General features: G+C 60.6%; 194 protein-coding genes, 3 tRNA genes, 3 rRNA genes and 3 pseudogenes (2 of these 203 cut by a window edge). 106 read left to right on the top strand and 97 right to left on the bottom strand.

Annotated features, from left to right (window positions below; all coding sequences use genetic code 11):
- From ACLH0H_RS22945 to ACLH0H_RS22920, 6 genes are all read left to right on the top strand, one after another.
- A protein-coding gene (locus tag ACLH0H_RS22945) for an amino acid adenylation domain-containing protein (protein ID WP_411379755.1) crosses the window boundary here: on the top strand, positions 1–872 show its 3' portion. 6,295 nt of this gene lie to the left of the window's left edge; the window shows 872 of its 7,167 coding nt (coding positions 6,296–7,167); the start codon falls outside the window, past its left edge; it ends in the stop codon at positions 870–872.
- Positions 873–892: 20 nt separating this feature from the next.
- Positions 893–2,068, top strand: coding sequence for an FAD-dependent monooxygenase (locus ACLH0H_RS22940; protein ID WP_053129138.1), 1,176 nt, complete (start codon positions 893–895; stop codon positions 2,066–2,068).
- Between the two features lie 39 nt (positions 2,069–2,107).
- The gene (locus tag ACLH0H_RS22935; RefSeq protein WP_411379754.1) at positions 2,108–2,989 is read left to right on the top strand and encodes an SDR family NAD(P)-dependent oxidoreductase; all 882 of its coding nucleotides are present in this window, start codon (positions 2,108–2,110) and stop codon (positions 2,987–2,989) included.
- Positions 2,986–4,689, top strand: a complete 1,704-nt coding sequence (locus ACLH0H_RS22930; RefSeq protein ID WP_411379753.1) for an aldehyde dehydrogenase family protein — start codon at positions 2,986–2,988, stop codon at positions 4,687–4,689. Before ACLH0H_RS22935 ends, ACLH0H_RS22930 begins: the two co-directional genes overlap by 4 nt.
- Positions 4,686–5,435 carry a 4'-phosphopantetheinyl transferase family protein gene (locus tag ACLH0H_RS22925; RefSeq protein ID WP_411379752.1) on the top strand — a complete coding sequence of 250 codons (750 nt, stop codon included), beginning with the start codon at positions 4,686–4,688 and terminating at the stop codon, positions 5,433–5,435. Before ACLH0H_RS22930 ends, ACLH0H_RS22925 begins: the two co-directional genes overlap by 4 nt.
- 158 nt (positions 5,436–5,593) lie before the next feature.
- Entirely contained in the window at positions 5,594–6,802 is a 1,209-nt protein-coding gene (locus ACLH0H_RS22920) for an MFS transporter (RefSeq protein WP_411379751.1), read from the top strand.
- 151 nt (positions 6,803–6,953) lie between these two features.
- On the opposite strand, the gene ACLH0H_RS22915 is transcribed toward ACLH0H_RS22920, so the two are convergent.
- The 10 genes from ACLH0H_RS22915 to ACLH0H_RS22870 form a co-directional block, all read right to left on the bottom strand.
- Positions 6,954–7,556, bottom strand: coding sequence for a TetR/AcrR family transcriptional regulator (locus ACLH0H_RS22915; RefSeq protein ID WP_411379750.1), 603 nt, complete (start codon positions 7,554–7,556; stop codon positions 6,954–6,956).
- A 147-nt stretch (positions 7,557–7,703) separates the two neighbouring features.
- The gene (locus ACLH0H_RS22910; RefSeq protein ID WP_411379749.1) at positions 7,704–8,714 is read right to left on the bottom strand and encodes an alpha/beta fold hydrolase; all 1,011 of its coding nucleotides are present in this window, start codon (positions 8,712–8,714) and stop codon (positions 7,704–7,706) included.
- Between the two features lie 102 nt (positions 8,715–8,816).
- Positions 8,817–11,168: a membrane-bound PQQ-dependent dehydrogenase, glucose/quinate/shikimate family gene (locus ACLH0H_RS22905; protein ID WP_411379748.1), complete on the bottom strand. Its 2,352-nt coding sequence runs from the start codon at positions 11,166–11,168 to the stop codon at positions 8,817–8,819.
- Positions 11,169–11,339: 171 nt separating this feature from the next.
- Entirely contained in the window at positions 11,340–12,542 is a 1,203-nt protein-coding gene (locus tag ACLH0H_RS22900) for an MFS transporter (protein WP_411379747.1), read from the bottom strand.
- 702 nt (positions 12,543–13,244) lie between these two features.
- Positions 13,245–13,376: a hypothetical protein gene (locus ACLH0H_RS22895; RefSeq protein WP_411379746.1), complete on the bottom strand. Its 132-nt coding sequence runs from the start codon at positions 13,374–13,376 to the stop codon at positions 13,245–13,247.
- A gap of 223 nt (positions 13,377–13,599) precedes the next feature.
- Positions 13,600–13,675, bottom strand: a tRNA-Gly gene (locus ACLH0H_RS22890).
- 63 nt (positions 13,676–13,738) lie between these two features.
- The gene (gene pgsA, locus ACLH0H_RS22885; protein WP_034119069.1) at positions 13,739–14,299 is read right to left on the bottom strand and encodes a CDP-diacylglycerol--glycerol-3-phosphate 3-phosphatidyltransferase; all 561 of its coding nucleotides are present in this window, start codon (positions 14,297–14,299) and stop codon (positions 13,739–13,741) included.
- A gap of 32 nt (positions 14,300–14,331) precedes the next feature.
- Positions 14,332–16,155 carry an excinuclease ABC subunit UvrC gene (gene uvrC / locus ACLH0H_RS22880; protein ID WP_411379745.1) on the bottom strand — a complete coding sequence of 608 codons (1,824 nt, stop codon included), beginning with the start codon at positions 16,153–16,155 and terminating at the stop codon, positions 14,332–14,334.
- A 1-nt stretch (position 16,156) separates the two neighbouring features.
- Positions 16,157–16,798 carry a UvrY/SirA/GacA family response regulator transcription factor gene (gene uvrY, locus ACLH0H_RS22875; protein WP_032886613.1) on the bottom strand — a complete coding sequence of 214 codons (642 nt, stop codon included), beginning with the start codon at positions 16,796–16,798 and terminating at the stop codon, positions 16,157–16,159.
- Positions 16,799–16,949: 151 nt separating this feature from the next.
- Complete coding sequence (locus tag ACLH0H_RS22870; RefSeq protein WP_411379744.1) at positions 16,950–17,315, bottom strand: helix-turn-helix domain-containing protein; 366 nt, start codon at positions 17,313–17,315, stop codon at positions 16,950–16,952.
- Between the two features lie 83 nt (positions 17,316–17,398).
- Here ACLH0H_RS22870 and ACLH0H_RS22865 point away from each other — a divergent pair, with 83 nt between their 5' ends.
- Entirely contained in the window at positions 17,399–17,638 is a 240-nt protein-coding gene (locus ACLH0H_RS22865) for a DNA-binding protein (RefSeq protein WP_411379743.1), read from the top strand.
- 34 nt (positions 17,639–17,672) lie between these two features.
- Here the strand turns inward: ACLH0H_RS22865 and ACLH0H_RS22860 are convergent, their stop codons facing one another.
- Together ACLH0H_RS22860 and ACLH0H_RS22855 are read right to left on the bottom strand one after the other, a co-directional pair.
- Positions 17,673–18,104: a GNAT family N-acetyltransferase gene (locus tag ACLH0H_RS22860; RefSeq protein ID WP_411379742.1), complete on the bottom strand. Its 432-nt coding sequence runs from the start codon at positions 18,102–18,104 to the stop codon at positions 17,673–17,675.
- The gene (locus tag ACLH0H_RS22855) at positions 18,105–18,854 is read right to left on the bottom strand and encodes a carbon-nitrogen hydrolase family protein (RefSeq protein WP_411379741.1); all 750 of its coding nucleotides are present in this window, start codon (positions 18,852–18,854) and stop codon (positions 18,105–18,107) included.
- A gap of 604 nt (positions 18,855–19,458) precedes the next feature.
- Between ACLH0H_RS22855 and ACLH0H_RS22850 the strand changes: the two genes are divergently transcribed.
- Both ACLH0H_RS22850 and dkgB read left to right on the top strand, forming a co-directional pair.
- A complete protein-coding gene (locus ACLH0H_RS22850; RefSeq protein ID WP_411379740.1) occupies positions 19,459–20,541 on the top strand; it encodes a 3-deoxy-7-phosphoheptulonate synthase in 1,083 nt (360 codons plus the stop codon).
- 249 nt (positions 20,542–20,790) lie between these two features.
- Positions 20,791–21,609, top strand: a complete 819-nt coding sequence (gene dkgB, locus ACLH0H_RS22845) for a 2,5-didehydrogluconate reductase DkgB (protein WP_411379739.1) — start codon at positions 20,791–20,793, stop codon at positions 21,607–21,609.
- Here the strand turns inward: dkgB and ACLH0H_RS22840 are convergent.
- The 6 genes from ACLH0H_RS22840 to ACLH0H_RS22815 all read right to left on the bottom strand — a co-directional run bounded on the left by ACLH0H_RS22840 (position 21,606) and on the right by ACLH0H_RS22815 (position 30,931).
- Positions 21,606–22,034, bottom strand: a complete 429-nt coding sequence (locus ACLH0H_RS22840; RefSeq protein ID WP_411379738.1) for a chemotaxis protein CheY — start codon at positions 22,032–22,034, stop codon at positions 21,606–21,608. The two genes, dkgB and ACLH0H_RS22840, sit on opposite strands and share 4 nt — an antisense overlap.
- A 134-nt stretch (positions 22,035–22,168) precedes the next feature.
- On the bottom strand, positions 22,169–25,783 hold the full coding sequence (locus ACLH0H_RS22835; RefSeq protein ID WP_411379737.1) for a transporter substrate-binding domain-containing protein: 3,615 nt from the start codon (positions 25,781–25,783) through the stop codon (positions 22,169–22,171).
- A gap of 1 nt (position 25,784) precedes the next feature.
- Positions 25,785–26,411: a response regulator gene (locus ACLH0H_RS22830; protein ID WP_411379736.1), complete on the bottom strand. Its 627-nt coding sequence runs from the start codon at positions 26,409–26,411 to the stop codon at positions 25,785–25,787.
- Positions 26,412–26,728: 317 nt separating this feature from the next.
- Positions 26,729–29,434, bottom strand: coding sequence for a magnesium-translocating P-type ATPase (mgtA, locus tag ACLH0H_RS22825; protein WP_411379735.1), 2,706 nt, complete (start codon positions 29,432–29,434; stop codon positions 26,729–26,731).
- A 540-nt stretch (positions 29,435–29,974) separates the two neighbouring features.
- A complete protein-coding gene (locus ACLH0H_RS22820; protein ID WP_411379734.1) occupies positions 29,975–30,574 on the bottom strand; it encodes a GNAT family N-acetyltransferase in 600 nt (199 codons plus the stop codon).
- A gap of 12 nt (positions 30,575–30,586) precedes the next feature.
- On the bottom strand, positions 30,587–30,931 hold the full coding sequence (locus ACLH0H_RS22815) for an FKBP-type peptidyl-prolyl cis-trans isomerase (protein ID WP_411379733.1): 345 nt from the start codon (positions 30,929–30,931) through the stop codon (positions 30,587–30,589).
- A 606-nt stretch (positions 30,932–31,537) separates the two neighbouring features.
- Here ACLH0H_RS22815 and ACLH0H_RS22810 point away from each other — a divergent pair.
- From ACLH0H_RS22810 to ACLH0H_RS22785, 6 genes are all read left to right on the top strand, one after another.
- A complete protein-coding gene (locus tag ACLH0H_RS22810) occupies positions 31,538–31,639 on the top strand; it encodes a DUF6124 family protein (protein WP_411379732.1) in 102 nt (33 codons plus the stop codon).
- Positions 31,640–31,828: 189 nt separating this feature from the next.
- A complete protein-coding gene (locus ACLH0H_RS22805; RefSeq protein WP_411379731.1) occupies positions 31,829–33,778 on the top strand; it encodes a flavin monoamine oxidase family protein in 1,950 nt (649 codons plus the stop codon).
- A gap of 112 nt (positions 33,779–33,890) precedes the next feature.
- Positions 33,891–34,778 carry a nitrilase family protein gene (locus tag ACLH0H_RS22800; protein WP_411379730.1) on the top strand — a complete coding sequence of 296 codons (888 nt, stop codon included), beginning with the start codon at positions 33,891–33,893 and terminating at the stop codon, positions 34,776–34,778.
- A 14-nt stretch (positions 34,779–34,792) separates the two neighbouring features.
- Positions 34,793–35,965: a hypothetical protein gene (locus ACLH0H_RS22795; protein ID WP_411379729.1), complete on the top strand. Its 1,173-nt coding sequence runs from the start codon at positions 34,793–34,795 to the stop codon at positions 35,963–35,965.
- Between the two features lie 196 nt (positions 35,966–36,161).
- The gene (locus ACLH0H_RS22790) at positions 36,162–37,658 is read left to right on the top strand and encodes a PAS domain S-box protein (protein ID WP_411379728.1); all 1,497 of its coding nucleotides are present in this window, start codon (positions 36,162–36,164) and stop codon (positions 37,656–37,658) included.
- Between the two features lie 103 nt (positions 37,659–37,761).
- On the top strand, positions 37,762–38,034 hold the full coding sequence (locus ACLH0H_RS22785) for a DUF1652 domain-containing protein (RefSeq protein ID WP_169374368.1): 273 nt from the start codon (positions 37,762–37,764) through the stop codon (positions 38,032–38,034).
- Here ACLH0H_RS22785 and ACLH0H_RS22780 read toward each other — a convergent pair.
- Together ACLH0H_RS22780 and ACLH0H_RS22775 are read right to left on the bottom strand one after the other, a co-directional pair.
- Positions 37,997–39,190: an MFS transporter gene (locus ACLH0H_RS22780; protein ID WP_411379727.1), complete on the bottom strand. Its 1,194-nt coding sequence runs from the start codon at positions 39,188–39,190 to the stop codon at positions 37,997–37,999. The genes ACLH0H_RS22785 and ACLH0H_RS22780 overlap by 38 nt on opposite strands.
- Positions 39,191–39,266: 76 nt before the next feature.
- Positions 39,267–39,575: an RcnB family protein gene (locus ACLH0H_RS22775; RefSeq protein ID WP_411379726.1), complete on the bottom strand. Its 309-nt coding sequence runs from the start codon at positions 39,573–39,575 to the stop codon at positions 39,267–39,269.
- Between the two features lie 132 nt (positions 39,576–39,707).
- Between ACLH0H_RS22775 and ACLH0H_RS22770 the strand changes: the two genes are divergently transcribed.
- The 4 genes from ACLH0H_RS22770 to ACLH0H_RS22755 all read left to right on the top strand — a co-directional run bounded on the left by ACLH0H_RS22770 (position 39,708) and on the right by ACLH0H_RS22755 (position 47,164).
- Positions 39,708–44,030 carry a dermonecrotic toxin domain-containing protein gene (locus tag ACLH0H_RS22770; protein WP_411379725.1) on the top strand — a complete coding sequence of 1,441 codons (4,323 nt, stop codon included), beginning with the start codon at positions 39,708–39,710 and terminating at the stop codon, positions 44,028–44,030.
- Positions 44,031–44,129: 99 nt separating this feature from the next.
- Positions 44,130–44,687 (top strand): helix-turn-helix domain-containing protein, encoded by a 558-nt coding sequence (locus ACLH0H_RS22765; protein ID WP_411382450.1) that lies wholly within the window; start codon positions 44,130–44,132, stop codon positions 44,685–44,687.
- An 11-nt stretch (positions 44,688–44,698) separates the two neighbouring features.
- The gene (locus ACLH0H_RS22760) at positions 44,699–46,045 is read left to right on the top strand and encodes a glutamine synthetase family protein (protein ID WP_411379724.1); all 1,347 of its coding nucleotides are present in this window, start codon (positions 44,699–44,701) and stop codon (positions 46,043–46,045) included.
- A gap of 21 nt (positions 46,046–46,066) precedes the next feature.
- Positions 46,067–47,164 (top strand): DNA alkylation repair protein, encoded by a 1,098-nt coding sequence (locus tag ACLH0H_RS22755; RefSeq protein ID WP_411379723.1) that lies wholly within the window; start codon positions 46,067–46,069, stop codon positions 47,162–47,164.
- A 713-nt stretch (positions 47,165–47,877) separates the two neighbouring features.
- Here the strand turns inward: ACLH0H_RS22755 and ACLH0H_RS22750 are convergent.
- A complete protein-coding gene (locus ACLH0H_RS22750) occupies positions 47,878–48,771 on the bottom strand; it encodes a LysR family transcriptional regulator (protein WP_076955125.1) in 894 nt (297 codons plus the stop codon).
- A 131-nt stretch (positions 48,772–48,902) separates the two neighbouring features.
- Between ACLH0H_RS22750 and ACLH0H_RS22745 the strand changes: the two genes are divergently transcribed.
- The 6 genes from ACLH0H_RS22745 (at position 48,903) to ACLH0H_RS22720 (ending at position 56,794) form a co-directional block, all read left to right on the top strand.
- On the top strand, positions 48,903–50,549 hold the full coding sequence (locus ACLH0H_RS22745) for a GMC family oxidoreductase (protein ID WP_411379722.1): 1,647 nt from the start codon (positions 48,903–48,905) through the stop codon (positions 50,547–50,549).
- A 65-nt stretch (positions 50,550–50,614) separates the two neighbouring features.
- Positions 50,615–52,240, top strand: coding sequence for an MFS transporter (locus tag ACLH0H_RS22740; RefSeq protein ID WP_411379721.1), 1,626 nt, complete (start codon positions 50,615–50,617; stop codon positions 52,238–52,240).
- Between the two features lie 244 nt (positions 52,241–52,484).
- On the top strand, positions 52,485–54,434 hold the full coding sequence (locus tag ACLH0H_RS22735) for a DNA topoisomerase III (protein ID WP_411379720.1): 1,950 nt from the start codon (positions 52,485–52,487) through the stop codon (positions 54,432–54,434).
- Positions 54,435–54,565: 131 nt separating this feature from the next.
- A complete protein-coding gene (locus ACLH0H_RS22730; RefSeq protein ID WP_411379719.1) occupies positions 54,566–55,006 on the top strand; it encodes a CBS domain-containing protein in 441 nt (146 codons plus the stop codon).
- Between the two features lie 8 nt (positions 55,007–55,014).
- Complete coding sequence (locus ACLH0H_RS22725) at positions 55,015–55,860, top strand: NAD-dependent protein deacetylase (protein ID WP_411379718.1); 846 nt, start codon at positions 55,015–55,017, stop codon at positions 55,858–55,860.
- Positions 55,861–56,464: 604 nt separating this feature from the next.
- On the top strand, positions 56,465–56,794 hold the full coding sequence (locus ACLH0H_RS22720) for a hypothetical protein (protein WP_076955119.1): 330 nt from the start codon (positions 56,465–56,467) through the stop codon (positions 56,792–56,794).
- 121 nt (positions 56,795–56,915) lie between these two features.
- On the opposite strand, the gene ACLH0H_RS22715 is transcribed toward ACLH0H_RS22720, so the two are convergent.
- Positions 56,916–57,818, bottom strand: a complete 903-nt coding sequence (locus ACLH0H_RS22715) for a LysR family transcriptional regulator (RefSeq protein WP_411379717.1) — start codon at positions 57,816–57,818, stop codon at positions 56,916–56,918.
- A 132-nt stretch (positions 57,819–57,950) separates the two neighbouring features.
- Here ACLH0H_RS22715 and ACLH0H_RS22710 point away from each other — a divergent pair, with 132 nt between their 5' ends.
- The 4 genes from ACLH0H_RS22710 (at position 57,951) to ACLH0H_RS22695 (ending at position 61,933) form a co-directional block, all read left to right on the top strand.
- The gene (locus tag ACLH0H_RS22710) at positions 57,951–58,649 is read left to right on the top strand and encodes a CoA transferase subunit A (protein ID WP_411379716.1); all 699 of its coding nucleotides are present in this window, start codon (positions 57,951–57,953) and stop codon (positions 58,647–58,649) included.
- A gap of 30 nt (positions 58,650–58,679) precedes the next feature.
- Positions 58,680–59,339, top strand: coding sequence for a CoA transferase subunit B (locus tag ACLH0H_RS22705; protein ID WP_411379715.1), 660 nt, complete (start codon positions 58,680–58,682; stop codon positions 59,337–59,339).
- 11 nt (positions 59,340–59,350) lie between these two features.
- The gene (locus ACLH0H_RS22700; protein ID WP_411379714.1) at positions 59,351–60,532 is read left to right on the top strand and encodes an acetyl-CoA C-acetyltransferase; all 1,182 of its coding nucleotides are present in this window, start codon (positions 59,351–59,353) and stop codon (positions 60,530–60,532) included.
- Between the two features lie 606 nt (positions 60,533–61,138).
- On the top strand, positions 61,139–61,933 hold the full coding sequence (locus tag ACLH0H_RS22695; RefSeq protein WP_411379713.1) for a DUF4349 domain-containing protein: 795 nt from the start codon (positions 61,139–61,141) through the stop codon (positions 61,931–61,933).
- Here ACLH0H_RS22695 and ACLH0H_RS22690 read toward each other — a convergent pair whose 3' ends face one another.
- The 4 genes from ACLH0H_RS22690 to ACLH0H_RS22675 form a co-directional block, all read right to left on the bottom strand.
- Positions 61,934–63,019, bottom strand: a complete 1,086-nt coding sequence (locus tag ACLH0H_RS22690) for a DUF1615 domain-containing protein (protein WP_411379712.1) — start codon at positions 63,017–63,019, stop codon at positions 61,934–61,936.
- A 368-nt stretch (positions 63,020–63,387) separates the two neighbouring features.
- The gene (gene hemB, locus ACLH0H_RS22685; protein WP_411379711.1) at positions 63,388–64,362 is read right to left on the bottom strand and encodes a porphobilinogen synthase; all 975 of its coding nucleotides are present in this window, start codon (positions 64,360–64,362) and stop codon (positions 63,388–63,390) included.
- Between the two features lie 115 nt (positions 64,363–64,477).
- Positions 64,478–65,320 (bottom strand): PhzF family phenazine biosynthesis protein, encoded by an 843-nt coding sequence (locus ACLH0H_RS22680; RefSeq protein ID WP_411379710.1) that lies wholly within the window; start codon positions 65,318–65,320, stop codon positions 64,478–64,480.
- Positions 65,321–65,323: 3 nt separating this feature from the next.
- A complete protein-coding gene (locus ACLH0H_RS22675) occupies positions 65,324–66,022 on the bottom strand; it encodes a glutathione S-transferase N-terminal domain-containing protein (protein WP_411379709.1) in 699 nt (232 codons plus the stop codon).
- 249 nt (positions 66,023–66,271) lie between these two features.
- Between ACLH0H_RS22675 and ACLH0H_RS22670 the strand changes: the two genes are divergently transcribed.
- Both ACLH0H_RS22670 and ACLH0H_RS22665 read left to right on the top strand, forming a co-directional pair.
- The gene (locus ACLH0H_RS22670; protein ID WP_411379708.1) at positions 66,272–66,973 is read left to right on the top strand and encodes a histidine phosphatase family protein; all 702 of its coding nucleotides are present in this window, start codon (positions 66,272–66,274) and stop codon (positions 66,971–66,973) included.
- Between the two features lie 44 nt (positions 66,974–67,017).
- Positions 67,018–68,073: a permease gene (locus tag ACLH0H_RS22665; RefSeq protein WP_411379707.1), complete on the top strand. Its 1,056-nt coding sequence runs from the start codon at positions 67,018–67,020 to the stop codon at positions 68,071–68,073.
- Positions 68,074–68,756: 683 nt separating this feature from the next.
- On the opposite strand, the gene mnmH is transcribed toward ACLH0H_RS22665, so the two are convergent.
- The 4 genes from mnmH to ACLH0H_RS22645 all read right to left on the bottom strand — a co-directional run bounded on the left by mnmH (position 68,757) and on the right by ACLH0H_RS22645 (position 72,007).
- Complete coding sequence (gene mnmH, locus ACLH0H_RS22660) at positions 68,757–69,851, bottom strand: tRNA 2-selenouridine(34) synthase MnmH (RefSeq protein WP_411379706.1); 1,095 nt, start codon at positions 69,849–69,851, stop codon at positions 68,757–68,759.
- A complete protein-coding gene (selD, locus tag ACLH0H_RS22655; protein WP_411379705.1) occupies positions 69,851–70,885 on the bottom strand; it encodes a selenide, water dikinase SelD in 1,035 nt (344 codons plus the stop codon). The genes mnmH and selD overlap by 1 nt, the downstream gene beginning before the upstream one ends.
- A 93-nt stretch (positions 70,886–70,978) precedes the next feature.
- Positions 70,979–71,728 (bottom strand): TerC family protein, encoded by a 750-nt coding sequence (locus tag ACLH0H_RS22650; protein ID WP_064055477.1) that lies wholly within the window; start codon positions 71,726–71,728, stop codon positions 70,979–70,981.
- Between the two features lie 27 nt (positions 71,729–71,755).
- Complete coding sequence (locus ACLH0H_RS22645) at positions 71,756–72,007, bottom strand: hypothetical protein (RefSeq protein WP_411379704.1); 252 nt, start codon at positions 72,005–72,007, stop codon at positions 71,756–71,758.
- Positions 72,008–72,142: 135 nt separating this feature from the next.
- Here ACLH0H_RS22645 and nhaR point away from each other — a divergent pair, with 135 nt between their 5' ends.
- The 4 genes from nhaR (at position 72,143) to ACLH0H_RS22625 (ending at position 78,330) form a co-directional block, all read left to right on the top strand.
- The gene (nhaR, locus tag ACLH0H_RS22640; RefSeq protein WP_411379703.1) at positions 72,143–73,045 is read left to right on the top strand and encodes a transcriptional activator NhaR; all 903 of its coding nucleotides are present in this window, start codon (positions 72,143–72,145) and stop codon (positions 73,043–73,045) included.
- Positions 73,046–73,202: 157 nt separating this feature from the next.
- Entirely contained in the window at positions 73,203–74,423 is a 1,221-nt protein-coding gene (gene sstT, locus ACLH0H_RS22635; protein WP_411379702.1) for a serine/threonine transporter SstT, read from the top strand.
- Between the two features lie 197 nt (positions 74,424–74,620).
- On the top strand, positions 74,621–76,354 hold the full coding sequence (locus ACLH0H_RS22630) for a DEAD/DEAH box helicase (RefSeq protein WP_411379701.1): 1,734 nt from the start codon (positions 74,621–74,623) through the stop codon (positions 76,352–76,354).
- Entirely contained in the window at positions 76,351–78,330 is a 1,980-nt protein-coding gene (locus ACLH0H_RS22625) for a 3'-5' exonuclease (RefSeq protein WP_411379700.1), read from the top strand. The genes ACLH0H_RS22630 and ACLH0H_RS22625 overlap by 4 nt, the downstream gene beginning before the upstream one ends.
- Positions 78,331–78,426: 96 nt before the next feature.
- Here ACLH0H_RS22625 and ACLH0H_RS22620 read toward each other — a convergent pair whose 3' ends face one another.
- Positions 78,427–78,936, bottom strand: a complete 510-nt coding sequence (locus ACLH0H_RS22620) for a DUF1993 family protein (RefSeq protein WP_076955152.1) — start codon at positions 78,934–78,936, stop codon at positions 78,427–78,429.
- A gap of 116 nt (positions 78,937–79,052) precedes the next feature.
- Here ACLH0H_RS22620 and ACLH0H_RS22615 point away from each other — a divergent pair, with 116 nt between their 5' ends.
- Complete coding sequence (locus ACLH0H_RS22615) at positions 79,053–79,700, top strand: YceH family protein (RefSeq protein ID WP_186690146.1); 648 nt, start codon at positions 79,053–79,055, stop codon at positions 79,698–79,700.
- A gap of 232 nt (positions 79,701–79,932) precedes the next feature.
- Here the strand turns inward: ACLH0H_RS22615 and ACLH0H_RS22610 are convergent, their stop codons facing one another.
- Entirely contained in the window at positions 79,933–80,739 is an 807-nt protein-coding gene (locus ACLH0H_RS22610; RefSeq protein WP_411379699.1) for a sulfite exporter TauE/SafE family protein, read from the bottom strand.
- Positions 80,740–81,984 (bottom strand): FAD-dependent oxidoreductase, encoded by a 1,245-nt coding sequence (locus tag ACLH0H_RS22605; protein ID WP_411379698.1) that lies wholly within the window; start codon positions 81,982–81,984, stop codon positions 80,740–80,742.
- A 168-nt stretch (positions 81,985–82,152) separates the two neighbouring features.
- On the opposite strand from ACLH0H_RS22605, the gene ACLH0H_RS22600 reads away from it, so the two are divergent.
- A complete protein-coding gene (locus ACLH0H_RS22600) occupies positions 82,153–83,016 on the top strand; it encodes an MBL fold metallo-hydrolase (protein ID WP_411379697.1) in 864 nt (287 codons plus the stop codon).
- A gap of 341 nt (positions 83,017–83,357) precedes the next feature.
- Here ACLH0H_RS22600 and bkdR read toward each other — a convergent pair whose 3' ends face one another.
- The gene (bkdR, locus tag ACLH0H_RS22595; protein WP_076955126.1) at positions 83,358–83,846 is read right to left on the bottom strand and encodes a Bkd operon transcriptional regulator BkdR; all 489 of its coding nucleotides are present in this window, start codon (positions 83,844–83,846) and stop codon (positions 83,358–83,360) included.
- A 195-nt stretch (positions 83,847–84,041) separates the two neighbouring features.
- On the opposite strand from bkdR, the gene ACLH0H_RS22590 reads away from it, so the two are divergent.
- From ACLH0H_RS22590 to ACLH0H_RS22570, 5 genes are all read left to right on the top strand, one after another.
- Positions 84,042–85,277, top strand: a complete 1,236-nt coding sequence (locus ACLH0H_RS22590; protein ID WP_411379696.1) for a 3-methyl-2-oxobutanoate dehydrogenase (2-methylpropanoyl-transferring) subunit alpha — start codon at positions 84,042–84,044, stop codon at positions 85,275–85,277.
- Position 85,278: 1 nt separating this feature from the next.
- Positions 85,279–86,337 (top strand): alpha-ketoacid dehydrogenase subunit beta, encoded by a 1,059-nt coding sequence (locus ACLH0H_RS22585; RefSeq protein ID WP_016978112.1) that lies wholly within the window; start codon positions 85,279–85,281, stop codon positions 86,335–86,337.
- On the top strand, positions 86,338–87,591 hold the full coding sequence (locus ACLH0H_RS22580) for a dihydrolipoamide acetyltransferase family protein (RefSeq protein ID WP_411379695.1): 1,254 nt from the start codon (positions 86,338–86,340) through the stop codon (positions 87,589–87,591).
- 4 nt (positions 87,592–87,595) lie between these two features.
- Entirely contained in the window at positions 87,596–88,975 is a 1,380-nt protein-coding gene (gene lpdA, locus ACLH0H_RS22575) for a dihydrolipoyl dehydrogenase (RefSeq protein WP_411379694.1), read from the top strand.
- A gap of 189 nt (positions 88,976–89,164) precedes the next feature.
- Complete coding sequence (locus ACLH0H_RS22570) at positions 89,165–90,184, top strand: branched-chain amino acid aminotransferase (protein ID WP_186690133.1); 1,020 nt, start codon at positions 89,165–89,167, stop codon at positions 90,182–90,184.
- A 190-nt stretch (positions 90,185–90,374) separates the two neighbouring features.
- Here ACLH0H_RS22570 and ACLH0H_RS22565 read toward each other — a convergent pair whose 3' ends face one another.
- From ACLH0H_RS22565 to ACLH0H_RS22555, 3 genes are all read right to left on the bottom strand, one after another.
- Complete coding sequence (locus ACLH0H_RS22565; RefSeq protein WP_411379693.1) at positions 90,375–91,268, bottom strand: GNAT family acetyltransferase; 894 nt, start codon at positions 91,266–91,268, stop codon at positions 90,375–90,377.
- A 72-nt stretch (positions 91,269–91,340) separates the two neighbouring features.
- Positions 91,341–92,624 (bottom strand): Zn-dependent hydrolase, encoded by a 1,284-nt coding sequence (locus ACLH0H_RS22560; RefSeq protein ID WP_411379692.1) that lies wholly within the window; start codon positions 92,622–92,624, stop codon positions 91,341–91,343.
- Positions 92,625–92,799: 175 nt separating this feature from the next.
- Positions 92,800–94,287 (bottom strand): NCS1 family nucleobase:cation symporter-1, encoded by a 1,488-nt coding sequence (locus tag ACLH0H_RS22555; RefSeq protein WP_411379691.1) that lies wholly within the window; start codon positions 94,285–94,287, stop codon positions 92,800–92,802.
- A gap of 589 nt (positions 94,288–94,876) precedes the next feature.
- Between ACLH0H_RS22555 and hydA the strand changes: the two genes are divergently transcribed.
- From hydA to preA, 3 genes are all read left to right on the top strand, one after another.
- A complete protein-coding gene (hydA, locus tag ACLH0H_RS22550; RefSeq protein WP_411379690.1) occupies positions 94,877–96,316 on the top strand; it encodes a dihydropyrimidinase in 1,440 nt (479 codons plus the stop codon).
- A gap of 152 nt (positions 96,317–96,468) precedes the next feature.
- Positions 96,469–97,836, top strand: a complete 1,368-nt coding sequence (locus ACLH0H_RS22545) for an NAD(P)-dependent oxidoreductase (RefSeq protein WP_411379689.1) — start codon at positions 96,469–96,471, stop codon at positions 97,834–97,836.
- Positions 97,836–99,110, top strand: a complete 1,275-nt coding sequence (gene preA / locus ACLH0H_RS22540) for an NAD-dependent dihydropyrimidine dehydrogenase subunit PreA (RefSeq protein ID WP_411379688.1) — start codon at positions 97,836–97,838, stop codon at positions 99,108–99,110. Before ACLH0H_RS22545 ends, preA begins: the two co-directional genes overlap by 1 nt.
- Before the next feature lie 968 nt (positions 99,111–100,078).
- On the opposite strand, the gene ACLH0H_RS22535 is transcribed toward preA, so the two are convergent.
- Positions 100,079–100,699: a TetR/AcrR family transcriptional regulator gene (locus ACLH0H_RS22535; RefSeq protein ID WP_411379687.1), complete on the bottom strand. Its 621-nt coding sequence runs from the start codon at positions 100,697–100,699 to the stop codon at positions 100,079–100,081.
- 116 nt (positions 100,700–100,815) lie between these two features.
- On the opposite strand from ACLH0H_RS22535, the gene copC reads away from it, so the two are divergent.
- The 9 genes from copC (at position 100,816) to ACLH0H_RS22490 (ending at position 109,476) form a co-directional block, all read left to right on the top strand.
- On the top strand, positions 100,816–101,181 hold the full coding sequence (copC, locus tag ACLH0H_RS22530; RefSeq protein WP_411379686.1) for a copper homeostasis periplasmic binding protein CopC: 366 nt from the start codon (positions 100,816–100,818) through the stop codon (positions 101,179–101,181).
- A 3-nt stretch (positions 101,182–101,184) separates the two neighbouring features.
- Entirely contained in the window at positions 101,185–102,042 is an 858-nt protein-coding gene (gene copD, locus ACLH0H_RS22525; protein ID WP_411379685.1) for a copper homeostasis membrane protein CopD, read from the top strand.
- A 266-nt stretch (positions 102,043–102,308) separates the two neighbouring features.
- Entirely contained in the window at positions 102,309–103,571 is a 1,263-nt protein-coding gene (locus ACLH0H_RS22520; protein ID WP_411379684.1) for an OprD family porin, read from the top strand.
- 249 nt (positions 103,572–103,820) lie between these two features.
- Positions 103,821–104,639, top strand: coding sequence for an NAD-dependent epimerase/dehydratase family protein (locus ACLH0H_RS22515; RefSeq protein ID WP_411379683.1), 819 nt, complete (start codon positions 103,821–103,823; stop codon positions 104,637–104,639).
- Between the two features lie 29 nt (positions 104,640–104,668).
- Positions 104,669–105,544: an SMP-30/gluconolactonase/LRE family protein gene (locus tag ACLH0H_RS22510; RefSeq protein WP_411379682.1), complete on the top strand. Its 876-nt coding sequence runs from the start codon at positions 104,669–104,671 to the stop codon at positions 105,542–105,544.
- 51 nt (positions 105,545–105,595) lie between these two features.
- Positions 105,596–106,558 carry a TRAP transporter substrate-binding protein gene (locus ACLH0H_RS22505; RefSeq protein WP_411379681.1) on the top strand — a complete coding sequence of 321 codons (963 nt, stop codon included), beginning with the start codon at positions 105,596–105,598 and terminating at the stop codon, positions 106,556–106,558.
- 64 nt (positions 106,559–106,622) lie between these two features.
- Positions 106,623–107,150, top strand: a complete 528-nt coding sequence (locus tag ACLH0H_RS22500; protein ID WP_411379680.1) for a TRAP transporter small permease — start codon at positions 106,623–106,625, stop codon at positions 107,148–107,150.
- Position 107,151: 1 nt separating this feature from the next.
- Entirely contained in the window at positions 107,152–108,432 is a 1,281-nt protein-coding gene (locus tag ACLH0H_RS22495) for a TRAP transporter large permease (RefSeq protein ID WP_411379679.1), read from the top strand.
- Between the two features lie 174 nt (positions 108,433–108,606).
- Entirely contained in the window at positions 108,607–109,476 is an 870-nt protein-coding gene (locus ACLH0H_RS22490) for an aldose 1-epimerase (protein ID WP_411379678.1), read from the top strand.
- A gap of 111 nt (positions 109,477–109,587) precedes the next feature.
- On the opposite strand, the gene ACLH0H_RS22485 is transcribed toward ACLH0H_RS22490, so the two are convergent.
- The 10 genes from ACLH0H_RS22485 to pedF all read right to left on the bottom strand — a co-directional run bounded on the left by ACLH0H_RS22485 (position 109,588) and on the right by pedF (position 121,264).
- Complete coding sequence (locus ACLH0H_RS22485) at positions 109,588–110,733, bottom strand: HlyD family secretion protein (RefSeq protein WP_411379677.1); 1,146 nt, start codon at positions 110,731–110,733, stop codon at positions 109,588–109,590.
- Entirely contained in the window at positions 110,730–112,373 is a 1,644-nt protein-coding gene (locus tag ACLH0H_RS22480; RefSeq protein WP_411379676.1) for an MFS transporter, read from the bottom strand. The genes ACLH0H_RS22485 and ACLH0H_RS22480 overlap by 4 nt, the downstream gene beginning before the upstream one ends.
- A gap of 428 nt (positions 112,374–112,801) precedes the next feature.
- Positions 112,802–114,280: a DASS family sodium-coupled anion symporter gene (locus tag ACLH0H_RS22475; RefSeq protein ID WP_411379675.1), complete on the bottom strand. Its 1,479-nt coding sequence runs from the start codon at positions 114,278–114,280 to the stop codon at positions 112,802–112,804.
- 343 nt (positions 114,281–114,623) lie between these two features.
- Positions 114,624–115,994 (bottom strand): hybrid sensor histidine kinase/response regulator, encoded by a 1,371-nt coding sequence (locus ACLH0H_RS22470; RefSeq protein WP_411379674.1) that lies wholly within the window; start codon positions 115,992–115,994, stop codon positions 114,624–114,626.
- Complete coding sequence (gene ercA, locus ACLH0H_RS22465) at positions 115,978–117,141, bottom strand: alcohol dehydrogenase-like regulatory protein ErcA (RefSeq protein ID WP_411379673.1); 1,164 nt, start codon at positions 117,139–117,141, stop codon at positions 115,978–115,980. Before ercA ends, ACLH0H_RS22470 begins: the two co-directional genes overlap by 17 nt.
- 103 nt (positions 117,142–117,244) lie before the next feature.
- Positions 117,245–117,316, bottom strand: a complete 72-nt coding sequence (gene pqqA / locus ACLH0H_RS22460; RefSeq protein WP_074750225.1) for a pyrroloquinoline quinone precursor peptide PqqA — start codon at positions 117,314–117,316, stop codon at positions 117,245–117,247.
- Positions 117,317–117,585: 269 nt separating this feature from the next.
- Positions 117,586–119,106 carry an aldehyde dehydrogenase family protein gene (locus ACLH0H_RS22455; protein WP_411379672.1) on the bottom strand — a complete coding sequence of 507 codons (1,521 nt, stop codon included), beginning with the start codon at positions 119,104–119,106 and terminating at the stop codon, positions 117,586–117,588.
- Positions 119,107–119,120: 14 nt separating this feature from the next.
- Complete coding sequence (locus ACLH0H_RS22450; protein WP_411379671.1) at positions 119,121–120,059, bottom strand: quinoprotein relay system zinc metallohydrolase 1; 939 nt, start codon at positions 120,057–120,059, stop codon at positions 119,121–119,123.
- Positions 120,056–120,799: a quinoprotein dehydrogenase-associated SoxYZ-like carrier gene (locus tag ACLH0H_RS22445; protein WP_411379670.1), complete on the bottom strand. Its 744-nt coding sequence runs from the start codon at positions 120,797–120,799 to the stop codon at positions 120,056–120,058. The genes ACLH0H_RS22450 and ACLH0H_RS22445 overlap by 4 nt, the downstream gene beginning before the upstream one ends.
- A 3-nt stretch (positions 120,800–120,802) precedes the next feature.
- Positions 120,803–121,264, bottom strand: a complete 462-nt coding sequence (pedF, locus tag ACLH0H_RS22440; RefSeq protein ID WP_186694700.1) for a cytochrome c-550 PedF — start codon at positions 121,262–121,264, stop codon at positions 120,803–120,805.
- Positions 121,265–121,517: 253 nt separating this feature from the next.
- Between pedF and exaA the strand changes: the two genes are divergently transcribed.
- Complete coding sequence (gene exaA, locus ACLH0H_RS22435; protein ID WP_411379669.1) at positions 121,518–123,413, top strand: quinoprotein ethanol dehydrogenase; 1,896 nt, start codon at positions 121,518–121,520, stop codon at positions 123,411–123,413.
- Positions 123,414–123,470: 57 nt separating this feature from the next.
- Entirely contained in the window at positions 123,471–124,118 is a 648-nt protein-coding gene (locus tag ACLH0H_RS22430; RefSeq protein ID WP_411379668.1) for a pentapeptide repeat-containing protein, read from the top strand.
- Between the two features lie 920 nt (positions 124,119–125,038).
- Here the strand turns inward: ACLH0H_RS22430 and ACLH0H_RS22425 are convergent.
- The gene (locus ACLH0H_RS22425; protein ID WP_411379667.1) at positions 125,039–125,665 is read right to left on the bottom strand and encodes a response regulator; all 627 of its coding nucleotides are present in this window, start codon (positions 125,663–125,665) and stop codon (positions 125,039–125,041) included.
- A gap of 154 nt (positions 125,666–125,819) precedes the next feature.
- On the opposite strand from ACLH0H_RS22425, the gene ACLH0H_RS22420 reads away from it, so the two are divergent.
- Both ACLH0H_RS22420 and ACLH0H_RS22415 read left to right on the top strand, forming a co-directional pair.
- On the top strand, positions 125,820–126,359 hold the full coding sequence (locus tag ACLH0H_RS22420; RefSeq protein WP_411379666.1) for a PQQ-dependent catabolism-associated CXXCW motif protein: 540 nt from the start codon (positions 125,820–125,822) through the stop codon (positions 126,357–126,359).
- 28 nt (positions 126,360–126,387) lie between these two features.
- Positions 126,388–127,053 carry a response regulator transcription factor gene (locus ACLH0H_RS22415; RefSeq protein WP_076954675.1) on the top strand — a complete coding sequence of 222 codons (666 nt, stop codon included), beginning with the start codon at positions 126,388–126,390 and terminating at the stop codon, positions 127,051–127,053.
- Between the two features lie 157 nt (positions 127,054–127,210).
- On the opposite strand, the gene ACLH0H_RS22410 is transcribed toward ACLH0H_RS22415, so the two are convergent.
- The 3 genes from ACLH0H_RS22410 to ACLH0H_RS22400 all read right to left on the bottom strand — a co-directional run bounded on the left by ACLH0H_RS22410 (position 127,211) and on the right by ACLH0H_RS22400 (position 131,362).
- Positions 127,211–129,166, bottom strand: a complete 1,956-nt coding sequence (locus ACLH0H_RS22410) for a NahK/ErcS family hybrid sensor histidine kinase/response regulator (protein WP_411379665.1) — start codon at positions 129,164–129,166, stop codon at positions 127,211–127,213.
- Positions 129,108–130,253 carry a nitric oxide-sensing protein NosP gene (gene nosP / locus ACLH0H_RS22405; protein WP_411379664.1) on the bottom strand — a complete coding sequence of 382 codons (1,146 nt, stop codon included), beginning with the start codon at positions 130,251–130,253 and terminating at the stop codon, positions 129,108–129,110. Before nosP ends, ACLH0H_RS22410 begins: the two co-directional genes overlap by 59 nt.
- A gap of 290 nt (positions 130,254–130,543) precedes the next feature.
- On the bottom strand, positions 130,544–131,362 hold the full coding sequence (locus ACLH0H_RS22400; RefSeq protein ID WP_411379663.1) for a shikimate 5-dehydrogenase: 819 nt from the start codon (positions 131,360–131,362) through the stop codon (positions 130,544–130,546).
- A gap of 157 nt (positions 131,363–131,519) precedes the next feature.
- Here ACLH0H_RS22400 and ACLH0H_RS22395 point away from each other — a divergent pair, with 157 nt between their 5' ends.
- The 3 genes from ACLH0H_RS22395 to ACLH0H_RS22385 all read left to right on the top strand — a co-directional run bounded on the left by ACLH0H_RS22395 (position 131,520) and on the right by ACLH0H_RS22385 (position 132,587).
- Complete coding sequence (locus tag ACLH0H_RS22395) at positions 131,520–131,894, top strand: hypothetical protein (RefSeq protein WP_411379662.1); 375 nt, start codon at positions 131,520–131,522, stop codon at positions 131,892–131,894.
- A 224-nt stretch (positions 131,895–132,118) separates the two neighbouring features.
- Complete coding sequence (locus tag ACLH0H_RS22390; protein WP_010211349.1) at positions 132,119–132,313, top strand: hypothetical protein; 195 nt, start codon at positions 132,119–132,121, stop codon at positions 132,311–132,313.
- 91 nt (positions 132,314–132,404) lie between these two features.
- The gene (locus ACLH0H_RS22385) at positions 132,405–132,587 is read left to right on the top strand and encodes a hypothetical protein (RefSeq protein ID WP_307401736.1); all 183 of its coding nucleotides are present in this window, start codon (positions 132,405–132,407) and stop codon (positions 132,585–132,587) included.
- 3 nt (positions 132,588–132,590) lie between these two features.
- On the opposite strand, the gene ACLH0H_RS22380 is transcribed toward ACLH0H_RS22385, so the two are convergent.
- Positions 132,591–133,658, bottom strand: a complete 1,068-nt coding sequence (locus tag ACLH0H_RS22380; protein WP_411379661.1) for an AI-2E family transporter — start codon at positions 133,656–133,658, stop codon at positions 132,591–132,593.
- 160 nt (positions 133,659–133,818) lie between these two features.
- Here ACLH0H_RS22380 and yegQ point away from each other — a divergent pair, with 160 nt between their 5' ends.
- Positions 133,819–135,141 (top strand): tRNA 5-hydroxyuridine modification protein YegQ, encoded by a 1,323-nt coding sequence (gene yegQ / locus ACLH0H_RS22375; RefSeq protein ID WP_411379660.1) that lies wholly within the window; start codon positions 133,819–133,821, stop codon positions 135,139–135,141.
- 200 nt (positions 135,142–135,341) lie between these two features.
- On the opposite strand, the gene ACLH0H_RS22370 is transcribed toward yegQ, so the two are convergent.
- The 4 genes and pseudogenes from ACLH0H_RS22370 to ACLH0H_RS22355 all read right to left on the bottom strand — a co-directional run bounded on the left by ACLH0H_RS22370 (position 135,342) and on the right by ACLH0H_RS22355 (position 139,410).
- Positions 135,342–136,097, bottom strand: a complete 756-nt coding sequence (locus tag ACLH0H_RS22370; protein ID WP_411382449.1) for a methyl-accepting chemotaxis protein — start codon at positions 136,095–136,097, stop codon at positions 135,342–135,344.
- A gap of 102 nt (positions 136,098–136,199) precedes the next feature.
- A pseudogene (locus ACLH0H_RS22365) lies at positions 136,200–137,021 on the bottom strand (cache domain-containing protein); the annotation flags it as partial.
- 92 nt (positions 137,022–137,113) lie between these two features.
- Entirely contained in the window at positions 137,114–137,935 is an 822-nt protein-coding gene (locus tag ACLH0H_RS22360; protein WP_411379659.1) for an N-acetylmuramoyl-L-alanine amidase, read from the bottom strand.
- Between the two features lie 155 nt (positions 137,936–138,090).
- Positions 138,091–139,410, bottom strand: coding sequence for a Na+/H+ antiporter family protein (locus ACLH0H_RS22355; protein ID WP_411382448.1), 1,320 nt, complete (start codon positions 139,408–139,410; stop codon positions 138,091–138,093).
- A gap of 238 nt (positions 139,411–139,648) precedes the next feature.
- Between ACLH0H_RS22355 and ACLH0H_RS22350 the strand changes: the two are divergent.
- A pseudogene (locus ACLH0H_RS22350) lies at positions 139,649–140,938 on the top strand (HAMP domain-containing protein); the annotation flags it as partial.
- A 102-nt stretch (positions 140,939–141,040) separates the two neighbouring features.
- Entirely contained in the window at positions 141,041–141,796 is a 756-nt protein-coding gene (locus ACLH0H_RS22345; RefSeq protein WP_394329503.1) for a methyl-accepting chemotaxis protein, read from the top strand.
- A 331-nt stretch (positions 141,797–142,127) separates the two neighbouring features.
- On the opposite strand, the gene ACLH0H_RS22340 is transcribed toward ACLH0H_RS22345, so the two are convergent.
- The 4 genes from ACLH0H_RS22340 to ACLH0H_RS22325 are packed head-to-tail and all read right to left on the bottom strand — an operon-like array spanning position 142,128 to position 144,719.
- The gene (locus ACLH0H_RS22340; RefSeq protein ID WP_411379658.1) at positions 142,128–143,441 is read right to left on the bottom strand and encodes a sensor histidine kinase; all 1,314 of its coding nucleotides are present in this window, start codon (positions 143,439–143,441) and stop codon (positions 142,128–142,130) included.
- A complete protein-coding gene (locus ACLH0H_RS22335) occupies positions 143,438–144,106 on the bottom strand; it encodes a response regulator transcription factor (RefSeq protein WP_076954688.1) in 669 nt (222 codons plus the stop codon). Before ACLH0H_RS22335 ends, ACLH0H_RS22340 begins: the two co-directional genes overlap by 4 nt.
- On the bottom strand, positions 144,106–144,417 hold the full coding sequence (locus ACLH0H_RS22330; RefSeq protein ID WP_169374587.1) for a PepSY domain-containing protein: 312 nt from the start codon (positions 144,415–144,417) through the stop codon (positions 144,106–144,108). Before ACLH0H_RS22330 ends, ACLH0H_RS22335 begins: the two co-directional genes overlap by 1 nt.
- Entirely contained in the window at positions 144,417–144,719 is a 303-nt protein-coding gene (locus ACLH0H_RS22325; RefSeq protein WP_411382447.1) for a PepSY domain-containing protein, read from the bottom strand. The genes ACLH0H_RS22330 and ACLH0H_RS22325 overlap by 1 nt, the downstream gene beginning before the upstream one ends.
- Before the next feature lie 158 nt (positions 144,720–144,877).
- Here ACLH0H_RS22325 and ACLH0H_RS22320 point away from each other — a divergent pair, with 158 nt between their 5' ends.
- The 5 genes from ACLH0H_RS22320 to codA all read left to right on the top strand — a co-directional run bounded on the left by ACLH0H_RS22320 (position 144,878) and on the right by codA (position 150,372).
- On the top strand, positions 144,878–145,957 hold the full coding sequence (locus ACLH0H_RS22320) for a patatin-like phospholipase family protein (RefSeq protein WP_411379657.1): 1,080 nt from the start codon (positions 144,878–144,880) through the stop codon (positions 145,955–145,957).
- A 76-nt stretch (positions 145,958–146,033) separates the two neighbouring features.
- A complete protein-coding gene (gene queD / locus ACLH0H_RS22315) occupies positions 146,034–146,390 on the top strand; it encodes a 6-carboxytetrahydropterin synthase QueD (RefSeq protein WP_083735343.1) in 357 nt (118 codons plus the stop codon).
- Positions 146,391–146,638: 248 nt separating this feature from the next.
- Entirely contained in the window at positions 146,639–147,907 is a 1,269-nt protein-coding gene (gene codB, locus ACLH0H_RS22310; protein WP_411379656.1) for a cytosine permease, read from the top strand.
- Positions 147,904–149,109 (top strand): PucR family transcriptional regulator, encoded by a 1,206-nt coding sequence (locus tag ACLH0H_RS22305; protein WP_411379655.1) that lies wholly within the window; start codon positions 147,904–147,906, stop codon positions 149,107–149,109. Before codB ends, ACLH0H_RS22305 begins: the two co-directional genes overlap by 4 nt.
- 27 nt (positions 149,110–149,136) lie before the next feature.
- On the top strand, positions 149,137–150,372 hold the full coding sequence (gene codA / locus ACLH0H_RS22300; protein WP_411379654.1) for a cytosine deaminase: 1,236 nt from the start codon (positions 149,137–149,139) through the stop codon (positions 150,370–150,372).
- 8 nt (positions 150,373–150,380) lie between these two features.
- On the opposite strand, the gene ACLH0H_RS22295 is transcribed toward codA, so the two are convergent.
- From ACLH0H_RS22295 to ACLH0H_RS22275, 5 genes are all read right to left on the bottom strand, one after another.
- Positions 150,381–152,531, bottom strand: a complete 2,151-nt coding sequence (locus ACLH0H_RS22295) for a lipase family protein (RefSeq protein ID WP_411379653.1) — start codon at positions 152,529–152,531, stop codon at positions 150,381–150,383.
- A gap of 14 nt (positions 152,532–152,545) precedes the next feature.
- Positions 152,546–153,310, bottom strand: a complete 765-nt coding sequence (locus tag ACLH0H_RS22290) for a hypothetical protein (RefSeq protein WP_411379652.1) — start codon at positions 153,308–153,310, stop codon at positions 152,546–152,548.
- A complete protein-coding gene (locus ACLH0H_RS22285; RefSeq protein ID WP_411379651.1) occupies positions 153,303–154,139 on the bottom strand; it encodes a DUF4123 domain-containing protein in 837 nt (278 codons plus the stop codon). Before ACLH0H_RS22285 ends, ACLH0H_RS22290 begins: the two co-directional genes overlap by 8 nt.
- The gene (locus tag ACLH0H_RS22280) at positions 154,139–156,157 is read right to left on the bottom strand and encodes a type VI secretion system tip protein VgrG (RefSeq protein WP_411379650.1); all 2,019 of its coding nucleotides are present in this window, start codon (positions 156,155–156,157) and stop codon (positions 154,139–154,141) included. Before ACLH0H_RS22280 ends, ACLH0H_RS22285 begins: the two co-directional genes overlap by 1 nt.
- Before the next feature lie 307 nt (positions 156,158–156,464).
- Entirely contained in the window at positions 156,465–157,451 is a 987-nt protein-coding gene (locus ACLH0H_RS22275; protein WP_411379649.1) for a diaminopimelate epimerase, read from the bottom strand.
- A gap of 350 nt (positions 157,452–157,801) precedes the next feature.
- Here ACLH0H_RS22275 and ACLH0H_RS22270 point away from each other — a divergent pair, with 350 nt between their 5' ends.
- A complete protein-coding gene (locus tag ACLH0H_RS22270) occupies positions 157,802–158,953 on the top strand; it encodes an MFS transporter (protein WP_411379648.1) in 1,152 nt (383 codons plus the stop codon).
- Between the two features lie 2 nt (positions 158,954–158,955).
- Here ACLH0H_RS22270 and ACLH0H_RS22265 read toward each other — a convergent pair whose 3' ends face one another.
- From ACLH0H_RS22265 to ACLH0H_RS22215, 11 genes are all read right to left on the bottom strand, one after another.
- On the bottom strand, positions 158,956–159,618 hold the full coding sequence (locus ACLH0H_RS22265) for a type III secretion effector protein (protein ID WP_411379647.1): 663 nt from the start codon (positions 159,616–159,618) through the stop codon (positions 158,956–158,958).
- 891 nt (positions 159,619–160,509) lie between these two features.
- A complete protein-coding gene (locus ACLH0H_RS22260; RefSeq protein ID WP_411379646.1) occupies positions 160,510–161,541 on the bottom strand; it encodes a type III secretion effector protein in 1,032 nt (343 codons plus the stop codon).
- 184 nt (positions 161,542–161,725) lie between these two features.
- Positions 161,726–162,370, bottom strand: coding sequence for a CGNR zinc finger domain-containing protein (locus ACLH0H_RS22255; protein ID WP_411379645.1), 645 nt, complete (start codon positions 162,368–162,370; stop codon positions 161,726–161,728).
- A 108-nt stretch (positions 162,371–162,478) separates the two neighbouring features.
- Positions 162,479–163,093 (bottom strand): adenylyl-sulfate kinase, encoded by a 615-nt coding sequence (gene cysC, locus ACLH0H_RS22250; protein WP_411379644.1) that lies wholly within the window; start codon positions 163,091–163,093, stop codon positions 162,479–162,481.
- Positions 163,090–164,319, bottom strand: coding sequence for an MFS transporter (locus ACLH0H_RS22245; protein WP_411379643.1), 1,230 nt, complete (start codon positions 164,317–164,319; stop codon positions 163,090–163,092). Before ACLH0H_RS22245 ends, cysC begins: the two co-directional genes overlap by 4 nt.
- Positions 164,320–164,322: 3 nt before the next feature.
- Complete coding sequence (locus ACLH0H_RS22240; protein WP_411379642.1) at positions 164,323–165,099, bottom strand: class I SAM-dependent methyltransferase; 777 nt, start codon at positions 165,097–165,099, stop codon at positions 164,323–164,325.
- Positions 165,100–165,106: 7 nt separating this feature from the next.
- Positions 165,107–166,243, bottom strand: coding sequence for a hypothetical protein (locus tag ACLH0H_RS22235; RefSeq protein ID WP_411379641.1), 1,137 nt, complete (start codon positions 166,241–166,243; stop codon positions 165,107–165,109).
- The gene (locus ACLH0H_RS22230) at positions 166,240–166,965 is read right to left on the bottom strand and encodes an SDR family NAD(P)-dependent oxidoreductase (protein WP_411379640.1); all 726 of its coding nucleotides are present in this window, start codon (positions 166,963–166,965) and stop codon (positions 166,240–166,242) included. Before ACLH0H_RS22230 ends, ACLH0H_RS22235 begins: the two co-directional genes overlap by 4 nt.
- Before the next feature lie 10 nt (positions 166,966–166,975).
- Positions 166,976–167,704, bottom strand: a complete 729-nt coding sequence (locus ACLH0H_RS22225) for a sulfotransferase family protein (protein ID WP_411379639.1) — start codon at positions 167,702–167,704, stop codon at positions 166,976–166,978.
- Positions 167,701–168,924, bottom strand: a complete 1,224-nt coding sequence (locus ACLH0H_RS22220) for a transaldolase family protein (protein ID WP_411379638.1) — start codon at positions 168,922–168,924, stop codon at positions 167,701–167,703. The genes ACLH0H_RS22225 and ACLH0H_RS22220 overlap by 4 nt, the downstream gene beginning before the upstream one ends.
- 17 nt (positions 168,925–168,941) lie before the next feature.
- A complete protein-coding gene (locus tag ACLH0H_RS22215) occupies positions 168,942–169,649 on the bottom strand; it encodes an HAD family hydrolase (RefSeq protein WP_411379637.1) in 708 nt (235 codons plus the stop codon).
- Positions 169,650–169,902: 253 nt separating this feature from the next.
- Between ACLH0H_RS22215 and ACLH0H_RS22210 the strand changes: the two genes are divergently transcribed.
- The 3 genes from ACLH0H_RS22210 to ACLH0H_RS22200 all read left to right on the top strand — a co-directional run bounded on the left by ACLH0H_RS22210 (position 169,903) and on the right by ACLH0H_RS22200 (position 173,593).
- Positions 169,903–170,703, top strand: a complete 801-nt coding sequence (locus tag ACLH0H_RS22210; protein WP_411379636.1) for a glucose 1-dehydrogenase — start codon at positions 169,903–169,905, stop codon at positions 170,701–170,703.
- Positions 170,696–172,519: a glycoside hydrolase family 15 protein gene (locus tag ACLH0H_RS22205; protein WP_411379635.1), complete on the top strand. Its 1,824-nt coding sequence runs from the start codon at positions 170,696–170,698 to the stop codon at positions 172,517–172,519. Before ACLH0H_RS22210 ends, ACLH0H_RS22205 begins: the two co-directional genes overlap by 8 nt.
- A gap of 168 nt (positions 172,520–172,687) precedes the next feature.
- Positions 172,688–173,593: an alpha/beta fold hydrolase gene (locus tag ACLH0H_RS22200; protein WP_411379634.1), complete on the top strand. Its 906-nt coding sequence runs from the start codon at positions 172,688–172,690 to the stop codon at positions 173,591–173,593.
- Here the strand turns inward: ACLH0H_RS22200 and ACLH0H_RS22195 are convergent.
- From ACLH0H_RS22195 to ACLH0H_RS22185, 3 genes and pseudogenes are all read right to left on the bottom strand, one after another.
- Positions 173,590–173,799 (bottom strand): sensor histidine kinase, encoded by a 210-nt coding sequence (locus ACLH0H_RS22195; RefSeq protein ID WP_411382446.1) that lies wholly within the window; start codon positions 173,797–173,799, stop codon positions 173,590–173,592. The two genes, ACLH0H_RS22200 and ACLH0H_RS22195, sit on opposite strands and share 4 nt — an antisense overlap.
- Positions 173,800–173,906: 107 nt before the next feature.
- A pseudogene (locus ACLH0H_RS22190) lies at positions 173,907–175,211 on the bottom strand (GAF domain-containing protein); the annotation flags it as partial.
- Positions 175,212–175,320: 109 nt separating this feature from the next.
- Positions 175,321–176,289 (bottom strand): GlxA family transcriptional regulator, encoded by a 969-nt coding sequence (locus tag ACLH0H_RS22185; protein ID WP_411379633.1) that lies wholly within the window; start codon positions 176,287–176,289, stop codon positions 175,321–175,323.
- Between the two features lie 90 nt (positions 176,290–176,379).
- Here ACLH0H_RS22185 and inhA point away from each other — a divergent pair, with 90 nt between their 5' ends.
- The 13 genes from inhA to ACLH0H_RS22120 all read left to right on the top strand — a co-directional run bounded on the left by inhA (position 176,380) and on the right by ACLH0H_RS22120 (position 193,312).
- Positions 176,380–177,060 (top strand): isonitrile hydratase, encoded by a 681-nt coding sequence (inhA, locus tag ACLH0H_RS22180; protein WP_411379632.1) that lies wholly within the window; start codon positions 176,380–176,382, stop codon positions 177,058–177,060.
- A gap of 894 nt (positions 177,061–177,954) precedes the next feature.
- The gene (locus ACLH0H_RS22175) at positions 177,955–179,394 is read left to right on the top strand and encodes an undecaprenyl-phosphate glucose phosphotransferase (protein WP_411379631.1); all 1,440 of its coding nucleotides are present in this window, start codon (positions 177,955–177,957) and stop codon (positions 179,392–179,394) included.
- Positions 179,394–180,854 (top strand): mannose-1-phosphate guanylyltransferase/mannose-6-phosphate isomerase, encoded by a 1,461-nt coding sequence (locus tag ACLH0H_RS22170; protein ID WP_411379630.1) that lies wholly within the window; start codon positions 179,394–179,396, stop codon positions 180,852–180,854. The genes ACLH0H_RS22175 and ACLH0H_RS22170 overlap by 1 nt, the downstream gene beginning before the upstream one ends.
- 1 nt (position 180,855) lies before the next feature.
- On the top strand, positions 180,856–181,767 hold the full coding sequence (locus ACLH0H_RS22165; RefSeq protein ID WP_411379629.1) for a glycosyltransferase family 2 protein: 912 nt from the start codon (positions 180,856–180,858) through the stop codon (positions 181,765–181,767).
- Positions 181,768–181,796: 29 nt separating this feature from the next.
- On the top strand, positions 181,797–182,573 hold the full coding sequence (locus tag ACLH0H_RS22160; protein ID WP_076954720.1) for a polysaccharide biosynthesis/export family protein: 777 nt from the start codon (positions 181,797–181,799) through the stop codon (positions 182,571–182,573).
- 14 nt (positions 182,574–182,587) lie between these two features.
- Entirely contained in the window at positions 182,588–184,579 is a 1,992-nt protein-coding gene (locus ACLH0H_RS22155; protein WP_411379628.1) for a GumC family protein, read from the top strand.
- A complete protein-coding gene (locus ACLH0H_RS22150) occupies positions 184,579–185,769 on the top strand; it encodes a glycosyltransferase (RefSeq protein WP_411379627.1) in 1,191 nt (396 codons plus the stop codon). The genes ACLH0H_RS22155 and ACLH0H_RS22150 overlap by 1 nt, the downstream gene beginning before the upstream one ends.
- Entirely contained in the window at positions 185,759–187,087 is a 1,329-nt protein-coding gene (locus ACLH0H_RS22145) for a GH39 family glycosyl hydrolase (RefSeq protein ID WP_411379626.1), read from the top strand. Before ACLH0H_RS22150 ends, ACLH0H_RS22145 begins: the two co-directional genes overlap by 11 nt.
- An 8-nt stretch (positions 187,088–187,095) precedes the next feature.
- Complete coding sequence (locus ACLH0H_RS22140) at positions 187,096–188,313, top strand: glycosyltransferase family 4 protein (RefSeq protein WP_411379625.1); 1,218 nt, start codon at positions 187,096–187,098, stop codon at positions 188,311–188,313.
- Positions 188,304–189,407 (top strand): glycosyltransferase family 4 protein, encoded by a 1,104-nt coding sequence (locus ACLH0H_RS22135; protein ID WP_411379624.1) that lies wholly within the window; start codon positions 188,304–188,306, stop codon positions 189,405–189,407. Before ACLH0H_RS22140 ends, ACLH0H_RS22135 begins: the two co-directional genes overlap by 10 nt.
- A complete protein-coding gene (locus ACLH0H_RS22130; RefSeq protein ID WP_411379623.1) occupies positions 189,404–190,831 on the top strand; it encodes an O-antigen ligase family protein in 1,428 nt (475 codons plus the stop codon). Before ACLH0H_RS22135 ends, ACLH0H_RS22130 begins: the two co-directional genes overlap by 4 nt.
- A complete protein-coding gene (locus tag ACLH0H_RS22125; RefSeq protein WP_411379622.1) occupies positions 190,831–192,240 on the top strand; it encodes a lipid II flippase MurJ in 1,410 nt (469 codons plus the stop codon). The genes ACLH0H_RS22130 and ACLH0H_RS22125 overlap by 1 nt, the downstream gene beginning before the upstream one ends.
- Positions 192,241–192,283: 43 nt before the next feature.
- The gene (locus ACLH0H_RS22120; protein WP_411379621.1) at positions 192,284–193,312 is read left to right on the top strand and encodes an acyltransferase family protein; all 1,029 of its coding nucleotides are present in this window, start codon (positions 192,284–192,286) and stop codon (positions 193,310–193,312) included.
- A 138-nt stretch (positions 193,313–193,450) separates the two neighbouring features.
- On the opposite strand, the gene ACLH0H_RS22115 is transcribed toward ACLH0H_RS22120, so the two are convergent.
- The 10 genes from ACLH0H_RS22115 to ACLH0H_RS22070 form a co-directional block, all read right to left on the bottom strand.
- Positions 193,451–194,029 (bottom strand): DUF4174 domain-containing protein, encoded by a 579-nt coding sequence (locus tag ACLH0H_RS22115; protein ID WP_411379620.1) that lies wholly within the window; start codon positions 194,027–194,029, stop codon positions 193,451–193,453.
- A gap of 162 nt (positions 194,030–194,191) precedes the next feature.
- On the bottom strand, positions 194,192–194,824 hold the full coding sequence (locus ACLH0H_RS22110) for a glutathione S-transferase N-terminal domain-containing protein (RefSeq protein ID WP_411379619.1): 633 nt from the start codon (positions 194,822–194,824) through the stop codon (positions 194,192–194,194).
- 24 nt (positions 194,825–194,848) lie between these two features.
- Complete coding sequence (locus ACLH0H_RS22105) at positions 194,849–197,206, bottom strand: DNA polymerase II (protein ID WP_411379618.1); 2,358 nt, start codon at positions 197,204–197,206, stop codon at positions 194,849–194,851.
- Between the two features lie 98 nt (positions 197,207–197,304).
- On the bottom strand, positions 197,305–197,781 hold the full coding sequence (locus ACLH0H_RS22100; RefSeq protein ID WP_411379617.1) for an SRPBCC family protein: 477 nt from the start codon (positions 197,779–197,781) through the stop codon (positions 197,305–197,307).
- Positions 197,782–198,008: 227 nt separating this feature from the next.
- Positions 198,009–199,901 (bottom strand): penicillin-binding protein 2, encoded by a 1,893-nt coding sequence (gene mrdA, locus ACLH0H_RS22095; protein ID WP_411379616.1) that lies wholly within the window; start codon positions 199,899–199,901, stop codon positions 198,009–198,011.
- Between the two features lie 282 nt (positions 199,902–200,183).
- Positions 200,184–200,299: ribosomal RNA gene (gene rrf / locus ACLH0H_RS22090) — 5S ribosomal RNA — on the bottom strand.
- 157 nt (positions 200,300–200,456) lie between these two features.
- Positions 200,457–203,348: ribosomal RNA gene (locus ACLH0H_RS22085) — 23S ribosomal RNA — on the bottom strand.
- Positions 203,349–203,596: 248 nt separating this feature from the next.
- Positions 203,597–203,672 (bottom strand) — tRNA-Ala (locus ACLH0H_RS22080).
- A gap of 30 nt (positions 203,673–203,702) precedes the next feature.
- A tRNA-Ile gene (locus ACLH0H_RS22075) sits at positions 203,703–203,779 on the bottom strand.
- 83 nt (positions 203,780–203,862) lie between these two features.
- Positions 203,863–205,399, bottom strand: a 16S ribosomal RNA gene (locus ACLH0H_RS22070).
- The 16S, 23S and 5S rRNA genes sit together here with 2 tRNA genes alongside, the layout of an rRNA operon.
- 697 nt (positions 205,400–206,096) lie before the next feature.
- On the opposite strand from ACLH0H_RS22070, the gene rhtA reads away from it, so the two are divergent.
- The gene (rhtA, locus tag ACLH0H_RS22065) at positions 206,097–206,984 is read left to right on the top strand and encodes a threonine/homoserine exporter RhtA (protein ID WP_411379615.1); all 888 of its coding nucleotides are present in this window, start codon (positions 206,097–206,099) and stop codon (positions 206,982–206,984) included.
- 163 nt (positions 206,985–207,147) lie between these two features.
- Entirely contained in the window at positions 207,148–207,429 is a 282-nt protein-coding gene (locus ACLH0H_RS22060) for a hypothetical protein (RefSeq protein WP_411379614.1), read from the top strand.
- Positions 207,430–207,491: 62 nt separating this feature from the next.
- On the opposite strand, the gene ACLH0H_RS22055 is transcribed toward ACLH0H_RS22060, so the two are convergent.
- From ACLH0H_RS22055 to ACLH0H_RS22045, 3 genes are all read right to left on the bottom strand, one after another.
- On the bottom strand, positions 207,492–209,300 hold the full coding sequence (locus ACLH0H_RS22055) for an aminopeptidase P family protein (RefSeq protein ID WP_411379613.1): 1,809 nt from the start codon (positions 209,298–209,300) through the stop codon (positions 207,492–207,494).
- Positions 209,301–209,349: 49 nt separating this feature from the next.
- Positions 209,350–210,510, bottom strand: coding sequence for a cysteine desulfurase family protein (locus tag ACLH0H_RS22050; RefSeq protein ID WP_411379612.1), 1,161 nt, complete (start codon positions 210,508–210,510; stop codon positions 209,350–209,352).
- Between the two features lie 232 nt (positions 210,511–210,742).
- Positions 210,743–211,012, bottom strand: coding sequence for a hypothetical protein (locus ACLH0H_RS22045; protein WP_411379611.1), 270 nt, complete (start codon positions 211,010–211,012; stop codon positions 210,743–210,745).
- Between the two features lie 273 nt (positions 211,013–211,285).
- Between ACLH0H_RS22045 and ACLH0H_RS22040 the strand changes: the two genes are divergently transcribed.
- Positions 211,286–212,389 carry a sigma-54 interaction domain-containing protein gene (locus ACLH0H_RS22040; protein WP_186694462.1) on the top strand — a complete coding sequence of 368 codons (1,104 nt, stop codon included), beginning with the start codon at positions 211,286–211,288 and terminating at the stop codon, positions 212,387–212,389.
- On the opposite strand, the gene ACLH0H_RS22035 is transcribed toward ACLH0H_RS22040, so the two are convergent.
- Positions 212,378–212,743, bottom strand: a complete 366-nt coding sequence (locus ACLH0H_RS22035; protein WP_411379610.1) for an antibiotic biosynthesis monooxygenase — start codon at positions 212,741–212,743, stop codon at positions 212,378–212,380. The genes ACLH0H_RS22040 and ACLH0H_RS22035 overlap by 12 nt on opposite strands.
- A 101-nt stretch (positions 212,744–212,844) precedes the next feature.
- Between ACLH0H_RS22035 and soxR the strand changes: the two genes are divergently transcribed.
- From soxR to ACLH0H_RS22015, 4 genes are all read left to right on the top strand, one after another.
- The gene (soxR, locus tag ACLH0H_RS22030) at positions 212,845–213,294 is read left to right on the top strand and encodes a redox-sensitive transcriptional activator SoxR (RefSeq protein WP_411379609.1); all 450 of its coding nucleotides are present in this window, start codon (positions 212,845–212,847) and stop codon (positions 213,292–213,294) included.
- 127 nt (positions 213,295–213,421) lie between these two features.
- Positions 213,422–214,297: an alpha/beta fold hydrolase gene (locus tag ACLH0H_RS22025; protein ID WP_411379608.1), complete on the top strand. Its 876-nt coding sequence runs from the start codon at positions 213,422–213,424 to the stop codon at positions 214,295–214,297.
- 109 nt (positions 214,298–214,406) lie between these two features.
- Entirely contained in the window at positions 214,407–215,711 is a 1,305-nt protein-coding gene (locus ACLH0H_RS22020; protein WP_411379607.1) for a dicarboxylate/amino acid:cation symporter, read from the top strand.
- 78 nt (positions 215,712–215,789) lie between these two features.
- Positions 215,790–216,704 (top strand): LysR substrate-binding domain-containing protein, encoded by a 915-nt coding sequence (locus tag ACLH0H_RS22015; RefSeq protein ID WP_411379606.1) that lies wholly within the window; start codon positions 215,790–215,792, stop codon positions 216,702–216,704.
- A gap of 149 nt (positions 216,705–216,853) precedes the next feature.
- Here ACLH0H_RS22015 and leuD read toward each other — a convergent pair whose 3' ends face one another.
- Together leuD and leuC are read right to left on the bottom strand one after the other, a co-directional pair.
- Complete coding sequence (leuD, locus tag ACLH0H_RS22010; protein ID WP_411379605.1) at positions 216,854–217,468, bottom strand: 3-isopropylmalate dehydratase small subunit; 615 nt, start codon at positions 217,466–217,468, stop codon at positions 216,854–216,856.
- Complete coding sequence (leuC, locus tag ACLH0H_RS22005) at positions 217,465–218,883, bottom strand: 3-isopropylmalate dehydratase large subunit (RefSeq protein ID WP_411379604.1); 1,419 nt, start codon at positions 218,881–218,883, stop codon at positions 217,465–217,467. The genes leuD and leuC overlap by 4 nt, the downstream gene beginning before the upstream one ends.
- Before the next feature lie 289 nt (positions 218,884–219,172).
- On the opposite strand from leuC, the gene ACLH0H_RS22000 reads away from it, so the two are divergent.
- Genes ACLH0H_RS22000 through ACLH0H_RS21965 form a run of 8 tightly spaced genes read left to right on the top strand, consistent with a single transcriptional unit; the run spans position 219,173 to position 225,323 of the window.
- Positions 219,173–220,375, top strand: coding sequence for a PepSY-associated TM helix domain-containing protein (locus tag ACLH0H_RS22000; protein ID WP_411379603.1), 1,203 nt, complete (start codon positions 219,173–219,175; stop codon positions 220,373–220,375).
- On the top strand, positions 220,372–220,908 hold the full coding sequence (locus tag ACLH0H_RS21995; RefSeq protein ID WP_411379602.1) for a thiamine pyrophosphate-binding protein: 537 nt from the start codon (positions 220,372–220,374) through the stop codon (positions 220,906–220,908). Before ACLH0H_RS22000 ends, ACLH0H_RS21995 begins: the two co-directional genes overlap by 4 nt.
- On the top strand, positions 220,905–221,234 hold the full coding sequence (locus tag ACLH0H_RS21990; protein WP_411379601.1) for a hypothetical protein: 330 nt from the start codon (positions 220,905–220,907) through the stop codon (positions 221,232–221,234). Before ACLH0H_RS21995 ends, ACLH0H_RS21990 begins: the two co-directional genes overlap by 4 nt.
- Complete coding sequence (locus ACLH0H_RS21985) at positions 221,231–221,791, top strand: DUF6162 family protein (protein ID WP_411379600.1); 561 nt, start codon at positions 221,231–221,233, stop codon at positions 221,789–221,791. Before ACLH0H_RS21990 ends, ACLH0H_RS21985 begins: the two co-directional genes overlap by 4 nt.
- A 19-nt stretch (positions 221,792–221,810) precedes the next feature.
- A complete protein-coding gene (locus ACLH0H_RS21980) occupies positions 221,811–222,731 on the top strand; it encodes a metal ABC transporter substrate-binding protein (RefSeq protein WP_411379599.1) in 921 nt (306 codons plus the stop codon).
- Positions 222,728–223,474, top strand: coding sequence for a metal ABC transporter ATP-binding protein (locus ACLH0H_RS21975; RefSeq protein WP_411379598.1), 747 nt, complete (start codon positions 222,728–222,730; stop codon positions 223,472–223,474). Before ACLH0H_RS21980 ends, ACLH0H_RS21975 begins: the two co-directional genes overlap by 4 nt.
- Positions 223,471–224,370: a metal ABC transporter permease gene (locus ACLH0H_RS21970; protein ID WP_049709157.1), complete on the top strand. Its 900-nt coding sequence runs from the start codon at positions 223,471–223,473 to the stop codon at positions 224,368–224,370. Before ACLH0H_RS21975 ends, ACLH0H_RS21970 begins: the two co-directional genes overlap by 4 nt.
- A complete protein-coding gene (locus ACLH0H_RS21965; RefSeq protein ID WP_411382445.1) occupies positions 224,370–225,323 on the top strand; it encodes a metal ABC transporter solute-binding protein, Zn/Mn family in 954 nt (317 codons plus the stop codon). The genes ACLH0H_RS21970 and ACLH0H_RS21965 overlap by 1 nt, the downstream gene beginning before the upstream one ends.
- Before the next feature lie 135 nt (positions 225,324–225,458).
- Here ACLH0H_RS21965 and ACLH0H_RS21960 read toward each other — a convergent pair whose 3' ends face one another.
- Positions 225,459–226,172: a UTRA domain-containing protein gene (locus ACLH0H_RS21960; protein WP_411379597.1), complete on the bottom strand. Its 714-nt coding sequence runs from the start codon at positions 226,170–226,172 to the stop codon at positions 225,459–225,461.
- A gap of 347 nt (positions 226,173–226,519) precedes the next feature.
- Here ACLH0H_RS21960 and ACLH0H_RS21955 point away from each other — a divergent pair, with 347 nt between their 5' ends.
- The 5 genes from ACLH0H_RS21955 to ACLH0H_RS21935 all read left to right on the top strand — a co-directional run.
- Positions 226,520–227,596, top strand: coding sequence for an ABC transporter substrate-binding protein (locus ACLH0H_RS21955; protein WP_411379596.1), 1,077 nt, complete (start codon positions 226,520–226,522; stop codon positions 227,594–227,596).
- 179 nt (positions 227,597–227,775) lie between these two features.
- Positions 227,776–228,582: an alkaline phosphatase family protein gene (locus tag ACLH0H_RS21950; RefSeq protein WP_411379595.1), complete on the top strand. Its 807-nt coding sequence runs from the start codon at positions 227,776–227,778 to the stop codon at positions 228,580–228,582.
- Positions 228,579–229,415: an ABC transporter permease gene (locus tag ACLH0H_RS21945; protein ID WP_076954758.1), complete on the top strand. Its 837-nt coding sequence runs from the start codon at positions 228,579–228,581 to the stop codon at positions 229,413–229,415. Before ACLH0H_RS21950 ends, ACLH0H_RS21945 begins: the two co-directional genes overlap by 4 nt.
- The gene (locus ACLH0H_RS21940) at positions 229,402–230,202 is read left to right on the top strand and encodes an ABC transporter permease (RefSeq protein WP_076954759.1); all 801 of its coding nucleotides are present in this window, start codon (positions 229,402–229,404) and stop codon (positions 230,200–230,202) included. Before ACLH0H_RS21945 ends, ACLH0H_RS21940 begins: the two co-directional genes overlap by 14 nt.
- Positions 230,199–230,686, top strand: the 5' end (the start) of a protein-coding gene (locus ACLH0H_RS21935) for an ABC transporter ATP-binding protein (RefSeq protein ID WP_411379594.1). Its footprint extends 502 nt past the window's final position; only the first 488 of its 990 coding nucleotides appear in the window; the start codon lies at positions 230,199–230,201; its stop codon lies beyond the right edge, outside the window. Before ACLH0H_RS21940 ends, ACLH0H_RS21935 begins: the two co-directional genes overlap by 4 nt.

The following is a 230,686-nucleotide window of genomic DNA, read 5'->3' as shown; positions in this document are numbered from 1 at the left end:
AAAAAGGCGGTGGCGCATTCACGTTCGACCCACTGGTGCCGCTACGCGAAAACGGACAGCGCACACCGTTGTTTCTTGTCCACCCCATGGGCGGCAATATTCTCTCGTACCTGCGCATGCTTCCGCATTTACCCGCCGAACAACCACTCTATGCACTGCAGGCCTCGGGGGTCGATGCAGGCTCTGAGCCCATCCCGTCTGTCGAGGCACAAGCAAGTTTGTACATTGAAGCAATGCGTCGAATCCAGCCCGAAGGTCCGTACGTCATCGGTGGCTGGTCCTACGGTGGGTTCATTGCATTTGAGATAGCCCAGCAGTTGATACGGGCAGGCGAGCGCGTTGCAAATGTACTGATTCTGGACACCATGGCACTTAGCTCACAGGCCCAAGGCAAAGCCAGTGATGACGCATTGCTGAGTTGGTTTTTTTGGGAACTGCTCTGGACGTCGAGAGGCTCCGAGCTCCCCGTCCAAATTGTGCCTGATCATATCGCCACGCTTCAGGAGCGCTTCGACTTCATCACCGATCACGCAATCTCCATTGGGGCGATTCCGGCCGGTAGTACCAAGGCCGTCATGCAGCGGCTGTTCGAGGTGTATCGCACTAACTGGGAAGCGGCGACGCAATACAACTACGAGGCGAAGTGCGCGGAACTGGATATCACCCTGATCCGGGCAATTGAACCGCTCCCCCCCATTCTTCGGGATATGCACGACACCATCCGCAGTGAATACAACGATCCACTCAATGGCTGGGCGGCCAAAACCTCGGGGATGATCAAGCTGATTGAGGTTGACGGTGACCATTTGACCATCATGGAAGAACCTTTTGTCGGTGCGCTCGTCACGGCAATTCTTAAAGAAATCAAATAACTATGGATCAGGGTCAAAACATGAAAACCAAACCTGTTGCGCTCATTATCGGAACCGGAATCGGCGGCTTATCGTGTGCAGCCGCCTTGAAAAAAGTTGGCTGGTCAGTGCGTCTTTTCGAGAAGGCTGACAGCATGAGAGCCACCGGTTCAGGTCTCTCGGTGATGTCGAACGCCAGCGCGGCAATGAAAAAGTTGCTCGATATAGATCTTGGGCTGGAGCACTACGGAGCCGAAATTCGCAACTTCGAGATCCGTCATAAATCCGGATTTCTCCTCAAACGTCTTCCGTTCCAGGAAATTGCCGAGGAACAAGGTTCTCCCAGCGTCTGCATTTCCAGACAGCAACTGCAAACCGCCTTGCTGGACAACCTGGGGGAGGTAGACATCAGCCACGCAAAGCGATTTGCAAGCTACGACGAAACGGATGACGCTGTACACGTGACCTTCGAAGATGGGACCAAGGCCTCAGGCGACATCCTGGTCGGCGCTGATGGCTACTATTCCGCGGTGCGCGATGCGATGGGGATACCCAGCCAGGTACAAGAGGCTGGATACATCTGCTGGCTCGCACTGGTCAAATATGATCATCCGCAAATAACCCCTGGCTATGTCGTGCATTACTGGGGCAAGGGCAAGCGGATTGGCATCATTGATATCGGAGGTGGATGGGTCTACTGGTGGGGAACAGCCAATATGTCGAACCAGGAGGCTGTTGGCTGGTCCGGCACAAGCGCAGACGTTGCCAAGGTCTATGAGGGATGGCCAGCCATCGTCTCCGACATTATTCACGCTACACCCAACGAAGCCATCATCACGGTCGATGCAAAAGACAGGTCCTTTCCAGCGACGTGGTCCAAGGGGCGCGCAACGTTACTCGGGGATGCAGCTCATCCAATGCTAACAAGCCTGGGCCAGGGCGCAGGCTTGTCCATAGAGGACTCAGCCGTGCTTGGGCATGTCCTGTCGACGTCGACAGACCATCAAGCGGCGTTGCGACGATATGAGTCGATCCGCCAACCCCGGGCTAAAGCCATCGTCGACGCATCAAGGGCGCTGAGCGATGTCGAGCAATACGACCAATTCCTTCCTCGATTGAAACGCGACGTTGGCATGCTGCTCGCTCCGGCAAAAACCATGCGGGAACGACTGCAGGCGTCGATGCTTTTCGACGATTTTGCAGTACACGCCCAATAAGTCACCCAACGAAAATTTTCAGCCAGATAAGGGATTGTCATGTCTAAGAAAAGCGTACTTGTTACCGGTGCTTCTTCGGGTCTGGGCCATGCGGCAGCCTTGATGCTCGCTCGCAACGGCTTTCATGTTTTCGCTGCCGCAAGGGAGATTCGCGGCGTGTTTAATGGGCAAGCCAATGTGGAAGAAATCAGACTCGATATCACCGAAGAGGCGTCAGTCGCGCAGGCATTGGAAAAAATTGCGGCAAAGAACACTGCCTACCCTCTGTGGGGCCTGATCAACAACGCCGGCATTTGCGTGCCCAGCCCACTCGAGATGCTTAGCCCGCAAGAGCTGCGCCGACAACTTGACACGAACGTCATAGGTCAACTGCAGGTCACTCAGGCCATGCTGCCTCTGCTACGTGAAAACTGCGGGCGCATTATCAACATCACGTCCGGCCTGGGAAGCATTGCGGTTCCTTACCTGGGTGCGTACTCCATCGCTCAGTTTGCAAAAATGGCATTCACTGATGCACTCCGTAGAGAACTGGCCAACTCTGGCATCACGGTCAGCGTGGTACAGCCGGGCGCGATCTACACGCCTATCTGGGATAAATTCCTCGCAACAGGCCAGGAAATCATGAATCAGGTCAGCGGCGAGGCGAGGCAAATATACGCTCGCTCATTCACCGAGTTTCTCAAACAGAGCGAAGCGCTGGCCCGCGCTGCCACCACCAGCGAAGCCGACTTCGCTGAAGTCATCCTTGACGTGCTGACGACTGCGCAGCCTCTGGCTCAATACAGCGTGGGCAATGATGCACAAAGTTTTGTGGACATGGCAAAGTCAGCCACAACCGCAGAACTCGATGCGATGTTTGCGGCCCAGATGCCTACCGGGACGGACTTTGGATCAGCTCAAAAGATCGGCCAGGCATCATGAACGTACGCAGATTGAAGATGTGGCGTGATCAGCATCGGTCAATGATGAATAGTGCGATTGTCGCGGTGAAATCCAGGCAGCCTTATAGCCCGTTCTCCGATGAGTTGACGCACTACGAGCATGCTCAAATCGAACAGGGCGAGATCAGGTTCAAGCGCCTGCTCGACTCCAAGTTTCAGATCGACCGTGGCAGCTCAGCGGACCTGGAGGAGAAGAGAGTCGGTAAGGAGACGTCGCCTTATGGGTTTCCATTAGGCATTTCATACCGTGCCGAACACTTCGATAGCCTGGTTAAAAAGGCCAATCGTTCGATGAGCAAATGGGAGCACCTGAGTGTTGAGCTTCGTAGTGCATTGCTGTGCGAAGCAATCACGAGAATTCATGCAGACACGTTCCTGTTCTCTCAGGTGGGTATGCATACCAGTGGCCATGGTTTCTTCATGGGCTTTCATGCGAACGCTATTCACGCCCAGGCACGAGCGCTTGAATCCGTTGCCCGTATTTGCCAAATAACGGCAGAACTGACCCAACAGGTTGACTCCGAACTCACCGTAGGTGACGCCCAACCACAGCGTATTTTGCGCAACTTCCAGCCAAAGCCTGCGGGCCTTTCTCTCGTGTATTCGGGTCGGGTCGCCCCCACCTGGGGAGCATACCCTTGCGTTTTCGCCTCATTGGCTGCGGGTTGCCCTGTCATTGTCATCCCTCACTCCGAAGCTATCCTGCCGCTGGCATTGACCGTAAAAGCGATTAAATCAGTGTGCGCCGAAGCGGGTGTTTCAGCAGACATCATCAACCTGTTTTGCTCTGATAACGACGCTGACTACAGGAAGGCCGCGCAGCACCGTGCGGTGAAGCTGATTGATTACATGGGCAAATCCGAATTTGGCAAATGGCTGCGTCAGCATGCGTGGCACGCCCGCGTCATGACCCAGCAAAGCGCCCAAACCTCCGTGTTTGTGCACTCTACGGACAACTACGACGGCATGATCGAGAATCTGGCATTCGGTCTGTGCTCTTACTCAGCGCAGTTGTGCACGTCGCCGCAGAACATCTACGTGCTCAAGGACGGCATTCAGTTACCTGACAAAATCATCACGGTTGACGTATTCCAGCGCGACCTGGTGGCTCGGATCGATCAATTGCTGCAACGATTTCAGCCACCACGTGATCTACTCGGAGTCATCATCGGCAAACAAACCGTCGCCAATATTCGACAATGCGAAGGTGCCAGATTTGCCAAGGTGTTGCGCCATTGCGAGCTGCTGCAGGATCCTGAGTTTGCTGATGCCCAGGTACTGACGCCCTCTGTGATTGCGGTACAACCGGGTTTTTCAAGCAGTCTCGACTACTACGCCAGCGAAGTCGCAGGCCCGGTCTCCTTTGTTATCGTCAAAGATGACCTCAAGACCATTGCCCGCGAACTCAGCTACGTCGGCCAAGAGTTTGGTGTGCTGGGACTGGGGCTCTACGCCATCGATGCAAATGTTGAAAAGGCAATGAAGTGTGTTTCGGCGGACATTGGCGCCCTGCTGTCCGTAAATTTCTGCGGTAACTATTTCATCAGTCAGTGTTCGGTGTTTACCGATATCCACGGCGGCGCGGTTAACTCCTCCTCAGATGTCACTTATGGCGCTCCAGGATTCTACCATGCTCGTCTGCGCATGACCGAAGACAGAAAAATGGTTGGCACGCCATGAGTTCAGCGCTTCGCGTATGGCCGTTCAACTACCCGGCACTACCTCGCTTGGCGTTGTTTTCAATCAACGTCAAGGACGTCGTCGAGCGCGATATGCCGCAAGCACAGGAATGGCTGGCGTGCGCCATGACATCCAGGCGCAAGGAGTTCGCAGCCGGCCGAATCTGTTCGGCTGCGGCGCTTCAGGCGCTGGGTGGCGATAGCGTGTGGCTTCCTATTGCCAAGCCCTATCGCTATCCGAAATTCCCAAAGGACTTCAAGGGTTCGATCACCCACACTTACGAGCGAGCACTGGCATGTGTGGGCGATGCGGAGCGTTATCTCGCCATTGGCCTGGACGCTGAACCGATGGTGGCACACGCAGAACTTGAGCAAATGGCCAATCACGTCCTATCTCCAAACGAGCTGAACCAGTTCAAAAAAATGGAGAGAGAACAGGCGCTGACCTTCTTCTATTTATGTTTTTCAGCCAAGGAAGCCTTGTTCAAAACGCTGTTTCCTCTGTGCCATACCGACATGGAATTTACAGAATCCGAACTCGCTTCCTGGAATGACGAGGGGATCTTTACGTTGCGTCTCGTCACTGACCGGGTGGGCGACCGGTTCGAGAAAGGCACCCTGTTCTGTGGCCTGTGGTCCGTGCACGTCGGCACCCTGCTCACGCTGCTCGCCCTCCCCCGAAAACAGGCGTTGCCCACATTGGATTCGCACCTCTATGTGCCTGATTTCAGCTATGGGCGTCCTTGAGCAGAGGTTGGAGGGACCGTGGAGTTTGTGCGCCAGCCCAATCCACCATTTACATTCATTACGTATGATTATACGATTTTAATAATACGGAATGAATGTTAACTGCTGATTCAATGACTTCCAGACACGCTTCATTCACTCGATAAGGAGTATCGAACATGGCTAACCCGTACCGAATACTGTTTCAAGCCCCGGGCACCCGAGCATTCTCCCTGGCAGGCCTGCTCGCCCGTTTACCGCTCCCCATGACAGGTATCGGCATTATCACGATGCTTTCGCAGTTGCGTGGCAGCTATGCACTGGCAGGCGCGGTTTCTGCCACCTTTGTCCTAACCTATGCACTGATGTCACCACAGGTTTCACGAATGGTGGATCGTTATGGTCAACGCCGGGTACTGCCACTGTCTGCTGGCCTCAGTGTGGTGGGCCTGCTTCTACTGCTGGCTTGCACCTACTGGCACAAGCCTGACTGGACGTTATTCCTGGCGGCAGTGTTAGCGGGCTTCATGCCGAGCATGTCGGCCATGGTTCGCGCCCGATGGACGGCGATATACCGAGGCAAGCCCCACCTGCAAACAGCCTACTCCCTCGAAACCGTACTGGACGAAGTGACGTTTATCGCAGGGCCGCCGATTTCCGTGGGCTTGAGCGTGGCCGTTTTTCCCCAGGCCGGACCGCTGGCGGCCGTTGTGATGCTGGCGATTGGTACGCTTGCTTTAGTGGCCCAGGTATCCACCGAACCGCCAGTGGAGTCCGCCGAAGAAAAGGGAACGAGAACGGCCTCCATCTTTCGCCTGGCGGACGTGCGACTATTAACATTGCTGATGGTCGCAATGGGCGTCATCGTTGGAACGGTCGATATCGTAAGTGTCGCATTCGCTGAACAGATGGGGAGTCCGGCAGCCGCGAGTATCGTGCTGTCCTGTTATGCCATCGGCTCCTGCGCCGCTGGCCTGTTGTTCGGTGCGCTGAAACTGAAAACACCGCTCCACACACTCTTGCTGCTGGGTGGCCTGGCTACTGCAGCGACCACACTGCCCTTGTTGATGGCGGGCAATATTGCCGGCCTGTCCGCAGCGGTACTGGTGGCTGGACTATTCTTCGCGCCTACAATGATCGTAGCGATGTCCTTGGTTGAGCGAATCGTACCGGAACGACAATTGACTGAAGGTATGACCTGGTTGCTGGCGGGTTTGAATGTCGGGGTGGCAATGGGTGCCGCGGCATCGGGCCAGTTAGTGGACATGGAAGGGGCTCGATTTGGATTCAACGTTGCCCTGGCGGCCGGAGCGGCGGTAATGCTGATGGCTGTCTGGGGATACCGACGGATGCGAGAACACTCGCTTACACAAGCGTATTCCGTGTGAGTCTCGACGCTAAAGCACTTCGCTTGGAATGACCGGCAGAAAAAAGCCACTCAATAGAGTGGCTTTCGTTTCTTAATCCTAACGCGATGTGCACTTGAATCCGCTAAACAAATGATGATGCGCGTGCCCCTGCTTCTGGCAACGAACTCATCTACTGGGGGTCGGCCTTTGGTTTAACCAGAATGCCCCTCAACAGCAACTCAAGCGCGACCACACTCTGCGCAAGTCGCTTATCGCCCTCTTCCGAATCTGCAATCCAGAACGCGGCTTCGGCAAGGCTGCCGTAGATCAGCAACGCCAGCGCCTGAGGGTTGACATCCACCACGATACCTTGGTGGATCAAGACCTGAATCATCCGCTGCATCGACTCTACACAATGACGCTGTGCATCGGGTGAGGTGCCGCCCAGTACTGCCCTGGCATCGCGCAACACAATCCGCTGGATTTGTGGTTCCAGGGCCATTTCCAGATAGGCACGGCAGCGCTGGCGAAAACCGTCCCAGGCATCTGCTGCAGTGTCGGTGATGGCTTGCAGACGCTCATCCATTTCAGCGTCGAGTTGCTCGACGACTGCTGACAGCAAGCCTTTCTTGTCACCAAAGTGATGGTAGAGCGCGCCACGGGTCAGGCTCGCCTGAGCCGTCAGCTCATCCATTGAGGTGTCCGCATAGCCTCGCTCACTGAACACCTCTCGCGCTTTGGCTATTAACAGGGCACGGGTTTCTTCCATATCGGCGCGGGTGCGGCGAACCATCGGTTATCTCCTCACTGAAGGCGGCATGACCTGTGATGTCCATGAAGTCATGAATAGGCGCAGCTATACATGCGGTCTGTATCTATTGTCACTTTCGCGTACTTCGATAACAAGCACGCCGTGCCCCGTGAAACAGCGCCATATGCGCTAGCGAGCGAGAAGTCCAATCATCGCCTGTTCAATCACCCGGGTATCCGCATCATTCAGGCCTTCGCCAGCGACGTGCCCCCAGACGGATTCCAATATGCGCAGTTCGGCCTTGGGTATCCGACTGACCTCGTATTCGGCATCTCGGACAGGGAAGTACAGATCGCTCGATGCAGGCATCATCAGCGTATCGGCGGTGATCGAAGCCAATGCCTTACTGACATCGCCCTGGTAACGGGCATTTGCACTGATGTCTGCATGCTGTCCGCTCCAGAGTTGCGCAATAATGTCGTTGGCATCTCGCTTGAGGAACCACCCTTCCCAGAAATCAATCAGGAAGTCTTCAATGGATGCGTAGCCCAGTGCGGTCTCATCCAATCGGTCGCGAAAGAACGCCTGAGACAGCCCCAGGGCAGCATAGACACGCGCGGCAACACGTAAGCCGCGTTGCGGTGGCAGCGTGTAAAACCCCTCCCGGAAGTCGGCATCCAGCTCGATCGCAGCGCGCACGCTATCAAAAAACACATACAAATGACGTGACGTGCGTGCTGCGCTCTGAAAAGTAAACAGCCGCTCAACCATATCCGGGAAAGCACAGGCCCACTCAAAGGCCTGAGTTCCGCCCAGAGACCAACCTGTGGCCATCCGAATTTTCTGGATACCGAACAATTCGGTAACCAAGCGATGTTGCTGAACAACATTGTCGTGGATCGTAACGTGTGGAAAGCGATTACCGTTCTGCGGCGGCGCCGTGTTGCTGGGCGAGCTGGACAAGCCATTGCCGAAAGCGTTTGGCACGATAATGAAGTACTTTTCAGAGTCAAGCGCGCGACCTGGCCCGATCAACCAGGCGGCATCTTCATGGGTCGCTGCGAAGGACGTCGGATAGACAATAACATTGTTCTTTGCGTCATTAAGGCGGCCATAGGTCTTGTATGCCAATCGGGCCTCGCGGAGACGACGACCCGATTGCAACTGAATGTCCCCGAGCTCAAAAACCTCATACGTCATAATGCGTGCTTCCCTTCATCTCTTTCTCTTTTCCACATGCAGATGTGGTCCGCTGCGCAGCGATGTGTAAGTTGCATACGCAGCCCCGCTTCGGCACAACGATCAAGGGAGGCGGTAGGCGATCACATAGTCTCCGCGTTCTTGCTCTGGGCCTTGCGAACCGCCCGCAGTGACAACAACGTATTGCCTTCCCGTTCTGCCACCCTGGTAAGTCATGGGAGTCGCCTGACTGCCGACGGGCAGTCGACTTTTCCAGAGTTCCTTCCCGGTCCCGCTATCCATGGCCCTGAGGTAGTGATCCATCGAACCGGAGAAAAAAACCACTCCACCACGGGTAATAAGAGGTCCGCCCATGCTGGGCATTCCAAGAGGCAAACGTAATCCGGTAATCGCGCCCAACAAAGGCGTGTCTTCGGTACTGCCCATGGGGACTTGCCATGCGATCTCTCCGGACCGAAGCACAATTGCTGTCAATGTGCCGTAAGGCGGCGCAGTGCAAGGCACTCCGAGTGGCGAGGTGAACATGCCGTGAATGACGCCATAGGGTGCCCCACGCTGTTGGGCGTAATTACCCGCAGCGCCAGTAGGATTGTAACCAGCGGCCAGGGCATCCTCATGCTTGATAAATTGGGCCCAATGAGCAATGCGGATATCATTGACAACCAGCAGGCCTGAACTTACATCAACCGCCCCGCCCCCCCAATTTATGCCTCCGTAATAACCGGGATACATGATTGTTTTTTGTGTGCTTATCGGCGTGAAATCGCCTTTCCAATGCATACGCTTAAACTGAATGCGGCAATACAGCTGATCAAGCGCGGTGATCCCCCACATGCTTTTTTCTGTGAGCGGAGCGTAGTCAAGTGACGCTCGTGAATAAGGCTGGACAGCGGATGGATGTTGGCCGACAGGCGCCCCCTCCACAGTGACCGCACGTGATTCAACGGGGAGAACAGGACGACCATTACGGCGATCCAAAACAAAAATTTGCCCCATTTTTGTCAAAACGATCACGACAGGAGTGCTTTCACCATTCCTCATTACAAGGTCATGAACAATGGGCTGCGCGGCAACATCATAATCATGGAGATCATGATTGACCGTCCTGAAGTGCCAACGATCAATCCCGGTTCTCACATCAATGGCGACGACTGAAGCATTGTACGTTTCAGATGACGGTAAACGATCAGCGCCCCAGAAATCTGGAGTCTGATTACCCGTCGGTACGTAGATCAATCCCAGCTCAGAATCATAGGAGGCGGTGCCCCAGAAATTGGGGGTCTCATCCGCGTAAGTTTCCCCCTCCGGGAGCGGATGCCCCCTCTTTGGAGCAGCCGGGTCCCATGCCCAGACAAGCCGTCCTGACTTAATATCCCAACCACGTACAACACCCGATGGCTCGCCACCACTGGCCCAATCCTGCATACGCGCGCCGGTGACAATGACGTCACCCGCAACAAGGGGCGCTGACGTAGGGAAATAGGAGTCTTTAGCCCTTTCGCTCAATCCCTTCAGCAAATCCACGTAACCGTGCTCACCAAATCCAGGACACGCCCCACCTGATCGGGCATCAAGCGTGAACAACCTTGCATCGAGGGTGGTCAGTACAATACGCGTTTTACACAAGGCGTCCGCGCTGCCATCCACATTGACCGTGACGCTGACGTCAGGCGCCGAATGGGACGCAAGGCCACGGCAACGCTGCCATTCTTTTGAAACTACTTGTGGATCGAATCGCCACCTCTCAACCCCGGTTTCAGCGTCGACCGCCATAACTTTGCTGTAGGGCGTACAGACATAGAGCATGTCGCCTATCTTTATCGGGGTGCCCTGAAAGGCAGCTTCTGCTGTGGGTACATCACCGGTTTTAAACTCCCAGGCGACCTGTAAATCCGTTACGTTCGAACGCTCTATCTCGGCAAGTTCTGAATATCGAGTGCCCCGTGCACTAAGCCCATATTGAGGCCAATCCTGATTGACTGCGTGTTCTAGAGGAGGGTTGGCGCTGGATGCTCCCTCAGCCGTCAGCACGCCTTTTGAAACAACTGATGCATGCGGATAGAAACCAGCCCCGATGCCGACAAACGCGATGCCGAACAACACAATCGACGCTGGCGTTCGCATCTTGCGTCCACCTTGCACGCCGTCATGAGTTCTAAGCTGCGCGTAAAACAACGTAACAACACAAGCCACGCCTAAAAATAAGGACACCCGCGGCACAAACTGCCAGTAGTCCAGGCCCACCTCCAGCAGCGCCCAAGTCACACTGAAAATCAACAGGACGATTGCCGTGCTGAAAGTGTGAGCGTGCTGTTTGATAAGCGAATAGGAAACGTAGCCAAGAAGACAGCCTGCCGCTGCGTAGAACCAACTCCCGCCAAGCACTATCAACCACAGTCCGCCCAAGAACAAAAACCCGGCGCCAAGCGCGAATAAGCCTGCCACGGTGTGCATTGCAATCCGTATCACCCGCATACCGCCCTTCTCCTGCCAGCGATCCCTATGGTTACTGATCAAGTTTTTTTGACCACTTACCGTCGTGCACATTTCCCCCCATCACAGTCGTGCGTGAAACGAGGGGGGGATAGGTTTCCAATCGACAACCGAAACCCTTTCGGGCCCAGCCTATGGGCAAATTGCCTGAGCTTTTTTGCCACTTGAACGGATCGCGAACGTCAGCAGCAGTGCCACTGTGGCCAGACCTGCGGCCAACCAGAGATTGGTGGCCAGACCGAACCTGTCTACCGCCTGCCCACCCGACCACGACCCCAGAAAAATACCGATATTGAATACACCTACATAAAGCGCAGTAGCGATTTCCACTGCATGCGGCGCCGCTTTCATCATCCAGGTCATCAGGCCCACCGACACGCCACCGTAGGCCAGCCCCCAAGCCAGCAACACTAAGCCGCCCCCCACATGGGAGTCACCGATCGTCAGGAACAGCACTGGCGCCAACAACAATCCCAGCGAGATAAAGACCAGGGTCAGGGCCGTGCGACGCGCAGCGATAATACCCGCCAGGAAGTTGCCAATGATGCCCGCAACACCATAGGCGAACAGCAACGCGCCGATCCATTGGGCATCGAATCCGGAGACCGATAACAACAACGGACGGACAAATGTGAATGCCATGAAGTGCCCGGCCACCAACAAGATGGTCAATGCCAGACCGGCTTGCAACTTGCGGTTGGCAAACTGTTCAGCGAACTGGCGCAAGGTGACTGAGTGGTGAACAGGCAAAGCGGGAATGGCGAAGAGGTGAATCAACAGCACCCCGGCACTGAAGATAGCCATACAGCCGAAAGCCCAACGCCAACCGGCAAAATCACCGATCAACGCGCCTAACGGCACACCCAGTACGGATGCCGCAGCGACCCCGCCAAAGATAATGGAGGTGGCCAGACCCACTGCGTGTGCCGGGACCAGCCGAGCGGCCAAGCCCCCCGCGACAGCCCAAATACCTCCCATGCAGAAGCCGACAAGCGCACGTGCAATCAGCATCCACACCATATCTGGGGCCAGGGCCGATGCAATATTGGCGATTACCAACAGGCCGAGCAAGCCGCACAAAATCCAGCGCCGGTCCAGATTGCCTGCTGCGATCACCACCAGCGGTGCAAACAAAGCTGCCAGCAAAGCGGGCAACGAGATCATTAAACCAGCACTTCCAGTGGACGTTTCAAGCGAGCCAGCAATGGTTGTCAGCAAACCGACCGGAAGCATTTCTGTCGTCACAACCGAAAATGTAGCAAGGCCCATGGCGGCCACTGCCAGCCATGGATACCGCGGGGACGTTGCGGGCGAAGCGACTGAAGGTGAACTCATGATGACTAAATCCCTTTAGATGAAATTCAGGCCTCGCCCAAGACGCGAGGCATTTGCCACCCTGGATACAGGGCTCTGCAAAGTCCTTTGATTGCGCCGCTAATCGCGGGAAGCTAGTGGGTTAACCGTTCCCTGATAGGAAACGGATCGCAGCCTCGACGAACCCAAGAAAACATACATGCTGTATGAATGTTTAAATCAAACCTATCATACGCAATGAATGTAAACAACCGCAGGTAACGATTCAGACGCTCTGGCTCTGAACCACGGCAACCTCGAAGTGCAGCCAACATTGTTGGCTGCTCGCCCTTACTAAATTTGATAAGAGACCAGCGCCCCTGTTCGCTGGCGAGCCTGCTTAAGACTCACTTCGGGACGTGCCGAGGGGAACCCTACTCATGAAGAATCTGCCAAATAAGACATAAACGCCTACGAACACAGTGAAGATTCCATTAAGCGCTGGCTGTTTTGTAGGGTTAAAAACGATCAAAAATAAAAAGGGGTCGCGAGATAAAATCTCGCAACCCCTTGAATTATATGGTCGGGACGGAGTGATTCGAACACTCGCCCCATAGCACCCTATCGGCAAAATGAGCGGTTTTCAGCAGATCTCCCCGGATCTAAAAAACCTATAAAAGCCAATACTAACAAGACCTTAACTAACGCCAACTGGCAAACAAAGAGCAATCATCCGATAGCAGGTCACGCTGCGCCGCGCAGGCGCAGGCAGATCGCCTGGGCGTGAGTGTCCACTCCTGGGTCATCCGTGTCGCCTATCGTGTAGTCGTTGCCAGTGATTCGGGCATGCCGAAAGGTCGTATCCGAGAGTGCCATAGCGAGCTCCTGAACAGAGTCAGGGCCAGATGCTCGTCTCGCTATCCAAGCTGCTCCAGCAAGAAACCGATTCAGTGCGCGTCCAAATTCAAGATCCTCATTCGGGACTTAAAAGCACTGGATGGAGCTGGATTTCAGTGGTTCCCGCCGGAACGAAAAAAGGGCCTAAAGGCCCTGATTTCAATCACTTACAGAATTTACTGGAACTCTGTAGCGCAATATTTGGAGCGGGAAACGAGACTCGAACTCGCGACCCCGACCTTGGCAAGGTCGTGCTCTACCAACTGAGCTATTCCCGCGTCTTGGTGGTGCGCATTCTATAGAATTATCAGAACCCGTCAACACCTTGATTCAAAAAAGTTTTATTTCTTTTCGACCGTAGTGCGCAGGTGGGGCCAGGCGGCGCGCAGATATTGCAGCATGGACCACAGCGTCAGGCCCGCGGCGATCAGCAGCAAGGCGTAACCGGTGAGGACCCAGAACGAGAAGTCCGACGGGTTGGCCAGCAAGATGACCAATGCGAGCATTTGCGCGGCGGTTTTCCACTTGCCCATGTTCGACACGGCGACATGGGCGCGGGCGCCGATTTCGGCCATCCACTCGCGCAGCGCCGAGACGACGATCTCGCGGCCGATGATCACCGCGGCCGGCAGGGTCAGCCACAGGTTGCCGTGTTCTTGCACCAGCAGCACCAGGGCGACGGCGACCATGAGCTTGTCGGCCACCGGGTCCAGGAACGCGCCGAATGGCGTGCTTTGTTCCAGGCGGCGCGCCAGGTAGCCGTCGAGCCAGTCGGTGGCGGCCGCGAAGGCGAACACGGAACTGGAGGCCACATAGCTCCATTCGTACGGCAAATAGAACAACAGAATGAAAATGGGAATAAGCAGGACGCGTAGAACGGTGATCAGATTAGGGATATTCATCGGCACAACTGGCTACGAGGTGGAAAGGCATTCTATTCGCTGTGCAGATTCGCATAAATCAACTCAGCGAGCTTTTTACTGATACCGGGTGCTTTGGCTATTTCGTCAATGCTGGCACGGGAGAGCTCCTGCAAGCCACCAAAATGTTTGAGCAAATCGCGACGCCGCGTCGGGCCAACCCCCGCTACCCCTTCCAGGGTTGAGGTTCGCCGGGTTTTGCCACGACGGGCGCGGTGGCCGGTAATGGCGAAGCGGTGGGCTTCATCGCGGATCTGTTGGATCAAATGCAGCGCCGGTGAGTCGCCTTTCAAGGTGAACTCATGGGCGGCATCATTCAAGTACAACGTCTCGAATCCGGCCTTGCGCGTGGTGCCTTTGGCCACGCCGAGCAGGATCAGGTCGGGCACGGCCAGTTCGTTGAGCACGTCGCGGGCCATGGACAGCTGGCCTTTACCGCCGTCCACCAGCAGGATATCCGGCAGTTTGCCCTCGCCGTCCTTCAACTTGCTGAAGCGGCGCGTCAGGGCCTGGTGCATGGCGGCGTAGTCATCGCCGGCAGTGATGCCTTCGATGTTGTAGCGCCGGTAATCGGACTTGATCGGACCTTCCGGCCCGAACACCACGCAGGATGCCACCGTGGCCTCGCCGCTGGAATGGCTGATGTCGTAGCACTCAAGGCGCTGCGGCGGCTCGTCCAGGTTGAGGACTTGGGCCAGGGCGTCGAAGCGTGCGGCAACGTGCTGTCGATTGGCCAGGCGCGCGCTCAGGGCTTGCTCGGCATTGGTCACGGCCATTTGCTGCCAGCGTGCACGAGTGCCGCGCACGCGATGGCTGATGTCCAGCTCGCGGCCGCGCAGTTCGTGGATCGCCTCGATCAGCGTGGGGAAGTCTTCATGCACCACGTTAACGATCAACTCCGACGGCAGGTCGCGTTCGGGGCTGCTGACGTAATACTGCCCGAGGAAGGCCGACATGACTTCGGCCACCTCCTCGTCAATGCCCGTCTGCGGGAAGAAGTTCTTGCTGCCCAACACCCGCCCGCCACGCACGCTGATCAAGTGCACACAGGCGCCGCCCGGGTTGACGAAGGCGGCGATCACGTCAACGTCGCCGGTGCCGCCTTCCATGCTCTGCTGATCCTGCACGCGGCGCAGCAGGGAAATCTGGTCACGCAGTTCGGCGGCCTTTTCGAAATCCAGGCTACCGGCGGCTTGTTCCATGGCGCTGGAGAGCTCATCGGTAAGCGCATTGCTGCGGCCTTCGAGGAACATCACCGAATGGCGTACATCCTCGGCGTACTCGGCCGGCTCAACCAGGCCGACACAGGGCGCCTTGCAGCGTTTGATCTGGTACTGCAGGCACGGACGGGTGCGGTTCTTGTAGAAGCTGTCTTCGCACTGGCGCACAAAAAAGGTTTTTTGCAGCAGGCTCAGGCTTTCGCGGACCGCCCCAGCGCTGGGATAGGGCCCGAAATACTTGCCCTTTTGCTTCTTCGCGCCCCGGTGAATGCTCAGGCGCGGGAAGTGACCATCGGATAAAAACACGTAGGGGTAGGATTTATCATCGCGCAGCAGGATGTTGTAGGGCGGTCGCCATTCCTTGATCAGCGTCTGTTCAAGCAGCAGCGCTTCGGTTTCGTTGGCGGTAATGGTGGTTTCGACCTGGGCGATACGCGCCACCAGCGCAGCGGTCTTGGGCGCGAGGCCGCTCTTGCGAAAATAGCTCGCCAGGCGATTTTTCAGGTTCTTGGCTTTGCCGACATAAAGCAGGCGCGCCTCGCTGTCGAACATGCGGTACACGCCGGGGCGGCCACTGCAGGTGGAGAGAAAGGCGCTTGGATCAAACGGTGTGGTCATGTCAGGCGCTGGCGTCCACCATGCCGTGGCGCACCGCGAGCAGGGTCAATTCAACATCACTGCTGATGGCGAGCTTCTCGAAAATGCGATAACGGTAGGTATTGACGGTCTTGGGCGACAGGCACAACTTGTCGGAGATCGTCTGCACTTTCTGGCAACCGACGATCATCAAGGCGATCTGAATTTCCCGCTCCGACAGCGCATCAAACGGCGAATCACTGACGGGCTGGAAGGATTTAATGGCCAATTGCTGGGCGATCTGCGGGCTGATGTAACGTTGGCCGGCAAACACCAGGCGAATGGCCTGGACCATTTCGGCCAAACCTGCGCCTTTGGTCAGGTAACCGGCCGCGCCGGCCTGCAACAAGCGCGTCGGGAACGGGTCTTCTTCGCAGACGGTTACCACTACGACTTTGATGTCCGGATGGCTGCGCAACAATTTGGTCGTGGCACCAAGACCGCCGATACCGGGCATCTTGACGTCCATCAACACCACATCGGGTTTCAACTCTCGGGCCTTGATCAGGGACTCTTCCCCGGACTCAGCCTGGCCGACTACTTGCAGGCCATCGATGTCAGCCAGCATTCGTGTAATGCCTGTACGAACGAGATCATGGTCATCGACTACTAGCACCCTAATCAAGCAGACACCTCGCGATATGGTCTTATAGGTTGCTGAACACCTTAGCAAAAAACCGAGGCGCAGACCTAGCTGCAAGCGTCATATATATAGTGTTTGAACACCCAGCAAACGCCCGCCAGGCGGCAGACGGCTCTATTTGCTGGGCGAAAGGTCAGGAATTCTGGGGCCTGAGCTTATTTTTTCCATTCTGCGCGGCTGAATGCTCGGCCAGGGTTGAAGTCAATCGACGGATTGCAGCCTGGTCTTCCTTGAGCATCAGGCGGTAATCACCCAAAACTTTTTCTTCGAGCTGACTGAGGTTTTCCAATTGGATCGGTGTTGCAAAGCCAGTCAGCACATACAACACATCTACGCCTCTTTCAGCGACCCGTGACAAATAGTCCGCCTTGGGGGCTCGCTCTCCACTTTCGTATTTGCCTTGTGCGTTTGCCTCAACGCCTCCTATTTCGCCAAAAACTTTTTGCGACAGGCCAAGTCGCTCTCTTTCTTGCCTCAAACGCGAACCGATTCCACTCATTTGGATGTATGATCCTGATCTGGCACACCCCAAGAGGTGTCACACTCATCTCTTCGTTAAACGAACTTGAACGGTTTTGAACTATGCCCGGAATCCGTACCGCTGCACAAGCCAAGGCTTGGCTGGAACATCAAGGAAAGTCAGTGCAAGCGTTCGCCCGTGAGCACGGCGTAGATCCGGCCACCACCTATCAAGTGCTCGCTGGGCGTAAAAAGGGACGGCGTGGGGAAGCCCATAAGGTAGCGGTCCTGCTGGGCATGAAAGAAGGCATCATCCTTGCCGAGGCTGATGGCCAGAGCAAAGATCAGGAAATCGTCTCCTGAGTCCAGTATGCACTTATTGCCAAACGTTGCATGTTTAGCTTGGACCGCAAACACGCTCCATACGCCAGAAACAGTCTTCTTCACCGACGATACTGAGCCCCCTGCGCTGATAGAGCCTGCGCGCGGGGTTGGTCTTGAATACCGTCAAACGCAACAGGCCCAACGCCTGCGCCTTGAGCGCCATCTGCTCCAATACCCAACTGCCCGCACCGCGCCCACGAAACGCCTCGAGCAGGTGCAGCTCGCGGATATAGAGCGCCCGGCTGTCGCGGCTGAGGCTGACAAACCCCATCACTGTATCGCCGTCGCAAACCAGCCAATTCTCCCGGCCAGCCCAGGCGACGTCGAAGCCGGCGCTGGACCACACCAAGCCATATTGCCGGTAGTAGCGACTCATCGACTCGAACGTCAGCGTTCGTGCAAATGGGAGGTCCTGGTCGGTGGCCGCGCGCAAGTGAAACGTCATTTAGACAACCACCACCTGGCCAGCCCACACCCCGTCATCGCGACGAGCAATCACCAATGCATCACCTGCCCCAGGCGCAGCGGCAAGTAAGTTGCCATCAGCGGCCCAGATAGCGCTGCGCCCCGCGCAAACATAGCCACCGGACGGGCCACCATGGTTCGCCATCAACACCAGCAGGCCATGCTCGGCTGCATAGCCCTCAAGCAGCGCACTGTCCGTTGCGTAGCCGCCTTCGCTGATCAGCGCGCCGACGGCATAGATAGTGGCGCCCGCCTTTGCCGCCAGGCGCGGATGGCTGGCGTGGGAAAAATCCGCGCACACGGCCAATGCAATCGTGTCACTGGCCCACTCAAGGGCCGCGCCACCCTGCCCCGGGACAAACGCAAGTTCTTCGCCTGGATGCAAATGCTGCTTGGTGTAGACCGCCATGGAGCCATCCGCCCCCAGCACCAATGCTCCAATCGACACGCCGGCCTCGGGTGCCTGGCGGATCGGCATACCCACCACCGCCGTCAGCCCAAGCTCCCGGGCCATTTCACGCAGGGGGGCCAGTACAGGGTCATCCGGCGCGATTGCCAAACCGGCGGCGAATGACGGCTCATACCCCGTCAGCGACAGCTCCGGGAACACCAGCAACTGCACACCGTGCTCGGCTGCCGCCTGCATGAATATCAGATGCCGCTCAATATTGGCCGGCAAGTCGCCCGCGATGGAAATGGATTGAGCAGCAGCAAGGGTCAAGGTCGTCATGGTCGCGTCCAAGCAATTACCATCTAAGGTTGCAAGCATATCTCGCCCTATAGAGATGAGTACCATGCACGATAGAAATTAATGATTGAGTCTGCCTGCATCCCTCTAGTAAGCTCCTCACATCATTCGGAGACATGCCATGTTGCAACTCACCCACACTCAGGTTTGCCCTGCTGCCAGCGCCCCGCGCTCGGTATCGGCTAGCTGCGTGAACGGTTCGAGCGCAGCTGTCAGCTTTTATTTTGGGTATTGGTTTAGCCACTGGCGCGCCTGATACCTGAAATCGGCGCCCACTATTCAAGGGGTCGCCTGCCAGAGAAATCTAACCCCCGGTCGGCTCCCCGACCGGGGGTTTTGTTTTTCAGGCCCTCAACTTTTGCAAGAACACTTAAAGGACATACGACATGAACTACGCCACCTATTACCGCTACGACATCTTCACTGCATGGCGATTTAGCCAGCTCCGCTCGGGACAGCCTGCCGCCTCCGATCGGTCACCTATTGGTGGCAAGCCAACACACGTAGCCAACCTGGCCAATTGTCGAACACCCCAATAGGGCCAAGCGCGCGGGACCACCCGTCGCTTGCCCAGGAAGCCTTGAACATGAACTCCGCCACCGCCGCTCTGCCGATCAGCACCCTGACCAGCGCCAATGAAGCCCTGACCCAGCGCCTGCCCAGTGCCCTTGAGCTCAAGCATCAGTTGCCCCTCAGCCCGTTCCTCAACGAACAAGTCCATGCCCATCGCCAAGCCGTGCGCGCCATCCTCAATGGCGAAGACTCGCGCTTGCTGGTGATCGTCGGACCGTGCTCGATCCACGACCCGGAATCGGCCATGGAATACGCGCGCAATCTGAAGAAGCTCGCGCTTGACGTCAGCGACCAGATGCTCCTGGTGATCCGCGCCTATGTCGAAAAACCGCGTACCACCATCGGCTGGAAAGGCCTGGCCTACGATCCTCGCCTGGATGGCAGCGACGACATGGCTGCCGGCCTCACCTTGTCCCGCGAGCTGATGCGCGAAATGCTGCGCCTGGGCCTGCCGGTAGCCACTGAGCTGCTGCAACCCATGGCCGCCGGTTACTTCGATGACTTGCTCAGTTGGGTTGCGATTGGTGCACGCACCACCGAATCGCAAATCCACCGCGAGATGGCCAGCGGCCTGGGCGTGCCCGTGGGTTTCAAGAACGGCACCGATGGCGGCGTGGCCATTGCCTGTGACGCGATGCGTTCGGCAGCCCACCCGCATCGCCACTTCGGCGTCGACAGCCAGGGCCACCCGGCGATCATCCAGACCCCGGGCAACCCGGACACCCATCTGGTGCTGCGCGGCGGTCACCGTGGGCCGAACTACCACGCGCCACACGTGGCACAGGTCAAGCACGACCTGGCCAAGTCCAAGGTAGCAGCGCGGATCATGGTTGATTGCAGCCATGCCAACAGTGGCAAGGACCCGCTGCGTCAACCCGCAGTGTTCAACGAGGTATTGGAGCAACGGCTACAGGGCGACATGGCGCTGATCGGCATGATGCTCGAAAGCCACCTGTTCGAAGGCTGCCAACCGTTGAGCGCATCCCTGAAGTACGGCGTGTCGGTGACCGATGGTTGCCTGGGCTGGAGTGCCACCGAGCAATTGTTGCGCAGTGCGGCCGAGCGCTTGCGCGAACAGCACAAACCAACTGACTGATGAAGATCAAAATGTGGGAGCGGGCTTGCTCGCGAAAGCAGTGGGTCAGTCAGTACATCCGTCACTGATACACGCATTCGCGAGCAAGCCCGCTGCCACATCTGAACTGCGTGCGATTCAGTACAAAGCCTCTGCACCTGAAGATTCGTGATCTGCGGTAAAGAGTCCTTTTCGAATTCGACGGTTTTTCCGAAGGAACGACGGGCGGATACTCGACTCCATTGCTCACCACCCCTTCAGGAGTTACTGATGTCTACCCCAACGCAAAACGTTCCGGCCTTCGGCCTTGGCACCTTCCGCCTGAAAGGCCAGGTGGTGATCGATTCCGTCAGCACCGCCTTGGAATTGGGCTATCGCGCCATCGACACCGCGCAGATCTACGAGAACGAAGCCGAGGTGGGCCAGGCAATTGCGCACAGCGGCATCCCGCGCGACGAGCTGTTTATCACCAGCAAGATCTGGATCACCCATTTCGCCGAAGGCCAGTTGATTCCCAGCCTGCGCGAAAGCCTGCGCAAACTCAAAACCGACTACCTGGACTTGACCCTGATCCACTGGCCGTCGCCGGAAGACCAGGTGTCTGTCGCCGAATTCATGGGCCAACTGCTGGAAGCCAAGCGCCTGGGGCTGACCCGACAGATCGGCATTTCCAATTTCACCGTCGACCTGATGAAGCAAGCGATTGCTGCGATTGGGGCTGAAAATATCGCCACCAACCAGATCGAACTGCATCCCTACCTGCAGAATCGCAAGGTCGTGGAGTTCGCCACCGCCAACGGTATCCAGGTCACCTCCTACATGACCCTGGCCTACGGCGAAGTGCTCAAGGACCCGGTGATTCAGCAGATCGCCGAGCGCCATCAGGCGACCCCGGCACAAGTAGCCCTGGCGTGGGCCATGCAGCTGGGTTACGCGGTCATCCCGTCGTCGACTAAACGCGCCAACCTGGAAAGCAACCTCAAGGCCCTGCAACTGACCTTGAGCGCTGCCGACATGGAGCAGCTTGCCGGGCTGGATCGCGGCCATCGCCTGACCAGTCCCAAGGGTATCGCACCAAAATGGGACTAAACCCCTGGCACGGGCGTGCGGGATAATTCCCGCAGCCAAGGCAACACCCGCAGGCCGGTAGCGGCTGCGGGTGGGTCGATAATGTCCATGAAGTGTTCGAGGTTGACGTTGTCCGGTAGGCCGGGCAGCCGTATCAGCAGCGCTGGCGCTGTAGCGCCGGGCGTGTCCAGGCCCAGGTCCAGATGATCGTAGATAAGCACGTGGTGCACCTGGGGTTGAGGCTCGCACGTGTCGAGCCCCAGCGCGGCATTGATGATCAGTACGTCAAAAGGCTGTGCCGGTATGGCGGTGAGCAGTTGCACCTCTTCTAGGGTTTGCACCGGTACGATCCGGTGGTATCCCAATTGATTGAGCATTTTTTCGATATGCAGACGTTGCAGGTGTTGTTCATCGGCAATCAGGATGGTCAGTGCTTTGTTTGGCATGTCGAACCCCTGGGCAGGCAGTACTCGTCAGTGAGCGCGGCCCATTTTCCAGACATATCCCGGAGGCAAAATCAGGCTTGTTCCCATTCCATGTAGGAGTTCTCCCAAATTCACCTAATGGTTACCCACGCGAGTCAAGCCCGCTTGCTGAGCTGGCTCAGGCTATGCCGCAAACCGTCGATCGCTGTGCATAGGGCCTCAACCGCATCCGACACTGCATCGCGGTCAGCGTTTTCACACACGCTTTCCAGGGTTTCGCAGCAGTTCACCAGCGCCTGGGCCTTGACCATGCGAGCCCCGCCTTTAACGCGATGAGCCAAGTCATGCAAGGTGGCGAAATCCGCGTGTTGGCGCAGCGCCAACAGCCGCACGCGGTCCTCTGCGAGACTACTGAGCAGAGGCTCCAGCAGCTCGTTGAGCGCGCCAGTGTCGCCCCCTGTCAACGAGATGAGCGCACTCAAATCACACACCGGCTCGGGCTCATCCCTTGCAACTGCCGTGGTGAGCGGTGCCAACGCCGCGCGCAAATCATCAAGCCCGGTCGGCTTGAATAGACAACCGTCCATGCCCGCCTGCCGGCAGCGCTCGGTCTCCTCCGGCTGGGCGTTGGCGGTGAACCCCAATATCAGGCACGGTACCAGGCCACGCTGCCGCTCCTGGGCTCGGATATCACGTGCCAATGTGTAGCCATCCACGACCGGCATGTTACTGTCGGTGATCACCCCGTCAAAGTTTCCGGCCAGCCACAGGGCATAGCCCTCGGCGCCATCTTCGGCAGTGACGATGTGGTGCCCCAGGAAACTCAATTGTCGAGACAACAGCAAGCGGTTTGCCGGGTAGTCATCCACCACCAGCAACTTCAATGCCTGCGTCGGTTGAACACGTTCGCCAGGTAATGCCACCGATGCTGCCGTGGACAACGCCAGGGCCATGGTTACATCCACCCGTGTCCCCTTGCCCAGCACACTGCTCAACTGCAGGCGCCCCCCCATCATTTCGCACAGGTTGCGGCTGATCACCAATCCAAGGCCGGACCCACTGCGCGCCGATTGGTCGTTATTGCTGCCCTGGATGAAGGGGTTGAACAAACGCTGCTGGTCCTCGGCACTGATGCCAACCCCCGTGTCCTCCACATACAAACGCAGGTTCAAATGATCCTCGGCCATGGCCGGCAGGCACTGGGCACCCAGGCGCACCTCACCGGTGGCGGTGAACTTGATGGCATTGCCGAGCACGTTGGAAACCACTTGCTTGAACCGCAAGGGGTCGACCAGCACCTGTCGGTTGGTCAGCGGATCGAGCTCGACGTGCAGCCGCAAGCCCTTGTCCCGCGCCAGCCCCTCAAACACGCGCGCCACGGAAGCCAACAGCTCGTGGAGGTTGGCCGGCGCCAGGGTCAGGGACAGGTGGCCGGATTCTATCCGCGCGATGTCCAGAATGTCGCCGATCAGCTCCAACATGCTCCGGGACGCCATCGAGGCCACTTCCAGAGCATCCTGATCGACGCGGCCCCGCTCGGCATTTTTCTGGGCCAGTTCGATCATGCCAATCACGGCATTCATGGGCGTGCGGATTTCATGGCTCATCGTCGCCAGGAACGTGGTCTTGGCACGGTTGGCGGCGTCGGCCTCCTCCTTGGCTTCCTGTAGCTGGCCCAGCAGGCGCTGACGTTCGCTGACATCCACCCAGCCGGCAATCATGCCCACGACGTTGCCGTGACTGTCACGGTACGGCAGCATCCACTGGTAGATGGTCAACACACCGCCGTCGGGAACCTTGAGCACCCGATCCTGGATCTGCGGCTCGCCCCGCTCCATCAAGCTCAAGTAATTGGCATGGAACGACTGCGCCTGGGGCGGGTTGCCGGTGTCGGTTTGCACCACGGTCTTGCCAATCACGTCCTCAAGCTTGAAGCCGAACACATCAAGGTAAGCGTTATTGCAAGCCATCAGGCGGCCCTGGCGATCACGCACGTAGATCGGGTGCGGCGTGCCGTCGATCAGCACGCGCATGAACTCCATCTGGTCGCTCAAGGCCCGTTCGGCTTGGGCACGCTTGCGAATCAGGTTGCGCAGGTAAAGCACCCAGCCCAGGGTAATCAGCAGCAGCAGCGCAGCCAGGCCAAATCCCTGGATAATCACGCTGCGATGACTGCTCCAGTAGCTGTCTTCGATAATGATCTCACTGCGCCAGCGGTTGGTCAGTTCGTCCATTTCTTCAGGCGTGATACTTAACAGCGCCTTTTCGAGGATCGAATACAGCTCGAGCTGGCTGCGGTTGACGCCGAAAGCAATCCGCGCCGGCTCCGTACCGACGGTGCTGGTGATACGCAAGCGATCTCGGAAATGGCGCGCGATCATGTACCGTGCGCTGATCAGCGAAATAAGGGTTGCATCGGCATCGCCATTGGCGACCAGATCCAGGGCCTGCTCCGGGTTCTCGACGTTGACAAACTCGATGCCGGGGTAGTCTCGGACAATATGTGCGGCGAGGCTATTGCCGTTGATAAATGCCAGGCGTTTGCCGGGCATGTCCTCCAGCGTCACCAGACTTTCTTCTCCGGTGCGCGCCACCAACACGTAGGGATTGGATAGGTAGGGCCGAGTGAAACGCAGCTTTTCAGAGCGTTCGACGCTGGGCGTGATCACAGCCAGTATGTCCACTGCGCCACTGCTGACCTCGTCAATCTGCTGAGGCAACGACTTGCCTTTCACCATCTCGAACTTCAAGCCGGTGCGCAAGCTGACCCGCGACAAGACCTCCTCGCTCAAGCCCACAAACTGCCCTTGCTTATTGAAAAATGACAGCGGCACGAATTTGTCGAGCGCTGCCACCTTCACCAGGGGATGTTTCTCCAGCCAACGTCGTTCATTCTCACTCAGGCGCAACCGGTCGGCGGCCAGGAAACCATTGTCGCCGGCACTCCAGCGGCGCAGGATTTCCATCTGCTGACCGGCCGGAACAACAGCCAGCGCGGCGTTGATGATGTTCAGGAGGCGGGTGTTGTCCTTGGTGAAGGCGAACCCGAACGGGTTGACCTCCAGCGCGGAAAAATCCGCCATGCGGACATTATTGAAATGGTTCTTGTTGATCAGGTAACGGGTACTGATGGCGTCGCCCAGATAGACATCAGCCTGGCGGAACGCCACGGAGCCAAGGGCTTGGTGAGTCGAGCCATACAGCAGCAGTTGTGCCTTTGGGTAAAAGGCTTGGACAGCGTCCGGCTGCATATAGTGGTAGAGCATCGCGACACGCTTGCCGGCCAGGTCGGCGCTCAATGAATGGCTGTCACCGGTGCGGGTCACCAGCACCGGTTGATCATTGGCATAGGAGCTCGACAGTACCAGTTTTTTATTAGCCGCTTCATAGCCATTGGCCGACCCGACCAGATCCACCTCGCCCCGCTCGAGTGCTTCGATTACTTCATCACGGGTATCGTAGCGTCGAACCTCGATAGGGGTGTTTAAAATAAGGCTGACCAGCCACGCATAGTCAGCGGTGATCCCTTCAAAATCGTTGCCGTTGCTCAGGTCGAAAGGCGCGTAGTCCGGCGCCGACACGCCCATCAGCAATACACGTCGCTCGCGTAGCCAGCGCCAGTCACTTTCATCAAGCTTCAGGCGCAGGTTTTCAGGGGTAGAATGGCCGAAGAGCCTGAGGTTATGTGGCTCGTCCAAGGCCACCGCTGCACCGGGCGACAGCCCCGTCAGCAGGATGACCGTGAATATCAACAGCCGCGCGGTGTTCATTTCAGATCAGATGATTGCGCTGGGCGAACTTGGACAGGTGCACCACCGAGGACATTCGCAATTTCTCTTTGAGTCGCGTCTTGTAGGTACTGATGGTCTTGTGGCTCAGCAGCATGTTCTCGGCGATTTCCTTGTTACCCAAGCCTTTGGCCAACGCTATCAACACCATTAATTCACGGTCGGATAGCCCCTCCACAAGCTCTTGCTCGGTAGTCTGCAAATCGTCGCGGCGTACTGAACTGGTGGGCAGGCTGGGGAAGCAACTGTAACCGGAACGTATCGCCCTGATGGCCTTCTGCAGTTCATCCAGTTCACCTGTCTTGGCAACAAAGCCCATGGCTCCGGCGCGCATACAACGCGTCGAGAAAAAAACAGCCAGGTACGACGTTAGCACCAGAATCTTGCAAGGCAAGTCCAGCGCCTTGATCCGAGCAATCACCTCCAGCCCGCCGAGCTTGGGCATTGCCAGGTCGAGGATAATCAGATCTGGACGTTCCTCGCGTGCTACCTGCATGGCGTCGGCACCGTTGCCCGCTTCATAAATTTCAGTGAAGCCTTCCTGCTTCAAAAGGAACTTCACGGTAGCGCGAATAAAAGGGTGATCGTCAACAATTAAAGCTTTGCTCATAGAACTCCACCGAGGGATCAGTACGCTTACATATCACACGGGACCTATCCACCTGTGAGAAGTAACAGTTCCGACAAACGGTGCTGATTACTCTGCATGGCACTTCAGGCAGTACAGACCCCTCCTTTTGATAAAGCACGGTAAACACATGGAGCTACGCCCTTGTTCCCGGGGCGCAAGCGCGCAACCTTAACAATGGTTTGCCTTATTAAATGAAGGGATAGTCTCGATTGCTTGTAGGACTTTTCCTCGTAACAGCATAGTCGGCTTTGCGTCGACGAAAGCCCGACAGTCGAGACTGGCGGGCACTCACACGGTTATTGCCAGCCAAACTTACGGATGTAGTAACCCTTCACCGCCTGGGTCAGGCCCATGTAGGCCAGCAGGATCACCGGCAGGAACACGAAGTACAGCGATGGCAGCGCCTGCAACTTGAAGTAATGCGCCAGCGGCCCCATCGGCAGGAAAATCCCCACCGCCATAATCACTCCGGTCATCACCATCAACGGCATTGCCGCACGGCTTTGCAGGAAAGGGATTTTCGGCGTGCGGATCATGTGCACGATCAGCGTCTGGGTCAGCAGCCCCACCACGAACCAGCCGGACTGGAACAAGGTCTGGTGGTCGGGCGTGTTGGCATCGAAGACGTACCACATGAGCACAAACGTGGTGATGTCGAAGATCGAACTGATCGGCCCGAAAAACAGCATGAATCGCCCGACATCTCCCGGTTGCCAGCGTTGGGGCTTGCTGAGCATTTCGGCGTCGACGTTATCGAACGGGATCGCAATCTGTGAAATGTCATACAGAAGGTTCTGCACCAGCAGATGCATCGGCAACATCGGCAGGAACGGGATAAACGCACTGGCCACCAGTACCGAAAACACATTGCCGAAGTTGGAGCTGGCGGTCATCTTGATGTACTTGAGCATATTGGCGAAGGTACGTCGGCCTTCCAGCACGCCCTCCTCCAGGATCATCAGGCTCTTTTCCAACAGGATGATGTCAGCGGCCTCCTTGGCGATATCCACCGCACTGTCCACCGAAATGCCGATATCCGCCGTACGTAGCGCCGGCGCGTCGTTGATGCCATCGCCCATAAAGCCCACCACGTGCCCGTTGGCCTTGAGCAGCCGCACAATGCGTTCCTTGTGGGACGGCGTCAGCCTGGCGAACACATTGGTGGTCTCCACGGCCTTGGCCAGCTCGGCGTCGGTCATGTCTTCTATATCGTTGCCCATCAGCAGGCCCTGTTGCTCGAGGCCCACTTCACGGCAGATCTTTGCGGTGACCAGTTCGTTGTCGCCGGTCAGCACTTTTACCGCGACACCGTGGGCTTTGAGGGCCCTGAGGGCCGGCGCGGTGCTTTCCTTCGGCGGGTCGAGGAAGGCCACGTAACCGATCAACGTGAGGTTTTTCTCATCCGCCAGGCTGTAGGTGTCGCGCCCCGGTGCCATCGGTTGCGCGGCCACGGCGACCACGCGCAGGCCTTCTTCGTTGAAGGCGGCGGTGACCTGGCGAATGCGCGCCAACAGGTCGTCGCTCAGCGCTTCATTGACATCGCCATGACGCACGTTGTTGCACACCGCCAGGACTTCCTCTACCGCCCCCTTGCAGATCAGCAGGTGCGGCTGCCCCTGCTCGGCCACCACCACCGACATACGGCGGCGGTTGAAGTCGAACGGAATCTCATCAACCTTGTGAAACGCAGTGCCGACCTTCAGCTCGCGATGGACCTCCACGTGCTCCAGCACCGCCACGTCCAGCAGGTTTTTCAGGCCGGTCTGGTAGTAACTGTTGAGGTAGGCCATTTCCAGTACGTCGTCGGACTCTGCGCCCCACACGTCCACATGGCGTGCCAGGAAAATCCGGTCCTGGGTCAGCGTGCCGGTCTTGTCGGTGCAGAGCACGTCCATGGCGCCGAAGTTCTGAATCGCATCCAGGCGTTTGACGATGACTTTTTTGCGCGAGAGAAACACGGCGCCCTTGGCCAAGGTGGACGTGACAATCATCGGTAGCATTTCCGGGGTCAGGCCCACGGCAATCGACAACGCAAACAACAGGGCCTCGGTCCAGTCGCCCTTGGTGAAACCGTTGATAAACAGCACCAAAGGTGCCATGACGAACATGAAGCGGATCAGCAACCAACTGACCTTGTTGACGCCCTGCTGGAACGAGGTGGTCGCGCGGTCGGTAGCCGTGACGCGTTGTGCCAACGCGCCGAAGTAGGTGCCATTGCCGGTGGTCAGGATCACCGCCGTCGCCGCGCCGGACACCACGTTGGTGCCCATGAACAGGATGTTTTCCAGGTCCAGCGGGTTGCGGGTGTTGACGTCCTGTTGCTCGGCGAACTTCTCCACGGGCATCGACTCCCCGGTCATCGCCGCCTGGCTCACGAACAGGTCCTTGGCACTGAGCACGCGGCAATCGGCGGGGATCATATCCCCAGCCGACAGTACGATGAGGTCACCGGGTACCAGTTGCTTGATCGGCAATTCGATGCGTTTGGCTTCGTCCCGGCGCAGCACCGTGGCGGTATTGCTCACCATCGCCTTGAGGGCATCGGCGGCCTTGTTGGACTTGGCCTCCTGCCAGAAACGCAGCAACGTCGACAGCACCACCATGGAGAAAATCACCGTGGCGGCCTTCATGTCTTCGGTCAGCCAGGAGATCACCGCCAGCAGCGTCAGCAGCAGGTTGAACGGGTTTTTGTAGCAGTGCCAGAGGTGCACCCACCAAGGCAGCGGCTGCTCATGCTCGACTTCGTTCAGACCGTACTGCACGCGCAGTGCGTCGGCTTCCTGAGTGTTCAGGCCCTCGCCATGACTGCCCAGCGTACCGAGCAATTGCACGGCACTGGTGCTGGCCGCAGCGACCAGGGTTTGCGCCAGGGTCGGCGGGACTTCGCGGCTGACGCTGGCGTCGGTCACGGTTTCAAGCATCGCCAGACGGCGGAAATGCCGGGCAATGTGCCGGGTCCGCAGGAAGCCGGCAAAGAACTCTTTCAAGACAGTGAAATTCATGGTGTTACTCCTGCGCGAGGAAACCATCGTGCAGGTACGGCCGTCTGCACCGCGCCCGTTTCATAGGCACAGTCAGCCCGGCCCGCCTGCCGCAAAAGGCAGGCGCGTCCGTAGCATCCCGAGGTCAGTCAGATGCTGGTCAGCGTCGATGAGAGGGATTCGGGGCAACGGCCAGGAATGGCCGCTGCCGGGATGCCGCTTCTCGCTTTTTATTGGCGAGACAACGGCATCGAAAGCATGCGCGTTACCTTGCCAAGTACGTGCCGGTTACCAGAACCGGCCGACTACTGTCACTCGAACAAGTACCCACTGAGGGTCTCCGCAATTGATGAAAACGCGCGAAGCTTACGCCCCGACCAAACCGTAGGAAAGTGCCCGCATGGGGAATAAGAGGATTCTTCAGGATGGGTTCAGGAACGCATCTTTTCTGAACCCACCGCAGATCAAAATGTGGGAGCGGGCTTGCTCGCGAAGGCGGTGTGTCAGTCACCCGATTCGCTAACTGAGCCACCGCCTTCGCGAGCAAGCCCGCTCCCACACTTACGGCGTACCGGGTCGATCACGCCCAACCAACGCCAGGTATTCATCAACCCGGCCACCCGCCAGCGCCTTCACCTGAATCGACACCCTGTTCACCTGCCGCCCCATCGCAATGCCCTCACGAATGCGCACCTGCACATACCCAAGCCTGGGCCAAAAGCGTTCGGCCCTGGTATTGCCGACGACCACCGTCAACCGAAACCATTGAGCGCCGTTGCGCACAGCCCACGCCTCAAGGCCCGCATGCAGCCGTTGCGCCAGCCCGGACCCATGCAAACGCGCATCCACCAGCAACAGCCCGATATGCCAGACGCCGACGGCCAACAAATCCGCTGCAATGTTCACCACCGCGACCAACCGCCCTTCAGCATCGCCATAACCCAACCAATACATCCGGCGGCAGGTCCACCCGGCGGGCAGTTGCTCGTGCAATTCTTCGTGCGCTTGCGTCGGCGTGGCCGGCTCACCATTGACCGCGATGAAATAATCTGGGGCCCGCTCAAAAAACCGCTGCAGCTCGGCCTCATCACTGGAGGCCAACTCAACCACCTGAATACCCGCCACGGAGCACCCCGGCAAAACGTGTGAATCAACGTCCATGTCTACCTTCCTTCAATCGTCCCGCGTCAGCACTTCCAGCAACTCAATCTCGAAGCGCAAATTGCTGTTGGGCTTGATATGTGCGCCCATCGACCGCTCGCCATAGGCTAGGTGCGCCGGCACGAACAGGCTGCGCACGCCGCCGACCTGCATGCCCATCAGGCCTTGGTCCCAGCCTCTGATCACCCGGCCGGTGCCAATCACGCACTGGAACGGCTTGCCGCGTTCCCAGGAAGAATCGAACACCGTGCCGTCTTCCAGGGTGCCAGTGTATTGGGTGGTGATCAGCGCACCCTTGACCACGGTTTTGCCGGTGCCGGGACGGATGTCGGTTATTTGGAGTTCGTTGTTGCTCATGGGATTCTCATTGAATGCTTGGGTATATACACGCACGCGCAACATGTAGTGAGCGGGCTTGCCCCGCGCTGGGTCGCGAAACGGCCCCAATAAAGACACCGCCGAGTCGCAGGATAAACCCATGTCGCCTGGTTTGGGGCCGCTTCGCGGCCCAGCGCGGGGCAAGCCCGCTCAATACAATAATGGTGTATAGATACCTATGCGTTGGATGCACAAAGCCTTGAAGTTTTCCCGGAATCAGGTGTGTTTGGCAAGTGCGGGAAGCCAGTGACTTGGGGTTTGGTAGACCACGAGTGATTAGGCGCTAAGCGCCCCCTTCTGCAAGGCGCTTTTTTTCGGCCCTGCGTTATGGTGGTCGTGCGCAGGGCACCTTCGGGTGCACCGGGTCCTAATCACCGGTCTACCAATCTGCGTACGGTCATCACCCTAAAGTCGTTTGGTAGCGATGGTGGTGACATTCCAACTTAGATTAGGAGTTGAGCCATGGACACCTTGTCCCCGCACCACCCGCTTCAGGACCGCACTTCTTCACCACCACCCCAGACCTCAGCTTCGAAGACGCCCTGACCCACTCCAGCAGCGTGTTTGCGGTGCGCGGGGGATCAATTGGACGGTACTTCACGCACGCTGGTGCTTTCAGTCATGCATCTGGTGGCCATGGCCAGCGTGATGGTGGACCGGTCGCTGGAGTGCATGCAGCCGAGCTGAGCAAGTCGCGGCAAGAGGCCTGGGCTTCTTGCCGCGAATAAATGTAGCCGATTGAAGTGAATACCCGCACTGCACCTACGACAGAACACGACTTTCCTCTATCAAAAATCACCCCCAGCTTATTTCACCCTGAATGTAAGCGCGCGCAACCTACCAGAAGCCCATTAAATCTGAACAAGGAATATCAGAATGACCATCGGTTCCGGCTTCAATTACCCCGCAGACATCGATCAACGCCAACATCGAGAAAAGCGCTCTACCAAGAATAAATGGCGAGCGCGGTTCCCCAACCCACCCGATTTATGTTTTGACTACCGCGCCTTGGTTGAACAACTTAACGGCATTGCCCGAGCCACCGAAACGGACCATAAAATATGTATTATCGGTGCGGGTATAACAGGACTGACAGCGGCACGTGAACTTTACAGGTGTGGTTTCACAAATATCACGCTACTCGAAAAATCCAAACGCATTGGCGGCAGACACTTAACTGCTCTCGGAACGAGCAATACCCACTCTGTCGGCAGACCGCCTTTCGAGATGGGTGCAATGAGGATGCCGTTCTTCAATAAATCCACCGAGCATCCTAAGGATGGGCGATCGCTCATGGCCTATTACGCCCGCCTATTTGAACTACGCCATTCGGACTTCCCAAATCCGGGCAGCGCTGCTGTGCGCTCAACGGGCATATACCTACGAGAGGGGAGCATTGATGACAGCGCAGCACCGACCATGCTCATCTGGAAAAACATCGATGGAAAAACACCGCCGCCGGGTCGAACACTGGGTAATGTTTTCGCCAAATGGAAGATATTCGCCGAGCGCATGACGCTGAGCATATCCGAACATTACGGTGCTGAGCGCTGGGAGGAGATGTGGGCAGCAATCGTCAGAAAATATGAAGGCATTTCATTTCGCGACTTGGTAAAAATGCCAAGCATTGATAACTGGCGTTCAAGTGACCCAGGAAATTTTGGGGGCATGGGCATGACGGCGCAAGAGTCGGCTGTTTTCTACTCCATTGGAATCGGTGATGGCAGCTGGGGAGCATTTTATGATGTTTGCTCACTATACCCGCTCAGAACTGCGATATTTGGATTCAGCAGCCATTTGCAGTTGATTCACGGACGTGTCGACGCAGAGGGTACGCCTATGCCAGCGCCTTACTTGAATGCTGAAGAAACGGTGGATTCCAGAGGGCTTAAATTCAATAAACCCACCTACATTGGCCTTGGTTCGTTGGCTGAGTCACTTCTATTCATAAAGCCAGACGAAACGCAACACTCTTTATATGACCACCTTATCAAAAGCCGGTCGGGTTTTCTGACCAGCAGCGCAGTGACAAAAATGAAAAAGCTGCGTAATGGAAGAACGCGAATTTATTATGACTGGAACACCCCATCTAAAGAGGCGAGAAAAGTAGAGTCTATCGATTGCGACTCTGTAGTAATGACAGTTCCTTCATGGCTGATCGAGACACAAATATCAATTGAAGAATTTAACCAAGACATGCTCCCATTCGAGATTATAGAAGCCTATAAATCAGCCCACTGGGAAACCAGCTGCAAAGTATACGCACCGCTTAAAAAATCGTTCCTCGAACAAAACAAAAAAATACCCCAGACTATCGTCACAGATAGCTTGGTTCATGATGTATACACTTACCGCTACAACAGCAGCAATGCCTATGACTGCATCCTCCTCAGTTACACGTGGGAAGACGACGCTACAAAATTATCTGTATTTAATGACGAGGACCTGGTCGATAAATGCATACACGAGCTTGACAGAATACTTTTGAAGTCCGGAAATATAAAAGAAAGGATATCTCCTTACATCGCACAAAAGCAGGCGGTCGTTCAACGCTGGATGAATGATAAAAACTCTCTTGGCTGCGCAAAGCTCTATCGTGCGGGCACGTATTACGACGCCATGAAACTATTGAAATACAACAGGGACTTCTCTTATAAGTCCGGACTGTACCTCTGCGGCGAATCTTTTTCCGTCGATGCCGGCTGGACTGAACCCTGCTTCAGAGGTGCAATTGATACCGTTATAAACATATGCAACAAAACCAACGCGATTTTCAACGGCGGCTTCACTGCCCAAGACTATCCCGAATACAAAGCAGAACCTTAAAAGAAACGGACTACAACACTGGGGGAATCGCCCGACTTTTATTTAAACATCTTGTCGCTTCTTATAAACATCCAACCGAATCCCGGTTGTATAACAATAAGAGGTCACCTCCATGAGCGAACCAGTAAGCCCAGCACGCGTAGCGGTCATCCAACTTGATCCACAGGTTGGCATGGCTAACCGAGCCAATAACTTGCGTCAAAGTCTTGCACTTGCGACCGAAGCCGTAAACGGCGGAGCGAACCTGATCGTGCTCCCGGAACTGACCAACAGCGGGTATTTTTTCAGCAGTCGCCAGGATGCCTTTGATCACGCGGAGCCTGTCCCGGACGGGGGTTCTGTTCAGGCGTGGATAGAGTTTGCCTGTAAGCACAAGGTCCATCTGGTGGCAGGTCTGTGTGAAATCGATGGTATGCAGCTGTTCAACACGGCCGTGCTGCTAGGTCCCGACGGATTTATCGGCAAATATCGCAAAGCGCATTTGTGGAACCTGGAAAAGCTTTGGTTCACGCCTGGAGATACCGGCTTTCCGGTGTTTGAAACGCCAATCGGCCGTATTGGTTTGCTGATTTGTTGGGACATCTGGTTTCCGGAGGTACCGCGCATTCTCAGCCAGCAGGGCGCAGACATTATTTGCAGCCTGAACAACTGGGTGTGGACGCCACCGCCGCTGTTCGATGAGGCGGGCAAATGCATGGCGTCCTACCTGACGATGACCGCTGCCCACGTCAATAACATATTTATCGCGGCGGCCAGTCGCATTGGCGAGGAACGAGACGCCCGTTATCTCGGATGCTCATTGATTGCCGGCACCAATGGGTGGCCAATCGGCAGTGTGGCTTCGGCCAATCGTCAGGAAATCCTGTTTGCCGACATCGATATCACCAGCGCTCGCAGTGCACCGATCTGGAACAGCCTCAATGATCTGCAACGCGATCGGCGCAATGATCTTTACGATCAAATGCTCGGTTACTCCCATCACCCTGCCCTGCCTCGCTGACCGGAGGGCAAACCATGAAAACACTCTTTACCGAAACAAGACCCCGTCGTTCATTAACGGACTCCACCGTTCTCATTCTAGGGTTAATCAGCGCACTGTTGGTGCTTTGGGTCGCATTCAACCATGAAGGTTCCTGGCCGGGCTATGGCGAGATGGTCGCGAGCCTGCCCCACCCCGTTGCCTGGCTGCGGTGGATACTCGGGGATATCAGTGAGGTCGCTTTTTATAAGCATGAACTCGCATCACTCGGCTTGCTGGGCGGCGCCTATCTGGGCTGGTGGGCGAGCAGGCGCGGTAAAGCCTGGCAAGGTTTTTCCATTTCCTACGGTACCGGACTGTGGCCTTGGCTGGTGACCAGTTCCCTGCTGGGGCTACTGCTGAGCAATCTGCTCTGGGGCTGGAGCGTCACGGCGCAGACGTGGCAACCCACGTTTGCGGCGTTCGTTTCATTACCGGCAGCCATGGTACTGATGTTCGGCGGCGGCTGGAAAGTTGCGTTAAACGGTGCAGTCTTGGGCGCATTGCTAGTGACGCCTCTGTGCTTGTTGATTGTTAACTTTGTGTGCATACCATTGGGCCTTCCAGCGGTGATCGGCAACGTAGTGGGTATGGCCGTGGGTAGCGTCCTGGCGTTTGAACTGTGTCGTCGAGTGCCCTCGTTGATACGTTCGGACTACAGCGCGCCCATCAGACCGATGCCCACCAAACCGCCCACTTACGGTATAGCCTGGAGCCTGCGCCGGGTTCTGGCTGATTTTTCCGAAGCGCCGTTTTTTGGAAACGAACTGGCCAGTCTCGGCTTGCTGGCTGGCGTGTTGCTCGCGTATGCCCTGAACCCGATCAGTCCGGCGTATGGATCAGGCTTGGTCCTGCCGCTGATAGGCGCTCAGGCGCTGACATCAGCCCTGGGCGTGGTGATCTGGCGAAAACAGTGGATCAAGCGGGGATGGTACCCGACCTATGTTCCGCTGGTGTCTGTAGTGCCTGCTACGGTATTAACGCACGGCGGTAGTTGGACGGTAATTGCCACAAGTGCACTGCTCGGCGCGCTAATCGCACCTCCACTGGCCTGTGCGATTGCGGGGCGTCTGCCTACACATTTTCATCCGTACATTGGCAATGTCACCTCAATGGCCCTGAGTACACTCATGATAGTGCCGCTGGTGGGCTGGTTGGCGCAGCTGTAGGGCCCGTCCCACGCTGCGTTCAAGCAGCGTGGGAACCGCTTTCGGTCTCTTGCAGGCGCCGGCTCTTGGCACCCCTCTCAAAATGCACCCCACCACCCAGTGCATTCGCACCCCCACCCCGCGCAATTTCTCTGCACTATCCTGAAGCACAAATGTCCTAACTTTCATGCGTATGCGCCCAACCCCAGGAGAACTTATGACACAGGATGTTCTTGCCAAGGAAACCAACCGCCGCCAACTGCAGCAGATCATCTCCGGGCTGTCCGATGGCGTGATTCTGGCCGAGGTCGATCAAACCATTCTTTGGGCCAACGAAGCTGCACTGACCATGCATGGGGTAGGCGATGTAATGGGGCTGGGCGCAGATGGGCAGCAGTATGCCGAACGTTTCACCCTGCGCTACCGTAACAATCACCCCCTGCAGCCGGACAGCTATCCCCTTGCCCGGGCGGCGGCGGGGGATGAATTCAGCGATGTGGTGGTGGAAGTCACGCCCACCGCCGATGAAGAGAGAACCTGGGTGCACCGCCTGCGCAGCCTGGTCATCACCGACGCCAAGGGCGAGCCGGAGTTGCTGGTCCTGATTCTCAGCGACGCCACCGAGTGGGCCAGTGCCGAGCAGCGTTTCGAAAAGACCTTCAACGCCAACCCGGCGCCCGCGGTGATCTGCCGCCTGAGCGACCTACGCTACATCAAGGTCAACCAGGGTTTCCTGGAGATGACCGGCTACAACCGCGACCAGGTCATCGGTAAATCCGTCTATGAGCTGGATGTGCTGGAGCAAGCCGAACGCAAGGACCTGGCCATCCAGCGCCTGGGCGAAGGCGCGACCATCCCCCAGATGCAGGCCGAGCTGCGGCTGCCCAGGGGCGGCACCAAGCTGGTGATTGTCGCCGGCCAGCCGTTGGACATGAACGAAGAAGACTGCATGCTGTTTTCCTTCATGGACCTGGAGCCACGGCGCAAAGCGGAAATCGCCCTGCGCCAGAGTGAGGAACGCTTTGCCAAGGCGTTCCGCCTGACGCCGGTGCCGACCCTGGTGTGCAGCGCCGGTAACCGGCAGGTGGTGGACGTCAACGAAGCCTTCATGAGCATCACCGGCTATATCAGCGAAGAGCTGATCGGCAAATCCATCGAAGACATCGACTTTATCGACAGCAAGTCTGCCTGCGACCAACTGTTCGCCACCCTGGAAAAGTCCGGCAACCTCGACGGCCAGGACCTCAAGGTGCGCAAGAAAGGTAACGAGGTGATCGACTGCGTGGTGTCCGCCGACACCGTGGTCATCCAGGACGCGCCGTGCTACCTGCTGGTGATGATGAACATCACCGAACGTAAACGCTCGGAGCTGGAACTGGTGGCCGCCATCGAGGAAGTGATGCAGGACGCCTCGTGGTTCAGCCAGACACTTATCGAAAAACTGGCCAACGCCAAAAGCGTCAACAGCCCTAACCAGCCGAATATCGCCTTCACCGACCTTACGGCCCGCGAACGCGATGTGTTGGGTCTGATCTGTGAAGGCCTGGCCGACAAGGAAATCGCCTCGCGCCTGAAACTGGCGCCCAACACCGTGCGTAACCATGTGGCCACGGTCTATTCCAAACTGGGGGTACACAGCCGCAGCGCCGCCATGGTCTGGGCCCGGGAACGCGGGCTGTTTGCCGGTGAAGTGCGCCTCAAAAAGCGCTCATGAAAAGTGCAAATGCACTAGTGCGGCTAGTGCGAATTCGCCTTATTGGCGCCAGAGGCAAGCCATAACCTTCAGGGGTCGAACATTCGTCCCCGAAGGAACCCACATGTTTACCCTCGCCCAACTGCGAAATTGCATCGAAGAAGGCCTGTCGCCGCTGACGTGTGAATTTACCCTGTGCCGGGACGCGTCCCTCACGCTCAAGGTCTACGATGCCGAAACCGGCCGTGTCGACCTGGTGGTGACCGGGATCAGCACCAACCGGCTGCAGACCCCGCAAGAAGTCGAAAAAATGGTGGAAGAACTGCGTTACGAATTGCAAAGCAACACCGTGGGCAAGCTCACGCTGGATGACTGGCCTTCAACGACGCCCCGATGAAATAGAACACCCCGCCGCCAATGATGAACGCCCCCAGCATGTAGAACATGGCCTGCGCCGGCAGGCTGGCCAATACCAGCCCGCACAACACCGGCCCCAGCGCGGCGCCCAGATTGGACAGGTTCTGCGCGCCGTAGTACATGCCACGCAGGTGGTCCGGGGCGATACGGTCGATAAACATGTACTCGGCGGGAAACACAATGATCTCCCCCACCGTGAACACCGCCATCGCCAGCATCCACCACAGCACGCTGTTGGCCAGTGCGAAACCGATGATCCCCAGCATGAACATGCCCAGGCCGGCGATCAGCCACTGGCCCAGGTAGCGGTGCGAAATGCGCCGGCCAATCACGTATTGCAAGGCAATCACCAGCACCGCGTTGGTGGTAAGCACGGTGCTGATCACGGTGTAGGTGTATTCAGCCGTAGTTGTAATCACCAGGTACTGCGACAGCCAGGCAACGAACTGGCCGAATACCACGGCGCAGAGCACACCGCCGAGGGTGAAGCACACCAGGCGGCGGTCGCGCAGCAACACGCGGCCGACGGCGAGGAAAGGCACCGGCTTTTGCGCCGCGTCGACAGTTGCCAGCGTGCGGTCGCCCCACCGCCAATACAGCAGGAAAAACCCTCCCCCCAACAGCGCCGAAAGAATAAACGGCAAGCTGATATCCAGCTTGGCAATCATCGCGCCGAAAAAAGGCCCTACGGCATACCCGATGTTGGTCAGGGTGTACTTGATGGAAAACACTTCGCTGCGCGCCTCGAGGGGTAGCAGGCTGGCAAACCCGGCCTTGACCGCGATGTCGGTCACCGCGTAAGCCAGATTGATCATGATCAGGCAGCCGTAGAACGCCCAGATATTCTGCGCGAGCACCGTGCCGATAAAGCCCAGCATAAACAGCACACTCAGGCCGAGCAGCAGGCGATAACTGTTGATGCGGTCGACCAGGAACCCGCCATACACACTGAGGAGCGAGCCGACAATCAGCGAGCTGCCGATCACCAGGCCGACCTGGGTGATGTCGAGGGCGAAGTGGCTGCTGAGGTAGATCACCAGGTACGGAAACGTGATTGCCTTGGCCAGCGTGAGCATCAACGTGGCGCACAGCAATAGGTTAACGGTGCGGGGGTAATTTCTTATTGTGGCAAGCATCCTGCTCTCTTTCTTGAAGGTAACGCGGCGTTTATAAGCCGGTTACCTTACCCCAGAGCAGGCGCAACGGGCACCGTCATTTTTTGACGGGTGTGATCTCAAGAATGGTGCCGTTGGTGGTCTTGAGCAGCACGTATTTATCACCTACCCGCGTCCATTGGCTCTCTTGCTCAGGCTGTTTGAGCCCGCGCTTTTTCCAGTCGCCAAGGGCCGATTCCTTGCGCATCAGCATATCCGGTGCGCGGTCGCCTTCTTTCAAATCACGGGCATTGATATTCGAAGGCTGCACGGTCTCTTGAGGAGTATCGCCGGCTTGCACGATAAAGCTTGCGGTGGACAGGCCGGTGGCGACCAGCAGGCAGGCAACTAGGGATCTGGATTTCATGGGTGCTCCTTGAATGAATGGCGCGTACCCAGGTTCGGACCGCTGCCGCGCGAAATCATTCAGCCCAAGCAGCAGGCGCAGTAAACGACGCACTACCTGTGTAGTGCATGGCTTGATCAAACGCACGGCAACATGGCCATTCACTTCGCTTTCCAGGCCATCGTCATGCGCTACACCACCTTGCTCCCCCCTGACCCCCTGATCACTGCGCTGAACGCTCGCGACACCTCGCTGGCGAGCCGCCTGACAAAAAAAATCCACGCGCTGAACACCCAGATACTGGAGGTTCTGGAGCAACAACCGACCTTTGCTCAGTGCGTACAGGACGCCTTCAATCAAACCTTCGCGGCGTTACCCACGCCGCTGACCATGGCCAAGACCTACCTGTGTATCGACGCGGCGAGCCCGGTCGATCCGTCGGATAAACCTGCCCAGGCTTCATCGGACGACATCGAAGATACAGGCCTGGATGTGCAGCCTTTGCTGCCGACCCTGATGGATGCGGTGGTTCAACGCATTGTCACCCAGACGCCGGCCAACTATGCCGGCCACGCCACCACGTTTCATCTCAGTTCCAGCGGCGAAGACAGCGCCCCTGACCTGGGCTTGACCCCAGCGGCGTTCGACGCTTTTCTCAATACTCTGGCCGACGACCTGGCGAACCGCTTCAAGGCACACCAGGCAGCGTTCTGGAGCGGCCCCGCCGAGGATGCCGATATCCGCACGTGCCAGCAGTGGCTGGGCGAAAAACGTCTTGAGCTGATGAAGGCCGAAATTGAACTGCTCAAGGTCGACGGCGTCGTCGAGGGCGCAAGCGAGCTGTTGCTGATGCAGGTCGCGCGCACGCCGGATGCGCTTTCCCGCCAGGCACTCAAAGGCGACAAGCCCTGCGCCTACGCAATCGCGGTCAGGGACAAACTGTCCAGTGATATCCCGCTGTACGGCGCCTTCGTGATCACGTCTCGCGATCACGAAACGCCACAGGTGCGCCCGCAAGGCGAGGTACAAACCCCAGCGGCCCGAGACGTGACCTCCCAGGCCAATGTCGGCCCGGTGCTTTTATTCCTGCCGGCCAGCGGGTTTGAAGGGTTTGATTCGATGGCCAGCCTGGACCTGGAACTGCATCGACGCTTGAACAACCCCCTCGAATTCTCAGACATCCTGGCCCTGATGAACGAGAACGACCGAGCCTCCGGCCTGGCGTTTCACCAGCAGCAGAACCTCAGCGGGCAGTTTCGCTACACCGAACGGCTGGAGTCGATTTTCAAGCATGCCCTTGATTCGCTACGCACGCAGGTCGAAGAAAACTTCACCTGGATGGTCGCCCATTACCAACGGCAGGCGAGTGTGCTGGACATCACTCAACTGCCCGATAGCCTGAACCGAACGACCGATATCAGGCGCACTTTCGACGCCACCGGCTGGCTGGTCGCCCGCCAGCGGAAAAAGGCCCGCCTGCAGCTCCAGCATTTCCTCAAGGCCGCGGCCCCGGACGACAAACTGCAGTGGGAGCAGGCTGTACAGGCTTACATCGAGCACTTGCTGAGCCTGTCCGGACCAGAGGCCCTGCCATCGCTGGCGCAGTACAGCGACCCAGCGACCCTGTTGGCGTACAGCAACGAACAACTGCGCCTGGTGCTTGAGGCCGAGCACGGCCTGACGGTCGACCCGGATGACATCCTCATCCACACCAAAACCTATGCCCCCCGGCTGACCGGCGGCTACGTGATCGGTGGCAAACCTCACCCTTCGACGCCGGGCACGCCAATCTTCACCACCCGCCAACTGACGCTGACTGAACTTGCCCTGGAAAATATCGAGTGGCTTGACCTTAACTTCACTAACTTTTCACGGTTGACCGATAAAGCACAGGCGCCCTTTACCGCGTTGACGGTTGCGCAAATCAAAGACCTGGTGCGCACCCTCAATATCGGCGACAGCTACGAGCAATTCCTCAAGGCACGCCTGATCACCTCGCCATCGGCCCAGGCCGAGCAGCAGCGCTACATGGAGGTCATGGCGCTGCAACTGCGGGTTGATGCCGTGGAGGCGAAAATCGCTGGTGACTTCCTGACGGACCGACTGGACCGCGGGTTCAAGTGGGTGATGAGTGTGCTCGCCGGGCCGACGGATGATGACAAACGTGCTAGCGTCGAAGGGCATCGAGTCATCGTCAGTGCCTTGAAGCTGCGCGGCGAACGCGTGCGCGGCGTGCTGATGTTTTCAACCGCCTCACAGGCGGTCGCGTCGCGGGTGGTCTACACCCCAATGAGCCCGACCGGGCGCGTGTTCCACGAATACCCCGACGCCTCGGCCTTGCACCGCGACTTCATCAACCACAGCGCCTGGCAGGACTATCTGGTAGGCCGCGTGACACTGACGGCACAACGCAGAATTCGCAGCCTGCTCAAAGGCGGTGCCAACGCCCCGGTCATCGCCCTGACCCGCATCGCCGGTAATGTCCTTGAAGAGGCCTACCAGACCGAAGCGTCGACGGTGATCAACGACGCGAATGCACAGTCAACAAGCACACAGGAAGCCAATTACGCAAGCGCCACCACACTGATAACTGCAGGCCTGGACATTGCCACGGCGTTTTTCCCGGTGAAGATCATGCTGCCCATCGGCCTGGCCAGGAGCAGCCTGTCGGTGATCAATGCGGTGGAAGCGGCCCAACTCGGCGACCGTGCAAGCGCGGCGCACTACATCGTGCGTGCATTGGGCGAGTTGGTGGGGGCGGTGCTGGACGGCGCCGTCGCCGGCGCAGGGTCGGCACGCCTGCGGCCCCTGACGAGCGTGCATCCGCGTCTCGACCCCAGGATGGCGCTGAAAAAACCGCCCACTGACGTCAAGCGCCTGCAAGGTTGGGAGGCGCAGGACATTTACGTGCGGGACGTGGTGGACGCGGGCACCTACCAGGCGCCCCAGCACTTTCTCGAGGAACACGGCCACTGGTATTCAATTGCCCGCGACACCGATGCTCAGGTGTGGCGACTCAAGGACCCCAGGCGTGCACCCAGTGCCTATAAAGGCCAGCCGCTCTATCGCACCGCGCAAGGCCTGTGGGAGATTCGCTCGCCGCACTTGGGCTTGCGCGGCGGCGCGCCGCTTCCGATCGGACCGCAACGAGCGCTGATGGACCTCTACCCTAACCTGGATGCGGAGCAGGCCCGGCGGGTACTGGATTCATTCGTGTTTCCCCGGCACCGTGAGCTGGAACTGCAAACGGCGCTGGTTCAACAGCTGCGGAGGTCACCGACCCGGCTCGATGAGTTTTCACAGTACCTCATGGTGACACCGCAGCGTTTCAGGTTACGCCTGGAGGGCCGGGACCTGCCCGGCTCGCTGCCATCGACCATAGAGCCCGTTCCGGGGCCCAGCCGCGCGCCAACCGCCGCCCCCGTAGTGCCTGCCACGCGACGTCCACGCCCGCCCGAGGAGCGTTTTATCGACTGGGGGCAAAGCTTCGATGCCTCTGTGGTGGAAGCCGTGGCGGGACGCCCGGGCATCTGGCGCAAACGTGACGCGCCGCCGGGCCAGGCGTCCGTCGAATACATCCAGATGGAAGGCCGCTATTATGCGACGTTGCCGGGGAGCGAGTCCTCGGCCGTAGCCGGAGCCAGAGCCGTTATCGTACCAAGCGACCGCCCCTGCTCGACGTTTGTGCAGTTCGAAGACCTCCTGCACCGCTCTTTCCACGATCAACCCAGGATCGTGGAATACAACGCTTCATTGGAACGCTGGCTCATCGGCGCGCAGCTGCCGTTCCGCGCCCCCGTCGCAAGCCAGCTAAGTCACATATTCCCCAGCTTTACCCCACACTCGCTGACTCGCCTCGGCGCCGCGCTGTTTAACCGCAGCAACCCTACAGGGCTCAGTGCGGGCGGCTATGCCAGGTTGCTTCGCACGCTGCACGACTGGACAAGCTGGTCGGGCCACGCAGCCGCGGCACCGGTAGGCTCGCCCTTGACCTTGGCGGCCGATCCGCTGGCGCTGCTTCACCGCCTGCCGCAAACGCCAGACCAACGTGCCTGGCCACTGGAGCCATCGGTACAGTTCAACCTCTTAAGGTTCCGTACGGAACGTATGCCCGCAACCTTGACGGCCAACGCCGCGGTGATGCCCAACGTCGTGACTGCCCGAAACCTGATGCGAACATTGCTGAGCGACAGCCACTATCACGTGGTGGACACACGCTACCCCAGTGAGCTGTTGGTTCGACGCGAAGGGCGGCCAACCCTGTATTGGCTGACAATAATCCGAACGAATTCCAACCACGTGCTTACTCGTCATTACAACCCGCACATCCCTACAGCATCCAATCTGGAGCGACAGTCGGCTAACGTGCGGGCACTGGTCAATCAAGCCCGCAGGGATGGCCACTTGGTAGCTTTGATAGGCGGTGTGCAACCCGGCGAAGGCGCGACGGTCATCCCGTTTATCTTCCGCCCTTGACGTGGCCAGAGCGCGGCGAGCGGCGCCTTCGCGGCCGGCTCCATTGCCGACGTGAACTTAATGCTGTATTTTTTCATGAAATTTTCAGACATCAATTTCATGACACCTACAGAAGAACTCGCCGCCCTCGCCACGCTGATCCACGACCTGCGCAAACACAAGAAACTCACCCTCGCTCAACTCGCGCAAAAAATCGAACGTTCGGTGGGCTTTTTGTCCCAGGTGGAGCGCGGCCTGTCGCAGCCAACCGTGGCCGACCTGACCGCCATCAGTCACGCCCTCGACGTGCCCACCACTTATTTCTACAGCGTGCCCAAGCCCAAGGCGGTGGACTGGGTCACTCGCCCCGACGAGCGACGCACGGTGTATTACGCCAACGGCATCACCGACATTCTCGTCTCGCCGAGCATGAACGGTGCCTTTTCGATGCTCGATAGCCTGTTGGCCCCCGGTGCCAACAGCGGCGAGCAGACCATGAGCGACCGCGCCGAGCAGGCGGGGTTTGTGCTGGAGGGCGAGTTGACGCTGTGGGTGGAGGGTGAAACCGACGCCGTCACGCTCGGCCCTGGCGACAGCTTCCACCTGGCCAGCTTCGCCCATTGCCGCTACGCCAACCTGACTGACCTGCCCACCCGCGTGCTGTGGGTCTACAACTAGGAGCAACCCCCGTGAAAAGCCCTTGTGCCTCGCTACTGGCCGAAGTCCGCACGTTCCGCCAGCACCATCCCGAGGTGCGCTATGTCGACCTGATCGCCCTGGACATTCCCGGGCATTTCTACGGCAAGCGCTATCCGATCGACATGCTGGAAAAGGTCGCCGCCGGCAGCCCGTTGAAGTTGCCGCAAAACGCCGTGCTGCTGGGCGCCCAGGGTGGGTTGTTCAAGATTGGCGACTATTGCTTCAACGACGGCGACCCGGACGCCAACCGTCGGCTGGTGCCGGGCACACTCAAGCCGGTGAGCTGGGAATCCCAGCCATTGGGGCAGATGCTGATCACCTCGGACGGAACCGAAGCCCCCATCGAATTCGAGCCCCGCGAAGTGCTGGCCAAGGTGCTGGAACGCCTGCGGCACAAGGGCATCCACCCGGTGGTGGCGTTCGAGCTGGAGTTCTATCTGTTCGACAAAAAACTCGATAACGGCCAGCCGCAATTCGCCCGCGACCCGCTGAGCGGTGACGCGGACGATCAACCCAACCTGCATATCGAACGGCTGTCACGCTTCAGCGAAGTGCTCGATGACATGGCCCGGACCGCCAAGGACCAAGGCATCGATATCACGGTGATCACCGCCGAAATCGGCCCCGGCCAGTTCGAGATCAACTTCGGCCACGACAGCGATGGCCTGCGCGCCGCCGACTGGGCAGCGCTGTTCTGTCGCAGCACCCGCGGCGTCGCGCTCAAACATGGCTACCGCGCCAGTTTCATGGCCAAGCCCTACCTGCAACACCCCGGCAGCGGCATGCATGTGCATGTGAGCCTGTACGACGGCGCGGGCAACAACCTGCTGGCGGCACACCAGCAACAGGCGCTGCGCCATGCGGTGGCCGGTTGCCTGGAATTGCTGCCCCATTGCATGCCGATCTTCTCGCCCAACCACAACGCTTTCCGCCGCCTGGGCGCTACAGTGAATGCGGCGACCCGCGCCAGTTGGGGCTTTGAAGACCGCGACGCCTGCGTGCGCATCCCCGAGTCCGACCCGCGCAACCTGCGCATCGAACACCGCCTGGCCAGTGCCGACGCCAATCCGTACCTGGTGCTGGCAGCGATCCTGGTTGGCCTGGAGCACGGTCTGGAAACCCAGCGAGAGCCCATCGCCCCGCTGAACGAGGACCGCGCCAGCGGCATCGACTTCCCCTTGGAAATGCTCGACGCCGTACGCGCCATGCAGCATCAGCCGGTGTTGCGCGATAAGCTGGGCGCTGAATTTGTCGACGTGTACTGCGAAAACAAACGCCAGGACCACCTGGCCTTCCAGCAAGAGATCCATGCGCGGGAATATCGCTGGTTTCTCTGACATCCCCTATGGAATCCCCCGATGACCGACCAAAGTGCTCCGGCCCTCAAGGAAATCTTCAACGTCGAACGCCTGCACCACATCGCCGACGAGATGACAGCGGTATACCCGGCGTTCAACGCCAAGGGTTTCCTGCAGCACGCAAAGGCCGGGCTGGCCGAGCTGTCGGTGATGCAACGCATGGCACGGGTCAGCGAGAGCCTGCATGCGGTGATACCGCTGGATTACGCGCAAACCCTCAAGCTGCTTTATGCGCTGGCACCCCGCCTGAACAGCGCGTTTGTCAGCCTGTTCCTGCCGCACTTCGTCGCGAGTTACGGGCGCGACGATTTCGAGCGATCCATGGCCGCGCTCAAATACTTCACCCCTTTCGGCTCCGCCGAATTTGCCGTCCGCCCCTTTCTGCTTCACGACTTGCAGCGCACGTTGGCGGTGATGCAGGCATGGTCGCTGGACGCTAACGAACACGTACGCCGCCTCGCCAGCGAAGGCTCGCGACCGCGCTTGCCCTGGTCGTTCCGCCTGGCTCAGGTGCAGGCCAACCCTGAGTTGTGCGCCGCGATCCTGGACAACCTCAAGGCCGACCACAGCCTGTATGTGCGCAAGTCCGTGGCCAACCACCTCAACGACATCACCAAGGACCACCCGGACTGGGTGCTCAGCCTGATCGAGAGCTGGAACCTGGACCATCCCCACACGGCCTGGATCGCCCGCCATGCACTGCGTAGCCTGATCAAACAAGGCAACAGCCGCGCGCTGACGATCATGGGCGCCGGGGCCAGGGCCGAGGTGACGCTTCATCAGCTAAGCGTGACACCGGCGGTGATCAACCTGGGGGAACGGATAAACCTGTCGTTCTCGCTCGAGTCCACCGCCGCCGTCCCACAGAAACTGGTGGTGGATTATGCGATCCACTATGTAAAAAGCGCCGGCCATAGCGCCGCCAAAGTCTTCAAGCTCAAGGCGTTTACGCTCGGCGCGGGCGAACATCACAACCTCCGGCGCGAGCAGCATATCCGCGAGTTGACGACGCGCCGGCATTATCCGGGCAGGCATGTGGTAGAGGTGTTGGTGAACGGGGAGCGTTTGGGCAGTGCCGAATTCGAACTGCGAGCCTGACTCGATGCAAGCAACACCACAATCCCAATGTGGGAGCTGGCTTGCCTGCGATAACGGTGGGTCAGCTTGCCTGTTCGGTTCTGACCCACCGTTATCGCAGCATAGGTATCTACACAACTTTCAGTTGACCAATATCCCTGTGGGAGCTGTCGAGCTTTAGCGAGGCTGCGAAAGCGGTGGGTCAGGCGAAAAAAATGCCAGCAGTGCCGCCGCCTTCGCAGCCTCGCTGGGGCTCGACAGCTCCCACATTTTGAACCGAGTTCGACATCAATACCGGTCGGCTCTAAGGCCGCCGCGCTTTGTTTTTGATCTTGATCTGAGGCGCCCCGTTAACCACGCTGGCCGCAATTCGATATTGATTTGGGGGGTAAACCGGCAGGACGCCGGTTTAGCCGCCCCGCGCCATGGATGGCGCGTGGCGGCGGCCCCCCAAATCAATGTCGGATTACGGGCATGCCGAGCCTAGGCGAGGCACCGAGTGGTGGGGCGAAGCGTTTTTGGTTACTTTTTGCGCTCTTCAAAAAGTGACCCGCCGTAAGGGCGGAACCCTAAGCCGCCGTTACCGCAGCAACGGATATGTACTCGGTCAAACCCAAAAAACGGTCGACCCGAAGGCCGCCAAGCAAGCTCCTCGCCACACACCGTTGAAAGTTGTGTAGATACCCATGGCTATCGCAGGCAAGCCAGCTCCCACAGTTTTGATTCGGGTTCAGTCAGTGACGCTCACCGAGCAGCACGTTCTGTTCCCGCGCGCACAATTCCACCACGTAATCCCACAACACCCGCAGCCGCACCGACTTATGCAGCTCCCGGCGCGAGCTGATCCAGTAGCTGCGCTCAATCCCTTCCTCCGGCAACAAAGGCACCAGGGCGGGATCGCCTGCCGCCATGAAGCATGGCAGCACCGCAATGCCCAACCCGGAGCGTGCCGCCTGGTGCTGGGCGATCACGCTGGTGCTGTGGAACACCACCTTGGGGTTGCGGCAAAAGCTGCTGAGGAATTTGAGCTCCTGGCTGAACAGCAGGTCGTCCACGTAGTCGATCCACGCATGCGCGGCGAGGTCTTCGCGTTTTTCAATCGGTGGGTGGCGATCCAGGTAAGCGCGGCTGGCATAGAGGGCCAGGCGGTAGTCGGTGAGCTTGCGCGTGACCAATTGATCGACGCTTGGCCGTTCGAGGTGGATGCTGATTTCCGCTTCGCGGTTGAGGATGCTGACAAAGCGCGGCACGGCCACCAGTTCCACTTCCAGCCCGGGGTAGCGTTCGAACAGCCCGCCCATGCGCCCGGCCAGGAACATCACGCCCAGCCCTTCGGCCACGCCCAGGCGAATCTTGCCCAAGGGTGCGGCGCTGTGGGTCAGTTCGTCTTCCGCCAGCAAGGCGACGTTTTCCATGGCTTCGGCGTGCTTGAGCAGGGCTTCGCCGGCCGGGGTCAGTTCATAGCCCTGGGCATGCTGGACGAACAGTGCGGTGCCGAGGCTTTTCTCGATGGCCTCGATATGCCGGGCCACGGTGGCGTGGGTGGTTTTCAGGCGTTGCGCGGCGGTGAGCAGGCGGCCACTGCGCTGCAACTCGAGAAAATACCGCAGGTCGTTCCAGTCGAACATGATGCCTCCCCTTGCATGGCCTGGTCCCGCGCTGTTTAAAAACGCACAGCAGCTGGGTAAAAACTAACATTTTTAAGACGAAAACTAACAACTAGGATGGAGCCAATAAGAAAAACAAGCGAGCCCCTCAGATGCCCATTGCAACTGCTGAATACGATTACATCGTGGTAGGCGCCGGCCCCGCGGGCTGCCTGCTGGCCAATCGACTGTCCGCCGACCCCGCTCACCGCGTGCTGCTGCTCGAAGCCGGCGGCCGCGACAATTACCCCTGGATCCATATCCCCGTCGGCTACCTGTTTTGCATCGGTAACCCGCGCACCGACTGGTGCTTCAAGACCGAAGCCCAGGAAGGCCTGCAAGGCCGTGCCCTGAGTTATCCGCGAGGCAAGGTGCTGGGCGGCTGCTCGTCCATCAACGGCATGATCTACATGCGCGGCCAGGCCCAGGACTACGACGGCTGGGCGGCCGAAGACAACCCCGGCTGGGCGTGGAAAGACGTGCTACCGCTGTTCAAGCACAGCGAAAACCATTTTGCCGGCGGCTCTGAATTCCATAGCGACGGCGGCGAATGGCGGGTCGAGCAACAACGCCTGCACTGGCCGATCCTCGATGCGTTCCGCGATGCCGCAGCGCAGAGCGGCATCGCCTCCATCAACGATTTCAACCGGGGCGACAACGAAGGTTGCGGCTACTTCCAGGTCAACCAGAGGGCCGGCGTGCGCTGGAATGCGGCCAAGGCGTTTCTCAAACCGGTGCGTCAGCGTGCCAATCTCACGGTGCTGACCGAAGTCGAAGTGGACCGCGTGCTGCTGGAAAACGGCCGCGCCTCGCAAGTGATCGGGCACCAGCATGGCCAGCAACTGAGCTGGAAGGCTCGCAAGGAAATCGTGCTGTGCGCCGGCGCCGTGGGTTCGCCGGGCATTTTGCAGCGCTCGGGCATCGGCCCTTCCAGCGTGCTCAAACCCTTGGGCATCGACGTACTGCATGAACTGCCAGGCGTCGGCGGCAATCTGCAGGACCACCTGCAACTGCGCCTGATCTACAAGCTGGAAAACGCGCGCACCCTCAACCAGATCGCCGGCACCCTGTGGGGCAAAATGGGCATGGGCCTGCGCTACCTGTATGACCGCAGCGGCCCGCTGTCGATGGCGCCCAGCCAGCTCGGCGCGTTTGCCCGTTCGGGTCCGGAACAGACTTCGGCCAACCTTGAGTACCACGTGCAGCCACTGTCGCTCGAACGTTTTGGCGAACCGCTGCACGCGTTCCCGGCGTTTACCGCCTCGGTCTGCGACCTGCGCCCGCAAAGCCGGGGGCGTATCGACATTCGCTCGGCCAACCCGGCGGATGCGCCGCTGATCCGCCCCAACTACCTCAGCCATCCGGAAGATCTACGGGTGGCCGCCGATGCGATCCGCCTGACGCGCCGCATCGTCGCCGCACCGGCCCTGAGCCAGTTCAAACCCGTGGAATATCTGCCGGGCGATTCGCTGCAGACCGAAGACGAACTGCATGAAGCCGCCGCACGCATCGGTACGACGATCTTCCATCCAGTCGGCACCTGCCGCATGGGCAGTGACAAAGACGCGGTGGTCGACGCCCAACTGCGCGTGCATGGCGTGCCTGGATTGCGTATTGCCGATGCGTCGATCATGCCGCGCATCACCTCCGGCAATACTTGTTCACCGACGCTGATGATCGCGGAAAAGGCCGCGCAGCTGATCCTTTCGCCGCCTACAAGGAGTCTCGCCCCGGAGAAAGAACTGGTTCACGCAACCTGAATAGCGGCGCCGAACCCGGCGCCGACAGTGGAACAACAATAAATAATCACTGTGAGGGCTACCCGATGTCAGAACATGCTCAACCCTTGGGCTCGGCGGTCAACACCGCCAGCATCCGCAACGACTCAAAGAAAGTCATCTTCGCCTCGTCCCTCGGGACGGTGTTCGAGTGGTATGACTTTTTCCTCTACGGCGCGCTGGCGGCGGTGATCAGCAAGCAGTTCTTTGCCGGCGTCAACGACACCACCGCCTTCATCTTCGCCTTGATGGCCTTTGCGGCCGGCTTTGTGGTGCGGCCGTTCGGGGCGTTGGTGTTTGGCCGATTGGGCGACATGATCGGACGTAAGTACACCTTCTTGGTCACCATCATTCTGATGGGTGTTGCGACCTTCTGCGTCGGGCTGTTGCCGACCTACGCCAGTATCGGCATTGCGGCGCCGATCATTCTGATCGTGCTGCGCATGCTGCAAGGTCTTGCGCTGGGCGGCGAGTATGGCGGCGCGGCCACCTATGTGGCCGAGCATGCGCCGGCCGGCAAGCGCGGCCTGCATACAAGCTGGATTCAATCGACCGCGACCCTCGGCCTGCTGCTGTCGTTGCTGGTGGTGCTGGCCTGCCGTTACTTCACCGGTGATCAGTTCGAGGTGTGGGGCTGGCGCATTCCGTTCCTGTTTTCCATCGTGCTGCTGGGCATTTCCACCTGGATACGCCTTAGCCTGCACGAGTCGCCCGCCTTCCTGAAGATGAAAGAGGAAGGCAAAGCCAGCAAAGCACCGATCCGCGATTCCTTTGGTAAATGGGAAAACCTCAAGGTGGTGCTGATCGCGCTGTTCAGCATCAACGGCGGGCAAGCGGTGACCTTCTACGCGGCGCAATTCTATGTGCTGTTCTTCCTCACGCAGTTCTTGAAGATGGACCCGGCCCTGGCCAACGTGTTGCTGATCATCAGTGTGGTGATTGGCGCGCCGTTCTTCATTTTCTTTGGCTGGCTGTCGGACAAGGTGGGACGCAAGCCGGTGTTGATGCTCGGCCTGCTGCTGGCGACCGTGCTGTACTTCCCGATCTTCAAGAGCCTGGCGCACTACACCAACCCGGCCATGGACCAGGCCAGCCGCCAGGCACCGATCACGGTGCTGGCCGACCCGGCTACCTGCACCTTCCAGTTCGACCCGGTGGGCAAGGCGCGTTTTGACAGCCCCTGCGACAAGGTCAAGACCTTCCTGGTCAAGCAAGGCCTGCCCTACAGCAGCGCCTCCGCACCTGCCGGCAGCCCGGTGCAGGTCAGCGTGGGTGAAGTGCGTATCGACGGCTTCGACGAAGCGGCCCTGCGCGGCGCAGTGACCCTGGCCGGTTACCCTTCTTCGGCGGATGCGGCCCAGGTCAACAAGGTCATGGTGGTGGTACTGATCGTGGCGCTGATCCTGATTGCCGCCATGTGCTACGGCCCGCTGGCCGCGCTGATGGTGGAGCTGTTCCCGACGCGTATCCGCTACACCTCGATGTCCCTGCCCTACCACATCGGTAATGGCTGGTTCGGCGGGTTCCTGCCGACCGTGTCCTTTGCTTTGGTGGTGTACACCGGCGATATCTTCTACGGTCTGTGGTACCCGGTGGTGGTGACTGGGGTCAGCCTGGTGGTGGGGATGATCTGCCTCAAAGAAACACGGCATGTGGATATCGATAACAACTGATCCTTCCTGGATTATTGGAGATCCCCTGTGGGAGCGGGCTTGCTCGCGAAGGCGGAGTGTCAGTTGATACATGCATGACTGACACACCGTATTCGCAAGCAAGTCGAATCGTCGCACCGCCGCTCCCACATTTTGTTTTTGCGGTGCTCACACAAATTGCTGTACATCCATACAGATAATGGTTGCCCAAACGTCTCTTACTAAGCATTCTGCACAGCATCAACCCCGATCTGATGTGACGACCATGCGGCTGTACCTCTGTGAAAAACCCTCCCAGGCCAAGGATATCGCGGCCGTGCTCGGCGCCAGCCGCCGGGGCGATGGCTGCTGGCTGGGCAATGGCGTCACAGTCACCTGGTGCATCGGCCACCTGCTGGAAACCGCTCCGCCGGATGCCTACGACGCCAAGTACAAACGCTGGGTGCTGGCCGACCTGCCGATCGTCCCGGACAAATGGAAGATGCTGGTCAAGCCCAAGACCGCCAGCCAGTTCAAGGCGGTCAAGCGACTGCTGGGGGAAGCCCAGGAGCTTGTGATCGCCACCGACGCCGACCGTGAAGGCGAGATGATCGCGCGCGAGCTGGTGGAGCATTGCCGCTACCGAGGGCCGATCCAGCGGCTGTGGCTGTCGGCACTGGACGATGCCTCGATTCGCAAAGCCTTGGCGGCGCTCAAGCCAGGGGCCGAGACCTTCAGCCTGTATCACTCGGCGCTGGGCCGCTCCCGCGCCGACTGGCTGATCGGGATGAACATGAGCCGCCTGTTTACCCTGCTCGGGCGTCAATCCGGCTATCAAGGTGTGCTGCCGGTGGGCCGCGTCCAAACGCCGACCTTGCGCCTGGTGGTGGACCGCGACCGCAGCATCGCCGATTTTGTGCCGGTGGCTTACTGGGCCATCGATGTCGACCTGCGCCACGAACGCATGACTTTTACCGCTCAATGGCGTGCGGCAGAAGACGCCTGTGATGACCAAGGTCGTTGTCTCAACCCGCAACTGGCGCGGGACGCCGCTATGGCCATGGAAAACGCCGCCACCGCGCAGTTGGTGAAGTTGCGAACCGAGCGCATGCGCGAAGTGGCCCCCCTGCCCTTCGACCTGGGCACGCTGCAGGAAATCTGCTCCAGGAAACTCGGCCTCGGGGCCCAGGAAACCCTCGACATTGCCCAATCCCTCTACGAAACCCACAAGGTCATCACCTACCCGCGCAGTGACTGCGGCTACTTGCCCCTGAGCCAGCACACCGAGGCGCCGAAGATTCTCGCCGCGCTGGGCCGCGCAGATACGGCGGTTGCCGACCTGATGCCGTATATCGATCCCCAGCGCCGCTCCCGGGCCTGGAACGACGCCAAGGTCAGCGCTCACCACGGCATCATCCCCACCGGGGCCGGCAAAGACGTCGGCCAACTCACCGGCAAACACCGCGCGGTCTACACGTTGATTCGCGCACGCTACCTGGCGCAGTTTCTGCCCAACCATGAATACGACCGCACCCAGGCGGATTTCGATTGCGCGGGCCAAGCCTTGCGCGCGGTCGGTAAAGTGGTGATCGAACCGGGCTGGAAACGCGCCTTGCCCGAGGCTCTGGCGCCAATCAAGGGCCGTGAAGCACCGGCACCGCAGGCCCTGCCGATGTTGGTGCAGGGCCAGGGTTATGCGGTGGCCAAGGTCAACCTCAAGGACCTGTGGACCCAACCGCCAAAGCCCTTTACCGAAGGCGACCTGATCAAGGCGATGAAAAACGTCGCCAAGCTGGTGCAAGACCCGCTGCTCAAACAGAAACTCAAGGACACCACTGGCATCGGCACCGAGGCCACCCGCGCCGGAATCATCCAGGGCCTGCTCGACCGTGGTTACCTGGTGAAAAACGGCAAGGCGCTGTCGGCCACGCCGGCAGCGTTCAGCCTGATCGATGCGGTGCCACGGGCCATTGCAGACCCTGGCACCACCGCCATTTGGGAACAGGCGCTGGACATGGTGCAAAGCGGTGAGATGAGCCTGGAAGAGTTCGTCGCCAAGCAGGCTGCCTGGATGAGCAAGCAAGTGGCCCGCTGCAATGGCATGCGCATGACCATCACCGGTCCGGCCAGCCCGGCGGGTCGAGGCGCCACACCATGGAAAAAGAAGCGCAAGAGTGCGCCACGCAAGACCGCAGCCAGCCCCAAGCGCGCGAAAAAACCGTCAAATGCCGGGTAAACACCGAAAAAATACGGCGAATGACGTTTTTCGACGGGTTTAACGCCGCTTTGGACCTTGCCGCGGCGTGGGCCGTCTAGGATTCTGTAGGGACCTGCTGAGCTTCTAACAACAACACCGGAGTGGCCGACATGAAAACCGTTGCACAAGTACTCAAAACCAAGGACCAGAAAAACCAGGACGTCCACACCATCCAATGGGACCACACCGTGTTTGAAGCGCTGGTCCGGATGTCGGAGAAAAACGTCGGGGCATTGCCGGTCGTCAAGGATGGCGTGGTGGTCGGGATCATCAGCGAACGTGATTACGCACGTAAACTCATCCTCAAGGGGTTGTCGTCGGTGACCACGCGGGTCGATGACGTGATGAGTTCTCCGGTGATCACTGTCGATACCCGTAAAACTGTCGATGAATGCATGAACATCATGACCGACAGTCACTTGCGCCACCTGCCGGTGGTCGAAGACGGCAAGCTGCTTGGCCTGCTGTCCATCGGTGACTTGGTCAAAGAGGCCATTGCCGAACAGGCTGACCTGATCAAACAGCTGGAGCAGTACATTCGCGGCGAATAGGGGAAACCATGCTCGACACGCTGGAACATCAGGAGCAACACCTCGACACCCTGCATCGAGCCATGGCCGAACGGCGCTTTCTGGTGCTGACCGGCGCGGGGATCAGCACGTCGTCGGGCATTCCCGATTACCGTGACAGCGAAGGCGTGCGTCGCGGCAAGGCGCCGATGATGTACCAGGAGTTCCTTGCCACCGCGCAGGCGCGGCGCCGTTATTGGGCGCGCGCGATGTTGGGGTGGCCAAAGGTCCGCGCTGCGCAGCCGAACCAGGCACACCTGGCGCTGGCGACGTTGCAGCAACGCGAGCGTATAAGCGGTTTGATCACGCAGAACGTTGACACTCTGCACGATCAAGCCGGTAGCCATGACGTGATCGAACTGCACGGCAGCCTGCACCGGGTGCTGTGCCTGGATTGCCAGTCGCGCAGCGCGCGCGATGCAGTCCAGCGACAGCTGGAAATCGACAACCCTCACATGGCGCAAGTCCAGGCGATGCAGGCGCCGGACGGCGACACCTTGCTCGATCCCGCCTTTGAAGAAGACTTCCGGGTCCCCCGCTGCCCCCTTTGCGATGGCGAGCGCCTGAAGCCGGATGTGGTGTTTTTTGGTGAGAACGTAGCGCCCGCGACAGCGGCGCGGGCGATGGCGGCGGTAGAGGATGCACAGGGCTTGCTGGTGGTGGGCTCGTCGCTGATGGCCTATTCGGCGTTTCGCTTGTGCAAGGCGATGGCCGAGCGGGGCAAGCCGGTGATGGCCATCAACCTGGGCAAGACCCGCGGGGATGAGTTGTTGCAGGTGAAGATCGAGGCCTCCTGCGAGCAGCTGTTGCCGCTGCTTGCTGCCCGGCTCGTATAGCGCAACAACAAACATCCAATGTGGGAGCGGGCTTGCTCGCGAATGCGGTGGATCAGTCAATACATCTTCAACTGATCCACCGCCATTCGCGAGCAAGCCCGCTCCCACAGGTTTTTTGTGTCAAATGGGCGACCCCGGCGCTACGACCGGCCACTCCAAAAATGACGCCCAAGTCACGTTTTTACGCATGTTCGCGTCCCCACGCCAAATTATGTAGTGAACAAAAATAATCACTACATAATTGTTGACGTAACGTTTTAGTCCTTGCATGATCTAGACGTCTCCCGGATCGGGAGCGTTGGCAACAAGCGTTTTGAAAGAGCTCGTCTGACCGCCGAGCTGTTTTTTCCGGATGTGCACTGCCCACAAGGCGGATTGATGAAGCTGACCGTCCTGAATGGATCGGTACAAGGAGCTCGAATGCTGCTTGTCTTCGTTATGAAAGCATTGCGTAGCAGTTCATCAGCAAGACTACATGCATCAGGTTCAAGACCCTGCCCGTATTCGGCAGACCTTCGCTGACGCCCGGTTTTCGGAACCGGAGACAACTAAGCAGTTTTAACGAATCAATTGATAGATCGCCAACTGGTCAAGGGGCTTACACATGAATCTGAACAACCAACCCACTATCGATGAATTGGCTGAGATGTTCGCAGCGCAGAAAGACACACTCGACGACCATATCCTGTGGATTGGCAAATCGGGCGAAGTTCAACTTGACTGCCTGGCGCCCCACACCGAAGAAGCCGAGTTTGACCGGAACAACCGTGAGCTGGCGGCGCGCCTGAAGATGTACCGCCGTGGCCAGGGTTATGTCGGCAAGAAAGCGGCTGCCGACCGTAACTTCATAGAACACGTCTTCGACACACTTAACAACGCCTGGGCATCTTTTAAGGACAGCTCGCAAGTTAAAGTGATCGACCGCTACTACTAAGCAATACATGACAATAAATGTGGGAGCTGGCTTGCCTGCGATAACGGTTTAAGTATCAACACCAGTGTTGAATGTTAAATAGCTATCGCAGGCAAACCAGCTCCCACACTTTTTGGCGAGCTTAAAACGTTGGAAACCGGCCCTGTGCCGCTTCATCCTGGAAGATATCAAACAACGCCTGCGCTGCCGCCGACAATTCGTGCCCCGGCTTGGTCAGCACACCAATCGGTCGCTGGATCACCGGACCGTTCAGGGTGATGCAATGCGCACCCGCCTCTTCCATCTGTAGCGCGCACAACGCCGGTACGGCGCTGACGCCAAGGCCGCAGGCAACCATCTTGCCCACCGTTGCCAGTTGATGGCTTTCCAGGGCCACCGGCAGCTTCATCTGCAAGGCGCCCAAGTGCTCCTCCAGCATGACCCGCACCGTGGACGGCCGCTGCAAGGTGATGAACGGCTGTTCCAGCAAGGTTTTCCAATCGACCTCGGCACAGTGCGCCAGGGGCGAGTCCCCCGGCACGACCGCAATAAAGCGGTCCAGGTACAGCGGGGTAAACACCAGCGATGAACCCTCAGAAGGCTCGAACGCCACGCCCAGCTCCACCTGCCGATCACGCACCATCTCCAGCACTTGCTCATTGATCAAGTCGTGCACGGTGACGTTCACCTGAGGGTAACGCGCGCGGAATATCTTCAGGATCGGTGGCAGCAAGTTGCCCGCAAACGACGGCATCGCCGCGACGGTGACGCGCCCGCGCTGCAGGGTGAAGCGCTGACGCAGCTCGTCTTCGGCGTTGTCCCAGTCGGCAATCAGGCGGCGTGCCAGGGGCAGCAGGGATTCTCCTTCAGGGGTCAGCGCTACGTTTCGTGTATTACGGCTGAACAGGCGCCCACCCAGCCCTTCTTCCAGGCCCTTGATCGTCAGGCTCAGCGCCGATTGGGAAAGGTGCAGGCGCTCGCATGCGGCGGCAAAACTCAGGCTCTGGGCCACGGCGAGAAAGGCGCGCAGTTGTTTGACGGTCATGGGCTACTCCGGGCGACGGGGCCAACTATGCTGTTTTTTAAATCAATCAACCTTAAAAAACAACTTAACAAATCAATCCGCCGAGGCAACACTCAGTTCATTGCTGGCCGACAAACAATAAAAGAGGTGCATATGGCAGGTTTCGATAAACGCGTGGCGTCCTATGAAGAAGCCCTGGCAGGCCTGGAAGATGGCATGACCGTGCTCGCAGGCGGTTTTGGCCTGTGCGGCATTCCGGAAAACCTGATCAACGAGATCAAGCGCAAAGGCACCCGCGACCTGACGGTGGTTTCCAATAACTGCGGCGTTGATGGTTTCGGCCTGGGCGTGCTGCTGGAAGAAAAGCAGATCCGCAAGGTCATCGCTTCCTACGTGGGTGAAAATGCCCTGTTCGAGACGCAATTGCTCAGCGGCGAGATCGAAGTGGTGCTGACGCCCCAAGGCACCCTGGCCGAAAAAATGCGCGCAGGCGGCGCCGGCATCCCGGCGTTCTTTACCGCCACCGGCGTCGGCACTCCGGTTGCCGAAGGCAAGGAAACCCGCGAGTTCAACGGTCGCCCCTATTTGATGGAAGAGTCCATCACCGGCGACTTCGCCATCGTCAAAGGCTGGAAAGCCGACCACTTCGGCAACGTCATCTACCGGCACACCGCGCAGAACTTCAACCCGCTGGCCGCCACCGCCGGCAAGATCACCGTGGTCGAAGTCGAGGAAATCGTCGAACCGGGCGAGCTCGACCCGGCGCAGATCCACACCCCTGGCATCTACGTCGACCGGATCATCTGCGGCACCTTCGAGAAGCGCATCGAACAGCGCACCGTCCGCAAATAATCCAGCGCACATAATAAGAGGAACAGCACAATGGCTCTTACCCGCGAACAAATGGCACAGCGCGTCGCCCGCGAAATGCAGGACGGTTACTACGTCAACCTCGGCATCGGCATTCCGACCCTGGTGGCCAACTACATTCCCGAAGGCATGGAAGTCATGCTGCAATCGGAAAACGGCCTGCTCGGCATGGGACCTTTTCCGACCGAAGAAACCATCGATGCCGACATGATCAACGCCGGCAAGCAAACCGTCACCGCACGCATCGGCGCCTCGATCTTCTCTTCCGCCGAGTCCTTCGCGATGATTCGCGGCGGCCACGTCGACCTTACCGTGCTGGGCGCGTTTGAAGTGGACGTACACGGCAACATCGCTTCGTGGATGATCCCCGGCAAACTGGTCAAAGGCATGGGCGGCGCCATGGACCTGGTGGCCGGTGCGGAAAACATCATCGTGATCATGACCCATGCGTCCAAGGACGGTGAGTCCAAGCTGCTCAGTCAATGCAGCCTGCCGTTGACCGGTGCGAACTGCATCAAGCGTGTGCTGACGGACCTGGCGTACCTGGAAATCGAAAATGGCGCTTTTGTTCTCAAGGAACGCGCACCTGGCGTCAGCGTTGAAGAGATTGTGAGCAAGACCGCCGGTAAACTGATCGTTCCGGACCACGTTCCAGAAATGCACTTCGAGTGAGGACACAATTCATGCAAGACGTCGTGATTGTCGCTGCCACCCGCACCGCCGTGGGCAGCTTCCAGGGTTCGCTGGCGAATATTCCGGCACCGGAACTGGGCGCCGCCGTGATCCGTCGCCTCTTGGAACAGACCGGCCTGGACCCGGCCCAGGTCGATGAAGTGATTCTCGGCCAGGTCCTTACCGCCGGCAGCGGCCAGAACCCGGCACGCCAGGCCTCGATCCTGGCCGGCCTGCCCCACGCGGTACCCAGCCTGACCTTGAACAAGGTCTGCGGCTCGGGCCTCAAGGCGCTGCATCTGGGCGCCCAGGCTATCCGTTGCGGCGATGCCGAAGTGATCATCGCCGGCGGCATGGAAAACATGAGCCTGGCCCCCTACGTGTTACCCACCGCGCGCACCGGTTTGCGCATGGGCCACGCCAAGATGGTCGACAGCATGATCACCGACGGCCTGTGGGACGCGTTCAACGATTACCACATGGGGATCACCGCCGAGAACCTGGTGGACAAGTACGGCATCAGCCGTGAAGCGCAGGACGCATTCGCCGCGGCCTCCCAGCAGAAAGCGATCGCCGCTATCGAGGCGGGCCGTTTTGCCGACGAGATTACGCCAATCCTGATTCCCCAGCGTAAAGGCGACCCGGTGGCCTTCGCCGTGGATGAACAGCCGCGCGCCGGCACCACCGCCGAATCCCTGGCCAAGCTCAAACCGGCATTCAAAAAAGACGGCAGCGTGACCGCGGGCAACGCCTCAAGCCTCAACGACGGCGCTGCGGCGGTGCTATTGATGAGCGCCGACAAAGCCAAGGCCCTGGGCCTGGCTGTTCTGGCACGCATCGCCAGCTACGCCAATGCCGGCGTCGACCCCGCCATCATGGGCATCGGCCCGGTCTCGGCCACCCGCCGCTGCCTGGACAAAGCCGGGTGGAGCCTGGCTGACCTGGACCTGATCGAAGCCAACGAAGCCTTCGCCGCGCAATCCCTGGCAGTGGGTAAAGAGCTGGACTGGGACGCCGAGAAGGTCAACGTCAACGGCGGCGCCATTGCCATCGGCCACCCCATTGGCGCTTCAGGCTGCCGCGTGCTGGTGACCCTGCTGCATGAAATGATCAGGCGCGACGCCAAGAAAGGCCTGGCCACGCTGTGCATCGGCGGCGGCCAAGGCGTAGCCCTCGCCCTCGAACGCAGCTGACTGGGCAGCGATAACGAGCAACATGGAAAAGGCCTGGTTCCACGAAAACCAGGCCTTTTCTTTGCGCGGTAATCCTGGAAAAACGCAGATCAATATGGGAAGCCCGCGACTTCTCGGCGTAGCGCTGTCGCACGGCAAACGGGGTCTCTGTGGCGAGCGGGCTTGCCCCGCGTTGGGCTGCGCAGCCGCCCCAAAACCAGGCGCAGAGGAATGCCTGACACGCCGAGTTGGCCATCATGGGGGCGCTTCGCACCCCAACGCGGGGCAAGCCCGCTCGCCACGAGAGATCGGTCACCTGCAATAGCTGCTGTGAAAAATCAGTCAGCTATTTTATGTTTTGATGCGCGCTGGTTGATCTGCGTTATCAGTCAGCACGCGGCACGGCAAACACCGCACTCGCGCGCACCACTACCTTATCCCCCACTCGCCCGGGCACGGCGTGGGCGTTCATGGCGAATGCTTCCTTGGCGTCGGGCTTGAGGTGTACGCCAAGCCTTGGCCGACAGCCAGCACCATCTACCGCGCAAATCCCTTGGGATGCTTTGCGTTAATCCGCCAGACCCGCTTTAATCGCCGTCCAATCCCCCCTGATCCCAAGGAACAGCAATGCGCCATCTGGACGGCAAGCCCCATCCGCTTCGCACAGGCTTATTAATCGTGATAACCGGCCTGGCCCTGGTCGGCTGTTCGCCCAAGGACAATTCTCGCGCCAGGGTGATCAACGGCGAGCAAAGTCGTGTCGGCGCACAACTGGCCTACGAACACGAACTGAGCCTGGCCCTGCCCGGCGCCCTGCTCGCACCGCGCATGCAGGCCACCCGCGAGGCCTGCGAAACGGCGCGCTTCGGCGCCTGCAATATCCTCGGCATCACCGAAGACGGCAGCGGCGGCCAGATCATCCTGCGCATCGCACCGACGGGCGTTGAGCCCATGGTTGCGATGGCCACCGAAGGTGGCAAGCTCGGCCAGCGCGTCACCACCGCCGAGGACCTGGCGGATGTCGTCGCCGATGTACGCCGCCGCCAGGAACGCTTGCTGGCCCAGCAACAACGGCTCGACGAACTGGCCAAGCGCAAGGACATCACCGTCAGTGACCTGATCGCCTTGAGCAAGGAACAGGCGGGCATCGAGAACGAGCTGCAGGAATTGGCCCAAGCCGCCGCCGGCCAGCAACGCCGCCTCGATACCAACCGCGTGACCCTGAACTTCCGCTCCTCCGACGGCGCGAACCAGCAGTCACGGTTCAGCCGCATGTTCAGCAACCTGGGCGACAACCTGGTGGAAGGCACAGCCGACGCCCTGGAACGCTCAAGCTACGTGCTGCCGTTCGTGATCCTGGCGTTCCCGGTGGCGTGGTTGTGGGTGTGGCTGTGGCGACGTTTTGTCAAACGCCGCCTCTGATCAGCGCTTCATACAGCGCTGATACCGCTCATCCACGCGCTTGGCAAACCACGCCGTGGTGAGGTTGCGGGTGATCTTGGGGCTCTTGAGCACGATGCCCGGCAGGATCGCCCGCGGCATCGGCTTGCCGGCAGCTTTGTCGGCAAGTGCAAACACGCGCTTGTAGAGCGTAGTCTCTTCAAAGTCCAGCTGCTCGCCCTGCTCCAATTGGCTGCGGATACTCGGGTTGCGCATATCCAGCTTCGCCCCGAGGGAACGCACCGCCAGTTCAGTGGTGCCGGGCAGCAACGAACCGTAGCGGATCAAATCCCCATCCAGCGCCAGCTCGGTGCCCGACGCGCGGCTGACGGCGGCCTGGAACGCGGCATTGCGGCTGGCGTACCACCCGGCGTTAAAGTCAGCGAAGCGATACAGCGGTTGGTCGTAGTTGACCGGGTAGCCGAGCAAATGCGCGATACCGAAGTACATGCCGCCACGGCGGGTGAACACTTCGCGGCGAATGCTGCCGTCTACCGTGTAGGGATAACCCCGTGCCTGTTTCTGCGCAAAGTCGATGCTGACCTGCATCGGGCCGGCGGTATGCACCGGGTTGAAACCGCCAAACAGGGTATTGCCCAATGGCACCATGCTGATGAAGTCATCGAAGATGCCGCTCAGGTCCCTTTCCGTGCGTGCTGCACTCAAGCGGTCGGCGTACGTCTTGCCAGTGGACGAGCGCAACTGAAGTGCGCTGCGTACGACAAATGCCGGCACGTGGATTTTGCCGGCACGGCGCAGGATCTCGTCCTGGGCAATCTTGCCCATATTCGGCACGGGCGGGTCCACCTGGAAAGTGGATTCCTGCTCGGTCACCGCCAGCACGGCGCAGATATTCTCGGTGCTGGGGTAGATTTTCTGGGTGTCGAAAGCGGTGTAGATGTCCTGGGCCCAACCATTGCGGTCCGGCACCTTGGCCGGCAGCAGGTGCACGATCTGCGCCTTCACCTCGGCCTCGCTGCGCTCCGGCTGCTGCGGGTTGCGCGTTGTGGAGCAACCGGCCAGGACCAATAACGAGAAAAGTAAAAGGGATAGATGGGACGAAGACATGCAAAGCTTCCTGGGGCAGCGGAGCTGGAATACTACCTCACAAACGATGCAGGTAAATGCGGGAGCTGGCTTGCCTGCGATACACATAGGTATCTACATATCATTGTAGTGAGCGGGCTTGTCCCGCGCTGGGTGGCGAAGCCGCCCCAATAAGGACACCGTAGTGTTCCAGATGAAACCAGATCGTCTGGTTTGGGGCGGCTTCGCCACCCAGCGCGGGACAAGCCCGCTCACTACAGGGAGATTTTTTTGCCTTTGAAAGTTGTGTAGATACCTATGCTGCGATACAGGCACCTCGGTTTTTTCAGTGATACCGAGGTGATGCTATCGCAGGCAAGCCAGCTCCCACAGTTGATTTGCGGTGCGCGTCAGATCCCGGCCAGTGCCAGGTCCATCGCGAAGTAGGTGAAGATCAGGTCCGCACCCGCGCGCTTGATCGACCCCAACGTTTCGCGCACCACGCGATCTTCATCAATCGCCCCGGCCTGGGCGCCGAACTTTATCATCGCGTACTCGCCGCTGACCTGATACGCCGCCACCGGCAGGCGCGAGGCTTCGCGGATGTCGCGGATGATGTCGAGGTAGGCCCCCGCCGGCTTGACCATCAGCGCATCCGCGCCTTCCTGTTCGTCCAGCAGCGACTCGCGCACGGCTTCGCGGCGGTTCATCGGGTTCATCTGGTAGCTTTTGCGGTCGCCCTTGAGCGCGCTGCCGCCGGCTTCGCGGAACGGGCCGTAGAGCGCCGAGGCGAATTTGGTGGAGTACGCCATGATCGGAATATGGGTGAACCCCGCCTCATCCAGGGCGCGGCGGATCGCCTGGACCTGGCCGTCCATCGCCGCCGAGGGGGCGATCACGTCGGCACCGGCGCGGGCGGCGGCCACGGCTTGCCTGCCAAGGTTAATCAGGGTCGCATCGTTATCGACATGGGCACCGTGCATCACGCCGCAGTGGCCATGATCGGTGTATTCACAGAAGCAGGTGTCGGACATCACGATCATTTCCGGCACGGCACCCTTGATGGTCGAGGACATGCGCGAGACCAGGCCGCGTTCTTTCCAGGTGTCGCTGCCGCTGGCGTCCAAGTGGTGGGACACGCCGAAGGTCATCACCGACTTGATGCCGGCACGCGCATAACGCTCGATCTCGGCGGCCAGCTTCTTTTCCGGGATGCGCTGCACGCCAGGCATGCTGGTGATCGGCACGAAGTCGTCGATTTCTTCTTCGACAAAAATCGGCAACACCAAGTCGTTAAGGGTGAACTCGCTTTCCTGGAACAAGCCCCGCAGCTCTGGAGAGCGGCGCAGGCGGCGTGGACGGGCTTGGGGGAACTGACTGGTCATGGTTTTCCTGGATGAAAGGTCAAAACTTTGGAACGAAGCTTATGCCCCCAGGCACCGGCGACACAAACCCGGGGAGCCCAACAGTGTATTGCGCGGCCCGTAACAATTCATTGATCTAGAGCCGTAGACGCCCTTCGATGCACACCGCCACCGCGCCGCCCACCCAGATGTCCTCGCCCTGGCGTTCGACCCGAATGCGCCCTGCCCGGCGCAGGGCCGTGCCCTGGCTGACCACATAGCGCTCCGGCGCCAGGCCTTCGGCCAGCAGCCATTGGGCCACACCGGCGTTCAGGCTGCCGGTGGCCGGGTCCTCCTGGGCGCCGTCACCGGCAATGAAGGCACGCACTTCAAATTGCGCATCCACGGCGTCCCGCGCGGGGTCGCACGGGGCAATCACACCCACCGCCAGCCCCAACAGCTGCGAGTAATCGGGTTGTAAAGACAGGACCTGACCACGATCGGCCAGCATCACGGCCAGCCAGCCCGCACCGTTATCCACCCATTGGCTGCGCAGAATGTCTTCGGGAGCCAGGCCCAAGGCCAGGCGCACGCGCTCCAGCATAGGCGCGTCGAGCGGGCCTGAGCGCAACAACGGCGGCGCGATAAACGCCAGCTCATCGCCCTGGCGCCGGATACGCACCAGGCCAATCTCGCATTCCTGGATGATTTCCTCGCCTTTGGCGATGCCGCCTGCCTGCAGCCAGGCGTGGCAACTGCCCAGCGTCGGATGCCCGGCAAACGGCAGTTCCGTCAGGGTGGTGAAAATGCGCACCCTGTAGTCAGCCCTGGGATCACGCGGTGTCAGCAAAAACGTGGTTTCACTGAGATTGGTCCAATTGGCGAAATCCGCCATCTGCTGGTCGGTCAGGCTGTCGGCGCCGAACACCACCGCCAACGGGTTGCCCTTGAGCGGTACGCTGCTGAATACGTCCAGCTGTTTGAAATCGAAAGTCGGCATGCTTCAGCTCGGAATTGTCAGGCCACGGATCACCGCCGGCCGTGCGACAAAACCGTCCAGCGCGCGCAGTACATTGGGGAAGTCGGCGATGCCTACCAGGTCACCGGATTCGTAGAAGCCGATCAGGTTGCGGATCCATGGAAAGGTGGCGATGTCGGCGATGCTGTAGTCGTCGCCCATGATCCAGGTGCGGCCCAGCAGGCGCTTTTCCAGCACGCCCAGCAAACGTCGGGATTCGGCGGCGTAGCGATCGCGGGGGCGTTTGTCTTCGTAGGCCTTGCCGGCGAACTTGTTGAAAAAGCCCAGCTGGCCGAACATCGGGCCGATACCGCCCATCTGGAACATCAGCCACTGGAATGTCTCATAGCGCGTCGACGGGTCTTCGGACAGCAGCTGGCTGGTTTTCTCCGCCAGGTAGATCAGGATCGCGCCGGACTCGAACAGCGCCAGAGGCTGGCCGCCGGGGCCATTGGGGTCGATGATCGCGGGGATCTTGTTGTTGGGGTTCAGCGACAGGAACTCGGCGGACAACTGGTCCTGGGTCTCGAAGCTGACCTTGTGTGCTTCGTAGGGCAGGCCCAGTTCTTCGAGCATGATCGATACTTTTACGCCGTTGGGGGTCGGCAGCGAGTACAGTTGCAACCGCTCGGGATGGCGGGCGGGCCATTTGCTGTTGATCGGGAACGCGGCAAGTGGGTTCATCGCAGGGACCTCGGTGGAAAGCCTCCATGATAGACATCTGGCGACCGTCCTGCTCGGGTCATCAATACGCAACAAGCGCTGGCTATTATCCTGCGTGGGCGAACCAATAGGCCCTCGCGCACTCTTAAGTGCGCTCAACGGTGAATGGAGACGACGCGCTACATCGACAGGGAACACCGCAGGACGCCGGATGCGTCACTGGGGCCGGGCTTGTCCGCCTTAATCCGATGCACTGAAGACTCGATAACAATGACCCTCAAACCCCTGAGCCTTGCGCTGCGCTTGAAACGATATTCATACATCATGTTGCCGTTGCTTCTGGCAGGCGGCGCTATCGGCCTGACCCTGGAGTCGCGCACCAGCCGTGCAGGGCAAGCGGACGGCGTGCAAACCCTGATATTCCTGCGCCACGGTGAGAAACCCGCCGGCGGCCTGGGGCAGCTCAACTGCCAGGGCCTCAACCGCGCGATGAACCTGGCCACCTTGCTGCCGGAAAAGTTCGGCAATGCCGACTTCGTATTTGCCGCCAATCCGACGCGTAATGTGGAAGAAGGCGAGCTGGACAATTCCTATAGCTACATTCGCCCACTGATGACCATCAGCCCCAGCGCCATCAAGCTCGGCCTGCCGGTGAACATCAAGTTTTCCGCCAATGACACCAGCGCCCTCGCCGACGAGCTGGTGGAAGACAAGTACCACAACGCCACGATCTACACCGCCTGGTCCCACGGCTACTTGCCGGAGTTGATCAACAAGGTAGCCAGCGAAGCCTCAGGCGAAAAGCACACCATCACCGACGACTGGTCCGGCAGCGACTACGACACCTTGTACGTGCTGACATTGACCTGGCACAACGGCAAGGCCTCACTGCTCAGCCGCAACTATAAGCAAGGCTTGAACGACGGCGACGAAAGCTGCCCGGAACCAACACAGGTGAGTGCCGATAGCTGACAGCGTATGATGCGCCGCTATCGTCTCATCTGCGGAACATCACCATGCCCGACCTCATATCCTCCCAGCCCAACCGGGGCTGGTCCTTCTGGTGGAAACCGGCTCTGTTCCTGCTGGTCGCCTGCGTCGGCCTCTACTATGTGAAGTGGTCGCCCTACTACCTCAAGGCCTTTGTTGCCGCCGACAACCACAGCATCGGCGCCTCGATCCTCAACGATCAACAAAGTTCGCCCCTGGCGGCGGCGCTGGCCTATGCGCAGGTGTATTTCCTGGCGATCTGGAAAGCCGCGGTGTTGGCGGTGATCCTCGGTTCGCTGCTGCAAGTGCTGATCCCCCGCGACTGGTTGCTGCGTCTGTTCGGGCGCGCCGGGCTGGGCTCGACCCTGCGCGGCGGGCTGTTCGCCTTGCCGGGGATGATGTGCAGTTGCTGCGCGGCGCCGGTGGCGGCGGGTATGCGGCGCCAGCAGGTGTCGGTGGGCGCGGCGCTGGCTTTCTGGATCGCCAACCCGGTATTGAACCCGGCCACCCTGGTGTTCATGGGCTTTGTGCTGGGCTGGGGCTTTACCGCGTTGCGGTTGGTGGCGGGGATCGTGCTGGTGGTGGGCGTGTCGCTGGTGGCACAACGCATCGCGCGCCCCGACCAAGTGCCGGAAGCCGCACTGGAGGCCGTCACCGAGGCCAGCACCGTTGAGTCGCAACCGTTCCTGAGCCGCTGGCTGCGCACCCTGTGGCAACTGTTCTGGAGCACGATCCCGATTTACATCCTGGCGGTGCTGATCCTGGGCGCGGCGCGGGTCTGGCTGTTCCCCCATGTGGATGGCGCCATGGCCAACAGCCTGGTGTGGCTGGTGCCGCTGGCGATTGTCGGCACGCTGTTCGTGATTCCTACAGCGGCGGAGATCCCCATCGTACAAACCATGATGACCCTGGGCATGGGCGCCGGCCCGGCCGTGGCCCTGCTGATGACCCTGCCGAGCGTGAGCCTGCCGTCGCTGTTGATGCTGCGCAAGGACTTTGATGCGCGGGTGCTGGTGACAGTGGCGGGGTTGACGATGTTGGTGGGGGTGGTGTGTGGGTTGATCGGGGCTATGGTCCTTTAGGTTTCGGGTGAGGGGCCTCATCGCAGCATGGGTATCTACACAACTTTCAGTTGACCAATCTCCCTGTGGGAGCTGTCGAGCATCAGCGAGGCTGCGAAATCGGTGGGTCAGGCGATGAAAATGCCAGCAGTGCCGCCGCCTTCGCAGCCTCGCCGGGGCTCGACAGCTCCCACATTTTGAACCGAGTTCGACATGAATACTGGTCGGCTCTAAGGCCGCCGCGCTTTGTTTTTGATCTTGATCTGAGGCGCCCCGTTAACCACGCTGGCCGCAATTCGATATTGATTTGGGGGGTAAACCGGCAGGACGCCGGTTTAGCCGCCCCGCGCCATGGATGGCGCGTGGCGGCGGCCCCCCAAATCAATGTCGGATTACGGGCATGCCGAGCCTAGGCGAGGCACCGAGTGGTGGGGCGAAGCGTTTTTGGTTACTTTTTGCGCTCTTCAAAAAGTGACCCGCCGTAAGGGCGGAACCCTAAGCCGCCGTTACCGCAGCAACGGATATGTACTCGGTCAAACCCAAAAAAACGGTCGACCCGAAGGCCGCCAAGCAAGCTCCTCGCCACACACCGTTGAAAGTTGGGTAGATACCCATGCTCATCGCAGGCAAGCCAGCTCCCACATTTCGAACTGTGAATGCAGTCGAAGGTGGGAGCTGGCTTGCCTGCGATGGCGTCAGAAAGTTCACCCCACTCTTTCGCGCAAATACTCCACCACCGCACCCTGCTCTCCTGCAAACTCGATGCGCGCGCCCTTGCTTTCGCGCTGGAACGCATACATCGGGTCGTAATACTCGCGCAATAACCCTTCGATCCACACCCGGTGCACATCCACCGCACCGCTGCGCGCCTGCTCGGTCAGGGCGTCATGCATGACCGCCTGCAACCGCTGGAAACGCTCACCGCCCAGGCGCTTGTGGATGTTGGCCAGGCTCTGCGTGAGCCGTTCGGCAAACACGGCCTGGCCCTGCTCGCCGAACATCTGGACGAACTCCGCACACAGGTCCACCACGTAATCGCGCAGGATCCGCTCGACCCGCCCTTCAACGCTGTCTTCCAACCACACCATGGGGAATGACTGCATGCCCTTGTGCAGCGGCAATGGCAGCGCACAACTGCCGATCATGCGGCTTTCGTCCTCGACCACGAACTGCTCGATACCCGCCGCGCGTTTTTTCAGCAGGTCCACCGCCAGGCGGTTTTCGAAGTCGATGTTGGACGGCTGCGCCGTGGCGCGCTTGCCGAAGCTGGAACCACGATGGTTGGCGTGGCCCTCCAGATCCAGCGCGTTGCGCAACTGGCCGAGCACTTCGGTCTTGCCGGTGCCGGTCATGCCGCCCAGCAGCACGAAATCACACTCGGTGGCGGCGCGCTCGACGGTGTCCAGCAAAAAGCCGCGCATGGCCTTGTAGCCGCCGCCGACACGCGGGTAGTCAATGCCCGCCTCGGTCTTGAGCCATTGCTGCACGATCTGTGAACGCAAGCCGCCGCGAAAGCAATACAGGTAGCCCTCGGGATGGGCCTGGGCGAACTGCGCCCACTGTTCGATGCGCTGCGCCTTGACCGCCCCAGACACCAGCTCATGGCCCAGCACGATTGCCGCCTGCTGCCCTTGCTGCTTGTAGCAAGTGCCGACGCGCTGGCGCTCGTCATCGGTCATCAGGGGCAGGTTGACCACGCCTGGAAAGGCGCCTTTGACGAATTCGACCGGCGCGCGGGTATCCATCATCGGCCGGTCATTGAGGAAGATGTCGCGATAGTCGGTGATGTCAGTTGCCATCAAAACACCTCTACCGCGTGGGTCTGTCGCTCAACCAGCGCGCCGATAGGCTCAAGGGCCAGCCCGAGTTCGGCGGCCACGGCGTGGAACTCGGCGTCGCCTTCGGGGGTGACCGCGATCAACAGCCCGCCACTGGTCTGCGGGTCGCACAGCACGCGCTTGTGCAACTCTTGCAAGCGCCCGAGCTTGCTCGCGTAACTGTCGAAGTTGCGCAGGGTACCGCCCGGCATGCAGCCCTGGTCCAGGTAGTCCTCGATCCCCGGCAGGCGTGGGACCTTTGCGTATTCGATGCGTGCCGTCACACCGCTGCCGTCAGCCATTTCCACCAGATGGCCCAGCAGGCCGAAGCCGGTCACGTCGGTCATTGCCGTGACACCCGCCAGTTTGCCGAAACGGCTGCCCGGCTTGTTCAGGGTACACATCCAGTCGCGAGCCAGGCCGATGTCGGCTTCACGCAACTTGCCCTTCTTCTCGGCGGTGGTGAGGATGCCGATGCCGATCGGCTTGGTCAGGTACAGCCGGCAACCGGCGGTGGCCGTGTCGTTGCGCTTCATGTGGCGCTTTTGCACGATGCCGGTCACGGCCAGCCCGAAGATCGGTTCCGGCGCGTCGATGGAATGGCCGCCCGCCAGGGGAATGCCGGCTTCGTCGCACACCGAACGCCCGCCACGGATCACTTCCCGGGCAATTTCCGGTGCCAGCACATTCACCGGCCAGCCGAGAATGGCGATGGCCATCAACGGGTCGCCGCCCATGGCGTAGATGTCGCTGATGGCGTTCGTGGCGGCAATGCGCCCGAAGTCGAAAGGGTCATCGACAATCGGCATGAAAAAGTCAGTGGTGGAGACCACGCCGCGCTCCTCGTCGATGGCGTAGACCGCCGCATCGTCGCGCGAGGCGTTGCCCACCCACAGGTTAGGGTCGAGGTTTTGCGCACCGCTGCCGGCGAGGATTACCTCCAATACCTGGGGCGAAATCTTGCAGCCACATCCCGCGCCGTGGCTGTATTGGGTAAGACGAATCGGCTCGTTCATGTAGGACCTCACGCTATCAAGTGCGCGAATTCTACCAGACAGCAAAAGGCCAGCTGTGCTCTTGTGAGCGCAGCCGGCCTTTTGCGTCAGCGGTTACTGCCGAGCGGCAAGCAAACGCTTGTGGCGGTTGCGCCGGGCGATGTTCAGGCACTCGATCGCCGCCGAGAACGCCATGGCCGCATACACATAGCCTTTAGGCACATGGGCACCGAAGCCTTCGGCGATCAGCGTCATGCCGATCATGATCAGGAAGCCCAGGGCCAGCATCACCACGGTCGGGTTGTCGTTGATGAACTTGGCCAACGGCTCGGCCGCCACCAGCATCACGATCACCGAGGTCACCACGGCAATGATCATGATCGGCAAGTGCTCGGTCATGCCCACGGCGGTAATGATGCTGTCGATGGAGAACACCAGGTCGAGCAACAGGATCTGCCCGATGGCCGCCGCAAAGCCGATGGCAACCGTATTGCCGACGCTGGCTTTCTCTTCGGGCTCCGGGTCCATGCTGTGATGGATCTCGGTGGTCGCCTTCCACACCAGGAACAGGCCACCGGCGATCAGGATCATGTCCTTCCACGAGAAACCCTGGCCGAACACTTCGAACACCGGCGTGGTCAGTTGCACGATAAACGCGATGGTGCTCAACAGGCCCAGGCGCAGGATCAACGCCATGCTGATACCGATGCGCCGCGCCTTGGCCCGGTGCTTCTCGGGAAGCTTGTTGGTGAGGATCGAGATAAAGATCAGGTTATCGATGCCCAGCACGATTTCCATGACGATCAAGGTCGCCAGGGCAACCCAGGCGGTGGGGCTGGCGGCCAGCTGTAAAAGGTAGTCCATAGGTCAGTCCTGACGTTGTGCGGGAAATTAGGCTTCTTTACTGTTCGATTCTGACGCTTCGTCTTCCTGATCATCCTTTTTTTGCGGGTTGATCAGGCCGTTTGTCGCTTCGCTCAATGCCTGTTCGGCGGCCTTCTGGGTGTCATCGATCGCTTGCTTGGCCGATTCGGTCGCCTTGCCCAGCACTTGCTGTGCGCTTTTTTCGACCTGATCGCAACCGCTGGTCATCACCAATGAAAGCGCAAGCAGCGATGCCGCGCCCAGGGAATTGAGTTTCATGATGTATTTCCTCGTTAGAACCATTGGGTCCAAATAGTGGCCCCGCGATAGCGAGGCATTCTAGGCAGGCTGACAGTTCAGGAAAATTCGTATTTTTCTAGCGTATACTTCGATTTTTACGAAGTAATGACCGTTATGCTCAATTACCGACAACTGCACTACTTCTGGGTGGTAGCCAAGACCGGCAGCATCGTGCGCGCGTGCGAGCAGCTCAACCTCACGCCCCAGACCATCAGTGGGCAGATCAGCCTGCTGGAGCAGACCTTTGGTATCGCGCTGTTTCAACGCGTCGGCCGCCAGCTGGAACTGACCGAAGCCGGACGCCAGGCCCTGCCCTACGCCGAGCACATGTTCCAGACCGGCAATGAATTGGAAGCCATGCTGCGTGCCCAGCCCGATGAACAACAGATCCCATTTCGCGTCGGGGTGGCGGACGTGGTGCCCAAGTCCATCGTCTACCGGCTGATCGCGCCGACCATGGAGCTGAGCGAGCCGATCCGCATCACCTGTCGCGAGGACAAACTCGAACGCCTGCTGGCCGACCTGGCGATCCAACGCCTGGACCTGGTGATTTCCGACAGCCCCATGCCGACGCACCTGGATATCAAGGGCTACAGCCAGAAGCTGGGCGAATGCGGCATCAGTTTTTTCGCCACCCAGGCCTTGGCCGACACCTACGGCGGTGAATTCCCCCAGTGCCTGCACGGTGCGCCCTTGTTGATTCCCGGCGCGGAAACCGTGGTGCGCAGCCGCTTGCAGCGCTGGTTTGCCGAGCAGCAGATTCAACCGAAGATCATCGGCGAATTCGATGACAGCGCCTTGATGCAGGCATTCGGCCAATCCGGCAGCGGGATCTTTATCGCCCCCAGCGTGATCGCCGATGAGGTGGTGCGCCAGTACGGCGTGGCGCTGATCGGCCAGACTGTTGCCGTGACCGAGTCGTTCTACGCGATCTCGGTGGAGCGCAAGGTCAAGCACCCCGGCATCGTCGCGATTACCGAAGGTGCGCGCCGGGAGTTGTTCACCACCCTGCCCTGACGCCAGCAGGCGCCTGGCGAAACCCTACGAGCGCTTGACACGGAATGCCGCACCAAACGGGACGCGTCCTACAGCATGCTAGACTTTGCGCCTGCTTCCTACAGCGCTTTCTGCCTGCAATGCTGCGTCCTACTAAAAAAATCAGAGACAACTGTTTATGACTGCTGCCCCCTCCCTGTTCCAGCGCCTGACACGCGTCAGCCTGGTCACGCAAATCGTCATCGGCTTGATCGCCGGCATCCTCCTGGCTTTGCTGCTGCCCGAGGCGGCCAAGGCCACCGGGTTTATCGGCAAAGTGTTTGTTACCGCGCTCAAGGCGGTGGCACCAATCCTGGTGTTTGTGCTGGTGATGGCGTCGATCGCCAACCACAAGCATGGCCAGGAAACCCATATCAAGCCGATCCTGTTCCTGTACCTGCTGGGTACCTTTGCCGCTGCCGTCGTGGCGGTGGTTGCCAGCATGTGGTTCCCCTCCTCGCTGGTACTGGCCACGCACGACACGACGGTCAGTGCGCCGGGCGGCATCGGTGAGGTGCTGCAAAGTCTGCTGCTGAGCGTGGTGGACAACCCGGTCAGCGCACTGATGAACGCCAACTTCATTGGCATTCTGGCCTGGGCCATCGGCATGGGTATTGCCATTCGCCATGCCGGCGAAACCACCCGCACCGTGCTCGACGACCTGTCCAACGGCGTCACGTTGATCGTGCGTGTGGTGATCCGCTTCGCACCGTTGGGCATTTTCGGCCTGGTGGCCTCGACCCTGGCCACCTCCGGCTTCGGCGCCCTGCTCGGCTATGCTCACCTGCTGGTGGTGTTGATCGGCTGCATGCTGTTCGTCGCGCTGGTGGTCAACCCGGCCATCGTGTTCTGGAAGCTGCGCCGCAACCCCTACCCGCTGGTGCTGCTGTGCCTGCGCGAAAGCGGGATCACCGCATTCTTTACCCGCAGCTCGGCGGCGAACATTCCGGTCAACCTGGCGTTGAGCAAACGCCTGGGCCTGCATGAAGACACCTACTCGGTGTCGATCCCGCTGGGTGCCACCATCAACATGGCCGGCGCCGCCATCACCATCACCGTGCTGACCCTGGCCGCCGTGCACACCCTGGGCATCGCCGTCGACCTGCCGACCGCCGTGCTGCTCAGCGTCGTTGCGGCCATCTGCGCCTGCGGTGCGTCGGGCGTCGCGGGGGGGTCGCTGCTGCTGATTCCATTGGCGTGCAGTCTATTTGGCATTCCGAGTGAAATTGCCATGCAGGTGGTGGCCGTAGGCTTCATCATCGGCGTGCTGCAGGACTCGGCGGAAACCGCGCTCAATTCGTCCACCGATGTGCTGTTCACTGCTGCCGCTTGCCTGGGCAAGGAAGAACAGCCGACTTGAACGTCAAAAACCGGGGCCGTTCATCAACGAACGCCCCTGGCCTATGGGTGGATAACAGAGCCGGCGCCGCTCCCCCTCGCGAGACGCCCTGGCGATTTATCAGGGGGCACGGTGTGTAACCCCTGACTCGCAACCACCGCAAACATTGTGTAACACTGCCAGGACATGCCTCGGTCGATAAGGATTGTTCACCCGCCATGTCTGGACAAAATCCACTGATTCAAAAACTGTACGAATTCATTTATGCGGAGCAAGCTGCCAATCTGCAGAAACTGGATGAAGTATGGAAACGCCCGCTGCAAGACAAGTTGTTGCAAGGCTGGACACAGGGCTTCATCCGGCTCGAACGCGGTGAAAAACCCAAACATTTGTGGGCTTACATCGACGGCAACGAGTCACGCTTTCGAGCAGGCGATTTGCTGCGGGTTCATCTGGGCGACGCCCAGGGCCCTCTATTGTGCCAGGGCATGAAGTTCGAGAAGGAAGAGGACGACCGTTGGCTGCTCAGCTCCGATAGGGCCATGCTGATCTGGGAGAGCTATGAGGAAGGTGTTTGTTACGCCGACCCCGATGGCATTGATCTGACCCCACGCTACATACAAACCCTGCAAGACATCGAGAGCGACGCGCAGGGAAATAATGCAATCCTGCCACTGCTCGGCAACGCTCCCGACATCAGCTTTTATGACCTCGACGTCGACTACGGCGAACGGATCGCACGCGCTGAGGGCTGCAACAAGAAACAAGCCGAGGCCGTGGGCCTTGCGCTGGGCGCAGAGCAGATTGCCTGCATCCAGGGACCGCCAGGCACCGGCAAGACCCGGGCGCTGGCGCTGATTGCTCAATTGCTGGTGGACCGGGGCGAACGCGTGTTCGTCACTTCGCATACGCACATGGCGATCAACAATGCCTTGAGCAAGATCGCCGACCGCAAAGTACCGACGCTCAAGGTCGGCGGCAGCCGCGAAGACCTCGACAAGCACGTAGATTGGGAAGCTGAGCCCGCCAGATGGGAGCGCCTGCCTGAAGCCGGGCAGGGCTATGTGATTGGCGCCACGCCCTTCGCGACGTGCAGTTCATTGGCCAATTACAGTTTCGACACCGTCATCTTTGACGAGGCCAGCCAGATTACCCTGCCTCTTGCCTTGATGGCGATGCGCAAGGGCAAACGATTCATTTTCATCGGTGACCAGAAACAACTGCCCCCCGTGCTGCTTTCACGCTCCATTCTGTCCAACGACCCCATGTCAGTGTTCGCACGCCTGACAGCCCAGGATGCCGACCATTGCGTGATGCTGGAAGAAACCTACCGGATGAACCGTTGGCTCACACAATGGCCCAGCCAGATGTATTACGACGGGCGCTTACGTGCTGCGGGTGCCAATGAAAACCGTCTGCTGCTGCCCCATCGTGAGCGAGTCTTCAGTGAAGCACTTGATCCAGAGGCCTGCGCGGTGTTCATCGCAACGCCGGACTCGAAGGCGCGCAACCGTAATCCGACTGACGTAAAGTGCGTCGTCCAATTGTGTCAGGAAGCCTTCGAACTTGGGCTGCCACTGCATGAAATCGGGATTGTGACGCCCTATCGCGCCCAGGGGCGCGCGATTCGCCAGGCACTCGCCAGGCAGTTCGGCCGAGAGGCGGCCAATACAGTCGTGGCCGATACGGTCGAACGCATGCAAGGTCAGGAGCGTGAGCTGGTGATTCTGTCTCTGGCCAGTGGCGATGAGGCGTTCATCAGTGCAATCGGTGAGTTTTTCTTTCAGCCGGAGCGGCTGAATGTGTCCATTACCAGAGCGATGACCAAGCTGATCATCATCGGCCCGGAGCTGAAACACGGCATTGTGTGTTCCAGCGACGTGGCACAGGGCTGGGCGGAGCAATATCGTCAGTTAATCGGCCAATGCCGTAAAGTCGATTTCCCGCAATGACCCTGTTCATTCCCGAATGGCAACGCAGCACCGGCTCTCAACTGCAGTGCAAGCGGGTGCTCAAGAGCCTTGAAGGTGACTTTGTCGTGCGCAAATGCCTGACCCGGGACACCTGGTCGCCGGACTTTTTCCTGCAACGCGGTGAACTTGAATGGCTGGCCCTGATGGTTTGCGAACTGCCGTTCGAGACCCTGGATCCGGGCCAATTGTTTACGACTGAAGATCAGGCCACATTCACCCAGACGCTGGAGCAACTGTCGACCTTCGAGGCCCGAGCGGGCATCCCTGCCTTGCGCAAGCTGGTCGTGATGTGGGGCTGCGACTCGGATCAGAGCGAAGCTTTATGGACACGGCATTGCAAGGATCGTGGCATACGGCTGATGTCAAAAAAAACCTTCATTGAATCCGGTGCGCAGCAGTTGCCCAGGCTACTTAAAACGCTGCCACCGGACGCCAGGCAAAGCCTCATGGGTCATTACTTTCCAGAGGCTGAAATAGCCGGGACGCTCACCACACGCCGTCATTTTTCGCGCGATAACAATGCCCGGACGCTGCGCTACTTCCTGGATGCCCAGCAGGAGTGGGCAAGCAAACTGGATCTGGAACTGCCGGATGAGCAGGCAGAAGTGGCAGGCGACTTTTCCGTGAAGCTGATCAATGGTGTCGCAGGCAGTGGAAAAACGCTCATCGCCGCGAGCCGCGCGCTGATACTGGCGAAAAAATTTCCTGATCAGCAGGTACTCATGCTGATCCACAACGTTCCCGTGGTAAAAGACCTCAAGCACCGCCTGCAGCGCGTCTATGGGGAAATACCGGCAAACCTGAGCATCGTCACCGCGCTGAGCTGGATCTCGAAGCAGTGGCGCAGGTTATTCAAGCAAACGCTGAAAATGCCCGGGAATGACACGGAAACCATCGACCTTATTCAGCATTTTCGGGACCTCGACCACCCTGACCTGAAGCCGCGTAACGAACAGTTGCTCGATGAGTTCAACTTCATAAACGATACGGTGGTCGTCGACGCGTCCGACTACCTCAACGTCGATCGAGCGGGCCAAGGTTTTGCGTTGCGAAAAGAGGAGCGCCAACAAGTTTGGGCGTTGTACGAACGGGTAACCGCGGCCTTGTTCAAGCAGTCCGGTCTGCGTATGTGGAGCTCCCTGCCACGCGATCTGTGCCTGGCCAATCGTCCTGAAAAACTCGAACCCTATCACCACATTCTGGTGGACGAGGCTCAGTTCTTCGCGCCCTCATGGTTCCAACTGATCAAACTCACGCTGAAGCGGACCGAAGGGACGCTGTTTCTGTGTGCCGATCCGAATCAGGGATTCCTGAAAAGCCGCCTCAGTTGGAAACGGGTCGGTCTCGATGTGGCCGGTAAAACCAAAAAGCTGCGTAAATCGTACCGCACCACTCAGGCCATTCTGAGCGCCGCCAACCAGATGCTGGCCGGTATCACCCAGACCGATCCTGACGATTATCTACAGCCGGACTTCGAAGGTATGGAGTCAGGAACACCACCGCTGTTTGTCTTATCGCCGTCACGACAGGATGCGGTGGCACAAGTCTGCAATGAAATCTGTGCCCATCAGAAGCGCGTCGAATTGCCGTTATCGGGAATGTTGCTGCTCTACGGCAAGAGTATCGACAAGAAACTCTTGATCAAAACGCTTAAGGCGCGCTTTGGCACCGATCGAATCTGGGACATGAACGAGACGGATGCCGGGCCCGGTCATGATGACAGCCTACGAATCGCCACGGTCGAAAGTGCAACCGGACTGGAAGCCCCGGTGGTGTTTCTGGTCGGGCTGGAAAAGTTACTCAGTCTCGTACAAAACGAAAACGTGACCGCCGACGAGCTGGAGCAGAATGCCCGCAAACTCTACATGGCGATGACTCGCGCAGGCCAAAAGCTGGTATTGATTTCATCGACGGCACTTTCGGAGAAAATTGCCCGGCTGTTTGAACACGCGTGAAACAGCCCGACAAAAAGTGATGAACCGGCGGCGTGCTTTTCGACCCCTGGGGCCGTGCATCCAGGCACGGCCCCAGACTGCCTTGTGGGCCTGGGTTTAGAACGCGCCCATGTAATCGCGTTTGCCCACTTCCACACCGTTGTGACGCAGCAAGGCGTAAGCGGTGGTGACGTGGAAGAAGAACTGCGGCAGACCGTAGGTCAGCAGGTAGGACTGGCCGCTGAAGCGTTTCTCTTTTGGCGTGCCTGGGCGGGTGACGATCTCGATGCCTTCCTTGCCGTCGATCTGCTCAGGCGCGATGGTGTCGACGAACGCCAGGACCTTGGCGATCAGCGCTTGCAGGTCGGCGAAGGTGACTTCGGTGTCTTCATATTTCGGCACTTCGATCTCGGCCAGGCGCGCGGACACGCCCTTGGCGAAGTCGACGGCGATCTGCACCTGGCGCACCAGTTGGAACATGTCCGGGAACAGGCGCGCCTGCAGCAAGGCGTTCGGCTCGATGTTCTTGGCGCTGGCGTGGGCTTCGGCCTTGGTCAACACACCGCTCAGGGCGGTGAGCATTTGCTTGAAGACGGGGATGGAGGCGGCGTACAGGGAAATAGTCATGGCAGTCTCGCGATTAAAGGCAGGATTGGAACCAGCGGCGATTATAGCCATACCCATTGCTTGTCTTTTATTTTTTCGGGATTAGGCTAAGCAGTTCACTGCATAGGGAAAGCGCGATGACCGCCGAGCACGACACCGACACCCCTGAGCCGCGCCTGAACAGCACGGAAATTCGCGTCCTGGGCTGCCTGATCGAAAAACAGGCGACCAACCCGGAAACCTACCCCTTGACCCTCAATGCCCTGGTGCTGGCCTGCAACCAGAAGACCAGTCGCGAGCCGGTCATGAACCTGAGCCAGGGCCAGGTGGGCCAGAGCCTGCGCGCGCTGGAGGGCCAAGGCTTTACCCGCCTGGTGATGGGCAGCCGTGCCGACCGCTGGGAGCATCGCGTGGACAAGGCGCTGGAACTGGTGCCGGCCCAGGTGATCCTCACCGGGCTGCTGTTTTTGCGCGGCCCGCAGACCGTCAATGAACTGTTGACACGCAGCGGGCGCATGCACGACTTCGAGGATGCCGAACAGGTGGTGCATCAACTGGAGCGCCTGATTGCGCGGGGGCTGGCGTTGTTGGTGCCGCGTCAGGCGGGGCAGCGCGAAGATCGTTATACCCATGCGCTGGGGGATCCGGCGGATATCGAAGCGATCCTGTCGGCGCGGGGCAGCCCCGTCGAGCGCGGGGCCGGGGTTTCGGCGGACCGGATCGAAGAACTGGAAGCGCGGATAGCAGCGCTCGAAGAACGGCTGGCCCAGCTGGAGCAGGCCTGACGGCAGGCGTTGGCGCTATCGTGCAGCAAACTGGATCTGTGTGGCGGCTTGTTGTGGCGAGCGGGCTTGCCCCGCGTTGGGGTGCGAAGCAGCCCCAAAACCAGGCGCAGAGGAATGTCTGATACTCCGCATTCGTCTTCATTGGGGGCGCTTCGCACCCCAACGCGGGGCAAGCCCGCTCGCCACAACAATCCCGCTCGCCACATCCACATCCAGCCTGCTCGCCACAGGTTCAACGCAAGGCGTTAAATAGCATTCCTATCGCTACTACCACACACAGGCTGGCAAACCCCACCTGCAAGGCGCGCGCGGGGATCACCGAACACAGGCGTCGCCCGGCCAGCATGCCGACGACGCTTGCGCCGATAAACACCCAGCCCAGCGGCTCGATGCGCACGCCGGCATGCAACGCGCCGGCGACGCCGATGAGCGAAAGCAGGCTGATCACCATCAGGGACGTGGCGACAATGCCGCGCATCTGCACATCGGTGAGTTGCTTGAACGCCGGCACAATCAGGAAGCCACCGCCCACGCCGAGCAAGCCCGATACCGCGCCCGTTACCGCGCCGAGGGCCGCCAGGGTCGCGCTGCATTTGGCGGTCCAGGCGAAGCGCCCGGTCTGCTGGTCGAGCATGCAGTTCTTCTGGGCCCAGGATGCGGTGCCATGGTCACTCGGCCCGGCTTCAGGTTTTTCCCGCCGCAACATGCGCCAGGCCACCAGCACCATCAACGCGCTGAACAGGCCCATCAGCACGGCTTCCGGCAATTGGTGGGCGAGAAACACCCCCACCGGCGAAAACAGAGCGCCGAGCAACGCGATCAACAACGCGGCGCGGTAGCGCACCAGGCCATGGCGCAAACCGTCAAGCGCGCCCACCGCCGCCGCCGCGCCAACGGCGAGCAGCGACACCGGCGCGGCCTGGGTCATGCTCAGGCCCAGACCCAGCACCAGCGCCGGCACCCCGAGGATGCCGCCGCCCGCGCCAGTCAGGCCCATAACCAGGCCCATCAACAATCCCAACACACCGGCCAGCAGCATTCAGTCCACCTTGCTCAGACGGGTCAGCCACTCGCGGCCCTTGAGCATGCCGTTCCAGTAGAACCACGGCAGCATGGTGGCCTTGAGGAACCACATCGACCGTCGTGCCCGGGTAGGGTCCAAGGGAAAGGTCGGCAGCAGCTTGCCGCCATAGCCGAACTCGGCCAGCACCACCTTGCCCTTCTCCACCGTCAACGGGCAGGAACCGTAGCCGTCGTACTTGAGCGGCAGCGGCGCCTGCTTGCGCAGCGCCAGCAGGTTTTCGGCAACCACCACGATCTGCTTGCGCACGGCGGCGGCGGTCTTGGCATTGGTGGTGCCGCACACGTCCCCCAGCCCGAAGACGTGCGGGTAGCGCAAATGTTGCAGGCTGTGGGGGTTCACTTCGCACCAGCCGGCCGCGTCGGCCAGCGGGCTTTGGCGGATGAAATCCGGGGACGCCTGCGGTGGGACCACGTGCAGCAGGTCGAAGGACTTTTCTTCGACGCGGACATTGCCCTCGGCGTCCTTCACCTCGAACCAGGCCTTGCGGGCCGGGCCGTCGACTTTCACCAGATTGGCATTGAACGCCAGGCGCGCGTTGTATTTCTCCACGTATTTCATCAACGGCGGCACAAAGGTCGCCACGCCGAACAGCGCGGCGCCGGCCAGGTTGAATTCAACGTCGATATTTTTAAGAACACCCTGCTTGAGCCAGTGATCGCAGGACAGGTACAAGGCTTTTTGCGGCGCGCCTGCGCATTTGATCGGCATGGCCGGCTGCGTGAAGATCGCCTTGCCGCCCTTGAGCTGCTGCACCAACTGCCAGGTGTAGGCGGCGTGCTGGTAACTGTAGTTGGAGGTGACACCGTTTTGGCCAAGGGTGTCTTGCAGCCCTTCAACCTTCTCCCAGGCCAGGCGCAGGCCGGGGCAAACGATCAGGTGCTGCCAACTGACGCGCTGGCCGCTGTCGAGAACCAGGGTGTGCTCGTCCGGCAGCACCTCGGTGACGGCGGCCTGCACCCAGGTGATGCCATTGGGCAGCACGCCAGCCAGCGGACGGCGGGTCTTTTTCACGTCGTAGGCGCCGCCGCCCACCAACGTCCAGGCGGGTTGGTAATAGTGGTGTTCGTTGGGTTCGATCAGGGTGATATTCAGCCCGGGTTCGCGCTTGAGCAGGCTGGCCAGCAGGCCGATGCCCGCCGAGCCGCCGCCGATGACGACGATATCGCCACTGATGGTTGGGCCCCAGTGTTGTTCGGTCATGGTCTATCGCCTTTTATCGTCAATGCACACAAGGGGCGTTGCCGTGTGGCGTCACGTCCCGTTACAGGTCGATCCTTTGCCTCGGACCGTTTTTTTCCCTTAAGCTCGCAAGCCTATGTGGAAAACATCTCGAATGTAAGCCGCAATCCACCATCAAGGACCGCCGCCATGCCCGCGTTGATTCAAGCCTTTCTGGACGAGGCATCGTCGACCTTCACCTACGTGCTGCACGAGGCCGATGATGGCCCCTGTGCCATCGTCGACTCGGTGCTCAATTACGATCCGGCTTCGGGCCGCACCGACACGCGCCAGGCCGACAAGGTGATCGCCTATGTGCGCGAACATCGGCTGCAGGTGCAATGGCTGCTGGAAACCCACGCCCATGCCGATCACCTGTCCGCCGCGCCTTACCTGCGACGCACGCTGGGCGGCAAGATCGCCATTGGCCAGTCCATCAGCAAAGTGCAGGACGTGTTCAAGAACCTGTTCAACCTGGAGCCGGAGTTTCGCGTGGACGGCTCGCAGTTCGATCACTTGTTTGCGCCGGATGAGGTGTTTCATATCGGCAACATCAAGGCCCAGGCGCTGCACGTGCCGGGGCATACGCCGGCGGACATGGCCTATCTGATTGACGACCGCTTGATCCTGGTGGGCGACACGCTGTTCATGCCGGATGTGGGCACGGCGCGCTGTGATTTTCCGGGTGGGGATGCGCGGCAGCTGTATGCATCGATGCGCAAGTTGCTGGCCTATCCTTTGGAAACCGAACTTTATGTGTGCCATGACTACCCGCCAGAGGGGCGTGAGGCGAAGTGCCGGACCACCGTGAAGGAGCAGCGGGCGGGGAATATTCATGTGCATGACGGCATCGATGAAGCGGCGTTTGTGCAGATGCGTACGACCCGCGATGCGGGGCTGGGGATGCCGACGTTATTGTTGCCCGCGATTCAGGTGAATGTACGGGCGGGGAATATGCCGCCGGCGGAAGCGAATGGTGTGACCTACCTGAAGATCCCGCTCAACCAACTTTGAAATGCTTATCCCTGCGGGAGCTGGCTTGCCTGCGATAGCCATAGGTATCTACACAACTTTCAACGACTGAAAAGTATCCCTGTAGTGAGCGGGCTTGTCCCGCGCTGGGTGGCGAAGCCGCCCCAATAAAGGCATCGCCGAGCTTCAGGTGAATCCGGTCGCCTGGTTTGGGGCTGCTTCGCAGCCCAGCGCGGGACAAGCCCGCTCACTACAAAGATGTGTAGATACCTATGCTGCGATAGCGGTACATCAGGTAAACATGTGCCAACTGGCCCACCGCCATCGCAGGCAAGCCAGCTCCCACATTTTGAGCGGTGTTGGGTCAGTGAGGGCGGTGTAAATCAGGCACCCAAACTGATGCCATTGGCCGGCAACGGCAACGCAGTCTTGTAGCGCACCTGCTTGAGCGCAAAGCTCGAGCGGATATTGGCAACGCCCGGCACCTTGGTCAAAAAGTCCATCATGAAGCGCTCCAGCGCCTGGATCGTCGGCACCAGCACGCGAATCAGGTAGTCCGGGTCGCCGGCCATCAGGTAGCACTCCATCACTTCCGGGCGGTCGGAGATCGCGCTTTCGAACTGCTGCAACGCCAGTTCGTTCTGCTTTTCCAGGCTCACGTGGATGAATACGTTGACGTGCAGCCCCAGCAGGTCGGCGTCGAGCAGCGTGACCTGCTCGCGAATCAGCCCCAACTCCTCCATCGCCTTGACCCGGTTGAAGCACGGCGTGGGCGAAAGGTTGACCGAACGGGCCAGGTCGGCGTTGGTGATGCGAGCGTTCTCCTGCAGGGCGTTGAGAATGCCGATATCGGTACGGTCCAGTTTGCGCATGAGACAAAATCACCTGTTTATTATGTTTATGCAGTTTTTTTATCCGCAAATGATAGTCAGCGCAACGAAACACAGATAAATATTCTTCTACGCCCCGCCTATGATTGTTGTAGGACAAGATTTCTCCTATCCGGAGCCTGACTGTCAGCTAGCGCGCCCACTACAAGAAATTCACAAGATAGAGCGTAGAAAGCCATGAACCAGCCATACGAACCGCTGCGCCTGCACGTCCCTGAACCCTCGGGGCGTCCAGGCTGCAAGACCGACTTTACCTACCTGCGCCTGACCGACGCCGGCCTGGTGCGCAAACCCGCCATTGACGTAGAACCCGCCGACACCGCCGACCTGGCCAAGGGCCTGATCCGTGTGCTCGACGACCAGGGCCAGGCGCTCGGCCCGTGGGCCGAAGGGGTGCCGGTCGAGATCCTGCGCAAAGGCATGCGTGCCATGCTCAAGACGCGGATTTTCGACAACCGCATGGTGGTCGCCCAGCGTCAGAAAAAAATGTCGTTTTACATGCAGAGCCTCGGCGAAGAAGCCATCGGCAGCGCCCAGGCCCTGGCCTTGAACATCGATGACATGTGCTTCCCCACCTACCGCCAGCAAAGCATCCTGATGGCTCGCGACGTGCCGCTGGTGGACCTGATCTGCCAACTGCTGTCCAACGAGCGTGACCCGCTCAAGGGCCGTCAATTGCCGATCATGTACTCGGTGAAAGACGCGGGCTTCTTCACCATTTCCGGCAACCTTGCCACCCAGTTCGTACAGGGCGTGGGCTGGGGCATGGCTTCGGCGATCAAGGGCGATACCAAGATCGCCTCCGCCTGGATCGGCGACGGCGCCACCGCCGAATCCGACTTCCACACCGCCCTCACCTTCGCCCATGTGTACCGCGCCCCGGTGATTCTCAACGTGGTCAACAACCAGTGGGCCATCTCCACCTTCCAGGCGATTGCCGGCGGTGAAGCCACGACCTTTGCCGGACGCGGCGTGGGTTGCGGCATCGCCTCGCTGCGCGTGGACGGCAACGATTTCATCGCCGTGTACGCCGCCTCCGCCTGGGCCGCCGAACGTGCGCGCCGCAACCTGGGGCCAACGCTGATCGAGTGGGTCACCTACCGCGCCGGTCCGCACTCCACCTCGGACGATCCGTCCAAATACCGCCCCGCCGACGACTGGAGCCACTTCCCGCTCGGCGACCCGATTGCACGTCTCAAGCAGCACCTGATCAAGATTGGCCAGTGGTCCGACGAGGAACACGCGGCGGTCAGTGCCGAACTTGAAGCCGAAGTCATCGCAGCGCAAAAAGAAGCCGAACAGTACGGCACCCTGGCCGGCGGCCAGATCCCGAGCGCCGCGACCATGTTCGAAGACGTCTACAAAGAGATGCCGGAGCACTTGAAGCGCCAGCGTCAAGAGCTGGGGGTCTGACATGAACGATCACAACAACAGCATTGAAGTGGAAACCGCCATGACCACCACCACCATGACCATGATCCAGGCTCTGCGCTCGGCCATGGATGTGATGCTCGAACGCGACGACAACGTGGTGGTGTTCGGCCAGGACGTCGGTTACTTCGGCGGCGTGTTCCGTTGCACCGAGGGCCTGCAGACCAAATACGGCAGCTCACGGGTGTTTGACGCACCCATCTCCGAAAGCGGCATTATCGGCGTCGCGGTGGGCATGGGCGCCTACGGCCTGCGCCCGGTGGCCGAGATCCAGTTCGCCGACTACGTCTACCCCGCCACCGACCAGATCATCTCCGAAGCGGCGCGCCTGCGCTATCGTTCGGCCGGCCAGTTCACCGCGCCGCTGACCATGCGCATGCCGTGCGGCGGCGGTATCTATGGTGGCCAGACCCACAGCCAGAGCATCGAAGCGGTGTTTACCCAGGTGTGCGGGCTGCGCACGGTCATGCCGTCCAACCCCTATGACGCCAAGGGTTTGTTGATCGCCTCGATCGAAAACGATGACCCGGTGATCTTCCTCGAGCCCAAACGCCTGTACAACGGCCCCTTCGACGGCCATCACGACCGCCCGGTAACCCCGTGGTCCAAACACCCGCAAGCGCAAGTACCGGACGGCTACTACACCGTGCCGCTGGACGTGGCCGCCATCGTGCGTCCAGGTTCGGCCGTCACTGTGCTGACCTACGGCACCACCGTATATGTGTCGCAAGTGGCCGCCGAGGAAACCGGCATTGACGCCGAAGTCATCGACCTGCGCAGCCTGTGGCCGCTGGACCTGGAAACCATCGTCAAGTCGGTGAAAAAGACCGGCCGTTGCGTGGTGGTGCACGAAGCCACGCGCACCTGCGGCTTTGGCGCCGAGTTGGTGTCGCTGGTGCAGGAGCATTGCTTCCACCACCTGGAAGCGCCGATCGAACGCGTCACCGGCTGGGACACCCCCTACCCGCATGCGCAGGAGTGGGCGTATTTCCCAGGGCCGTCCCGCGTGGGCGCGGCGTTGAAACGGGTCATGGAGGTCTGAATGGGCACGCACGTTATCAAGATGCCGGACATTGGCGAAGGCATCGCCGAAGTGGAACTGTCGCAGTGGCATGTAAAAGTCGGCGACCTGGTTGTCGAAGACCAGGTGCTGGCGGATGTAATGACCGACAAAGCGATGGTGGACATCCCCTCGCCGGTGCACGGCAAGGTGATTTCCCTTGGCGGCGAGCCCGGTGAAGTCATGGCCGTGGGCAGCATCCTGATCAGCATCGAAGTGGAAGGCGCGGGTAACGCCAAGGACGCGCCTGCCGTCGCGGAGCCGGTGAAAACCGCGCCCGTGGTGGAAAGCGAACCAGCGCCGGTTGAAAGCAAACCCGCGCCGATCGCAGCAGCCCAGGCCCCCGTGGCCCGTAAAACCGGCGAACGTCCGTTGGCCTCGCCTGCCGTGCGCAAGCACGCCATGGACGCAGGGATCCAACTGCGCCTGGTCCAGGGCACTGGCCCGGCCGGGCGGATTCTGCATGAAGACCTGGAGGCGTTCCTGCGCCAGGGTCCGGCGAAAGCGTCTGCAGCGGCCAACCCCTACGCCGAACGCAACGATGAAGAACAGATCCCGGTGATCGGCATGCGCCGCAAGATCGCCCAGCGCATGCAGGACGCCACCCGCCGCGCCGCGCACTTCAGCTATGTGGAAGAGATTGATGTCACCGCCCTCGACGAGCTGCGCGTGCACCTCAACGAGAAACACGGCGCGACGCGCGGCAAGCTCACCTTGCTGCCGTTCATCGTGCGCGCCATGGTGGTGGCGCTGCGTGAGTTCCCGCAGATCAATGCGCGGTATGACGACGAAGCCCAGATCATCACCCGCCTTGGCGCGGTGCATGTGGGTGTCGCCACCCAGAGCGACGTCGGCCTGATGGTGCCGGTGGTGCGTCACGCCGAGGCGCGCAGCCTGTGGGGCAATGCCGAGGAAATCGCGCGCCTGGCCAGCGCCGCGCGCAACGGCAAGGCCAGCCGCGATGAGCTGTCGGGCTCGACCATTACCCTGACCAGCCTGGGCGCCTTGGGCGGCATCGTCAGCACGCCGGTGCTGAACCTGCCGGAAGTGGCCATCGTTGGCGTCAACCGCATCGTTGAACGGCCGATGGTGGTCAAGGGCCAGATCGTGGTGCGCAAGATGATGAACCTCTCCAGCTCCTTCGATCACCGTGTGGTCGATGGCATGGACGCGGCGCAATTCATCCAGGCCATTCGCGGCCTGCTCGAACAACCCGCCAGCCTGTTCCTGGAGTAAGGACATGACTCAGACATTGCAAACGACGCTGCTGATTATCGGCGGCGGGCCTGGCGGCTACGTGGCGGCCATCCGCGCCGGTCAGCTGGGTATCCCAACCGTCCTGGTGGAAGGCCAGGCGCTGGGGGGCACCTGCCTGAATATCGGCTGTATCCCGTCCAAGGCCTTGATCCATGTGGCCGAGCAGTTCCAGCAAACCAGTCACCACAGCCAGGGGTCGCCCTTGGGCATCGAGGTGGATGTGCCAACCCTGGACATCCGCAAAAGCGTGGAATGGAAAGACGGCATCGTCGACCGCCTGACCACGGGCGTCGCTGCGCTGCTGAAGAAACACAAGGTGCAGGTGGTCCACGGCTGGGCCAAGGTGGTGGACGGCAAGACGGTTGTGGTCGGCGACCAGCGCATCCAGTGCGAACACCTGCTGCTGGCCACCGGCTCGAAGAGCGTCAACCTGCCGATGCTGCCGATTGGCGGGCCGATCATCTCCTCCACCGAAGCCCTGGCGCCGACTCGGGTGCCCAAGCGCCTGATTGTGGTCGGCGGTGGTTATATCGGCTTGGAGCTGGGCATTGCTTACCGCAAGCTCGGGGCTGAGGTAAGTGTGGTGGAAGCGCAGGATCGTATCCTGCCGGCCTACGACGCCGAGCTGACGCAACCGGTGAACGAATCCCTCAAGCAACTGGGGGTGAAGCTGTACCTCCAGCACAGCGTCAGCGGTTTTGCCGACAACTGCCTGCAGGTGCGCGCTCCGAGTGGCGACACCCTGTCCCTGGAAACCGACCAGGTGCTGGTGGCCGTGGGGCGCAAACCCAATACTCAGGGCTGGAACCTCGAAGCGTTGAATCTGGACATGAACGGCGCCGCGATCAAGATCGACAACCGTTGCCAGACCAGCATGCGCAACGTGTGGGCGATCGGCGACCTGAGCGGCGAGCCGATGCTGGCCCACCGCGCCATGGCCCAGGGCGAGATGGTGGCCGAACTGATCAGCGGTCAATCCCGCGAATTCAACCCGGCTGCCATCCCGGCGGTGTGCTTCACCGACCCGGAACTGGTGGTGGTCGGCAAGACGCCGGACGAGGCCAAGGCCGCCGGCCTGGACTGCATCGTGTCGAGCTTTCCGTTCGCCGCCAATGGCCGCGCCATGACCCTGGAGTCGAAAACCGGCTTCGTACGGGTGGTGGCGCGCCGTGACAACCACCTGATCGTCGGCTGGCAAGCCGTGGGGGCCGGTGTTTCGGAGCTGTCCACCGCCTTTGGCCTGAGCCTGGAAATGAGCTCGCGCCTGGAAGATGTGGCCGGCACCATCCACGCCCATCCGACCCTCGGCGAAGCGGTGCAAGAGGCCGCGCTGCGCGCCTTGGGCCACGCCTTACACCTGTAACCAACACCCCTGTAGGAGCGAGCTTGCTCGCGAAAAACGTCAACGATAACGCGTACATTCTGGATGAACGCGGTGCCTATGAGTGCTTCGCGAGCAAGCTCGCTCCTACAGGGGATGCGAATGGCCCCGCGAATGCAGTATTGTGGTGCCCATTCAGTAAAACCGACTTGACCAGAGATAGAGGGTGTCATGGGTAACGAAAGCATCAATTGGGACAAGCTGGGTTTTGACTACATCAAGACCGACAAGCGGTTTCTCCAGGTCTGGAAAGATGGCGAATGGCAAGCTGGCACCCTGACCGACGACAACGTGCTGCACATCAGCGAGGGCTCCACCGCCCTGCATTATGGCCAGCAATGCTTTGAAGGCCTCAAGGCCTATCGCTGCAAAGACGGTTCCATCAACCTGTTCCGTCCGGACCAGAATGCCGCCCGCATGCAACGCAGCTGCGCCCGCCTGCTGATGCCGCACGTGTCGACCGAAGACTTCATCGACGCCTGCAAACAAGTGGTCAAGGCCAACGAGCGCTTCATCCCGCCGTACGGCAGTGGCGGCGCGCTGTACCTGCGCCCGTTCGTGATCGGCACCGGTGACAACATCGGCGTGCGTACCGCGCCGGAGTTCATCTTCTCGGTGTTCTGCATCCCGGTCGGCGCCTACTTCAAAGGCGGCCTGGTGCCCCACAACTTCCAGATCTCCACCTTCGACCGCGCCGCCCCACAGGGCACCGGCGCCGCCAAGGTTGGTGGCAACTACGCCGCCAGCCTGATGCCCGGTTCGGAAGCGAAAAAATCCGGTTTCGCCGACGCGATTTACCTGGACCCGATGACCCACTCCAAAATCGAAGAAGTCGGTTCGGCCAACTTCTTCGGAATCACCCACGACAACCAGTTCATCACGCCGAAGTCGCCGTCGGTACTGCCAGGCATCACCCGCCTGTCACTGATCGAGCTGGCCAAGACCCGCCTGGGCCTGGACGTGGTCGAGGGCGAAGTGTTCATCGACAAGCTGGACCAGTTCAAGGAAGCCGGCGCCTGCGGTACCGCGGCCGTGATTTCGCCGATCGGCGGCATCCAGTACAACGGCAAGCTGCATGTGTTCCACAGCGAGACCGAAGTCGGCCCGATCACCCAGAAGCTCTACAAAGAGTTGACCGGTGTGCAGACCGGTGATGTGGAAGCGCCAGCGGGTTGGATCGTAAAAGTCTAACCCCTCCCACATTGATCGTTCCCACGCTCCGCGTGGTAATGCATCACGTGACGCTCTGCGTCACCTGTACGCAGTGAGTTGTCGGTGGGACGCGGAGCGTCCCAAGCGGCATTCCCACGCAGAGCGTGGGAACGATCAAAAACCCTGTGGGAGCAGGCAAGCCAGCTCCCACATTTGATTTTTGGTGTTTTTAGGATTGAGCAGGAATATTCACCGCAATCTTCTTGCCCATACTGACCCTCGGTTCCACCCCGTACCCCAGCGCTTCATAAAACCCCACCACCGCCTCATTGCCGCCGGTGATCTGCAGGTTGATCTTCATGCAGCCCAGCGCGGTCAATGCCTGTTCCGCATGCCGCACCAGCGACGAACCCAGGCCATGGCGCCGATAGCCCGCATGCACCGCCACCGAATACAGCCAGCCCCGATGCCCGTCGTACCCGGCGAGAATAGTGCCGACTACGGTCTTTTTATCCGTCGCGACAAAGAACAACCCATCATTGACCGCCAGCTTCTTATCGATCGCCAGGCTCGGCAGGTTATGCGCGGTGTCGTAGCCGAACGCCTCCTGCCACAGTTCAATCACCTGCGCCCGATGCTGACGGTCGCGATAGAGCCCGATGGGGTGCCGGGACAGCAACGCCTTCTCCATCACCAAGGTACGCTCGTTGCCATGGTAGACATCGCGCACGGTGTGAAACCCCAGCCTGGTATAGAACGGCTCGGCGGTCAGCGACGACGGCACGCTCAGCACCGTCACCCCGGCTTCACGGGCGCGCAATTCGATCTCGATCATCAACACGCGGCCGATGCCCTGCCCTTGCAATGCGGGATTGACGAACACCGAGCGCACCACATTCGCGTCGAGGGCCGCGGTGGCGACGATCACCTGATCCTGAACCGCCACCAGCACCACGCGGCGCTTGAGCAGATCCAGCACCGCGTCCGGCGAAAAGCTACGCGCGACCCGAGCAATCACATCCGCCGGATAATCCCGTGCATTGCTGCTGTGCAAGGCCGCCAGGATGACCTGGCTGATCCCCTCGGCATCGGCGGGTTGGGCAAGACGAACGACGGTAGACATGATTGCTCCTGGCTGACGGCGGTTTGGCAAACGCCACAATACCAAGGTGCAAGCTGGCTTGCCTGCTCACCTTCAGGCCGCCAGTTTACCGCTGGCAATCGCCGCCGAGGCGGCCACCATCGCTCTTAACAACACCGCACAGCCCGCCGCCAGGTCATCCGGTGCGGCGTTCTCGATTTCGTTATGGCTGATGCCGCCCTCACAGGGCACGAAAATCATGCCGGCCGGGCCCAGCTCGGCGACGAATATGGCGTCGTGCCCTGCGCCGCTGACGATGTCCATGTTCGACAAGCCCAACCCATTGGCGGCATCGCGCACGGCGTCCACGCAGCCTTTGTCGAAGTACAGCGGTGGAAAGTCCGCCGTGGGCTGCATATCGAAACTCAAGCCGTGCTTGGCGCAGGTCGCGTCAATCACCGCGCGCACCTGGGCAATCATCGCGTCCAGCCGCGCCGGCTCCAAGTGACGAAAGTCCAGGGTCATGCGCACTTCCCCAGGAATGACGTTGCGCGAACCGGGGTAAGCCTGCAGGCAACCGACGGTGCCGCACGCATGGGGTTGATGCCCGAGCGCCGCCGCGTTGACCGCCGCCACCACGGCGGCGGCGCCGACCAGGGCGTCCTTGCGCAAGTGCATCGGCGTCGGCCCCGCATGCGCTTCAACGCCGCGCAGTGTCAGGTCGAACCACTTCTGCCCCAGGGCGCCGAGCACCACGCCGATGGTTTTTTTCTCGTCTTCCAGAATCGGCCCCTGTTCGATATGCGCCTCGAAATAGGCGCCCACCTTGTGCCCACTGACCGGGCGCGAACCCGCGTAGCCGATTGCGTTCAGCGCATCGCCCACGCTGACGCCGTCCACGTCCACCTTGGCCAGGGTATCGGCCAGGGTAAACTTTTCGGCAAACACGCCCGAGCCCATCATGCACGGCGGAAAACGCGAGCCCTCTTCGTTGGTCCACACCACCACTTCCAGCGGCGCCTCGGTTTCCAGCTTGAGATCATTGAGGGTGCGCAGTACTTCCACGCCGGCCAGCACGCCGAAGCAACCGTCGAATTTGCCGCCGGTAGGCTGGGTGTCGATATGGCTGCCCGTCATCACCGGCGGCAGGTCGGGGTTGCGCCCCGGGCGACGGGCGAAAATGTTGCCGATGCCATCGATGGTCACGGTGCAACCGGCCTCTTCGCACCACTGCACAAACAGGTTGCGGGCCTTGCGGTCCAGGTCGGTGAGGGCCAGACGACACACGCCGCCCTTGGGCGTGGCACCGAGTCTGGCCAGGTCCATCAGCGACTGCCACAGGCGGTCGCGGTTGATGTGCGGGTGGGTGGATTGCAGAACGTCGAGGGCAGCGTTCATGGGGGTCTCCTCAGGCTGGTTTCTTATGGATGACCCCGTTCCAACTGTGGAAAGAAGTCAGAAATGTGGGAGCGGGCTTGCTCGCGAAGGCGATTGCTCAGGCGATATCGACGGTGACTGATACACCGCTTTCGCGAGCAAGCCCGCTCCCACATTTTGATGGCATTCCAAATTTCTATACGGGTGATTTGGCAACAAGCGTGCTCATCCCACGCTTGGCATTCAGCCCGTAATACAACACCCCGCCCAACGCCGAACCGGTAAACCAGCCGTAGCTGTAGAACCAGCTGAACGCATCGCTGCCCAGGGACAGCAAGGTCAGCACCACCGGCACGCCAAAGGCGATAAAACCACTCCAATTCCACGCCGGGTATACGTCGTCGCGGTACAGGCCGGCGAGGTCAAGTTGTTGTTTGCGGGTGATGAAATAGTCCACCACCATGATCCCGGCAATCGGGCCGAGCAGGCTGGAATAGCCGAGCAACCAGTTGGAATACACCGTTTCCAGGCTCACATCGGAAACGATCAGGCCGAGTTTTTTCAGCAGTTCATGGCCCATCAACAGCAGCCCGACCAGGCCGGTCAGGATCACCGCCGTGGTGCGGTTGATCAGTTTGGGCGCGATGTTCTGGAAGTCGTTGGTGGGCGAGACAATGTTCGCCGCGGTGTTGGTGGACAAGGTTGCGACGATGATCAGCGCCATCGCCACGGCCACCCACACCGGGCTTTGGATATGGCCGATCAGCGTCACTGGGTCGGACACGCTCACCCCCACCAGCTTCACCGAAGCGGCGGTCATGATCACGCCCAGCGCGGCGAACAGGAACATGGTCAGCGGCAGGCCGAAAATCTGCCCCAGGATCTGGTCCTTCTGGCTTTTGGCGTAGCGGCTAAAGTCAGGAATGTTCAGCGACAAGGTGGCCCAGAACCCCACCATCGCCGTCAGGCCGGCCATGAAGTAACCGGTGAGGCTCGCGCCTTCGGGGCGCTTGGGCGGGATCGCCATCAGCTCGCTGAGGGACACATTCGGCATCGCCCACACCAGCAGGCCGATGCCCACCGCCACCAGCAACGGCGCCGACAAGGTTTCCAGGCGTTTGATCGACTCGGCGCCGCGCAGCACCACCCACAAATTCAGGCACCAGAACACCATGAAGCCAATCACTTCGCCGGTGCCGCCGAGGGACTTCCAGCCTTCGAAAATCGAGCCCAGGAACAAGTGAATCGCCAACCCGCCGAACATCGTCTGGATACCAAACCAGCCGCACGCCACCAGCGCCCGGATCAGGCACGGCACGTTGGACCCAAGGATGCCGAACGAGGAGCGCAACAGCACCGGAAACGGTATGCCGTACTTGGTGCCGGGGAAGGCGTTGAGGGTCAGCGGGATCAGCACCACGATGTTGGCCAACAGGATCGCCATCAGCGCTTCACCCACCGACAGGCCGAAATACGCGGTGAGCACCCCGCCCAAGGTATAGGTGGGCACGCAGATCGACATGCCGACCCACAAGGCGGTGATATGCCATTTGTTCCAGGTACGTTCGTGCACCTTGGTCGGTGCCATGTCGTGGTTGTAGCGAGGGCTGTCGAGGACGTCGGGGCCGGCGTCGAGTTCGTACAGGCCGTTGCGTTCAATGACTTGCGATCTGTTCTGTTGCATGGCCGCTCCACGGTTTTTCGAATTATTTTTGCTCATCCAACGCTTTGCGCCGGATGGCCGGAGTACCTCGTAAACAACATGACATCACGGGCCCGGCCAGTCGCCACTGCACTCAATTTCCGTGCCGACCAGCCGCCTCGAACCCGCACCGCTTATATAACTCGCTGATGTTTATCAGCTTTCCGACTGGCCCTTGGGTACTTTTCGCACGCCTCAGGCTGGAGAATACGGAAGTTGCCGGACGTTCAGGACTCAATCTGGTGCAACACAATTATTTTTATTTAACGGCGTCGTCAAGGGGCATGTCCCAACCGTCTGATTTGCAATAAGAAATATTGCTCAACTAAAGAACCTGTCAAGTGCGTCAAAATGGTGAGCAAGCGCAACATTTTGGTGATTTTTAATTTTTATCGTTTTAAATCAAATAGTTAACTTGAATATAAGCATATAAAAAATAGGCTTGCCCAATTGAAAAACTCGGGCTAGTTTCTATTCCTGTCACCGATGTCAGGAATAAACCGACCATCGGAAAACAGCATTACAACACTTAGAACTGGCATAAGCCGGTCAAGCCTGTGAGGAGCTCGACATGTCGCTGTTGATCCGTGGCGCCACCGTTATTACCCATGATGAAAGTTACCGCGCCGATGTTTTATGCGCAGGCGGTCTCATTCAAGCCATTGGCACGAACCTGGATATGCCCGCCGGCACTGAACTGCTCGATGGCAGCGGCCAGTACTTGATGCCCGGCGGTATCGACCCCCATACCCATATGCAACTGCCCTTCATGGGCACGGTGGCCAGCGAGGATTTTTTCAGTGGCACGGCGGCAGGCCTGGCGGGGGGCACCACATCGATCATCGACTTTGTGATTCCCAACCCCCAGCAATCCTTGATGGAAGCCTTTCACCAGTGGCGCGGCTGGGCGCAGAAGTCCGCTGCCGACTACGGCTTTCATGTGGCGATCACCTGGTGGAGCGAACAGGTGCGCGAAGAAATGGCCGAACTGGTCAGCCACCACGGCATCAACAGCTTCAAGCACTTCATGGCCTACAAGAACGCGATCATGGCGGCGGACGACACCCTGGTCGCCAGCTTCGAGCGCTGCCTGGAGCTGGGCGCGGTGCCCACTGTGCATGCGGAAAACGGCGAACTGGTGTATCACCTGCAACGCAAGCTGATGGCCCAGGGCATCACCGGGCCGGAAGCGCACCCGCTGTCGCGGCCGTCCCAGGTCGAAGGTGAAGCGGCCAGCCGCGCCATTCGTATCGCCGAGACCATCGGTACGCCGCTGTACCTGGTGCATGTGTCCACCCAGGAAGCGCTGGATGAAATCACCTACGCGCGCAGCAAGGGCCAGCCGGTGTATGGCGAAGTCCTCGCCGGCCATTTGCTGCTGGACGACAGCGTCTATCAGCACCCGGACTGGCAGACCGCCGCCGGTTACGTGATGAGCCCGCCGTTCCGCCCACGCGGGCATCAGCAAGCGCTGTGGCGTGGCTTGCAATCGGGCAACCTGCACACCACCGCGACCGATCATTGCTGCTTCTGCGCGGAACAAAAGGCCGCCGGCCGCGACGACTTCAGCAAGATCCCCAATGGCACCGCCGGTATCGAAGACCGCATGGCGCTGCTGTGGGATGAAGGGGTCAACAGCGGGCGCCTGTCGATGCAGGAGTTCGTTGCGCTGACCTCCACCAACACCGCGAAAATCTTCAACCTCTACCCGCGCAAAGGCTCGATCCGGGTGGGCGCCGATGCCGACTTGGTGTTGTGGGACCCGCAGGGCACGCGGACCATTTCCGCCAAGACTCACCATCAGCAAGTCGACTTCAACATCTTCGAAGGCAAGACCGTGCGCGGCGTGCCGAGCCACACCATCAGCCAGGGCAAGCTGGTCTGGGCCGACGGCGACCTGCGTGCCGAGCGCGGGGCCGGGCGGTATGTGGAGCGGCCGGCGTATCCGGCGGTGTTTGAGCAGTTGAGCAAGCGGGCGGAGCGTTCCAGACCCACTGCGGTGAAACGCTGAACTAATCGTTCCCATGCTCTGCGTGGGAATGCAGCCAGGGACGCTCTGCGTCCAAAGAGCGGACGCAGAGCGTCCAGTGAGGCATTCCCACGCAGAGCGTGGGAACGATTGCCCATCAGAGGCAGCACCTCAACAACCGTGAGGCCAACACCGTGATCCAGACCCTGACCCACCTCCCCCATCCCGTCGAGGACGGCGCAACGCTCGCCAGCCATTTCACCGACCTGGCGCCACCGCTCAATGCCCGCCAGGCCCAGCTGGAAGCCTCGCGCTGCCTGTATTGCTACGACGCGCCATGCGTGAATGCGTGCCCCAGCGAGATCGACATCCCGTCGTTCATCCGCAGCATCCACACCGAAAACGTCCAAGGCGCGGCACACAAGATTCTCTCGGCCAACATCCTCGGCGGCAGTTGCGCGCGGGTCTGCCCCACCGAGATCCTGTGCCAGCAAGCCTGCGTGCGTAATAACGCCGAAGAATGCGCCCCGGTGCTGATTGGGCTGCTGCAACGCTACGCCATCGACAACGCGCACTTTCGCGAACACCCCTTCCAGCGCGCCGCGCCCACCGGCAAGCGCATCGCCGTGGTCGGCGCCGGGCCGGCCGGTTTGGCCTGCGCCCATCGCAGCGCCCTGCACGGCCATGACGTGGTGATTTTCGAAGCGCGCGAAAAAGCCGGCGGCCTGAATGAATACGGGATCGCCAAGTACAAGCTGGTGGATGATTTCGCGCAGAAGGAACTGGATTTTCTGCTGCAGATCGGCGGCATCGAGATCCGCCACGGCCAGCGCCTGGGCGACAACCTGACCTTGAGTGAACTGCACCCGCAATTCGACGCGGTCTTTCTCGGCCTCGGGCTTGCCGCAAGCAAGCAACTCGGCCTGGCCCACGAGGACGCCCCCGGCCTGCTCGCCGCCACTGATTACATCCATGAATTGCGCCAGGCCGATGACCTGACCCAACTGCCCCTGGCCGACCGTTGCATCGTGCTCGGCGCCGGCAATACGGCCATCGACATGGCCGTGCAAATGGCCCGCCTCGGTGCCCGCGATGTGAACCTGGTGTACCGCCGAGGCCTGGCGGACATGGGCGCCACTCACCATGAGCAGGCTATCGCCAAGGCCAATCAGGTGCGCCTGCTGACCTGGGCCCAGCCGGAAGAGGTTCTGCTGGACGGCCTGGGCCATGTACGCGGCATGCGCTTTGCCCGCACCCGCCTGGAAGACGGCCGCCTGCGCCCCACCGGCGAAACCTTCGAACTGGCCGCCGATGCGATCTTCAAGGCCATCGGCCAAGGGTTCGACGGCGCAGCGCTGCACGACCCGCTGGCCCAGCAACTGCACCGCGTCGGCGAACGGATTTTCGTTGACGAGCATTTGCGCACCAGTATTCCAGGCGTGTACGCCGGCGGCGATTGCGTCAGCCTCGGCCAGGACCTCACCGTGCAAGCGGTGCAACATGGCAAGCTGGCGGCAGAAGCCATGCACGCCCAACTCATGCTGAATGTGGAGGCTGCGTAATGGCCGATCTCTCGATTGTATTCGCCGGTATCAAGGCCCCCAACCCGTTCTGGCTGGCTTCCGCGCCGCCCACCGACAAGGCCTATAACGTGGTCCGCGCCTTCGAAGCGGGCTGGGGCGGCGTGGTCTGGAAAACCCTGGGTGAAGACCCGGCGGCAGTCAATGTGTCGTCGCGCTACTCGGCGCACTACGGCGCCAACCGGGAAGTGCTGGGCATCAACAATATCGAGTTGATCACCGACCGTTCGCTGGAGATCAACCTGCGGGAAATCACCCAGGTGAAAAAGGACTGGCCGGACCGCGCCTTGATCGTGTCGCTGATGGTGCCGTGCGTCGAAGAATCCTGGAAAAACATCCTGCCGCGGGTGGAAGCCACCGGTTGCGATGGCATCGAACTGAACTTCGGCTGCCCCCACGGCATGCCGGAGCGCGGCATGGGCGCGGCGGTCGGCCAAGTGCCGGAATACGTGGAACAGGTGACGCGCTGGTGCAAGACCTATTGCTCGCTGCCGGTAATCGTCAAGCTCACGCCGAACATCACCGACATCCGCGTGGCGGCGCGGGCGGCCTACCGTGGCGGCGCGGATGCGGTGTCGCTGATCAACACCATCAACTCCATCACCAGCGTCGATCTGGAGCGCATGGTCGCGCTGCCGATGGTCGGCACCCAGAGCACCCACGGCGGTTACTGTGGTTCGGCGGTGAAGCCGATTGCGCTGAACATGGTTGCCGAAATCGCCCGTGACCCGCAGACCCAGGGCCTGCCGATCTGCGGCATCGGCGGCATCGGCAACTGGCGCGATACAGCTGAATTCGTCGCCCTCGGTTGCGGCGCGGTGCAGGTGTGCACGGCGGCGATGTTGCACGGGTTCCGGATTGTCGAGGAAATGAAAGACGGGCTGTCGCGCTGGATGGACAGCCAAGGCTACGCGAGCCTGCAGGCATTTTCCGGGCGGGCGGTGGGCAACACCACCGACTGGAAATACCTGGACATCAACTATCAGGTGATTGCGAAGATCGACCAGGCGGCCTGCATTGGTTGTGGGCGCTGCCATATCGCCTGTGAGGACACGTCGCACCAGGCGATTGCCAGCGTGAAACGGGCGGATGGCACGCACCAGTATGAGGTGATCGACGATGAATGCGTGGGCTGCAATCTGTGCCAGATCACCTGCCCGGTGGCGGACTGTATCGAGATGGTGCCGATGGACACGGGCAAGCCGTTTTTGAATTGGACGCAGGATCCGAGGAATCCTTATCGGGAGGCGGTGTAGGGCTTTGGATCGCTATTGCAGCCAGCTTTGATGTTGCCTTGAAACCTGTGGTGGGAGGGAGCTTGGTCCCGTGGCGGCCTCTGGGCCGACCATGTCGTTGGGGGTGAGCGTGTACATATCCGTTGTTGCGGTCACGGCGGCTATTGGTTCCGCCCTTACGGCGGGTCACTTTTGGAAAGAGCCCAAAAGTAACCAAAAGGCTCTTGCCCCACCACTCGGCACCTCGCTTAGGCTCGGTGTGCCCGAACGAAGGCTTGAATCCGTGGGCCGCCGTCATGGGCCATCCTTGGCCCAGGACGGCTAACCCGGCGTCCTGCCGGGTTACCCACGGATTCAAGCCTGCGTTCGGCCAGCGTGGTTGACGGGGCGCCTGAGATCAAGGTCAAGGTCAAGAGCCAGATCAAGAGCAGATCAAGAGCAGATCAAGAGCAGATCAAGAGCAGATCAAGAGCAGATCAAGAGCAGATCAAGAGCAGGCTAGGTGGCACTCCACCGATCTGCTTTTCTGTGGGAGCTGGCTTGCCTGCGATGGCATCAACTCGGTGTGCCTGATGTACCGGGGTGTCTGCATCGCAGGCAAGCCAGCTCCCACATTTTGAACCAGACCGACAGCAAATACCGGTCGGCTCTAAGGCCGCCGCGCTTTTGCTTTTGATCGGGGATCGCCCCGTCAAACACGCTGGCCGAACGCAGGCTTTGGAGCGTGGGTAACCCGGCAGGACGCCGGGTTAGCCGCACTGGGCCATGGATGGCCCATTGCGGCGGCCCACGCTCCAAAGCCTTCGTTACGGCACACCGAGCCTAGGCGAGGTGCCGAGTGTTGGGGCGAGGACCTTTTGGTTACTTTTGGCTGGGCCGGCATTCCGGTCCTTCCAAAAGTGACCCGCCGTAAGGGCGGAACCCTAAGTGGCCGTGACCGCAGGAACGGATATGTACACGGCCAGCCACAAATCCTCACGCTCCAAAGCTCAAGGCTCCAACCCAATCCCCCGCAATATCACCCCCGTCACCGTCTGTATCGCCCGCTCGAACTGCATATCCGACAACGGCTGATGATCATTCAAAATCGTCACCTGATGATCAAAGTCGGCATAGTGCTGGGTCGAGGCCCAGATCATATACAGCAGGCTCGAGGGCTCCACCGGCAGGATGCGTTTGTCTTCCACCCATTGGCGAATTTTCGCTTCTTTCATCTTGGCCCAGTCGTACAGGCTTTCATCCAACGCTTCACCAAGGGTGGGCGCGCCGTGGATGATTTCGTTGGCCCAGACTTTCGAACCATAGGGCCGGGTGCGCGAACGCTGCATCTTGGCGCGGATGTAGCTGCTGAGCACCACCCGAGGGTCGTCGAAGGTTTCGAAGCTCAGGGCGTCCTGCTTCCACACTTCCAGCAGGTCGAACAGTACCGCGCTGTACAGCTCGCTCTTGGTGGTGAAGTAGTAATGCAGGTTGGAACGCGGCAGTTGCGCTTGTTCAGCGATGTCGGCCATGGCGGTGCTGCCATAGCCTTTTTCGGCGAAGATCTTCTCCGCCGCCAGCAGGATTTTCTCGACGTTGGCCCGACGAATTCCGATCTTGTGATTGCCCATAAGGGCTCCCTGACAAACACATACGCCAAAGACTACCACCCGCTCTAGATCGGGGCGACAGGCGCAGTCGAAACTTCGTACACTGCCCGCTCCTACCCATTGATTGGTATTGCGCAATGTTGATCAAGAAAGCCCTGACCACCGTCGCCCTGTTCGCTTCCCTGCTGGGTGCTTCGGCGGCGTTTGCCCACGCCCACCTCAAGCATTCGGAACCGGCGGCAGACAGCAGCGTCGCCGCGCCCAAGGACCTGCGCCTGACCTTCAGCGAAGGCGTCGAGGCCACCTTTACCAAGGTGTCGCTGAGCAAGGACGGCACTGAAGTCGCGATAAAAGGCCTGGAAACCCCGGACGCGGACAAAAAGGTCCTGGTGGTCACCCCGGCCGCCCCGCTCGCGGCCGGCAATTACAAGGTGGTGTGGAACGCGGTCTCGGTCGACACCCACAAGAGCAGCGGCGAATACCGCTTCAAGGTCGGCCAATAATCCATGGCGACGCTGTTGGTGCTGTGCCGCTTCGTGCATTTCATCGTCGTGTTGCTGATGTTCGGGGCCTGTGCGTTCAGGCCCTGGCTATTGGGTGCCGCACCGCAGCCGGGGCTGGACCGGCAACTCGCGCGTCTCACCCGTGGCCTGGCCGCGGTGGGGTTGTTCACCGGCGTGGCTTGGCTCTTGTTGATCACCGCCAGCATGGCCGGCAGTTGGAACGCCGCCTTGCAGCTGGCCACCGTGCAGTTGGTACTGGGCAAGACGTTTTTTGGCCAGGTGTGGGTGTGGCATCTGTTGCTCAACCTGTTGCTGGTGATCGTGCTGGTCAAGCCCTGGCAGGCACTGCGCCTGCCACTGATTGCGCTGCTGCTGGCGACGCTGGCACCGGTCGGCCACGGCGCCATGCTCGACGGGTTCAGCGGCCAATTGCTGATCCTCAACCAGGCGGTGCACCTGGTATGCGTCGGTGCGTGGCTCGGTGGGTTGCTGTTGCTGGTGTTGATCCTGCGGCGTCCGCAAGGCGTGACGCTGGAAGCTATCCTGCGACGTTTCAGCGGTGTGGGTTATGGCCTGGTCGCCGGGTTGCTGGTGACCGGGTTGATCAATGTGCGCGTACTCACCGGGCAGCTGTGGCCAACGCCCTTGTTCAGCGGGTTTGCGCTGATTCTGTTGATCAAGGTGCTGTTGGTAGGGGGGATGCTGGCGCTGGCGCTGCTGAATCGGCTGCGCATCGAGCGTTGCGAGCAACGCCTGGGCAGTTTGAAGGCCAGTGTGATGACGGAATGGTTACTAGGTGTTGCAGCGGTGGCGGCGGTTTCGCTGCTGGGCACTCTGCCACCGATGGTTATGGCCAGCTGAAACACCGCAATTTCACGCCGAACTCGGTCAAATGTGGGAGCGGGCTTGCTCGCGAATGCGGTGTGTAAAACCCAAATGCTTCGACTGACACACCGCATTCGCGAGCAAGCCCGCTCCCACATTGACGGCGCCACTATTAATCCAAGGAGGATGTGGTCGTATAACTTCCCCTTGACACGCCTGCAAAACCCCGCAAATATCCCGCTCAATGTTGTACGACAACGTATAACAAATAATAAAAACAACAAAAGAAAGGGAGCATCACTGTGCGTCAATCCGTCCGCAATTCCTCCTCGTGTCTCGGTCTTATCAGTCTCGGCAGCCTGGCCTTCAGCCTCCCCCTCGGCGTCCATGCCGAAGGTTTCGTCGACGACGCCAAGGCCACGCTCAACTTGCGTAACGCCTACTTCAATCGCAACTTCACCAACCCGACCAACCCCCAGGGCAAAGCCGAAGAATGGACCCAGAGTTTCATCCTGGATGCCAAATCCGGCTTTACCCAGGGCACCGTGGGTTTCGGGATTGATGTGCTGGGCCTGTACTCGCAAAAGCTCGATGGCGGCAAAGGTACCGGCGGTACGCAGTTGCTGCCGATTCACGACGATGGCCGCCCCGCCGATAACTTCGGGCGTCTGGGCGTTGCACTGAAAACCAGACTGTCGAAGACCGAACTGAAGGTCGGCGAATGGATGCCGGTGCTGCCGATCCTGCGCTCCGACGATGGCCGTTCGCTGCCCCAGACCTTTCGTGGCGGCCAGGTCACCTCCAACGAAATCGCCGGGCTGACCCTCTACGGCGGTCAATTTCGTGGTAACAGCCCGCGCAACGACGCGAGCATGGAAGATATGTTCATGAACGGCCGAGCGGCGTTCACCTCGGACCGTTTCAACTTCGGCGGTGGCGAATACACCTTCAACGACAAACGCACCCAGGTCGGCGTGTGGTACGCCGAACTCACCGATATCTACCAGCAACAGTATTTCAACTTGACCCACAGCCAACCCGTGGGCGACTGGACCCTGGGCGCCAACCTCGGCTTCTTCAACGGCAAGGAAGACGGCAGCGCCCTGGCCGGCGACCTCGACAACAAGACCGCATTCGCCCTGCTCTCGGCCAAATACAACGGCAACACTTTCTACGTCGGCCTGCAGAAACTCACCGGCGACAGCGCCTGGATGCGCATCAACGGCACCAGCGGCGGCACCCTGGCCAACGACAGCTACAACGCCAGCTACGATAACGCCAAGGAAAAATCCTGGCAGGTGCGCCATGACTTCAACTTCGTGGTGCTCGGCGTGCCGGGGCTGACCCTGATGAACCGCTATATCAGCGGCAGCAACGTGCACACCGGGGCGATCACCGATGGCAAGGAATGGGGGCGTGAATCGGAACTGGCCTACACAGTGCAGAGCGGTGCGCTGAAGAACCTCAACGTGAAATGGCGCAACTCAACCATGCGTCGAGACTTCAGCAATAACGAGTTCGATGAGAACCGGATTTTCGTCAGCTATCCGATCTCGTTGTTGTAAGGACTGCGTCAAACGGGGGATTGGTTGCCGACACAAATCCCCTGTGGGAGCGGGCTTGCTCGCGAAGGCGGTGTGTCAGTCGAAGTCCGCGTCACTGACACACCGCCTTCGCGAGCAAGTCGAGTCGTCGCACCGCCGCTCCCACATTTTGGAGTCTCATTCGTCTGTAAGAACGTTGACAACCTGGGGCCGCCTAACAATACTTCGACATAGTCATACGACAACCTACAACAAAAAATTGGAATCCCCATGACCACCACCATCCAAGCTCCGTTCAACCGCCTGCTGCTCACCGGTGCCGCCGGCGGCCTCGGCAAAGTCCTGCGCGAACGCCTGCGTCCTTATGCCAAGGTACTGCGCCTGTCGGACATCGCCGACATGGCCCCGGCCGCCGACCCGTCTGAAGAAGTGCAGCCCTGCGACCTCTCCGACAAACAAGCCGTGCACCACCTGGTAGAAGGCGTCGACGCGATCCTGCACTTCGGTGGCGTCTCGGTGGAGCGCCCCTTCGAAGAAGTGCTCGGCGCCAACATCAGCGGCGTTTTCCACATCTACGAAGCCGCGCGGCGTCACGGTGTGAAGCGCGTGATCTTTGCCAGTTCCAACCACGTAATCGGCTTTTACAAACAGGGCGAAAAACTCGACGCCCACTCCCCGCGCCGTCCGGACAGCTACTACGGCTTGTCCAAGTCCTACGGCGAAGACATGGCCAGTTTCTACTTCGACCGCTACGGCATCGAGACCGTCAGCATCCGCATCGGCTCCTCGTTCCCGGAACCGCAGAACCGCCGGATGATGCACACCTGGCTGAGCTTCGATGACCTGACCCAGCTGCTCGAGCGTGCGCTGTACACGCCAAACGTCGGCCACACCGTGGTCTATGGCATGTCGGATAACCTCGACACCTGGTGGGACAACCGCTACGCCGCACACCTGGGCTTCGCGCCCAAGGACAGCTCCGAAGTGTTCCGCGCCCAGGTCGAAAGCCAGCCACCGGTGGCCGACAATGACCCGGCCAAGGTCTATCAGGGCGGTGCGTTCTGCGCAGCCGGACCGTTCGGTGACTGAGTTCACACCAACCAAGGGAATGACCGGCCATGACTGCTGAACTGATCGTCGACGCCCGCAATGCCGTGGGCGAATGCCCGGTGTGGGTGCCCGAGGAAAACGCGCTGTATTGGGTGGACATCCCCAACGGCGGCCTGCAACGCTGGAGCGCAGCCACTGGCCACATCGCTGCGTGGAAAGCGCCGCAAATGCTCGCCTGTATTGCCCGCACCGATGCCGGCAACTGGGTCGCCGGGATGGAAACCGGCTTCTTCCAGCTCACCGCGCACAACGACGGCAGCCTCGACACCACGTCCCTGGCGAGCATCACGCACCCACGCCCGGACATGCGCCTGAACGACGGCCGTTGCGACCGCCAGGGCCGTTTCTGGGCCGGCAGCATGGTGCTGAACATGGGCCTGAACGCAGCCGAGGGCATCTTGTATCGCTACGCAGCCGGCTCGGCGCCCCACGCCCAACTGGACGGCTTCATCACCCTGAACGGCCTGGCCTTCAGCCCCGATGGCCGCACGATGTACGCCTCGGATTCGCACCCGCTGGTGCAGCAGGTCTGGGCGTTCGACTACGACATCGACACCGGCACGCCGTCCAATCGCCGCGTGTTCGTGGACATGCACCAGCACCTCGGCCGCCCCGACGGCGCCGCCGTGGACGCCGAGGGCTGCTACTGGATCTGCGCCAACGACGCCGGGCTGGTCCACCGTTTCACCCCCGAGGGTCGCCTCGACCGTTCCCTCACCGTCCCGGTGAAAAAACCCACCATGTGCGCCTTTGGCGGTAGTCGCCTGGACACCCTGTTCGTCACCTCGATCCGTGATGACCAGAGTGAGCAGTCGCTGTCCGGCGGCGTGTTTGCCCTCAACCCCGGCGTCACCGGTTTACCGGAGCCCACGTTCACCCTTTAGCTGCATCGCTGTGCCTTGAACACAACAATAACAAGACAGGAATGAAACCCCATGGACTTCAAACGCACCTTGCTCGCCGCTGCATGCTTGACCCTCTGCAGCGCCGCCCACGCGCTGGAAATCAAATTCGCCGACATCCACCCCGCCGGCTACCCGACCGTCGTGGCCGAAGAAAACATGGGCAAGGCCCTGACCAAGGAAAGCAACGGCGAACTGACCTTCAAGTACTTCCCCGGCGGTGTCCTGGGTTCCGAGAAGGAAGTCGTCGAACAGGCCCAGGTCGGCGCGGTACAGATGACCCGCGTCAGCCTCGGCATCGTTGGCCCGGTGGTGCCGGACGTTAACGTGTTCAACCTGCCCTTCGTGTTCCGTGACCAGGCGCATATGCGCAAGGTCATCGACGGCGAGATCGGCGATGAAATCCTCGCCAAGATCACCGACTCCGAATTTGGCCTGGTCGCCCTGGCCTGGATGGACGGAGGCACGCGCAACCTCTACACCAAGAAACCGGTGCGCAAGATCGAAGACCTCAAGGGCATGAAGATTCGCGTACAAGGCAACCCGTTGTTCATCGAAGCCTTCAACGCCATGGGCGCCAACGGCATCGCCATGGACACCGGCGAAATCTTCAGTGCCTTGCAGACCGGCGTGATCGACGGCGCGGAAAACAACCCGCCGACGATGCTTGAGCACAACCACTTCCAGAACGCCAAGTACTACACCCTCACCGAGCACCTGATCCTGCCCGAACCCATCGTGATGTCGAAAATCACCTGGAACAAACTCACCCCCGCCCAGCAGGACATGGTGAAAAAAGCCGCCAAGGCCGCCCAGGCTGATGAGCGCGTGTTGTGGGATGCCAAGTCCGCCAGCAGTGAGGCCAAGCTCAAGGCCGCCGGTGTCGAATTCATCACCGTCGACAAAAAGCCCTTCTATGACGCCACCGCTGCGGTTCGCGCCAAGTACGGCGCGCCTTACGCTGACATCGTCAAGCGGATCGACGCGGTCCAGTAAGCACCCTCCCCTCTAGCTAGGCCTGGCGCGGTCGGTACCGACGCGCCCGGTTACGGTGAACGCCATGAAGAATTTACTGCTGCGTATCAACGACCGCATCTACATGACCTGCATCTGGGTCGCCGGCCTCTCGGTATTGGGGGTGGCACTGATCATTCCCTGGGGCATTTTCGCCCGCTATGTCCTCGGTACCGGTTCCAGTTGGCCCGAGCCCACCGCCATCCTCTTGATGCTGGTATTTACCTTCATCGGTGCAGCCGCCAGCTACCGCGCCGGCGCACACATGTCGGTAGCCATGGTCACTGATCGCCTGCCGGCCGAACAGCGGCGAATCGTCGGAATCGTCTCGCAACTGCTGATGGGCACCATTTGCCTGTTCATGACCCTCTGGGGCACCAAGCTGTGCCTGTCCACCTGGAACCAATTCATGAGCGCCATTCCCACCCTGCGCGTGGGCATAACCTACATGCCGATCCCGATCGGTGGGCTTCTGACCCTGATCTTTGTGGTGGAAAAACTCCTGCTCGGTGACCAGAGCAACCGTCGGGTCGTACGTTTTGACCTGGTAGAAGAAAGCGAAGGGGCCGCCTGATATGGACGCGTTGATTCTGTTGGGCAGCTTTATCGCCTTGATCCTGATCGGCATGCCGGTGGCCTATGCCCTGGGGTTGTCGGCGCTGATCGGCGCGTGGTGGATCGACATCCCGTTCCAGGCCCTGATGATTCAGGTCGCCGGCGGGGTGAACAAGTTTTCGCTGATGGCGATTCCATTCTTCGTGCTGGCCGGGGCGATCATGGCCGAGGGCGGCATGTCGCGGCGGCTGGTGGCCTTTGCCGGGGTGCTGGTGGGCTTCGTGCGCGGCGGCCTGTCGCTGGTGAACATCATGGCCTCGACTTTTTTTGGGGCGATTTCAGGCTCGTCGGTGGCCGATACCGCCTCGGTCGGTTCGGTGCTGATCCCGGAAATGGAACGCCGTGGCTACCCGCGTGAATTCGCCACGGCGGTGACCGTCAGCGGCTCGGTGCAAGCGCTGCTGACGCCGCCCAGCCACAACTCGGTGCTCTACTCCCTGGCGGCCGGCGGCACGGTCTCGATCGCCTCGCTGTTCATGGCCGGCGTGGTGCCGGGCCTGCTGATGAGCGCGTGCCTGATGGTGTTGTGCCTGATCTTCGCGAAGAAGCGCGACTACCCCAAAGGTGAAGTGATTCCGCTGAAGCAGGCGCTGAAAATCGCCGCCGACGCGCTCTGGGGCCTGATGGCCATGGTGATCATCCTCGGCGGCATCCTCTCGGGTATTTTCACCGCCACCGAGTCCGCCGCCATTGCCGTGCTGTGGGCGTTCTTCGTGACCATGTTCATCTACCGCGACTACAAATGGAGCGAGCTGCCCAAGCTGATGCACCGCACGGTGCGCACCATTTCCATCGTGATGATCCTTATCGCCTTCGCCGCCAGCTTCGGCTACATCATGACGCTGATGCAGATTCCGGCGAAGATCACCACGATGTTCCTGACCCTGTCGGACAACCGCTACGTGATCCTGATGTGCATCAACGCCATGCTGCTGTTGCTCGGCACGGTGATGGACATGGCGCCGCTGATCCTGATCCTCACGCCGATTTTGCTGCCGGTGGTGCTGGGCATTGGTGTGGACCCGGTGCACTTCGGCATGATCATGCTGGTGAACCTGGGCATCGGCCTGATTACCCCGCCGGTGGGCGCGGTGCTGTTCGTGGGCGCAGCGGTGGGCAAGGTCAGTATCGAGAAGACCGTGAAGGCGCTGCTGCCGTTTTATGCGGTGTTGTTCATGGTGTTGATTGCGGTGACCTACATTCCCGCACTGTCGCTGTGGCTGCCGAGCGTGGTGTTGTAAACCCATTCTCCAGCCCAATGTAGATCAACTGTGGGAGCTGGCTTGTCGGATCGCCGCACCGCTGCGATAGCGGTTTATCAGTTGAAACATTCGTGACTGATAGACCGCTATCGCAGGCAAGCCAGCTCCCACATGGAACCTTGTTGCAGGTCCTACTTCATACGGCGGGAAACCATGTCTTCACCCTTCATCGAACTGCGCGATCAACTCACCCACCTCACCCTGGCGCCCTCTGTAGGTGGCAGCATCGTCAACTGGACGGTACGCGCCACCGGCCAGCCGCTGCTACGCCGCAGCGATGAACAGGCAATCAACACAGGTTTGCCGGGCAAGCTCGGCTGCTATCCCTTGGTCCCCTGGTCCAACCGGATCGGCGAAGGCGGCTTCGCCAACCCCCACAGCTGGCTGGCGCTGGCGCCCAACAGCCTCACCGACCCGCTGCCGATCCATGGCTCGGCCTGGCAACAGGCGTGGCAGGTCGTGAGCCAGTCGGCGCATGAGGTGGTGTTGGCCGTTGAGTGCGACACGCCGTTCGCCTATCGCGCCGAGCAACGGTTTCGGTTGAATAATGGTGAACTGAGCATCGCGTTGCGCGTGACCCATCTGGCGGAACACGCCGCATGGCATGGCCTGGGGTTACACCCCTACTTCCCGCGCCGGGCGGATACGCGACTGCAGGCCAAGGCTTCGCAGGTGTGGATGAGTGATGCGTCCAAGTTGCCGACCGGGCTGGCAAACGTGCCGGATGCGTGGGACTTCCAAGCATTAAAAGCTCTACCCCAAGGCCTGGTGGACAATGGCTTTTGCCAGTGGGACGGGCATTGCCGCATCGAACAACCGGAGCTGGGTTATGCGCTGGACTGCCAGGCCAGCGGCGCCGATTACTTCCTGCTGTACTGCCCGCCGGGGTTGGGGTTCTTTTGCGTCGAACCGGTGAGCCATCCAGTGAATGCCCATCACCTGCCGGGCCGCCCAGGCCTCAAACTGTTGGAACAAGGCCAGTCAACCCACCTCGATTTCACCCTGAAATACCGCCCACTGTAGGAGCGAGCTTGCTCGCGAAAAACCAGAGAACACCCGGGTGAATCAGATTCCCCGCGTTATCGTTGACGACCTTCGCGAGCAAGCTCGCTCCTACAAGGATAAAGGCAGTCCTCAAGGTGGGGCATTTTTCAAGCGCCCGGCGGTGTCGATACTGACCACCACCGAAAGCCCCGGCCGCAACCGCTCGCTCTCGGCCTGACCCGGATCCACCGTGATTCTCACCGGCACCCGCTGCGCAATCTTCACAAAGTTGCCGGTGGCGTTATCCGCTTGCAACAGGCTGAACTCCGAACCCGTAGCCGGCGAAATATGCTGCACCGTGCCGTGGAATGTGCGGTGGTTGAGGGCATCGACGGTGAAGGTCACCGGCTGGCCGACCTGCACGTTGTCCATCTGGGTTTCTTTCAGGTTGGCGATCACCCATAGCTGCGGTGGCACCAGCGCCATCAATTGCGCGCCGGAATTGACGTAGGCCCCCAGGCGCACGCCGATCTGCCCCAGCTGGCCGTCACGCGGCGCGGTGATGCGTGTGTTGGACAGGTCGATACGTGCCAGCTCCACCGCCGCATCGGCACTCGCCACCGCCGCTTCCAGCGAACCCCGATTGACGATCACCGTCTGCAAATCCTGCCGGGCGATTTCCAGGCTGGCCTGGGCTTGCGCGACAGCGGCGAGGGTCTGCGCATGGGCGGCGCGGGTTACGTCCAGCTCACGCTTGGACACTGAGCCGTCGCTGATCAACGCTTCGTTGCGGCGCAAGTCGGCGGTGCTCTTGCGCGCCTGCGCCTGGCTGTCCACCAAGGCCGCCTGGCGCAGCTTGATCGTGGCTTCGGCGCTGTTGCGCTGCTGCACCACATTCGCCAACGATGCCTGCTGCACCGCCAATTGCGCCAGCGCCTGATCGAGGCGCTGCTTGTAGATGCGGTCATCAAGACGCACCAGCAGATCGCCGGCCTTCACGTACTGGAAATCCTGCACCGGCACTTCAAATACATAACCGCTGAGCTGCGGGCCGATAATCGTGACCTGCCCACGGACCAGGGCATTCTCGGTGGTCTCCACCGCACTGCTGAACGGCGGCAATTGCCAGGCGTACAGCACGATCAGCACACCGATAATCGCAATCGCGGCAAAGCCCAGCGACGAGAGGATGCGCACCCGCAAGGAACGCGGTTCAGTCACCGTTGCGCCCGGCGGCGTAGTGCCCTCCGGGGTGGAGGCGATTGCGTTGGTGGTTGTGGTGGTGGGTTCGGTCATGACGGTGCGCCGCTGGGTTGAACGGGAGTGGCTGTCTTGGTGGTGCTCATCAGCCACAGACTGCGGATAAAGATCCAGATCATGGTCAGGATCGCGATGATCGCGATCAACATGAAGACATCGTTGTAGGCCATCACGTTCGCCTCACGGGTGGCCGCCGTGGCCAGGCTGCGAATGCCCATCAGGTTGCGCAGCTCGGGGTCGGCGGCAATTCCCCCATAGGCAGAGCCGCCGCTCTGCACCCGCTCGGCCACGCGCGGGTCGAGCAGGGTCAGGTGTTCGACGATCATGCTGGAGTGATACTTCTCGCGCACGACCTGAAAGGTTCCCAGCAACGCCGCGCCGATCAGGCCGCCCAGGTTCTGGCAGATACCGAACATCACCGAAAAGCTCACCAGGTTGCGCGGGTTGGCCAATACATTCTTGGTGCCCAGCACCATGGTCGGCCCCAAAAAGAACGTACCGCCGAAGCCTAGCAGGAACTGGCTGATGTACAGGTTCTGCGGCCGGGTCAGGTTGCTGGAAAAACTGTCCATCACCGAGCCGGTGGCCATCAGCGCCAGGGAGATCACCAGGGGCATCAGCAAGTGCGCCGGGTTGATCGTCAGCGCGCTCACCGCCAACCCGGCAATCGCCCCGGCCAGCATCACCACGTATAGCGTGTGCATCTGCTGGTAGCTCATGTTCAACATCTGCATGAACCCCACGGCGCCGGTGGACTGTTCGGACAACACCATGCGAATCAGGATCACCGCCAGCGCCAGGCGAATCATGGTGCCGCTGCCCAGCCAGCGGGTCATCAGCAGCGGGTTGGCGCGGTTATGCTCGATGGCCAGGCCGGCCATGATCAGCACCAGCGAACAGGCCGAAGCCACACCGATCCACGGTGCTTCCAGCCACCAGTCGATGCGCCCCAGCGACAGCACCGCGCAGAGCAAGGCGACACCGGTGGCGAGGATGGCGAAGGTCAGGAAGTCGAGTTTTTCAAATGTCTTGAACCGATCGCCCGGGGGCAACTTGAGCAGGAACACGCACCCCAGGCAGATCAGCGCCAAACCCAGCTCGAACAGGTACAGCCCACGCCATTCGGCGATTTGCAGCAAATCTTCAGAGAACAACCGCGCCAGCGGCAACGCCAACTGCGCCGTGCCCAGGCCCAGCACCAGCGCCTTCAAGCGCCACTTGGCCGGGAAGGCCTGGATCATGTAGTACAAGCCCAACGAACTCAGCGCCGCACCCACCATCCCGTGTGCCGCCCGCACGGCGATGGCCGAGTTGAGGTCATTGACGAACAAATGCCCGAAGGTCACCAGCGCATAGAGCACCAGGAACACCTCGGTAAACGCGCGCAGGCCGAACTGCTGGCGAAATTTGACCAGCAGCAGGTTCATGCACACATTGGTCATCACGTACGCGGCGGGCAGCCAGGCCATTTCGGCGGTGGTCGCGCCAAGCGCGCCTTGCAGGTATTGCAGGTTGGCGATCACCAGCGCGTTCCCCAGCCCACCGGTAATTGCCACCAGCACGCCGACCATCGCGAACAGCCAACGCTTGTGCGTCGGGTGCAGCGGCGTCGACGGCGAACCGGGCAGGCTGGGCCGCTCATGCGGCTCCCAGGTGCGGGGGGTGTATTTGTTCATTCAGTGGCCTTGATGAACCGACGGGGGAAGTCGGTGGAACCTTTACTCAGGGAGTGGAAAACCTGGGCAGAGTTCATCTTGCCATCTTGGGGCGCAAAATTGAGTCTTAATGTAGACACGCTCCCACATTGGACGTGTTCATTGATCGTTCCCACGCCCCGCGTGGGAATGCCGCCTGGGACGCTCCGCGTCCCGCCGACAACTCTATGCTACAGGTGACGCAGAGCGTCACGGAATGCATTACCAAGCGGAGCGTGGGAACGATCAAGGCAGGATGTGGTGTGTCAGACACTCCGTAGAGGCTGGTTTGGGGCCGCTTCGCAGCCCAGCGCGGGACAAGCCCGCTCACTACAGGGAGATTTCTCAGCCTTTAAAATTTTGTAGCTATGGCCATCGCAGGCAAGCCAGCTCCCACATGGAATGCACAGTCAAACCCAACCCAGCCAACTCCAGTACGTAGCCGCAAACACCAGCATCAGTAGATAGCCAATCAAAGTCACTAGCACTCCCACCTTGGCAAACTGCCGCGCCGTGAATGTCCCCGTCCCCAGGCACACCATATTCTGCGGCGCATTGATCGGCAGGATAAACCCGTAGCTCATCACAAACCCCAGCAGCAGGGTCATGCCCAACCGGCTGAAATCCCCCGGCAAGGTCTGCAGCACTGCAATCAGGATCGGCAGCAACGCCGAGGTCAGCGCGGTGGCGCTGGCGAACCCCAAGTGAATCAGAATCAGGAACGCGCCAAGGATCGCAAACACGCCCAACGGCCCCACCTGATCCAGCCCCGTGTGGGCCACAACGGTAGAACCCAGCCACTGCCCGGCCTGGGTCGTCAGCAGCGCCGTGCCCAGGCTGATGCCCACGCCGAACACGATGACCGTGCCCCACGGGATCCGCGACTGCACATCCTTCCAGCTCATCACGCCAATACCCGGCAGCAGCAGGAATACCAACCCGGCGTAGGTCGTGGAGGTGGTGTCGAAACTGTGCAGGCGACCTTCTGTCGCCCAGGCCAGCAGCAGCAGGACCGATACGCTCAACAGACGCTTTTGCGGCCCGGTCATCGGTCCTATCTCTGCCAGCGACTGCGCCACCGCCTCTTTACCCCCAGGGATGCTGTCGGTTTCCGGCGGCAACAGTTTGAGCACCAGGAACAGTAGCACCGCCGACATGATCAACGCCCACGGCGCACCGGCGATCAGCCAGTCGATCCACGACACGCGCTGGCCGAGCATCTTGTCCATGAAGCCGACCGTCAGCAGGTTCTGCGCAGCGGCGGTCTGGATGCCGACGTTCCAGATGCTGGTGCCCTGGGCCACCACGATCATGATGCCGGCAGCGATATTCGAGCGTTTGTCGACGCCGAACGCGGCGATCACGCCCATCATGATCGGCACCACACAGGCACTGCGCGCGGTGGCGCTGGGCACTACCAGGCTGAGCAGGATGGTCACCGCAATCGCCCCCAGCAGGATGCGCCGGGTGCTGGTGCCCACTCGGCTGAGCGTGACCAGCGCGATACGCCGGTCCAGGCCGGTGTGGGTCATGGCGGCGGCGATGAACAGCGCGCCCGCCACCAGCGCCAGGGCCGGGTTGGAGAAGCCAGTGAGCGCCATGCTGATCGCCGGGCTGCTGCCGATCAGGTGCGCGGGGTCTTGGACCGACGGCGCGGTGCCAAGCAAAAACGCCATGAGCGAAGTGATCATGATCGCGCTGGCTTCATAGGACACCGCTTCAGTGATCCACACCACCACGGCAAACGCGAGGATCGCCAACATGCGGTGCCCGGCCACGGGCAAGTCGGCGGGCAGCGGCAATAGCAGCACGCCGACCATCACCAGCACGGCGAACACCAGGCCCAGGGGCAACTTGAACGATGCAGCGGTTGTTGCGGGGGCGTTCATGGGGTGCTCCGTCGGCCGTTAAATCAGGCGCGGAGCATGGCGCAAACTGCTGGGTGCGGTGTTGACGGGTGTCAACCGGTTCCGATGTGGGAGCTGATAGCCATAGGTATCTACACAACCTTCAAAGGCTGAGAAATCTCCTTGTAGTGAGCGGGCTTGTCCCGCGCTGGGTGGCGAAGCCGCCCCAATCCAATAAAGACGCCGCGCAGTTTCAGACAAACCCCATTCGCCTGGTTTGGGGCCGCTTCGCCACCCAGCGCGGGGCAAGCCCGCTCACTACAAAATATGTAAAGCCAGCTCCCACAGAGGTCCACTCCCACATGGGGTTGGGTTTGCTGTGGATTCAGCCGAGCATCTGGCTGAGGACCGCGCGCAATTTGCCGGGCTTGACCGGCTTGTTCAACAGCGGTGCGTCGAGCCGCCGCAACGCGCGGCGGCACTGGTCGGTGCGGTCGGCAGTGATGACCACCGCAGGAATCTTCTGCTCGAAATGCACGCGTAAATGGCGCACCACCTGGCACCCCACCACCCCATGGTCCAGGTGATAATCGGCCAGGATCAACTCCGGCGCCCTGCCCTTCAGCGCCAGCAACGCACCGGCCTGGTCGGTGGCGGTGACCACTTCGCAGCCCCACTGCCCGAGCAACGCGCGCATGCTTTCGAGGATGCTCACCTCGTTATCGATCACCAGCAACCGCCGCCCCGGCAGCGGGTTGCCCGTGGTCGGTTGCACCGGCAGTTGGCTGATCGGCAAGGGCATTTCATCACTCAGGGGCACTTCGATGCTGAACATCGAGCCACGCCCCGGCCACGAACGCACCGCAATCGGGTACCCGAGAATATCGGCGATACGCTCGACAATCGCCAAACCCAGCCCCACGCCCTTGCGGTCCGCCGCTCGGCCGACGTCGAGCTGGTTGAACTCGAGGAAGATCGCCTCCAACCGGTCCGCCGCAATGCCGCGCCCGGTGTCCCATACCTCCAGGCGCAAACTATTACCGCGCTTGCGCGCGCCGAGCAGGATGCAACCCTCGTCGGTATAACGGCAGGCATTGCTCAGGAAATTACGCAGGATCCGTGTCAGCAGGCGCAGGTCGGTGTTGATCGCATAGCAGCCGGTATGCACCCGCAGGTTCAACCCGGCCGCCTCGGCCACCGATTGAAACTCCGACACCAGCGGCGCGAACAGCTCGTCGAGGCGATACAGCGCCACGTCCGGCTTGACCGCCGCCTGATCCAGCCGCGAAATATCCAGCAAGTCGGTGAGCAGGTCCTCGGCCCCCTCCAGCGCCTGGTGCGTGCGCTCCACCAGCACCTGCTCGACGCTGGGCAGCTGCCGCTCGCGCAGGGTGGCGATCAACAACCGCGCCGCATTCAAAGGCTGCAGCAGGTCATGGCTGGCCGCGGCCAGATATTTGTCCTTGCTGCGGTTGGCGGCCTGGGCGGCGTCGCGGGCGTCGCGCAAGTCCTGCTCGACCTGTTCGCGCTGGGCGATCTGCTGCTGCAGGTTATGGTTGGCCTCCAGCAGTTCGTCGGTGCGCGCGGCGACACGCTGTTCGAGCTCATCGTTGAGGCGGATATAGCGGTTGCGCTCGGCCTCCAGTTCATCCAGGCGTGCCGTCAGCTCGGGATAGTGGCTCTTGCGCGCCGACTGGTTGCCCAGCCCGAGCAAGCCCGCGAGCGCGCGTTGCTGGTCGTCAGAGAGCTTCGCCATAGACGACCTCGACGTCACGCTGGCTCGATTCCCTCGGGTTGGTGAGGATGCACGGGTCGTGCATCGCATGCTGGGACAGGAACGGAATATCGGCCACGCGCACTCCATGCAGGCCGAGGGTTTCGTGGAAGCCAATCGCATGCTTGAGCGCAATCAGATGCTCCACCAGGCGCCCGCAGATCTGCCGATGATTGAGGCCCCGGCAGTCGATGCCAAACGTCTCGGCGATCACTTTGAAGCGTTCCGGCGCCGAGTTGTAATTGAAGGCCACCACATGCTCCACCAATACCGCGTTGCACAGCCCGTGAGGCAAATCGAGAAAGCCGCCGAGGCTGTGGGACATCGCGTGCACCGCACCCAGGATCGCATTGGAAAACGCCAGCCCGGCCTGCATGCTGCCGAGCATGATTTTTTCGCGCAGGGCGATGTCGCCGGGGTTGGCGATCATCTGCACCAGGTTGCCGTTGATCAGGCGCATCGCTTCCAGCGCATGGGAGTCGGTCAGCGGACCATGGCCGGTGGAAACGAACGCTTCGATGGCATGCACCAACGCGTCGATGCCGGTGCAGGCGGACAGGAACGGGTCCATGCTGGCGGTGGTTTCCGGGTCGATCAGCGACACATCCGGCACCACCGCCTTGCTGACGATGGAGAATTTCATGCGTTCCTGCTGGTTGGAAATGATCACGAACTGCGAGACATCCGCCGAGGTGCCGGCGGTGGTGGGGATCAGGATCAGCGGCGGGCTGGGCACGCGGATGGTGTCGACGCCTTCGAACTCCAGGATGCTGCGCCCATGGGCCACCACGATACCGATGGCCTTGCCGCAGTCCATCGGGCTGCCGCCGCCGATGGCGACGATCACGTCGCAGTGGTTTTCGCGGTACACCTCGGCGCCGGTCATCACTTCTTCGACACGCGGGTTGGGCGAGACGGCGCTGTACAGGCAATAGTCGATACCGATGGCTTTCAGGCTGGCTTCCACATCGGCGACCCAACCGGCGGCGATCACGCCTGGGTCGCTGACCACCAGCACTTTGCGCGCGCCAAAGGTCTTGGCGCAATTGCCGACGTTGTGTCGGCAGCCGGCACCAAAGATGATTTCAGGCGAGACGAATTTACGCAGGAGGCTCAGGTTTGGGCTCATTGGAAAGCCTGTTTTTATTATTCTGGAAGATGCGCTCCACACTAACCGATCCGGCTGCGAATGCAATCAGACCAAAGAGGCATCCTCCTGGTAGTACCCGCGGTCAGCGGCTGGCGAAGTACATCGTGACTTCAAAGCCGATGCGCAGGTCGGTGTAGGTCGGTTTGGTCCACATGGGGGCAGTCCTCTTGTTGTGCCGGAGAGTTCCGGTCGGGTCATTAATGCATGGGGCGTGTGCGAGGCGAATGCTACTTTCGAAGGAGTTGGCGCCATGCATTGGTCTCGGATGCACATTGATCGTTCCCACGCTCTGCGTGGGAATGCATCCTGTGACGCTCTGCGTCACCATCGCGCCAGTTTTGTACCTGTGTTGTGATAGGGACGCGGAGCGTCCGTGGCGGCATTCCCACGCAGAGCGTGGGAACGATCGGTTTCAAGTCAGGATCAAAAGAACCCCAGCGGGTTGATGTCGTAGCTCACCAGCAGGTTTTTGGTCTGCTGGTAATGGTCGAGCATCATTTTGTGGTTTTCACGGCCGACACCGGATTTTTTATACCCACCAAACGCCGCATGCGCCGGGTACAGGTGATAACAGTTGGTCCACACCCGCCCGGCCTTGATCGCCCGGCCCATGCGGTACGCGCGGTTGATGTCGCGGGTCCACAGGCCGGCCCCCAGGCCGAACTCGCTGTCGTTGGCGATCGCCAGCGCTTCGGCCTCGTCCTTGAAGGTGGTAATGCCCACCACCGGCCCGAAGATTTCTTCCTGGAATACGCGCATCTTGTTGTGGCCCTTGAGCAGGGTCGGCTGGATGTAGTAACCGCTGGACAGGTCGCCCTCCAGGCGCTCGGCCGCGCCGCCGGTGAGCAGCTCGGCGCCCTCTTCCTGGGCGATCTTCAGGTAGGAGAGGATTTTGTCGTATTGCTGTTCGGACGCCTGGGCGCCGACCATGGTCTCGGTGTCCAACGGGTTGCCGCGCTTGATCTTGACGATCTTTTGCATCACCACTTTCATGAAGTCGTCGTAAATCGACTCCTGCACCAGCGCCCGCGACGGGCAGGTGCACACTTCGCCCTGGTTGAAGAACGCCAGCACCAAGCCTTCGGCGGCTTTTTCGATGAATTGCGGCTCGGCCTGCATGATGTCTTCAAAGAAGATGTTCGGCGACTTGCCGCCCAGTTCCACCGTAGAAGGAATGAGGTTCTCGGCGGCCGCATGCATGATGTGCGCGCCGATGGGGGTCGAGCCGGTAAAGGCGATCTTGGCGATGCGCTTGCTGGTGGCCAGCGCCTCCCCCGCTTCGCGGCCGAAGCCCTGGACGATATTGAGCACGCCCGGTGGCAACAGGTCATTGATCAGCTCGGCAAACACCATGATCGACAGCGGCGTCTGCTCGGCCGGCTTGAGCACGATGCAGTTACCGGCGGCCAACGCAGGCGCCAGTTTCCACGCGGCCATCAACAGCGGGAAGTTCCACGGGATGATCTGCCCGACCACACCCAGCGGTTCATGGAAATGGTAAGCGGCCGTCAGCTCGTTGATCTCGGCGGCGCCGCCTTCCTGGGCGCGGATGCAGCCGGCGAAGTAGCGGAAATGGTCAGCGGCCAGCGGCACGTCGGCGTTGAGGGTTTCACGCACGGCCTTGCCGTTGTCCCAGGTTTCGGCCACGGCCAGCACTTCGAGGTTCTGCTCGATACGGTCGGCGATTTTCAGCAGTACCAGGGAGCGGTCCTGGGCCGAGGTCTTGCCCCAGGCGTCGGCGGCGGCATGGGCAGCGTCGAGGGCCTTGTCGATATCGGCGGCGCTGGAGCGCGGGAATTGGGCGATGACTTCGCCAGTGACCGGCGAGGTATTGGTGAAGTATTCGCCATTGATCGGTGCGACGAACTCACCGCCGATGTAATTGCCGTAACGCGGCTTGAAGCTGACGATGGCGCCGGGGGTGCCAGGTTGTGCGTAGATCATGGTGAGGCCTCTATTTATTGTTGGGTATTGATGGGCTGCATCTGGGTGCGTTCGTACTGCGGGTACAAATGAGTGACGCTGCGGGTCAGTTCGTAGCGCGCCAGGTTAATGGTCGCGAAACGTTCGGGAATCGGGCTGCGGATCAGCTCGGACATGTCGCGGCCTTGGGCCGCACCGTCGCGCAGCAACTGGTCGAGCCAGGTGAGGTAGTCGCGCATCTGTTCGAAGGGTTTCGCGTCGGTCGCGATGGGGCCGTGTCCAGGCACCACCAACGTCCAGGGCAAGCCTTGCAGGGTGGCGATGTCCGCCTGCCACTGCGCAAGGCCCGGTGTATGGGGGGTGGTGAGTGCGCGCTGGTAGAACACCAGGTCACCGGCGAACAGCACGCCGGTCTTGCGGTCGAGGATCGCCAGGTCAGCGCCCGTGTGGCCGCGCAGGTGCAGCAGTTGCAGGTCGTGGCTGCCGAAGGTTTTCACGCCCGCCTGCAGCACTTCGCCGGGCAGGACCACTTCGGTGCCGCGCATCCAGTCGCCGACCAGGCGGTACAGGTTCTCGGCCATGCTGTCGCCCTGCGCATGCAGCAACTCGGCGGTGCCGGCCAGGGCGCCGATCGGCACATCCTTGAACGCTTGGTTGCCCAGCGCATGGTCGGGATGGTGGTGAGTCAGCAACACTTGGATCACCGGTTTATCGGTGACCCGTGCGATGGCCTGGCGCAGTGCTTCGCCATAGCGCCTGGACGGCCCGGTGTCGATCACCACCACGCCGGCTTCGGTGACGATGAACCCGACGTTGACGATGTTGCCGCCGTTGTCCTTGGTGAAGTTGGCCGTGCTGCCTTCCAGCAGCCAGGTGTCGTCGGCGATCAAGCGGGGCTTGAGGCCGTAATCCAGCTCGGCCAGCACCGGCAGGCTGAACAGGATCAGCCAGAGCATTATCCAGCGCGGGTTCATGGGATGGCCGCCTCGAATTGGCTGCCGCTGGTGTCGCGCAAGGTCAGGCGTGTGGGCCCGGACCCCTCGATGTCAAAGGCCAGGCTGGGGTTTTCGCTGACGGCGGGGAACAGTTCCAGGCGTGCCAGCAGCCGGTTGTCGTCACTGAGCAGTTCGGCATGGTTGATGAAAAATTCGGGAATGCCGCTGACCATGCCGTTATCCATCGGGTGGGCAATGTGCAGCTTTACCCGGCTGAACGTTGCGCGCGGGTAACGGCCGCCGAGCACTTCGCCCAGGTGGTCTTGCCAACCCGGTTGCGTGCGCACCACGCTGGGCGCCGTGCAGCCGCCGCCGGCGGCATCAATCAGGGCCGAGCCGACGTGCCACAACCCATCCCGGGTCAACACCGCCGCGCGCAACGGCGTGGCCTGTTCGATACGCACGCGGATCGACAGCCATGGCAGCACGCGCTCCATGGGCTGGAAGTCGACAATCTGCGGCAGCGGGTTGAGTTCGGCCCAGGCGAGGATCTTGACCACGTCACCCTTGAATGCGCGGGCATCGATCTCCAACGGTACCTGGCGCGCATCTTCGGCGAACGGCGGCGCCAGGAGCTTGACCCGCTCGTCGAACACGAACGGTGCATTGGCGAGAAAACGCTGGTGATAGTAGGCCCACATCACCGAGGGCACCGGGTCGACGGGCGCGCCCCAGGCCAGCATCGGCACACAGCAGATCCACCACCCGCGCAGGCGCATGGCTTACTCCTCGACGTGCACGCTGTCGAGGTAGGTGCGCACCGCCCACAGGGCTTCCTGGCTCAGGTAGTCGGCCATCTTCGGCATATACACCCGGCCATCGCGCACGGCGCCGTGGCGGACCCGCTCGACGAACCACTCATCCCCTGCGTCGCCGGCATCGAGCATGCGCAGGTCGGGCGCGATTCCGCCGGACTTGGCTTCCAGGCCATGGCACGCCGCGCAGTTCTGGTTGTACGCCGAGGCGCCGACCTCCACTGCCTTGTCACGTTCGGAGGTGGTGCGATAAGGGTTGGTGGCGGCCCAGCCGTCGGCGTCCAGCGGCACGCCGGCGTCCTTGATCGGCGTGAGGCCTTTGGTTTCCACGGCGGTTGGGGTCACGTTGCCGTGGGCCCAGGCGGAACCGGCACCGATCGCACCGGCAAGCAGGCAGGCAGTCAGCAAGGCGTTGCGTTTTGTTGTCATTATTTTTCCCTCAGGATTGCACGCAAGACCTCTTGGCAGAGGCCATGGCAACCATCTTAGGAAGCGCTCGACGGCACCCGTATGCTGCTTTGGTGGCCGGGTTCTCATCCGTTGGTAGCAGGCCTTGTGGGGCACTGCTAAATCAGAGGCGGTTCGGGAAATTGTCCCGGCAACACCGGGACTTTTTCCGTATTCGCCACCTCCTCCACGCAGCAACCTGTACAGGCCAAAACCTCCACTGGGAACTGCAACCATGACAATAAGATCGCTACCCGCCCGCTCACCTTTAAGCCTTGCCGTGCAGGCTTTTCTGCTGGTAGGCAGCCTGTCCCTCAGTGCCGCGAGCCATGCCGCCGCTGACCCCGCTGCCAAGCCGACCCACAACGTGACCTGGGAAGACATCGCCAACGATCACCTGACCACCAAGGATGTGCTGCAATATGGCATGGGCACCAATGCCCAGCGCTGGAGCCCCTTGGCCCAGGTCAACGACAAGAACGTGTTCAAGCTCACCCCGGCCTGGTCCTACTCGTTCGGCGACGAGAAGCAGCGTGGCCAGGAATCCCAGGCCATCGTCAACGACGGCGTGGTGTACGTCACCGGCTCCTATTCCCGCGTGTTCGCGCTCGACGCGAAGACCGGCAAGCGCCTGTGGACCTACAACCACCGCCTGCCCGACAACATTCGCCCGTGCTGCGACGTGGTCAACCGTGGCGCGGCGATCTTCGGCGACAAGATCTACTTCGGCACCCTTGATGCGCGCCTGATCGCCCTCGACAAGAACACCGGCAAAGTGGTGTGGAACAAGAAATTCGGCGACCACGCCGCCGGCTACACCATGACCGGCGCCCCGGTGCTGATCAAAGACAAGGTCAGCGGCAAGGTGCTGCTGATCCACGGCAGCTCCGGCGATGAGTTCGGCGTGGTCGGCCAGCTGTACGCGCGTGACCCGGACACCGGTGAAGAAGTGTGGATGCGCCCGTTCGTGGAGGGCCACATGGGCCGCCTGAACGGCAAGGACAGCACGCCGACCGGCGACGTGAAGGCGCCGTCGTGGCCCGATGACCCGACCACCGAAACCGGCAAGGTCGAGGCCTGGAGCCATGGCGGCGGCGCACCTTGGCAGAGCGCGAGCTTCGATGCCGAGACCAACACCATCATCGTCGGCGCCGGCAACCCCGGCCCGTGGAACACCTGGGCGCGCACCGCCAAGGACGGCAACCCCCATGACTTCGACAGCCTCTACACCTCGGGCCAGGTCGGCGTCGACCCCAGCACCGGCGAAGTGAAGTGGTTCTACCAACACACCCCGAACGACGCCTGGGACTTCTCCGGCAACAACGAACTGGTGCTGTTCGACTACAAGGACAAGGACGGCAAGGTCATCAAGGCCACCGGCCACGCCGACCGCAACGGCTTCTTCTACGTGGTGGACCGCAACAACGGCAAGCTGCAGAACGCCTTCCCGTTCGTCGACAACATCACCTGGGCCAGCCACATCGACCTCAAGACCGGCCGCCCGGTGGAAAACGAAGGCCAGCGTCCGGCCAAGCCATTGCCCGGTGAAACCAAGGGCAAACCGGTGGAAGTCTCGCCGCCGTTCCTCGGTGGCAAGAACTGGAACCCCATGGCTTACAGCCAGGACACCGGCCTGTTCTACATCCCGGGCAACCAATGGAAAGAGGAATACTGGACCGAAGAGGTCAACTACAAGAAAGGCTCGGCCTACCTGGGCATGGGCTTTCGTATCAAACGCATGTACGACGACCACGTCGGCACCCTGCGCGCGATGAATCCGACTACCGGCAAGGTGGTGTGGGAGCACAAGGAAGCGTTGCCGCTGTGGGCCGGCGTGCTGGCAACCAAGGGCAACCTGGTCTTCACCGGCACCGGCGACGGCTTCTTCAAGGCCTTCGATGCGAAAACCGGCAAGGAGCTATGGAAGTTCCAGACCGGCAGCGGCATCGTCTCGCCGCCGATCACCTGGGAACAGGATGGCGAGCAGTACGTGGGCGTGACCGTCGGCTATGGCGGCGCGGTGCCGCTGTGGGGCGGCGACATGGCCGAACTGACCAAGCCGGTGGCACAGGGTGGGTCGTTCTGGGTGTTCAAGATCCCGAGCTGGGATCAGAAAACCGCGCAGAAATAACCCTGGGCAGGGAGAGCGGACACGCTCTCCTTGCTGTTCTTCTTTAGAGGCCTTGCCATGAAACTCTTGCCTTTACTGCTCCTGCTAAGCCTGCCCCTGGCCCATGCCGACGACGGCGACGACGCCCCGCTGGTCATCAGCGGCTGCACCATCGCCGAACACAGCCAATGCCCCGGCGCCGACCTCAAGGGCGCGAACCTGAGCAACCAGAACCTGAGCAAAATGAACCTGGCCGGGGCCGACCTGCGCGAGGCCAACCTGCGCCACGCCAACCTCGACCTGGCCAACCTGGAAAAAGCCCGGTTGCAAGGCGCCAACCTGACCCGCGCCAGCCTGCAACAAAGCAACCTGCGCCTGGCGGACTTGACCGGCGCCACGCTGACCGCCGTGCAAGGCTGGGGAATGTTTGCCCAGGGCGCGCAATTTGAAAACGCCAACCTCAGCGCGGCCTACCTGCAGTTTGCGCGGTTGTCGGGCGCGAAGCTGCACAAGGCCGACCTGCGTGCGGCGGATCTGGAGATGACCTGGTTGAGCAAAGCCGACTTGCAAGGGGCGGATCTGAGTGATGCCAATTTGCAAGAGGCCAAGTTTGGGGAGAGTAATTTGGAGAAGGCCAGGCTTACGGGGAGCCGGCAGCATTATGCGAATTTTCAGGATGCGAATATGGAGGGGTGTGAGGGGTGTCCTGGGGGGTGGGATCGTTAGAGCGGCCTTCGGGCCGACCGTTTTCTTGGGGGGTTGCGAGTACATATCCGTTATTTGGGTAACGGCGGCTATTGGTTCCGCCCTTACGGCGGCTCACTTTTGAAGAGCGCAAAAGTAAGCAAAACGCTCTTGCCCCACCACTCGGCACCTCGCCTAGGCTCGGTGTGCCCGAACGCAGGCTTGAATCCGTGGGCCGCCGTCATGGGCCATCCTTGGCCCAGGACGGCTAACCCGGCGTCCTGCCGGGTTACCCACGGATTCAAGCCTGCGTTCGGCCAGCGTGGTTGACGGGGCGCCTGAGATCAAGATCAAAAGCCAGATCAAAAGCCAGATCAAAAGCCAGATCAAGAGCAGATCAAGAGCAGATCAAGAGCAGATCAAGAGCAGATCAAGAGCAGATCAAGAGCAGATCAAGAGCATGTTAGATGGTACTCCACCGATCTGCTTTTCTGTGGGCTTGCCTGCGATGCAGACACCCCGGTACATCAGGTACACCGAGTTGATGCGATCGCAGGCAAGCCAGCTCCCACATTTTGAACCGGGACCGACAGCAAATACCGGTCGGCTCTAAGGCCGCCGCGCTTTGGCTTTTGATCTGGGATCGCCCGTCAAACACGCTGGCCGAACGCAGGCTTTGGAGCGTGGGTAACCCGGCAGGACGCCGGGTTAGCCGCGCTGGGCCAAGGATGGCCCATCGCGGCGGCCCACGCTCCAAAGCCGGAGTGAGGGCATGCCGAGCCTAAGCGAGGCACCGAGTGTTGGGGCGAGGACCTTTTGCTTACTTTTGGCTGGGCCGGCATTCCGGTCCTTCCAAAAGTGAGCCGCTGTAAGAGCGGAACCATAAGTAGCCGTTACATAAATAATGGATATGTACTCATTCCACAGGCAAGCAAGCTCCCACAGAAGACCTCTGCCCCCGCTCACCCCGCAATCCTAACCACCCCCATATCAATCCCCAGATGCACCAACTCAGCATGGGAACTCACCCGCAATTTGCTCTTGAGCAACGTCAAGTAATTAGACACAGTCTTGCTACTAATACTCAACTGAGCCGCAATCGAACGGGCCGGAGTCCCCCTGGCGAGCATCAGGAAAATCTCCAGCTCACGCTGCGTCATGCCTTGCAAACGACGATCCGTCGGGTGATAAGCCAACTGCGTCGCCAAATCCTGTTCGATATAAGTGTGCCCGTCGAGGATACGCGCAACCGCGTCCAGCATTACCTCGGGCGAGGCGCTTTTGGTCAGGTAGCCCGACGCGCCGGCGTCCAGGGCCTGGCGCACCAGCGGCAGCTCGGCATGCTGACTGAAAAACAACACGCGCAATTGCGGCAAGCGCTGGCGCAAGCGGCGGGTGGTTTCCAGGCCGCTGATGCCCGGCAGGCCGAAACCGATGATCACCAGGTTAGGCACCGCTTCGTGCACCCGCGCCAGGGCTTCTTCGCCGCTGGCCGCTTCGCGCACGACCACAGCCGGCAGCCCGCTGCGCAAAAGGCCGGCGTAGCCCAGGCGGACCACGGCGTGATCATCGACCAGCAGGATATTCATAATGCCTCCAATGGCAGCGGCTTTGCCTCATGCTAGAACCCCACGCCGCGCCGCGACCTACTACTTTGGTACTGGTTTTGCTGTCTATCGTCGCATTCCCAAGGCAGTGGGACTGGCGTGTAATGGGCGCATAACGATAATGCCCGGACCCGCCATGCTGCCCGCTCGACTGCCACTCGCGGCACTGTTGTGCCTGTTCATCACGCACGTACAGGCCGACCCTGCGCTGTTTTCCGCCGAAGGCTACCGCATCAGCCTGTACCGCAGCCCTACGCCCGATCACTTGCCAGGGGTCACGATTGTCGACACCCCTGCCCTGCAAGCCCTGCTCACCCAGGCGCCGGCACCGGTGCTGATCGACGTGTACCGCCGCCAATGGCTGCAAGGCCGTTTCATCGAGGACCAGCCCCACGCCAACCTTCCCGGCAGCCACTGGCTGGCCAATACCGGCGACGGCGACCTCACGCCCGAGTGGCAAGGTTATTTCGTGCGCCACCTGTACAAGTTCACCGACGGCGACCTGGCGCGCCCGCTGGTGTTCTACTGCCGCTCCGATTGCTGGCTGAGTTGGAACGCGGTAAAACGAGCCGCCAGCCTGGGCTATACCTCTGTGTATTGGTATCGCGATGGCCTGGACGCATGGGAAGCGGCAAAACTGCCAGTGACGGCTGCGGCACCCGAGCCCTTTGAATAAAAAAACCACAACAAGAAGGTGAACGGCCATGTACAAAATTTTGATCGCCGACGATCACCCGCTGTTTCGCGAAGCAATCCATAACGTCATCAGCGACGGCTTCCCCGGCAGCGACGTGATGGAAACCGCCGACCTGGACAGCGCCCTTGCCCTGACCCAGGCGCACGACGATCTCGACCTGATCCTGCTGGACCTGAACATGCCCGGCATGCACGGCCTCAACGGCCTGATCAACCTGCGCAACGAGTCGCCCACCATCCCGGTGGTGATTGTCTCGGCCGAACAGGACAAGCAGATCGTGCTGCAAGCCATCACCTATGGCGCGGTGGGCTTTATTACCAAGTCGTCGCCGCGCCTGCAAATGACCGAGGCGATCCGGCAGATACTCAACGGCAACGTCTACCTGCCACCGGACATCATCCGCACCCAGAAAAGCAGCGGCCACCGGCGCCTGAACGACAACCCCAGTTTTGCCCCGGAGCTGTTGCAAGCACTGACACGCAAGCAGCTGCTGGTATTGGAGCGCATGACCAAGGGCGAGTCGAACAAGCAGATTGCCTACACCCTGGAGATTGCCGAGACGACGGTGAAGGCGCATGTGTCGGCGATTTTGCGCAAGTTGAATGTGCACAACCGGGTGCAGGCGATTTTGAGTGCAGGCGATATCGATTTCGGCTCGTATCTGCGCCGCTGAGCCGCCAGCCCGATGATAAATCTTTGTAGTGAGCGGGCTTGTCCCGCGCTGGGCTGCGCAGCAGCCCCAATACAATAAGAGCACCGCAATTTTCAGGTAGGACGTTGTGTCAGGTTTTGGGGCTGCTGCGCAGCCCAGCGCGGGGCAAGCCCGCTCACTACAAGAGAGGACCGGTTTGGCCCAGTAAGTGACTCATCGCCATCTTCAGTTTCATCGGCCGCACGGGCTTGTGCATCAAGGTATGCCCCAACTCGCGAATCTGCTGCTTCAACTCGTTGCTGTAGTTGGCGGTGATCATCAGTGCCGGTATCGCGCTGCCCCGGCGGGCGTTGATGCGGGCCACGGCGTCCACGCCGTTCTGGTCGTTATCGAGGTGGTAGTCGGCAATCAGCAAGTCCGCCTCGGCGTGGTAGTTGTCCACCTGCCGCGCCAGGTCCTGTTCCGACAGCGCCGTGACCACCCGACAGCCCCAGCCTTCGAGCAGGGTACGCATGCCCGCGCAGATCGCCGCGTCGTTATCCAGCACCCATACGCGCGCGCCCTGCAGGCGTTCGAGCATCGGTTCGCTCATGCACGGCGTCGGCAACGGTTTGGGCGCGGTGGCGCTCAACGGCACCTCCACCGAGAACATCGAGCCCTTGCCCGGCCAGGATTTGACGCTGATGCGATGCCCCAGGATCCCGGCGATCTTTTCCACGATGGCCAGGCCCAGGCCCAGCCCGCGATCCTGGTCGGGACGCTGCACGTCACCGCGCTTGAATTCCTGGAAAATCTCCTCAAGCCGCTCTTGCGCAATGCCCATGCCGCTGTCCCACACCTGGATCAACACGCGCTGGTGCTGACGCCTGCAGCCCAGCACCACGCGGCCCTTGTAGGTGTAGCGAAGCGCATTGCTCAACAGGTTGCGCAGGATTCGCGCCAGCAGCTGGATATCGCTGCGCACCAGCGCCGAACAGCCGACGAAGTGCAGCGCCAACCCCTCGGCGCGGGCCAGTTGGGTGTACTCCACGGCAAGGTTGTCCAGCAGTTCGCTCAAGGCAAACGGCGCGATGTCGGCCTTGATCACCCCGGCGTCCAGCTTGGAAATATCCACCAGGGTGCCCAGCAGGTTTTCCACGTCTTCCAGGGAATTGCTCACGTTGCGCACCAGGGTTTCGCTGGGGCGCTCAAGCAATGCGCTGGTAAACAGGCGCGCCGCGTTGAGCGGTTGCAGCAGGTCGTGGCTGACGGCGGCGAGGAATTTGGTTTTCGACAAGTTGGCCTGCTCGGCTTCCCGCGTGGCTTCGCGCAGGCGGGTTTCCATGCGTCGGCGCTCGTCGATTTCCTTGAGCAACTGGTCATTGAGCGACGTCAGCTCCGAGGTGCGCTGGGCCACGCGTTGTTCCAGATGCTGATAGGCCTGGTGCAAGGCCTCGGCGGTACGGCGGCGTTCGGTGATGTCGCGGATCAGCACGAAAATCCCCACCACTTCGCCGGTGGCCAGCATATTCGGCACATAGGAGCGCAGCATGTAGCGTTCCTGGTTGTTGATGTTGGTTTCGGCAAACTCGAAGGTCACGCTCTCCCCCGCCAAAGCGCGGGCGACGTAGGCGTCCAGGCGCCGGCAATGCTGCTCACTGTGCACCTGGCGAAGGCTTTGCCCGAGCATCATGCCGCGCGGCCAGCAGTACCATTGTTCATAGACTTTATTGGTGAATTCGTAGACCAGGTCGGCATTCAGATAGCCGATCAGCGCCGGCACGTTGTCGGTGATCAGGCGGATCCAGCGTTCGCTTTCCTGGGCCTTCTGCGCCGCGGCTTGCTCGCCGCGCAGGGTTTCGGCGCGCAGCCGGGCGTTGATCAGCAGGTGGTTGCTGGCCTTGAGTTCGGCCATCGCCTGGTTCAGCGCGTCGGTGCGCTCGCGCACTTGCTCGGCCAGCACCACCGAATGCTGGAAGGTGGTGTAAGGGTTGTTGCCCTGGGTCATGCCGGATTCGATGCGCTCGATCAGCGCGGCGTTGATCCGCGCCAGCTTGTGGTTGTCCTGTTGCAGCCGGGCCACCTGGGCGAGCAGTTCAGCGTCGGCCGCGGGCAATGGCGACGCCAGTGAAGGTCTGGTTGATGTGCATGCCATTGAACTGTTCTCCATAGGTGTTGAAGCCCATCACCCGCTGGTCCCGCAGGAAACCGCCGATCTGTTCCAGGCTGCCGTTGTCCTCCAGTTCCAGGCGGCGCAGGAAGCAGTCGCAGCCGATGGTCAGCAACAGGTCGCCGAGGCGCGATTGCAAGCCGTCGAACAAGGTTTGCAGGTTCGGCAGGATCGGCCCGGGTTTCATCACCGTGAGCACAATGCCGTTTTCTACCGCGCAGTAGAAACTCAAGCTCAAGTCTGCATGCACTTGCTGGATGGCACGAACGTAGTACTGATCGTGGATGCGCACCGCCAGCGGGTGCGCGGCGAAGGTGCGGTGGTCGAGGTCGGCCACCGCCACGCCGATATGCCGCGCGTATTCTTCGGCGGCAGGCTCGGCGTTGAGTTCGAAGACCCGGCGCGACGGGCTGTCGGCGCCGGTGACCACCAGTTTTTCGCTGCGCGGCAGGATGTGATGGGTGGTGAACACCTCGAAATCCAGCCAGGTATTGACCAGTACCACCACCGCCGCGCCGCTGTGGAACACGCCGTTGAAGTAGACGTGGGTATGGGTGAGGAAATTGTCGTCGCCTGCCGAGCCGCCAAAATGAGGGATGTCCCCAAGCGCCGCGCTGAGGGCGGCGAGCACCATTTCTTCGCGACTGGACAGGCCATCGAGCAGGGTCAGGGCGAAGGTATTGCCCTTGATCGGCGCGAGCGTGTTGCTGCGACAGCCGCCCACAAGGCGTTCGACCATGTCCTGGGCGTTGATCAGGCTGAAGTATTCCACTTGGTCGATCAACTCAGTGGCGATGGAAAAGTGCGCGTGGTGGAAGCCCACCGCCGTGATGCAGTTGCGGCCATAGCCTTGGGGAGTGATCTCCCCGGCGCTGGTGCAGCCAACCACCCGCACGCTGGCGAAGCACTGTTGCAGCGCCTGGCCCAAGGCCTGCAAATCATAGGAGGCGGAACAGAAAAACAGCACAAAACCCAGGTAGGGATGCAGCAGTTGCCGCGCCAGCTCTTCGGCGGCCTGCCCAGGGTCGTCGGCCTGGGACATGGCGCTGACCACGCCTTCACTGTTATGCATCGGTGATTCCCCCTTGTAGTGAGCGGGCTTGCCCCGCGCTGGGCTGCGAAGCGGCCCCCAATTAAAGACACCGCGAGTTTCAAATAAAACCAGGTCGTCTGGTTTGGGGCCGCTTCGCGACCCAGCGCGGGCGGTGCGACGATTCGACAAGCCCGCTCACTACAAAGATGTGTAGTACCTATGCCCTCTAAGGCATGAGTGTACGAAGGGTGAGAGGGGGCACCTATGCTACTTGGGTATTGGATGGGGGATGCGATGGGATGAGTTTTCACCCCATCGGGCACACGTATTCAAGCGCGGGCAAATGCCACGGCTTTCTCGAACTGTTCAGGCGTGGGGCGCATGCCGGTATAGAGCACAAACTGCTCCAACGCCTGGATCGCGATCACTTCCAACCCGGTGATCACCTGTTTGCCCTCGGCACGACCGCGCAGGATCAACGGTGTTTCGGCGGGGATCGCCACCACATCGAAGACGGTATCGGCAGCATCCACAGCGTCGGCGTCAAAGGCCAACGCTTGCGCTTCAGGCCCGCCGGTCATGCCGATGGGCGTCACGTTGATCAGCATCTGCGGGCGCAAGCCAGCCAATTCTGCCTGCCACTCATACCCCAGGTTCCGCGCCAGCGCCTGGCCCGCGCTTGCGTTGCGCGCCACGATGACGCCATTGGCATAGCCGCCATCGCGCAAGGCGCTGGCCACGGCCTTGGCCATGCCGCCGCTGCCGCGCAGGGCGAAGGTCGAGTCCTTTGGCACGGCGTGCTTTTTCAGCAACTGTTCGATGGCAATGTAGTCGGTGTTGTAGGCCTTGAGATGCCCGTCGGTATTGACGATGGTGTTCAGCGAGTCGATGGCTTGAACCGAATCGTCGAGTTCGTCCACTAAGGCAATGGCGGCCTCCTTGAACGGCATGGAAACCCCGCAACCCCGGATGCCAAGCGCGCGGATGCCACCGATCGCGCCGGGTAAATCCTGGCTGCTGAAGGCTTTATAGTAGAAGTTCAGACCCAGCTGTTCGTACAGGTGGTTATGAAAACGCAGGCCGAAATTCCCGGGGCGCGCTGACAGTGACATGCACAGCTGGGTGTCCTTATTGGGGTGCATCTGCATGGGTAACTCCTTTGAGTAAGCAAATCGATACAGACCTTACACAACCTTTACCTGTCGGCTGTGCTGTTTTTTAGAAATACGTTGTCTTAAAAGTATCCCCCGCGACATTACTTGAGTCGATTGATTGCAGACCACAAGCGCAGGGGCTAACCGAGGAATGACCATGATTCGTACAATCCCCAGGATCGCCTTGCTGGTTGGCGCACTCGCGATGGCAGGCCAAGCCTCCGCCCACGGTGGTGGTTGGGGTGGCCCGGCCGTATTGGGTGCCTTGGTCGGCGCCGCCGTGGTGGGCTCCGTGGTTGCCAGCCAGCCACGTGAGGTCTATGTGCAGCAGCCGGTGTATGTGCAACCGCAGCCTGTGTATGCCGCGCCGCCGCCGGTCTATTACGCGCCGCCGCCACCGGTGTATGTGCAACAACAGGTTTATTACCGCCCGGCGCCCGTGTATTACGGCGCACCGCGCGGCTACTATGGCCCACCGCGTGGCTATTACGGCCCGCCCCATGGCTACTACGGCCGCGGCTGGTAATCGGTAATCAATGAAACAGGCCTCGCAGGGTGCGGGGCCTTTTTTTTGCCAGGAAAGTCTGGATTTATCGTGCCAAGGTCGCTCTGAGGACAGTGCCGCACGCGCAATCCCACATCATCGACGGCAATGTCTACTTGCCCGACCGGGCCTTACGCTGTCATGTTTGTGTCACGACACACTCCCACTATTGAGCCTGTCCCCAATAACAATAAGGACGACTGACCATGCCCACACAAAACCCGCACCGCACCGCTGGCCTCTGTACGTCCAGCAAAGTCTACAGCGCCCTCACCGAACTCAAGCACCTGGAAGGCCACCGCAGCGCCAAATTCCTCGCCCTGCTGGCGGAAAACCTGGTGCGCAAGGGCTTGCTGAGCGAACAGGAAGTGGTGAACATGCTCGATCAAGTGGTGGACTGACACTTCGCGTCGATGTCGACTATCGAGACAGGTGATTTTTCCTACGCCGTCTCAGCCCGTAAGGTGACCTCCATAACGTTTGGAGGTCCTTATGCCCACTGTTCAGATCATGTCCGTCGTCGGCAGCGCCGTCCCCGCCCCTCTGCGCGCGCTGGGGTTGCTCGCCTGCTGGTACCTGGTAAGTGATGGCGAAGCCATCAGCGGCCCGCTCACATCCTTGTCCGCCGCCGAAAAACAGCTGCAACACGCTGCGAACTTCAGGCTCCACGCCTGAGGTTCAAGGCAATGGCAGTTTGACTCGCGGCTTGCTTTCCACAAACAACGCCCAGCTGGACATGAACAACGCGGCCACCAACGGCCCGATCACGAAACCGTTCAGGCCAAACACCGACAGGCCGCCCAGGGTCGAGATCAGGATCAGGTAGTCCGGCATCTTGGTGTCCTTGCCCACCAGGATTGGCCGCAGCACGTTGTCCACCAAGCCGATCACGAACACGCCAAACAGCGCCAGCACCACGCCCTGCCAGATCGAACCGCTGAGCAGGAAGTAGACGGCCACCGGCGCCCACACAATCCCCGCTCCGACCGCCGGCAACAGCGACAGGAACGCCATCAGTACCGCCCAAAGCAACGCACTCGGGATGTCCAGAAACCAGAAGATCAACCCGCCGAGCGCACCCTGGGTCACGGCCACCAGCACATTGCCCTTGACCGTGGCGCGCACCACCCGGTTGAACTTGAGCTGCAACCGACGCTTCTGCGGCTCGGCCAACGGCACCGCCAGGCGCACCTTGCGCACCAGCTCCGGGCCGTCGCGCAACAGGAAATACAGCAAGTACAGCATGATGAAAAAGCTCACCAGGAAATCAAACGTGCCCTGGCCAAAGCTGAATGCCTGGGTGGCAAAGAACTGACTGCCCTGCATCGCGCTCTTTACGATCTTCTCGCGCAGGCCTTCCAGGTTGCCCATGCCGAAGCGGTCGAGCAGGTGCTGGAAGTACGGCGGCAACACGTTCTTGAACTGCTCGATATAACCGGCCACGTCCAGCTTGCCGCTTTCGACGTTCTTGTAGAGCGTCGCGCCTTCCTGTACCAGCAAGGCACTGGTGATGATCACCGGCAGGATCGCAATGACCAGGCAAGTGCTCAAGGTCGCCAGGGAGGTGAGGTTGCGGTTCCAGCCAAAGCGCTGCTGCAGGCGACGCTGTAGCGGCGCAAAGATAATGCCCAGGATCACCGCCCAGAACACCGCACCGTAGAACGGCAGCAATATCCAGATAAAGGCGATGGTTACCAGGCCCAGTAACAACAGCAGGGTTTTGAATTGCAGAGTGGTTTGATTCATGTCCAGTCCAGTCAAAAATGCAGAGCGCGCATCTGCGCCCTGCTGCTTAGTCCGCTGCCGGCGCTGCGAGTGCCATCTTTGTTGTAAGGGTAGACCCAGATCAATAAACCCCTAGCCTGCCTGCACTACCCTGCCGCACTTTTTGACTCAAGTACCGACCATGCCCTCAATGATCGCCCCAGAACTGCTCGCCCCCGCCGGCACCCTGAAAAACATGCGCTACGCCTTCGCGTATGGCGCCGATGCGGTCTACGCCGGCCAGCCGCGCTACAGCCTGCGGGTGCGCAATAACGAGTTCGACCACGCCAACCTGGCCCTTGGCATTCAGGAAGCCCATGCCCTGGGCAAGCGGTTCTACGTGGTGGTCAACATTGCGCCGCACAACGCCAAGCTCAAGACCTTCCTGAAGGACCTGGCCCCGGTGATCGCCATGGGCCCGGACGCGCTGATCATGTCTGACCCGGGGTTGATCATGCTGGTGCGCCGACATTTCCCGCAGATGCCGGTGCACTTGTCGGTGCAGGCCAATACGGTGAACTGGGCCAGCGTGGAGTTCTGGCAGCAACAGGGGATCTGCCGGGTGATCCTGTCGCGGGAACTGTCCCTGGAAGAGATCGCCGAGATCCGCGAGCAAGCACCGGCCATGGAACTGGAAGTGTTTGTGCACGGTGCCTTGTGCATGGCCTATTCCGGGCGCTGCCTGCTCTCGGGCTATATGAACAAGCGCGACGCCAACCAGGGCACCTGCACCAACGCTTGCCGCTGGAAGTACCAGGCCACCCCGGCAGTGGAAAATGCCGCGGGCGATATCGTCCAGGCGTTCCAGCCGGAACCGACCCTGGGCATCGGCGCACCGACCGAGCAGGTGTTCCTGCTGCAGGAGGCCAACCGTCCCGATGAGCACATGCCCGCGTTCGAGGACGAGCACGGCACCTACATCATGAATGCCAAGGACTTGCGCGCGGTGCAGCATGTGGAACGCCTGACGCACATGGGCGTGCACTCGCTGAAGATCGAAGGTCGCACCAAATCCCACTTTTATTGCGCGCGCACCACCCAGGTGTATCGCCGGGCTATCGATGACGCCCTGGCCGGGCGCGCGTTCGACCGCAGCCTCATGACCGACCTCGACTCCCTGGCCCAGCGCGGCTACACCGAAGGTTTCCTGCGCCGCCATGTGCACGATGAATACCAGAACTACCAGCACGGCAGCTCGGTGTCGGAGCGCCAGCAGTTCGTCGGCGAACTGACCGGCGAACGCCGGGGCACGTTGGCCGAGGTCAAGGTGAAGAACCGTTTTGCCGTGGGCGATCACCTGGAACTGATGACCCCGGCCGGCAACTTTCACTTTGACCTGCAGATGATGCACACCAGCCAGGGCGAGGCGGCCGAGGTGGCGCCGGGGGACGGGCACACGGTTTACGTGCCGGTACCGTCCGAGATGGACGCGCGCTTCGGCTTGCTGATGCGCGATATCCGGTAGCGGTTGTCGACCCCCACCAAAACCCGACAACGCCTGCACCAACATGATCGTTCCCACGCTCCGCGTGGGAATGCATCCCGTGACGCTCTGCGTCACCTGTACGCATTGAGCTGAGCGGCGGGACGCGGAGCGTCCCAGGCGGCATTCCCACGCGGAGCGTGGGAACGATCACCCTGCCCCCAAAACCGCCTACGCCAGCGTCAAATCCTGAACTGCCCCACCAACTGCCCCAGGCGCTGTCCCAGGTCCGACAGGCTGCGGGACGTCTGGGCGCCCCGTTGGGTCTCGTCGGCCACGCTGTCCACCGCCACGGCGATCTGGTGCACGCTGCGGTTGATTTCTTCGGCGACGGCGGTCTGCTCTTCGGCGGCGCTGGCGATCTGGGCGTTCATCGAATTGATGGTGCCGATCAGTTGGGCCATGGTGTCCAGGGACGCTCCGGCCTGGTTGGCCTGGGCCGAGGTCCCGTCGCCGGCATCGCTGGAACGGCGCATGGCCTCCACGGCGGCTTCGGTGCCTTTTTGCAGGCGGTCGATCATGCCCTGGATTTCCTGGGTACTGGTCTGGGTGCGGCTGGCCAGGGCGCGCACTTCATCGGCAACCACGGCAAACCCACGCCCGGCCTCCCCTGCCCGCGCGGCCTCGATGGCGGCGTTGAGCGCCAGCAGGTTGGTCTGTTCGGCGATGGAGCGGATCACACTCAACACGCTGACGATGGAGGACACGTCCTGCTGCAGGCTGTCGAGGGACACACCGCTGCTGCGGATATCGCCCACCAGCGCATGGATCTGCGCGATGCTGGCGTCCACCACGCGCTTGGCGGCCTGGCCTTCGGCGTCCGTTTGCTGGGCGGCCACCGAAGCACCCTGGGCGCTACGCGCCACTTCCTGTGCGGCGGAGGACATCTGGTTGATCGCGGTGGCCACCTGGTCGGTCTCGTGGCGCTGGCGTTCCATGGCCTGCTCGGAGCGCTGGGCCTGCTCGGACACCTGGCTGACCAGGCCGGTGAGCTGGGCGGTCATTTCGGTGATCTGGCGCACCAGGCCGTGGATTTTGTCGACAAAGCGGTTGAACGCACCGGCGAGATCGCCCAGCTCGTCCTGGCTGGTAATGGCCAGGCGGCGGGTCAAGTCGCCTTCGCCGGCGGCGATGTCGTCGAGGTTGGCTTTCATCAAGTGCAGCGGGCGTAGGATGGTATTGGCCAGCACCATGCCAATGGCGGCGATCACCAGCAGCACCACCACGGCCACGCCAAGGATGCTCAGCAGCACGCCTTCCATGCGCTTCTCGACCTTGGCCTCGACCACCGCGACCTGGGCTTCGATACCGTCCAGGTTCACCGACGTGCCAATGACCATGTCCCACTTGGGCAGGTATTCGGTGTAGCCCATCTTGGGCACCAGTTCGGTCTGCCCCGGCTGCGTCGAGCTGTATTGCAGGTAGTGGGTGCCGTCCTTGCCGACCTTGACCAGGTCGCGGTTGACGTACACGCCGTTGGGGTCGCGGTTGTCCTTGAAGCTCTTGCCCACGCCATCGGGGCTGTTGCCCTTGAACAGGCGAATAGTCTCGGAATCGTAGCCGAAGAAGTAGCCGTCCTTGCCGTAGCTGGTGTTGGACAGCAACTTGACCACCTGGGCACGCGCGGCGGTATCGCCGGGAGCCGCCGCATCGTAGAGCGGCTTGATGGTGCTCATGGCCACCTCGACATAACTTTGCAGGGTGGCTTTGGCGTCATTGAGCAGGCGCTGGCGGGTTTCATCCACCTCGTTGCGCGCCTGCCCCTGCAAAATCCACACGGTGGTCAGGCTGATGACCACGGCAAACAGCAACACCGGCACTACGGCGAGGGACAGGACTTTAGCCTTGAGGCTCAGGCGCATGGGTTTTCTCTCTTATTAGTGGCGACTTGAGAGGTTAACGGCCAATGGCTTGGATTCTGTAGGGCCCGGCCTGCCTCGGGCCACCTTGGCCTTCAAGGGTAATACTTCTCCACCAAGGCCAGTGCGACGGCTTCGGTCTCGGCGTCAGGGATACCCGCAGGGCGGAAATGCATCTGAAATGCCCGGATGACCTGGCGGGTTTCTTCATCCAACTCGCCGGTCTGCGGGATCTTGTAGCCGTAAGTGGCCAGGGCGCGTTGCACCGTGCCCACGGCAACCTGTTGAGAGGCCGGGCGCCCTGCCAGGTGCTTGTGCACCGTGGCCGCGTCCGGCCAGGCGCCGATCCCCTGCTCGGCGAACGCCCGCCACGGAAACAACGGGCCGGGGTCGGATTTGCGCAGAGGTGCAATATCGCTGTGCCCGATAACGTTTTGCGGCTCGATGGCGTAGCGCTTGATCACGTCCGCTGCGAGCTGCCTGACCAACGCCAACTGCGCCTCGGTGTAGGGAAACCATAGGCGTCCGGTCGGGCCATCGATAAACCCCGCATTGACGATCTCGATGCCGATGGACGTGTCATTGAGGTGGGTGCGGTTTCCCCATTGACTGACCCCGGCGTGCCAGGCCCGTTTCGCCTCCGGCACCAATTGCAGCGCAATCGGCAGCGCACGGTATGTGGGCGGCGTGCTGTAGACGAGGTAGTGAGCACTGGCGGTGCCGTTGGTAAGCGCGTCGAGGGAGTCCTTGTCGTCAAAGACGGTGTAATGCAGGACGAGATAGCGGACCCGTTCGTTCTGGTTTGGGGAGCTGTGCGTGGTGTCGATGGCGTAGCCGTTTTTTACGCTCAGGTTGTTCGGGGCCGTGCTGCAGCCTGCCAGTATCAGAACGGCCAGGAAAAGGACGATCTTGTTCATCGGAGTGCCTCAATCGAGTGAGAAGCTCCGGAATATAAGGGCCCTGCACCGCCCGGCTGGCGGCCCTTGCTGGGTGAGGGGCGAATTCAGAGAGCCCCTACATTGCCCCGAGCTTCTTCCGACACGAGGAAGAAGCCCTCACCGAGGCAAGACGGTCAAAGGGTCATGGCCGCCAGCCAGCCAAAGGCCAGCAACGGCAGGTTGTAGTGCAGGAACGTCGGTACCACGGTGTCCCAGATATGGTGGTGCTGGCCGTCGACATTCAGGCCGGAGGTCGGGCCGAGGGTCGAGTCCGACGCGGGTGAGCCGGCGTCACCCAAGGCGCCGGCGGTGCCGACGATGCACACGATGGCCACCGGGCTGAAGCCCAGTTGCACGCACAGTGGCACAAAGATCGCGGCGAGAATCGGCACGGTGGAAAACGACGAACCGATGCCCATGGTCACCAGCAGCCCCACCAGCAACATCAGCAACGCGCCGACCCCACGGTTGTGGCCGATGAAGGCCGCCGAGGTTTCCACCAATGAGCGCACATCGCCAGTGGCCTTGAGCACCTCGGCAAAGCCCGAGGAGGCGATCATGATGAAGCCGATCATCGCCATCATCTTCATGCCTTCGGTGAACAGATCGTCGGTGTCGCGCCAGCGCACGATGCCCGATACCGAGAAAATCAGAAACCCGGCCAGGGCGCCGATGATCATCGAGTCCAGCCACAGCTGAATGATGAACGCCGAGGCAATCGCCAGGCCGGCCACCAGCAGAGTCAGCGGGTTGTACTGCACCGCCACCTGCTCGACCCGCTCGATTTTTGCAAGGTCGTAGACGCGCTTCTTGCGGTAGCTGATAAACACCGCCACCAGCAGGCCGACCACCATGCCCAGCGCCGGCAGGCTCATGGCATGGGTAACATTGACCTGGCTGATATCCACCCCGCTCTTGGCCACGTTGGCCAGCAGGATCTGGTTGAGGAAGATGTTACCGAAACCCACCGGCAGGAACATGTAGGGCGTGATCAGGCCGAACGTCATCACGCAGGCGATCAGGCGGCGGTCCAGTTGCAGCTTGGTCAGCACGTAGAGCAGCGGCGGTACCAGCAGCGGGATAAACGCGATATGGATCGGCAGAATATTCTGCGAGGCAATCGCCACCACCCACAGCAGGCCGATCAGCAGCCATTTGACGTGGCTGCCGCCGCTGGCTTCCTGACGATCCACCAGCAACAACGCCTTGTCGGCCAGGGCGTGAGCCAGGCCGGATTTGGCAATCGCCACGGCGAAGGCGCCGAGCAAGGCATAGGACAAGGCCACGGTTGCACCGCCGCCCAAGCCGCTGTTAAAGGCTCTGAGCGTAGCGTCGATGCCCAGGCCACCGGTCAGTCCACCGACCAGGGCGCCGACGATAATGGCGATGACCACATGCACGCGGGACAAGCTGAGCACCAGCATGGTGCCGACCGCGGCAATGACTGCGTTAATCATGGTTACCTCAGGCAAAAAACATAAAGAACAGGCATGCGCGCACCCGGGCGGCCATTCGATGGCTGCCAGTGTGCAGGCTTGAAGGAGGTCTTATTAGGGCCGCGCACTTTGCAGGAGGCCGGCGCCCATGTCAAAAAACGGCGCCGCTTTCAGGTTTAAATTGATCGTTTGAATAAAGAAAAGGCGGCATCGGCCGATAACCAGGCTCTATGTGTCTTCAGGTAAGGATGTACCGATGTCGCTCAGGCAGCTCTCCATTCAATGGAAAATCACCCTGCTGGCCGGCCTGTGCCTGCTGGGAATCGTGACCCTGCTGGTGGGTCTGTCGTTGTATCGCATGGCGCAGAGCTCGCAGCAGGTCAAGGCGTCCAGCATGCAGATGCTTGATGAAGCCGCCCAGGCGCGCATCGAGGCCCAGGGTGAAGTGCAGGCGCTGGGCATCCGCCGCCAGTTCATGGACGCCTACCAGTACGGCCATGGTTTTTCGCGCCAGGTGCTGTTCTTGCGCGAGCAGGCCGAGAAGCGTTTTCTCGACGCCTTCGACACCCGTGAGGACCTGACCCGCCAAGTCAAGGCCGCCTTGCAGGCCAACCCGGACCTGCTCGGCCTGTCCCTGGTGTTCGAAGCCAATGCCCTGGATGGCAAGGATGAGTTGTTCGCCGGCCAGGCCGAACTGGGCAGCAACGACAAGGGGCGCTTCGCCTTGTACTGGTCGCAACCGACGCCGGGCAAGCTGACCTCGATGGCGCTGCCGGAAAGCGACATGTCCGACACCCGCGTCGGGCCCAGCGGTGAAAAGGCCAACGCCTGGTTCACCTGCCCGCGCGCCACGCTCAAGCCGTGCGTGATCGAACCCTACTTTTATATGATCGACGGGCAAAACGTGCTGATGACCAGCATCGTCTTCCCGTTGATGGCCAATGGCAAAGTCATCGCCTCGCTGTCGGTGGACATCAACCTCAACAGCCTGCAGGCCGTGAGCCAACAGGCCAGCCACAAACTGTATGACGGCCAGACCCAGGTCAGCATCCTCAGCCCCACCGGCTTGCTCGCCGGCTACAGCCCGGACGCCAGCAAACTCAGCCAGCGCCTGGACAAGGTCGACACCGCCAACGGCGCGCAGTTGATCAGCGCCCTGGCCGGAAGCACACACATCCGCAGCCTGCGCACCGACCATCAACTCAAGGTGCTGGCGCCGTTCGCGCCGATCCCGGACGGCAAGCCGTGGGGCGTGTTGCTGGATGTGCCGCAGAAGGTCCTGATAGCGCCGGCTGAAGCCCTGAAAGCTCAACTGGATGCCGACAACGCCAAGGGCACCCTGCTGGAACTCGGCCTGGGCCTGCTCGCCGCGGTCGTCGGCCTGATCCTGGTGTGGCTGATGGCGCGCAGCGTGACCCGGCCGATCCTGGGGGTGGCGCACATGCTCGAAGACATTGCCAGCGGCGAAGGCGACCTGACCCGACGCCTGGCCTACGACAAGCAGGACGAACTGGGGCAACTGGCGGGCTGGTTCAACCGTTTCCTCGACAAACTGCAACCGATCATCGCCGAGGTTAAGCGCTCGGTGCAGGACGCCCGTGGCACCGCCGACCAATCCGCCGCGATTGCCACCCAAACCAGCGCCGGCATGGAACAGCAGTATCGCCAGGTCGATCAGGTAGCCACTGCGTCCCATGAAATGAGCGCGACCGCCCAGGACGTGGCACGCAGCGCCGCCCAGGCCGCCCAAGCCGCCCGCGATGCCGACCAGTCGACCCGTGACGGCCTGACGGTGATCGACCGCACCACCCGCAACATCGGGGAGTTGGCGGCGGAGATGAGCACGGCCATGACCCAGGTCGAAGGCCTGGCCGCCAACAGCGAGAAAATCGGTTCGGTGCTCGAAGTGATCCGCGGCATCGCCGAGCAGACCAACCTGCTGGCACTCAACGCCGCCATCGAAGCCGCCCGCGCCGGTGAGGCCGGCCGTGGCTTCGCCGTGGTGGCCGATGAAGTGCGCAACCTGGCGCGGCGTACCCAGGAGTCGGTGGAAGAAACCCGCCTGGTCATCGAGCAATTGCAAAGCGGCACTACCGATGTCGTCGGCGCCATGGGCAACAGCTATCGTCAAGCCCAGGGCAGCGTCGAACAAGTGGGAGAGGCCGTGACCGCCCTGCGCCAGATTGGCGCCGCCGTCACGGTGATCAGCGACATGAACCTGCAAATCGCCAGCGCCGCCGAAGAGCAAAGCGCTGTGGCCGAAGAGATCAACAGCAACGTGGCGACCATTCGGGACGTGACCGAGTCGCTGTCCGAGCAGGCGAACGAATCGGCGCGGGTAAGCCAGGCGTTGAACAGCCTGGCGAACCAGCAGCAGGGGTTGATGGATCAGTTCCGCGTCTGAAGAGTGAAGCAGCTCCCCTGTGGAAGTGCTTTTCTGTGGGAGCCGGGCTTGCCCGCGATGCAGACGACTCTGTTTTTGCGTCCAGCCAAGTGATGCTGTCGCAGCCTAAGGATCTATACAACTTTGTAGTGAGCGGGCTTGTCCCGCGCTGGGTGGCGCAGCCGCCCCAATCGAGACACCGCCGAACTCCAGACAAAACCGGGGCGCCTGGTTTGGGGCGGCTTCGCCACCCAGCGCGGGACAAGCCCGCTCACTACAGGGAGATTTGTCAGCCGTTGAAAGTTGTGCAGATACCTACGGCTATCGCAGGCAAACCAAATTGTGCCCGGCGTTAACGCTTGGGCAATTCGATCAGCACTTTAAGGCCGCCCAGTTCAGAATCCTGCAACTGCAACACCCCGCCCCACACTTCGGCGATATCGCGCACGATCCCCAGTCCCAGGCCATGGCCATCAATCTGTTCATCCAGGCGTGTACCGCGGCTGAAGACCTGATCACGCTGGGTTTCGGGGATACCGGGGCCGTCGTCTTCCACGGCCAGCAGGTAGCTGTGCTCGGTCTCGGTGATGGTCAGGCGCACTTCGGCGTCCGCCCATTTGCAGGCGTTGTCCAGCACATTGCCGAGCATTTCCAGAAGGTCCGCTCGGTCCCAGGGCAATTGCAGGCCGGGGTCGGCGTGGTAGCTAAGGTCCAGGTGCTCGCCATGGATCATATTCAGGGTGGCCAACAGGCTGGGCAGTTCCTTTTCGCAGTCGAACAGCGCACCCGGCAAGGTTTCGCCAGCCAGGCGAGCGCGGTTGAGTTCGCGGTTGAGGCGTTGCTGCACCTGTTCCAGATGGTCGCGCAACAGCTTGGCCAGCTCGGGACGGTCCTTGAGCTGTTCGCTGGAGGCCACGCTCAGCAGTACCGCCAGGGGGGTTTTCAAGGCGTGTCCGAGGTTGCCCAGCGCATTGCGTGAACGCTTGAGGCTGTCTTCAGTATGCGCCAGCAGGTGATTGATCTGCGCCACCAACGGCTCCAACTCCAGGGGCACCTGGGTGTCGAGCTGCGAGCGCTGGCCCTGCTGCAACTGGGCGATCTGGTTACGCGCGGTTTCCAGGGGGCGCAAGGCGCGGCGGACGGTGACCCGTTGCAGCACCAGCACCAGCAGCAGCGCCGCCAGCCCCAGCACCAGGCCGATCTGGCGCATCAGCCGGAAGCTTTCGCGCACGGGCGTGTAGTCCTGGGCCACGCTGATGGAGATCAACTGGCCGAAACGCTTATAGTCCGAGCGCAATACCAGCAATTGCTGGCCCTCCGGCCCCAGTTGCAGGTTGCCCTTGATCCCGACCTCGGGCAGTCGCGGTAATTCCTGGTCCCACAGCGAGCGGGAGCGCCAGTGGGTATCGGCAAAATCGACACGAAAGTAATGCCCGGAAAACGGCCGCTGGTAGGCCGGCGAGACGTGCTGCTCATCAAGTTGCAAGCCGTTGGGCCCGCGCACCATCGCCACCAGCAGGTTTTCGGCGTCGTTACGCAGCCCGGCTTCCAGGTAGCGCTGCAACCCGGTTTCGAACAACCACAGGCTGGTCTGCGCGAGCACCACCCCGACGATCACCATCACGCTGATCAGGCCCAGGCTCAGGCGTCGTTGAATGGACTTCATGCAGGGCTGGCGCCAAACCGGTAGCCCTGGCCGCGCCGGGTTTCGATCACGCTGCGCCCCAACTTGCGGCGCAGGTGGTTGACGTGGACTTCCAGCACGTTGGAATCGCGTTCGGTCTCACCGTCGTACAGGTGCTCGGCCAAGTGGCTTTTGGACAGGATCTGTTCGGGGTGCAGCATGAAATAGCGCAACAGGCGGAATTCGGCGGCCGTCAGCTGGATTTCAGCGCCGTCGCGCAGCACGCATTGGCGACCTTCATCCAGATGCAACCCGGCGGCCTGCAAGGTGGGCTGGTTGGCCTGGCCGTGGGAGCGGCGCAACAGCGCCTGGATGCGCAGGTGAAGCTCTTCCGGGTGGAAGGGTTTGCTCAGGTAATCATCGGCACCGGCCTTGAGCCCTTCGATGCGCTCAGCCCAGGAATCACGGGCGGTGAGGATCAGCACCGGAATGGCCAGCCCGGCGGCGCGCCATTGCGCCAGCACCTCAAGCCCGGGCAGGCCAGGCAAGCCCAGGTCGAGAATGATCAGGTCATAGGGCTCGCTGCGCCCCTGGTACGCCGCATCGCGGCCATCGGCCAGCCAGTCGACGGCGTAGCCCTGGCGTTGCAGGCCGGCCACCAGTTCGTCGGCCAGCGGTACGTTGTCTTCCACCAGCAGCAGGCGCATCAGTCTTCCTCGTCTTTGATCAGCACACCGGTGCTGGCGTCCAGCTTGATCTCGCGGACTACCCCTTCGGTAGTCACCAGTTCCACTTCATAAGCATATCGGCCGTGCTTCTTTTCCAGCTCGGCTTCCAGCAGGCGTGAACCGGGATAACGCTCCATGGCCTGGTGCAACAGTTGCTCCAGCGGCAGGATCACCCCTTGCTGGCGCAAGGCCAAGGCTTCATCCTGATTGAGATCGCGGGCCGCCAGGCTGGAACAAAATGCCAGGAGCACCAGCGCGACTCGACTGCCGGCGCGTAAATTTACCTTCATTACGTATCCTGATGATTCTTGAGAACCTGCCCGGTGAGCGCGTCCAATTCAATGTCCCATTCGATGCCCTGGGCATCTTCCAATTCGACCTGGTAGAGGTACCTGCCGTACTCCTCGTCCAGGTCGGTGTCCAGCAGCCTCGAACCGGGATGTAAGTCCAGGGCCGTAGCTTCCAGTTGGTCAAAGGCGACAATAGTAACAGTGGCGGGCACGTTCAGTGGTTTGTCGGGGTCCACGGCTCGGGCCTGGACCGCCGTGAGGGCGATGATACCGGCGGCGACCAGAGCGGTGAGGCGTTTCATCATGAGTCTCCGTTACAGGATGTTTTCCTACGCAGGCCACCGTACTCGCTGCAACTTAATTGAAACTGAATTGCCACCATGGCAATTTCCGACAAGCCTCTTCTCCAATCATTGCCCGAGATTTCTTATAATTCCTGCTCGCTTCAACAGAGACCGGTATGACAGCCATCCACATCAAATTTCCCGCCCTGACCCTAAAGGCCGGCAAACGCGCATTGGCGCGCATTCGTGAGCTAGGCCTCGCGCCGGCCGACGTCGGCATCCTGCCTGGCGCGGCCGGCGGCCCCAAGGCGCTGGGTATCCAGGGGCTGGACCTGGCGCTGTTCGGCGACTGGTTACCTCGCGCACCTCGGGAGCGGTCGTTGATAGGCGCCTCCATCGGCTCCTGGCGGTTTGCCAGTGCCTGCCTGCCCGACCCGGCGCAAGGCCTGCTGGACCTGGGCCGCCTGTATAACGAACAACGCTTTGCCAAAGGCGTGACCATGGCCGACGTCAGCCGCAGCTGCCAACGCATGCTCGACGACTTGCTGGCCGGACGAGACGCACGGGTGCTGGACAACCCGAACTATCGCCTCAACATCCTGGTGGTCAAGAGCCACGGCCTGCTTGCCGATGACCACCGTGGGGGCCTCGGGCTGGGCCTGTCGTCGGTGATTGCGGATAACCTGCGCGGCCGCGAGCGGCTGTCCCGGCACTTCGAACGGCTGATCATCCACGACCCGCGCCAGGCGCCGCCGGTGCATCCGTTGAAGGATTTCCCGTCGCGCTTCCTCAGCCTCGAATTGGGCAACCTTCGCCAGGCGCTGCTGGCGTCGGGTTCGATCCCCATGGTGATGCAGGGCGTACGCGACCTGCCGGGCGCGGGCGCCGGTACCTACCGCGACGGCGGCCTGCTCGATTACCACCTTGACCTGCCCTACCACGGTGACGACATCGTGCTGTACCCGCACTTTACCGATCGGATCATTCCGGGCTGGTTCGATAAGGGCCTGCCGTGGCGACGCAGCAGCCAACAGGGCCTGCAGGATGTTTTGCTGCTGGCGCCGTCCAGGGATTACCTGGCCCGCTTGCCTTACGGCAAACTACCTGATCGCAGCGACTTCAAGCGCTTCATGGGCGATGACGCGAGTCGTAACCGGTACTGGCAGACGGCGATGAGCGAGAGCCGGCGGTTGGGCGATGAGTTTCTGGAACTGGCGGATAACGGCGGGTTGGGCGAGCGCTTGCAAGTACTCTGACCCAGCGGCATGCGCAGCAAGGGCTCAAGCTGCTAAACTCGCCGCCTGCCAGATACCTGACCGAGCTGAAAATACCGTGGAAATCTTCAAAGAGTTTACCTTCGAGTCCGCCCACCGCCTGCCCCACGTGCCGGAGGGCCACAAATGCGGGCGCCTGCATGGGCATTCGTTCAAGGTGGCGATCCACCTCAGCGGCGACCTGGATCCCCATACCGGCTGGATTCGCGACTTTTCGGAGATCAAGGCGATTTTCAAGCCGCTCTATGAACGCCTCGACCACAACTACCTCAACGACATCCCAGGCCTGGAAAACCCGACCAGCGAAGTGCTGGCCAAGTGGATCTGGAAGGAACTCCAACCCTTGCTGCCCGAGCTCAGCGCGATTCGCATCCACGAGACCTGCACCAGCGGCTGCATCTATCGCGGCGAGTAAGCCCGGGATATGAAAAAAACCACCTGCGCGGTGGTTTTTTTGTGTCTGTTCGACTGATCCAATTTGTATCACCGCTGCACCGCTTTCGTGCCCGATTGGGCATTGCGAACATCTCTTCCAGCGTTTCCCCCCTGTTTGGCTATAAATAGTGTGCATGCTGCACTGCGTCCACCGTGCGCCCGTCACTGCTTGCCGCTTTGGCACGCGCGGTGCAATAGGCCTGCGTCACTCATTCAGGAGCAAGGCACATGACGCAGCAAGAACCGGGCAACGATTACCCCTTAAGCGAAGTCCCGATGCATGCGCGCAAGGGCCTGGCATCGACCGCCATGGTGCTGCTGGGCTTTACCTTTTTTACCGCGACCATGTTTGCCGGCGGCAAGCTGGGCGTGGCCTTCAGCTTTACCGACATGCTCGGTGTCGTGGCCTTGGGTAACCTGCTGTTGGGTATCTACGCCGCAGGCCTGGGTTATATCGCGTTCAAGAGCGGACTTAATTCGGTATTGATGGGGCGCTTCTGCTTTGGCGAAGTGGGCAGCAAGCTCAGCGACTTGATCCTGGGCTTCACCCAGATCGGCTGGTACGCCTGGGGCACCGCCACTGCCGCCGTGGTGCTGGGCAAGTATTTCGAGTTGAGCCAGGGCAGCGTGCTGGCGCTGATGGTGGTGTTTGGCCTGGTGTTCTGCGCCACGGCCTATATTGGTTATCGCGGGCTGGAGATCCTGTCCTACATTGCGGTGCCGGCTATGGGCATCCTGCTGTTTCTATCGATGTGGGTGGCCACGGTGAAAGTCGGCGGCCTGGATGGATTGCTGGCAGTGGTGCCGACCGGTGAGCTGGATTTGTCCACGGCCATTACCCTGGTGTTCGGCACGTTTGTCAGCGGTGCGACCCAGGCCACCAACTGGACGCGCTTTTCACGCTCGGCCAAGGTGGCGGTATTGGCCAGCCTGATCGGTTTCTTTATCGGCAACGGCTTAATGGTGCTGATCGGGGCCTATGGTGCCATCGTTTATCAACAGCCGGACGTGGTCGAAGTCTTGCTGCTGCAAGGCTTCGCCATGGCGGCGATGGCCATGCTGCTGCTCAATATCTGGAGTACCCAGGACAACACCATCTACAACTTCGCGGTAGCCGGCTGCAACCTGCTGCGCACCAAACGCCGCAAGACCGTGACCCTGTCCGGTGCCGTTATCGGGACCCTGCTGGCGTTGCTCGGCATGTATGACCTGCTGGTGCCGTATCTGATTCTGCTCGGCACGGTGATCCCACCGATTGGCGGGGTGATCATGGCGGACTTCTTCTATCGCTATCGCGGCCGCTATCCACGCCTGGCGGACGCGCGCCTGCCGGCGTTCAACTGGCCAGGGCTGGTGGCCTATGCCGTGGGCACGGTGCTGGCGTTCAACTCACCCTGGGTCGCGCCGTTGGTGGGGATCGTTGTCGCGTCGATGACCTACATCGCGCTCACTGCCGTACTACGGGTGCGCGTGCCCTTGGCTGACGCCCAGGTATGAGCCTGACCGTCGCCGACGTGCTGGCCCTGCCAGGCCTGGAATCCATGCGCCTGCGCGCGGGTGAGACGGGCCTGAACAATGGCGTGCGCTGGCCCTATGTGGCCGAAAACAGCGGGATCGCCGAATGGGTGCTGGGCGGCGAGCTGGTGTTCGTCACCGGGATCAACCATCCGCGTGACGAAGCCAACTTATTGCAACTGCTTGAAGAGGCTTGCGAACGTCAGGTTGCAGGTTTGGTGGTGCTGACCGGGCCTGCCTATATCCAGGCGATTCCCCAGCGTTTACTCGATGCCGCCGAAGCCGCCGGCATGCCGCTGATCGAGCAGCCTTACTCGCTGAAAATGGTGCTGGTGACCCAGGCGATTGGTTCGGCGCTGATCCAGTCCGAACAACTGGGGCGCTCACGGCATGACGTGCTGGAGCGCTTGCTGGCCGGCGATTACCAATCCCTGGATCTGCTGCTGCACCGGGCCGCGCAGTTGGGTATGCCTTTGGCCGGGGCTTGGCAGGTGGTTCAATTGCAGTTGGAGGGCAGTGAGCTGCTGTTTGCCCAAGGTGCGGCGGCGTCTGTCGAGGCACATTTGGCCCGGGAACACGACGGCATCAGCCGCCGATTGCGTCAACTCTCGGCAGGCGTGCCGGTCCATGGCCGAGCCGGGCAATGGACGCTGCTGCTGCCTGCGCCGGATGCCGTCGCCGCGCAGGCCAACCGCCAACAATTGGCCGATTGGCTCAAACCGCTGAACCTGCCCCTGGCACCACTGAAACTGTTCGCCGGCCTGAGCGCTGCGGCTCATCCACCGGCACGCCTGGCTCAGGCGCAGGATGAAGCCCGTCAGGCGCTTGCCGCTGCGCGACGCTTCAGCGAGCGGGCCGGGTTGTGCGTGTACGACGAACTGGGCGTGCTCAAATTGCTCACCGGTGTCCGTGATCGCGCCCTGCTCGACCAATTCCTGAACGAACGCCTTGGCCCATTGCTGCGCCACGACGCGCACCATGGCCCCAGCCTGATGCCTACCCTGCAAGCCTGGTTTCACGAGAATGGTAACCTGGTGGCCGCCGCCCAGCGGCTGGCCGTGCATCGCAACACCTTGACCCACCGCGTCCAGCGTATCGAGGCCCTGTGCGGGTTGACGCTGGATAATGCTTATGATCGCCTGGACATCGGCATTGCGCTGATGATCTGGCGACTGTCTGCCTGATTGTCTTTAGCCAAGAGGAACTTGCCCATGCACATCATCAACGCCCGACTGCGCAACCGTGAAGGCCTGCATGATCTGCACCTGGAACATGGCCGGATCGCCAGCATCACGCCGCAATCGCGGCCGCCGACTGCCGCAGCCGACGACCTGGACGCCGCCGGTAACCTGGTGATCCCACCCTTCGTTGAACCGCATATCCATCTCGACGCCACGCTAACGGCCGGTGAGCCACGCTGGAACATGAGCGGCACCCTGTTCGAAGGCATCGAATGCTGGGGCGAACGCAAAGCCACCATCACCCAGGAGGACACCAAAACGCGCGCCAGGAAGACTATCCAGGCCCTCGCCGCCCACGGAATCCAGCATGTACGCACCCACGTCGACGTCACCGACCCGGACCTCACGGCGCTCAAGGCCATGCTGCAGGTGCGCGAAGAAACCACCCACCTGATCGACCTGCAAATCGTCGCATTCCCCCAGGAAGGTATCGAGTCGTACCGCAATGGCCGCGAACTGATGGAAGAAGCCATTCGCCTGGGCGCCGACGTGATCGGCGGTATCCCCCACTTTGAGTACACTCGCGACCAAGGCGTGAGCTCGGTGAAGTTCCTGATGGACCTGGCCGAACGTACCGGTTGCCTGGTGGACGTGCATTGCGACGAAACCGACGACCCGCACTCGCGCTTTCTTGAAGTCCTGGCCGAAGAAGCCCGCAGCCGCGACATGGGCGAGCGCGTCACCGCCAGCCACACCACAGCCATGGGCTCCTACGACAATGCCTACTGCGCCAAACTCTTCCGCCTGCTGGGGCACTCGGGTATCAGCTTTGTCTCCTGCCCCACCGAAAGCATCCACCTGCAAGGCCGCTTCGACGCCTTCCCGAAACGCCGCGGCGTCACCCGGGTCAATGAACTGCTGGAGGCCGGCATGAACGTGTGCTTCGGCCAGGACTCCATCGTCGACCCCTGGTACCCCCTGGGCAATGGCAACATCCTGCGGGTGCTCGAAGCCGGTTTGCACATCTGCCATATGCTCGGCTACCGCAACCTGCAGAACGCCCTCGACCTGGTGACCGACAACAGTGCCAAGGCCATGGCCCTGGGTGACCGCTACGGCTTGGAACCGGGACGGCCGGCGAACCTGTTGATCCTCTCGGCGGACAGCGACTACGAGGTCATCCGCAGCCAGGGCTTGCCGCTGTACTCGATCCGCAACGGCAACGTGTTGATGAAGCGTCGGCCCGCGCAGGTGGAGTTCATGTAAAGCTCGGGTCATACAATCGAATCGATATCCAGCGTCTGAGCCCTCCCCCATTCGTCGTTCATGGCGGGAGGAATACTGGCGACTTGCGACAGCTCACGGTTTTCACGGTGGCTGAACCAGCGCTTGAGGCTGGGCTGCAAGTGGGCGCCGTGGGCGTGGCTGCCGTAGACATCACGGGCTTCGAGCCGGCGCCAGCGCAGGGTTGCCAGGCGCTCGCGACTGGTGTGCAAGCGGTCGATCTCGCTGTTCAAGGCGTTGTTGTGCTCATAGCCACGGTCGTTGGCGGGTCGCAGACGGGCGAGTTCGCGGCGCTTGTTGCGCAGTTGCTGGCGCATGTCCTCGAGTGCTTGGTCGAGCAACTCGAACTCTCTTGGCGTTACCCAGGGGCCGCCGCTTTCCTGGCTTTGTTGCCAGCGACGCAGCGTCGCCCAGGCAGCCGGGATGTAGCTGGCGGTCATGAAGTGCTGATTGGCCTGGAACAGCTGTTTGAGCAGGTTATCGCGGCCGGGCATGTCACCGTGGAGTTGCAACGCTCGGTTGCAGCCGGCCTCCTGGATGGATTCACAACCGGGCTTCCAAAGAACCGATGAACGCGTGCCATCCGGCAGCATGATCGGCATGAAGTGTTGTTGTTCGCCATGGTGCTGGTAGGGGTTGCCGCCCAACCGAACCAGGCCGGCGGCGAATAGCAGGCCGCCCGGGGCGGGGGCGCTGAACAGTGTGACGGCACCAGGGATCCAGAGTTTGGCGGTTGTGTTCATCCACGGGGCTGGAACACTGGGGACCGGATCGTTGTGATTGACGATGCGATGGTGGACCAGGGTGGAGGCGCCTGCGGTGAATTCCGCGTCGGCGGCGCGGGGGGCGCCGTAGGTGTAGAGGAGGATGTTGTAGTTGCCCTCCGTTGCTCGACGCAGGCCTTCGGCGAGAAGCAAAGCAATTGCGCCCCCCAGGCTATGACCGCAAATAATTATTCGTTGATCGGTGTGAAATTGGTCGAGATAGCGCAATACGAAATCGCGCATCGCACGATAAGCCTGATAAAAACCTTCGTGTGCCTTGCCTACGCCTTCAGCGAAAGTTACCTGGTGAGCATTTGCATCCCGCAGCCCATCAGCGGCACTGGCGGTGCCACGTACCGCAATCAGGATCACCTCCTCGTGATGGCTGATAAAAGCCTGAGTATCGGTACCAAACTCTTTATCGTCGAAAAAGTGCAGCCGCGCCGGGTGCTCTTGCTTCTCGCCCAGCTCCGGTCGGTTTTGTGGATACATCACAGGATCGAAGGGCAGAATTTCGAAGCGTCGAGAGTATGGCACCTCCTCATAAAGGGGGTAGAAGCGCTGCTGTTGTTCTGCATCGACTCGCCAGGCTTCGTGATAACCCGAGAGCTTTTCAGCGAAAAGGTGCCCGACGCTGGGATCAAGCGGGAAGCGAACTTCGTTTTGGGGCTTTTGGGGTGGCTCCTGGCCGAAGCTGCAATAACTCAAGGAGGCCATCAACGCCAGTTGATAAAGATTCAACGCACAGAACCCGTCTTCCGTTGAAAGCAATGGCCGCAGGGCTCGTAGCGGCCTAACCTCCAGAACAGTGTGGCAATTGGGAAATAACATCACCCCCGCCAACGTCGGCTGCGGCGGACTAAATCCCAGGGTTGCCATCATTTCTAATGCATGCCGTTGGGGCTGATGAGTTCGCGGTTCAATCGGCGGTAAGTGCGCGACATGGCGGACCAAATCTCGTACTTCAACTTGATAGAATCGGTTGGCCGTTTGCTGAGCTCCACTCCCTTCGGTGCGCCGACCGTCAGAGCCAGCAAACCGAGTCTGCTCAGCCCGAACTTGAAGCTCGGTGATAGGGAGCTTGTAAGTGGGGCGCACCATCAGCCGCTGATACGGCTGCTCTGTTCCTGAATACAATTCGTCAAAAACCAGCACCACAGGTCCGCAGTAAATATTTTGTAGCTTGGCAAACCCTTCTCCATTCAGCCTGCCTTTGTACTGCTGCCCTGCGCTATCGTGGACGGTGTAGGGCAGACCACCGTATGCCGCTCCAACGCCCAGCTCATCGACCAGGCAAAAGCTCACCCAATGCCCTCGCAATGAGCAGGCCGGTTTGCTATCACTGAAAAAAGATTGCTTCCGTGCATCCAGCTTCATGAACTTGCTCCTTGTTATTTACACGATGGATAAACATCACATACGCGACCATCCGGCATTTTTATGGGTTTGAAGTCGGAGGTATTGCCGTTACAAAACGCATCAAGGTCTTCAAAACTTCTACCTCTACAACGCTTCCAGCCGCCTGGTACGACTACCCAGTTATCACCAACAGCCGGTTCTTCCTTATCAATTACAGTCAGTGCAATCCTGAGTGTTTTCTCTGTTAACTGATCTCGATGCACAAACCTTGGCGATTGATCCGCTGCATCCAAAGAACCGCATGTAAGAATTTTCCTGATCGCGTGCTGCGGCCCTACAGTTCGAAACAACCACTGACACCGCCCGCGCAGTTCATGAACACCCGTTTCTGGCATTTCAGATATCTCAGCGGGCGAAGGATCTCGAATCGAGAAACCTGCAATATCTCCCCCAACATCCGTATCTCGTTTTCCCCACTTCGCATAAATATCAAACTCCACACTCCGCAAAACCGTAGGGCAACCTTCAATCACCTCAGTCAGCGGCAACTCAAAACTCACTCGCTCAGCCACAGGCTTGTAACGCGCAATAAAAATTTTCCGCTCCGGTCTCTTGCCTCGACGCCTCGGCAACGTACAGGTTTGTCTCGTCGCGGGACCGTAGTAGGCGGCGCCGATAAAGCGAAATTCTGCCGGTAAATCCACCTCCAATGTAAAGCTATCAACCGGCTTTCCCGCACATCCCGCCAGGCCCGCCATCCCCAGCACAATCAACACGCCAAACCATCTTTTACTCATCCCTTTTCCCCATCAACTTCCACTGCTCCAGCACCCGCTGAAAGTGATCCTCTGGTGCTTCTCCCACAATCGGTTGCCACCGTATAAAGCTGTTTCCCGTGGCCTCCTCCAACCTGCGCACCACCAAAAACTCCAGTTGCTCCGGCGCCCGCCATTGCCAGGCGCGCGCCTGCTCCAACACCTGGGTCAGCCAGACCCTCGGGTCCTGGAATTCCACCAGTGCCACCAGGTCTTCGCTGTGCTCGGCCAACAGATAACGCAGGATGTTGGCGTGCAGGATGGCTTCGGCATTCGGGTTTGGCGCGCTCAGCCAAGGGGCGGGGTCGGGCACCGGATACTCGTCGGGTGCCGGGTTGTCATCGCAATGCCAACTGTCGTCGTGCCAGTAACACACGCTGATCAATGGCCCGAGAAAGAGTGGGCAATGGTCCCGGTCGAGATAGGCCAGCGCGCGCGCAAGCGTGCGGTTATCGTGAAAGCGGTACAGCGAATGCTCGCCTGGCGCCCCCACCAGCAGCCGGTCGCGCCAGTGCCGAGCGACGGCGGCCAGGTCCTCGCTGGGCAGGCTGCCCAGCCAGCCCCAGTTCGTCTCGGGTTGGTGCAGGAGGTTGAGCAGCGCGGGCTCGTTCATCCGTTCCAGCAGCAGGATAACGGGGCCTTGCGCCGCCAATTTCGCGAGGGCGGTCTCGGCGTAGAGGTTGCGATACCCTGACACATCGCGCGCCGCGAGCAGCGGCTGAAGAGCTTCATGCTGCCCCTCAAGGATCAAGCACAGTCGCCGTCCCGCCTGCTGCTGTTGGTCCATCCATCGGCCTGGCATGTCCTGCATCAGGCGGCCCTCCCCGGCAGATCACACAAGCCTTCGCGGCAGCGTTCACACAACGGGCAGTAATCCGCCCCCAGTTGCCTGGCCAGGGTCATGATGCGGCCCTGGACTTCAGACATTTTTGGCATTTCGGCCACCATCGCCGCGTTGACCAACCCGGTCGCGGACGGAGCACCGCCAAGGGTAATGGGGCGACTGCTGAAGATGCCGCCCGCCTGGATGACCAGGTGCTCCCCTCCCGCCTTGAGACTCAGTTGTGCGCCGGCATCGATCACCAGGCTGGCGCCGGACTTGAGGTGAAGCTCCTGCCCGGCCTCGAAGACCAGTGTCCGCGCCACGTGGGTCCGGCTATCGCCTTGCACATTCAGGTAATCGTTGGCCTCGAGCACGACGTTGCGATCGCCGGTGACGTGGCGATGCTCCTCGCTGTGCAGATGAACCGTGCTGATGCCATGGATGGTTTCCCGCCGCTCTCCCGCCACTTCCAACCGGCTGTCATGGCCGACCTGCTGCTCCAGGTCCCGTTGCGCACGAAGGTAAATAAGCTCTTCGCCACGACGGTCTTCAAGGAACAGTTCGTTGGAGCCCTGCCCACCCAGGACGCTGCGGCTGCGCAAGACGCTGCGAGTCTTGTGCTGGGGCAAGGAATAGGCCGGCCGGTGCAGCGCATTCGGCAGGCAACCGTTGATCAACGGCCGGTCCGGATCCCCTTCCAGGAACGTCACCAGAACCTCCATGCCCACCCGCGGGATCATCATCGCGCCGAACCCGTCACCGGCCCACCCGGAGGCAACCCGGACCCAACAACTGCTTTTGTCGTCGGACGTGTCCAGGCGATCCCAGTGAAAGCGCACTTTTACCCGGCCGTAGGCATCGCAGTGCACGTCCTCGCCGGCCGGCCCGGTGACCGTTGCGGTCTGGCTGCCATTGATGGTCGGCTTGGAATGCTTGAGGGGCGGGCGGTGCACGGCTTGCCACGGCGTCGCGGTGAAGCGATTGCGATACCCCTGGAAGCCATCGGTCACAGGGGTCGCTTCTTCCAGCACCTGCGGTTGATAACCCTCATGACGTACCGAAGTGATCAGCCAAAGGTCGTTGCAGGACGGATCGGGATGGTCGCGCATTTCAAGGAAATGCCCACTGCGCAACGCGGGTTGATCACTCTTGCCCAACGCCCGGTGCCGGTCGCGTTGGTGGCGCTCCAGCCCACGACGCGCCAATTGCTTGCCTCGGGCGCGACCGGTGAAGCCTGCGGGGTAACGATAGTCTTCAAGAGGGCCTGTCGAAGCGGGACCCGCGCTGTCCTGCAACTGCAGCGAAGGATGTTCGAAGTCGTGATCGCGGCGCACCGTTCTTTGGCTACGGGTGGCCAGGCGCACCTCGAAACGCTGGATTACCGGTGTATCGGCTTGCAGCCCGCCGTCGGCACAATAGCGCTGCACGGGCAAACGGCGGAACACCGTCTGGTCGTCACCAAAGACCAACAGGTGCGCATCCGCGCTGTGACGAAAATGGTAATGGATGCCCTCCTCTTCACACAGGCGCTGGATGAAGTGCAGGTCGCTCTCGGCATATTGCACACAGAATGTACGCGGCGGATAAACCACAGGGCCAAGCTCGAAGCTATAGGCGTCCGCCAGGATGCCATGCTGCTCAAGGACCATGGCGATGATCTGTGGCACGCTGCGCTGCTGGAAAATCCGTTGGTCGCGCCGGTGCGCAAGATAGGCCAGACGCGGCGCCAGGGTCAGGTGGTAACGCGTGATGCGCTGGCCAGGATCTTCGCGGCCAACGGCATAAACCTGCCCGTGCAGGCCTTCGTTCATTTCGCCGAAATCCAGGTAGGCAGGTTGATGGAGCACGCTCTTCAGGTCCAGGGAAGGGTTTTCACTCATTACCTGCACGTGGATGAAAAACGGTTGATCGAGCAACTCGCTGCCGTTGAACGCCAACACGGGTAAGTCGATATTCATGTGTGGAAAAATTATATTGAAACGTGACGAAACAAACGCGTTAACCATCCGTTGTTACCCGCCGTTGATGAATGAACGTTCTGGCTTACTTCCCCTCGTCGAGACATCGAATAAGTCGCCGCAAAAAAGTGCCTGGACGCCCTGAAGCTTAGCGATTCCAGGCGAAAATCGGCCGCCTTAAAATAAAAAAGAAGTTTCGTACGCCTGAGCTGGAAGTGTCTGTTAAGAAATAAGCAAACACGTCAAAGAGCCACTTCTCAACAATTAAGAAATGCCCTACTTGTACTTTCACGGGACTGACTAACGGATAGAGAAACGGCTGACACCAGATCCCAGCGTCAGCCGGTAAGAACCCTCATGCCTGCCGTTGCGCAGTCCCAAACAGACTGACGCCCAGCAATGTTTTGCCTTGAGTGTGCAAGCGCACCGGCACAATGCCACCTGGCATCACCACGTCGACTTCGCCACTCTCGACCCAGCCTACACGCCAGGCTGCACACGCCACGGCGCTGGCGCTGGTCCCGGAAGAGGCAGTGGGTCCCTCGCCACGCTCGAACACCCGCGCGATGACTCGGTTGCCGGGCTGTCGCGCCGCCCATTGCAAGTTGACCCCAGCCACACAGGGCCGACCGCCGCCCGCCGGAGGGGCGAAGGCAATCGCCTTCAAGGGCTCGAACAGGCCAGGCTTCTGCATCTGTGCGTTATCCGGCAACGCGGATACCTGCTCGACCAGCGTCACGCAATGGGGATTGCCCACCCGCACAAACTGACTGGTGGCCCACCCTGGATTGATCGCCGCCAGTTCGCTCACTTGGCTCAGTTGCGTTTCGCCCAGGTACACCTGGGCAACCGCCTCGGCCCTCACCCTCCCGGGCCCGAACGTGGGTAACCCCAGTTCAAGCCAGAACCCCGCAACCTGTTCGCGAACTGCCGGCTCGACCTGTGTCGACACCGGGGACAGCGCATCCGACTTGTCGTGGTGCACCCGCAACTCACAGGCGCCGGTCATCAGGGCCTGGTCAGTGAGTGCCTGGGCGAAAATCGTCAGGCCATTGCCACTGCGCTCGGCCAGGGAGCCGTCGGTGTTGACGATCAGCAGGTCAAACGGCGGCTCGCACTGGAACGGCCCGACCAGCAGGCCGTCACAACGATGCGCCTTGGCGCCAGGCGGGCGTGGTGTCGAGCCCCAACCGCATTGCGCGGCGACGGCCGATTCCGCCCAATGGTGGCGAGTACTCGCGGCCAAGGCAGGGCTGCGGGGTACATCGATACCCTGATCTCTTAATGAGGTCGGGCTGACCACACCATAGATATTGCCTCTAGCGTCGTAGAACTGGGTCATGGCGCCGGTCGCCGGAAATTTTTCATCGTTGGGTTCACCCCGTTGCCTGCTGTACAAGCGACAGCGTATTACAGAACGTCCTAACGATGGGAGGCGATCTGGAAGGTGGTAATCCACCGCGAGAACCTAGGGGTTCAAAAGCCCTCACGAGGATTACGCACCTTCCAGATCGCCTCCCGCATACTCGATACCGCTTATGTGGTTGCCAACCCGTCTGACGTTCCAGGTTTGTAAAAATAAAATTCACAACCATCCGGAACCCCGAGGGAACCCTGCTCGCGCGTCAAGGCCTGATGTGCAACGATGTCGCGCCGGACACCGTTCATCGAACGCAAAACCAAGGATTTTTCATGACCGCCATCCCCCTTCCAGCGTCCGTGGTTCCCGGGCGGCTGGAGCAAATGTCGACCCGTATCGCTTTCTTCATTGCCGGCTTCGGCATCGCGGCCTGGGCGCCGTTGGTGCCCTATGCCAAGGCCCGCGCCCACCTGAGCGAAGGCACGCTGGGCCTGCTGTTGTTGTGCCTGGGTGTCGGCTCGATCATCGCCATGCCTGCGGCGGGCGCGCTGGCGTCGCGCTATGGCTGTAGACGCGTGTTGAGTGCCGGGACGATCCTGATCTGCCTGGCGTTGCCGATGCTGGCTACGGTCAGTTCGGTTCCGTTGTTGATGATCGGGTTGTTCCTGTTTGGCGCTGGCTTGGGCACCGTGGACTCCACCGTCAACCTGCAGGCGGTGATCGTCGAGCGGGCCAGCGGCAGGACCATGATGTCCGGCTTTCATGGGCTGTTCAGCCTGGGAGGGATTGTCGGTGCAGCGGGGGTCTCGGCATTGCTGGGACTGGGCCTGTCGCCTCTGCAGGCGACCCTGGCGGTGGTGGTCATTACACTGGTGGCGCTGCTCAAGGCCGCGCCGCACCTGTTGCCTTATGGCAGCGAGAGTTCCGGGCCAGCCTTTGCCATCCCCCACGGCGTGGTGCTGTTCATCGGCTGCCTGTGTTTTATCGTGTTCCTGGCCGAAGGTGCGGTGCTTGACTGGAGCGCGGTGTTCCTCAGCGCCGAGCGCGGTCTGGGCGAAGCTTACGCAGGCCTGGGTTACGCGGCATTTGCCTTGACCATGACGGTTGGGCGGTTGACCGGGGATGCCATCGTGCGCCGGCTGGGCGCCAGCCGGGTGATCGTGATCGGCGGCGCATTGGCCACCGCTGGTATGCTGCTGGCGACCTTGTCCCCGGCGTGGGAAACCGCCTTGCTCGGGTATGCGCTGGTGGGCGCGGGTTGTTCGAATATCGTACCGGTGCTGTACACCGCCGTCGGCAAGCAAACGGTCATGCCGGAACATATTGCGGTGCCGGCGATTACCACCCTGGGGTACGCCGGGATTCTGGCGGGGCCCGCCGTGATCGGGTTTATCGCCCATGGCAGCAGCCTCGGCACCGCCTTTGTGCTGATCGCGGTAATGCTGGCGGCAGTGGCAGTCAGCGGCAAGGTCCTCAAGGTATGACCTCAGCGCGCTTTGCGAGCCTCATCCTGCTCCAGCCAGCGATCGAGGCTCTTGTTGCTGAGATAGCCTTCATACGGAGGTGGACCAAACAATCGCGTGCCGTTGGCTTGTTCCAGCGAGCGTAACAAACCTGGCCGCTCGAGGATGTTCCTGGCGGTGTAGACGCAGAGTTCACTGTACCTGGGCCTGGGCATGCCGGTCTGGGGCTCCAGCACCGGGGCCCCCTGTGGATCAACGTCGTAGGGATCCTGCATCACCGCCTTGAGCGCGGCAACTTCGATGTACTGGTGCTGTTCGAAAAGAAATGTCCGGTCCCTGGTTTTATCCCGCAGTAGCGCAAAATGAAACTGCAGGGCCTGGACCACCCGCGCATTGCCCTGGGCATGGAACGGGTCCTGGCTGAATTCACTTGGCGAGCTGTTCCCCGACAACGCCGAAGCGCCAGCCTTGAGGCTGTCTCGGGTGATATCGCCAGTGCGGCTCATGATCACGTCGATCAACGGCGGGCGCTTGAGCATTTCGCTGACGATCTTGATGGCTTTATCCATCTCTTCGTGTTGGCCGGCAGGTTGAGCGGCGACCCGCTGCAAGGCCGACCACGTCAAGCTCCCTGCTTTGAGAAACGGATACAGCACACCGAAGTGCTTCTCCAACGCCTTCGCCAATTCGCTATCCGAGGACCTCGCACCCGGCTCAGGAAGACTCGTGCGGGCAACGGGGGCATTTTGCAACGCTCGATGGTTCGGCGCAGAAAGCGTTCTGCGCAATGATGGGGGCCTGCGGGAGAGCCCATCAGGGGGAACCGACCGGGTGTCATTCCAGGTTTGCGAAGGAACGGTCGGTGGTGGCGTAGCGGGCCGTACAGTCGCCTCATCCGGGACTGACGGCCGTACGGGCATTAATACACCCTCGAGCATAATGGGTCTCTCCAACTTTTCGAATACACGCGTGCCTGGAATTCGCTACCGAGGTAACCGAAAGCACCCAACGGGTTTCAGCCAGATCGGCCCCCTGATGTGTGGCTGGGTGGGCACGGCAGTTCCGGCTGACGGATGAATACCAGTGACAGCATGTAAAAAACGTTGGCGCCATGCAGGCACAACTCAGCGCTTATCCGCGCAACCAGGCGACCAGGCCAGGGATCCATCCAGCATGCCGCGATGCCTTGGAGCCACCCCCGCAAGGCCGCTCAGGGTCAGACAGGCCACGGAAAAAATCGTCCGCGACTGGCGCCTGGAATTTGCACTGGCCGGTGAAAGCCTTCATCCGTCGGGTTTCTGCTGCATGCGCATACGACGGGGCCAGAGGGGCGTTTAGAGTCTCGTCCCTTTCGGCTGCCGGACGAGTCATTTCGGCCCTATCGCAAGGCGCCCCCCGGCACCCAGATGAAGGGGATTGAAAGGAGGTTGAAGTCATCGGGCTAACCCTCATGCGGAATCTGAAAAGCGGCCGTTCGGCTCAAGGCCGTTGGGTCTGATCCACGTGATAAATGAGGCAATCCGTTGCAGGGATCATGTAAGGCAGGCGCCTCAACCCTGTATGGCGCCTGTGGGTTTTCAGCGAGACGTCGAATACAGTGCTTTCCAACTGATTCGGCCGTCATTGTCCGCTCCGGCGAAAGTGTCCAGCTTCGACACCAGGTCGCTGCGTTTGAGAACTTCCTGCGCCAGTTGGATCAGGTGATCCCTCGAAGAATCCCCCGTCAGCGAGCTCCCCGCCAACTTTTTAAGGTCTGCAATCCGCAGGTTCGAGCCCCACTTGTTGCCCTTCAACTCTTTGAAATGCTCGAGCATTTCCTGCGCCAGTTGCTTGTCGCTGCTGTACTTGAAGTAGTTGTCCCCGTTGATTATCGTGCTCAGCTTTTTCCGGTCGATCAGACCATCCAGCGCTCCTGTGGTGGGGTGCCGGTCGATGGCGTCAATCAGCTCCGGGCGCCGCAGCAACTCCCTGGCCAGTTTAATGTTGTTGTCCATGGCGGCGTTGCCGGACAGACCTCTATTGGCCATCGCATGAAGGCTGTCAACGCTCACAGAGCCTGGGTTGTTAGAGTCTTTGAAGGCCGCGAAGTTGGCGAGCAACTGCTGCGCCAACTGTTCATTATTTTTCTGTGAGTAGTGCTTGTCGGGCCCCCATGGCAGCGTCGGGAACGGGCGGCCGGGGGTGGGTGTAGGGCGCGCAGGCGCGCTGTTGCCCGGGTTTGGTCTTGGCGGTGGGCCGCTGCAGTCAGGGTTGGGCCTTGGCGGCGGGTTGCTACACCCAGGATGCGGGTGTGGCCGATGCCCGCCAAACCAATGCCCCAGCCAGTGCCTGGCTTGTTCCAGGAAACTGGGCAACACGGGCGCCTGTTGAGTCGCGTTTTGAGGTTGCACCGTTGCCGCGCTGCCGCCGAACACCGGCCCGGCCTGGTGATCGCGGGTGCTGAAATTGACGCTTGCACTCTGACCATTGAAGGAAGGCGCAGCAGGCGCCGAGCCGCTGGCACTCGCCTGAGGTTTGGCATGGTTTTGCGTGAGATCAGCCGTTGTTGAAGCAGAGAGGGATGAATCGAGGGTCGATACCGACATAAATTTCTCCAATAGGTTGAACATCACCTTCAGCCTGTTGCTCCTCAGGTGTGTCCATGTGTGGAGTTCATGTCGGAATCAGTTCCAGACAGCCAGAAAGTTGTGCCGTACAGCTGTAGGAACAAGCAAAAATCGCAGCCCGATCGGATTGCCGCTTTTCATCACAATGGCTCGGCCCGGTACGACCTGGGATGATATGACGCTGAAACTACAGTGCGCCGCCCACCTGCTTGAGACGGCTGAGTTTCTCGCGGCTGCCGCACACGCTCATCTGGCACCACTTGCGCTGCTTGTTCTTCGAAACGTCGAGGAACACCCAATCGCAGTCGGTGGCGCCGCAACTGCGCAACGCGTGCAGATCACCCGACACCAGCAATTGCGTAGCCTCTATGGCCAGGCGCCCCAACACCATGGCCGTCAGTTCCTGGGTGGTGGTACAAGGCTTCCACGCCCAGGCAGGCTTACCCTCAACGGAACGCAGCACGCGCCGCTCGACACCGTGCACAAACGCCTGGTTGATCTGCTGCAACGTCTCATCAGGCGCCCCGCCGCCTGACGACAACGGGTAAAACACCCGGTAAAGGCATTCCCGGAACGCAATGATGAGGTCCAGGTCGGGTTGGTAGGCGATCGATGACTCGAACACCATCGGCTGGTAGTCATCAAATTCCTGGGCAGAGATCAAGGACGCATGGCGTGCCCATTCAAAGAAGAACCGAAAGCTGGTGAGCCGTTCCTCTACCGCCTTGAGCGCGGTACCGGGACGACGGCCGTTGGTGGTATTGATAAAGTCCAATACCCGGGCCCCGCCAATCAGGCGGATCGATTTTGCGGTGCCCGTGAAATGTGTCATGTCTGCTCCCGGAAAAAACGCGGTCTCCCTGCGATGGCGCAGATTACCTTGTTTTTTCCCATGGCAGACAGCGCGTGCACGGCGCAAAGCCAGCGCAAAGACAGACGGCTAACTGTTAGCGTTGTTGTGCGCCAGCCACTCAAGAATGGTCTCGACCGACCGTTCCACTGAAAGCGCCTGGGTATTCAAGTGCACTTCTGGAAACACTGGTACGTCATAGTTGGCGTCAATACCGGTGAAGTGCTTGATCAGCCCTGCGCGGGCTTTTTTATACAGGCCCTTGGGGTCACGTTGCTCGGCGGTTTCCAACGGTGCGTCCACGTGCACTTCAACAAAGCACTCGTTGCCGATGATCGAACGCGCGTAGTGTCGGCTGGCGGACGAGGGTGAAATCAGCGCCACGATCACCAACAGCCCCGCCTCCAGCATCAACCGCGCAACTTCGGCCACGCGCCGGATATTCTCATCGCGGTCACCGTCGGTAAAACCCAAGTCGCGGCACAACCCGCCACGCACCGAGTCGCCATCGATAATCGCGGTCATCCGCCCCTGTTTGTGCAGGGCAACGTCCAGCGCATCGGCGATGGTCGACTTGCCGGACGCGGAAATACCGGTCAACCAGATGACCACGGGCTTTTGTGACATCCGCGAGTGTTCGGCGCGACCGTGACTGAAGGCGAACGCGTGCAGGTTCTGGCCCGCGCTGTCTGGAAAGTAGCTCATGGTTGCTCGCCCTCTTTGATCGAAACAGGCTGTTTGCCCAACAGGAACACCATCACGCATTGCACGAACAGCAACAGCGCAACCACCCAGTAGACTGTCGAGAACGAACCGGTCAGGTCCTTGGAGAATCCGCCCAGGAAGTTGCCGCACACCCCACCCAGGCCGATCAGCACATTGGCAATGCCGAAGGCCTGGGTCAGTCGGCTGACCGGCACGATTTGCCCGATGTAACTGGGGACCAGCCCGAAGATGGGGTAAAACGCCAAGGCAAACAGAAACGCCGCCAGATAGAACAAGGGCAGGCTGTTGAAGCCAAACACCAGGATGGCGGCCAGCCCCGCACTGAGGAAACACATCGCCAGCGACGCCCGCACGCCCACTTTGTCGGCGATCCAGCCCACCAGAAAGCCCGATACCATGCCCACGGCACCGATGGTGGTCCAGATAAACCCGGCGTCCCGCACCGACACGCCCAATTCATCGCGAAGGAACGGCGCCAGGTACGTCTGGAACGGCAGCAGCGCCATGCCATTGAGAAAGGCGATGGTCCAAGTCAGGTACAACGAGCGGCTGAGCCAGGGTTGCTGATTGTCGAACGTAGCGGCGCGCGCGTCGGAAAAGCCGGTGTCCTGGCTTGCCGCCAGGCTGCGCAACAGAAACCAGGCCACCACGCACAGGGCCACCGAGATCAGGCCGGCGGTAAGCCAGATCGAGCGCCAGCCGCCGTTCAAGGTCAGGAACGACACCAGCAAGCCGTTGATGAACACGCCATAGCTGGTGCCGCTGGAGATCAACCCCATGACCCGCGAACGATTGCCCGGGCTGAAGCCTTTGGTGACGATTTCCGCCAACGGGATGTACACCGAGGCGGAACAGCCGCCCAGCAGGATCAGCAACGCGCCCGACAACCAGATGCTGTGACTGACACTCAGGCCCAGCAGCGCCAGGGAGGTCAGCACCGTGGACACCAGGCTGATTTTCCAGCCCTCGAAATACCGGCTGATGTAGCTGGTCACCGAGGAAAACAGCAGGAAGCCAATCTGCGCACCGCCGGTGATCAGGCCCACCGTGGTGTAGTCGAACCCGATGTCGCGGCGCATGTCCACCACCAGGTTGGCGAACAGGTAAACGCCGAACCCGTAGGTGCTGGCCACGAAGCCTGTGAGGACCACCGCCAATACGACGCTGTCCAATGGGCGGGTGTTGCTTTGTACGAGTGTACTCATCGTCTACTTCCCATTGGCGAGCGCGGTGTGGATGATGAAATCGCAATCCATCATGTCGTAGTCACGCTCGAAGTCCCCGTAACTCTCATGGTGGGTAAACCCCGACTTGAGCACCTCCCCTTTCAACTGGCCCGGTAACAAGGGATAAACCTGCAGCCTGAACTGCTCGGCATCATCGAAGGAATAGATGAACTCACATATATGCTCATCAACCTGCCCCAAACTGACTGAAGCATTCGTACCGCAATAATAGTAATTACCGCTGGCCTTGTAGTTGCCCGCGCGAATGGCGAAGAAATTGCGCTGATCGACAATCAGCAAACCGCCCGGCTTGAGCAATGCCCTGAATTTTGCCAACACCTTCAAGCGCTCGTGGGCTTCAAACACATGGCACAGCGAACTGCCCAGGCACACGACGGCGTCGAATTGACCCAGCTCCTGAGGGTCCAGCGAGTGCCAGTCACGGTAATGGGATTCGATGCCCACCTCATGTTCGCGAAAGTTCGCCCGCGCCTTAGTCAACATCGTACTGCTGCCATCGGTCGCAACAACATCAAAGCCAGCCTTCTTTAGCTGCACCGCGTGAAAACCACTGCCTGTCGATACATCGATGACCGAGCGCACACCGTGCTTGCGCAACAGGTTTTCAAAAAAGCCGCGCTCTCCTTCCTTTCTTTTTTTCCAATCGATCAATTCATCCCAACGCTCCACGAAGTCTGCGGAGTATTGCGCGGAATAACTGGCGACTTCGTTGTGCTTGTGTCTGGACAGTTGATTCATCACACACCTACCAGGTTGAATTCTTGAAAGAGCGGTACTTGCTCGCCAGCTCGCGGGCAAACTCGGCGGCTTGCTCGACAGCCATGGTGTCTTTGGAATAGCCCAGCATCGACTGCATGACGGCCATGCATTGCGGGTTGTAGGTAACGGAGCCATCACAGTGGATCGCGTCGATGCCGTCCTGGCTCTGGCAGATGGTGTTGATGCGCACCGCCTCGTCCTGCGGGCAGGCCTCGGAGAACTGCACCTGGATGCGCCCATCGTGCAACCACACCGGATAACCGCCCGGAAGCCCGAGGGGGCCCGGCGCATGCACCAGCACCGGCGTCGGGGAAAACAGCCCTTCGATCACCGTGACGGCGGAGCATGCGGTAAGGAACTGCCCGTCCACCCCGCCCAGGCGGTGGAACTCGGATTTGACCGTGGCGAAAATCGCTTCGGCCGGTAGTCGGGGTGCGTGCGGCAGGCCGCGCACCTCGTACAACAAGCGGTAGCTGGCACGCGGCGGCAGGCCACCGCGCGGCACGTAGTGGCTGAAATAATGCTGGGCGTAAAGCTGCACTTGCACATCGCCGGGCGCGCATTCGAGCAGCCGCGCAATGGAAAAACGCACCGCCGGAACCAGGTTGGCCACATTGCCCACGCCGATATCCGGCGCCAGGCCGATGCGCCCCAGGATCGGATTGACCGCATCGGGGAACGCCGCGTTGACGGTTTTGGTGGTAATGCCGGCGGCCTTTACCGCCTGCATCAGGCAATGCATCAACGTCAGGTGCATCGGCAGCCAGGGGCCGAACTGCGCCTGGTCGAGCTTTTCGAACGATAGCTTGGGCAACCCGGTAATCACTCGCCATGACTGCAGCGACGCGCAGTTCACCAGGATATCCGGCGCCTCTTCACGCAGCCGTTGCGCCACCTTGTCGATATCCGTCAGGTCGGCAATCAGCGGCTTGATGCTGATGAACCGCCCCAGTTGCGCGCACGACAGCGCCACCAGGTTGCACAGCCGGATCGTGGCCTCTTCATCACGGCCCAGCACCACGAAGTCAAAGGCGTTTTTCGGCCCGAGAATTTTGAGGATCTGCAGGCACAGGTTGCCCGCCCCCACCAGCAGGAGTTTTTTCTTGCGGATCGACGGGCTCATCGCGGGTAGGCTCCGTTGTCGACCGGGATCACTCTGCCGGTAAGGTGACGCAACGCGTCGCCCACCAGCAGCAGAATGACCTCGGCCACGGCGCTGGGCAGGATGGGGTCCTTGAGGACTTCCTGGCGGGCATATTCGGCGCGCCGGTAGTCGGGGATGGTGTCGTAGATCGCGGTCTCATGGATCAGCGCCGGGGACACTGCGTTCACCCGCACGAACGGCGCAAAGTTCCAGGCGTTGGCCTTGGTCAGGCCGATCACCGCCGCCTTGGTCGCACCGTAGAGGGCATCGCAGCTGCCCACTTCACCGGCCACCGAGGCGATATTGACGATGCTGCGCGGCGCTTCGTGCTGCATTTCGCGCTCGGCGAAGTCCTTGGACAGGTAAACCAGCGCCTTGAGGTTGACGTTAAGGATCTCGTCTATTTGCTCATCGCAATAGGCATAGACACTTTTGCCGTGGTAAATACCGGCGTTATTGACCAAACCGTAAATAGTGGCATGGCGTTCATACAGTGAGGGAATAAAACCCTTGATAGTGGTCATCTCTGAAAAGTCTGCAACATGTGCCTCGAATACATCAGCGCCATACAGACTTTGCAACGTTTCCAGACCCTCGGCGTCCTTATCGGCACCGATAACGAAGTAGCCTTGTTGAATCGCCCTTTCGACAGTCGCTCGACCAATGCCGTTGGCCGCCCCGGTGATAATCAGCTTCTTCATGCAACCGTCCTTATTGACAGAATTCATTCATGCGCGCGTAGAAAGTTCGGTGGTATTCGTACATCGCTTTTAACTTGGGATACTGCTCGAACAGCGTGGTATCGATGGACTGTTCAGGCGGCGCAACAATTCGTTCGCTGTTTTCTGCATCCACATGCCAACGACGCCACGTCTTCCATTGCTCTGGACATTCACGTTTCCAGGTCATGGCCTGTGGAAGAAACTCAATACTCAAGTGATCGCAGAGTTTACGTATTACTCGTTCCGGCTCGGCGGCCAGATCATCGGCATTAATCACATAAGGCACTTTGCCGGTGAGTTTGGTGACCACACAAAATATGTCATACAACGCCTTATGCCCGATCGCGTGTAATGGCATATCGGGGTGCACCCGATGATGGGAAATAATGCTGCGGGCAGGCTCGCGGATAAGAAAGATATTGTTCTGTTGCGCAAGAAAGCCCGCATCAACTTTTAAATCATCCAAACAGTGATAACACATGTCTTTGTGAAAGACGTTTGACCGTTCCCGCGCCGTCATCAGATGCTCTTTGATGCCCTGATAAGTCGTGGGCAAACTGTGATCCCACTCATCCGAAGGAATCGCCGATTCCTTGGAAAATGCCATGTGCGCAAAGGGCTCGTGGAAGACCTCGAAATCCCCGCGTTCGATAAACACGCGCTCCAGCACGGTGGAACGCGAACGGGGGTGAGCCCACAACCCGATCATCCGGTTCATGCGATCACTCCGAACTCGGCGGCCAGCAATGCGTTGAGCGCGCGCTTGAAGGGTTTTGTCACCGGGCAGAGCCGCACGCAGTAATCCGCCAGGCGCCGGTGCGCGCTGTTGGCTTCATTGCAGGCGTTGATAAAGGCTTCGTGATTGCCGAAGTCGTACGGATCGATGCCGTCGGCAACGTAGGCTTCGTAGAAATACGGGATGCGGATCAGCTTCGCGAAAGTCGCGACGGGCGGTTTCCAGGCCTGCAGCGCAGGCATCACCGGCTTGCCGTGGCTTTCGCGCTCGACCAGAAACTCCACCACGTCCGGCGTCAGGGTGTAGCAGGTCGCCGTGTGCCCGGTCTTTTCCAGATGCCAGCACTGCTTGTTGCCACGTTCGTCCACGTCGACTTTTATGCTGGAAAGCAGGGTATTGACCGGCACGTGTGACGCCGCTACCCATTCCTGGATCTGCTGGTAAATCATCAGTTCGGCCCAGCGCAGTTCCTCGGCGCTCAAGACCAGGCCACGCTCGGCCGCCTGCAACGCGAATTCGGGCTGGCTGGCGAAACGCCCGATCATAAAGGTGATCACGTACTTGCAGCGCCGGGTGTCGATGCCCTTGCTACGCGCGACTGCCATGCCACGCTCTATGGCCTGGATACCGGCCTGGAATTGGGCGACGGTGAAGCAGAAGGTGATATTCACCGACGCGCCCTGAGCCACCAGATGTTCGACGGTTGCCAACCCCTCCAGGCTGCCTGGCACCTTGACCATCACGTTTGGCGCCAGGCGCTGCAGTTCAAGGCCCCTGGCGGTCATGCGTTCGGTACAGCGCGCGTCCGCGGGATCGACCTGGGCGCTGATCCAGCCTTCGACCTGGGCCGACTGAACCCACCGCGATTTAAGCATCGCGGCGCCTTCGAGGATGACTTCGTTGTACAGTTGCTTGCGCAACTCATGGGGAGACAGGCTGGCCAGATTGAACCGCGATGACCAGTACTCGCGCTTTTCGAGGATGACGGCCGTCACCAACCGCGGATTGGTAGTCACGCTGCACAAACCCTGCGGCGCGCAGAAATCGGCCGGCATCAACGTGCCTATATAAGCAGCCGCCGCCGGGTATTTTTCCAACAGGTGTTGTTTATAAGGCAAGTACAGGGCTGGCGATGAATCCCACCACACTTGCGAACCCGGATCATTGCGCTTAAGTCGTTCTATGTAACCGAGTGTATTCACGACGCCTCTTCCCTGAGTCATTGGGATAAATTAAAAATGGCCAGCATTTCACGGATATCAATAATCGGTCGTGCGCCGGCGGCGACCAACTGCGGATGCCGATGCGGCGGCCCCAAGCCCAGCACTTGGATATTGGCGGCGATAGCCGCCTGAATACCCGTAACACTGTCTTCAATTACCAGCGCTTCACTTATATCAACGTTGTAATGGTCGCAGGCCGTCAGAAACACCAGGGGATCAGGTTTCCAACTGCCCAGCTCATAACAACTGAATATCCGCCCTTCGAAATAAGAAAGCAGCCCGACCTGGCGCAAGCAATGTTCTATCTTTTCGCGCGGCGCACTGGAGGCGACGCAATAGGGCACCGTCAGCGCTTGCAAAACATCAACAATCCCATCGGTGGCTTTTAAATCGAGCGTCAATGCTGCTAATGCCTGCTTGCGAAAGTGCTGTTCAAAGTCATTGTCCAGACGAACATTTAAAAGTTGCTCAGCCTCGCGTAAACAATCAGCAATCTTGCGCCCACGAAAGTGCTCGATAAACCGTGTCGCATCAAGAACGGTATTGCCCTGTGTATTAAGCATGGCGATCAACACCGACAGGGTGATTTCTTCACTTTGTACCAGTACGCCGTCGCAATCAAAGATGACTAACTTAGGCACCCCCTTCAGGGCAGTCTCTTTTACCCGAACGGGCAGTTCCCTTGGATCGGCCGAGAGGCACATACATATCTCTGATCATGGCCCCGCGATGACTTCCGAACTACCAACGGAGCGGGTTGAGGTGTGCCTATAAGACACGTGGCGAAAAAGCCTGTCAAACGCTTTTGAACGGTTTTTTAGTATCTTATGGTTATTTTTTATAGTTCTGTTATTCCATTTTCCACCATGGTTGTAGTCGCTAATTTCACACGGCTGAACTTCCCTGGCGCGCCGTCAGTCAGCTACTTGAACTCACGGATTTAAGGCTGGGTGAGCAATGCGTATCTCGTTGGAGCAACAAGTGGCGCTGGTGACAGGCGCCAGTTCCGGAATCGGTGCCGGCGCGGCGAAGGCCCTGGCGCAGGCCGGCGCGGCGGTGGTGCTGAACTACAACGCCAAGGCGGCGCCCGCCGAGGCCCTTGCCGCGCAGATCAATGCCAGCGGCGGCCGGGCGGTTGCCATCGGTGCCGACGTATCCCAGGAAGCTGATGTGCAGCGCATGTTTGCACAGGCCCTGGATGCGTTCGGCCACCTGGACATCCTGGTGGCCAACTCGGGCCTGCAAAAGGACGCCAACCTGGTCGACATGAGCCTGGACGACTGGAACAAAGTGATCGGCGTCAACCTCACCGGCCAATTCCTGTGTGCCCGCGAAGCCGTGAAAATTTTCAATCGCCAAGGCGTGCGCGAAGGCGTGTCACGGGCTGCGGGCAAAATCATCCACATGAGTTCGGTGCACCAGTTGATCCCCTGGGCCGGGCATGCGAACTATGCGGCGTCCAAAGGCGGCGTGGAGATGCTGATGCGCACCCTCGCCCAGGAAGTCAGCGAGCAACGCATCCGCATCAACGGCATAGCGCCGGGGGCGATACGCACCGCGATCAATCGCGCGGCCACCGAAGGGGCGGCGGAGCAGGAGCTGCTCAAGCTGATTCCCTACGGGCGCGTGGGCAATGTGGAGGACGTGGCCAACGCCGTGGTTTGGCTGGCCAGCGATGCCTCCGATTATGTGGTGGGCAGCACGCTGTTCATCGACGGCGGCATGAGCCTTTACCCGGAGTTTCGTGGCAATGGTTGATTTAAAAAACGAACCACAGAGTGCCATCGATGCCCACGGCATTATCGGCGACATGCGCAGCGCCGCACTGGTGAATGATAAAGGCAGCATCGACTTCTTCTGCTGGCCTGAATTCGACAGCCCGTCGATCTTCTGTTCGTTGCTGGACACCCCCGAGGCCGGTATTTTTCAACTCTCCCCGGACCTGCCCAACGCGCGCCGCGAGCAGATCTACCTGCCCGACACCAATGTGCTGCAAACCCGCTGGCTGAGCGACCAGGCCGTGGTGGAGATTACTGACCTGCTGTCCGTCAGTGAGGAAATAGATGACCTGCCCCTGTTGATCCGCAGGGTGCGGGTCGTCAGTGGCAAGGCCCAGTTTCATCTGCGCTGCGCGGTGCGCCACGATTACGCGCGCACGCCTACCCATACCAGCCTCGACAACGGCACGGTGTGCTTCAGTGCCGAAGGCCAACCTGGCCTGCGCCTCTCTGGCAGCCACCCGTTGCAGGTCAAAGACGGCGCTGCCGTGGCGAGCTTCGCTCTGGACGAGGAGGAAGGTGCCGAGTTCGTCCTGGGCGGCCAGGAGGATCAACGCGTGGACGGCGGCTGCACCGACCTGGCGCTGGCCCACACCGTGAAGTTCTGGCGCGGCTGGATCGCCCAGTCGAACTACCGTGGGCGCTGGCGCGAAATGGTCAACCGTTCGGCCCTGGCGCTGAAACTGCTGACGTCGCGCAAACACGGCGCGATCATTGCCGCCGCCACCTTCGGCCTGCCCGAGGCGCCCGGCGGCGAACGCAACTGGGATTACCGGTACACCTGGATCCGCGACGCCTCGTTCACCGTCTATGCCTTCATGCGCCTGGGTTTTGTCGAAGAAGCCAACAGCTACATGCGCTGGCTCAGGGGCCGTGTGAGTGACTGCTGCGCGCAGCCGACACGGATCAATATCCTGTACGGTATCGACGGTCGCCAGGAGCTGCCTGAAGCCGAGCTTGACCATTTCAAAGGCCACGGTGGTGCCCGGCCCGTGCGCATCGGCAACGAGGCATTCGACCAGGTCCAGTTGGACATCTACGGCGAGCTGATGGACGCGGTGTACCTGGTCAACAAGTACGGCGAAGCGATCTCCCACGAAGGCTGGAAACACACCGTGGAAGTGGCCGATCAGGTCTGTGAAATCTGGAATACCCAGGACGTGGGCATCTGGGAAATGCGCGGCGAGCAGCATCATTTTCTGCATTCGCGCCTGATGTGCTGGGTCGCGCTGGACCGCGCCATCCGCTTGGCGTCCAAGCGCTCGTTGCCAGCGCCGTTCGCGCGCTGGGACCAGACTCGTCAGGCGATCTATGCCGACATCTGGAGCAACTTCTGGAATGAAGAACGCGGGCATTTCGTGCAGTACATCGGCAGCACGGCGCTCGACGGCTCGATGCTGCTGATGCCGTTGGTGCGGTTCGTCGCGGCGACCGACCCACGCTGGCTGTCGACCTTGCAAGCTATCCAGAAAAACCTGGTGCGCGACGGCATGGTCTATCGCTACCGCAACGAGGGCCAGATCGATGGCCTGCAAGGCACCGAAGGTGCATTTGCGGCCTGTTCGTTCTGGTACGTTGAATGTCTGGCCCGCGCCGGGCAAGTGGAAAAGGCTCACCTGGAGTTCGAACAGTTGCTGCGCTATGCCAACCCGCTGGGCTTGTATGCCGAAGAGTTCGACAGCCAGGCCCGCCACCTGGGCAACACGCCCCAGGCGTTGAGCCACCTGGCGTTGATCAGCGCGGCGACGTTTCTGGACCGCAAGCTCAGCGGGCAGAAGACGACCTGGCAACCCTGATGCCGCCATCGCGGGCAAGCCCGCTCCCACAGTTGAAATGCACTCTCCTGTGGGAGCTGGCTTGCCTGCGATAGCCATCTTTCAGGCGCCGATAGCTGCAATGGCCCCTACCCCATCACGGTTTCGGCTAGAGTTTCAACACCGCTGGCCAGCCGAAAAAAGTGCCCTATGACCCTGACCGCTCCGTTGCTTTACGTGCGCACCTCCATGCTCGATGTGGCTTATGAAGCCCACGGCCCAACCGACGGTGAGCCTGTGATCCTGCTGCATGGCTTTCCCTACGACCCACGCGGCTATGACGCGATTGCGCCGGTACTGGCCGGGCGTGGTTACCGCGTACTGGTGCCATACCTGCGCGGTTACGGCCCGACGCGGTTTATCAATGCCCAGGTAATGCGCTCCGGGCAGCAGGCGGCGCTGGCCAAGGATTTGCTGGAATTCATGGACGCATTGGCGATCCCGCAAGCGACCCTCGCCGGGTACGACTGGGGTGGACGCGCCGCCTGCATCGTCGCGGCGTTATGGCCTGGGCGGGTACGCGGGCTGGTGACCGGGGACGGCTACAACATCCAGGACATCGCCCAGTCGCCCAAGCCGCGGGCACCGGCGACGGAACATCGGTTGTGGTATCAGTACTACTTTCATACCCAGCGCGGTGTCGACGGGTTGACCGCCAACCGCCGCGAACTCTGCGCCTTGCTGTGGTCGCTGTGGTCGCCGTCCTGGGCTGAAGGGCCGGGGCTGTATGCGCAGACGGCGCCGTCGTTCGATAATCCGGATTTTGTCGAGGTGGTGATCCATTCCTATCGTCACCGTTTCATGTATGCGCCTGGCGACCCGGCGCTGGAAGCCATCGAGCAGGCCCTGGCGTTGCAACCGGTGATTTCGGTACCGAGCATTTCATTGTGCGGTGCCGATGATGGCGTGGGCCCGCCGCCCGAGGTGGATGATGATGTGGAACGGTTCAGCGGTTTTTACCGGCGGCAGGTCCTGCCGGGCGTGGGCCACAATATCCCTCAGGAAGCGCCGCAGGTGACCGTGGCGGCCATCCTTGAGTTACTCGCCGGCGCTTAAGGCGCTGCCGCGAGCCTGAAACTGAACACGCTGCCCTGCCCCGCCACGCTCTCTGCCCAGAGAGTGCCGCCGTGCGCCTGGATAATCCCGTGGGAGATATACAACCCCAGGCCACTGCCGGTGGGGTTGCCTTCGCGGGACGTCCAGTAGCGTTCGAAAATGTAGGGCAATTGCGCCGCACCGATGCCCGCGCCGTTATCGCACACGCGAAACAGCACGTGGTCGTCCGCCACAGCCGCGGGCTTGAGATGCCGGTCCCGGCCTCCTGATGCTTGATGGGTTGGCCACTCCAGTTCACCGTGGATTTCAGCTCGGGGCGAAACCACATCACGGCATTGTTAACCGGTTTAGGCAGGCGGATGGCCAACAGCCCGCTGGCGATTGCCTGATAGGCCGCGGCCGCGGGGAAGTCCACAGCCAGTTGATGACTGGACACTACGCCCTTGCCCTGCTGCTGCACCCAGGGGTAAAGGGCGCGAATTTCAGCCTCGGTCGGGCAGGCCCCAAAGCAGTGCAGGCGCTCCTCCACCAGAATCGCCAGGCCATGGGCGTCAGTCAGGTCGAACAGGGTTTGGGCATGAGGCAGCAAGCTTTCCATCACATCAAGCGTGTCCCCGGCCATGGCGCCGGCCAACGCATCGATCATGACGGTTTTTTCCTGCTGCTGGCGACGGCCTTCCTGTTCCTGAAGCAAGGTGATCTGCATCGACAGCAACTGGCCGATGCTGCTGCAGGCCGTGCGCAACTCATGGGGCACACGCAACGGCTCGCGGTGACCGCAGGTGATCAGGCCCCAGAGCTGATCGTCCTTGAGCAGGGAAATACTCATGGATGAGCGCACGCCCATGTTTTTCAGGTAAAGGCAGTGCACCGGCGAGACGCTGCGCAGCACCGCGAAGCTGAGGTCGAGCGGGCGACCGTTATCGGGGCGCAGCGCAGGCAAGATCGGCACCGGCTGGTAGGCCGCATCGGGAATCACACGGATCCAGTTGAGCCGGTAAAGCTCGCGGGCCTGGGGCGGGATGTCCGAGGCGGGAAAACATAGGCCCAGGTAAGGCTGCATGCCGTCACTCAGGGATTCGCCGATCACCTTCCCGTGCCCCTCCTGTTCGAAGCGGTACAGGGTGACGCGGTCGTAGCCGGTCAATGCGCGGATCTCGGTGACGCAGGTCTGGTACAGCCCATCAAGGCTCTTCGCCGACTGCAGGCGGCGCAGGGTTCGGGCAACGTGCAAGGCAGCAGCATGCCGGGGTGACACGGCGCGCTCCAACTCAAGAAACAGCAAGCCCTGGTGGCGATGCAGCAACGCGTCGAACAGCTCGCCGTTGAGCGTCACTTGATGCAACTCGTCTTCATCGGCATCCAGGTCCGCCAACGCCAGGCGCACCTGAGCCAGTGCGTGCGCGCCGATCAGGCTGCCCAGCGCCTGGCCGGACAGCGGCGCGGCGCCCAGGCCCAGCTCGGTATTGACGTTGGTGCTGGCCTGCAGCACCACAAGCGCCGGTTCACTGAGCGTCAGCAGCCATCCATGGGGCTGGATCGAACCGGGAATGTGGATAGGCTCGCTGGCGCAATCGTCCCGCAGAGGATCGGCGCTGATCGCAGGCAATGGCGTCATGAGCAGGGTTACGCCGGGGGGCGAAGGAAAAAGCGGTGCAGTCGGGGGCGATCACTGCGCAAGATAGTTGGCCAACATAGCACCTTGCTTCAGTGGCGTACGTTTTCGTTCAAGCCGGGAGGCAAAAGCGTTCGCGGTAGGCCTGGGGCGTAACGTCCAGGGCGCGAAGGAAGCTGCGGCGCAGGGTTTCCTCGCAACCGAACCCACACTGCACGGCGATACGTTTGATCGACGCGGTGCTGTCAGCCAGTTGCCGGCGCGCGGCTTCGACGCGCATCAATTCGACCGCTCGCGCCGGGGTCTGGCCGGTTTCGGCGCGGTAGTGGCGCACAAAGCTGCGCTCGCTCATGCCAGCCTGGGCGGCCAGGGTCGGGATGTTCAGATCCAGGCTCAGGTTTTCCGCAATCCAGGCATGGAGTTCTGCGAAGCGGCTGTCATCTTTTTGCAGGGACAGGGTCACACTGAATTGCGACTGGCCACCGGGGCGCTTGAGAAACACCACCAGGTGCCGCGCCACCTCCAGGGCCACGGCGCGGCCCAGGTCTTGCTCCACCAACGCCAGGCACAGGTCGATGCCAGCGGTGACACCGGCGGACGTCCAGACGGCGCCCTGCTGGATGAAAATCGGGTTGGACTCCACCGTCAGCGAAGGAAACTTGCGCGCCAGCTCGTCGCAACGCGTCCAGTGGGTGGCCACGCGGCAGCCGTCGAGCATGCCGCTGGCGGCCAGAAGGAACGCGCCGGTGCACACCGACGTCATGCGGCGGGTGTGCCTGGCTTTTTCACGCACCCACTCCACCAGCGCCGTGTCTTCAGCCGCGCCGTACACTCCCCAGCCGCCGGCGATCACCAGGGTGTCGCATGGCGCATCAACGGCAGGCAGCGGCTCGGCCACCAGGGCCAGGCCGGACGAGGTCATCACCGGCTGCGTTTGCGCGGCAACCACCGAAACGGCATAGGGCAAGGGCTCACCGCGTTGGCGCGCCAAGTCGTTGGTGGAGGCGAATACCTGCAAAGGCCCGGTGACATCGAGCACCTGGGCATTGTCGAAAGCGAGTACATGGACGATTCTGGGCATGATTGGCGCGATTCGTGGGCTCAATGGCGTATTCGCCAAAGCCTAAGCCCCTAGAGTGAAGCCGTCCACCCCTTTGACGGAGCGCTATTGATGACCTTGCAGATTGGCTTTGTGTTGTTCCCCGGCATCCAGCAGCTGGATCTCACCGGTCCCTATGACGTGCTGGGCTCGCTGCCGGATGTGAAGTTGCACCTGGTGTGGAAAGACCTGGAACCGGTCACCTCCAGCACCGGCCTGGTGTTCACCCCGACCATGACCTATGCCGATTGCCCGCGCCTGGATGTGATCTGTGTGCCCGGTGGGTCCGGCGTCGGCGCGCTGATGGAGGACCCGCTCACCCTGGACTTTCTCAAGACCCAGGCACAGACCGCGCGTTACGTGACGTCGGTGTGCACCGGCTCGCTGGTATTGGGCGCCGCAGGTTTGCTGCGCGGGCGCAAGGCGACGACGCACTGGGCCTACCACGACCTGCTCGCCCCGCTCGGCGCGATCCCGGTGCAGGAGCGCGTCGTACGTGACGGCAACCTGCTGACCGGCGGCGGCATTACCGCAGGCATCGATTTCGCCCTGAGCCTGGCGGCGGAACTGTACAGCGAAGCCGCGGCGCAACTGGTGCAATTGCAGATTGAATATGCCCCGGCGCCGCCGTTCAATTCAGGCCGCCCCGACACCGCGCCCCAGCATGTGCTGGAAGAAGCCAATAAGCGCACCGCCGACTCGCGCCGGGTACGCGGTGAGATCGTTGCACGCGCGGCTGCGCGGTTGGGTTGATAACACCAAACAACTGTGGGAGCGGGCTTGCTCGCGAATGCGGTGTGTCAGTGAATACATCTTTCACTGAACCACCGCATTCGCGAGCAAGCCCGCTCCCACAGTTGGCCTGCGTTTCACCATAGGCAGATGTAAGACCCATGATCATCGCGGACAAGCCACCCTTTATCAGTCGTGTGCTCAAGTCAGGTCGGGCGCGACGCATGGCTTGAAGGAACACGCGACCCAACGGCACGCGGTTGACACTCACCGCATCCATCCCAGTCATGTTCAATCCATCCACCGGGAAAGCTGCAGATTAATCGGCCTGTGCGGTGCGGACAAAAAATTGTGCTGGATACACTACAACCTGTCCGCTGAAAAACTATTACAACACGGTCGGCACCGCTTCTTGGGGCAACTTCTATGGCGAACCGCGTAATTTTACAGTGAGTTTGAAAGGCAACTTCTGATCAAGCGAAACCCCCGGCGGCAGGGCACTTAGTGCGACACTGCCGTCCCTTCCCACGCCGTTTCCGGCGCGCTTTTAAAAAAGGTTCTTCTTTAAGCAGGAAAAATCTCACATTTGTTCCTACACTCAAAAACACACCCTCACCCCCGAGCGCCCGGACAAGGAATGTCAATAAAATGCCGAAAAAAAGCCCAGCAAACCTATCTACCATGCCGCTTGCGCTCAATCGTCAACTTGTTGACTGAATGCAGGCATCAGGCACTCCTTTAGTCACGCCCTCCGCAAAATCCCTTCAAATGGATAGCTGTAGCTGGATTGTGCATTGGGATTGGAAAGTTGCGTATTACCCAGAAGTAGTCGTTCGACCCAGGTTCTAAAGCAGCCCGCTGTTTTATGAACAAACACTCGAACAGAGAAGTCTGGAGTGCAATGAGGGATGTTTTATGCGAGAGAAGTCGCCCGTCGACAGCTTGTTTCTAACACGCGCCGGTTTTGTTGAGTTCTTTGTTGTTTTCGTCAAGTTGATCCATGGCCTCTCGGCCATTTTACCCCCGCTGGTCCTGGTGCTTTTCCTGGACCCGATAGCCCCTGAGCTGCGCACCCACTTTCTGGGTCTGCTGGTGTTTTTTGCGGCGCTGACCATCATTCTATTCCAGGCCCTGGGCATCTATTCCGAGGAGTTGTTCAGCAACCGGCTGCGCCTGAAAACCAAGATCAAGGCCTGGTCGGCGGCGTTTTGCATCCTGCTGTTCATGTACCAGATCCTGCAGATGTTCCCGCAGTTGACGCCGCGCAACCTGGTGGCGTGGTACGTCGCCAGCCTGGCGTTGTTCTGCCTGGAACGCTTGTTGATGCTGCGCCTGTACCGCAAGCTGATGCGTGAAGGCAAATACCTGCAACGCACGGTCATCCTGGGTTTTACCGACACCGCCGTGCACGTGGCCGATCACCTGCTGCGCAACGGTGACATCCGTTCTGGCCTGGTCGGGTTTATCGACGATCGCACCGAGCGCATTCCCAAGGAACTGAGCAACCTGCCCCTGCTGGGCAACACCCGCGACCTGGAAAAACTGATCCGTGCCCAGCAGGTGAACCAGGTGATGATTTGCCTGCCTTGGGCTGCCGAACAGCGCATCCACGGGCTGGTCAACCGCCTGCGGCAGTTGTCGGTGAACGTCATGCTGGTGCCGGACATGGCCGCGCTGCGCTACGGCCACAGCAAAATCACCGATGTCGGCGGCATTTTGATGTTCAACACCTCCCAGTTGCCGCTGCGCGGCTGGTCGCCGGTGATCAAACGCTGCGAGGATCTGCTGCTGGCGAGCCTGGCGCTGGTGGCGCTGTCACCGATCATGCTGGCGACGGCGATCGCGATCAAGCTCGACTCCAAGGGCCCGGTGCTGTTCCGGCAGAACCGCTACGGCTATAACGACAACGAAATCCGCGTGTTCAAGTTCCGCTCGATGTACACCGACCAGAGCGACTTCACCGCCGAGCGCCAAACCACCCGCGAGGACCCGCGCATTACCCGCGTCGGCCGCATCATCCGCAAGACCAGCATTGATGAGCTGCCGCAGCTGTTCAATGTGCTGCTGGGCAACATGTCCATGGTCGGCCCCCGACCGCACGCCACCGCGACCAAGGCGGCGGGTGTCCCCTTTGAAGTGGCGGTGAGCGAATACAGTTCGCGGCACCGGGTCAAGCCGGGCATCACCGGTTGGGCGCAGATCAACGGTTACCGGGGCGAGACCGACACCCTGTTCAAAATCCAGAAACGTGTCGAGTACGACCTGGAATACATCTCCAAGTGGTCGGTGTGGTTTGACTTGTACATCGTCTTCATGACGGTTCCGGCCGTCCTTTCCACCAAGGAAGTCTATTGATGAATACACTCAACGGATTGATTCCCTGCATCATTTCCGGTGGTTCGGGCACGCGGTTGTGGCCGGTGTCCCGGCAGAACATGCCCAAGCCGTTCATGCGCATGCGCGATGGCGTGAGCCTGCTGCAAAAAACCTTCCAGCGCGCCGCCAAGCTGCCTGGGGTGGAGAGTGTGTTGACGGTGACCAACCGCGACCTGCTGTTTCGCACCCTGGATGACTATCGCCTGGTCAACAAAGCCCACCTGCCCCTCGACTTGCTGCTGGAGCCGTTTGGCCGCAACACCGCGGCGGCGATTGCCGTGGCGGCGCTGCATGTGCAGGAGTATTTCGGCGGCGATGCGCAGTTGCTGGTGATGCCTGCCGACCATTTGGTCCTCAATGAAGTGGCATTTGCGGAGGCCGTCGCCCAGGCCCGCGACCTGGCCGAAGCCGGCTACCTGGTGACCTTCGGCATCCAGCCGGACCACCCGGAAACCGGCTTTGGCTATATCGAACAAGGTGAGCCGCTGGGCACGGGCAACCGGGTCAAACGCTTCGTCGAAAAACCCGACCTGGCCACCGCCCAAGGCTACCTTGATGGCGGCAAGCACCTGTGGAATGCCGGCATGTTCTGCTTCAAGGCCAGCACCCTGGTGGATGAACTGGCCGCCCATGCGCCCGATGTGCTGGACGCCGCCCGTGCCGCGCTGGACCACAGCCAGAGCCTGCAGAACAAAACCTCGCGCCAGCGCGAACTGGATTCGGACGCCTTCGGCAGCGCGCCGGATATTTCCATCGATGTGGCCCTGATGGAAAAATCCGGGCAGGTCGCCGTGGTGCCCTGCGACATCGGCTGGAGCGACATCGGCTCGTGGGAGGCCCTGCGCCAGCTCACCCCCAGCGACGCCCATGGCAACCAGGTCAATGGCGAAGCGATCTTGCATGACGTGCACAACTGCTACATCGACTCGCCCAAGCGCGTCCTGGGCGCCGTGGGCGTGCGTGACCTGATCATCGTCGACACCCCCGACGCGCTGCTCATCGCCGACGCCCATCGCAGCCAGGATGTGCGCTACATCGTTGCCGAGCTCAAGCGCCAGAACCATCCGGCGTACAGCCTGCACCGCACCGTCACCCGGCCATGGGGTACCTATACCGTGCTGGAGGAAAGCAGCCGCTTCAAGATCAAGCGCATCGTGGTCAAGCCCCAGGCGTCGCTGTCGCTGCAGATGCACCATCACCGCAGCGAACACTGGGTGGTGGTCAGCGGCGCAGCGCAGATCACCAACGGCGAGCGCGAATTTTTGATCAACGCCAACGAGTCCACCTACATCCCCGCCGGGCACAAACACCGCCTGACCAACCCCGGCATCATCGACCTGGTGATGATCGAGGTGCAGAGCGGCGAGTACCTGGGCGAGGACGACATCGTGCGCTTCGACGACATTTATGGCCGCGCGCCGGCTGAAGTGAAGAAATAATATGCGCACGTCCCTGATCATCCCGACCCGTAACGCATCCAGCCACCTGGCGCGCCTGCTGCCGGCACTGGAGATGCAAACCCTGCAACCTGACGAGATGCTGGTGGTGGACAGCGCCTCCAGCGATGACACCGTGGCACGCTTTCGTGAGTTCGGCGCACGGGTCGAGGTGATCGACGCGCGCGATTTCAACCATGGCGGCACCCGGCGCTGGGCCAGCGAACAAGTGGGCGGCGACGCGCTGATCGTGATGACCCAGGACGCGATTCCCGCCACCCCGGAAACCTTCGCCAACCTGCTCGCCGAGTTGCAGCAGGACCCGCTCAACGGCGTGGCCTACGGTCGCCAACTGCCGCACCCGGATGCCGGTGTGCTGGGCGCGCAATCACGGCACTTCAACTACCCGGAGCACAGCCGCAGCAAGCGCCTGGCCGACGCAGCGGAACTGGGGATCAAGACCTGCTTCAGTTCCGACTCGTTTTCGGTGTACCGGCGCAGTGCGCTGCAGGCAGTAGGCGGCTTCCCGGCGGATGTGATCGGCAGCGAAGACGCCTTTGTCGCGGCGCGCATGCTGCTTGAAGGCTACAACGTGCGCTACGCCGCCACGGCGTTGGTGCATCACTCCCACGATTACAAGCTCTTGGATGAGTTTCACCGCTATTTCGACATTGGCGTGTTCTACGGCCGCGAGCCGTGGATCAAGCAGGCCTTTGGCGACGCGGGTGGCGAAGGCAAGCGCTACGTGCTGGCTGAACTCGCCGCCCTGCGCAAGGCCGGCGCCTTGCACCGCGTTCCCGAAGTGCTGGTGCGCAGTGCATTCAAATGGCTCGGCTATCGGCTGGGTCATCTGGAGCGCCGCCTGCCGTTGGGCCTGAAGCGGCGTATCAGCATGTTTCCCGGTTATTGGAAGTGAGCATCATGACCCACAGGAAGCCCCCCTTGATGAAACGAACCCTGCTCGTCGTGGCCATGATGGCCCTGGCCGCCTGCAATACGCCGGCGCGCATCGTCCCGCCGGACGGCAAAACCGTCGAGGAAGGCAAACGCGCCCTCGACCAGTTGGCCCAACTGCCGCCGGCGGTGGAGCGCATCCGCGTGGGCGACCAGCTGCGCATCGTGCGCGATGCCGGCGAAATGCCGACGCTGTCGGCGTTCAACGTCAGCACCATCTACGAGCTGACGCTGTACACGGTGCAGACCGACGGGATGATCAACTACCCGTTCCTGGGACCGATCCAGGTGGCCGGTCGCCAACCTTCGGAACTGGCGGCGGAGCTGAGCAACAAGCTCGCGCCGGTCTACCGCGAGCCGCGTGTGACGGTGAACATCAACCAGGCACCGGCCAACTCGGTGATCGTCGGCGGCGCGGTGAACAACCCGACGGCGGTGCAGATCGCCACGGCCAACACTCTGGAGCAGGCGATTATCGGCGCCGGCGGAGTCAGCCCGGCCGGTAATGCAAGCATGGTCGCGCTGTTGCGCGAGGACGCCCAAGGCGCCTATCGCGCTTATTTCCTGGACTTCAGCCAGTTGCTCAAGACCGGTGCCAACGGGCGAAAACCCGTGCGCCTGCAGCGCGGTGACGTGGTGTTCGTGCCCAAATCCAACGTGGGTGAACGTATCCAGGGCGTGGATACCTACCTGAACCAACTGATCCCCTTCACCAAGTCCATCGGGGTTGGCTACAACTACACCCGCACCAGCGGCGGCACTAATTAAAGGAGCGACATCCCATGATCGAGATCCGTTCTTTTCGTGATCTGCTGCGTCTGTTCTTCATCTTTCGCCAGGAGTTCAAGCTGGCGGCGATTGCCGCGCTGGTGATCATCCTGCTGGGGGCGTTCCTGCTGCCGGCCAAGTACGAGTCCACCGCGCGCCTGCTGGTCAAGCCGGGGCGCGATTCGACCTTGCCGATCGAAATCAGCAACCGCCAGGCGCTGGTGATGCCCAGTACCCAGCGTGACCCGATTGTCGACGAAGAGCGCCTGCTCACCGGTCGCCCGATCGTGCGCGCGGTGGCTGAGCACTACCTGGAAGTCATCGAGAACGCGCCGCCGCCGGAGGGCTTCTGGAAGCGCACCAAATATTACGTGAAGAGCGGCGTGGGCGCGGTGTTCGACGGTATTCGCGTGGTACTGGAAACCGTCGGCGTAGTTGAAAAAACCACCCCGGTGGAACGCCTGGCCGCCGCCCTGGAAAAGAACTTTGAAGTGAGCCACGCCGCTGGTTCCACGGTGATGGACATCAGCTTCACGTGGGGCGACCCGCAAATGGCCCAGGCCGTGGTCAAGGATTGGGTCGAGACCTACATCGACGAACGCACCCAGGCCCTTGGACGCAAGAGCCTGTACGCCTTCTACGAGGGCCAGGTGGCCAACAGCGCCACCGAGATCAAGAGCTACAAGGAGCAAATTCTCACGCACCTGAACGAGATCGGCGCGGCGAGCATCACCGACCGCCTGGAAGACTTGTCCGAGCGCATCAACGTGCTGCGCGGCGAGACCTTCAACACCACGCGCCTGATCGCCTCGTCCGACAGCGCCATCCAGAGCACACGCAGTCAACTCAAGGGCCAGCCTAAGGAAGTCACCACGGTGCGCCAGATCGCACTGAACCCGCAGCAGCAGGATTTGCGCCGGCTGCTGAACCAGAAGCTGCTGGAAAAGGCCGACATGATGCGCACCTACACCGACAATGCGCCGCCGGTCAAAGCCCTGGATGCATCGATTCGTGCGATGCAGGTCCAGGTCGCCAATGAGAGCAACACGGTGCAGGCCTCGGAGAACCGTGCGCCGAACACCCTGGAAATCCACTTGCAGCGTGTGCTGCTGGATGAAACCAGTAACAACCTGGCGCTGCGCACCCAGCTGGTCCAACAGCAAAAACAATTGGTGAACCTGGAAGCGCAGCGCAAGGAAGCCCTGGAAATCGAGCCGGAGCTGACGCGCCTTTCTCGCGAGCTGAGCACCACCGAGCGCAACTATGCGCTGTACGTCGACAACCTGGAAAAATCGCGCATCGACCGAGAACTGGACAACAGCCAGATCAGCAACATCGCCGTGATCGAAGAAGCCACCTTGAACCCGGGCCGCATCTTCCCCAAAACCCTGGTGATGCTGATATTGGCGGTGCCGTTTGCCATCGTCGTCGGCCTGCTGGTGATCTACCTGTGCTACCTGCTCGACCAGCGTATCCACGACGGTGGCCTGGTGGAGCGCAAGTTCGGCCTGCCACTGTGGACCACCCTGCCGGAGCTGGACACCAGCACCGCGCAAAGCGCTAACGCGTTCAATGCGAGTATCTACCGGCTGTACAGCCTGCTGCAGCCCGCCCGCATCGCCGAGCAGGGCCTGACGCTGGGCCTGACCTCGGCGCGCCACGGTGAAGGCGTGACCTTTGTAGTGGAGCAGTTGCGCCAGTTGCTGCATGAGAACGGTGTAAATGTGCGGGTCGGCGGGCTGGAAGCCGCTGCGCCTGGCGAAGTGGTGCTGCTGGATGCCTCGGCCCTGCTGGCCAACCGCGACGCGTTTGTCACCCTGCGTCGCGCCGACCTGATCGGCCTGGTGGTGGAAGCGCGCAAAAGTACCGTGCCGGTGGTGGAGCATGCGCTGTCGATCCTCAACACCGCGTTCGGCAAGGTGGACGGCATCATCATCAACCGTCGCAAGTTTGAGGTACCAGGCAAGGTACTGCAGACCATTGGCAAATACCGGGGGGCAATCTGATGCGCATCGCCCTGCTCGCCCCCCTGCCGCCGGAAAAAAACGGGATCGCCGACTACGCGAATCACTTCCGCACGGCGCTGGAACAAGTGGGTGTGAAGGTGCTGACGCCGTTGGCCGGCGTGGCGGGCAATAGCGAGGCGATCAAACAGGCTATCAGTGGGTTTGACTGGCAAGCCGTGGACCTGGTGCACGCCGAGTTGGGTGGCGGGCGGCTGGGGGAATTCCTGGCCCTGCGTGAGCTGCGCAAGGCTTACCCCCGACTGCCGTTGACCGCCACCGTGCATGACCCCGAGCGCATCGTGTGGCGGCGCGAACATCTGCCGTTTCCGCTGAACCTGCTCGAACGCCTGCCTGGCCCGCTGCCCCAGGCGGCCGTGGTGCTGGCCGACCCGCTGACCTTGCGCGAAGAACGCCAGGTCGCCAAGGGGCTGACCCGGCTGGTGACCCTCACCCGTCTCGGCGCTGACTGCCTGCGCCAACGCATGCACTTGCCCGCCAGCAAAGTGGCGGTTATCAACCATGCGAACCTGGACATTGCATCGGTACCGCTGCCGTCGCTCGACACGCTGCACCTGCTGTACTTCGGTTTCATTTACCGCGGCAAAGGCATCGAAGACCTGGTGCAGGCGCTGGCAAATGTGTTCGAGCAGGCCCCTGAATTGCGCGACCGCGTGCGCCTGACCCTGGCCGGTGGCACCGCCGCGGAAATGGCGTTTGGCGCGGGCGGTAACTACCTGGAGCAGCTGAACGCGCAGATCGCCTCCCTGGGCCTGACCGGTTGCATCGACTGGCGGCTGAACCTGCCGGCCGATGAAATCGCCAGTACCCTCCAGGCCCACCATGTGATGGTGCTGCCGTATCGCGAATCGAAAAAACTCGGCCTGCTGGGGCGTCAACGCGGCACCAGCGGGGCGTTGTCCTGGGCCGCCGCCTGTGGGCGCGGCGCGATTACCTCGGATGCGCGCGCGTTTGCCGAGGAAGTCGCCAGCGGTAACGGCGCCATCTACCCAGAAGGCGATGTGGCGGCGCTCAGCGCGCAGCTGTTGCGCCTGGCACGCACCCCGGTGCTGGCGCGCAATTGGGCCGAGCGCGCCGGCGAGATCGGTCGCGAACGGCTATGGCCGCTGACCGCGCAGCAGTTCAAACAACTTTTTAAGCAAGCCATCGCGGGGGCGCCTTATGGCACGTAAACGAACCTACCTCGCCAGCGTTGCAGTGGTCGCCGCCCTGGGCCTGAGCGCGTTTTTCTGGGGCCGCTCGGCCGACGCCGAAAACCATGTGCTCAAGGGCAGCAAGGTGGTGGTGTGGAAGGATTTTCTGGGGGTGAATGCGCAGTTCCTGTGGTTCAGCCCCGCGCGTTATCAGATGCAGATCGACCGCCTCAAGGCCTTGGGCCTGGAGTGGGTACGCCTGGACCTGCACTGGGATCAGCTGGAGCCGACCGAGCACCACTACCAGCTCGCGACCCTGGACCAGTTGGTCGGCAAGTTGCAGGACAACCAGCTCAAGTCGGTGTTCTATCTGGTGGGCTCGGCGCCCTTCGCCACCACCGCGCCGCCGCGTGCGCCTTATCAGGACCAGTACCCGCCCAAGGATCCGGCGGTGTTCGCCAACCGTATGGCACTGCTGTCCCAGCGCTACCCCAGCGTCGACGCGTGGCAAGTGTGGAACGAGCCGAACCTGCTGGGCTTCTGGCGCCCGGCCGCAGACCCGGCCGGCTTCGCCGCGCTGCTCAGCGCCACGGCCAGCGCACTGCGCGCGGTGAACCCGGATAAACCCGTGGTCGCCGCCGGCATGGCTTTCTTCAGCGAAATGCCCAACGGTCAGACCATGTTCGATGCCTTGGGCGCACTCGGCGTGGCCAGCCTGAACACAATTATTTCCTACCACCCCTACACCCAATTGCCCGAAGGCAACGACCCTGCCAACCTGGATTTCATCGCCAAGACCACCCAGCTCAACCAGGCCCTGCGCAACGGCGGAGTGCGAACCCTGTGGAGCACCGAGTGGGGCTGGTCGACCTACACCGGGCCAAAGGATGCCCAGGACATCATCACGCTACAAGGCCAGGCCGATTACATCGTGCGGCGCCTGGCGCTGATGAGCGCGATGGATTACGACAAGATTTTCCTGTTCACCCTGAGCGACCTCGACCAGCGCGCCAGCGTGCGCGACCAGTCATACGGCTTGCTCGACATCGACGCCAACCCCAAGCCCGCCTACACCGCGCTGAAAAATTTCCTCGAAGTCAGCGGGCCGCAGCTGACGCCCGGCGATCCGCCCGTGGCCGACCAGTTGCCCGACGGCCTGTTCAGCATCGGCTGGACCCGCGCCGACGGCCGCAAACTGTGGTTCTTCTGGTCGGCCGAAGGCGGCAGCGCGCACTTGCCGGGCCTGGCCAGCGCCACCTTGTACGACCCGCTGCGCGGCACGCAAACCCCGGTGAGCGGTACCGACGGCCTGACCGTACCGGTCAAATCGAACCTGCAAATTCTGTTATGGGACTGAGGCCTGCCATGCGCATTTTATGGATCCTGCCCTACTCACCCTGGCCCGCCACCAGCGGCGGCAAGACGCGCCAGTACCACCTGCTGCGCAGCCTGGCCGCGCGGGGGCATCGGATCACTTTATTGCTGCATGACAAGCACCCGGTGTCACCGGCAGACCGCCAGGTGCTGGAAGCGTTTCTCGAGCAGTTGATCGTCCTGCCGCGCCGCCCGCTGCGCAGCGTCACGACCCTGCTGGCCGGGCTGTTTGCGCCCTACCCATTGCTCGCCAGTGTGAATGGCCTGTCAGGCCAATTGCAGGAGACGTTCAATGGGTTGCTGGGCGAGCAGTGGGATGTGGTGCAGATCGAACACAGCTACAGTTTCCAGCCGTACGAAGCTGCCCTGGCACGTAAATCCCAGGCCTTTGTACTGACTGAGCACAACGTCGAATCAGCCCTTGGCGCCGCGACCTACGACCGTTTGCCGAACTGGGCGCTGCCGTTCATTCGCTACGATCAATGGCGCTACGCCCGCTGGGAACGGCGGGTAATGCGCCAGGCCAACCACGTGGTGGCGGTGACCCAGAGCGATGCGCAGGTGCTGGCAAAAATCGCCGGCAAACCTGTGTCGGTGGTGGTCAACGGCGTGGATTGCGATCACTTCGCTGCCGCCCGCCCCGACCCGTCGACGCGTCGCGTACTGTTCCTGGGCAACTATGAATACGCGCCGAATGTGGACGCCATCGAGTGGGCCCTGGATGAGATCCTGCCCAAGGTCTGGGAGCGCTGCCCGGATGCGCGCATGAGCGTCTGTGGTTTCGGCATGCCCGCCCGTTGGCGCGAGCGCTGGCAGGACCCGCGCATAGAATGGCAAGGTTTTGTCCCGGACCTGCTGAACCTGCAATCCAGCTGTGCAGTGTTCCTCGCGCCGTTGCGCCATGGCGGCGGTTCCAAGCTCAAGGTGCTGGAAGCGCTGGCAGCCGGCCTGCCATTGGCGAGCACCGAGCAAGGCGTATCGGGGTTGGACCTGGTGGAAGGCCTGGACTACCTTGGCGGGCAAACCGCCACGAGCCTGGCGGACGCCGTGGTGCGTTTGCTGCAATTTCCCGACGCCGCCGCGCCCATGGGTGAAGCGGGCCGCGCCTATGTGCGCCGCGCCCATGACTGGAGCGTTGCCGCCAGCCAGCTTGAGCAGGTGTACGCGACCCTTTCACCGTTGAATCAAAAGGAGCCCGCATGCGTGTAGGCCTGGATTACCGCACCGTCGGCACCTCGCCGCAGTCAGGCATCAGCCGCCAGGTGTACGCGCTGGAAAGCGCCTTATACAGCCTGCCGGGCATCGAGCTTGAGCGGTTCACCGTGGCGCCCCTGGGCGATGAAAGCCGTTTGCAGGCGCATTGCCCGGACTGGGGCTGCGCGAAAACCGCCATGCACCAGCCGCACAATCGTCTGCGCTTCGAGGCCGGTTTCCTGCCGCGCGCCCTGCGTGAACAGCGCATCGACCTGTACATCAGCACGTTCAACATGGGCCTGCCACTGCCCCCCAAGCCAAAAGGGCTGCGCAGTGTGGTGCTATTGCACGACCTGTTTCAGATCACCCTGGACAACTACCACGCCAACCGGTTGAAGGCGCTGATCTACAAGACCAGCGATCGCCTGTCGATTGCTTATGCGGTGCACAGCGCCGACCGCGTATGGACACCGTCGCAGTACAGCGCCGACGAAACCGCGCGGCTGTTTCCCAAGGCTGCAGGCAAGATCCGGGTGCTGCCCAACCAGGTCGATGGCTTTTCCGAACTGGCCGCAGACCTCAGTGCCCACGATTTGCCCGAGCGCTATTGGTTGCTGGTCGGTACCCGCGAGCTGCGCAAGAACGTGCCGTTCCTGGTGCAGGCCTGGCAGCAGGCGCGGCGCCAGTCGCCCGGCGTGCCGGAGCTGGTGTTGGTGGGCAGCCTGGAGCATTTGCCCGAAGCCCAGCGCACACTGCCGGGGATTCGCGCGCTGAGCGGTGTGTCGGATGCCCAATTGCATGCGCTGTACCGCCAGGCGTCACGCCTGTGGCAACCGTCGTACGCTGAAGGCTTCGGCTTGCCGGTAATCGAAGCCCTGAGCGTCGGCACCCCGGTGGCGGTGGCCAGCGGCACGTCGCTGGATGAAATCACCCCGCCGTCGGCGCCGCGCTTCTCGCCCACCGATGGCCCGGCGTTGACGCAGTTGATGATCGGTCTGGGCGAGCGCGCCGATGAAGATTCGCCCACGCAACGCCGGCAGTGGGCGGAACGCTTCAACCATCATGCCTATCGCAGGCGCCTGGCCGAACTGATCGAGGAACTCAAATGAACCTGACCAGCCTCGTCGCGATCCTCTTCGGCCTGCTGTTTGGCGCCCTCGCGCTGTTGCTGTCGCCGGCCAAGGCATTCCTCGCCGTGGTCGGCCTGGCTGGAGCGGTGACTGTCCTGCGGTTTCCGTTCTGGGGCCTGGTGCTGTTTGCCCTGGTCGCCACGTTCATGCCGTACTCCACGGTCAACCTGGGCATTCGCAGTACCGTCAGCGAAGCGATCCTGGCGCTGACCTGGGGCGCGGTGCTGTGGCACAGCTTCATCGCGCGCCTGCCCGATACGCCAAGCCTGGGCCTGCGCCCCACCGACCAGATGCTGTTGTGGCTGATGCTGTTCAGCGTGTTCCCGTTTATCGTTGGCCAGGTCAGTGTGCACGCCGACACCAGCGGTGTGGCCAACTGGTTGCGCTGGCTGCTGAGCCTGTCGTCGGTATTTCTTTGCGCTAAATTGCTGGTGGACCACAAACACCGCGAGGCGCTGGTGATCGCCTTGCTGCTGGGCAGCCTGGCAATGCTGGTGCTGTCGATCGCGGTGTTTGTGCGCACGCGCTCCGGGGCCGGCATTGCGCCGATTCTGGCGCTGTTCAACTACGGCAACTTCGACATGTTGAAATTCGGCCTGGAGGCCATGTCTTCGCGCATGGGTTCGCCGTGGATGCACCCGAATGCCATCGGCGGGATCATGGCGTTGCTGCTGCCCCTGGCCTTCTGCTTCGGCATGACCGAGCAGGGTTGGAAACGCGCATTGGGCCTGAGCGTGGCATGCCTGGGCGCAGCGGCCTTGCTGTTGGCCAGCAGCCGCGGTGCGATGGTCAGCCTGGCACTGGTGCTGATGTGGATGGCCACGCGCCGGGTGCCCTACACCGGCCGCCTGCTGATGATCGGCGCGGCGCTGACGGTGGCGCTGGTGATGGCTTACCCGCCGTTGCAGGAACGCCTGGCGACGATATTCTCGTCGGACAACGCCAGTACCGCAGTGCGTTTCGACGAGTACCGCATGTTTCCCCAGGCGGTGCTGGCGTATCCGTTCGGCATCGGCTTCAAGGTTGATCCGCCGGTGCCAGGCACGGATTTGCTGGGCATCTCTAACCTGTGGCTCAACTTCATCTACAAGACCGGCATCGTCGGCATGCTGTTCTTTGTGGCGGTGACCCTGCGCTGGTGGCGGGAAGCGCGCCCGCAAAGCGGCCCGATTCGCCTGACCAAGGACAATGCGCTGTGGCTGGGCACCACCGCCGGGATTCTCTCGGCCTTGGTCAGTGGCCTGTTCGACCACTACTTCAGCTTTGCGGTAGTGATGGTCGCGTTGTTCTGGCTGATGGTGGGGATCAACGTGCTGGAGGCACGCCGACTGTTTCCGGCGCGCCTGCCCCAGGTGAACCGCGTGGCGTATCACAAACCCCAGCTTGATGGCGCACAGCCCTGATGCTCGGCTCCGCCGTTTGGCTGACCCTGGCGACGCTGCTGGGATTGTGCCTGGGCTTCGCCCGTGAATGGCTGCTGGTGGCGGCCTGGGGCGCGGGAGAGCGCAGCGATGCGTTCCTGATCGCAGTGTTTTTGCCGGAGGCGCTGCGCATGTCACTGGCCGGCGGCGTGCTGAGCGCGGCGGCGCTGCCGTTGTATCTGGCGCGCGAGCGCGACGAGCGGCTGGGCTGGCTGGCGGTGTTGTTTGCGGCGCTGCTGCTGATTGCATTGGTCATCAGCCTGCTGCTGACGCTGCTGGCGCCGTGGCTGGTGCAACTGCTCGGGCCGGGCTTGGCGGACGGTGCCCGGGCGCTCGCCAGCCGTAACTTGCAGGTGGTCGCCTGGTGCGTGCCGGGGCTGATGCTGCATGCGTTGTTCAGCGTGCCGCTGCAGGCCAGCGAGCGGTTTGTGCTGGCGGGCTTGGGTTCGTTGTTGTTCAACCTGCCGCCGGTGACCTACCTCGCGCTGGCCGGCACCGCCAGCCAGCCGCATTCACTGGCCCTGGCGTGTCTGGCCGGCAGCCTGCTGATGCCGTTGGCGCTGCTGCCATCGATGTGGCACCTGGGTTGGCGGCCGTGGCGCTGGCAGTGGTCGTGGGCGCCGCTGCGGGAGCTGGGCCAACGCATCGGCCCGCTGTTGTTGAGCAATGGCGCGAGCCAAGGCCTGGCGCTGGTCGAGCGGCTGGTGGCGTCGTTGCTGGGAGAAGGTGCGGTGACCTGGGTGAACCTGGCGCGCAAGTTGATGAACCTGCCGCTGATTGCACTGATGAGCCTCAACCAGGTGCTACTGGGCATGATGAGCCGCCGCCAGGGTGATGAGCGCCTGGCCCTGCTCAAGCGCGGCCTGGAAACCGCCAGCATGCTGACCCTGCCCGCTGGCGTCGGCCTGGTCGCGGCGGCCCCGAGCCTGGTGGCGTTGCTGCTGCCCAAGCAATCGGCGGACTCGCCGTTGCCGCTGCTGCTGGCCTGGTTCGCGGTGCCGCTGGTGTTCGGCGCCTGGAACGCCTTGCTCGCGCGTTACGCCTACGCTGCCGGCGATACGCGCCAGCCGCTGCGCTGCGAGTTGCTCGGTAGCCTGGTCAATGTGCTGCTACTCGGCGCCCTGCCCTTTGTGTTCGGCCTGGCCGGTATCCCCATGGCTGCGTTGGCGGGGGTGATTTGCACCGCGTTGCTGCTGATGCAGCGCCAAGCCTTGCTCGACGCCCTGCCCTGGGCGCGGCATTGGTTGCTCGGCGCGGTGCTGATGGGCGCGGCGGTGTTGGCACTGTTTCGGGTTGAGGGCGTATGGCTGCAGCTGGGGCTGAGTACCCTGGCCGGCGCCACGGTGTTGCTGGGCATGGGCCTGTGGCTCAAGCCGTGGCGCAAAATATGAATGATCGATTGGGGACACGCAGGTGAAAAATCGCTGGATACAAATGGATATCGCCAAAGGCATCGGCATCCTGGTGATCGTGTATGCCCATAGCTGGTTTGTCGCGTCCTCACCGGACGTGCTCTACCCGCTGCTTGCGTCATTTGTACTGCCATTGTTTTTCTTTCTGTCCGGGGTCTTTTTCAAGCCTGAACAGCCTTTCGTGGAAATGGCGGTGCGCAAGGCCGACGGCCTGCTCAAGCCGTTTTTCTTCACCATGCTCACCTATGTGATCGTGCGCAGCATCCTGCGCGGCCAGCCGCTGCTGCCGGATATCGGCGGCGTGCTGTATGCCTCGGTGAACACCATTCCCTGGCAGGCGCTTTGGTTTTTGCCGCACTTCTGGGTGGCGATCCTGTTCGGTTGGGTCGTGCTGCGCTTGATCGCGCGCCTGCCGTTGGCGGTCAGTTGCCTGGCGATGCTGATGCCATTGCTGATCGGCATCTGGATGCTGCCCTGGTTCTGGCAACTGCCGGTCACGCTGGGCGGGCACACCTGGGTGTTGCCAGGCTTGCCGTTCAGCCTGGATATCACGCTGATCAGTGGCAGCTGCTTTGTCTATGGCTACCTGCTACGCCATTGGCTGCGCGCCCATGCGGGTTCAGTGCTGACCCTGCTGGTATCGGCCGTGCTCTTCACCGCGGTGTTTGTCTACCGAGGCGACACCATGGACCTCGCGCAGCGACGCTACGATCACTGGCTGTGGACCAGCCTATTGGCGGCGATTGGCGTGTATGCGTGCTGGGCGTTGTCGCGGGTGCTCATGGCCTCGGCGCTGATCACCCGAGTGATGACCTATATCGGCCAGTCGACGCTGATCCTGCTGATCTTTCATGGGGAGATTCAGCACAAGACCTTTGACCTGATGCAGCGTGTGGGGCTGCCTGCATTTGTCGCGGCGTGTGTCGGTTTTGTGGTGGCGGTGGTGGTGCCGTTGTTGATCGGGGAAGTGATCAAGCGGGTGGGGTTTTTGCGGTTTTTCTACTTTCCGTTTCCGGTGCGTAAGGCGACGGGAGCCAACGCTGCAACCTGATAGCACTGGAGGAGATTCAATGTGGGAGCGGCGGTGCGACGATTCGACTTGCTCGCGAAAGCGGTATGTCTGTCACACATATATTGGCCGACACTCCGCTTTCGCGAGCAAGCCCGCTCCCACAGTTGGTTCTGTATTTCAGTCGTCGAGTTGCTGGGCTGGCTTGGCGCCGTGCTTGGCTGGCTTGGCGCCTTTGGCGGGAGCGGGAGCGGGAGCGGCGGGTTCGGGTTCTGCGGCGGCGGCCGCTTCCTTTTCAGCCATCGGCATCTGGTCGATGGTGCTGAAAAACTCCTTCAGGTCGAGCGTATCCGGCGGTACGGTCTTCTCGAGTTTCTTCTCGCCGTCCTTGCCCACCAGAATCACTTTGGTACCGCTGCCGGCACCGAGTTTGAGGGCGCGGATCAGTGCGTTGGTTTCCGGCGGCGTGAGCTTTTTATTGTCCTTGGGGTCCTTGGCGAACTTCTCCCCTTCGGCTCCAATGCTGCCGAACTTCACGGTGTAGAGCACCATGGCTCGCTCTTCAAAGGACTGCTTGGTAGCAGGCTCGTCCAACTGTTTCTTGAGGGTCGCCAAGGTGTCGTTGCCGGAATCAAGCTCAACCACTACCAGCGGCCGGGCCTTGCCCAAGTCCTGCTTGAGCGGGTTGATATCATCAGCAGCCAACAGCGGCCCCGTAAAAGCCATCAAGGTAGCCAGGGTCAGCGACCGGATGAGCATGCGCACCTCCTTTGAATTCCATGCAGGGTTCTTGAGTTTCATGTCTGCGACCGTCAAATTCAAGGATGATTCCTACACCACTCTAAGAAAGCGTAGCTCAGGACGCCCGCTACGCAGCGGCTTCTGGGTGCGACTGCATTGTTTCCACTGATTACGCAGACATCATAAGACCTTCCACTGCGGCCAATGCCGCGCAAATACGGGCGCGACGATGGGGTCGGCATCCACCCGCGCCAAGCTCTGGGCAAAGCCTGGCGTCAGGCCGCTCAATGCCTCCCGCGCCTCGTCCCAACGGGACACCGCTGCCGCCATGATCCCCAGCGCATTCGGCACGTTGTACGGGGTAAACAACTGGTCGGCGAATTGATTGGCGAACATTACCCAGGCCTGATGCAGATAGCGCCGCGTACCCGTAGCCAGTTGCGCCTGCACCGCTTGATCGGCGTCACCCAACCAACGTTGCGGATAATCGATGATGCCGATCGCCGAATAGCAATTGGCGGCGATATAAACAAGGCCGCGCAGGATCTGCGCGCGGTTGCCGGCCAGCAGCTCGGAGGCCGGAAATGCCAGCCCCAGATGGATCAGGATCCCTGCGCTTTCGGTCAGCACCTCGCCATCGGGGGTGACCAGGGTGGGCACCTGTTTGAGCGGGTTGATGCGGGCCAGCTCGTCACTGCCCTCACCCTCCGCCCAAGACGCCGCGTCCACCCGCCGCCACGGCACCGCGCAACGCTGCAGGGCGATTTCGATCATGCACGAGCCGGATTCATCGATGCCATAAAGCGTGTACATAGGCGTTGCTCCTTCACGCGTGTTTTAGAACAGTCCCATCTGCCCGCCGACCAAGGTGCTGAAGTCGTCATTCACGAACGGCAGGATCGCATCGGCCACCGGCTGCAATTGCCGGGTGACATAGTGATCGTAGTCGATGGGCGCTTGACGTACCTCCAACGGTTCCGGGCCGTTGACGCTGATCACGTAGCTGATCCAGCCGCCACGCTGGTACTGGCGCGGGCGCCCCAGACGGTCGTTGTATTCGTCTGCCAGGCGCGCGGCGCGCACATGGGGCGGCACGTTGCGTTCGTAGTCATCCAACCGGCGGCGCAGGCGTTTGCGGTAGATCAGCAACTCATCGAACTCGCCGCTCAGGGTACGGGTGACGTAGTCGCGTATGTAGTCCTGATGGGGCTGGCGATGAAAAATGCGCTGGTAGAGTTCCTGCTGGAATCGGCGCGCCAGGGGCGACCAGTCGCTGCGCACGGTTTCCAGCCCTTTGTAGACCATTTCTTCACTGCCATCGCTACGCACCACCAGGCCGGCGTAGCGCTTCTTGCTGCCCTCCTCGGCGCCGCGGATGGTGGGCATGAGAAAACGCGTGAAATGGGTTTCGTATTGCAGTTCCAGAGCGCTTTGCAGTCCGAAGGCGGTGCGCAGGTGCTCGCGCCACCAGTCGTTGACGTGTTGCACCAGCGCGCGGCCGATGCGGCTGGCCTCTTCCTGGGTGTGCGCACTGCCGAGCCAGACGAAGGTGGAGTCGGTGTCGCCGTAGATCACCTCATAGCCTTGGGCTTCAACGAGTTCGCGAGTCTGGCGCATGATCTGGTGTCCGCGCAGGGTGATCGACGACGCGAGCCGCGTATCGAAGAAACGGCAGCCGCTGGAGCCGAGTACGCCATAGAAGGCGTTCATGATGATTTTTAGCGCTTGGGACAGCGGTGCGTTGTGTTCACGCTTGGCCACTTCCCGGCCTTCGGAGACCCGTGCGACGATGGACGGCAAACAGTGCCGGGTGCGGGAAAAGCGCGCACCGCGAAAGCCTTCGACCGAGTCGCTGTCGTCGGGGTACTTGAGGCCTTCGATCAGGCCCACCGGGTCGATCAGGAAGCTGCGGATGATCGAGGGGTAGAGGCTTTTGTAGTCGAGCACCAGTACCGATTCGTAGAGGCCGGGGCGCGAGTCCATGACAAAGCCGCCAGGGCTGGCCTGGGGTGGTTTGTCGCCCAGGTTCGGCGCGACAAAGCCCTGGCGGTGCATCAACGGCAGGTATAAATGGGTGAACGCGGCCACGGAGCCACCGTTACGGTCGGCCGGCAGCCCGGTGACACTGGCCCGCTCCAGCAAGAACTTGAGCAGTTCGGTCTTCTCGAAAATCCGCGTGACAAGCTCGCAGTCCTTGAGGTTGTAGCGCGCCAGGGCGGGCTTGTCCTCGGCGAACATGCGGTTGATTTCGTCCATGCGTTGATACGGCGTGGAGATGTCCTTGCCTTCGCCCAGCAGGGTTTGCGCGACGTTCTCCAGGCTGAAGGATTCGAAGCTCCAGGTGGCCGAGCGCAGGGCTTCGATGCCATCGATGATCAAACGCCCTGCCGCAGCGGCAAAGTAGTGATTGCGGCTGCCGTGCTCACGCCAGGCCATCGGCTCTTCGCCACGCCCGAGCATGAGCGGCACATTGAGGCGCTGGGCATGTTCGTGAAGTACACGCAGGTCGAACTGCACCACGTTCCAGCCGATGATTGCATCAGGGTCGTGCAGGGCGAGCCATTGGTTGAGGCGTTCGAGCAGTTGGGCGCGGGTGTCACAGTAGTCGAGCTTGAAGTCCACGGCGTCGGCTTTGTTCGGCGGACCAAGCATGTATACCTGGCGCTCGCCGCAGCCTTCGAGGGCGATGGAATACAGGTCGCCCTGGGCGGTGGTTTCGATGTCGAGGGACACCAGCTTCAATGGCGGGCGGTAATCGGGCGCGGGTTTCATCTGCGCCTCCAGCAAGGCGCCAGTTGCGTCAGGCGTACCGCCGAACCACACCGGCGCGGTGATGAAGCGTTCCATCATGTAGCGTTCGGGCGGGCGCACATCACCCTCGTAGACATCCACACCGGCGGCACGCAGGCGCTTTTCCACATCCATGGCCTGGCGATGCTGGCGGGTGTACAGGCCCAGCACCTTGCGGTGATGGAAATCCAATAGCTGCAATGGGCGCAGCTCGATATCACGCTCGCCCTTGAGCAGCCAATCCAGTGGCTTGCGATGGGCTTCGGGGATAAACATCACCGAGGTCTGCACGGGTAGGCGGATAAACCTCGGGCCCTGGTCGGTCGCCAGCCAGAAGCTGACTTCCGTGCCCGCCGGGGTATCGCGCCAATGCCGGGTCAGGACAAAACCCTGCTGTAAATCCACCGTACCGCACCTCAGGAATCGCTTTCAGGGCGTGATTCTACTCGGCATCCGCGCAAATGCAGCAGGTTAACGCTCGCCCCAGCTACAGCGGCCCTCCATTATGATGTCCGTTTGGGCCCCGCCTGGTTGAGGTAAGCTTCGATATTGCTCATTTGCTCATCCCAGCCGCGGGAGTTCATCTTGTACGCCTTTTGCCGCCGCACTCCGGGCACCGAATCAAAGCCCGATTCAACCACCCGCAGCAAGATACCCGGCGCGCGATCTTCAAGGGTGAACTCCACCAGCGTCGGGGTTTCCTTGTCGTAGTCGATGTTTGGGTCTACCGCAAAGGGATTCCACCAGAATGAGAACAGCGTCTGCGGCAGGATACGTTCGATCCTGGCCTTCCAGACCACATGTTCGTATCCCGGATAAGTGATCGGCGCCTCGATGGTTTGCCCGGCAACGAAGGCTTTGCCTTCAAGGGCGACACCAAACCAACGGCCGAATTTTTCGGCATCGGTGAGCGCTTCCCACACCTGTTTACGTGGAGCGTTGAGCAGGACTTTCCGTTCTATGCGATCCAATACGTGCATAAGTCACCTCCTCCATTGACAGTAGGCGACATCAAACAATGCGCAACCTGGGGTTGTAAGCAATGATGATGACCCCGTCCTTGATCCGGTAATAGGTTATGACTGGCCCGTTGAATGGAAGTTGCTTTTGCAAAGGCGTGCGTTATGACGAGGACCGGTTGGACACACCTGCACGGCCCGTGATGTGTCCTGGCGTGCCGATCACGGCGTAGAGCGGTGGGATTGAATTAAACCTTCGGATCTCCAGGCGCTTTAGCCGGCGTTGCGTATTGCGGTTTGAGGTGGCCGTCCTGATCGAGCAACCAGGCGTCCATGATCTGGCGCACTACCGGGCCGGCGACGCGGCCACCGGCCTCGCCGTTTTCGATCATTACCGAGATCACGATCTTTGGATGCTCAGCCGGGGCGAAGCCGACGAACAAGGCGTTGTCGCGGTGGCGTTCCAAGGTTTTTTCGCGGTTGTAACGCTCACCCTGCTTGATCGCCACCACTTGCGCTGTACCGCTCTTGCCGGCAATGCGATATTGCGCGCCTTGGGCGGCAGCGCGGGCGATGCCGCGTGGATCATGCATAACCAGTTGCATACCATGGTTGACCTGCTCCCAATCGCGCGGGTCCTTGAGGACAACGTTAGGCATGGGGTTTTCATCGACTGGCGGCACGCCATTGATGGTCTTGGCCAGGTGCGGTCGATTCCACACGCCTTTGTTGGCAATCAATGCGGTGGCCTGCGCCAACTGCAGAGGTGTGACCTGCATATAGCCCTGGCCGATACCCAGGATTACGGTTTCTCCCGGGAACCAGGGCTGCCGGCGTGTTGCGCGCTTCCAGGCCTGGGAGGGCATCAGGCCGGCTGACTCTTCGAACATATCCAGCGACACTTTCTGGCCCAGGCCGAATTCCGCCAGGTAGTCGTGCAGGCGGTCGATACCCAGTTTATGGGCCAGGTCGTAAAAGTAGGTGTCATTGGAGCGCATGATAGCCGCGTCCATGTCCACCCAACCGTCGCCGCTGTGGTTCCAGTTGCGGTATTTATGGTCGAAATCCGGCAGTTGGTAATAACCAGGGTCGAATACGCGGGTTTGTGGCGTGACGACACCGCTGTCGAGGCCGGCAATGGCGACTTCCGGCTTGATGGTCGAGCCAGGAGCGTAGAGGCCCCTTAGGACACGGTTGAACAGTGGTCGGTCGATGGAATCGTGCAGCGCGGCATACTCCTTGAAGCTGATGCCGGTGACGAACAGGTTCGGGTCGAAACTCGGCTTGCTGACCATGGCCAGCACTTCTCCGGTCTGCGGGTCGAGGGCGACCACCGAGCCGCGCCGATCGCCCAGGGCTTCTTCCGCCGCTTCCTGGAGGTGTACGTCGAGGCTCAGCACGATATTTTTGCCGGGGATCGGGTCGGTGTGCTTGAGCACGCGGAGTACGCGACCTTGGGCGTTGGTTTCGACTTCTTCATAGCCTACGTGACCGTGCAGCTCGGATTCGTAGAAGCGCTCGATACCGGTCTTGCCAATGGACTGGGTTCCGCGGTACTCCACCGAGTCGAGGGCTTTGGATTCTTTCTCGTTGATCCGTCCTACGTAGCCGATGGAGTGAGCAAAGTGGGCGCTCAGGGGGTAGTGGCGAACGAATTGCGGTTCTACGTCCACCCCTGGCAGACGGAATTCGTTAACGGCCAGCAGCGCGATCTGTTCTTCGGTCAACTCGTAGAACAACGTCACGGGCACGAAGGGGTGGCGCGCCTGTTTCAGCGCCTTGTCGAATACGGCGCGGTCTTCGGCGGGCAGGTGCAGCAAGCTGACGATGGCATCCAGTTCAGCCTTAAGGTCGGTGGTGCGCTCGCGGGTGATGGTCAGGTTGTAGCTGGGGCGGTTATCGGCCAGCACTACGCCGTTGCGATCATAGATCAGCCCACGCGTGGGTGTGATGGGCAACACGTGGACGCGGTTATTCTCGGAAATCGTGGAGTGGTAGTCGTACTGCACCACTTGCAGGAAATACATACGCCCCACCAGAGCGCAGGTGATGCCAATCACTAGCAGCGCGCAGGCGAGGAGGCGCTTGTTGACCAGGCGGTTTTCTTTTTCGTGATCTTTGATGGGTATCGGTTCAGGCATTTCTACAGCATCTCGTTGAAGAAGGTCGATGCCGCTTCCTGCGGATGAAAGCTCAATCCCTGAAAATGTGCTGCACCATACCAAAAAATGCAGTAACACTTTGTATCGATTTCTTCAGCGGGCTGCTGGAGCGTGATTTTCAACGGGCTGCAAAGGCATCGGTTTGTGGAAGAAGATGTATAGTTTCCTCAGCAATACTGCAGACCATTTCTGCTGCGTATGATTTTCGACCGCCCAAAACAAAACCCCATTTGCTTTCGCAAATGGGGTTTCGGAATTTAATCTTGACGATGACCTACTCTCACATGGGGAAACCCCACACTACCATCGGCGATGCATCGTTTCACTACTGAGTTCGGGATGGGATCAGGTGGTTCCAATGCTCTATGGTCGTCAAGAAATTCGGGTACTGAGTCGTGGCCGGATGGCCTCGCTTCAGCAAATTGGGTATGTGACAGCTTTCGGTGTTTTGTGAGCGTCGAACTTTCGGTTCATCTCGTCTTCACACACCGCAATCTGATGCTCGTTAGAGTAGTCAAATTGCTTGGGTGTTATATGGTCAAGCCTCACGGGCAATTAGTATTGGTTAGCTCAACGCCTCACAGCGCTTACACACCCAACCTATCAACGTCGTAGTCTTCGACGGCCCTTCAGGGAACTCAAGGTTCCAGTGAGATCTCATCTTGAGGCTAGTTTCCCGCTTAGATGCTTTCAGCGGTTATCTATTCCGAACATAGCTACCCGGCAATGCCACTGGCGTGACAACCGGAACACCAGAGGTTCGTCCACTCCGGTCCTCTCGTACTAGGAGCAGCCCCTCTCAAATCTCAAACGTCCACGGCAGATAGGGACCGAACTGTCTCACGACGTTCTAAACCCAGCTCGCGTACCACTTTAAATGGCGAACAGCCATACCCTTGGGACCGGCTTCAGCCCCAGGATGTGATGAGCCGACATCGAGGTGCCAAACACCGCCGTCGATATGAACTCTTGGGCGGTATCAGCCTGTTATCCCCGGAGTACCTTTTATCCGTTGAGCGATGGCCCTTCCATACAGAACCACCGGATCACTAAGACCTACTTTCGTACCTGCTCGACGTGTCTGTCTCGCAGTCAAGCGCGCTTTTGCCTTTATACTCTACGACCGATTTCCGACCGGTCTGAGCGCACCTTCGTACTCCTCCGTTACTCTTTAGGAGGAGACCGCCCCAGTCAAACTACCCACCATACACTGTCCTCGATCCGGATAACGGACCTGAGTTAGAACCTCAAAGTTGCCAGGGTGGTATTTCAAGGTTGGCTCCACGCAGACTGGCGTCCACGCTTCAAAGCCTCCCACCTATCCTACACAAGCAAATTCAAAGTCCAGTGCAAAGCTATAGTAAAGGTTCACGGGGTCTTTCCGTCTAGCCGCGGATACACTGCATCTTCACAGCGATTTCAATTTCACTGAGTCTCGGGTGGAGACAGCGCCGCCATCGTTACGCCATTCGTGCAGGTCGGAACTTACCCGACAAGGAATTTCGCTACCTTAGGACCGTTATAGTTACGGCCGCCGTTTACCGGGGCTTCGATCAAGAGCTTCGCGTTAGCTAACCCCATCAATTAACCTTCCGGCACCGGGCAGGCGTCACACCCTATACGTCCACTTTCGTGTTTGCAGAGTGCTGTGTTTTTAATAAACAGTCGCAGCGGCCTGGTATCTTCGACCGGCATGAGCTTACGGAGCAAGTCCTTCACCCTCACCGGCGCACCTTCTCCCGAAGTTACGGTGCCATTTTGCCTAGTTCCTTCACCCGAGTTCTCTCAAGCGCCTTGGTATTCTCTACCCAACCACCTGTGTCGGTTTGGGGTACGGTTCCTGGTTACCTGAAGCTTAGAAGCTTTTCTTGGAAGCATGGCATCAACCACTTCGTCGTCTAAAAGACGACTCGTCATCAGCTCTCGGCCTTAAGATCCCGGATTTACCTAAGATCTCAGCCTACCACCTTAAACTTGGACAACCAACGCCAAGCTGGCCTAGCCTTCTCCGTCCCTCCATCGCAATAACCAGAAGTACAGGAATATTAACCTGTTTTCCATCGACTACGCTTTTCAGCCTCGCCTTAGGGACCGACTAACCCTGCGTCGATTAACGTTGCGCAGGAAACCTTGGTCTTTCGGCGTGGGTGTTTTTCACACCCATTGTCGTTACTCATGTCAGCATTCGCACTTCTGATACCTCCAGCAAGCTTCTCAACTCACCTTCACAGGCTTACAGAACGCTCCTCTACCGCATCACTTACGTGATACCCGTAGCTTCGGTGTATGGTTTGAGCCCCGTTACATCTTCCGCGCAGGCCGACTCGACTAGTGAGCTATTACGCTTTCTTTAAAGGGTGGCTGCTTCTAAGCCAACCTCCTAGCTGTCTAAGCCTTCCCACATCGTTTCCCACTTAACCATAACTTTGGGACCTTAGCTGACGGTCTGGGTTGTTTCCCTTTTCACGACGGACGTTAGCACCCGCCGTGTGTCTCCCATGCTCGGCACTTGTAGGTATTCGGAGTTTGCATCGGTTTGGTAAGTCGGGATGACCCCCTAGCCGAAACAGTGCTCTACCCCCTACAGTGATACATGAGGCGCTACCTAAATAGCTTTCGAGGAGAACCAGCTATCTCCGAGCTTGATTAGCCTTTCACTCCGATCCACAGGTCATCCGCTAACTTTTCAACGGTAGTCGGTTCGGTCCTCCAGTTAGTGTTACCCAACCTTCAACCTGCCCATGGATAGATCGCCCGGTTTCGGGTCTATTCCCAGCGACTAGACGCCCTATTAAGACTCGCTTTCGCTACGCCTCCCCTATTCGGTTAAGCTCGCCACTGAAAATAAGTCGCTGACCCATTATACAAAAGGTACGCAGTCACCCAACAAAGTGGGCTCCCACTGCTTGTACGCATACGGTTTCAGGATCTATTTCACTCCCCTCTCCGGGGTTCTTTTCGCCTTTCCCTCACGGTACTAGTTCACTATCGGTCAGTCAGTAGTATTTAGCCTTGGAGGATGGTCCCCCCATATTCAGACAAAGTTTCTCGTGCTCCGTCCTACTCGATTTCATGACTAAGAGATTTTCGCGTACAGGGCTATCACCCACTATGGCCGCACTTTCCAGAGCGTTCCGCTAATCTCAAAGCCACTTAAGGGCTAGTCCCCGTTCGCTCGCCACTACTAAGGGAATCTCGGTTGATTTCTTTTCCTCAGGGTACTTAGATGTTTCAGTTCCCCTGGTTCGCTCCATACACCTATGTATTCAGTGTAAGGTAACCATCTTATGATGGCTGGGTTCCCCCATTCAGACATCTCCGGATCAAAGTCTGTTTGCCGACTCCCCGAAGCTTTTCGCAGGCTACCACGTCTTTCATCGCCTCTGACTGCCAAGGCATCCACCGTATGCGCTTCTTCACTTGACCATATAACCCCAAGCAATCTGGTTATACTGTGAAGACAACATTCGCCGAAAATTCGAATTTCTCGTTTAAGAGAACTCACAAATTTTACCTTAGCCTGAGCCGTTACCAGTGAAAGTAACGTCCAGTCTATCTTTCTATCACATACCCAAATTTTTAAAGAACGATCTAATCAAAGACTAGAAATCAACATTCACCATCATCACGATGGAATGCTCATTTCTAAGCTTTCATAACGTCAGAAGCAGTAGTGGTGGAGCCAAACGGGATCGAACCGTTGACCTCCTGCGTGCAAGGCAGGCGCTCTCCCAGCTGAGCTATGGCCCCGTATTTCTACAGGCGTTTCCCACACAAAATTGGTGGGTCTGGGCAGATTCGAACTGCCGACCTCACCCTTATCAGGGGTGCGCTCTAACCAACTGAGCTACAGACCCAATTTCGGGCTGCTTCTTTATCGTCTTCTTCAATGAATCAAGCAATTCGTGTGGGAACTTATGGAGCAGCTGATGTCGTCGATTAAGGAGGTGATCCAGCCGCAGGTTCCCCTACGGCTACCTTGTTACGACTTCACCCCAGTCATGAATCACACCGTGGTAACCGTCCTCCCGAAGGTTAGACTAGCTACTTCTGGTGCAACCCACTCCCATGGTGTGACGGGCGGTGTGTACAAGGCCCGGGAACGTATTCACCGCGACATTCTGATTCGCGATTACTAGCGATTCCGACTTCACGCAGTCGAGTTGCAGACTGCGATCCGGACTACGATCGGTTTTGTGGGATTAGCTCCACCTCGCGGCTTGGCAACCCTCTGTACCGACCATTGTAGCACGTGTGTAGCCCAGGCCGTAAGGGCCATGATGACTTGACGTCATCCCCACCTTCCTCCGGTTTGTCACCGGCAGTCTCCTTAGAGTGCCCACCATAACGTGCTGGTAACTAAGGACAAGGGTTGCGCTCGTTACGGGACTTAACCCAACATCTCACGACACGAGCTGACGACAGCCATGCAGCACCTGTCTCAATGTTCCCGAAGGCACCAATCCATCTCTGGAAAGTTCATTGGATGTCAAGGCCTGGTAAGGTTCTTCGCGTTGCTTCGAATTAAACCACATGCTCCACCGCTTGTGCGGGCCCCCGTCAATTCATTTGAGTTTTAACCTTGCGGCCGTACTCCCCAGGCGGTCAACTTAATGCGTTAGCTGCGCCACTAAGAGCTCAAGGCTCCCAACGGCTAGTTGACATCGTTTACGGCGTGGACTACCAGGGTATCTAATCCTGTTTGCTCCCCACGCTTTCGCACCTCAGTGTCAGTGTTGGTCCAGGTGGTCGCCTTCGCCACTGGTGTTCCTTCCTATATCTACGCATTTCACCGCTACACAGGAAATTCCACCACCCTCTACCACACTCTAGTCAGTCAGTTTTGAATGCAGTTCCCAGGTTGAGCCCGGGGATTTCACATCCAACTTAACAAACCACCTACGCGCGCTTTACGCCCAGTAATTCCGATTAACGCTTGCACCCTCTGTATTACCGCGGCTGCTGGCACAGAGTTAGCCGGTGCTTATTCTGTCGGTAACGTCAAAATTGCAGAGTATTAATCTACAACCCTTCCTCCCAACTTAAAGTGCTTTACAATCCGAAGACCTTCTTCACACACGCGGCATGGCTGGATCAGGCTTTCGCCCATTGTCCAATATTCCCCACTGCTGCCTCCCGTAGGAGTCTGGACCGTGTCTCAGTTCCAGTGTGACTGATCATCCTCTCAGACCAGTTACGGATCGTCGCCTTGGTGAGCCATTACCTCACCAACTAGCTAATCCGACCTAGGCTCATCTGATAGCGCAAGGCCCGAAGGTCCCCTGCTTTCTCCCGTAGGACGTATGCGGTATTAGCGTCCGTTTCCGAACGTTATCCCCCACTACCAGGCAGATTCCTAGGCATTACTCACCCGTCCGCCGCTCTCAAGAGAAGCAAGCTTCTCTCTACCGCTCGACTTGCATGTGTTAGGCCTGCCGCCAGCGTTCAATCTGAGCCATGATCAAACTCTTCAGTTCAAACATCTTTGGGTTTTTAAGAAACCCTAAACTTGGCTCAGCAATCGTTGGTTACATCTTTGATTTCTCGCGGAGTAACTTGTGATGCTGATAATCTTGTTGACTATCAGTCTGACTCCACAAGCACCCACACGAATTGCTTGATTCAGTTGTTAAAGAGCGGTTGGTTAAGATCTTTCGTCTCAACCGAGGCGCGCATTCTACAGCAGCCTCATTTGCTGTCAAGTGATTATTTTCAGAAGTTTTCGAAGAATTCTTCAACAACTTCAACCACTTGCGCTTCCGATCTCTCGTTAGCGGGAGGCGAATTCTACAGCGTTACACGCTGCTGTCAACACCTCTTTTTATCCGCTTTCGACCGAGAAGATCGAAACGTTAATAGAGCCAGACAAAACCGCTCTACCAACTCCTTCTGGGCTTCGATGAACTGAAGCCTGTCGCTGTCGAATCTCGCATAACCCTTTGTTTATCAAGGAGTTTTCCGTTTCGACTGCGCCGGAAGTGGGGCGAATTATAGACTTCCAGAATCTGCCGTCAACCCTTAATTTGGTTTTTCCATCAACTGGCTCGTAAACCTCCAAATTCACGGCCTATTAGCTGTCGAAACGAATAATTGAGCACTATATTGCTCATTACTGAACAGTTAAGCATCATAGCGCCCACGCATCTCTTTATATGACTTCGGATAAAGACCCCAATGACCACCTCCCCCCGCAGCCTGGGTTCGACATTGTTCCCTGTGGGCCTGCTGCTGATCGCCATGGCTTCAATCCAGTCGGGCGCCTCCCTGGCCAAAAGCATGTTCCCCATCGTGGGCGCCCAGGGCACCACAGCCCTGCGCCTGATTTTCGCCAGCGTGATCATGCTGCTTCTATTGCGCCCCTGGCGGGCCAGGCTGACTGCCAGCTCCCTGCGCACGGTGATCATCTACGGGATGGCACTGGGCGGCATGAATTTGCTCTTCTATATGTCCCTGCGCAGTGTCCCCTTGGGTATCGCGGTTGCCCTCGAATTCACCGGGCCGCTTGCCGTAGCGCTCTACGCTTCACGTCGAGTGGTGGATTTCCTGTGGATCACCCTCGCGATCATCGGCTTGCTCCTGCTCATTCCCATGGGCGAAACCAGCAGCGGCATCGACTTGGTGGGCGCATCGTACGCTCTGGGGGCGGGTGTCTGCTGGGCACTCTATATCCTGTATGGGCAGAAGGCTGGCAATGACAACGGCGTCCAAACCGCCGCCCTTGGCGTGATGATCGCCGCCTTGTTTGTCGCGCCTGTCGGCGTCGTCCATGCGGGCAGCGCCTTGCTGACACCCGCCTTGATCCCGGTCGCCATCGCTGTCGCCATCCTTTCTACCGCCCTGCCCTACACCCTGGAAATGGTCGCCTTGACACGCCTCCCCGCCCGCACCTTCGGTACGCTCATGAGCATCGAACCGGCTTTCGGCGCCCTCTCGGGCCTGTTCTTCCTGCACGAGCGCCTGTTTCTAGCGCAATGGATGGCAATCATCTGCATCATCCTGGCCTCGGTAGGTGCCACGGTGACGATGCCCAAAGAGTCGAAACCGTTGGTTCCAGCCGATTGAGTTCTGTTTGAACGTAGCTCTGGCATTTGGCGTCTATTTAGGCCATGTTTAAACCGCAAACGACTGCCATTATGGAGAATTTCAGCAAGGACTGCGCTAACGCTACACCCGAGAGCGAGCAGAGCCGGCTTCACTCTTTGCGAGGCGGCTATTAAGGAAAGGAATGAAGCGAATTTTGATACTGTTAATGGTCATCGCCATTGCTGGATGTGCTGCGACCACCAAAACAGAAGTAAAACGTGGCAAAAAAGGGCTGCATATCAATTGCTCCGGCCTGTCTTCTTCCTGGGAGCAGTGCTACACCAGTGCGACCAACTCGTGCGGTGCCAAGGGCTACCGGGTAATCGCAAAGTCCGGTGACAACTCCGAAGAACCCGGCGACTACCCCTTCGGCCTCAACCCTGCCGGCTATACCAGCCGCAGCATGATCATCATCTGTAAGTAAGTGTCCGAGCAGTCATCCCTGACTGCTCATATCGAAACTCCAGACACCCGCCTTGCAAGCAATCAAATAGCCGCAGTACGAACCTGCAGCCACTCAAGTGCCGCACCGCTGAGCATTGGGCTCAAGCGCTCGCGGACTTGGGCGTGGTACGCGTTGAACCATTCACGCTCGTCGGCCGTGAGCAACGAAGGTTCCAGGCAGCGGGTGTCGATCGGGCACAGGGTCAGCGTTTCAAACCTGAGGAACTCGCCGAACTCGGTCTTGCCGGCTTCGCGGTTCAGCACCAGGTTTTCGATGCGCACGCCCCAGCGTCCAGGACGATAAGTTCCGGGCTCAATGGAAGTGATCATCCCCGGTTGCATCGCCGTTTGCGCGGCAGTGGCAGCCTGATAGGCGATCACTTGCGGCCCCTCATGCACGTTAAGGAAATAGCCTACGCCGTGCCCGGTACCGTGCCCGTAGTCCACGCCTTCGGCCCAGATCGGCGCGCGGGCAATCGCGTCCAGCAGCGGTGACAGGATTCCTTTCGGGAAATGCGCACGGGACAAGGCAATAACGCCCTTGAGCACACGGGTGCAGTCACGCTTTTGCTCCTCACTTGGCGTACCGATCGGCACCATCCGCGTGATATCCGTGGTGCCACCCAGGTACTGCCCGCCCGAGTCAATCAGCAGCAAGCCATCGCCTTCGATCAGCGCATGCTCTTCTTCGGTAGCGTGGTAATGCGGCATCGCACCGTTGGCGTTGTAAGCAGCAATGGTGTTGAAACTCAACGACACATAACCCGGGCGACGGGCACGCGCAGCCGTCAAGTGCTCGTCGATCGTCAATTCGGTAATGCGTTCGCGACCCAACGCACTGTCCAGCCAGGCGAAGAATTCGCACAAGGCCGCGCCGTCCTGTTCCATGGCGTGGCGGATGTGCTCCGCATCGGCCAGGCTCTTGCGCGATTTGGCCAGCGTGGTCGGGTTGAGCCCTTCCACCAGCTTCACACCGCTATCGAGGTTTTCCAGCAACCCCGCGGTGACGCGAGCCGGGTCGACCTGCAAGCTCACGCCCGACGGCACCGCGCGCAGCGCGTCCGCCACTTCGCTGTAGTCGCGCAGTGTCACGCCATCCCGCTCCAGCACAGCCCGCAGCTCGGCATCGACTTTGCTCAGCGCTACAAATAACGTGGCCTGCTGCTGACTGATCAGCGCAAACGACACAAATACCGGGTTGAACGAAACATCAGCGCCGCGCAGGTTGAACAGCCAGGCGATGTCATCCAGGGTGGCGATGAAGTGCCAATCGGCATTCTTTTCTTTCAAGGCGGCGCGCAACGAAGCGAGTTTTTCAGTACGGCTGACCGTGGCCTGCGGTGGCAAGTGCTGATAGATGGGCTGGTCAGGCAGCGTAGGACGGCCTTCCCAGACCTCATCCAGCAGGTCGATATCGATACGCAACCGTGCACCGCGCTCCGCCAGCTTGCCACCCAACGTTCGCGCGGAGGCCACGGCCATGACCGCACCATCAACCGCCACTACGCCACCTTCCGGCGTTTGCTCGGCCAGCCATTCCAGCGGACCTGGCTGGCCCGGTTGCAGCTTCACCAGTTCGATGCCGCTGCCCTTGAGTTCCTTGGTCGCCTGTTCCCAGTAACGACTGTCGGCCCATACCCCGGCGAAATCCGCGGTGACAATCAGCGTTCCCACCGAACCATGGAACCCCGACAACCATTGCCGCCCCTGCCAGTACCCCGGCAAATATTCGGACAAGTGTGGGTCGGCCGACGGTACCAGCAGGGCGTATATGCCCTCGCGGCGCATCAGTTCACGGGTGCGCGCCAGGCGCTGGGGAACCGTTCCATGGGTCAAAGGCTGCGTACTCATTGTGTCTCCTGCTAACCACGACTAATTATTATGTGTTGCGATAGATGAATCAGACCGCCCAGAACGCCGGTGCGCTGGCGAGGGCCGCCTTGATCAATTGCACGGCCTGGTCGATATCTTGCTCGGTGGTATACCGGCCCAGGCTCAAGCGAATGGTACGGCCGGCGCTGCGCGCATCATGCCCAAGGGCGAGCAGCACGTGGGACGGTGCATTGCTCGCCGAATTGCACGCCGAGGTCGCAGAAAACGCTATACCGGCACTCAGAGTCGCAGAATTGAACTCGCCTTCGCCGAACGTGAGGCTCAGGGTGTGCGGGATACGTTGCGTAGCGCTGCCGTTGAGGCGCACACCGGGAACCGATGCCAACTGATCCAACAGACGCTGACGCAAGGCCACAATCCGCGCCTTTTCTTCAGCAAACGATGCGGCCGCCAGGGCAAACGCCGTGCCCATGCCGGCAATCTGGTGGGTCGCCAAGGTGCCGGAGCGCAGGCCGCCTTCGTGGCCTCCCCCGTGGATCTGCGCCAGGACTTTCTGCTGCGCCCGCGGCCCGACATATAAAGCGCCGATGCCTTTGGGGCCATACAGCTTATGTGCGGAAAACGACATCAAATCCACCGGCCACTGCGCCAGGTCGATCGCCACCTTGCCCGCGCCTTGCGCCGCATCCACATGCAACAACGCCCCCTGCTCACGCACCCGCGCGCCGATGGCAGGGATATCGTTGAGGGTGCCCAGTTCGTTATTCACCAACATCAGCGACACCAGAAAGGTGTCCTCACGCAACGCCTCGCTGACCGCCTCGACGCTGATCAACCCGTCCGCGCCCGGCACCAGGTAGGTGACGGCCACGCCGGCTTCCTGCAATTGCCGCGCGGTATCCAGCGTGGCTTTGTGTTCGATCTGGCTGGTGATGATATGCCCACCGGCCACGCCTCGCGCCTGGGCCACGCCCTTGATCGCAAGGTTATTCGACTCCGTGGCGCCGGAGGTCCAGACGATGTATTCAGGGTTGGCACCGACCAACTCGGCCACCTGGCGACGCGCCTGTTCAACCGTTTGCCGGGCCGCTTGGCCGAACGCATGGGAACTGGACGCGGGATTACCGAAATTGGCGTTGAACCCCAGACACTCGACCATCACCTGGATGACCCGCTCGTCCACCGGGGTAGTAGCGGCGTAGTCGAAATATAACGGACGTTTCTTCATAAGGTTAAAAACTCGCAGGGCAGGTTCCCGAGAGCAGCGTCTCAGGGGCACGGACCGGGACAGAGGTTGTCAGGTTTAACTGATCGAATGCCATTAAAGAAGGGCAACTTTATGAAAATGTGCGTAGGAACGCTCCTTAAATTCAGCTTAACAGGCTGAAGTCGCGCCATGGAAAACAAAAAGCCCGAGGTTCCTCTGGGAAGCCTCGGGCTTTTTGCCACTGAGCGCAGGCTCAACTGGGACGGCCCTGCAGGGTCACGCTGCGCTCGGCGTTCATTTCACCCTGGCGATCAAAACCGAAAGGCTTGCGTGGCTGGCCGGTCAGTGCGGCGCGCTGCTGTTGATATTCATCAAATGACAAACCACGCCGGCTCAACGCTTCCAGCGCCAACTGTTTGGTTTCTTCGGCCGTGTAGGGGCGCAATTCCGGCGATGGGTGGGTCGCACACCCGGCGAGCACGGAGCTGACAATCAATAAGCAAACAGCGAGGAATCGGTTCATGGCGGTGGCCCTGCGAAGGTGGTGTCGAGTCAATGAACACAGGCTACTCCCGACCTGGCAGAGTGAAAAATCACCTCCCGTGATAGTTGCTATCAACCGCACGGGCACCCTTGATAGTGCCGCGCATATATTTCTTTATGATATATAAATATGGAAATACGTTCATTTACGGAATAACCATAAGTCTCTATAAAGGGCGCTGCACCCACCGGGGCTGTTGCCCCGGCAACAGCCATTGAACACATCACCAGCCAGATTGACAGAGAGGTGCCCATGCAGCTTTTGACCCTACCGCCCTCGCCCGCCCTCGCGACGTCGATCCGCGCCACGGCCCAGGTCTTCGAAGACCCGAAATCCCAGGCGCTGCTCGACCATATCCAGCAGGTGGCCCCCAGCGAAGCCAGCGTACTGATCATCGGCGAGACAGGCACCGGTAAAGAGTTGGTGGCGCGCCACATCCATAACCTCAGCGCGCGGCGCAACCGGCCGTTCGTGGCAGTGAACTGCGGGGCCTTCTCCGAATCCCTGGTGGAAGCCGAGCTGTTCGGCCATGAGAAAGGCGCGTTCACCGGCGCCCTCAGTGCCAAGGCCGGGTGGTTCGAAGAGGCCGACGGCGGCACCTTGTTCCTCGATGAGATCGGCGATTTGCCAATGCCGATCCAGGTCAAGCTGCTGCGTGTGCTACAGGAGCGCGAAGTCGTGCGCCTGGGTTCGCGCAAGAGCATCCCGATTGATGTGCGGGTGCTTGCCGCCACCAACGTGCAACTGGAAAAAGCCATCAATGCCGGGCATTTTCGCGAAGACCTCTATTACCGTCTCGACGTGGTGAGCCTGGAGCTCAGCCCGCTGCGCGAGCGCCCCGGCGATATTCTGCCGCTGACCCGGCACTTTATCGAAGCCTACAGCCGGCGCCTGGGCTATGGCCCGATCACCATCAGCCGCGAGGCCGAGCATAAACTCAAACACTACAGCTGGCCGGGCAACATCCGCGAGCTGGAAAACGTGATTCACCACACCCTGCTGATTTGCCGTCACGGTGTGATCGAACGTGACGACTTGCGCCTGTCGAACCTGCGCATCGAGCGTCAGGACGACAGCCAGCACGCCGCCGACAACAGCGCCGAAGCGTTGCTTGCCCGGGCGTTCCAGAAACTGTTCGAGGAACAGGCCGGGGCCCTGCACGAAAAAGTCGAAGACGCCTTATTACGCGCAGCCTATCGCTTCAGCCACTACAACCAGGTGCACACCGCCAACCTGCTGGGTTTGAGCCGCAACGTCACGCGCACCCGCCTGATCAAGATCGGCGAGCTGGCGGTTAACAAGCGTCGCCCCGGCGAAAACCTGCAAGGCGAGCGTATGTTGCATTTATCCGTTTAGGCGGCAGTGCAACGCGTCGTCATGACTGCGTTCGAAGCTGCGCAGTACCTGGAACGAACCAAAAGTCACGGCCGTGGCCTGATGGGCGCGAATCAGGGTCCAGAAATCTTCCTCGCCGTGCTCGAAGCACTTGAAGGCTGCCTCGCCCTCTTCGCGCGTGCGCCACTGCAGGTAGTTGAGCACACGGCGTCTATCTTCGCTGACCTGCACGCTCGCGTTGATAAAACCGCGATGGCTCTGGGCCAAGCGTTCGCTCTGGAGGGTCAAGGCAGCCACCAGGGCGACTTGTTGCCGGGGTTCGATCTGAAACTCGATCAACTGAGTGAAGCTGCGATTCTTCTCTGATACCTGCATGAACACTCCCCTTTCTCTGTAGGCAGAATCTTGCGATTCGATGCCACGCAGGGTAAAACCTCTAGTTAAGTCAAGGTCAAGCGCTGTCAGGGAACTTTTGCATGATTACCAAAGAACTCAGCGTCGGCCAATTGGCCGCTCGCAGTGGCGTAGCCGTGACGGCCCTGCACTTCTACGAGGCCAAGGGGCTGATCAAGGGCAATCGCAACGCGGGTAACCAACGGCGTTATCCACGGGATGTGTTGCGCCGCGTGGTGGTGATCAAGATCGCCCAACGTCTGGGCATTCCGCTGGCGACCATTGGCGAGGCGTTGCGCGCGCTGCCGGACGGACGCACGCCCACTGCTCAGGATTGGAAGCGTTTGTCGGCGTTGTGGCGCGAAGATCTGGATGAACGCATCAACAAGCTGATACTGCTGCGCGACAAACTCAATGGCTGTATCGGCTGCGGATGCTTGTCGATGGAGGCGTGCCCGCTGCGCAATCAGGATGATCAGCTCGGTGAACGCGGGCCAGGGGCTCAATTGCTTGAGCCCACTCCTGCACCTTGAAGTGATGGCGAAGCAACAATACGGTGGGGCTCCTACACACTTCATGAACAACCCCTCCACGTTTTTACCCTTGCCCCGAACGCCGCGTGATTCCAGGATGCAAGCACTCATCACAAGGAGTCATTCCATGTTCGCCGGATTCCAAAAAGACCAGTGCCACGTCAATGGCGTCAGCATCAGTTACCGCAAAGGCGGTACAGGTCCCGGTCTGCTCCTGCTGCACGGGCACCCGCAAACCCACATCATCTGGCACAAAGTCGCCGAACAACTGGCTGAACACTTCACCGTGGTGGCAGCCGACCTGCGCGGCTATGGCGATAGCAGCAGGCCGCCCGCCAATGACCACCACACAAACTATTCAAAGCGGGAGATGGCCCGCGACGGCGTCGAACTGATGAAGGCCTTGGGCTTCGAGCAGTTCTCTGTCCTGGCTCACGACCGTGGCGCCCGCGTGGCCCATCGCCTGGCCCTGGACCACCCGGGCGCAGTGCAACGTATGGTGTTGCTGGATATTGCCCCCACCCTGTCGATGTATGCGCAAACCGACGAAGCCTTTGCCCGCGCTTACTGGCACTGGTTCTTCCTGATCCGCCCGGCGCCGCTGCCGGAAGCCTTGATCGAAGGTAACCCTGAGCTGTACCTGCGCAGCGTGATGGGCAGCCGCAGCGCCGGGCTCAAGCCATTCACCGATGAGGCCTTCGCCGAATACCTGCGCTGTCTGAAACTGCCGGGCAGCGCCACCGGTATCTGTGAGGACTACCGCGCCGCTGCCGGAATCGACCTTCAACACGACCAGGCAAACATCGACGCAGGCCATCACTTGACCTTGCCGTTGCTGGTGATGTGGGGCGCCGAAGGCACCGTAGGCCGCTGTTTCGAGCCGCTCAAGGAATGGCAGAAAGTCGCCACCTACGTGCGCGGCAAGGCCCTGCCGGCCGGCCACTACATTGCCGAAGAAGCCCCCGAGTTGTTGCTTGGAGAAGTCCTGGCCTTCCTTCGCTGAGCCCGCTTTCCAAACCAGGCAACCCATGACCCGACCCACCCGCCTCGCAGGCTGCCACCGGCCTGCGACGGGTTCGCTTTGCCCAACATAACGTCTCGAGATAATAACAATGACAATCAGAAAATTGCTGGGAACCCTGTACGTACAGGTGCTGATCGCTATCGCACTGGGTGTGTTGATCGGCCATCAATGGCCGCAGATCGGCATCGACCTCAAGCCCCTAGGCGACGGCTTCATCAAGTTGATCAAGATGATCATCGGCCCGATCATTTTCTGCACGGTGGTCTCCGGCATCACCAGCATGCACGATGTAAAACAAGTGGGCCGGGTCGGCGGCAAGGCGCTGCTGTACTTCGAAGTGGTCTCGACCATCGCCTTATTGATCGGGATTCTCGCGGCGCACCTGCTGCATCCTGGGGTGGGCTTCAACATCGATGTCAAAACCCTGGACAGCTCCGCCATCGCCGGTTTCGTCGGCCAGGCCGAACATGGCGAAGGCATCACCGGGTTCCTGTTGCATGTGATCCCCGCGACGTTCTTCGATGCGTTCTCCAAGGGTGAGATCCTGCCGGTGCTGTTCGTCTCCGTGCTGTTTGGCGTCGGCCTGGTGATGGTCGGTGAAAAGGGCCGGCCGCTGGTGGGTGTGATCAACCAGGCGAGCGAAGTGTTCTTCCGGATTGTCGGCATCATCAGCCGGGTGGCGCCGATCGGCGCCTTTGGCGCCATCGCGTTCACCATCGGTAAATACGGGGTGGGCTCGTTGCTGCCGCTGCTGAAACTGGTGGCCACCTTCTACATCACTGCGTTCTTCTTTGTCGCAGTGGTGTTGGGCAGCATTGCCCGGTATGCCGGGTTCAGCATTTTCAAGTTGATGGGCTATATCAAGTCGGAGCTGTTGATCGTGCTGGGCACCAGTTCGTCGGAGTCGGCGTTGCCGCAATTGATCCAGAAACTCGAAAGCCTGGGTGCCTCCAAGGGCGTGGTGGGCATCGTGGTGCCGACCGGCTATACGTTCAATCTGGACGGTACCAACATCTATATGACCCTGGCGGTGCTGTTCCTGGCCCAGGCCACCAATATCCACTTGCCGCTGGAGCAGCAGTTGACGTTGTTGGCGGTGGCCATGCTGACGTCCAAGGGTGCGGGTGCGGTGGTGGGCGCGGGCTTCGTGGCCCTGGCGGCGAGCCTGGCAGTGGTGCCGACCGTGCCGGTGGCGGCGATGGTGTTGATTCTGGGCGTGGACCGGTTCATGGCTGAATGCCGCTCGCTGACCAATATCATCGGCAACGCCGTCGCCGCCCTGGTGGTCGCGGCCTGGGAGGGTGAACTGGACCGCGAAAAAATGGCGCCCATCGCGCTCAAGCACGGCCGGCATGCCCGGGCCGCTGCCCAGGCAAAGACCGTTGCCGAGTAACCGAATACGCCCAGGCGCGCCGGAAGGCGCGCCGATCCGGTGCTATTCTGGCGGCTCATGCCGCCATGCCTGCTCCCGATGACTCACAAGAAAGATACCGTGCCCCTACCCGAAGACCTGCGGGTGTTCCTGACCGTGATCCGCAAGGCCGGCTTCGCAGCGGCCGCCGATGAACTCGGCCTGTCGCCGGCGTATGTCAGCAAGCGCATCCAGATCCTCGAAACCACCCTGGCCACCCGCTTGTTGCACCGCACCAGTCGGCGCATCGCCCTGACCGAAGACGGCGAACGGGTGCAGCGCTGGGCGGTGCGTATCCTGGAAGATTTCCAACAACTTTCCGATGAACTCAGCGACGCCCATGACAGCCCGCGCGGCCGTTTGCACCTGTGCAGCAGCTTCGGTTTCGGACGCAACCATGTGGCCCCCGCCGTGTCGTTACTGGCGCAACAGTACCCGGACCTGGAAATCCGCCTGGACCTGTTCGATCGTGTGGTGGATATCGTCAGCGAAGGTTTCGACCTGGAGATCCGCGTGGGCGACGACATCCCCGGCCAGCACATCGGCCGCCGGCTGGTGAGCAACCGTCGCGTGCTGTGCGCCGCGCCGGTGTATCTGGAGCGCCGAGGCACACCGCAGCAACTGAGCGACCTGGAGCAACACGACTGCCTGGTGCTCAAGGAGCGCGATAACGCGTTTGGCATCTGGAACCTGGAACACGACGGTGCTGTGCAAAGCGTGCGCGTACGAGGGCCGCTGTCGTCGAACAACGGCGAGATCGTGTTGCAATGGGCACTGGATGGGCGCGGGGTATTACTGCGTTCGATGTGGGATGTGAAGCCGCTGCTGGAACAGGGCAAGCTGGTTCAGGTGCTGCATGGTTATACCCAGAGCGCCAACGTGTGGGCGGTGTACCCGACACGGTTGGCGTATTCCGGAAAGCTGAGGGCGTGTGTGGAGTTTCTGCAGGAGCATTTCAAGGGGTTGTCGATCTAGCATCGCTCCCGATTTGGAATGGGTTCCAATGTGGGAGCTGGCTTGCCTTAATGCCAGTCAGTTAAGGTTTTTTGTAGGAGCGAGGGCGATGTACGCTTAACTGACTGGCATTATGGCTTGCCTGCTCCCACAATTTGAACCGCAGTGTGTCAGCTGAGCCAGGGGTTCGCCTGGAGGTGCTGGCGTTCGAACGCTTTGATCTGCTCGCTGCGCTGCAACGTGCTGCCGATGGCGTCCAGGCCAAGCAGCAGCGCGGTTTTGCGCAAGGTGTCGATCTGGAACGGGATCACCTGCCCGCCCGCCAAACGAATCTGCTGGGCTTCAAGATCGATACTGATCTGAGCCTGCTCAGCCTGGCTGACGGTCTTGCCCAACTGCTGCAACACAGCCTCGTCCAAGGTGATCAACAACACCCCGTTTCGTTGGCAGTTGTCATAGAAAATCCCGGCAAAACTGCTGCCGATCAACGCGCGGATACCCATCTGCTTCAAGCCCCACACCGCGTGCTCACGGCTGGAACCGCAGCCGAAATTCGGCCCTACCACCATGAACTTCGCACCCTGCCAGGCCGGCTGGTTCAGCACGAACGCGGGGTTCGGCTCGCCGGACGCCAGGAAGCGCAGGTCAAAGAACAACCCACGGTCCAGGCCGCTGCGGTCGATGCCCTTGAGAAACTGCTTGGGCATGATCACGTCGGTGTCGATATTGGCCGCCAGCATCGGCGCGGCCTTGCCGGTGACCTGGGTGAACGGTAGCAGGCTCATGGGCGCTCTCCAAATTGGCGGATATCAGTAAGCCGCCCGGCAATGGCCGCCGCGGCGACCATCGCGGGGCTCATCAGGTGAGTGCGCGCCCCCGCGCCCTGGCGGCCTTCGAAGTTGCGGTTGGTGCTGGAGGCGCAGCGGTCGCCGGCCGCCAGTACGTCGTCGTTCATCGCCAGGCACATCGAGCAGCCCGACTGGCGCCATTCAAAACCGGCGTCGATAAAAATCGCCGCCAACCCTTCGGCCTCGGCCTGGTCGCGCACCTCAGTGGAACCCGGCACGATCATCGCCCGTACGTGCTCGGCCACGCGCCTGCCGCGCACCACGCTGGCGGCGTCGCGCAGGTCTTCGATGCGGGCGTTGGTGCAGGAGCCGATGAACGCATGGCTGATAACGATATCGCTCAGCGGCATGCCGGCTTCCAGGCCCATGTAATCGAGGGCGCGGCGCATGTCCTGGCGCAGGATCGGGTCACTGACATCCTGCGGGTCGGGCACGCGGGCACCGATGGCCGCGGCCTGATCGGGGCTGGTGCCCCACGTGACCATGGGCTCCAGCAGGCTGGCGTCGAGCTGCACCTCCCGGTCGAACACCGCCTCGGCGTCCGAATGCAACTGGCGCCAGCTTGCCAGCGCCTGGTCCCACTGCTCGCCTTTGGGCGCGCGCGGCTTGCCCTTGAGGTAGGCGAAGACTTTTTCGTCGGGGGCCATGAACGCGCCGCGCGCACCGGCCTCCACCGCCATGTTGCAGATAGTCATGCGCGCCTCGACGCTCAGCGCATCAATGGTCGAGCCGCGAAACTCAATGGCGTAGCCGGTTGCACCCGAGGCGCCGATCTTGCGGATCAGCGCCATGATCACGTCCTTGGACGTCAGGCCGGGCGCCAGGTCGCCATCCACGCTTACGCGCAAGGTCTTCAGACGCTTGTAGACCAGGGTCTGGGAGGCCAGCAGGTGTTCAATTTCCGAAGTACCAATGCCAAAACCAAAGGCCCCGAGGGCGCCGTAGGTGGTGGTGTGGCTGTCGCCGGCGGCGATCACCATGCCCGGCAGGATAAAGCCCTGTTCCGGCGCGATCACATGCTCAATGCCTTGACGCTTGTCGAGGATGTCCAGCAGCTCGATGCCGAAGTCCCGGCAGTTCTCGGCCAGGTATGACACTTGCCGCGCCCCACCGGCATCGGGCATGGCCGCAATACGCTTGGGCGTGGTGGGGTTCACATGGTCAACCACGGCCAACGCCGTACCCGGGCGCCACACGTTGCGCCCGGCCTCACGCAAACCGCTGAAGGCCTGAGGGCTGGTGTATTCGTTGATGACCTGGCGGTCTATATAAAGCAGGACATGGCCCTGATCATCCAGGGAACACACCGTGTGGGAATCGATGTGTTTGTCGTAGAGGGTTCTGGCAGTCATCTTTGCTGGACTCACTTGTGTAGGCGTTCGCTCGAAGGTACGAGCCCATCCTACGTAGCGCCCCGGCACCATCAATGGCGCTTGGGTGATGACTTGAAACATGTTTCGTGTTCGATTGGGGCGTTAAAGCACCCTGAATGTGAACCTGAAACATTTTCTTTCATATCTGGGTTAGGGATTTCTCATTCTCATCCGTCTTAACTTAGATACAGCCCGTCGCGTCAGCAAAAGCTACGACTGGCCTTTTCCGGGCCTGCACTGCCCTCCTCCGATCAAGACCCTCATTCACATGTCGAAGAAGTCACGCTCCAAACTCTGGTTTCTCGTCCATAGCTGGCTGGCATTGCCCATCTGGTTCTTCGTACTGATCGTGTGCGTCACCGGCACTCTGGCGGTCGTCAGCCAGGAGATCGTCTGGCTGGCCAACCCGGATATCCGTGCGAGCAAACCGACGCAGGACGCCGAACCGCTGAGCTACGACCAAGTAATCACCGCAATCAAGCGCGATGAACCCCAGGTGTTCGTCCAGTCGATCCGTCGTCCCGACGAGTCCCATTTCGCCCTCAGTGTCGACCTCAGCTACCCCGACGGGCGTTCCGTCGAGGTCTACGTCAACCCCTACACCGGGGCGATTCAGGGCATCAGCCCGTCATTCGACTTCAAGGCATTTACCCGCGCCCTGCACGGCTGGTGGCTGGTGCCCTTTACCAGTGGCTACAGCTGGGGCTGGTACCTGGTCTCGGCGCTCGGCATACCGCTGCTGGCATCGCTGGTGACCGGTCTGGTGGTGTACAAGCGTTTCTGGAAGGGCTTCCTGCGCCCTACCTTGCGCGTGCGCCATGGCGCGCGGATCTTCTGGGGCGATTTCCACCGTTTGAGCGGCATCTGGTCGATCTGGTTTATCGCGGTGATTTCCGTCACCGGCATCTGGTTCCTGATCCGGGCAATCCTGGGCGACAACCAGATCTCGATCTCAACCGAACCCGTCATCCCGGTGATCGCTCGGGAGAAGGTGCCCCTGTCGGCGCCGGGCGTGCCGGCGCCGATGATTGCGGTGGACGAGGCCATCAAGATCGCCACCCAGCGCATCCCGGGCCTGGAGGCGAGTTTCATCAGCCTGCCGCTCAACGCCTACAGCCACCTGCAGATCGCCGGGCGGGGCTGGTACCCCTTGATGTTCCAGACCGCACAGATCAACCCCTATGACGGTGAAGTCGCCGCGGCGCACCTGCTGTCCGACCGCTCCAAGCTGGAGTTCGTTACCGAATCCATGCGCCCGCTGCACACCGGCGACTTTGGCGGCCTGTGGATCAAGCTGATCTGGGCGTTCTTCGGGCTGATCATGAGCATGATGGTGTTGAGCGGCCTGCTGATCTGGACCAAGCGCACCGCACTGGCCACGCTCAACGCCTTCAAGCGCGAAACCAAGGCACAACACACGCCGGCGTCCATCCCGGCGATGCGGGCAGAAACCTCGGAGGCCAACCCATGACCAAGGCCGCTGCTGCAAAGCCTTCGCCGCTGCGGGCGTTCTGGCTGAAATGGCGTTTTCACATCAATGTACTGTTGCTGCTGGTCCCCCTGGGCTTCATGCCCAAGTACTTCGCCGATGCCGCGCTGTTTCGTGGCGATACCGGCATCGGCGAGCGCGTGGCCGGCCAGGTGCAGGTCGGGCCCTGGAGCCTGACCCTCGCGGAATTTCGCAATGAAGGCCCGCGTCCCGACCCTGCCGGCCCAATGAAGTTTTTCAACGCGGCCCTGTGCGACACCTGTGCCGACCAGGTCAAGGCCACCTATCTGCGCATTGGCAAGCCGCGCAGCCTGCGCGCCGCCGGGGTGATCTTCTTCGGCACGCCATACCGCATGGGCGCGGGCCTGCCGATTCCGGAGCGCACGCCGGCCGACGCCGAACTGTGGGTGACCATGGAAGGCTGGGACGGCACCATGCACCAGGGTTCCATCCCGTTGAGCCAGGCCTCGCCTGCCACTATTGCCTGGCTGAACAAGCAAGGAGTTAAACCATGACGTTGAAGCGCCTGACCCGCGCCGCAGCCGTACTACTGATCGGCACCGGCTTAAGTACCGTTGTCTTCGCCCACAACCCGATGTGCGAATGCAAGGAAATCCCCGGCGAGCAGATCCAGTGCAAAGGCGGCTTCTCCGACGGCAGCGGCGCGCCCGGCGTGACCCTGGACGTGATCGGCTACGACGAAACCATCCTGATGCCCGGCAAGCTTGGCGAGGACTCGACACTGACGTTCAAGAAACCGTCCGCCGAATTCTACGTGCTGTTCGATGCAGGCCCCGGCCACGTCGTGGAAATCGACCAAGCGGATATCCAGCCGCAATGACGACCACCCAGGTTGTGCGCCCCGCCGGTGCCGGTCACGAAACCCTCTACGTCTTGCTGCTGTGCCTGATCATCCTCGCGGTGGCCGGCACGGTGGTGGCCTTGCACGGAGAAACCCGGGAGGTCGCGGCCGTGCCCAGCCACCAGCTGGACGCCCGACGCGACCTGAGCGCCGCCGAGCAAGGCATTTACGCCGACCTGCGCGTGACCCTGGATGAAATCCAGCTGTTGCAGCAGGAGCAAAGCGCGCTGCCAACCCCTGCGCAACTGGCCGAGGAAGGCTTCGCGCCATTTGCCAAGGACGCCAGTTCGGTCAGCCGTGGCGATCATCGCTGGCAACTGCTGGCCCCCTCCGCTTACCTGGGCTTGAGCCAGGCGCCCGCCACCAGTGGCTCGCTGCTCATGCGCGTGCACGGTGCCGAGCCGGATATCTGGCTCAATCGCCAGGCCAACCTGGCCGCCCCCTCCGACCTCACTGACCAGGCGCTGATCGCAGCCGGCTGGCGGCAGGTGGTCGCGCAATTTGATGCCGGCGTCACCCGCCAGCACCGTCACTGAACGAGAAGACCGATTGCCCATGTCTATTTCATCTCCCCTGTTGCGCCTGTTGTTGGCTGGCCTGTTCAGCCTGATGTTCGCTCCCCTGGCCAATGCCGAAGAGGCCAAACGCCTGCGCATCGGCATCACCTTGCATCCTTACTACAGTTACGTGGCCAATATCGTCGGCGACAAGGCTGAAGTGGTGCCGCTGATTCCGGCCGGTTTCAACCCACATGCCTACGAGCCGCGCGCCGAAGACATCAAGCGCATCGGCACCCTGGACGTGATCGTGCTCAACGGCGTCGGCCATGACGATTTCGCCGACCGCATGATCGCCACCAGCGAACGCCCGGACATCCCGGTCATCGAGGCCAACGCCAACGTGCCGCTGCTGGCCGCCACCGGTAACGCCGCGCGCGGCGCGGGCAAGGTGGTCAACCCGCATACATTCCTGTCGATCAGCGCATCGATTGCCCAGGTCAACAACATCGCCCGCGAACTGGGCAAGCTCGACCCGGACAACGCCAAGACCTACACCCAGAACGCCCGCGCCTATGGCAAACGCCTGCGCCAGATGCGCGCCGATGCCCTGGCCAAGTTGACCAGCGCCCCCAACCCGGACCTGCGCGTGGCCACCGTGCATGCGGCCTACGACTACCTGCTGCGTGAGTTCGGCCTGGAGGTTACCGCCGTGGTCGAACCGGCCCACGGGATCGAGCCCAGCCCCAGCCAGTTGAAGAAAACCATCGACGAACTGCGCGCCCTGGACGTCAAGGTGATCTTCTCGGAGATGGATTTCCCGTCCACCTATGTCGATACCATCCAGCGTGAGTCCGGGGTCAAGCTGTATCCGCTGTCGCATATTTCCTACGGCGAATACAGCGCCGAAAAATACGAAGTGGAAATGACCGGCAACCTCAACACCGTGGTGCGGGCGATCCAGGAGTCGGGAGCATGACGGCAGCGCAACAACTGCAGGCGGTCAGCGTGGGGCCGACCCTGGCATTCGACAACGTGTCGCTGACCCTGGGTCGCACGGTGATCCTCGACCAGGTGAGTTTCCAGGTGCAGCCGGGCAGCATCCATGCGCTGGTGGGCCCCAACGGTGGCGGGAAAAGCTCGCTGATCAAGACGCTGCTGGGGCAAACGCCGCATCAGGGACGGCTGAGCCTGCATTGGCCAACCACGCCCGGCACCATAGGTTATGTGCCCCAGGCCCTGGAATTCGACCGTGGCTTGCCGATGACCGTCGATGACTTCATGGCTGCCATGTGCCAGCGGCGTCCGGCGTTTCTTGGCCTGTCCAGGCATTACGCCGGCGCGATCGGTGAGGCGCTGGAGCGCGTCGGCATGCAGGACAAACGCAAGCGGCGCATGGGCGCGCTGTCCGGCGGCGAACGCCAGCGCGTGCTGCTGGCCCAGGGGCTGATCCCGGCGCCGCAGTTGCTGGTGCTGGATGAACCCATGTCGGCGCTGGACGAAGCCGGTATCCAGGTGTTCGAACGCTTGCTGAGTGACTGGCGACTGGCCGGGATCACCGTATTGTGGATCGAGCACGACCTGGAAGCCGTGGGCCGCCTGGCCGACCGCGTCACGGGCCTGAACCGCCGCGTGCTGTTCGATGCCACGCCCAAAGACGCACTGACCCCGGATCGCCTGCTGACGTTGTTCTCCACCCACCCTCGGAGCTCGGCGCAATGAGTTATGAAGCCTTTCGCTTGATGGTCCAGGGCTGGGCCTCTTCCGGTTACCTGCCGGAGGCGCTGGCCTATGGTTTCGTGGTCAATGCCTTGCTCGCCGGCTTGCTGATCGGCCCCGTGCTGGGCGGCTTGGGAACCCTGGTAGTGGTCAAGCGTTTCGCGTTTTTTTCCGAAGCGGTCGGCCATGCCGCGCTGACCGGCGTGGCCGTGGGCATCCTGTTGGGCGAACCCTACACCGGGCCCTATGGCAGCCTGTTCGGTTACTGCCTGCTGTTCGGCATCCTGCTTAACTACTTGCGCAACCGCACCGGCCTGGCGCCGGACACCTTGATCGGCGTGTTCCTGTCGGTGTCGCTTGCGCTGGGGGCGAGCCTGCTGCTGATCCTGGCGGGCAAGATCAACGTGCATATCCTCGAAAACGTGCTGTTTGGCTCAGTGTTGACCGTCAACGGCAACGACCTGCTGGTGCTGGCAATCGTCGGTTCGCTGGTGATGGCGCTGGCATTGCCGCTGTACAACCGCATCATGCTAGCCAGCTTCAACCCGCAACTGGCGGCGGTGCGTGGGGTGGCGGTGAAGACCCTGGACTACCTGTTCGTGATTCTGGTGACGCTGATTACTGTCGCGGCGGTCAAGGTCATCGGCGCGATCCTGGTGGGTGCGTTGCTGGTGATTCCAGCCGCGGCGGCGCGCCTGTTGAGCCAGTCGCTCAAAGGATTTTTCTGGGTGTCGGTGGTGATTGCAACGGTCAGTACCCTGTGTGGGATCCTGCTGCCGATCATCTTCGACCTGCCCATCCCGTCCGGCGCCGCGATCATTCTGGTTGCCGGTATTGCCTTCGCACTGGCCGCCATCGCGCGCGGCACGGTGCCCAGCCTCAAAGGAAATCTTGGATGATGCACCCTGCAATTGGACCATTGGCCCTGGCCATCGCTTGCTTGATCAGCACCTCGGCACTGGCTGTCGAAGGTTCAGAGCCCCTCAAGATCCATCAGGGGCTGGGCCACGCCGCACTGAGCAAGGCCAAGTCGGTAAAACCGGTGAAGGTCCTGGCGTCGCTGCCGATCACCTACGGCCTGGCCGAGGTGCTGCTCAAAGACACCGATGTCCAACTTGAGCGCGCCGCGCCGGCCAACCTGCCCGGTTCGCGGCAGGTGTCCTACTTCACCGGGCGGGGTGCGCCGGCGTTGAGCACGTTGGCAGTGGACGCCGACGCCGCCATCGGCCTGCGCTCGTTGTGGGCCGATGATCCGCTGTACCCGGTGGCGCGACGCAGCAATATCCGCATTGTTGAAGTCGACGCCGCGCGCCCGGTGGACGGCGGTTTGCCGGGCATCGCAGTGCAGCCAGGCGTCAGCGATGGCTTGAACAGCCAGCCCTGGCAATCGAGCAACAACATGGGGCGCATGGCCGACGTGCTGGCGGCTGACCTGAGCCGCCTGGCGCCCGCCGCCAAGCCGAAGATCGACGCCAACCTCGCCGCCCTCAAGCAGCGCCTGCTCAAACTCACCGCCGATAGCGAGGCGCGCCTGGCCAAGGCGGATAACCTGAGCGTGCTCAGCTTGAGTGATCACTTTGCGTACCTGGTCAGCAGTTTGAACCTGGAACTGGTCAGCACCGATGCGCGACCGGATGCCGATTGGACGCACGAGGCGCTGCAGAAGCTCAGTACCGAGCTAAAGGACAACGATGTCGCGGTGGTGCTGCATCATCGGCAACCAAGTGAGGCGGTGAAAGCCGCTGTCACCGCCGGTGGTGCGCAGTTGCTGGTATTGAATGTGGACGGTGCGACGCCTGTGACAGAGCTGGAAACCAATGTGGATCAGGTGATCAAGGCGCTGATGCCGTAGGCAATGTAGGAGCGGGCTTGTCGGATCGCCGCACCGCTGCGATGGCATCGACTCGGTGTACCTGATGTACCGAGGCGCCCGCATCGCAGGCAAGCCAGCTCCCACATTGGGCCTCGGCACATCTAGTAAATGCTGTTAAATCACATCCACACCCACATGAATCGCATCATGCCGCCAGAACTCCAGATCGCAGTCGATCAACCGCTGGTGCTGGTCATAGTTGACCCGGGCTATCCGCAAGCCAGGACTACCCACCGACACACGCAACGCGGCCGCCGCCTCCACCGGCAGTGACGTCGGCACGATCTCGAAGCGCACCCGCCCATAGTGCAAGTCGTACTTGCGCGCATACAGCTCGGTCATCGACTGATTCAAATCACAGCCCAGGATTTCGGGAAAATACTGCGGGTTCAGGTAGTGCTCCACATACAACACTAAACGCCCATCAATGCGCCGGCCCCGGCAGATCTGGATCACGCTGGACAGCGCCGGCAACTGCAACCATGCACATACCGCCGCCGAAGCCGGCTGCAGCCGCGCACTGATCACTTCAGTGGACGCCACACGCCCCTGGTCACTCACCATCGCGTGGAAGTGGCTGCGTTGCATCAGGTTGTAGGCCAGCCGTGGCGGCGAGACAAACCAGCCGCGACGTTCCTCACGGTAGATCTGCCCCTGGGCCTCAAGTTGTAACAAGGCTTCCCGCACGGTAATCCGGGTGGTACCAAACAACTCGCTGAGCTTGCGCTCGGCGGGCAATTTGCTGGCGGGCGGCAGCAAACCGTGGTCGATCTGCTCCTGCAGCGCCAGGCCAATGGATGTCACCGCCTTGATTGCCTCATCACGCATCAATGTTACCTATCTGGACTAGACCAGCACCGATCAGGTGCACAAACCGCGCCGTAACTGGGCTTGCACTGCTATGCCCCAGCCTAGGCACTGCAGATGACCGACAGATGACAACCCCTGCCGAGCCCCGACAGCACACGCTGCAATACATCGGCCAAGTCCAATACCTGCGGGCCGTTGAGCATGGTCTACGCTGAGTCTGCGCTTAACGACTTCACTGCTTTGAAAACGACATCGACATGAAACTGTCATCCATCCCGTCTAGATTGGCTCAGGTATTGCTCTGACCTAGACCAACAACACCGCCTGAATAAACGCCGCGTTGAAAACGCCCAAAGGAGCTTCGGATGAAACAGCTTTTCCTGGCATCACTGTTAGGCTCGACCATTGCCATGTGCACCGCCGCCATGGCCGCTGATACCGATCTAAAAACCTTGGAAGCCGCCGCGAAAGCGGAAGGCGCCGTCAACAGCGTCGGCATGCCCGATGACTGGGCCAACTGGAAAGGCACCTGGGAAGACCTCGCCTCCAAATACGGCCTCAAGCACATGGACACCGACATGAGCTCGGCCCAGGAAATCGCCAAGTTCAAGGCCGAAAAAGACAACGCCAGCGCCGATATCGGTGACGTGGGCGCAGCATTCGGCCCGATCGCGGTGAAGCAGGAGGTGACCCAGCCTTACAAACCGTCCACTTGGGCTTCGGTGCCGGATTGGGCAAAAGACAAGGACGGTCATTGGGCCCTGGCCTACACCGGTACCATCGCGTTTATCGTCAACAAGAAGCTGCTGCACGGCTCCGAAGTCCCTACCAGTTGGGCGGATCTGCAAACCGGCAAATACAAAGTCTCCGTGGGTGACGTAAGCACTGCGGCCCAGGCCTCCAACGCCGTGCTCGCGGCGGCCATTGCCAATAAAGGCGACGAGAAGAACATCGCCCCTGGCCTGCAGTTCTTCACCAAGATCGCCCAGCAAGGCCGTCTCGGGCTGTCCAACCCGACCATCGCGACCCTGGAAAAAGGCGAAGTCGAAGTGGGTATCGTCTGGGACTTCAACGGCCTGAGCTACAAGGCCAAGATGGCCAACCCGGATGACTACGTGGTGCTGATCCCATCGGATGGCTCGGTGAAATCCGGCTACACCACCATCATCAACAAGTATGCCAAGCACCCGAATGCCGCCAAGCTGACCCGCGAATACATCTTCAGCGATGCCGGCCAGCTCAACCTGGCGAAGGGCAATGCACGTCCGATCCGCGCCGAAACCGACCTGAAGCTGCCGGCCGATATCGCCAAGAATCTGATCCCCGGCGAGCAATACACCAAGGCTAACCCGCAGCCGATCAAGGATGCCGACGCCTGGGAAGCGACGTCCAAGAAGCTGCCGCAGTTGTGGAACGAGCAGGTCATTGTGGAGATGAAGTAATCAGGTTCCCGGCCTGAAATGCAGTCAGTGTGGGAGCTGGCTTGCCTGCGATAGCGGTCTGACGTTCAACCTCCGTGTCGACTGATGCACCGCCATCGCAGGCAAGCCAGCTCCCACATTTTGACCCGGTTGTGCCAGAGAATTTGAGTCAAGCCTACTGTTGCGGAGCGCCAGCCCCCATGAAGCACACTGTCATCCTTGTCGTGCTCGACGGCCTGAATTTCGAGGTTGCGAGGCTCGCCATGGGGCACTTGCAGGCCTATGTCGGCGCAGGACGCGCAGCCCTCTACACACTGGAATGTGAACTGCCCGCCCTGTCCCGCCCGCTGTATGAATGCATCCTGACCGGCGTGCCTCCGATCCGAAGCGGCATCGTGCATAACAACGTCTCGCGCCTGTCCAACCAGCGCAGCGTTTTCCATTACGCCACCGACGCAGGCCTTACCACGGCGGCGGCGGCTTATCACTGGGTCAGCGAGTTGTATAACCGCACGCCCTTTCTCGCCGCCCGCGACCGTCATACCGACGACAAGGCGTTGGCGATCCAGCACGGGCATTTCTACTGGAATGACCACTACCCCGATTCCCACCTGTTCGCCGATGCCGAAAGTCTGCGCCTCAAGCACGCGCCGCACTTTTTGCTGGTGCACCCGATGAACATCGACGACGCCGGCCACAAGCACGGCCTCGACACCCCGCAGTACCGCAACAGCGCACGCTCGGCCGACATCATCCTGGCCGATTACCTGCAAGCCTGGCTCGACGCCGGCTACCAGGTGCTGATAACCGCCGACCACGGCATGAACAACGACCGCTCCCACAACGGCCTGCTGCCGGAAGAACGCGAAGTGCCGCTGTTCGTGCTCGGTGATGCCTTCAGCCTGGACCCCAACGCCGCGCCGAAACAGACCGAACTCTGCGGCACCGTCTGCGAGCTGCTGGGCGTGCCCCACGACAAACCTGTGTGCCGGGAGCTGCTGAAATGAACCGCGGCAAATGGCTGGCGCTGCTGTGCCTGGTGCCTTTCGCACTGTTCTTTATCGTGTTCGAAATCGCACCGCTGGTGTGGGTGCTGATCAACAGCCTGCAAACCGAAGAAGCCGGCTGGGGCGTGGAAAACTTCGTACGCATCTTCAGCTCGAAGTTTTACCTGCAAGCCATCCAATTCAGTCTGGAGATCAGCTTCTACTCCAGCGTCTTCGGCATCATTATCGCCACGCTGGGCAGCTACTCCCTGCGGCGCGTGGATTCGCCGCTGCGCAACTTCGTCACCGCGTTCGCCAACATGACCAGCAACTTTGCCGGCGTGCCCCTGGCGTTCGCGTTCATCATCCTGCTGGGCTTCAATGGCAGCATCACCATCATGCTCAAGCAGGCGGGGATCATTCAGGACTTCAACCTGTACTCCAAGACCGGCTTGATCATTCTCTATACCTACTTCCAGATTCCGCTGGGCGTGTTGCTGTTGTACCCGGCCTTCGATGCGCTGCGCGAAGACTGGCGCGAGTCCGCCGCCCTGCTCGGCGCCAATGGCTGGCAGTTCTGGCGGCATATCGGCCTGCCGGTGCTCACTCCGGCGCTGCTGGGGACTTTCGTGATTCTGCTGGCCAATGCCTTGGGCGCCTATGCAACGGTCTACGCCTTGACCACCGGCAACTTCAACGTGCTGCCGATCCGCATCGCGGGGCTGGTGTCCGGCGACGTGTCCCTTGACCCGAACCTGGCCAGCGCCCTGGCCGTGGTGCTGGTGGCCCTGATGACCGTGGTCACTGTGGTCCATCAACTGCTGCTCAAGAGGAGCTACCATGTCTCGCGCTGAAGCCGGCCCGGCCTCGCTCTACCATCGGGTCGTGGTGTACGTGTTGTTTGCAATCCTGGTGCTGCCCCTGGTAGGCACCTTTGTCTACTCGATTGCCAGCAGCTGGTCGGCGACCATCCTGCCGGCCGGCTTTACCCTGAAGTGGTACATACAGCTGTGGAGCGACCCGCGCTTCCTGATGGCCTTCGGGCAATCCTTGCTGGTGTGCGTCGGCGCGCTGATCCTGTCGGTGGTGCTGATCCTGCCGCTGCTGTTCGTGGTGCATTACCACTTCCCCAGGCTCGACGCGCTGATGAACATCCTGATCCTGCTGCCTTTTGCAGTGCCGCCGGTGGTGTCGTCGGTGGGCCTGCTGCAACTCTATGGTTCGGGGCCGATGGCGATGGTCGGCACGCCGTGGATCCTGATCGGCTGCTACTTCACCGTGGCCTTGCCGTTCATGTACCGGGCGATTACCAACAACCTGCAAGCCATCAACCTGCGCGACCTGATGGACGCCTCGCAATTGCTCGGCGCCAGCACCTGGCAGGCGGCGATCCTGGTGGTGCTGCCGAACCTGCGCAAAGGCCTGATGGTCGCGCTGCTGCTGTCGTTCTCGTTTCTGTTCGGTGAGTTTGTGTTTGCCAATATCCTGGTCGGCACCCGCTACGAAACCCTGCAGGTGTACCTGAACAACATGCGCAACAGCAGCGGCCACTTCACCAGCGCCGTCGTGATTTCCTATTTCTTCTTTGTGCTGGTGCTGACCTGGGCCGCCAACATCTTGAACAAGGACAAAAGCCAATGAGCTTCGTCAGCGTCCAACACCTGCAAAAAAGCTACGCCGACACCCCGGTGTTCAGCGATATCAACTGCGAGGTCGCCAAGGGTGAGTTCGTCACCCTGCTTGGCCCGTCCGGCTGTGGCAAGTCCACGCTGCTGCGCTGCATCGCCGGGCTGACCTCGGTAGACAGCGGGAAAATCCTGCTGGATGGCCAGGACATCGTGCCGCTGAGCCCGCAGAAACGGCATATCGGCATGGTGTTCCAGAGTTACGCGCTGTTTCCCAACATGACCGTGGAACAGAACGTCGCCTTCGGCCTGCGCATGCAAAATGTCAACGCCGACGACAGCCACAAGCGCGTGCAGCAAGTGCTGCAACTGGTGGAGCTCAAATACCTGGCCGGCCGCTATCCGCACCAGATGTCCGGCGGACAGTGCCAGCGTGTCGCCCTCGCCCGCTCACTGGTGACCCGTCCGCGCCTGCTGTTGCTGGATGAGCCGCTGTCGGC

Source organism: Pseudomonas sp. MPB26 (genome assembly GCF_046605355.1).
GTDB lineage: Bacteria > Pseudomonadota > Gammaproteobacteria > Pseudomonadales > Pseudomonadaceae > Aquipseudomonas > Aquipseudomonas cedrina.
This window is presented reverse-complemented; position numbering and strand designations above follow the sequence as displayed.

Bases quoted from the DNA above. Each gene is read 5' to 3' on its own strand.
- ACLH0H_RS22210 (WP_411379636.1), top strand. From the start codon at position 169,903: ATGCGTATCTCGTTGGAGCAACAAGTGGCGCTGGTGACAGGCGCCAGT.
- pedF (WP_186694700.1), bottom strand. From the start codon at position 121,264: ATGACAACAAAACGCAACGCCTTGCTGACTGCCTGCCTGCTTGCCGGT.
- ACLH0H_RS22750 (WP_076955125.1), bottom strand. From the start codon at position 48,771: ATGTTCGACTGGAACGACCTGCGGTATTTTCTCGAGTTGCAGCGCAGT.
- ACLH0H_RS22800 (WP_411379730.1), top strand. From the start codon at position 33,891: ATGAGCGAACCAGTAAGCCCAGCACGCGTAGCGGTCATCCAACTTGAT.
- ACLH0H_RS22895 (WP_411379746.1), bottom strand. From the start codon at position 13,376: ATGGCACTCTCGGATACGACCTTTCGGCATGCCCGAATCACTGGCAAC.
- ACLH0H_RS21950 (WP_411379595.1), top strand. From the start codon at position 227,776: ATGAAGCACACTGTCATCCTTGTCGTGCTCGACGGCCTGAATTTCGAG.
- ACLH0H_RS22805 (WP_411379731.1), top strand. From the start codon at position 31,829: ATGACCATCGGTTCCGGCTTCAATTACCCCGCAGACATCGATCAACGC.
- ACLH0H_RS22515 (WP_411379683.1), top strand. From the start codon at position 103,821: ATGACCACCACCATCCAAGCTCCGTTCAACCGCCTGCTGCTCACCGGT.
- ACLH0H_RS22240 (WP_411379642.1), bottom strand. From the start codon at position 165,099: ATGAATCAACTGTCCAGACACAAGCACAACGAAGTCGCCAGTTATTCC.
- yegQ (WP_411379660.1), top strand. From the start codon at position 133,819: ATGCCCTCAATGATCGCCCCAGAACTGCTCGCCCCCGCCGGCACCCTG.
- ACLH0H_RS22510 (WP_411379682.1), top strand. From the start codon at position 104,669: ATGACTGCTGAACTGATCGTCGACGCCCGCAATGCCGTGGGCGAATGC.
- ACLH0H_RS22615 (WP_186690146.1), top strand. From the start codon at position 79,053: ATGACCGCCGAGCACGACACCGACACCCCTGAGCCGCGCCTGAACAGC.
- ACLH0H_RS22765 (WP_411382450.1), top strand. From the start codon at position 44,130: ATGACACCTACAGAAGAACTCGCCGCCCTCGCCACGCTGATCCACGAC.
- ACLH0H_RS22470 (WP_411379674.1), bottom strand. From the start codon at position 115,994: ATGGCGAAGCTCTCTGACGACCAGCAACGCGCGCTCGCGGGCTTGCTC.
- ACLH0H_RS22775 (WP_411379726.1), bottom strand. From the start codon at position 39,575: ATGAAATCCAGATCCCTAGTTGCCTGCCTGCTGGTCGCCACCGGCCTG.
- ACLH0H_RS21990 (WP_411379601.1), top strand. From the start codon at position 220,905: ATGACGTTGAAGCGCCTGACCCGCGCCGCAGCCGTACTACTGATCGGC.
- ACLH0H_RS22215 (WP_411379637.1), bottom strand. From the start codon at position 169,649: ATGTGCCTCTCGGCCGATCCAAGGGAACTGCCCGTTCGGGTAAAAGAG.
- ACLH0H_RS22630 (WP_411379701.1), top strand. From the start codon at position 74,621: ATGTCTGGACAAAATCCACTGATTCAAAAACTGTACGAATTCATTTAT.
- ACLH0H_RS22580 (WP_411379695.1), top strand. From the start codon at position 86,338: ATGGGCACGCACGTTATCAAGATGCCGGACATTGGCGAAGGCATCGCC.
- ACLH0H_RS22910 (WP_411379749.1), bottom strand. From the start codon at position 8,714: ATGACGTATGAGGTTTTTGAGCTCGGGGACATTCAGTTGCAATCGGGT.
- ACLH0H_RS22695 (WP_411379713.1), top strand. From the start codon at position 61,139: ATGCGCCATCTGGACGGCAAGCCCCATCCGCTTCGCACAGGCTTATTA.
- ACLH0H_RS22620 (WP_076955152.1), bottom strand. From the start codon at position 78,936: ATGACTATTTCCCTGTACGCCGCCTCCATCCCCGTCTTCAAGCAAATG.
- ACLH0H_RS22140 (WP_411379625.1), top strand. From the start codon at position 187,096: ATGCGCATTTTATGGATCCTGCCCTACTCACCCTGGCCCGCCACCAGC.
- ACLH0H_RS22225 (WP_411379639.1), bottom strand. From the start codon at position 167,704: ATGAACCGGATGATCGGGTTGTGGGCTCACCCCCGTTCGCGTTCCACC.
- ACLH0H_RS22670 (WP_411379708.1), top strand. From the start codon at position 66,272: ATGACCCTCAAACCCCTGAGCCTTGCGCTGCGCTTGAAACGATATTCA.
- ACLH0H_RS22115 (WP_411379620.1), bottom strand. From the start codon at position 194,029: ATGCTCATCCGGTCGCTGACCCTGGCTACCTTGATGGCTTTTACGGGG.
- ACLH0H_RS22285 (WP_411379651.1), bottom strand. From the start codon at position 154,139: ATGCAGGACATGCCAGGCCGATGGATGGACCAACAGCAGCAGGCGGGA.
- ACLH0H_RS22385 (WP_307401736.1), top strand. From the start codon at position 132,405: ATGCCCACTGTTCAGATCATGTCCGTCGTCGGCAGCGCCGTCCCCGCC.
- ACLH0H_RS22040 (WP_186694462.1), top strand. From the start codon at position 211,286: ATGCAGCTTTTGACCCTACCGCCCTCGCCCGCCCTCGCGACGTCGATC.
- ACLH0H_RS22865 (WP_411379743.1), top strand. From the start codon at position 17,399: ATGCCCGGAATCCGTACCGCTGCACAAGCCAAGGCTTGGCTGGAACAT.
- ACLH0H_RS22185 (WP_411379633.1), bottom strand. From the start codon at position 176,289: ATGCCCAGAATCGTCCATGTACTCGCTTTCGACAATGCCCAGGTGCTC.
- ACLH0H_RS22330 (WP_169374587.1), bottom strand. From the start codon at position 144,417: ATGAAGGTAAATTTACGCGCCGGCAGTCGAGTCGCGCTGGTGCTCCTG.
- ACLH0H_RS22205 (WP_411379635.1), top strand. From the start codon at position 170,696: ATGGTTGATTTAAAAAACGAACCACAGAGTGCCATCGATGCCCACGGC.
- ACLH0H_RS21945 (WP_076954758.1), top strand. From the start codon at position 228,579: ATGAACCGCGGCAAATGGCTGGCGCTGCTGTGCCTGGTGCCTTTCGCA.
- ACLH0H_RS22735 (WP_411379720.1), top strand. From the start codon at position 52,485: ATGCGGCTGTACCTCTGTGAAAAACCCTCCCAGGCCAAGGATATCGCG.
- ACLH0H_RS22390 (WP_010211349.1), top strand. From the start codon at position 132,119: ATGCCCACACAAAACCCGCACCGCACCGCTGGCCTCTGTACGTCCAGC.
- ACLH0H_RS22930 (WP_411379753.1), top strand. From the start codon at position 2,986: ATGAACGTACGCAGATTGAAGATGTGGCGTGATCAGCATCGGTCAATG.
- ACLH0H_RS22145 (WP_411379626.1), top strand. From the start codon at position 185,759: ATGGCACGTAAACGAACCTACCTCGCCAGCGTTGCAGTGGTCGCCGCC.
- ACLH0H_RS22585 (WP_016978112.1), top strand. From the start codon at position 85,279: ATGAACGATCACAACAACAGCATTGAAGTGGAAACCGCCATGACCACC.
- ACLH0H_RS22125 (WP_411379622.1), top strand. From the start codon at position 190,831: ATGCTCGGCTCCGCCGTTTGGCTGACCCTGGCGACGCTGCTGGGATTG.
- ACLH0H_RS22605 (WP_411379698.1), bottom strand. From the start codon at position 81,984: ATGACCGAACAACACTGGGGCCCAACCATCAGTGGCGATATCGTCGTC.
- ACLH0H_RS22855 (WP_411379741.1), bottom strand. From the start codon at position 18,854: ATGACGACCTTGACCCTTGCTGCTGCTCAATCCATTTCCATCGCGGGC.
- ACLH0H_RS22840 (WP_411379738.1), bottom strand. From the start codon at position 22,034: ATGCCAAACAAAGCACTGACCATCCTGATTGCCGATGAACAACACCTG.
- hemB (WP_411379711.1), bottom strand. From the start codon at position 64,362: ATGACCAGTCAGTTCCCCCAAGCCCGTCCACGCCGCCTGCGCCGCTCT.
- codA (WP_411379654.1), top strand. From the start codon at position 149,137: ATGCACATCATCAACGCCCGACTGCGCAACCGTGAAGGCCTGCATGAT.
- ACLH0H_RS22920 (WP_411379751.1), top strand. From the start codon at position 5,594: ATGGCTAACCCGTACCGAATACTGTTTCAAGCCCCGGGCACCCGAGCA.
- exaA (WP_411379669.1), top strand. From the start codon at position 121,518: ATGACAATAAGATCGCTACCCGCCCGCTCACCTTTAAGCCTTGCCGTG.
- ACLH0H_RS22790 (WP_411379728.1), top strand. From the start codon at position 36,162: ATGACACAGGATGTTCTTGCCAAGGAAACCAACCGCCGCCAACTGCAG.
- ACLH0H_RS22915 (WP_411379750.1), bottom strand. From the start codon at position 7,556: ATGGTTCGCCGCACCCGCGCCGATATGGAAGAAACCCGTGCCCTGTTA.
- mgtA (WP_411379735.1), bottom strand. From the start codon at position 29,434: ATGAATTTCACTGTCTTGAAAGAGTTCTTTGCCGGCTTCCTGCGGACC.
- ACLH0H_RS22645 (WP_411379704.1), bottom strand. From the start codon at position 72,007: ATGAAACTCAATTCCCTGGGCGCGGCATCGCTGCTTGCGCTTTCATTG.
- ACLH0H_RS22480 (WP_411379676.1), bottom strand. From the start codon at position 112,373: ATGAACAAATACACCCCCCGCACCTGGGAGCCGCATGAGCGGCCCAGC.
- soxR (WP_411379609.1), top strand. From the start codon at position 212,845: ATGATTACCAAAGAACTCAGCGTCGGCCAATTGGCCGCTCGCAGTGGC.
- ACLH0H_RS22835 (WP_411379737.1), bottom strand. From the start codon at position 25,783: ATGAACACCGCGCGGCTGTTGATATTCACGGTCATCCTGCTGACGGGG.
- ACLH0H_RS22045 (WP_411379611.1), bottom strand. From the start codon at position 211,012: ATGAACCGATTCCTCGCTGTTTGCTTATTGATTGTCAGCTCCGTGCTC.
- ACLH0H_RS22345 (WP_394329503.1), top strand. From the start codon at position 141,041: ATGGAACAGCAGTATCGCCAGGTCGATCAGGTAGCCACTGCGTCCCAT.
- ACLH0H_RS22000 (WP_411379603.1), top strand. From the start codon at position 219,173: ATGTCGAAGAAGTCACGCTCCAAACTCTGGTTTCTCGTCCATAGCTGG.
- ACLH0H_RS22665 (WP_411379707.1), top strand. From the start codon at position 67,018: ATGCCCGACCTCATATCCTCCCAGCCCAACCGGGGCTGGTCCTTCTGG.
- ACLH0H_RS22360 (WP_411379659.1), bottom strand. From the start codon at position 137,935: ATGAACAAGATCGTCCTTTTCCTGGCCGTTCTGATACTGGCAGGCTGC.
- ACLH0H_RS21995 (WP_411379602.1), top strand. From the start codon at position 220,372: ATGACCAAGGCCGCTGCTGCAAAGCCTTCGCCGCTGCGGGCGTTCTGG.
- ACLH0H_RS22850 (WP_411379740.1), top strand. From the start codon at position 19,459: ATGAACTCCGCCACCGCCGCTCTGCCGATCAGCACCCTGACCAGCGCC.
- ACLH0H_RS22150 (WP_411379627.1), top strand. From the start codon at position 184,579: ATGCGCATCGCCCTGCTCGCCCCCCTGCCGCCGGAAAAAAACGGGATC.
- ACLH0H_RS22335 (WP_076954688.1), bottom strand. From the start codon at position 144,106: ATGCGCCTGCTGCTGGTGGAAGACAACGTACCGCTGGCCGACGAACTG.
- ACLH0H_RS22100 (WP_411379617.1), bottom strand. From the start codon at position 197,781: ATGCACGTATTGGATCGCATAGAACGGAAAGTCCTGCTCAACGCTCCA.
- rhtA (WP_411379615.1), top strand. From the start codon at position 206,097: ATGACCACCTCCCCCCGCAGCCTGGGTTCGACATTGTTCCCTGTGGGC.
- cysC (WP_411379644.1), bottom strand. From the start codon at position 163,093: ATGAGCTACTTTCCAGACAGCGCGGGCCAGAACCTGCACGCGTTCGCC.
- ACLH0H_RS22295 (WP_411379653.1), bottom strand. From the start codon at position 152,531: ATGAAGCTGGATGCACGGAAGCAATCTTTTTTCAGTGATAGCAAACCG.
- ACLH0H_RS22110 (WP_411379619.1), bottom strand. From the start codon at position 194,824: ATGTACACGCTTTATGGCATCGATGAATCCGGCTCGTGCATGATCGAA.
- ACLH0H_RS22925 (WP_411379752.1), top strand. From the start codon at position 4,686: ATGAGTTCAGCGCTTCGCGTATGGCCGTTCAACTACCCGGCACTACCT.
- ACLH0H_RS22160 (WP_076954720.1), top strand. From the start codon at position 181,797: ATGAAACGAACCCTGCTCGTCGTGGCCATGATGGCCCTGGCCGCCTGC.
- ACLH0H_RS22690 (WP_411379712.1), bottom strand. From the start codon at position 63,019: ATGTCTTCGTCCCATCTATCCCTTTTACTTTTCTCGTTATTGGTCCTG.
- sstT (WP_411379702.1), top strand. From the start codon at position 73,203: ATGACTGCTGCCCCCTCCCTGTTCCAGCGCCTGACACGCGTCAGCCTG.
- ACLH0H_RS22450 (WP_411379671.1), bottom strand. From the start codon at position 120,059: ATGAACCCGCGCTGGATAATGCTCTGGCTGATCCTGTTCAGCCTGCCG.
- copD (WP_411379685.1), top strand. From the start codon at position 101,185: ATGGCGACGCTGTTGGTGCTGTGCCGCTTCGTGCATTTCATCGTCGTG.
- ACLH0H_RS22745 (WP_411379722.1), top strand. From the start codon at position 48,903: ATGCCCATTGCAACTGCTGAATACGATTACATCGTGGTAGGCGCCGGC.
- ACLH0H_RS22135 (WP_411379624.1), top strand. From the start codon at position 188,304: ATGCGTGTAGGCCTGGATTACCGCACCGTCGGCACCTCGCCGCAGTCA.
- ACLH0H_RS22025 (WP_411379608.1), top strand. From the start codon at position 213,422: ATGTTCGCCGGATTCCAAAAAGACCAGTGCCACGTCAATGGCGTCAGC.
- ercA (WP_411379673.1), bottom strand. From the start codon at position 117,141: ATGAGCCCAAACCTGAGCCTCCTGCGTAAATTCGTCTCGCCTGAAATC.
- ACLH0H_RS22740 (WP_411379721.1), top strand. From the start codon at position 50,615: ATGTCAGAACATGCTCAACCCTTGGGCTCGGCGGTCAACACCGCCAGC.
- ACLH0H_RS22650 (WP_064055477.1), bottom strand. From the start codon at position 71,728: ATGGACTACCTTTTACAGCTGGCCGCCAGCCCCACCGCCTGGGTTGCC.
- selD (WP_411379705.1), bottom strand. From the start codon at position 70,885: ATGAACGAGCCGATTCGTCTTACCCAATACAGCCACGGCGCGGGATGT.
- ACLH0H_RS22325 (WP_411382447.1), bottom strand. From the start codon at position 144,719: ATGAAACGCCTCACCGCTCTGGTCGCCGCCGGTATCATCGCCCTCACG.
- nhaR (WP_411379703.1), top strand. From the start codon at position 72,143: ATGCTCAATTACCGACAACTGCACTACTTCTGGGTGGTAGCCAAGACC.
- leuD (WP_411379605.1), bottom strand. From the start codon at position 217,468: ATGAGCCTGCTACCGTTCACCCAGGTCACCGGCAAGGCCGCGCCGATG.
- mrdA (WP_411379616.1), bottom strand. From the start codon at position 199,901: ATGCCTGAACCGATACCCATCAAAGATCACGAAAAAGAAAACCGCCTG.
- ACLH0H_RS22020 (WP_411379607.1), top strand. From the start codon at position 214,407: ATGACAATCAGAAAATTGCTGGGAACCCTGTACGTACAGGTGCTGATC.
- ACLH0H_RS22590 (WP_411379696.1), top strand. From the start codon at position 84,042: ATGAACCAGCCATACGAACCGCTGCGCCTGCACGTCCCTGAACCCTCG.
- ACLH0H_RS22905 (WP_411379748.1), bottom strand. From the start codon at position 11,168: ATGCACACCGTGGCAGGCTTATTCGCGCTTGGCGCCGGGTTTTTGTTC.
- ACLH0H_RS22420 (WP_411379666.1), top strand. From the start codon at position 125,820: ATGCTGCCCGCTCGACTGCCACTCGCGGCACTGTTGTGCCTGTTCATC.
- ACLH0H_RS22675 (WP_411379709.1), bottom strand. From the start codon at position 66,022: ATGAACCCACTTGCCGCGTTCCCGATCAACAGCAAATGGCCCGCCCGC.
- ACLH0H_RS22715 (WP_411379717.1), bottom strand. From the start codon at position 57,818: ATGACCGTCAAACAACTGCGCGCCTTTCTCGCCGTGGCCCAGAGCCTG.
- ACLH0H_RS22170 (WP_411379630.1), top strand. From the start codon at position 179,394: ATGAATACACTCAACGGATTGATTCCCTGCATCATTTCCGGTGGTTCG.
- nosP (WP_411379664.1), bottom strand. From the start codon at position 130,253: ATGCATAACAGTGAAGGCGTGGTCAGCGCCATGTCCCAGGCCGACGAC.
- ACLH0H_RS22795 (WP_411379729.1), top strand. From the start codon at position 34,793: ATGAAAACACTCTTTACCGAAACAAGACCCCGTCGTTCATTAACGGAC.
- ACLH0H_RS22060 (WP_411379614.1), top strand. From the start codon at position 207,148: ATGAAGCGAATTTTGATACTGTTAATGGTCATCGCCATTGCTGGATGT.
- ACLH0H_RS22130 (WP_411379623.1), top strand. From the start codon at position 189,404: ATGAACCTGACCAGCCTCGTCGCGATCCTCTTCGGCCTGCTGTTTGGC.
- ACLH0H_RS22290 (WP_411379652.1), bottom strand. From the start codon at position 153,310: ATGAGTAAAAGATGGTTTGGCGTGTTGATTGTGCTGGGGATGGCGGGC.
- ACLH0H_RS22485 (WP_411379677.1), bottom strand. From the start codon at position 110,733: ATGACCGAACCCACCACCACAACCACCAACGCAATCGCCTCCACCCCG.
- ACLH0H_RS22455 (WP_411379672.1), bottom strand. From the start codon at position 119,106: ATGATCTACGCACAACCTGGCACCCCCGGCGCCATCGTCAGCTTCAAG.
- lpdA (WP_411379694.1), top strand. From the start codon at position 87,596: ATGACTCAGACATTGCAAACGACGCTGCTGATTATCGGCGGCGGGCCT.
- ACLH0H_RS22700 (WP_411379714.1), top strand. From the start codon at position 59,351: ATGCAAGACGTCGTGATTGTCGCTGCCACCCGCACCGCCGTGGGCAGC.
- ACLH0H_RS22260 (WP_411379646.1), bottom strand. From the start codon at position 161,541: ATGTTCAACCTATTGGAGAAATTTATGTCGGTATCGACCCTCGATTCA.
- ACLH0H_RS22725 (WP_411379718.1), top strand. From the start codon at position 55,015: ATGCTCGACACGCTGGAACATCAGGAGCAACACCTCGACACCCTGCAT.
- ACLH0H_RS22415 (WP_076954675.1), top strand. From the start codon at position 126,388: ATGTACAAAATTTTGATCGCCGACGATCACCCGCTGTTTCGCGAAGCA.
- ACLH0H_RS22155 (WP_411379628.1), top strand. From the start codon at position 182,588: ATGATCGAGATCCGTTCTTTTCGTGATCTGCTGCGTCTGTTCTTCATC.
- hydA (WP_411379690.1), top strand. From the start codon at position 94,877: ATGTCGCTGTTGATCCGTGGCGCCACCGTTATTACCCATGATGAAAGT.
- ACLH0H_RS22490 (WP_411379678.1), top strand. From the start codon at position 108,607: ATGTCTTCACCCTTCATCGAACTGCGCGATCAACTCACCCACCTCACC.
- ACLH0H_RS22680 (WP_411379710.1), bottom strand. From the start codon at position 65,320: ATGCCGACTTTCGATTTCAAACAGCTGGACGTATTCAGCAGCGTACCG.
- ACLH0H_RS22280 (WP_411379650.1), bottom strand. From the start codon at position 156,157: ATGGTTAACGCGTTTGTTTCGTCACGTTTCAATATAATTTTTCCACAC.
- pgsA (WP_034119069.1), bottom strand. From the start codon at position 14,299: ATGAATATCCCTAATCTGATCACCGTTCTACGCGTCCTGCTTATTCCC.
- ACLH0H_RS22720 (WP_076955119.1), top strand. From the start codon at position 56,465: ATGAATCTGAACAACCAACCCACTATCGATGAATTGGCTGAGATGTTC.
- ACLH0H_RS22755 (WP_411379723.1), top strand. From the start codon at position 46,067: ATGACCGACCAAAGTGCTCCGGCCCTCAAGGAAATCTTCAACGTCGAA.
- ACLH0H_RS22770 (WP_411379725.1), top strand. From the start codon at position 39,708: ATGGCCATTCACTTCGCTTTCCAGGCCATCGTCATGCGCTACACCACC.
- ACLH0H_RS22230 (WP_411379640.1), bottom strand. From the start codon at position 166,965: ATGAAGAAGCTGATTATCACCGGGGCGGCCAACGGCATTGGTCGAGCG.
- ACLH0H_RS22935 (WP_411379754.1), top strand. From the start codon at position 2,108: ATGTCTAAGAAAAGCGTACTTGTTACCGGTGCTTCTTCGGGTCTGGGC.
- ACLH0H_RS22175 (WP_411379631.1), top strand. From the start codon at position 177,955: ATGCGAGAGAAGTCGCCCGTCGACAGCTTGTTTCTAACACGCGCCGGT.
- ACLH0H_RS22245 (WP_411379643.1), bottom strand. From the start codon at position 164,319: ATGAGTACACTCGTACAAAGCAACACCCGCCCATTGGACAGCGTCGTA.
- mnmH (WP_411379706.1), bottom strand. From the start codon at position 69,851: ATGGCAACTGACATCACCGACTATCGCGACATCTTCCTCAATGACCGG.
- ACLH0H_RS22730 (WP_411379719.1), top strand. From the start codon at position 54,566: ATGAAAACCGTTGCACAAGTACTCAAAACCAAGGACCAGAAAAACCAG.
- ACLH0H_RS22200 (WP_411379634.1), top strand. From the start codon at position 172,688: ATGACCCTGACCGCTCCGTTGCTTTACGTGCGCACCTCCATGCTCGAT.
- ACLH0H_RS21955 (WP_411379596.1), top strand. From the start codon at position 226,520: ATGAAACAGCTTTTCCTGGCATCACTGTTAGGCTCGACCATTGCCATG.
- ACLH0H_RS21970 (WP_049709157.1), top strand. From the start codon at position 223,471: ATGAGTTATGAAGCCTTTCGCTTGATGGTCCAGGGCTGGGCCTCTTCC.
- ACLH0H_RS22120 (WP_411379621.1), top strand. From the start codon at position 192,284: ATGGATATCGCCAAAGGCATCGGCATCCTGGTGATCGTGTATGCCCAT.
- ACLH0H_RS22535 (WP_411379687.1), bottom strand. From the start codon at position 100,699: ATGGGCAATCACAAGATCGGAATTCGTCGGGCCAACGTCGAGAAAATC.
- ACLH0H_RS22270 (WP_411379648.1), top strand. From the start codon at position 157,802: ATGACCGCCATCCCCCTTCCAGCGTCCGTGGTTCCCGGGCGGCTGGAG.
- ACLH0H_RS22475 (WP_411379675.1), bottom strand. From the start codon at position 114,280: ATGAACGCCCCCGCAACAACCGCTGCATCGTTCAAGTTGCCCCTGGGC.
- ACLH0H_RS22445 (WP_411379670.1), bottom strand. From the start codon at position 120,799: ATGCGCCTGCGCGGGTGGTGGATCTGCTGTGTGCCGATGCTGGCCTGG.
- dkgB (WP_411379739.1), top strand. From the start codon at position 20,791: ATGTCTACCCCAACGCAAAACGTTCCGGCCTTCGGCCTTGGCACCTTC.
- ACLH0H_RS22870 (WP_411379744.1), bottom strand. From the start codon at position 17,315: ATGAGTGGAATCGGTTCGCGTTTGAGGCAAGAAAGAGAGCGACTTGGC.
- ACLH0H_RS22505 (WP_411379681.1), top strand. From the start codon at position 105,596: ATGGACTTCAAACGCACCTTGCTCGCCGCTGCATGCTTGACCCTCTGC.
- ACLH0H_RS22705 (WP_411379715.1), top strand. From the start codon at position 58,680: ATGGCTCTTACCCGCGAACAAATGGCACAGCGCGTCGCCCGCGAAATG.
- ACLH0H_RS22940 (WP_053129138.1), top strand. From the start codon at position 893: ATGAAAACCAAACCTGTTGCGCTCATTATCGGAACCGGAATCGGCGGC.
- ACLH0H_RS21960 (WP_411379597.1), bottom strand. From the start codon at position 226,172: ATGCGTGATGAGGCAATCAAGGCGGTGACATCCATTGGCCTGGCGCTG.
- ACLH0H_RS21980 (WP_411379599.1), top strand. From the start codon at position 221,811: ATGTCTATTTCATCTCCCCTGTTGCGCCTGTTGTTGGCTGGCCTGTTC.
- ACLH0H_RS22380 (WP_411379661.1), bottom strand. From the start codon at position 133,658: ATGAATCAAACCACTCTGCAATTCAAAACCCTGCTGTTGTTACTGGGC.
- ACLH0H_RS22785 (WP_169374368.1), top strand. From the start codon at position 37,762: ATGTTTACCCTCGCCCAACTGCGAAATTGCATCGAAGAAGGCCTGTCG.
- ACLH0H_RS22900 (WP_411379747.1), bottom strand. From the start codon at position 12,542: ATGAGTTCACCTTCAGTCGCTTCGCCCGCAACGTCCCCGCGGTATCCA.
- ACLH0H_RS22560 (WP_411379692.1), bottom strand. From the start codon at position 92,624: ATGAACGCTGCCCTCGACGTTCTGCAATCCACCCACCCGCACATCAAC.
- ACLH0H_RS22555 (WP_411379691.1), bottom strand. From the start codon at position 94,287: ATGCAACAGAACAGATCGCAAGTCATTGAACGCAACGGCCTGTACGAA.
- ACLH0H_RS22410 (WP_411379665.1), bottom strand. From the start codon at position 129,166: ATGGCATGCACATCAACCAGACCTTCACTGGCGTCGCCATTGCCCGCG.
- ACLH0H_RS22600 (WP_411379697.1), top strand. From the start codon at position 82,153: ATGCCCGCGTTGATTCAAGCCTTTCTGGACGAGGCATCGTCGACCTTC.
- preA (WP_411379688.1), top strand. From the start codon at position 97,836: ATGGCCGATCTCTCGATTGTATTCGCCGGTATCAAGGCCCCCAACCCG.
- ACLH0H_RS21940 (WP_076954759.1), top strand. From the start codon at position 229,402: ATGTCTCGCGCTGAAGCCGGCCCGGCCTCGCTCTACCATCGGGTCGTG.
- ACLH0H_RS21965 (WP_411382445.1), top strand. From the start codon at position 224,370: ATGCACCCTGCAATTGGACCATTGGCCCTGGCCATCGCTTGCTTGATC.
- ACLH0H_RS22400 (WP_411379663.1), bottom strand. From the start codon at position 131,362: ATGCAGATGCACCCCAATAAGGACACCCAGCTGTGCATGTCACTGTCA.
- codB (WP_411379656.1), top strand. From the start codon at position 146,639: ATGACGCAGCAAGAACCGGGCAACGATTACCCCTTAAGCGAAGTCCCG.
- ACLH0H_RS22165 (WP_411379629.1), top strand. From the start codon at position 180,856: ATGCGCACGTCCCTGATCATCCCGACCCGTAACGCATCCAGCCACCTG.
- ACLH0H_RS22780 (WP_411379727.1), bottom strand. From the start codon at position 39,190: ATGCTTGCCACAATAAGAAATTACCCCCGCACCGTTAACCTATTGCTG.
- ACLH0H_RS22015 (WP_411379606.1), top strand. From the start codon at position 215,790: ATGACTCACAAGAAAGATACCGTGCCCCTACCCGAAGACCTGCGGGTG.
- ACLH0H_RS22500 (WP_411379680.1), top strand. From the start codon at position 106,623: ATGAAGAATTTACTGCTGCGTATCAACGACCGCATCTACATGACCTGC.
- ACLH0H_RS22425 (WP_411379667.1), bottom strand. From the start codon at position 125,665: ATGAATATCCTGCTGGTCGATGATCACGCCGTGGTCCGCCTGGGCTAC.
- ACLH0H_RS21975 (WP_411379598.1), top strand. From the start codon at position 222,728: ATGACGGCAGCGCAACAACTGCAGGCGGTCAGCGTGGGGCCGACCCTG.
- inhA (WP_411379632.1), top strand. From the start codon at position 176,380: ATGACCTTGCAGATTGGCTTTGTGTTGTTCCCCGGCATCCAGCAGCTG.
- ACLH0H_RS22305 (WP_411379655.1), top strand. From the start codon at position 147,904: ATGAGCCTGACCGTCGCCGACGTGCTGGCCCTGCCAGGCCTGGAATCC.
- ACLH0H_RS22050 (WP_411379612.1), bottom strand. From the start codon at position 210,510: ATGAAGAAACGTCCGTTATATTTCGACTACGCCGCTACTACCCCGGTG.
- ACLH0H_RS22570 (WP_186690133.1), top strand. From the start codon at position 89,165: ATGGGTAACGAAAGCATCAATTGGGACAAGCTGGGTTTTGACTACATC.
- ACLH0H_RS22235 (WP_411379641.1), bottom strand. From the start codon at position 166,243: ATGAGCCCGTCGATCCGCAAGAAAAAACTCCTGCTGGTGGGGGCGGGC.
- ACLH0H_RS22370 (WP_411382449.1), bottom strand. From the start codon at position 136,097: ATGGAACGCCAGCGCCACGAGACCGACCAGGTGGCCACCGCGATCAAC.
- ACLH0H_RS22565 (WP_411379693.1), bottom strand. From the start codon at position 91,268: ATGTCTACCGTCGTTCGTCTTGCCCAACCCGCCGATGCCGAGGGGATC.
- ACLH0H_RS22860 (WP_411379742.1), bottom strand. From the start codon at position 18,104: ATGACGTTTCACTTGCGCGCGGCCACCGACCAGGACCTCCCATTTGCA.
- ACLH0H_RS22815 (WP_411379733.1), bottom strand. From the start codon at position 30,931: ATGAGCAACAACGAACTCCAAATAACCGACATCCGTCCCGGCACCGGC.
- ACLH0H_RS22610 (WP_411379699.1), bottom strand. From the start codon at position 80,739: ATGCTGCTGGCCGGTGTGTTGGGATTGTTGATGGGCCTGGTTATGGGC.
- ACLH0H_RS22320 (WP_411379657.1), top strand. From the start codon at position 144,878: ATGACAGCCATCCACATCAAATTTCCCGCCCTGACCCTAAAGGCCGGC.
- copC (WP_411379686.1), top strand. From the start codon at position 100,816: ATGTTGATCAAGAAAGCCCTGACCACCGTCGCCCTGTTCGCTTCCCTG.
- ACLH0H_RS22395 (WP_411379662.1), top strand. From the start codon at position 131,520: ATGACCATGATTCGTACAATCCCCAGGATCGCCTTGCTGGTTGGCGCA.
- ACLH0H_RS22035 (WP_411379610.1), bottom strand. From the start codon at position 212,743: ATGCAGGTATCAGAGAAGAATCGCAGCTTCACTCAGTTGATCGAGTTT.
- ACLH0H_RS22625 (WP_411379700.1), top strand. From the start codon at position 76,351: ATGACCCTGTTCATTCCCGAATGGCAACGCAGCACCGGCTCTCAACTG.
- ACLH0H_RS22830 (WP_411379736.1), bottom strand. From the start codon at position 26,411: ATGAGCAAAGCTTTAATTGTTGACGATCACCCTTTTATTCGCGCTACC.
- bkdR (WP_076955126.1), bottom strand. From the start codon at position 83,846: ATGCGCAAACTGGACCGTACCGATATCGGCATTCTCAACGCCCTGCAG.
- ACLH0H_RS22055 (WP_411379613.1), bottom strand. From the start codon at position 209,300: ATGAGTACGCAGCCTTTGACCCATGGAACGGTTCCCCAGCGCCTGGCG.
- uvrC (WP_411379745.1), bottom strand. From the start codon at position 16,155: ATGACCACACCGTTTGATCCAAGCGCCTTTCTCTCCACCTGCAGTGGC.
- ACLH0H_RS21985 (WP_411379600.1), top strand. From the start codon at position 221,231: ATGACGACCACCCAGGTTGTGCGCCCCGCCGGTGCCGGTCACGAAACC.
- ACLH0H_RS22710 (WP_411379716.1), top strand. From the start codon at position 57,951: ATGGCAGGTTTCGATAAACGCGTGGCGTCCTATGAAGAAGCCCTGGCA.
- ACLH0H_RS22820 (WP_411379734.1), bottom strand. From the start codon at position 30,574: ATGGACGTTGATTCACACGTTTTGCCGGGGTGCTCCGTGGCGGGTATT.
- ACLH0H_RS22275 (WP_411379649.1), bottom strand. From the start codon at position 157,451: ATGACCCAGTTCTACGACGCTAGAGGCAATATCTATGGTGTGGTCAGC.
- ACLH0H_RS22430 (WP_411379668.1), top strand. From the start codon at position 123,471: ATGAAACTCTTGCCTTTACTGCTCCTGCTAAGCCTGCCCCTGGCCCAT.
- ACLH0H_RS22495 (WP_411379679.1), top strand. From the start codon at position 107,152: ATGGACGCGTTGATTCTGTTGGGCAGCTTTATCGCCTTGATCCTGATC.
- leuC (WP_411379604.1), bottom strand. From the start codon at position 218,883: ATGACTGCCAGAACCCTCTACGACAAACACATCGATTCCCACACGGTG.
- ACLH0H_RS22340 (WP_411379658.1), bottom strand. From the start codon at position 143,441: ATGAAGTCCATTCAACGACGCCTGAGCCTGGGCCTGATCAGCGTGATG.
- ACLH0H_RS22255 (WP_411379645.1), bottom strand. From the start codon at position 162,370: ATGACACATTTCACGGGCACCGCAAAATCGATCCGCCTGATTGGCGGG.